The sequence below is a fragment of the Ruegeria sp. HKCCA0235A genome (genome assembly GCF_013033235.1).
Classification (GTDB): Bacteria; Pseudomonadota; Alphaproteobacteria; order Rhodobacterales; family Rhodobacteraceae; genus Ruegeria.
The window spans coordinates 57,672-288,357 of sequence record NZ_WQDQ01000005.1 but is presented as its reverse complement, the minus strand read 5'-3'; the positions used below and the strand labels follow the sequence as shown (position 1 = coordinate 288,357).

At 58.1% G+C, this 230,686-nt stretch carries 206 protein-coding genes and 2 pseudogenes (1 of these 208 running past the window's edge); 99 read left to right on the top strand and 109 right to left on the bottom strand.

Annotated elements, in window-relative coordinates:
• Nucleotides 1-92: 92 nt before the first annotated feature.
• Genes pqqA through pqqE form a run of 5 tightly spaced genes read left to right on the top strand, consistent with a single transcriptional unit; the run spans nt 93 to nt 3,244 of the window.
• Nucleotides 93-194: a pyrroloquinoline quinone precursor peptide PqqA gene (gene pqqA / locus GOW56_RS11270; RefSeq protein ID WP_117873022.1), complete on the top strand. Its 102-nt coding sequence runs from the start codon at nt 93-95 to the stop codon at nt 192-194.
• 23 nt (nt 195-217) lie between these two features.
• Nucleotides 218-1,114 (top strand): pyrroloquinoline quinone biosynthesis protein PqqB, encoded by an 897-nt coding sequence (pqqB, locus tag GOW56_RS11265; protein ID WP_171205920.1) that lies wholly within the window; start codon nt 218-220, stop codon nt 1,112-1,114.
• Nucleotides 1,111-1,860 carry a pyrroloquinoline-quinone synthase PqqC gene (gene pqqC, locus GOW56_RS11260; RefSeq protein WP_171205919.1) on the top strand — a complete coding sequence of 250 codons (750 nt, stop codon included), beginning with the start codon at nt 1,111-1,113 and terminating at the stop codon, nt 1,858-1,860. The genes pqqB and pqqC overlap by 4 nt, the downstream gene beginning before the upstream one ends.
• Entirely contained in the window at nt 1,860-2,132 is a 273-nt protein-coding gene (gene pqqD, locus GOW56_RS11255) for a pyrroloquinoline quinone biosynthesis peptide chaperone PqqD (RefSeq protein ID WP_170346830.1), read from the top strand. The genes pqqC and pqqD overlap by 1 nt, the downstream gene beginning before the upstream one ends.
• Entirely contained in the window at nt 2,132-3,244 is a 1,113-nt protein-coding gene (pqqE, locus tag GOW56_RS11250; protein WP_171205918.1) for a pyrroloquinoline quinone biosynthesis protein PqqE, read from the top strand. The genes pqqD and pqqE overlap by 1 nt, the downstream gene beginning before the upstream one ends.
• Before the next feature lie 2 nt (nt 3,245-3,246).
• Here pqqE and GOW56_RS11245 read toward each other — a convergent pair whose 3' ends face one another.
• Genes GOW56_RS11245 through GOW56_RS11215 form a run of 7 tightly spaced genes read right to left on the bottom strand, consistent with a single transcriptional unit; the run spans nt 3,247 to nt 8,420 of the window.
• A complete protein-coding gene (locus GOW56_RS11245) occupies nt 3,247-3,843 on the bottom strand; it encodes an ABC transporter ATP-binding protein (RefSeq protein ID WP_171205917.1) in 597 nt (198 codons plus the stop codon).
• Entirely contained in the window at nt 3,840-4,589 is a 750-nt protein-coding gene (locus tag GOW56_RS11240) for an ABC transporter permease (protein ID WP_171205916.1), read from the bottom strand. The genes GOW56_RS11245 and GOW56_RS11240 overlap by 4 nt, the downstream gene beginning before the upstream one ends.
• A 6-nt stretch (nt 4,590-4,595) precedes the next feature.
• A complete protein-coding gene (locus tag GOW56_RS11235; RefSeq protein ID WP_171205915.1) occupies nt 4,596-5,561 on the bottom strand; it encodes an ABC transporter substrate-binding protein in 966 nt (321 codons plus the stop codon).
• Nucleotides 5,562-5,581: 20 nt separating this feature from the next.
• On the bottom strand, nt 5,582-5,830 hold the full coding sequence (locus tag GOW56_RS11230) for a PepSY domain-containing protein (RefSeq protein WP_171170176.1): 249 nt from the start codon (nt 5,828-5,830) through the stop codon (nt 5,582-5,584).
• 15 nt (nt 5,831-5,845) lie between these two features.
• Entirely contained in the window at nt 5,846-6,283 is a 438-nt protein-coding gene (locus tag GOW56_RS11225; protein WP_171205914.1) for a hypothetical protein, read from the bottom strand.
• A gap of 19 nt (nt 6,284-6,302) precedes the next feature.
• A complete protein-coding gene (locus GOW56_RS11220; RefSeq protein WP_171205913.1) occupies nt 6,303-7,274 on the bottom strand; it encodes a YVTN family beta-propeller repeat protein in 972 nt (323 codons plus the stop codon).
• Between the two features lie 12 nt (nt 7,275-7,286).
• Nucleotides 7,287-8,420: an ABC transporter substrate-binding protein gene (locus tag GOW56_RS11215; protein WP_171205979.1), complete on the bottom strand. Its 1,134-nt coding sequence runs from the start codon at nt 8,418-8,420 to the stop codon at nt 7,287-7,289.
• 366 nt (nt 8,421-8,786) lie between these two features.
• Here GOW56_RS11215 and GOW56_RS11210 point away from each other — a divergent pair, with 366 nt between their 5' ends.
• From GOW56_RS11210 to GOW56_RS11200, 3 genes are read left to right on the top strand one after another with little or no spacing between them, the layout of a single operon-like run.
• Nucleotides 8,787-9,326 carry an SRPBCC family protein gene (locus GOW56_RS11210; protein WP_171118329.1) on the top strand — a complete coding sequence of 180 codons (540 nt, stop codon included), beginning with the start codon at nt 8,787-8,789 and terminating at the stop codon, nt 9,324-9,326.
• A complete protein-coding gene (locus tag GOW56_RS11205; protein WP_371807900.1) occupies nt 9,313-10,257 on the top strand; it encodes a YncE family protein in 945 nt (314 codons plus the stop codon). Before GOW56_RS11210 ends, GOW56_RS11205 begins: the two co-directional genes overlap by 14 nt.
• Nucleotides 10,254-11,072, top strand: a complete 819-nt coding sequence (locus tag GOW56_RS11200; protein WP_171118325.1) for a quinoprotein dehydrogenase-associated SoxYZ-like carrier — start codon at nt 10,254-10,256, stop codon at nt 11,070-11,072. The genes GOW56_RS11205 and GOW56_RS11200 overlap by 4 nt, the downstream gene beginning before the upstream one ends.
• A 1-nt stretch (nt 11,073) precedes the next feature.
• Here the strand turns inward: GOW56_RS11200 and GOW56_RS11195 are convergent, their stop codons facing one another.
• The 7 genes from GOW56_RS11195 to GOW56_RS11165 form a co-directional block, all read right to left on the bottom strand.
• On the bottom strand, nt 11,074-11,628 hold the full coding sequence (locus GOW56_RS11195) for a PQQ-dependent catabolism-associated CXXCW motif protein (RefSeq protein WP_171118322.1): 555 nt from the start codon (nt 11,626-11,628) through the stop codon (nt 11,074-11,076).
• On the bottom strand, nt 11,625-12,467 hold the full coding sequence (locus GOW56_RS11190) for a substrate-binding domain-containing protein (RefSeq protein ID WP_367397100.1): 843 nt from the start codon (nt 12,465-12,467) through the stop codon (nt 11,625-11,627). Before GOW56_RS11190 ends, GOW56_RS11195 begins: the two co-directional genes overlap by 4 nt.
• The gene (locus GOW56_RS11185) at nt 12,451-12,954 is read right to left on the bottom strand and encodes a c-type cytochrome, methanol metabolism-related (protein WP_171118318.1); all 504 of its coding nucleotides are present in this window, start codon (nt 12,952-12,954) and stop codon (nt 12,451-12,453) included. The genes GOW56_RS11190 and GOW56_RS11185 overlap by 17 nt, the downstream gene beginning before the upstream one ends.
• Nucleotides 12,955-13,023: 69 nt before the next feature.
• Nucleotides 13,024-14,826 carry a methanol/ethanol family PQQ-dependent dehydrogenase gene (locus GOW56_RS11180; protein ID WP_171118316.1) on the bottom strand — a complete coding sequence of 601 codons (1,803 nt, stop codon included), beginning with the start codon at nt 14,824-14,826 and terminating at the stop codon, nt 13,024-13,026.
• Nucleotides 14,827-14,960: 134 nt separating this feature from the next.
• Nucleotides 14,961-15,317: a cytochrome c family protein gene (locus tag GOW56_RS11175; protein ID WP_171170155.1), complete on the bottom strand. Its 357-nt coding sequence runs from the start codon at nt 15,315-15,317 to the stop codon at nt 14,961-14,963.
• A gap of 55 nt (nt 15,318-15,372) precedes the next feature.
• Complete coding sequence (gene fghA, locus GOW56_RS11170; protein WP_216601148.1) at nt 15,373-16,206, bottom strand: S-formylglutathione hydrolase; 834 nt, start codon at nt 16,204-16,206, stop codon at nt 15,373-15,375.
• A gap of 1 nt (nt 16,207) precedes the next feature.
• The gene (locus tag GOW56_RS11165) at nt 16,208-17,320 is read right to left on the bottom strand and encodes an S-(hydroxymethyl)glutathione dehydrogenase/class III alcohol dehydrogenase (protein ID WP_171118312.1); all 1,113 of its coding nucleotides are present in this window, start codon (nt 17,318-17,320) and stop codon (nt 16,208-16,210) included.
• Nucleotides 17,321-17,485: 165 nt separating this feature from the next.
• Here GOW56_RS11165 and GOW56_RS11160 point away from each other — a divergent pair, with 165 nt between their 5' ends.
• Nucleotides 17,486-18,100, top strand: a complete 615-nt coding sequence (locus GOW56_RS11160; RefSeq protein WP_171118309.1) for a hypothetical protein — start codon at nt 17,486-17,488, stop codon at nt 18,098-18,100.
• Nucleotides 18,101-18,129: 29 nt separating this feature from the next.
• On the top strand, nt 18,130-18,909 hold the full coding sequence (locus GOW56_RS11155; protein WP_171205910.1) for a pentapeptide repeat-containing protein: 780 nt from the start codon (nt 18,130-18,132) through the stop codon (nt 18,907-18,909).
• Nucleotides 18,910-18,914: 5 nt separating this feature from the next.
• On the opposite strand, the gene GOW56_RS11150 is transcribed toward GOW56_RS11155, so the two are convergent.
• Nucleotides 18,915-19,946, bottom strand: coding sequence for a quinoprotein relay system zinc metallohydrolase 2 (locus tag GOW56_RS11150; RefSeq protein WP_171205909.1), 1,032 nt, complete (start codon nt 19,944-19,946; stop codon nt 18,915-18,917).
• 122 nt (nt 19,947-20,068) lie between these two features.
• Here GOW56_RS11150 and GOW56_RS11145 point away from each other — a divergent pair, with 122 nt between their 5' ends.
• The gene (locus tag GOW56_RS11145) at nt 20,069-20,881 is read left to right on the top strand and encodes a quinoprotein dehydrogenase-associated SoxYZ-like carrier (RefSeq protein ID WP_171205908.1); all 813 of its coding nucleotides are present in this window, start codon (nt 20,069-20,071) and stop codon (nt 20,879-20,881) included.
• Nucleotides 20,882-20,896: 15 nt separating this feature from the next.
• On the opposite strand, the gene GOW56_RS11140 is transcribed toward GOW56_RS11145, so the two are convergent.
• The 17 genes from GOW56_RS11140 to GOW56_RS11060 form a co-directional block, all read right to left on the bottom strand.
• Entirely contained in the window at nt 20,897-21,250 is a 354-nt protein-coding gene (locus tag GOW56_RS11140; RefSeq protein ID WP_171205978.1) for a hypothetical protein, read from the bottom strand.
• 32 nt (nt 21,251-21,282) lie between these two features.
• On the bottom strand, nt 21,283-21,957 hold the full coding sequence (locus tag GOW56_RS11135) for a hypothetical protein (RefSeq protein ID WP_171118300.1): 675 nt from the start codon (nt 21,955-21,957) through the stop codon (nt 21,283-21,285).
• A 45-nt stretch (nt 21,958-22,002) separates the two neighbouring features.
• Nucleotides 22,003-24,258 carry a PAS-domain containing protein gene (locus GOW56_RS11130; protein ID WP_171170140.1) on the bottom strand — a complete coding sequence of 752 codons (2,256 nt, stop codon included), beginning with the start codon at nt 24,256-24,258 and terminating at the stop codon, nt 22,003-22,005.
• Nucleotides 24,259-24,260: 2 nt separating this feature from the next.
• Nucleotides 24,261-25,418: an FIST N-terminal domain-containing protein gene (locus GOW56_RS11125; protein ID WP_171205907.1), complete on the bottom strand. Its 1,158-nt coding sequence runs from the start codon at nt 25,416-25,418 to the stop codon at nt 24,261-24,263.
• 8 nt (nt 25,419-25,426) lie between these two features.
• A complete protein-coding gene (locus tag GOW56_RS11120; protein WP_171205906.1) occupies nt 25,427-26,146 on the bottom strand; it encodes a response regulator transcription factor in 720 nt (239 codons plus the stop codon).
• A 101-nt stretch (nt 26,147-26,247) separates the two neighbouring features.
• Entirely contained in the window at nt 26,248-27,438 is a 1,191-nt protein-coding gene (locus GOW56_RS11115; RefSeq protein WP_171205905.1) for a BatD family protein, read from the bottom strand.
• Entirely contained in the window at nt 27,435-28,109 is a 675-nt protein-coding gene (locus GOW56_RS11110) for a tetratricopeptide repeat protein (RefSeq protein ID WP_171205904.1), read from the bottom strand. Before GOW56_RS11110 ends, GOW56_RS11115 begins: the two co-directional genes overlap by 4 nt.
• Nucleotides 28,106-29,005, bottom strand: coding sequence for a VWA domain-containing protein (locus tag GOW56_RS11105; protein ID WP_171205903.1), 900 nt, complete (start codon nt 29,003-29,005; stop codon nt 28,106-28,108). The genes GOW56_RS11110 and GOW56_RS11105 overlap by 4 nt, the downstream gene beginning before the upstream one ends.
• Nucleotides 29,005-29,757 carry a VWA domain-containing protein gene (locus GOW56_RS11100; protein ID WP_253283555.1) on the bottom strand — a complete coding sequence of 251 codons (753 nt, stop codon included), beginning with the start codon at nt 29,755-29,757 and terminating at the stop codon, nt 29,005-29,007. Before GOW56_RS11100 ends, GOW56_RS11105 begins: the two co-directional genes overlap by 1 nt.
• Nucleotides 29,758-29,956: 199 nt before the next feature.
• Nucleotides 29,957-30,328 (bottom strand): hypothetical protein, encoded by a 372-nt coding sequence (locus tag GOW56_RS11095; RefSeq protein ID WP_171118282.1) that lies wholly within the window; start codon nt 30,326-30,328, stop codon nt 29,957-29,959.
• Nucleotides 30,325-31,221 (bottom strand): DUF58 domain-containing protein, encoded by an 897-nt coding sequence (locus GOW56_RS11090; protein WP_371807899.1) that lies wholly within the window; start codon nt 31,219-31,221, stop codon nt 30,325-30,327. The genes GOW56_RS11095 and GOW56_RS11090 overlap by 4 nt, the downstream gene beginning before the upstream one ends.
• Before the next feature lie 5 nt (nt 31,222-31,226).
• Nucleotides 31,227-32,183, bottom strand: a complete 957-nt coding sequence (locus GOW56_RS11085) for a MoxR family ATPase (RefSeq protein WP_171205901.1) — start codon at nt 32,181-32,183, stop codon at nt 31,227-31,229.
• An 84-nt stretch (nt 32,184-32,267) separates the two neighbouring features.
• Nucleotides 32,268-33,194, bottom strand: a complete 927-nt coding sequence (locus GOW56_RS11080; RefSeq protein WP_171205900.1) for a hypothetical protein — start codon at nt 33,192-33,194, stop codon at nt 32,268-32,270.
• A 455-nt stretch (nt 33,195-33,649) separates the two neighbouring features.
• On the bottom strand, nt 33,650-34,657 hold the full coding sequence (locus tag GOW56_RS11075) for a glutamate cyclase domain-containing protein (RefSeq protein WP_171170128.1): 1,008 nt from the start codon (nt 34,655-34,657) through the stop codon (nt 33,650-33,652).
• Nucleotides 34,654-35,913 (bottom strand): aminotransferase class I/II-fold pyridoxal phosphate-dependent enzyme, encoded by a 1,260-nt coding sequence (locus GOW56_RS11070; RefSeq protein WP_171118274.1) that lies wholly within the window; start codon nt 35,911-35,913, stop codon nt 34,654-34,656. Before GOW56_RS11070 ends, GOW56_RS11075 begins: the two co-directional genes overlap by 4 nt.
• 2 nt (nt 35,914-35,915) lie before the next feature.
• A complete protein-coding gene (locus GOW56_RS11065; protein ID WP_171205899.1) occupies nt 35,916-37,391 on the bottom strand; it encodes an aldehyde dehydrogenase family protein in 1,476 nt (491 codons plus the stop codon).
• 3 nt (nt 37,392-37,394) lie between these two features.
• The gene (locus tag GOW56_RS11060; RefSeq protein ID WP_171205898.1) at nt 37,395-38,279 is read right to left on the bottom strand and encodes an NAD(P)-dependent oxidoreductase; all 885 of its coding nucleotides are present in this window, start codon (nt 38,277-38,279) and stop codon (nt 37,395-37,397) included.
• A gap of 170 nt (nt 38,280-38,449) precedes the next feature.
• On the opposite strand from GOW56_RS11060, the gene GOW56_RS11055 reads away from it, so the two are divergent.
• Nucleotides 38,450-39,946, top strand: a complete 1,497-nt coding sequence (locus GOW56_RS11055) for a trimethylamine methyltransferase family protein (RefSeq protein WP_171205897.1) — start codon at nt 38,450-38,452, stop codon at nt 39,944-39,946.
• 4 nt (nt 39,947-39,950) lie between these two features.
• Nucleotides 39,951-42,377: an FAD-dependent oxidoreductase gene (locus GOW56_RS11050; RefSeq protein WP_171205896.1), complete on the top strand. Its 2,427-nt coding sequence runs from the start codon at nt 39,951-39,953 to the stop codon at nt 42,375-42,377.
• Between the two features lie 84 nt (nt 42,378-42,461).
• On the opposite strand, the gene GOW56_RS22010 is transcribed toward GOW56_RS11050, so the two are convergent.
• The 3 genes from GOW56_RS22010 to GOW56_RS11040 are packed head-to-tail and all read right to left on the bottom strand — an operon-like array spanning nt 42,462 to nt 43,280.
• Nucleotides 42,462-42,593, bottom strand: a complete 132-nt coding sequence (locus GOW56_RS22010; protein WP_256369159.1) for a hypothetical protein — start codon at nt 42,591-42,593, stop codon at nt 42,462-42,464.
• Nucleotides 42,581-43,072, bottom strand: coding sequence for an aminotransferase class III-fold pyridoxal phosphate-dependent enzyme (locus GOW56_RS11045; protein ID WP_254447205.1), 492 nt, complete (start codon nt 43,070-43,072; stop codon nt 42,581-42,583). Before GOW56_RS11045 ends, GOW56_RS22010 begins: the two co-directional genes overlap by 13 nt.
• Before the next feature lie 55 nt (nt 43,073-43,127).
• A complete protein-coding gene (locus GOW56_RS11040; RefSeq protein WP_171118265.1) occupies nt 43,128-43,280 on the bottom strand; it encodes a hypothetical protein in 153 nt (50 codons plus the stop codon).
• Between the two features lie 479 nt (nt 43,281-43,759).
• Here GOW56_RS11040 and GOW56_RS11035 point away from each other — a divergent pair, with 479 nt between their 5' ends.
• The gene (locus GOW56_RS11035) at nt 43,760-44,791 is read left to right on the top strand and encodes a LysR family transcriptional regulator (protein WP_171118263.1); all 1,032 of its coding nucleotides are present in this window, start codon (nt 43,760-43,762) and stop codon (nt 44,789-44,791) included.
• A 9-nt stretch (nt 44,792-44,800) separates the two neighbouring features.
• Complete coding sequence (locus GOW56_RS11030) at nt 44,801-45,079, top strand: hypothetical protein (protein WP_171118260.1); 279 nt, start codon at nt 44,801-44,803, stop codon at nt 45,077-45,079.
• Here GOW56_RS11030 and GOW56_RS11025 read toward each other — a convergent pair whose 3' ends face one another.
• Nucleotides 45,080-47,044, bottom strand: a complete 1,965-nt coding sequence (locus GOW56_RS11025; protein WP_171205893.1) for a CocE/NonD family hydrolase — start codon at nt 47,042-47,044, stop codon at nt 45,080-45,082.
• Nucleotides 47,045-47,210: 166 nt separating this feature from the next.
• On the opposite strand from GOW56_RS11025, the gene GOW56_RS11020 reads away from it, so the two are divergent.
• From GOW56_RS11020 to GOW56_RS10970, 11 genes are all read left to right on the top strand, one after another.
• The gene (locus GOW56_RS11020) at nt 47,211-47,873 is read left to right on the top strand and encodes a helix-turn-helix domain-containing protein (protein ID WP_171118256.1); all 663 of its coding nucleotides are present in this window, start codon (nt 47,211-47,213) and stop codon (nt 47,871-47,873) included.
• Nucleotides 47,870-49,909, top strand: a complete 2,040-nt coding sequence (locus GOW56_RS11015; RefSeq protein ID WP_171170119.1) for an NADH:flavin oxidoreductase — start codon at nt 47,870-47,872, stop codon at nt 49,907-49,909. Before GOW56_RS11020 ends, GOW56_RS11015 begins: the two co-directional genes overlap by 4 nt.
• A gap of 108 nt (nt 49,910-50,017) precedes the next feature.
• A complete protein-coding gene (locus GOW56_RS22090; RefSeq protein ID WP_171205892.1) occupies nt 50,018-50,710 on the top strand; it encodes an XRE family transcriptional regulator in 693 nt (230 codons plus the stop codon).
• Between the two features lie 93 nt (nt 50,711-50,803).
• Nucleotides 50,804-52,363 carry an ABC transporter substrate-binding protein gene (locus GOW56_RS11005; RefSeq protein ID WP_171205891.1) on the top strand — a complete coding sequence of 520 codons (1,560 nt, stop codon included), beginning with the start codon at nt 50,804-50,806 and terminating at the stop codon, nt 52,361-52,363.
• Nucleotides 52,364-52,419: 56 nt separating this feature from the next.
• On the top strand, nt 52,420-53,364 hold the full coding sequence (locus GOW56_RS11000; RefSeq protein ID WP_171118247.1) for an ABC transporter permease: 945 nt from the start codon (nt 52,420-52,422) through the stop codon (nt 53,362-53,364).
• Nucleotides 53,345-54,223, top strand: a complete 879-nt coding sequence (locus GOW56_RS10995; protein WP_367396971.1) for an ABC transporter permease — start codon at nt 53,345-53,347, stop codon at nt 54,221-54,223. The genes GOW56_RS11000 and GOW56_RS10995 overlap by 20 nt, the downstream gene beginning before the upstream one ends.
• The gene (locus tag GOW56_RS10990) at nt 54,223-55,209 is read left to right on the top strand and encodes an ABC transporter ATP-binding protein (RefSeq protein ID WP_171118245.1); all 987 of its coding nucleotides are present in this window, start codon (nt 54,223-54,225) and stop codon (nt 55,207-55,209) included. The genes GOW56_RS10995 and GOW56_RS10990 overlap by 1 nt, the downstream gene beginning before the upstream one ends.
• A complete protein-coding gene (locus GOW56_RS10985) occupies nt 55,206-56,207 on the top strand; it encodes an ABC transporter ATP-binding protein (protein ID WP_171205890.1) in 1,002 nt (333 codons plus the stop codon). Before GOW56_RS10990 ends, GOW56_RS10985 begins: the two co-directional genes overlap by 4 nt.
• Complete coding sequence (locus GOW56_RS10980) at nt 56,204-58,222, top strand: CocE/NonD family hydrolase (protein ID WP_171205889.1); 2,019 nt, start codon at nt 56,204-56,206, stop codon at nt 58,220-58,222. The genes GOW56_RS10985 and GOW56_RS10980 overlap by 4 nt, the downstream gene beginning before the upstream one ends.
• 29 nt (nt 58,223-58,251) lie before the next feature.
• On the top strand, nt 58,252-59,106 hold the full coding sequence (locus GOW56_RS10975; protein WP_171205888.1) for an alpha/beta fold hydrolase: 855 nt from the start codon (nt 58,252-58,254) through the stop codon (nt 59,104-59,106).
• A gap of 16 nt (nt 59,107-59,122) precedes the next feature.
• Complete coding sequence (locus GOW56_RS10970; protein ID WP_254447204.1) at nt 59,123-60,586, top strand: M81 family metallopeptidase; 1,464 nt, start codon at nt 59,123-59,125, stop codon at nt 60,584-60,586.
• Nucleotides 60,587-60,689: 103 nt separating this feature from the next.
• Here GOW56_RS10970 and GOW56_RS10965 read toward each other — a convergent pair.
• From GOW56_RS10965 to GOW56_RS10955, 3 genes and pseudogenes are all read right to left on the bottom strand, one after another.
• Nucleotides 60,690-61,367, bottom strand: a pseudogene (locus tag GOW56_RS10965) (IS6 family transposase); the annotation flags it as partial.
• Between the two features lie 1,149 nt (nt 61,368-62,516).
• Nucleotides 62,517-63,626, bottom strand: a complete 1,110-nt coding sequence (locus GOW56_RS10960) for a ParB N-terminal domain-containing protein (RefSeq protein WP_171205887.1) — start codon at nt 63,624-63,626, stop codon at nt 62,517-62,519.
• Nucleotides 63,623-64,930: an AAA family ATPase gene (locus tag GOW56_RS10955; RefSeq protein ID WP_171118234.1), complete on the bottom strand. Its 1,308-nt coding sequence runs from the start codon at nt 64,928-64,930 to the stop codon at nt 63,623-63,625. The genes GOW56_RS10960 and GOW56_RS10955 overlap by 4 nt, the downstream gene beginning before the upstream one ends.
• 696 nt (nt 64,931-65,626) lie before the next feature.
• On the opposite strand from GOW56_RS10955, the gene GOW56_RS10950 reads away from it, so the two are divergent.
• From GOW56_RS10950 to GOW56_RS10940, 3 genes are all read left to right on the top strand, one after another.
• On the top strand, nt 65,627-66,097 hold the full coding sequence (locus GOW56_RS10950) for a DnaA N-terminal domain-containing protein (RefSeq protein WP_254447203.1): 471 nt from the start codon (nt 65,627-65,629) through the stop codon (nt 66,095-66,097).
• 40 nt (nt 66,098-66,137) lie between these two features.
• Nucleotides 66,138-67,277: an aminotransferase class I/II-fold pyridoxal phosphate-dependent enzyme gene (locus tag GOW56_RS10945; RefSeq protein WP_171205886.1), complete on the top strand. Its 1,140-nt coding sequence runs from the start codon at nt 66,138-66,140 to the stop codon at nt 67,275-67,277.
• A 78-nt stretch (nt 67,278-67,355) separates the two neighbouring features.
• Complete coding sequence (locus tag GOW56_RS10940) at nt 67,356-67,964, top strand: helix-turn-helix domain-containing protein (protein ID WP_171118228.1); 609 nt, start codon at nt 67,356-67,358, stop codon at nt 67,962-67,964.
• Between the two features lie 54 nt (nt 67,965-68,018).
• Here the strand turns inward: GOW56_RS10940 and GOW56_RS10935 are convergent, their stop codons facing one another.
• The gene (locus GOW56_RS10935; protein WP_152460614.1) at nt 68,019-68,789 is read right to left on the bottom strand and encodes a transporter substrate-binding domain-containing protein; all 771 of its coding nucleotides are present in this window, start codon (nt 68,787-68,789) and stop codon (nt 68,019-68,021) included.
• 121 nt (nt 68,790-68,910) lie between these two features.
• Between GOW56_RS10935 and GOW56_RS10930 the strand changes: the two genes are divergently transcribed.
• The 4 genes from GOW56_RS10930 to GOW56_RS10915 are packed head-to-tail and all read left to right on the top strand — an operon-like array spanning nt 68,911 to nt 71,821.
• Nucleotides 68,911-69,651 carry an amino acid ABC transporter ATP-binding protein gene (locus GOW56_RS10930; protein WP_171205885.1) on the top strand — a complete coding sequence of 247 codons (741 nt, stop codon included), beginning with the start codon at nt 68,911-68,913 and terminating at the stop codon, nt 69,649-69,651.
• 9 nt (nt 69,652-69,660) lie between these two features.
• Complete coding sequence (locus tag GOW56_RS10925) at nt 69,661-70,419, top strand: amino acid ABC transporter permease (RefSeq protein ID WP_171205884.1); 759 nt, start codon at nt 69,661-69,663, stop codon at nt 70,417-70,419.
• 11 nt (nt 70,420-70,430) lie between these two features.
• Nucleotides 70,431-70,766, top strand: coding sequence for a carboxymuconolactone decarboxylase family protein (locus tag GOW56_RS10920; protein ID WP_170345140.1), 336 nt, complete (start codon nt 70,431-70,433; stop codon nt 70,764-70,766).
• A 5-nt stretch (nt 70,767-70,771) separates the two neighbouring features.
• Nucleotides 70,772-71,821, top strand: a complete 1,050-nt coding sequence (locus GOW56_RS10915) for an aromatic ring-hydroxylating dioxygenase subunit alpha (protein ID WP_171205883.1) — start codon at nt 70,772-70,774, stop codon at nt 71,819-71,821.
• Nucleotides 71,822-71,824: 3 nt separating this feature from the next.
• Here GOW56_RS10915 and GOW56_RS10910 read toward each other — a convergent pair whose 3' ends face one another.
• A complete protein-coding gene (locus GOW56_RS10910; RefSeq protein WP_171205882.1) occupies nt 71,825-72,928 on the bottom strand; it encodes a hypothetical protein in 1,104 nt (367 codons plus the stop codon).
• Between the two features lie 154 nt (nt 72,929-73,082).
• Between GOW56_RS10910 and GOW56_RS10905 the strand changes: the two genes are divergently transcribed.
• Nucleotides 73,083-73,664, top strand: coding sequence for a carboxymuconolactone decarboxylase family protein (locus GOW56_RS10905; RefSeq protein WP_171118213.1), 582 nt, complete (start codon nt 73,083-73,085; stop codon nt 73,662-73,664).
• Nucleotides 73,665-73,715: 51 nt separating this feature from the next.
• Here GOW56_RS10905 and GOW56_RS10900 read toward each other — a convergent pair whose 3' ends face one another.
• Nucleotides 73,716-74,648, bottom strand: a complete 933-nt coding sequence (locus tag GOW56_RS10900) for a hydrogen peroxide-inducible genes activator (protein WP_171118211.1) — start codon at nt 74,646-74,648, stop codon at nt 73,716-73,718.
• Between the two features lie 107 nt (nt 74,649-74,755).
• Between GOW56_RS10900 and katG the strand changes: the two genes are divergently transcribed.
• Entirely contained in the window at nt 74,756-76,936 is a 2,181-nt protein-coding gene (gene katG, locus GOW56_RS10895) for a catalase/peroxidase HPI (RefSeq protein WP_171205881.1), read from the top strand.
• Between the two features lie 87 nt (nt 76,937-77,023).
• Here katG and GOW56_RS10890 read toward each other — a convergent pair whose 3' ends face one another.
• The 19 genes from GOW56_RS10890 to GOW56_RS10795 form a co-directional block, all read right to left on the bottom strand.
• Entirely contained in the window at nt 77,024-78,538 is a 1,515-nt protein-coding gene (locus tag GOW56_RS10890; protein ID WP_171205880.1) for a malonyl-CoA synthase, read from the bottom strand.
• 332 nt (nt 78,539-78,870) lie between these two features.
• A complete protein-coding gene (locus GOW56_RS10880; RefSeq protein WP_171205974.1) occupies nt 78,871-80,385 on the bottom strand; it encodes an aldehyde dehydrogenase (NADP(+)) in 1,515 nt (504 codons plus the stop codon).
• A gap of 72 nt (nt 80,386-80,457) precedes the next feature.
• The gene (locus GOW56_RS10875) at nt 80,458-81,138 is read right to left on the bottom strand and encodes a GntR family transcriptional regulator (RefSeq protein ID WP_152460603.1); all 681 of its coding nucleotides are present in this window, start codon (nt 81,136-81,138) and stop codon (nt 80,458-80,460) included.
• Nucleotides 81,139-81,328: 190 nt separating this feature from the next.
• Complete coding sequence (locus GOW56_RS10870) at nt 81,329-82,354, bottom strand: proline racemase family protein (RefSeq protein WP_171170081.1); 1,026 nt, start codon at nt 82,352-82,354, stop codon at nt 81,329-81,331.
• 7 nt (nt 82,355-82,361) lie between these two features.
• Nucleotides 82,362-83,465: a cis-3-hydroxy-L-proline dehydratase gene (locus tag GOW56_RS10865; RefSeq protein WP_171205879.1), complete on the bottom strand. Its 1,104-nt coding sequence runs from the start codon at nt 83,463-83,465 to the stop codon at nt 82,362-82,364.
• Between the two features lie 15 nt (nt 83,466-83,480).
• Nucleotides 83,481-84,731 (bottom strand): FAD-binding oxidoreductase, encoded by a 1,251-nt coding sequence (locus tag GOW56_RS10860; protein WP_171205878.1) that lies wholly within the window; start codon nt 84,729-84,731, stop codon nt 83,481-83,483.
• A 66-nt stretch (nt 84,732-84,797) separates the two neighbouring features.
• Complete coding sequence (locus GOW56_RS10855) at nt 84,798-85,730, bottom strand: proline racemase family protein (protein WP_171205877.1); 933 nt, start codon at nt 85,728-85,730, stop codon at nt 84,798-84,800.
• Complete coding sequence (locus tag GOW56_RS10850) at nt 85,721-86,680, bottom strand: dihydrodipicolinate synthase family protein (RefSeq protein WP_171205876.1); 960 nt, start codon at nt 86,678-86,680, stop codon at nt 85,721-85,723. The genes GOW56_RS10855 and GOW56_RS10850 overlap by 10 nt, the downstream gene beginning before the upstream one ends.
• Before the next feature lie 39 nt (nt 86,681-86,719).
• Complete coding sequence (locus tag GOW56_RS10845; RefSeq protein ID WP_171118191.1) at nt 86,720-87,442, bottom strand: amino acid ABC transporter ATP-binding protein; 723 nt, start codon at nt 87,440-87,442, stop codon at nt 86,720-86,722.
• Nucleotides 87,439-88,101, bottom strand: a complete 663-nt coding sequence (locus GOW56_RS10840; RefSeq protein ID WP_152460596.1) for an amino acid ABC transporter permease — start codon at nt 88,099-88,101, stop codon at nt 87,439-87,441. The genes GOW56_RS10845 and GOW56_RS10840 overlap by 4 nt, the downstream gene beginning before the upstream one ends.
• A gap of 11 nt (nt 88,102-88,112) precedes the next feature.
• Complete coding sequence (locus tag GOW56_RS10835; protein ID WP_171118187.1) at nt 88,113-88,775, bottom strand: amino acid ABC transporter permease; 663 nt, start codon at nt 88,773-88,775, stop codon at nt 88,113-88,115.
• Nucleotides 88,776-88,845: 70 nt separating this feature from the next.
• Nucleotides 88,846-89,646, bottom strand: coding sequence for a transporter substrate-binding domain-containing protein (locus tag GOW56_RS10830; protein WP_171205875.1), 801 nt, complete (start codon nt 89,644-89,646; stop codon nt 88,846-88,848).
• A gap of 436 nt (nt 89,647-90,082) precedes the next feature.
• Nucleotides 90,083-91,318 (bottom strand): Tm-1-like ATP-binding domain-containing protein, encoded by a 1,236-nt coding sequence (locus GOW56_RS10825; RefSeq protein WP_171205874.1) that lies wholly within the window; start codon nt 91,316-91,318, stop codon nt 90,083-90,085.
• Nucleotides 91,319-91,331: 13 nt separating this feature from the next.
• Nucleotides 91,332-92,273, bottom strand: coding sequence for a phosphotransferase enzyme family protein (locus GOW56_RS10820; protein ID WP_171205873.1), 942 nt, complete (start codon nt 92,271-92,273; stop codon nt 91,332-91,334).
• The gene (locus tag GOW56_RS10815) at nt 92,270-93,565 is read right to left on the bottom strand and encodes an aspartate aminotransferase family protein (RefSeq protein ID WP_171205872.1); all 1,296 of its coding nucleotides are present in this window, start codon (nt 93,563-93,565) and stop codon (nt 92,270-92,272) included. The genes GOW56_RS10820 and GOW56_RS10815 overlap by 4 nt, the downstream gene beginning before the upstream one ends.
• Nucleotides 93,566-93,580: 15 nt before the next feature.
• Complete coding sequence (locus tag GOW56_RS10810) at nt 93,581-95,065, bottom strand: aldehyde dehydrogenase (protein ID WP_171205871.1); 1,485 nt, start codon at nt 95,063-95,065, stop codon at nt 93,581-93,583.
• Nucleotides 95,066-95,070: 5 nt separating this feature from the next.
• Nucleotides 95,071-96,591, bottom strand: a complete 1,521-nt coding sequence (locus GOW56_RS10805; protein WP_171205870.1) for a tripartite tricarboxylate transporter permease — start codon at nt 96,589-96,591, stop codon at nt 95,071-95,073.
• Between the two features lie 7 nt (nt 96,592-96,598).
• Complete coding sequence (locus tag GOW56_RS10800; RefSeq protein WP_171205869.1) at nt 96,599-97,135, bottom strand: tripartite tricarboxylate transporter TctB family protein; 537 nt, start codon at nt 97,133-97,135, stop codon at nt 96,599-96,601.
• A gap of 63 nt (nt 97,136-97,198) precedes the next feature.
• Nucleotides 97,199-98,128, bottom strand: coding sequence for a tripartite tricarboxylate transporter substrate binding protein (locus GOW56_RS10795; RefSeq protein WP_171205868.1), 930 nt, complete (start codon nt 98,126-98,128; stop codon nt 97,199-97,201).
• A gap of 108 nt (nt 98,129-98,236) precedes the next feature.
• Between GOW56_RS10795 and GOW56_RS10790 the strand changes: the two genes are divergently transcribed.
• Nucleotides 98,237-99,016: an IclR family transcriptional regulator gene (locus tag GOW56_RS10790; RefSeq protein WP_171205867.1), complete on the top strand. Its 780-nt coding sequence runs from the start codon at nt 98,237-98,239 to the stop codon at nt 99,014-99,016.
• 34 nt (nt 99,017-99,050) lie between these two features.
• Entirely contained in the window at nt 99,051-100,403 is a 1,353-nt protein-coding gene (locus GOW56_RS10785) for an aminotransferase class III-fold pyridoxal phosphate-dependent enzyme (RefSeq protein WP_171205866.1), read from the top strand.
• A 33-nt stretch (nt 100,404-100,436) separates the two neighbouring features.
• Here the strand turns inward: GOW56_RS10785 and hpaR are convergent, their stop codons facing one another.
• On the bottom strand, nt 100,437-100,877 hold the full coding sequence (gene hpaR / locus GOW56_RS10780) for a homoprotocatechuate degradation operon regulator HpaR (protein ID WP_152460584.1): 441 nt from the start codon (nt 100,875-100,877) through the stop codon (nt 100,437-100,439).
• A 105-nt stretch (nt 100,878-100,982) separates the two neighbouring features.
• Here hpaR and GOW56_RS10775 point away from each other — a divergent pair, with 105 nt between their 5' ends.
• From GOW56_RS10775 to GOW56_RS10745, 7 genes are read left to right on the top strand one after another with little or no spacing between them, the layout of a single operon-like run.
• Nucleotides 100,983-101,381 carry a 5-carboxymethyl-2-hydroxymuconate Delta-isomerase gene (locus GOW56_RS10775; protein ID WP_171205865.1) on the top strand — a complete coding sequence of 133 codons (399 nt, stop codon included), beginning with the start codon at nt 100,983-100,985 and terminating at the stop codon, nt 101,379-101,381.
• Nucleotides 101,382-101,384: 3 nt separating this feature from the next.
• Entirely contained in the window at nt 101,385-102,893 is a 1,509-nt protein-coding gene (gene hpaE, locus GOW56_RS10770; protein ID WP_171205864.1) for a 5-carboxymethyl-2-hydroxymuconate semialdehyde dehydrogenase, read from the top strand.
• 54 nt (nt 102,894-102,947) lie between these two features.
• Nucleotides 102,948-103,790, top strand: a complete 843-nt coding sequence (hpaD, locus tag GOW56_RS10765; RefSeq protein WP_171118157.1) for a 3,4-dihydroxyphenylacetate 2,3-dioxygenase — start codon at nt 102,948-102,950, stop codon at nt 103,788-103,790.
• Nucleotides 103,791-103,848: 58 nt separating this feature from the next.
• Nucleotides 103,849-105,246, top strand: a complete 1,398-nt coding sequence (locus GOW56_RS10760; RefSeq protein ID WP_171205863.1) for a pyridoxal-dependent decarboxylase — start codon at nt 103,849-103,851, stop codon at nt 105,244-105,246.
• The gene (locus tag GOW56_RS10755) at nt 105,243-106,097 is read left to right on the top strand and encodes a fumarylacetoacetate hydrolase family protein (RefSeq protein WP_171205862.1); all 855 of its coding nucleotides are present in this window, start codon (nt 105,243-105,245) and stop codon (nt 106,095-106,097) included. Before GOW56_RS10760 ends, GOW56_RS10755 begins: the two co-directional genes overlap by 4 nt.
• Nucleotides 106,094-106,894: a 2-oxo-hept-4-ene-1,7-dioate hydratase gene (hpaH, locus tag GOW56_RS10750; RefSeq protein ID WP_171205861.1), complete on the top strand. Its 801-nt coding sequence runs from the start codon at nt 106,094-106,096 to the stop codon at nt 106,892-106,894. The genes GOW56_RS10755 and hpaH overlap by 4 nt, the downstream gene beginning before the upstream one ends.
• 11 nt (nt 106,895-106,905) lie before the next feature.
• A complete protein-coding gene (locus GOW56_RS10745) occupies nt 106,906-107,961 on the top strand; it encodes an aldolase/citrate lyase family protein (protein ID WP_171205860.1) in 1,056 nt (351 codons plus the stop codon).
• A gap of 99 nt (nt 107,962-108,060) precedes the next feature.
• Here the strand turns inward: GOW56_RS10745 and GOW56_RS10740 are convergent, their stop codons facing one another.
• Genes GOW56_RS10740 through paaG form a run of 4 tightly spaced genes read right to left on the bottom strand, consistent with a single transcriptional unit; the run spans nt 108,061 to nt 111,209 of the window.
• Nucleotides 108,061-108,657, bottom strand: coding sequence for a TetR/AcrR family transcriptional regulator (locus GOW56_RS10740; protein ID WP_171205859.1), 597 nt, complete (start codon nt 108,655-108,657; stop codon nt 108,061-108,063).
• A 3-nt stretch (nt 108,658-108,660) separates the two neighbouring features.
• Nucleotides 108,661-109,971, bottom strand: a complete 1,311-nt coding sequence (gene paaK, locus GOW56_RS10735; protein WP_152460575.1) for a phenylacetate--CoA ligase PaaK — start codon at nt 109,969-109,971, stop codon at nt 108,661-108,663.
• Nucleotides 109,972-109,995: 24 nt separating this feature from the next.
• A complete protein-coding gene (paaI, locus tag GOW56_RS10730) occupies nt 109,996-110,421 on the bottom strand; it encodes a hydroxyphenylacetyl-CoA thioesterase PaaI (protein WP_170345375.1) in 426 nt (141 codons plus the stop codon).
• A gap of 2 nt (nt 110,422-110,423) precedes the next feature.
• Nucleotides 110,424-111,209: a 2-(1,2-epoxy-1,2-dihydrophenyl)acetyl-CoA isomerase PaaG gene (gene paaG / locus GOW56_RS10725; RefSeq protein ID WP_171205858.1), complete on the bottom strand. Its 786-nt coding sequence runs from the start codon at nt 111,207-111,209 to the stop codon at nt 110,424-110,426.
• A gap of 103 nt (nt 111,210-111,312) precedes the next feature.
• Between paaG and GOW56_RS10720 the strand changes: the two genes are divergently transcribed.
• From GOW56_RS10720 to paaZ, 6 genes are all read left to right on the top strand, one after another.
• Nucleotides 111,313-113,346 (top strand): FAD-dependent oxidoreductase, encoded by a 2,034-nt coding sequence (locus tag GOW56_RS10720; protein ID WP_171205857.1) that lies wholly within the window; start codon nt 111,313-111,315, stop codon nt 113,344-113,346.
• 70 nt (nt 113,347-113,416) lie between these two features.
• On the top strand, nt 113,417-114,436 hold the full coding sequence (locus GOW56_RS10715) for a TRAP transporter substrate-binding protein (RefSeq protein ID WP_171205856.1): 1,020 nt from the start codon (nt 113,417-113,419) through the stop codon (nt 114,434-114,436).
• Between the two features lie 57 nt (nt 114,437-114,493).
• The gene (locus GOW56_RS10710) at nt 114,494-114,997 is read left to right on the top strand and encodes a TRAP transporter small permease (RefSeq protein ID WP_152460571.1); all 504 of its coding nucleotides are present in this window, start codon (nt 114,494-114,496) and stop codon (nt 114,995-114,997) included.
• On the top strand, nt 114,997-116,349 hold the full coding sequence (locus GOW56_RS10705) for a TRAP transporter large permease (protein WP_171118134.1): 1,353 nt from the start codon (nt 114,997-114,999) through the stop codon (nt 116,347-116,349). Before GOW56_RS10710 ends, GOW56_RS10705 begins: the two co-directional genes overlap by 1 nt.
• A complete protein-coding gene (locus GOW56_RS10700) occupies nt 116,349-117,536 on the top strand; it encodes a cytochrome P450 (protein ID WP_171205855.1) in 1,188 nt (395 codons plus the stop codon). The genes GOW56_RS10705 and GOW56_RS10700 overlap by 1 nt, the downstream gene beginning before the upstream one ends.
• A gap of 119 nt (nt 117,537-117,655) precedes the next feature.
• Nucleotides 117,656-119,686, top strand: a complete 2,031-nt coding sequence (gene paaZ / locus GOW56_RS10695; protein WP_171170030.1) for a phenylacetic acid degradation bifunctional protein PaaZ — start codon at nt 117,656-117,658, stop codon at nt 119,684-119,686.
• A gap of 325 nt (nt 119,687-120,011) precedes the next feature.
• Here paaZ and GOW56_RS10690 read toward each other — a convergent pair whose 3' ends face one another.
• Complete coding sequence (locus GOW56_RS10690) at nt 120,012-120,464, bottom strand: Lrp/AsnC family transcriptional regulator (protein WP_152460567.1); 453 nt, start codon at nt 120,462-120,464, stop codon at nt 120,012-120,014.
• Nucleotides 120,465-120,579: 115 nt separating this feature from the next.
• Between GOW56_RS10690 and GOW56_RS10685 the strand changes: the two genes are divergently transcribed.
• From GOW56_RS10685 to GOW56_RS10640, 10 genes are all read left to right on the top strand, one after another.
• The gene (locus GOW56_RS10685) at nt 120,580-121,779 is read left to right on the top strand and encodes a methionine gamma-lyase (protein WP_171205854.1); all 1,200 of its coding nucleotides are present in this window, start codon (nt 120,580-120,582) and stop codon (nt 121,777-121,779) included.
• 14 nt (nt 121,780-121,793) lie between these two features.
• Nucleotides 121,794-124,175 (top strand): 1-deoxy-D-xylulose-5-phosphate synthase N-terminal domain-containing protein, encoded by a 2,382-nt coding sequence (locus GOW56_RS10680; RefSeq protein WP_171205853.1) that lies wholly within the window; start codon nt 121,794-121,796, stop codon nt 124,173-124,175.
• A 387-nt stretch (nt 124,176-124,562) separates the two neighbouring features.
• Nucleotides 124,563-126,539: a DEAD/DEAH box helicase gene (locus GOW56_RS10675; protein WP_171205852.1), complete on the top strand. Its 1,977-nt coding sequence runs from the start codon at nt 124,563-124,565 to the stop codon at nt 126,537-126,539.
• Nucleotides 126,540-126,724: 185 nt separating this feature from the next.
• The gene (locus tag GOW56_RS10670) at nt 126,725-128,782 is read left to right on the top strand and encodes an adenylate/guanylate cyclase domain-containing protein (protein WP_171205851.1); all 2,058 of its coding nucleotides are present in this window, start codon (nt 126,725-126,727) and stop codon (nt 128,780-128,782) included.
• Nucleotides 128,783-129,080: 298 nt separating this feature from the next.
• Entirely contained in the window at nt 129,081-130,664 is a 1,584-nt protein-coding gene (locus GOW56_RS10665; RefSeq protein ID WP_171205850.1) for an ABC transporter substrate-binding protein, read from the top strand.
• A gap of 68 nt (nt 130,665-130,732) precedes the next feature.
• Nucleotides 130,733-131,827, top strand: a complete 1,095-nt coding sequence (locus GOW56_RS10660) for a Xaa-Pro peptidase family protein (RefSeq protein WP_171205849.1) — start codon at nt 130,733-130,735, stop codon at nt 131,825-131,827.
• Entirely contained in the window at nt 131,827-132,834 is a 1,008-nt protein-coding gene (locus GOW56_RS10655; RefSeq protein ID WP_152460561.1) for an ABC transporter permease subunit, read from the top strand. The genes GOW56_RS10660 and GOW56_RS10655 overlap by 1 nt, the downstream gene beginning before the upstream one ends.
• Nucleotides 132,834-133,736 carry an ABC transporter permease subunit gene (locus GOW56_RS10650; protein ID WP_152460560.1) on the top strand — a complete coding sequence of 301 codons (903 nt, stop codon included), beginning with the start codon at nt 132,834-132,836 and terminating at the stop codon, nt 133,734-133,736. The genes GOW56_RS10655 and GOW56_RS10650 overlap by 1 nt, the downstream gene beginning before the upstream one ends.
• Before the next feature lie 4 nt (nt 133,737-133,740).
• Entirely contained in the window at nt 133,741-134,718 is a 978-nt protein-coding gene (locus GOW56_RS10645) for an ABC transporter ATP-binding protein (protein WP_171205848.1), read from the top strand.
• Complete coding sequence (locus GOW56_RS10640; RefSeq protein ID WP_171205847.1) at nt 134,715-135,668, top strand: ABC transporter ATP-binding protein; 954 nt, start codon at nt 134,715-134,717, stop codon at nt 135,666-135,668. Before GOW56_RS10645 ends, GOW56_RS10640 begins: the two co-directional genes overlap by 4 nt.
• A 322-nt stretch (nt 135,669-135,990) precedes the next feature.
• On the opposite strand, the gene GOW56_RS10635 is transcribed toward GOW56_RS10640, so the two are convergent.
• Nucleotides 135,991-137,775 (bottom strand): ABC transporter ATP-binding protein, encoded by a 1,785-nt coding sequence (locus tag GOW56_RS10635; RefSeq protein WP_171205846.1) that lies wholly within the window; start codon nt 137,773-137,775, stop codon nt 135,991-135,993.
• Between the two features lie 429 nt (nt 137,776-138,204).
• Nucleotides 138,205-139,143, bottom strand: coding sequence for a cytochrome c family protein (locus GOW56_RS21795; RefSeq protein ID WP_253284242.1), 939 nt, complete (start codon nt 139,141-139,143; stop codon nt 138,205-138,207).
• Between the two features lie 96 nt (nt 139,144-139,239).
• Here GOW56_RS21795 and GOW56_RS10625 point away from each other — a divergent pair, with 96 nt between their 5' ends.
• From GOW56_RS10625 to GOW56_RS10615, 3 genes are read left to right on the top strand one after another with little or no spacing between them, the layout of a single operon-like run.
• Entirely contained in the window at nt 139,240-139,764 is a 525-nt protein-coding gene (locus GOW56_RS10625; RefSeq protein WP_216597837.1) for an RNA polymerase sigma factor, read from the top strand.
• A complete protein-coding gene (locus GOW56_RS10620; protein WP_171205845.1) occupies nt 139,761-140,498 on the top strand; it encodes a hypothetical protein in 738 nt (245 codons plus the stop codon). Before GOW56_RS10625 ends, GOW56_RS10620 begins: the two co-directional genes overlap by 4 nt.
• Nucleotides 140,499-140,536: 38 nt before the next feature.
• Nucleotides 140,537-141,625 carry a helix-turn-helix domain-containing protein gene (locus GOW56_RS10615; RefSeq protein ID WP_371807898.1) on the top strand — a complete coding sequence of 363 codons (1,089 nt, stop codon included), beginning with the start codon at nt 140,537-140,539 and terminating at the stop codon, nt 141,623-141,625.
• Here GOW56_RS10615 and GOW56_RS10610 read toward each other — a convergent pair.
• On the bottom strand, nt 141,598-142,488 hold the full coding sequence (locus GOW56_RS10610; protein WP_170345200.1) for a LysR substrate-binding domain-containing protein: 891 nt from the start codon (nt 142,486-142,488) through the stop codon (nt 141,598-141,600). The genes GOW56_RS10615 and GOW56_RS10610 overlap by 28 nt on opposite strands.
• 107 nt (nt 142,489-142,595) lie before the next feature.
• Here GOW56_RS10610 and GOW56_RS10605 point away from each other — a divergent pair, with 107 nt between their 5' ends.
• On the top strand, nt 142,596-143,597 hold the full coding sequence (locus GOW56_RS10605; RefSeq protein ID WP_171205843.1) for a sterol desaturase family protein: 1,002 nt from the start codon (nt 142,596-142,598) through the stop codon (nt 143,595-143,597).
• Between the two features lie 72 nt (nt 143,598-143,669).
• On the opposite strand, the gene GOW56_RS10600 is transcribed toward GOW56_RS10605, so the two are convergent.
• Both GOW56_RS10600 and GOW56_RS10595 read right to left on the bottom strand, forming a co-directional pair.
• Entirely contained in the window at nt 143,670-144,974 is a 1,305-nt protein-coding gene (locus GOW56_RS10600; protein WP_171205842.1) for a UDP-glucose/GDP-mannose dehydrogenase family protein, read from the bottom strand.
• 372 nt (nt 144,975-145,346) lie between these two features.
• Nucleotides 145,347-146,234, bottom strand: a complete 888-nt coding sequence (locus GOW56_RS10595; protein ID WP_171205841.1) for a LysR substrate-binding domain-containing protein — start codon at nt 146,232-146,234, stop codon at nt 145,347-145,349.
• A gap of 229 nt (nt 146,235-146,463) precedes the next feature.
• Between GOW56_RS10595 and GOW56_RS10590 the strand changes: the two genes are divergently transcribed.
• Complete coding sequence (locus GOW56_RS10590) at nt 146,464-147,819, top strand: MmgE/PrpD family protein (RefSeq protein ID WP_171205840.1); 1,356 nt, start codon at nt 146,464-146,466, stop codon at nt 147,817-147,819.
• A gap of 191 nt (nt 147,820-148,010) precedes the next feature.
• Here GOW56_RS10590 and GOW56_RS10585 read toward each other — a convergent pair whose 3' ends face one another.
• From GOW56_RS10585 to xdhA, 8 genes are all read right to left on the bottom strand, one after another.
• Nucleotides 148,011-148,748 carry an Asp/Glu racemase gene (locus GOW56_RS10585; protein ID WP_171205839.1) on the bottom strand — a complete coding sequence of 246 codons (738 nt, stop codon included), beginning with the start codon at nt 148,746-148,748 and terminating at the stop codon, nt 148,011-148,013.
• Nucleotides 148,745-149,812, bottom strand: a complete 1,068-nt coding sequence (locus GOW56_RS10580) for a histidinol-phosphate transaminase (RefSeq protein ID WP_152460547.1) — start codon at nt 149,810-149,812, stop codon at nt 148,745-148,747. Before GOW56_RS10580 ends, GOW56_RS10585 begins: the two co-directional genes overlap by 4 nt.
• Nucleotides 149,809-151,461, bottom strand: coding sequence for a hydantoinase B/oxoprolinase family protein (locus GOW56_RS10575; protein WP_254447202.1), 1,653 nt, complete (start codon nt 151,459-151,461; stop codon nt 149,809-149,811). Before GOW56_RS10575 ends, GOW56_RS10580 begins: the two co-directional genes overlap by 4 nt.
• Entirely contained in the window at nt 151,461-153,557 is a 2,097-nt protein-coding gene (locus GOW56_RS10570) for a hydantoinase/oxoprolinase family protein (protein ID WP_171205837.1), read from the bottom strand. The genes GOW56_RS10575 and GOW56_RS10570 overlap by 1 nt, the downstream gene beginning before the upstream one ends.
• A 515-nt stretch (nt 153,558-154,072) precedes the next feature.
• Nucleotides 154,073-155,674 carry a xanthine/uracil/vitamin C permease gene (locus GOW56_RS10565; RefSeq protein WP_171205836.1) on the bottom strand — a complete coding sequence of 534 codons (1,602 nt, stop codon included), beginning with the start codon at nt 155,672-155,674 and terminating at the stop codon, nt 154,073-154,075.
• Nucleotides 155,675-155,717: 43 nt separating this feature from the next.
• Nucleotides 155,718-156,596, bottom strand: coding sequence for a xanthine dehydrogenase accessory protein XdhC (gene xdhC / locus GOW56_RS10560; protein WP_171205835.1), 879 nt, complete (start codon nt 156,594-156,596; stop codon nt 155,718-155,720).
• 3 nt (nt 156,597-156,599) lie between these two features.
• A complete protein-coding gene (xdhB, locus tag GOW56_RS10555) occupies nt 156,600-158,918 on the bottom strand; it encodes a xanthine dehydrogenase molybdopterin binding subunit (RefSeq protein WP_171205834.1) in 2,319 nt (772 codons plus the stop codon).
• A gap of 15 nt (nt 158,919-158,933) precedes the next feature.
• Nucleotides 158,934-160,397 carry a xanthine dehydrogenase small subunit gene (gene xdhA / locus GOW56_RS10550; protein ID WP_171205833.1) on the bottom strand — a complete coding sequence of 488 codons (1,464 nt, stop codon included), beginning with the start codon at nt 160,395-160,397 and terminating at the stop codon, nt 158,934-158,936.
• A gap of 155 nt (nt 160,398-160,552) precedes the next feature.
• On the opposite strand from xdhA, the gene GOW56_RS10545 reads away from it, so the two are divergent.
• Nucleotides 160,553-161,455, top strand: a complete 903-nt coding sequence (locus tag GOW56_RS10545) for a LysR family transcriptional regulator (protein WP_152460540.1) — start codon at nt 160,553-160,555, stop codon at nt 161,453-161,455.
• A 53-nt stretch (nt 161,456-161,508) separates the two neighbouring features.
• On the opposite strand, the gene GOW56_RS10540 is transcribed toward GOW56_RS10545, so the two are convergent.
• Nucleotides 161,509-162,741 (bottom strand): urate hydroxylase PuuD, encoded by a 1,233-nt coding sequence (locus tag GOW56_RS10540; RefSeq protein ID WP_171205832.1) that lies wholly within the window; start codon nt 162,739-162,741, stop codon nt 161,509-161,511.
• A 101-nt stretch (nt 162,742-162,842) separates the two neighbouring features.
• Between GOW56_RS10540 and GOW56_RS10535 the strand changes: the two genes are divergently transcribed.
• Nucleotides 162,843-163,763: a LysR family transcriptional regulator gene (locus GOW56_RS10535; RefSeq protein ID WP_152460538.1), complete on the top strand. Its 921-nt coding sequence runs from the start codon at nt 162,843-162,845 to the stop codon at nt 163,761-163,763.
• Nucleotides 163,764-163,768: 5 nt separating this feature from the next.
• On the opposite strand, the gene uraH is transcribed toward GOW56_RS10535, so the two are convergent.
• Nucleotides 163,769-164,122 carry a hydroxyisourate hydrolase gene (gene uraH, locus GOW56_RS10530; protein WP_171118073.1) on the bottom strand — a complete coding sequence of 118 codons (354 nt, stop codon included), beginning with the start codon at nt 164,120-164,122 and terminating at the stop codon, nt 163,769-163,771.
• 146 nt (nt 164,123-164,268) lie between these two features.
• Between uraH and puuE the strand changes: the two genes are divergently transcribed.
• From puuE to GOW56_RS10515, 3 genes are read left to right on the top strand one after another with little or no spacing between them, the layout of a single operon-like run.
• Nucleotides 164,269-165,681 (top strand): allantoinase PuuE, encoded by a 1,413-nt coding sequence (gene puuE / locus GOW56_RS10525; RefSeq protein WP_371807897.1) that lies wholly within the window; start codon nt 164,269-164,271, stop codon nt 165,679-165,681.
• Nucleotides 165,678-166,163, top strand: coding sequence for an ureidoglycolate lyase (locus tag GOW56_RS10520; RefSeq protein ID WP_171205831.1), 486 nt, complete (start codon nt 165,678-165,680; stop codon nt 166,161-166,163). The genes puuE and GOW56_RS10520 overlap by 4 nt, the downstream gene beginning before the upstream one ends.
• 53 nt (nt 166,164-166,216) lie before the next feature.
• Nucleotides 166,217-167,641, top strand: coding sequence for a uracil-xanthine permease family protein (locus tag GOW56_RS10515; protein WP_171205830.1), 1,425 nt, complete (start codon nt 166,217-166,219; stop codon nt 167,639-167,641).
• A 166-nt stretch (nt 167,642-167,807) separates the two neighbouring features.
• Here the strand turns inward: GOW56_RS10515 and bhcD are convergent, their stop codons facing one another.
• The 4 genes from bhcD to bhcA form a co-directional block, all read right to left on the bottom strand.
• Nucleotides 167,808-168,773, bottom strand: a complete 966-nt coding sequence (gene bhcD / locus GOW56_RS10510) for an iminosuccinate reductase BhcD (RefSeq protein WP_171205829.1) — start codon at nt 168,771-168,773, stop codon at nt 167,808-167,810.
• A 116-nt stretch (nt 168,774-168,889) separates the two neighbouring features.
• The gene (bhcC, locus tag GOW56_RS10505; RefSeq protein WP_171205828.1) at nt 168,890-170,053 is read right to left on the bottom strand and encodes a 3-hydroxy-D-aspartate aldolase BhcC; all 1,164 of its coding nucleotides are present in this window, start codon (nt 170,051-170,053) and stop codon (nt 168,890-168,892) included.
• A 27-nt stretch (nt 170,054-170,080) separates the two neighbouring features.
• Nucleotides 170,081-171,049, bottom strand: coding sequence for a beta-hydroxyaspartate dehydratase BhcB (bhcB, locus tag GOW56_RS10500; RefSeq protein WP_171205827.1), 969 nt, complete (start codon nt 171,047-171,049; stop codon nt 170,081-170,083).
• Nucleotides 171,049-172,239 (bottom strand): L-aspartate--glyoxylate aminotransferase BhcA, encoded by a 1,191-nt coding sequence (bhcA, locus tag GOW56_RS10495; RefSeq protein WP_171205826.1) that lies wholly within the window; start codon nt 172,237-172,239, stop codon nt 171,049-171,051. The genes bhcB and bhcA overlap by 1 nt, the downstream gene beginning before the upstream one ends.
• A gap of 169 nt (nt 172,240-172,408) precedes the next feature.
• Between bhcA and bhcR the strand changes: the two genes are divergently transcribed.
• Complete coding sequence (gene bhcR / locus GOW56_RS10490; protein ID WP_171205825.1) at nt 172,409-173,257, top strand: HTH-type transcriptional regulator BhcR; 849 nt, start codon at nt 172,409-172,411, stop codon at nt 173,255-173,257.
• Here the strand turns inward: bhcR and GOW56_RS10485 are convergent.
• From GOW56_RS10485 to GOW56_RS10465, 5 genes are all read right to left on the bottom strand, one after another.
• Nucleotides 173,235-174,107, bottom strand: coding sequence for a bifunctional allantoicase/(S)-ureidoglycine aminohydrolase (locus GOW56_RS10485; RefSeq protein WP_171205824.1), 873 nt, complete (start codon nt 174,105-174,107; stop codon nt 173,235-173,237). The genes bhcR and GOW56_RS10485 overlap by 23 nt on opposite strands.
• A 181-nt stretch (nt 174,108-174,288) precedes the next feature.
• A complete protein-coding gene (gene nagA, locus GOW56_RS10480; RefSeq protein ID WP_171205823.1) occupies nt 174,289-175,422 on the bottom strand; it encodes an N-acetylglucosamine-6-phosphate deacetylase in 1,134 nt (377 codons plus the stop codon).
• Nucleotides 175,419-176,447, bottom strand: a complete 1,029-nt coding sequence (locus tag GOW56_RS10475) for an SIS domain-containing protein (protein WP_171205822.1) — start codon at nt 176,445-176,447, stop codon at nt 175,419-175,421. The genes nagA and GOW56_RS10475 overlap by 4 nt, the downstream gene beginning before the upstream one ends.
• A 12-nt stretch (nt 176,448-176,459) precedes the next feature.
• Nucleotides 176,460-177,215, bottom strand: coding sequence for a GntR family transcriptional regulator (locus tag GOW56_RS10470; protein ID WP_171169957.1), 756 nt, complete (start codon nt 177,213-177,215; stop codon nt 176,460-176,462).
• On the bottom strand, nt 177,202-178,089 hold the full coding sequence (locus GOW56_RS10465) for a BadF/BadG/BcrA/BcrD ATPase family protein (protein ID WP_171118050.1): 888 nt from the start codon (nt 178,087-178,089) through the stop codon (nt 177,202-177,204). Before GOW56_RS10465 ends, GOW56_RS10470 begins: the two co-directional genes overlap by 14 nt.
• Nucleotides 178,090-178,247: 158 nt before the next feature.
• Between GOW56_RS10465 and GOW56_RS10460 the strand changes: the two genes are divergently transcribed.
• The 6 genes from GOW56_RS10460 to GOW56_RS10435 all read left to right on the top strand — a co-directional run bounded on the left by GOW56_RS10460 (nt 178,248) and on the right by GOW56_RS10435 (nt 184,269).
• The gene (locus tag GOW56_RS10460) at nt 178,248-179,171 is read left to right on the top strand and encodes an N-acetylmuramic acid 6-phosphate etherase (protein WP_171205821.1); all 924 of its coding nucleotides are present in this window, start codon (nt 178,248-178,250) and stop codon (nt 179,169-179,171) included.
• Nucleotides 179,168-180,418: an ABC transporter substrate-binding protein gene (locus tag GOW56_RS10455; RefSeq protein ID WP_171205820.1), complete on the top strand. Its 1,251-nt coding sequence runs from the start codon at nt 179,168-179,170 to the stop codon at nt 180,416-180,418. Before GOW56_RS10460 ends, GOW56_RS10455 begins: the two co-directional genes overlap by 4 nt.
• A gap of 63 nt (nt 180,419-180,481) precedes the next feature.
• Complete coding sequence (locus tag GOW56_RS10450; protein ID WP_171205819.1) at nt 180,482-181,396, top strand: carbohydrate ABC transporter permease; 915 nt, start codon at nt 180,482-180,484, stop codon at nt 181,394-181,396.
• Between the two features lie 10 nt (nt 181,397-181,406).
• Nucleotides 181,407-182,246 carry a carbohydrate ABC transporter permease gene (locus GOW56_RS10445; RefSeq protein WP_171169947.1) on the top strand — a complete coding sequence of 280 codons (840 nt, stop codon included), beginning with the start codon at nt 181,407-181,409 and terminating at the stop codon, nt 182,244-182,246.
• Nucleotides 182,243-183,277 (top strand): Gfo/Idh/MocA family protein, encoded by a 1,035-nt coding sequence (locus tag GOW56_RS10440; RefSeq protein ID WP_171205818.1) that lies wholly within the window; start codon nt 182,243-182,245, stop codon nt 183,275-183,277. Before GOW56_RS10445 ends, GOW56_RS10440 begins: the two co-directional genes overlap by 4 nt.
• Nucleotides 183,274-184,269 (top strand): ABC transporter ATP-binding protein, encoded by a 996-nt coding sequence (locus GOW56_RS10435; RefSeq protein WP_171205817.1) that lies wholly within the window; start codon nt 183,274-183,276, stop codon nt 184,267-184,269. The genes GOW56_RS10440 and GOW56_RS10435 overlap by 4 nt, the downstream gene beginning before the upstream one ends.
• 59 nt (nt 184,270-184,328) lie before the next feature.
• Here GOW56_RS10435 and GOW56_RS10430 read toward each other — a convergent pair whose 3' ends face one another.
• Both GOW56_RS10430 and GOW56_RS10425 read right to left on the bottom strand, forming a co-directional pair.
• A complete protein-coding gene (locus tag GOW56_RS10430; RefSeq protein WP_254447201.1) occupies nt 184,329-186,560 on the bottom strand; it encodes a CHASE2 domain-containing protein in 2,232 nt (743 codons plus the stop codon).
• Between the two features lie 57 nt (nt 186,561-186,617).
• The gene (locus tag GOW56_RS10425) at nt 186,618-187,583 is read right to left on the bottom strand and encodes a FecR domain-containing protein (RefSeq protein WP_253283583.1); all 966 of its coding nucleotides are present in this window, start codon (nt 187,581-187,583) and stop codon (nt 186,618-186,620) included.
• Between the two features lie 515 nt (nt 187,584-188,098).
• Between GOW56_RS10425 and GOW56_RS10420 the strand changes: the two genes are divergently transcribed.
• The 8 genes from GOW56_RS10420 (at nt 188,099) to GOW56_RS10385 (ending at nt 195,173) form a co-directional block, all read left to right on the top strand.
• A complete protein-coding gene (locus tag GOW56_RS10420) occupies nt 188,099-188,527 on the top strand; it encodes a hypothetical protein (RefSeq protein WP_152460518.1) in 429 nt (142 codons plus the stop codon).
• Nucleotides 188,524-189,189, top strand: a complete 666-nt coding sequence (locus tag GOW56_RS10415) for a MotA/TolQ/ExbB proton channel family protein (protein WP_171169941.1) — start codon at nt 188,524-188,526, stop codon at nt 189,187-189,189. Before GOW56_RS10420 ends, GOW56_RS10415 begins: the two co-directional genes overlap by 4 nt.
• A gap of 31 nt (nt 189,190-189,220) precedes the next feature.
• Nucleotides 189,221-189,547 (top strand): biopolymer transporter ExbD, encoded by a 327-nt coding sequence (locus GOW56_RS10410; RefSeq protein WP_171118035.1) that lies wholly within the window; start codon nt 189,221-189,223, stop codon nt 189,545-189,547.
• A 4-nt stretch (nt 189,548-189,551) separates the two neighbouring features.
• Nucleotides 189,552-189,929, top strand: coding sequence for a biopolymer transporter ExbD (locus tag GOW56_RS10405; RefSeq protein WP_171205816.1), 378 nt, complete (start codon nt 189,552-189,554; stop codon nt 189,927-189,929).
• Nucleotides 189,926-191,074, top strand: a complete 1,149-nt coding sequence (locus GOW56_RS10400) for an energy transducer TonB (RefSeq protein ID WP_171169939.1) — start codon at nt 189,926-189,928, stop codon at nt 191,072-191,074. The genes GOW56_RS10405 and GOW56_RS10400 overlap by 4 nt, the downstream gene beginning before the upstream one ends.
• Before the next feature lie 199 nt (nt 191,075-191,273).
• A complete protein-coding gene (locus GOW56_RS10395; protein ID WP_171205815.1) occupies nt 191,274-193,196 on the top strand; it encodes a DUF3604 domain-containing protein in 1,923 nt (640 codons plus the stop codon).
• Between the two features lie 160 nt (nt 193,197-193,356).
• Complete coding sequence (locus GOW56_RS10390; protein ID WP_171205814.1) at nt 193,357-194,187, top strand: peptidyl-prolyl cis-trans isomerase; 831 nt, start codon at nt 193,357-193,359, stop codon at nt 194,185-194,187.
• Nucleotides 194,184-195,173: a HupE/UreJ family protein gene (locus tag GOW56_RS10385; protein WP_171205813.1), complete on the top strand. Its 990-nt coding sequence runs from the start codon at nt 194,184-194,186 to the stop codon at nt 195,171-195,173. The genes GOW56_RS10390 and GOW56_RS10385 overlap by 4 nt, the downstream gene beginning before the upstream one ends.
• A 162-nt stretch (nt 195,174-195,335) precedes the next feature.
• On the opposite strand, the gene GOW56_RS10380 is transcribed toward GOW56_RS10385, so the two are convergent.
• Complete coding sequence (locus GOW56_RS10380; RefSeq protein ID WP_217358818.1) at nt 195,336-196,283, bottom strand: helix-turn-helix domain-containing protein; 948 nt, start codon at nt 196,281-196,283, stop codon at nt 195,336-195,338.
• Between the two features lie 57 nt (nt 196,284-196,340).
• Between GOW56_RS10380 and GOW56_RS10375 the strand changes: the two genes are divergently transcribed.
• The 4 genes from GOW56_RS10375 to GOW56_RS10360 all read left to right on the top strand — a co-directional run bounded on the left by GOW56_RS10375 (nt 196,341) and on the right by GOW56_RS10360 (nt 200,248).
• Complete coding sequence (locus GOW56_RS10375; protein WP_152460509.1) at nt 196,341-196,562, top strand: hypothetical protein; 222 nt, start codon at nt 196,341-196,343, stop codon at nt 196,560-196,562.
• A 4-nt stretch (nt 196,563-196,566) separates the two neighbouring features.
• Entirely contained in the window at nt 196,567-198,231 is a 1,665-nt protein-coding gene (locus GOW56_RS10370) for a sulfatase-like hydrolase/transferase (protein ID WP_171205811.1), read from the top strand.
• A gap of 143 nt (nt 198,232-198,374) precedes the next feature.
• The gene (locus GOW56_RS10365) at nt 198,375-199,484 is read left to right on the top strand and encodes an HlyD family secretion protein (protein ID WP_171205810.1); all 1,110 of its coding nucleotides are present in this window, start codon (nt 198,375-198,377) and stop codon (nt 199,482-199,484) included.
• A gap of 17 nt (nt 199,485-199,501) precedes the next feature.
• Nucleotides 199,502-200,248 carry an outer membrane protein gene (locus GOW56_RS10360; protein ID WP_254447200.1) on the top strand — a complete coding sequence of 249 codons (747 nt, stop codon included), beginning with the start codon at nt 199,502-199,504 and terminating at the stop codon, nt 200,246-200,248.
• 257 nt (nt 200,249-200,505) lie between these two features.
• Here the strand turns inward: GOW56_RS10360 and GOW56_RS10355 are convergent, their stop codons facing one another.
• The 4 genes and pseudogenes from GOW56_RS10355 to GOW56_RS10340 all read right to left on the bottom strand — a co-directional run bounded on the left by GOW56_RS10355 (nt 200,506) and on the right by GOW56_RS10340 (nt 206,021).
• The gene (locus GOW56_RS10355; protein ID WP_171205809.1) at nt 200,506-201,576 is read right to left on the bottom strand and encodes a DUF2793 domain-containing protein; all 1,071 of its coding nucleotides are present in this window, start codon (nt 201,574-201,576) and stop codon (nt 200,506-200,508) included.
• Nucleotides 201,577-201,746: 170 nt separating this feature from the next.
• A pseudogene (locus GOW56_RS10350) lies at nt 201,747-203,168 on the bottom strand (mannose-1-phosphate guanylyltransferase/mannose-6-phosphate isomerase); the annotation flags it as partial.
• 57 nt (nt 203,169-203,225) lie between these two features.
• Nucleotides 203,226-204,119: a UTP--glucose-1-phosphate uridylyltransferase GalU gene (gene galU / locus GOW56_RS10345; protein WP_171118013.1), complete on the bottom strand. Its 894-nt coding sequence runs from the start codon at nt 204,117-204,119 to the stop codon at nt 203,226-203,228.
• Between the two features lie 660 nt (nt 204,120-204,779).
• A complete protein-coding gene (locus GOW56_RS10340) occupies nt 204,780-206,021 on the bottom strand; it encodes a lytic murein transglycosylase (RefSeq protein WP_171118011.1) in 1,242 nt (413 codons plus the stop codon).
• Nucleotides 206,022-206,199: 178 nt separating this feature from the next.
• On the opposite strand from GOW56_RS10340, the gene GOW56_RS10335 reads away from it, so the two are divergent.
• From GOW56_RS10335 to GOW56_RS10310, 6 genes are read left to right on the top strand one after another with little or no spacing between them, the layout of a single operon-like run.
• Nucleotides 206,200-207,159, top strand: a complete 960-nt coding sequence (locus tag GOW56_RS10335) for a cytochrome ubiquinol oxidase subunit II (protein WP_253284241.1) — start codon at nt 206,200-206,202, stop codon at nt 207,157-207,159.
• Complete coding sequence (locus GOW56_RS10330; RefSeq protein WP_171205808.1) at nt 207,156-209,246, top strand: cbb3-type cytochrome c oxidase subunit I; 2,091 nt, start codon at nt 207,156-207,158, stop codon at nt 209,244-209,246. The genes GOW56_RS10335 and GOW56_RS10330 overlap by 4 nt, the downstream gene beginning before the upstream one ends.
• Entirely contained in the window at nt 209,243-209,875 is a 633-nt protein-coding gene (locus GOW56_RS10325) for a cytochrome c oxidase subunit 3 (RefSeq protein WP_171118007.1), read from the top strand. The genes GOW56_RS10330 and GOW56_RS10325 overlap by 4 nt, the downstream gene beginning before the upstream one ends.
• The gene (locus GOW56_RS10320; RefSeq protein ID WP_224856200.1) at nt 209,868-210,194 is read left to right on the top strand and encodes a cytochrome o ubiquinol/quinol oxidase subunit IV; all 327 of its coding nucleotides are present in this window, start codon (nt 209,868-209,870) and stop codon (nt 210,192-210,194) included. The genes GOW56_RS10325 and GOW56_RS10320 overlap by 8 nt, the downstream gene beginning before the upstream one ends.
• 34 nt (nt 210,195-210,228) lie before the next feature.
• On the top strand, nt 210,229-211,212 hold the full coding sequence (locus GOW56_RS10315) for an HlyD family secretion protein (RefSeq protein ID WP_171205807.1): 984 nt from the start codon (nt 210,229-210,231) through the stop codon (nt 211,210-211,212).
• Nucleotides 211,209-212,732, top strand: a complete 1,524-nt coding sequence (locus tag GOW56_RS10310; protein WP_171205806.1) for a DHA2 family efflux MFS transporter permease subunit — start codon at nt 211,209-211,211, stop codon at nt 212,730-212,732. The genes GOW56_RS10315 and GOW56_RS10310 overlap by 4 nt, the downstream gene beginning before the upstream one ends.
• On the opposite strand, the gene crcB is transcribed toward GOW56_RS10310, so the two are convergent.
• Both crcB and GOW56_RS10300 read right to left on the bottom strand, forming a co-directional pair.
• Nucleotides 212,729-213,091 (bottom strand): fluoride efflux transporter CrcB, encoded by a 363-nt coding sequence (crcB, locus tag GOW56_RS10305; RefSeq protein ID WP_152460498.1) that lies wholly within the window; start codon nt 213,089-213,091, stop codon nt 212,729-212,731. The genes GOW56_RS10310 and crcB overlap by 4 nt on opposite strands.
• On the bottom strand, nt 213,088-213,456 hold the full coding sequence (locus GOW56_RS10300) for a CrcB family protein (RefSeq protein WP_152460497.1): 369 nt from the start codon (nt 213,454-213,456) through the stop codon (nt 213,088-213,090). Before GOW56_RS10300 ends, crcB begins: the two co-directional genes overlap by 4 nt.
• A 248-nt stretch (nt 213,457-213,704) precedes the next feature.
• Here GOW56_RS10300 and GOW56_RS10295 point away from each other — a divergent pair, with 248 nt between their 5' ends.
• The gene (locus GOW56_RS10295; RefSeq protein ID WP_171205805.1) at nt 213,705-215,285 is read left to right on the top strand and encodes an FMN-binding glutamate synthase family protein; all 1,581 of its coding nucleotides are present in this window, start codon (nt 213,705-213,707) and stop codon (nt 215,283-215,285) included.
• A gap of 86 nt (nt 215,286-215,371) precedes the next feature.
• On the opposite strand, the gene GOW56_RS10290 is transcribed toward GOW56_RS10295, so the two are convergent.
• Genes GOW56_RS10290 through GOW56_RS10275 form a run of 4 tightly spaced genes read right to left on the bottom strand, consistent with a single transcriptional unit; the run spans nt 215,372 to nt 219,288 of the window.
• Nucleotides 215,372-216,028: an ABC-type transport auxiliary lipoprotein family protein gene (locus GOW56_RS10290; protein ID WP_171117998.1), complete on the bottom strand. Its 657-nt coding sequence runs from the start codon at nt 216,026-216,028 to the stop codon at nt 215,372-215,374.
• On the bottom strand, nt 216,025-217,341 hold the full coding sequence (locus GOW56_RS10285; RefSeq protein WP_171117997.1) for an MlaD family protein: 1,317 nt from the start codon (nt 217,339-217,341) through the stop codon (nt 216,025-216,027). The genes GOW56_RS10290 and GOW56_RS10285 overlap by 4 nt, the downstream gene beginning before the upstream one ends.
• A 5-nt stretch (nt 217,342-217,346) precedes the next feature.
• Nucleotides 217,347-218,162 (bottom strand): ABC transporter ATP-binding protein, encoded by an 816-nt coding sequence (locus GOW56_RS10280; RefSeq protein WP_171169912.1) that lies wholly within the window; start codon nt 218,160-218,162, stop codon nt 217,347-217,349.
• Between the two features lies 1 nt (nt 218,163).
• A complete protein-coding gene (locus tag GOW56_RS10275; RefSeq protein ID WP_171169910.1) occupies nt 218,164-219,288 on the bottom strand; it encodes an MlaE family lipid ABC transporter permease subunit in 1,125 nt (374 codons plus the stop codon).
• 261 nt (nt 219,289-219,549) lie between these two features.
• Between GOW56_RS10275 and GOW56_RS10270 the strand changes: the two genes are divergently transcribed.
• The 3 genes from GOW56_RS10270 to GOW56_RS10260 all read left to right on the top strand — a co-directional run bounded on the left by GOW56_RS10270 (nt 219,550) and on the right by GOW56_RS10260 (nt 223,807).
• Nucleotides 219,550-221,082 carry an alkaline phosphatase family protein gene (locus GOW56_RS10270; protein ID WP_171205804.1) on the top strand — a complete coding sequence of 511 codons (1,533 nt, stop codon included), beginning with the start codon at nt 219,550-219,552 and terminating at the stop codon, nt 221,080-221,082.
• Between the two features lie 158 nt (nt 221,083-221,240).
• The gene (locus GOW56_RS10265; protein ID WP_371807903.1) at nt 221,241-223,106 is read left to right on the top strand and encodes a PAS-domain containing protein; all 1,866 of its coding nucleotides are present in this window, start codon (nt 221,241-221,243) and stop codon (nt 223,104-223,106) included.
• Nucleotides 223,106-223,807 (top strand): response regulator transcription factor, encoded by a 702-nt coding sequence (locus GOW56_RS10260; RefSeq protein WP_152460491.1) that lies wholly within the window; start codon nt 223,106-223,108, stop codon nt 223,805-223,807. Before GOW56_RS10265 ends, GOW56_RS10260 begins: the two co-directional genes overlap by 1 nt.
• 142 nt (nt 223,808-223,949) lie before the next feature.
• On the opposite strand, the gene GOW56_RS10255 is transcribed toward GOW56_RS10260, so the two are convergent.
• The 5 genes in view from GOW56_RS10255 to GOW56_RS10235 are tightly spaced (at most 47 nt apart) and all read right to left on the bottom strand, a layout consistent with a single transcriptional unit that may run on beyond the window.
• Entirely contained in the window at nt 223,950-225,260 is a 1,311-nt protein-coding gene (locus GOW56_RS10255; protein WP_171205803.1) for an HlyD family type I secretion periplasmic adaptor subunit, read from the bottom strand.
• Nucleotides 225,244-227,391, bottom strand: coding sequence for a type I secretion system permease/ATPase (locus GOW56_RS10250; protein ID WP_254447199.1), 2,148 nt, complete (start codon nt 227,389-227,391; stop codon nt 225,244-225,246). The genes GOW56_RS10255 and GOW56_RS10250 overlap by 17 nt, the downstream gene beginning before the upstream one ends.
• Nucleotides 227,388-228,731: a TolC family protein gene (locus GOW56_RS10245; protein ID WP_171614552.1), complete on the bottom strand. Its 1,344-nt coding sequence runs from the start codon at nt 228,729-228,731 to the stop codon at nt 227,388-227,390. Before GOW56_RS10245 ends, GOW56_RS10250 begins: the two co-directional genes overlap by 4 nt.
• Nucleotides 228,718-229,551, bottom strand: coding sequence for a SapC family protein (locus tag GOW56_RS10240; protein WP_171205801.1), 834 nt, complete (start codon nt 229,549-229,551; stop codon nt 228,718-228,720). Before GOW56_RS10240 ends, GOW56_RS10245 begins: the two co-directional genes overlap by 14 nt.
• A 47-nt stretch (nt 229,552-229,598) precedes the next feature.
• Nucleotides 229,599-230,686, bottom strand: the 3' portion of a protein-coding gene (locus GOW56_RS10235) for an Ig-like domain-containing protein (protein WP_254447198.1). 2,824 nt of this gene lie beyond the right edge of the window; the window shows 1,088 of its 3,912 coding nt (coding positions 2,825-3,912); its start codon lies beyond the right edge, outside the window — the gene reads right to left on this strand; its stop codon occupies nt 229,599-229,601.

Below are 230,686 nucleotides of genomic sequence, written 5' to 3'. Positions count from 1 at the left end.
AAGTCTAATTCATACTTATTAATTAAGAGTCGCGCCAACCGGCAAGTCCTGCCACATTGAATATCAGCACACCCCAGGAGGAGGACCCTGATATGGCTTGGAACAGACCTGTTATTCGCGAGATCGAATGCGGCATGGAAATCAACATGTATGGCCCCGATCATGACGATGAGCGCGGTGGCGGCCTGATCTGATCAGCCGCAAGCGCCAACAATAGATGACGTTGCGCGCGATAATACTAGGGGCCGCTGCTGGTGGCGGCCTTCCGCAATGGAATTGCGGATGTGAAAACTGCAATCTGGCCCGAAGCGGACATATTCCGGCGCAGACGCAATCATCACTCGCGGTCTCACCCGATGGCCAGAACTGGGCCATTCTGAACGCGTCTCCGGATATTCGAGCGCAGCTTGGCAATACGCCCGTCCTGTATCCGACCGGGTTGCGAGAGGTGCCGGTTCAATCGGTGCTGGTGACGAATGGTGACATCGACCATGTGGCTGGCTTGCTGACGCTGCGCGAGATGCAGCCATTCACGCTGTTTGCGACCCAAAGTATTCAGGACGTCATTGCACAGAACCCGATTTTCGACGCCTTGAACGCCTCGGTCGTGACACGTGCGCCGATCTCGTTGAATCAGACGTTCGATCTGGTTCCCGGCTTGCAGGCAACATTGTTTCCGGTGCCCGGCAAAGTGCCTCTGTATCTTGAAGGGGAACATGTCGAAACCGAATTGGTTGGCGAACAAACCGTCGGGGTGGCACTGAGGGCGCATGGGAAGACGGCATATTACATACCGGGCTGTGCCGCATTGACGCCCGAGTTGCGCGCCCGGCTTGACGAGGCCGATCTTTTGTTTTTCGACGGCACGCTTTGGCACGACACGGAAATGGTGCAGGCCGGGCTGGGTCAGAAAACGGGCAAGCGCATGGGCCATATGTCGATGGACGGCCCCGATGGATCGATCGCTGGTTTCGCCGATATGAAAATCGGGCGTAAAGTGTTCATCCACATGAACAACACCAATCCGGTTCTGCGCCCCGACAGCGCCGAGAACGCCCAGGCACGGGCCAAAGGCTGGACGATAGGCCAGGATGGCATGGAGATAACGCTATGACCCAAAGCCGCAAAGAGTTCGAGGCCCGACTTCGTCAGATCGGAGCCGAGCGTTACCACGACCTTCATCCGTTTCATCATCGCCTGCACGGAGGTCAATGCACGCCTGACGAAGTACGGGCCTGGGTGATCAACCGCTACTATTATCAGCATTCCATCCCGATGAAGGACGCCGCCTTCATGTCGCGTGTAGAAGATCCTGCGCTGCGCCGAGCCTGGCGGTCGCGGATCGAAGATCATGACGGCACGGAAGACAACGAAGGTGGTATCCGGCGCTGGTTGCGACTGGCCGAAGCAGTCGGTCTTGATCCGGACTATGTCGCTTCATGCGACGGCGTATTGCCTGCCACCAGATTTGCGGTGGATGCTTACGTGCGATACGTCCGCGAAAAGTCGTTGCTGGAAGCGGTTGCGGCCTCACTCACAGAACTGTTTGCTCCCAAGATTCACGCCAACAGGATCGAAGGCCTGCTTCGGCATTACGATTTTGCGGATGACAGCTCACTTGCCTATTTCCGCAACCGCCTGAAAGAAGCCCCCAAGGATGTGGCTTTTGGTCTGGCATGGGTATTGGATCATGCCGACACCGCAGAAAAACAGGACGCGGCAGCCAAGGCTCTGATATTCAAGACCGATGTCCTCTGGTCGCAGTTGGATGCCCTGTGGAGCGCCTATGTCGAACCTGCCCGAATTCCGCCGGGGGCGTGGAAGCCGGACACCGGTTTACGGATGCGGCAGGCATCGTGATGTTGGCGCAGCAGGTCCCCTTGCTTCCACGTGGTGTCCGCATCCAGTACGATTCCGTGCGGGAACAATGGGTACTGCTGGCACCTGAACGGGCGGTGACGTTGGATCAGATCGGACATGCAATTCTGAGCGAAGTAGACGGCCAACGCAGCTTTGGTCAGATCACCGCAAGCCTGTCCAGGAAATACAACGCCCCGGAAGAACAGATTGTCGAAGACAGCTCGGGGTTTCTGGATGCCCTTCGGGTGCGTCGTTTTCTGGATGTCGTCTGATGCAGGTAAAACCCCCTCCCCCAATTGCCATGCTGGCCGAGCTGACGCATCGATGCCCATTGTCCTGCCCTTATTGCTCCAACCCAGTCGAAATGGCCAAACTCGACAGTGAAATGGATACTGAAACATGGGCACGTATTTTCAAGGAGGCGGCGGCGCTTGGTGTCTTGCAATTGCATCTGTCAGGTGGAGAGCCCGCATCCCGCCGCGATCTGGTTGCGCTGGTCAATGCCGCGCGTGAGGCCGGGTTGTATACCAACCTGATCACGTCGGCGATCGGCCTGTCCGAGCGACGCCTGCATGAACTGGACGACGTCGGCCTGGACCATATCCAGCTTTCTCTTCAGGGCACTGACGCCGCGATGGCGGATAAGGTAGGCGGCTATCGGGGTGGGTTTGACCGCAAGATGAAAACGGTCGAATGGATCAAGAAGATCGGGTTTCCGCTGACCCTGAACTTCGTGCTGCACCGTCACAATGCCCACCAGCTGCCGCAGGCGCTGGAACTGGCGCGCGAAATGGGAGCACGACGGATCGAGGTTGCAACGGTGCAGTTCCACGGCTGGGCCTTGCGGAACAGGGATGCCTTGATGCCGACGCGGGAACAGGCGCAACAGGTGACGCGACAGGTGGCCGAGGCCAGGAAAAACCTCAAGGGGCAACTGGTCATCGATTATGTTCCGGCGGACTATCACGACGACTACCCCAAGCGATGCATGGGCGGCTGGGGGACAACCGGGCTGAACGTGGCGCCAGACGGTCAGGTTCTGCCTTGCCATGCGGCACAGTCCATCCCGCATCTGACATTTGACCGGGTACAGGACAAACCGCTTGCGGATATCTGGTTCCATGGCAGCGCGTTCAATGCCTATCGCGGCACGGATTGGATGTCGGACCCGTGCAAAACCTGCGAACGCAAAACCATTGATTTTGGTGGCTGCCGCTGTCAGGCCATGGCCGTTATCGGAGACGCAGCCGCCACCGATCCGGTTTGCATCAAATCACCCCACCATCAGACCCTGCAAAACCAGGCAAACGAACATGCCGCCAAATCGGATGCACCCTTTATATATCGTACCGCACCCGGTGCCGCGAGAGAGCCCGCAGAATGACCCTAACCAAGAACCGCACCGCTGGGCCCGGGTACCAGATTCAGAATCCGGTCGGAAAGCCGCTGTGCTTCCGGTTTGGAATGCGTCACGAACAGGGTCGCCGGGCGATGCCGCGTGATGAGGTCCTCGGTCAGGGTCAGCATCGTCTCGGCCGTTTCGGAATCCAGTGATACAAAAGGCTCGTCCATAATCAGAAATTCAGGCTGCCCGGCAAAGGCGCGCGCCAGAGAAAGCCGGCGCTGCTGACCCAATGACAATTGACCGGGAAACAAATCCCCCTTTCCGTCCAGGCCAACGTCTGACAGCGCAGCGTCAATGTCAGCCTGCGACAGGTTACCATGGATCAGGGCGAGATTATCGAAAGCCGAGCGCCATGGCAGCAAAGTGGGTTCCTGAAACACAATCGCAAGCCGATCCGGCCGCACAATCTGGCCTTCGAAATCCGGGTCAATGCCTGCCACCAATCGCAGCAACGTCGTCTTTCCGATGCCCGATGGTCCGGTCAGCGCGACCGTTTCCCCGGCGGCGATGTCAAATGCAATGGGGCCCAGAACGGCGTGGTGTTCAAAGCGCTTCTTTCGGATGTCAATTCGGATCATGCAGTTCTCCACCGTCGAGCGCTACGCTCCAAAGGTTGAAGAACCAGCCATTCGACAACCAGCATGACGGCAATGAACGAAAACGCGTAGACCAGCACCATTGCCACATCAAACAGCTGAAAATACAAGTGGATTTGAAACCCGACACCGGATGAGCGCCCAAGAAACTCGACCACGAGCACGATCTTCCAGATCAGAGAAAGTCCGGACCGTGCGGCAGCTGCGATAAACGGGGCAAGCTGCGGCAGGATCACATGGCGCTGTCGCCTTTGCCACGGTATCCGGTAGACCCGTGCCAACGCATCCAGATCCGGGCTCAGCGCCCGGCCGCCCTCTCGGAGGATCGTCGCGACATTGGGAATTTTGTTCAGCGTAACCGCCGTGATCGCCGCAGCCTCGGTCAATCCGATCCAGAGGTAACACAGCACGATCAGAACCAGCGCGGGCAGGTTCAGGAAGACAACCAGCCATGGATCGAGCCAGCGGTTCAGCGCATCCGACCGCCCCATGGCCAGGCCAATGATCGTTCCCAATGTCATTGCCAGCACGAACGCCCAGATCACGCGTGACAGGGTCGCGCCAAGGCTGCGCAGCAACTCTCCTGACGCAAGCTCTTGATGAAACCGGGGGATCAGGTCCCAGGGTTGCGGCAGTATCTGAGGGTCTGCGGTCAGCGACGCCGCAACAATCCACAACGCCACAAGGCCTGCGATAGACATAAGCGGCGTGAGGCGCGCGTTTTTCATCTGATCCTATTCCACGTCGGCAAAAAGACCCTGCGGCACAGTCGTCGCGGCGCCCACCAGTTCAGCCCCGCCCAATTCGGCCATAAGTTCCAGCATCCTGTTGGCCGCGACCGCATCTACCGGGCGGCGATCGGGAATACCGGCAATCCAATCGATCTTGAGTTGTTCAAACTGTGCATCGGACTTGACGTTCATGCGCGGTCTGATCGCCTCCCATGCTTCGGGCGAATTGGCCAGCAGGTCCTTGGCGTCGCGGCTGGCGGCAAACAGGCTTTGCGCAAGGTCGGGGTGTTCGTTCAGAAAACTCTCTTTCAGGTAATAGCCCAGCAAGGGCATATTGGTGTCGAGCCCCAAGGCCTGCCCGGCATCCTCAACCGAGATCAGCTCTTTCATGCCGGACGCTTTCATCTTGGCCAGGAAATGCCAGAAATTGATCGCCCCGGCATAATCGCCGTTCAAAGCAGATTTGAAGATCAGAGGCGGCGCACCGAACACCTGTTCGGTGTCGGCTTTCAAGTCCATCCCGTATTCCTTTGCTGCATAGGCGCGCAGGATCAGCCAGGATTTATCCAGCGGTCCCCCCGCGATGCCGATCTTGCCGCCCGCCAAGTCCTTTAAACTGGTTGCCGGGCTGTCAGCGGGCACAACCACCCCGCCCACGGCTTTGGAATAAGGGATGAACACATAGTCCTTGCCAGCACCCCTTTGACGAGCAACCCAAATCCAGTCGGCAACCGCCAAATCAGCCTCATCCCCCTCGACCGCGATACGCGTTGCGCCATTGTCGGCAAAAGGTTGAACATCAAGGACAAAGCCATGTTTCCGATCCAAGCCGTTCCGGCGAATGGTCTCAAGTTCCCAATTGACCGTTCCGATCTTGAGTACGGCCGCGCGAATGGTCGGCAGGGTCTCGGCGGCCAAAGCCCCCGAACTGAAAGCAAATGCAAGGCACGCGGCAAATAGTTTGGACATGACCCGATCCCGTTTACTCGCTATTCCGCCTTTCGGCTGACTTCATTCAAGTCTTTGTCCAGTTTGATATCGAACTGGTTGCCACCCTTACAGATGACATCGTCCAGATCATAACCATCATCTTCAACCTCGATGTCATCCGGGTCCATCTGGCACTCGACAGAGGCAAGATAGGCCTCGATCTTTGCCACCGTTTCCGCGTCAATGTCGTCGGCGAAAGCCGGGGCCGCCAGAAGCCCGGCGGTTATCAACATTCCAAATCTTTTCATGATGTTATCTCTCCTCTATTGAATACTCACCGTAATGCGTTGCGTGTCACCGGTGGAACCGGGGATGCGAATTTCATGACTGCCGGGTTTGATTGCGATAAACGACAATTCGGCGACGCCGGCCTTGTCAAATTCGATGCTGTCCACCGCCATCGGACGGATTTCGATCTTGTTGATCACGATCTCATTCATCCAGATCGCGCGAAAGAAAGACGGCCCCTCGATGGCCAGTTCCGCCGAACCGTCCGCGGTGATCTCAAGCTTGTAATACGCGCCGGATTGCAGAACCACGTCCTCACCCAGCGGTTGCCCCGAAGCAAGCGTCAGCTTGATGGTTTCCCCACGGTTGCATTTCGCCAGAAGCCCGGCAAATCCCAGATCATCGCAAAGAGGTGCCGCCGATATCGGCCCACCGAGCGCCGCGACCATCGCTGCGATCACAAGTTTCTTCATTCCTGTCCCTCCCAGAACTTCAGTCAATGGTCACCACACCCCAGGGCTGTTGCCCGACCTGCACCGATTTGATCGCCTTTTCAGAGGCGACATCGATGATGGTGATGTCGTTTGAATTGCCATTCGTGGTCAGCAGATATTTTTCGTCCGGCGTGAAATCCAACTGCCAGACCCGCTGCCCCACCAGGATATAGTCCAGCACTTCAAGACTTTGCGCGTCAACGACGGCAACCCGGTTTGCGGGCCCCAAAGCAACGAACAGGCGTTTGCCATCCGATGTCACCTTGGCACCGACGGGCTGCAACCATTCCGGCTGCACGCCCGCCACTTCGAAGCTGATCTTGCCGACCACCGTCGGCGTTCCGTCTTCTGCGATGTCCATGACCGTGACGGTTCCGCCGATTTCCGATGTCACGAACAGGCGCTTTCCATCCGCTGTATATTGGGCATAGCGCGGGCGCTGGTCGACCAGGACATTATGCTTGATGGAATAATCCTCGGTGGAAATGAAATGCGCCATGTTGGTGGTCTCGGACGTGTTGACCACGAACTTGGCATCGGGGCTGATCCCCATGCCCTCGGGCTCGACGCCGACCGGAACCTCGGCCAGAATGGTGCGGGTTTCAGTGTCGGTGACCGTCACCAGATTGTCGTCCTCATTGGCGATATAGAGCCGCTTGCCCGAGGGTTCGAGAATGAAAAGTTCGGGGTCCGGACCAGAGGGCAAACTGGGAAGTTCCTCATAGGTCTCTGTATCAAATACCCGGATGATATTGTCATCCGAGGCACAGACATACAGCGTGCCGCCATCCGGGCTGACGGTGATCCCGCGCGGTCGGTTGCCGCCTGGAAATTCGGTGATCACTTCCCAGGTTTCGGTATCAACCACGGTAATCGTATTGCCCCGCTCGTTCGAGACAAAAGCCTTGCCCGCAAACACGGGACCCGCAGTCAGCGCAGCACAGGCAACGGTCAACAACAGTCGTTTCATCAATACCTCCGGTTACTCGAATGCGCGACAGCTGGATTCCGCCCGATCCAACCCCATCGTATCGAGCGGTGAGACCTGGTGCAGAAACCCCTCTTGCGGACTGACGCTGACAGTGATCGACCCGTCATACAGAAGGATCGGCTGACGCAACTGCCCGTTCCAATCGCGGAATGTCACTTTCTGTCCTTTGAATGCGGCAAGCTCAAACTCGTCCGACAGAGCATAATCCCGAACACCTTCGGGCTCTGCCGTACTGGCACGGGTCACGGCCTCGCCGATCACGCGCAGTGCAAGCCAGGTGTTGTAGTCTTCGGGGCGGACATAGCGCCCTGTCAGATCCTCGAAACGGGTCTGGAACTGGGTCGCGCCCCATGCCTCATGTGCGCCGTGAAACGTCGTCGGACGCAAGCCGCCTGAACCCATCACGGGGCGTGGGGTCCAAAGGTGATAGGACAGATACCGCGCAAAATAATCGGTTTCGTCCGCGGCAATCACAACGTCATGGTCTCGCGCATCTTGCGTGTCCAATGGCAATTGGCGCTGAACAAGAACATGACCGGAATCCGTTCTGCGAGATCCCCCGGTATCCGCAAAGGTCCGATCTTCGGCAATCTTCGCGCCGAACTTGTTCGCTGCACGGCGATACGCGTCCGCGAGCTTGACATCCTCGGGGTTGGATCCGGCCAATAGGAACCAGTCGCCCCATTTCTTCCAGACGGCAAACTGAGCAACCGCATCGGCGTTCATGGCGCGGGACGGGGCGATATGAAGCAGGTTGCCCCGGCAGTTTGCGTCGCGAAGATCGACATCAGGCGCGGACACGTTGAAGACAAGCGCCCCGGACTCTGCCGCCTTGTCCGTCAGGCGCAACATGTCCGGCGCCTTGGCCAAAAGGACGATCAGGCGCACGCCTCCGGCAAGGATCCGGTCCATTGCGGCGTCAGCCTCTTCCGGCGGAGCGGCCATCGTGATGGTCTCATAGGTATGTCCCAGAAATCCGCCCGTGGTTCCGTTATCCTCATCCCCAAGCGCGGCACCAGCAAACCCCAGATCGTCCGGTTTCAGATCATAACGCGAGATCGGCAGAAGCGACGGATAGTCGATCCGCAGCACCGCAGCCTTTACATCGAGCGCCGCCGCGGTCATCGCGGATGCACACCAAAGAAGCGCCGCAAGCAGCGGCAGCAGGCGAATATTCAAGATGTCCTCCCGTTGCCTGAAAGTCAGAGTTCAGGTTGAAACATCCGGGGCATAGCGCCCCGAAAAACGGAACCGATACTTTTGGCCGTGTTGTAAAACAAAGCCTATCAGCTTCATCATTGAGCTCGATTCTTATTTTATAAGAATGCGCGTATATGGTTGATCTTGCTTCGGTTTCCCGCGACACCCGCCGATTTTTCAAGGGGTGTGACGGGTGACCGTCAACGTGCGCTCGCACGTCAGGTCTGACAGAAGAAACGCCGCAAGCGCGCGGCGTGTGCCAACGCTCTGCGCATTCAGGGAGGACATGGAATGAATCGACGATTTCTTCTTGCCGCAACCGCCGCTCTGCTGGTTCCGGGTCTGGTTTGGGCCCACGGGCCGACCCGGCAGAAAGTCACGCTGACTGCCGAGGTCGCAGCCTCACCAGAGGAAGTCTGGGCCGTTGTCGGGAACTTTGATGACATGTCGTGGCATCCGGCTGTGTTTGCGACCGAAGGAAACGGCGGCAATAAGATTGATGCGACCCGATTGCTGACACTTGGCCAGGAAGGCGGGCCGACGATCAATGAAATTCTGTACAAGTACAGCGCAGAAAAAATGAGCTACTCCTACCGGATCACCGAGGTCGCGGTAGAGGTGCTGCCAGTCACCAACTATTCGTCGCATCTGACGGTAAAACCGCGCGACGGAGGTGGTTCGATCATCGAATGGCGCGGTGCCTTCTATCGCGGGTATCCAAACAACGATCCTCCGGCCGAGTTGAATGACGAAGCCGCCATTGCCGCCGTGACCGGCGTTTATCAGGCAGGTCTCGACGCGTTGATCGAGCGGTTCGGTGCGGCAAGTTAGCCACCCGCTGATGTTGTTCTTGGCGCTCTCTGGCAGCCCGGCACTGGCACAGACAGCATTCATCACCTGTCAGAACGGTGAGGAACTAAGCCGGATAGATCTTGCACGGATGCAGGAAACGGCCCGCTGGCCCCTACCTGGCAAGCCGGCGGGTGTGGCGGTTGGTCTGGATGAAACGCTGTTCACCGTATCCCCGGACAGCAAGATGGTCAGGCGTTTGTCTGCCGAGACCGGTGAAACGGTCGCGCAAGTCACGCTTGAAGGGGGGCCGATTGGAATCGCTCTGGATCAGGATCGCGGGCGGGTTTTCGTCTCGGACTGGTACAACGCCCGACTGTGGGTGCTGGACAGTGAAACTCTGAAAGTTCAATCCGAGTTGCCCACCGGAGCCGCCCCGGCGGGTATTGCGATATCAAAAGACGGGCGTTTTCTGGCGTCGGCCGACAAGGACGCGGACCAGGTGTCGGTTTTCGATGCCGACACTCTTCAGCCTCTGCACCGCAGCCCGGTTGGATCACGCCCCTTCGGGCTGCGTTTTGACCCGAATGGGCGTCTGTTCGTCGGCAATGTCGGCAGCAATGATGTCAGCGTGGTCGATGCGGAAACCGGCTCCGTTCTCGCAACGGTCCCGGTCGGGGAACGCCCTTACGGCATCGCCTTCGCCCACGGCCGGGCGTTCGTCACGAACCAATATGCCAATACGCTAAGCGTCATATCTCTGGAGACGCTCGAACATGAGGCCGTGATTGATGTTGGAGAATACCCCGAAGGCATTGATGCGACGGCGGGCGAAGATCTTCTGGTCATCGCAAACTGGTTCGACAACACCGTCAGCATCGTGGACCCGCAGGCACTGTCGGTGTTAGAAACAATGGAAACCTGTGATGGGCCCCGTGCCTTTGGCAGGTTCCTGCAAGGAGGACGACCATGAAAGTTTCTCATCTGATTGCAGTCCTGTTCTGTGTGCTGGCGGCTCCGGTTTGGGCGTCCAACGAGGCATGGGAAAATGTCCGAGCGATGTTGTATGGCGACCGACCGATGCAAAACGGAGATGCGTTCATCGCGATTGATGCCCCCTATCGCACGCCCGACGATGCGCGGGCTCAACTGGCGGCTCAGATTGCGGCCCCTCGGGGGACGAAAGTGGCCAAGGTGACTTTGGTGCTGGACGAAAACCCGATGCCGGTTTCTGCCGTGTTCGAGTTGGAAGAACCATTGCCGAGTTTCTACTTCGACGTGACCATGCGCGTGAACGGCCCGACGCCGATACATGTCATCGCCGAAACCACGGATGGCCACCTTTGGGTGTCAGAAACTTTCGTCAAAACCTCGGGCCTTGGCGCCTGCGCGGCACCTCCCGGAACTGATCCGGAACTGGCGTTGGCAAACCTTGGAACGATGGAGGCCGAACTGGTGGGCCGCGTCCCTGCGTTGAACACACGGGCACGATTGTCCAGCTTGGGGGCGAACCGGGCCAACAAGATGGATCTGAACATTGATCACCCGTCGCATTCCGGAATGCAGATGGATCAGATTTCCCTGCTGTTCATCCCGATGCGATATGTAGAGACCGTGGATATCGATCTTGATGGCGCGGGGTATGTCCAGATGACGGGGTCGATTTCACTGTCCGAAAATCCAAGGGTCGGCATTTCCGTTCCAAGCAGGGCGCAAGCAGTTGACGTGACCATGACGGATACGGACGGCACGGTCAGTCATTTACACAAAAAACTGGCGGGTTTTTAGATCAGCCGCCTCCGGCAACGGGTTGGCCCGGGGCTGGCTCTACCCGTTCCAGCGGATAGCCCCACAAGGCCCAGCCGTCGGTACCTTCCGGGAACCAATAGACTTTGGTGTATCCCCATTCGATTGCGCGTCGGGCGGCGTTCCAGCTCATCCAGCAATCTTCCAGACAAAAGAACACGAGACCGTGGTTGATATCGCCATTGGTGCTGGCTTCTAGGCCGGTTCGAAAATAGTCTGCCGTAACATCGGCAATTGCGCCGTAGCCGACATTGGGCAACCACAGTGATCCCGGAATGCTGTCGCGCGGCTTGTCGCGCCAGATCGTGCCTTCGGGCAGATTGGCCGGTTTGGGCGGCTGCGGCAAAACGTCGATGAACGCGACGCTTTGTTCCTGCCACAGGCCGTGCGCCTCTTCCGGGCCGATGACCGTCCCGCCGGTTATCTGATCCGGCACCGGCGCGCGGTAGTGGTCCATGCGATAATCACCTGGTTCGGGTACTGTCTGCGCTATTGCGGCAGTCGAGATCAACGTAATTGCCACCGATGCGCGCATCATTGCGACAGGTCCAGAACCTCGGTCCCCAGATCATTCACCAAGGGAACACCAGCCTCGGCCAATAACGAATTGATCTCGTCCTGGTTGCGCCGGATCAGGGAATTCAGCTGTCTCTGCCAAACCTTCTCACCCTGCCGTACGCCCATGGTGATGCGATAGAACAGGCGCGGCGGCAGCTCTTCCTTGACCAGTGGGATCACCTTGAAATCAGGATAGTCCGCCTTGACCAGTGGTCCGCCCAGCGGGCCCCAAAGAATGGCCGCATCGATCTCATTTGTTTGCAGGTCATCCAGCATGTCGATGGCCGGGCTTTCCACACGTCGGTCGACAAAAAGATTGTAAGGCTTGGCTTGCCCGATCAGCCCGTTCCGCGCCATATGAGCTGCGGGCGGTGTACCTGCCACGATCCCGATCCGTTTCCCTTTGAGCATGGGATCGTTCAGCCTGTCCACCTGGGCCAGATCACTGTCCATCGGCACGATCAGCGCATAGGCGGACGTGTAGTAGTGGTTGGTGTTCTGCACCAGCTCATGACCTTGCGCATAACCGATCACCACATCGCAACGCTTGGCGGCCAGCGTGTTCCGTATGAAGCCCGTCGCCTGCGGAAACCAGACATATTGCACAGGCAGTTCCAGCTTTTCGGCAATCAATTCGGCCAGTTTGTTTTCATACCCCGATCCATCCTTGGATGACACGGGATAGTTGGCTGGATCCGCACAGACGCGAAAAGCCGTTCTTGAAACCAGGTCAGACGTCTGCGCCGACACGGGCACTGCCTGACAAAGCCAGACGCAAAGTCCGAAAATCGGCAGGCAGGCCTTAGCCCATACACGCATCTTCATCCTCGCGGATCACGTCAGATTTCGCCTCTTTCTTGGGCGGGCGGCCACGCGGGATCGCGCCCGATCCATGGGCTTTGAGATATACATAGATATCATCAAGAAAGCACATCACATTCGGGTTGTCGCCAAATCCCGGCATCACCGAGTTTTCAGCGGCGTTCACCACCTGGCGACCATTTGTGACGATATCAACAAAGTCGTAATAATCCATTTCCAACGCTGAGTTTTTCAGAGCCGGCGCATAGGTCGAGCCCTCGCCATCAGGGCCATGACAGACATGGCATTCTGCGTGATAGCGCCGGAAGCCTGAAAATGTCATCCAGTCCACGGTTCCATCCTCGGCCACGTTGAATGTCGGGATATCGTCTTCGGTGTAATACCGTCCATCTTCGGAATACGCGACTGCCAGATTGTCAGCAATGGCGGCAACAGGAAGGCACAATGCAAGAATTGATGCCAGAAGACGTACAGAATGGTTCATGGAACGCTCGTTTCTTTTCAAGTGAAAACCGGCGCGGTCCGATTGAACCGCGCCGGCCAGATCTTTGGCTTAGTTCGGCAATGCGAACACGGTGAGCTGACCGCCCAGCGCGGTATAGTCGCTGAGTGCGGCATAGCCACCCACGGCGCCCAGACCGTCATTCGGGTTGGTCAAACCAGCCGCCAGACCAATACCGGCCCAGCCACCGACACCTGACAGGATGCCGATATACTGCTTGCCACCTTGCTCGTACGTCATCACGTTGCCGATGATACCAGAAGGTGTTTTGAACTTGTAAAGTTCTTCACCTGTCTCGGTATTCACCGCCTTGATGTAACCTTCTAGTGTACCATAGAAGGTGACGCCTCCTGCGGTGGTCAGCGAACCCGACCAGACCGAGAACTGCTCGGGTATAGACCACTTGATCTCACCTTTGATGTTGTCCCAAGCGATGAAGTTACCCATACCACCGTGGCTATCCGGTGCAGGATACATCGCCAGCGTCGCGCCCACATAGGGTTGACCGGCGGTGTAGCTGACACGGAACGGCTCGTAGTCCATGCAAACGTGGTTCGTTGGCACGAGGAACAGACCAAGGTTCGGGTCGTACGACGCCGGCTGCTGGTCTTTGGTGCCCAAAGCCGCCGGGCAGATACCGGTCGAGTTCACGTCCTCGCCGTTCTGTTCCGTCGAATACTGCGCAACCACGGCCGGGCGGCCATAGGTTTCGCTGTTGGGATCCATGTCGACGCCAGTTGTCCAGTTCACAACCGGGTCGAATTTTTCGGCCACCAGCAGCTCACCCGTGACGCGATCCATGGTGTAGGCCAGACCGTTGCGGTCAAAATGGGTCAGCAACTTGCGCTGCTCGCCATCAATTTCCTGTTCGGTGAGGATCATTTCATTGATGCCGTCATAGTCCCATTCGTCATGCGGCGTCATCTGGTAGAACCATCTTGCCATACCGGTGTCGATGTCACGCGCCATGATGGTCATGGACCAGCGGTTGTCGCCCGGGCGCTGCGCCGGGTTCCAGGTCGATGGGTTACCCGTGCCATAGTACATCAGGTTCTCGTCCAGATCCGCAGAATACCAGCCCCATGTGGTGCCGCCGCCGATCTTCCATTGATCGCCTTCCCAGGTGTTTGTACCCGAGTCCGCGCCAACCGGCTTACCCAGATGGGTGGTCTTTTCCGGATCAACAAGAATGTCCGAATCCGGCCCCATGGAATAGGCCCTCCAGACCTGCTCGCCCGAGTTCATGTCATAGGCCGTAACTGACCCGCGCACACCGAATTCGCCACCCGAGATGCCGACAATGACCTTGTCCTTGATTGGCAACACCGTGGCTGTGTTGGTTTCACCAATCGCCGGGTCGCCATTCTGGACTTCCCAGACGACATCCCCGGACTTGGCATCAAGCGCCACAACCTTGGTGTCGGCCTGATGCAGGAAGATCTTGCCATCCGCATAAGCCACACCGCGGTTCACCGTGTCACAGCACATAACCGGAATCACGTCCGGGTCCTGCTTGGGTTCATACTTCCAGACGATTTTGCCCTCATTTGCCAGATCCAGAGCATAGACAATGTTCGGGAACGGCGTGTGGACATACATCATGTCACCAATCACCAGCGGTGAACCCTCGTGCCCGCGCAGAACACCGGTCGAGAAGGTCCAGGCCACTTGCAGATCACCTACATTGTCTGCGTTGATCTGATCCAGTTCGGAATAGCGCTGATTTTTGTAGTCACCCGTCTGGATCGCCCATTGTTTTGCGTTCTCCATCTGGGCAACCAGGTCGTCATTTGCATAGGCCGTGGTGGCCAGTGCAATGGCAATCCCGGAGGTCCAAAGCGATAGATTTTTCATTCAATCTCCTCCCTTTCGTGCAGCGATCTCTCTCTGCATTGCAACACCTCACCCAGGTCGGATTACGGTGTCTGTTGATGCTCGCCCCGACCGACGGTTTTCCGGTCGCATAGGTGGGAGAGCAATGCGATCTCTTACGACCCGTTGTCTTCAAAGGTCGCAAGATATGCGATGATGTTGGCCCGATCGTCCTCTTTTCGCAGCCCGGCGAAGGTCATCTTGATCCCCTTCGCATAGTCGCGCGGTTTCGTCAGAAACGCGTCCAGTTCTTCAGGTGTCCAAACCAGCCCTTCTTCGGACAGCGAAATCAACACCGGTGAATAGCCAAACCCTTCGACGGTTGCGGCCTGACGTCCAACAATGCCGTTCAGCATCGGCCCCACCTTGTTTTCAGCCCCCTCGCCCACCGCATGGCAGGCCTTGCACTTGCGAAAGACCTTCTCACCCGCTTCGGGGTCGCCATCGGCACTTGCGAAGGCGGGGGAAAGCATGAGGCAGGTTGCTGCGAATACCGTTCTGATCACTATCAATCTTTCCTTGTTATTTTCATTGGCTGAGACGTTCCGCGTGCCATTCGACATGGTCGCGCGCAAAACTGTTCACGAAGAAATACGAATGGTCATACCCCTCCTGGATTCTGATCTGTCCGGGCTGGCGGCGCTTGGCCATCATGTTGGCCAGAGCTTCGGGTTTGAGCAGATCAAGGAACTGATCATCCGCGCCCTGATCGATCAGCAGGTCACCTTTCCAGCCGTGCTCTTCCAGCAGCAGGGTGGCGTCATGCGCGACCCAGGTGTTTTCGTCATCACCCAGATAGCTGCTGAGCTGTTTACGGCCCCAATCCGACCGCGTCGGGTGCGCAATCGGCGCAAATGCCGAAAGAGATCCGAATTTGTCGGCGTTGCGTATCGCGATCGTAATCGCACCATGTCCACCCATGGAATGGCCCGTGATTCCGTGGCGATCCTGCACGGGGAAATTCTTCAGTACAATGTCGCGCAGTTCGTCGACGATGTAGTCATACATCCTGAAATGGGCCCGCCACGGGTCCCGGGTGGCGTTCACGTAAAACCCGGCCCCCTGCCCCAAGTCATAGGCGTCATCATCGGCAACATTGTCGCCACGCGGGGACGTATCGGGAAATACAACCGCGACACCGTAGTCCGCAGCCGCCTCCTGAAATCCGCCTTTGGTCATCGCGTTTTCATGGGTGCAGGTCAGGCCGGACAAGTACCACAACACCGGCACCGGGCCGGATTTGGCCTGAGGCGGCAGGTAGACGGCAAAGGTCATCTCGCAATCACAGGTCTCGGACGAGTGGGAGTACACGGTCTGTTCCCCTCCGAAACTGCGGTTTTGCGAGATAACTTTCAAACCCATGTCAGTACTCCACGACCGCGCGGATCGACTTACCCTGGTGCATCAGGTCAAAGCCGTGGTTGATTTCATCAAGCGTCAGCTTGTGCGTGATCATGGGGTCGATCTCGATCTTCCCGGCCATGTACCAATCCACGATCTTCGGAACATCCGTCCGGCCCTTGGCACCGCCGAACGCGGTTCCGCGCCATGACCGGCCGGTGACCAGCTGGAACGGACGCGTCGAAATCTCGGCGCCAGCGGGTGCCACACCGATGATGATGCTTTCACCCCAACCTTTGTGTGCGCATTCCAAAGCGGTCCGCATCACGCCGACATTGCCGGTCGCATCAAAGGTATAATCCGCACCGCCGCCGGTCAGTTCGACCAGATGCGCCACGATATCACCACTGACGTTCGAGGGGTTCACGAAATCGGTCATACCGAAATGAGTCGCCATTTCGGCCTTGCCGTCGTTCAGGTCGACACCAACGATCTGATCACAGCCCGCCATGCGACAGCCCTGAATGACGTTCAGGCCGATTCCGCCCAGACCAAAGACCACGCAACGCGAACCAATTTCGACCTTGGCGGTGTTGATGACGGCCCCGATGCCGGTGGTCACGCCGCAGCCGATGTAACAAATCTTGTCAAACGGCGCATCCTTGCGCACCTTGGCCAACGCTATCTCGGGCACAACGGTGTGATTGGCAAAAGTCGAACAGCCCATGTAGTGGTGGATCGGTGTGCCATCCAACATGCTGAACCGCGTCGTTCCATCCGGCAACAGGCCGGCACCCTGAGTCGCCCGCACTTTCTGACACAGGTTCGTCTTGGGGTTCAGGCAATATTCGCATTCGCGGCACTCGGGTGTGTACAGCGGGATCACGTGATCCCCTACGGCAAGGCTGGTAACGCCTTCCCCGACCTCCAGAACAACCCCGGCACCTTCATGGCCCAGAATTGCAGGGAAAATCCCTTCGGGGTCATCTCCGGAACGGGTAAACTCATCCGTATGACATAGACCGGTCGCCTTGACCTCGATCAGGACTTCACCTGCTTTCGGGCCATCCAGCTCAACCTCCATGATTTCCAGAGGTTGGCCTGCCGCCACAGCAACCGCCGCGCGTGTTCTCATCTCCGTCTGTCCTCCCATGGCACCGGAATCAACCGCAGTCCGGCAGCTTGGGTCGAGTATGGGGGCGAGCACCACGTGCAAACAATTAAGACAATGGTGTGTATTGGGTTGAATGGACTTCGCGCGCACATTTCATGCATGATGTCCGCGTGGAGGAAAGCTGTGATGTCAAACGGCAAGCTGATTGTTTTGGCGCTGGCCTGTCTGGGTGCGGCTGGCCCTGGCTTGGCTGCGGATTTCTCCGATCCAACGTGGCCGTGCATTCAGCGCAAGGTCGAGGACCTGTCGCTGGGCCTCATGTGGCCGTATCAGGTTGTTGACGGCGAAACCGCTGAAAACAGTACCGACATCGACGAAATCGCCGGGCTGTTGGCCCTGAGGCGGATCGAACTGGAAGACCTTCGGCCCCAGGTTGCAGAGTTTGCCGCGCGGTACAACGGGGATCCGGATATTCTGGGTCAGGTGTTCCAGCGCGTCTTTGACACCTTGTCCAAAAGGCGCAAGCACATCATCGCGGGGATCGGAGAGTTTTCGCTGAAGCAGATCGATCTGGCCGAAAAGATTGATCTGGCCAGGGTGGAAATGGACCAAGCCCTGTCTTCCGACCCGCCCGACTATGACCGCGTTGACGCCCTGGAAGAGCAATTGGATTGGGATCAACTTATCTATTCTGACCGTCAACGCTCGATCACCTATCTGTGTGAAACGCCGCAAATCATCGAACGGCGCCTGTTCGCGATTTCGCAAATGCTGCAACAATTGACCTCAGACCAGGGTTGACGCAGCGCCGGCGGAGGAAGGAGGGACACATGAAACACGTATTGATCATCTTTCTGACGCTGTCGCCCCTCTCGGCCCTGGGCCAGTCCCCACTCAGCGGCGTTGACATGACCCTGCCCAAAATGACCCAAGCGCAAATGACCCGCGCCGATGTCGTGGCCCGGCTTACGGCTGCCACGGCCGACGCGCCCGCCGATTTCACCCGGGTCTGGCTGAACAATCTCGACTTGTCCGGGTTGGATTTCAGCAACGCGATCCTGCGAGCGACATCATTGAACGGCACCAATTTGTCGGGATCGACTCTGGACGGCGCGATTCTCAGCCAATCCTGGATGATCGGCGCCAACCTTTCAGGCGCATCTCTAGTCGGGGCCGAGCTGTTCCAGACTCAGCTCAGCCAGGCGGATCTGAGCGATACGGATTTCACAAACGCCAGAACAGCCGCCGATTTTACCAAGGCCAATCTGAACCGGGCAGTATTCAAAGGGGCGGATTTTTCGGCCGACATGCGCAACCAATCCATGGGGCTTATGCGCGGAGTTCTGTCCTCGGCTCGTGGATCGGACGTGGATTTCACTGATGCGCAAATGTCCCGCGCCGATCTGGAATTTGCCAAATTGCCCAACGCCAATTTCACCAATGCCGATTTGTCGATGGCAACATTGGGCGGGGCGGACCTGACAGGGGCCACTTTGTCCGGTGCCGATTTTACGAATGCCGATTTGACGGCAACGCGGCTGACTGATGTTCAGGGCGCAGATCAGGCCAATCTGAACGAAGCGAAAAACCTGGATCGGGCCATTCGCTGACCGGGCTATTCCCATTCAAGTTCGGTGAATGCGACCGTTGCATTGCGCGGGTTGTAGGCGTCAAACAAGTCCCAGTGCACCGCTTCTTCCTGAGCGATCGTTTCAACCGCATCCCCCAACCGCTGACCACTGTCGATTGCTTCGCGCGTGTCGCTTTCCAGTACGTTCAAATAGCGCATCATATCCTCGGCCCCTTCAGGCCACGCCAGGATCGGCCCACCATGGCCCGGCACGATTTGGGTGACCTCAAGCCTGGTCATCTGTTTCAAGACGCGTTGCCAGCCGATCAGTTGACCATCCAATGCCGGGGTGTGCCGGTGAAATACAAGATCGCCGGTGAACATGACGCCGGTGTTTGCATCCATGACGGTCAAGTCATTCCCGGTATGTGCCCGCGGCCAGGCCCGCAGGATCAGTTTGCGCCCACCCAGATCAATCTCGTGCGTGGTTTCGACGGCGATGTCGACGGAAATCGGCCCGACGCCCACATAGGCGCTTTCGCCGATCGCGGCGCTCAGGCTTTCGACATAGTTGCCCAACCGGTCAAGCAACGCTCGCTCCAGCCCCACATGGCCAACAACCTGCGCACCTGAAAGGACCAAAGGCTCTGTGCCCAATGTGTGATCGGGATGCATGTGAGTCAAAATTACGTGACTGACCGGCTTGTCCGTCTCGGCCCGAATGGCCCGCCAGACAGCCTCGCCTATCCATGGTGCCGTTCCCGTATCAATCACGGCGACACTGTCCTGGCCAATGACAAACCCGATATTGGACACGTCGCCCAGATTGTCCGCGTCGGGTTCCGCTATCAAGCCGCGATGCACGAACAGACCCGGCGCAGCTTCTTCAAATTCCAGAGCCTGGCCAATGGGTTGACAATAGGGCGCACCGCTGCGCCAATCTGACAGCGGCGGAGGAGTTGTTATCAGCTTCTGCTCGCATTCAGCCTGGGATCGGGCTTCGTAACCCGGCAAAAGTTGTTCTCTGCAAGGCTCTGTCGCAACCTGGGCGCATAGCAAAATCACGGCTTCAAACATGGCAGCCCTCCGACCGGAACATTGGCATAGATCTCTGCCCGAACCACCGCGCCTTTCGTCGGCATGTATTTTCCCCGCATTTTGTGGCACATTCTCGGCCACCGGTTGCCGGAGGAGACACCATGGCCAAAGCACTAGCACCCGCAGCGATCCTTTCTCTTGCGCTGTCCCTGCCGGCATGGGCACAGCAGCCGATCAAAAATCCTCTGGTCGACAGCGAAACCTGGAAGGACCTGCAATACGATGTCGTGGGCGACGCCCAGATCGGGAACGCGGACACGCTGCTTGCGCTGGACGCCCCTTACCGGGCGCATGATGCCGCAACGGTGCCGATCGTTTTGAAACAGCTTGATCCCGATGTCCGGATTTCCGCTGCTACCGTCGTGATCGACGAAAACCCGGCCCCGATCGCAGGCGTCTTCAGCTTTTCACCGGCCATGGGTCAGTTGGATTTCGAGATGCGCGTTCGCGTGAACCAATATTCGAATGTCCGCGTGATCGCTGAAACGCCTGACGGGCTTCAAATGACAGGCCGGTTTGTCAAAGCATCGGGCGGCTGTTCGGCACCGGCCAGCAAAGACCCAGAGGTCGCATTGGCGTCCATGGGCAAGATGAAGCTGCGCAGCTTCGGGGAAGAGGCGCAGATTTCAACATCACGCCGAGAAGCTCAAATCATGATCCGCCACCCGAACTATTCCGGCCTGCAACGCGACCAGGTCACGCAACTGTTCATCCCCGCGCATTTCATCGACCATATCGAAGTCTGGCAGGGGGATGAGTTGCTGTTCACGATGGATGGCGGCATCTCGATCTCGGAAAACCCGGCTTTCCGTTTTGCCTACAATGACAACGGCTCGACCATGTTGACGGTCAAGGCAACGGATACCGAGGGCAACACGTTCGAAAAAGACCTACCCAAAGCTGCGGCCAGCTGACGGACGAGCCTGCGTTTATCGGAAACAGACAACCTCGGCTTCGGCCTGCGCCCGGCGCAGGTCAGCCACCATGTTTTCGGCCAGTACCGCGCTTTTGAAAAACGCCATACGCTCTCCCCCGACCCGACGCATCGACAGAACAGTTTCCGCCTGTTCATATTGCTCATACGGCAGGATCGAAGCGATCAAATCGATCGAGCAGGAACACCTGTCCAGCATCTCGCGGGTTTGACCGTTGGTGACCATGCATGCAAACACGTAATCCGTGCGCGCCGCGGTCGGGTAGTCATTGAGCCGATCCGCAACGCTTTGTGCTGACGCTGCAATGGGCGCTGCCAGAATGCCCGCGACCAGCGCTTTAAAGGTCATGCGGCTGCGTTCCCGAATTTGGCCTGACGTTTTCATTCGCGACCCTCCTGCATTCCTTCAAACCGCATTTCCGATCGATAAACGGCCGTGCCGTCACGTTCGGAAACAGCCTCCGCCACAAGGCTCAGATACCAGCCCGGAACCTCTTCTGACACCGTGACGCGAAGAACCAGGTCTCCGAACCCTTGCATCCGATCGCGGTTCGGATCCTCGGCGAAAGGACGCATGAAAATGGTCCGAACGGGGATGGTTTTGCCACCAATCGCCGCCTCGCCCTCGACGATCTCGGCAGGTTGAACCAGCGCATCTTTGATACGGTTTCGGATGTAAAACGGGCTGCCTCCGGCGGACTCGGCCATATCCCGGATGGCGCTTTCATAGAAAACCATGATCATCGGATTGCCGACGCTGGCCGGAAAAACACCCATGGCGCGGTGTTTGTCATCTTGGCGAAATTCAAGATGGGCCATCTCGTTCCCGTCATCCGAAAAACTGAGAGAGATAAGACCGGTATCACGTTCCGCCGCATCGGGTCTTATCCGGTTTGTGACGGTACGTTGATAAATCAACTCCTTGTCACGTTCGATTGTGTCTAAAACGCCATTTTGGAACAGCAAATCATAGGCTTGCTCGGCATCAACCGATGCCGCGGATACGGCATTCAAACTCAGAAACAAAACGGCGATGCCGCAAAGAAGCCTTCTCATGACCTGGCCCTCCCAAGGATGAGAGTATGGGCAAATCGCCCCATGTCATCGCCGACTTTTGTCGGTGTTGAGCGTTTGCGCGTGCAGGGCATTCTGTATTTTCCAAAAGATCAAAGACCGCAGCCGAGGCAGCTTGACCGGTTTCGCCATAACCGAAATTTCATGCCGCAATCCGTCTTTGCGCAACGCTTCGCTGCGATCAGCCGTGATCAGAATCGCCGGAACTTGAGTCTGCGTCATCTCTCGGATCCGGTGAATGGCCATCACGCCAGTTTCCCCATCATCCAATTGATAGTCGGCCAGAATGATATCCGGGGGCATTCCTATGTCTTTTATGAATTGCAGCGCTTCTTTCGGTGACCGGGCCGGCAGAACACTGGCGCCGTTCTGTTCCAGCCACTGCGTTGTTCCAAAAAGAACGTCACGGTCGTTTTCAATCACCAGAATGATGAAATCCAACGGCACGTCGCCCGTATTGGCCAGAAGATCCAAGGGTTCGATGGTGCTTGGCCCGGTTTCGACCCTGTCCATTTCTATGCTGAACACTGAACCAATGCCAGGTTTGGACCGCAGCGACAGCTTATGACCCAACAACCGGCAGGCGCGGTCCACGACGGACAAACCCAGCCCCATGCCGGACCCCAATGGCACGTTTTCGGCCCGCGTGAATTCCTCGAACACGCGCTCCTGGTCTTTGCGTGCGATCCCGATACCCGTATCCCAGACCTGCAAAATGACCTTGTCGCCGCGCCTGCGGCACCCCACCAGAACCCGACCACCCGGTTCGGTATACTGTATGGCATTCACGACCAAATTCTGGATCGAGCGCAACAGATAGACCGGGTCGGATTTCACGATTTCCGAACACGGAACCACATCAAGCGTCACATTCTTGCTCTCGGCCACCAGCGTTTGGTCGCCCTGTATCCCTGCAATCATCGTAGCAAGGCTAACTTCCGTGGGTGAGACCGTGTCCGGGTCAGCGGTTTCAAGCCGCGATATATCCAGCAATGAGTGCAACAGTTGTTCAGCAGATCCAAACGCACCGTCCAAACGCTCCATCATCTCATGAAGCTCTGTCTCACGCGTGATCTCCAGCAGGGTCGAGATCATAAGTTTTGCAGCATTGATCGGTTGAAGCAGGTCGTGGCTGGCGGCCGCAAGAAATCGCGTCTTGGAAGAAACCGCAGCTTCGGCGCGTTCCTTTGCGATCCGCAGAGCCTCTTCCACCCGCGCTTTTTCTTCGTATTCCTGAACCAGCTTGGCGTTGGCATGGGTCAACTCTGCCGTGCGTTCCATAACCCGGTTTTCCAGGGTTTCGGTCGCGCGTGCTTCGAAAGTCACGTCTTTCAGTTCGACCAGAAAACCACCATCCGGCAGTTGGTTGACCTGAATGTCCAATACGCGGTCTGATCCGTCGCGCACACGTTTGCGCAACCAGCCTCGGCTTTTCAGCTCGTGTTGCCATTTGCCGATCCTGAGTTCATCATCGGCCTTGATCAACCCACGCGCCCGCATCAGATCCAAAAGCGTTTGCACCGGCATGTTTGCCTGCAAGACGGAAAGCGGCAGGTTCAGTATTTCCCGGAACCGCGCATTGTGCATCATGATCTTCGTATCTGATGAAAACGTGCAAACGCCTGAGCTCATGTTTTGGAAAACCGCCTTAAGGTAGTCCTCCTGACGGTCAATAAGGGTTTCTTTCTCATCACGGTTTCTGCGAACAACGGATGTGATATCGGTCAACAGAATGACCACATTCTGAGGCGACGTGTATTGTGCGCTGAGTTGATACCAACGATCCCCAATCAGTTCGATCACGTCGCTGGAAACCATCCCGGTATGGCAATTGCGCTCAAGCGTATCCAGCATTTTCGATATGCCATTGTCGGACGATACGAATTCGGGGCTGTTCTGCACCAACAGAAAAAACCGACCCAGGCTGAGGCCGGGCCCGACAATATCGGACATATCCGGGAAGATCGCCTGAAACAGCTCGTTGCACAGGTTCAATTCACCATCCGTGAACAGCGCAAACCCTTCTTCCATGGAAGACAGGGCCTTGACGAGGCTCTTGCGGGTTTGTTCGCGTTCGTACCTGGCGCTTTCAAGTTCGGTGGTCGCGCGTTCCAGATCGCGACTCTGCTTCATCACCTGCTGCTGCAACTCTATCGCCGATTGAAACGCCAGAAAGGCGGACGGGCCTACATCTTTCTGACGGTTGGCGCGCCGCATCAGCGCATCAATGATCTTGGCCTGTTTGGATATCTGGATCTCTGGCGGGTCGTCCGGATTAAGCATGGTCAGCTCAGTTCCCGCTTTTCGGGTTCAAAGAAAGCGACCCCTACAAAGGTCTGGTTCATGTGTACGCCGGATTGCTGCTCTCCGTAGGTGTTGAAGCCAACCACCCGGTGGGATTGCAAAACATCCGAAACCTGTTTGCTCAACTGCTTCTGTTCGATTTCGAGTTTCCGCAGAATACAGTCGAATCCAAGAATGAAATCCGGGGCCGCGCCGGTGTTGTCGCGCACATTCAGTCCAGCTTCGAGCGTTTCAATGATCTCCTTCCCGCGCCCCAGTGTCATGATAAGGCCGTCATCGATCGCCGCTAGAAAAGACAGGGATCCCCCCTCCATCGGTTCACGAATGGCACGCACATAGTAATTGAGGTTCTGCCTGAGAAGCAGCGGGTTTTCCGCGAATACCAGTGGCGAAAGATCTTCGGCCGCACACCCAACCAATCGTGCATATTCCTGCGCTGCCGGCGCCCCGTTGATCTCATACACCACGCGTTCTTCCGGGTTGGCGTCGGTGATGATGATCTCTGACCCGATGGGCAGGAAATGATCAAAACCGATACCCTGAAAACCAAGGTTGGTTTCAATCAGCAACAGGACGGCAGCATTGTTGTGCGCACTGCCACCGTGAAAAACGAACGTCTCTTCATATTGAAGGCCATCCCCGGCAGAGCCGCCGAATATCGGCAATCCATCCAGAACGGTTTCCAGCGTTGAAACCAGCAAGTCTTCCTGCTTGGACAATCCATCCGTAAACACCAGCGCCAGCCTGTTCCACCCCGCCGTGTGGCGGAATCTTTCGGCCAGTCGCTGCGCTGCGGCAGCGATCTCCATTGAATTGAGCGGCCTGAGCGACTCGAACAAAATCGACGAACACCGAAAGTTGGACTTTGGAAAGGCCAACAGCAAAAGCGCATGCGATTCATAACCCGATCGCGTGATTTGACCTGCGGTGGTGCAGCCAAAGACTGGAACACCCGCAAGTCTTCTGTTCAGGCAACGTGACACCTCTGCCGGGTCAAGAGTGCTGGGGACAAAGGCCAGGACAAAGCAGGACGACAGACTATCGATTTCCGCGCAGGCTTCTTCAACGGCGGTCGTCGGGTCCAAATCATCGGAACGGCCAATCGCAATGAAATTTGGTTCATGCTCCAGATCCCGCATGTGTCCCCCTAGTGTTGAAGAAAGGATTTGACCTCCGGTTCGTGTCGCGACTGTCTGGCGACAACCGAGTCGACCAGAACAGCGGCCTGGGTCCGGTTGCGCACCCCAAGGCGGCGCAGCAAAGCGGTGATATGCGCCTTGACCGTCGCCTCTGCCAATGACAGCTCATAGGCAATCTGTTTGTTGGATTGGCCCACGCAGATAAGCTTGAGAATTTTGACCTGCTGCGGCGTCAAGGATGAAAGCTCGGGGCTGGACTGGTAGACGGTGCTTTCGGATGGCTTCAGCTCTTCGACGCGGTTGTATTCGGTGGGCACGTATTTCCGCCCAGAGGTGATCTCCTGAATGGCGTGTTTCAGGGTTTGCGCCGGCGTATCTTTCGGCAGAAATCCCATCGCACCGTGATCCAGCAAAGATCTTACCAGCTCTCCGGATGCCAGTGACGATATCACCAGAACCGGCGCATTCGGACAGCGCTGCCGTAGCTGCTGAAAACCCGAGATACCCGTTACGTCAGGCAATTTCAGATCGAACATGATCAGATCGGGCTTGAAGCCTGCGCCAAGTATTTCAAGTGTCTGCTTCAGCGTGTTGGCTTTTTCAATTCGGCAGTTCTCGAAACTCAGCTGCAATGCCGCGGCCAACGCATCGCTGAACAGCGGATGATCATCCACGATAAGCACGCTGGACACCTGGTCCACCGGTTTAGGGCATCCCGCAATGTGCATTGCTTCTCCTCCGACAGGAAAGTTACAGCATTTCCCGATCAGTTCAACTGTTTCATTTTGAGACATGCGAAAGATACCATAGATAACAAATGCTTGATGACTCAGCCGGTCTGGTTCCTGAGGAAGACCCTGGCAAACGCGTTCAAATCGGGCGCCGCAGCATTGGGATCAAAATACTGCCTGTCAAAGTCTTGCATGTGTTTGAGTCGACTGGATGAAGGGCCGTCACGGCGCAGGATGGCAGAAGCCGCTTGCCGCAGCCTGTCTGCTCGACCAGCCCTGGCACTGCGTCGCAATTCCCGGGCCAACGGGTCAAAAACCCCAAAGCGACGCAGTGCCCTTGAAACGGCCAGTTTGTGGCCGGACAGTCCCAATCCCAAGCCGGCCAGAAAAACGACAATGGCGATTGCGGCCATTGGCCAACCCAACAGCGTTGCTGGTGGCGCATCTGCCTCTGCGACGCCAAGGCCTGCGTCTTCGATGGCCGTGCCATAAGCAATGCGTTGTGGCGAGATGACGACCTCTCGGGTTTCGCGGGCCACGGTATCAAAGTAACTGAATTGCAAGGGTTCAACGATGCCGGACGTGTCGTTCGAGGGGCGTATGGTCCAGCGCCAGAACGCATGGGTGACCGGCCCTTCCGGGGTCAGTTCGACAAGCCGTTTCTCTGGGTGCGCGAAGATCAGGGCCGAAGGCGAGGTCAACTCGGGCATGGGCGGGATCATCTCGGGCGTCGCGCCCAGGGCTTCCAGTCGAATGACGCGCAAGACCCCCTCACCCGGTGCAAGTTGATCCGGCGCATTCGACCACTGATCCGAAATCTGCAATTTGCGAACCGGAAACCACCACTCCTTGGTGGCCGGGGCTTGCGCCACCTGAATGGTCAGCGGCTCTGATTGAATCTCGTGTTCGAACCAGTCGTCATTTTCGTCTGTCAGGGTCAACCTGTGCACAAACGGACCAATTGTAAGCTTGCCTGCCTCGACAGGATAGATCGCCATCCGTCGGGTGAACACTTTGTATTTCCGGCCATTGATCCTTTGCTCCGACCAGCTGTCCGGGCCCAGTTGCGCCCAGCTGAACCCATCCAAGCGGGGTTGGATCAGCTCTTCGCGCGTGATGTGCCGACGATAGACACCACGGATCGTCAACAGCACCATCTCTTGGGTGAACGGAACCGGGGCATTGTCTTCGATGGCAACTTCGATCAACGCCTCGGACGGCAGCACTGTTTTCGACTGCGCCAAAACCTGCATCGGAAATGCAATAAGAAGCAGAAACAGCCACTTCATTCCGGGTTCTCCGCTTCTGGAGGCGAAAGACCAAGCTTTGCCCGGCGTTTGTGTTCGTGTGCGATCCGGGCCGCCATGAACTCACCCGGAACATCGGAAAGCTGATTGAGCCAGCGCAGATCGGCAACCATGAACTTGTCATCAAAGATGCGGCGCACGCCCAGTTGCCCGCGACTGTCCAATTCCGCCAGTCCCAGCATCGTGTTCGCGTTCGTGACCTCACTGCCGGTTCCCGCCGCCCGCGCATTCCCGCGCGCGACAAAACTGTCGGCCTTGGGGCCGGATTTGCGTTCGGGGAAAAGGCTCAACGCCTCTGGGGTGATCTGCTGCCCTGCGTAATAGGCGGCCAGCACATCGAAATTCGCCTGAGCATCCAGGTTTCCCCTGGCCATGGCCTGATCATAGGCTTCCAGCGCGGCGGCCAATTGGCCGGTCCGGGCGTAAGCATTGCCGAGGTTGTAATGGTTCCCGGCGCGCTCGAAAGCACTGGCCGCTTTGTCAAAAACGCCCGCGCGGTAGAAGGCAACACCTTGCCAGTCAGGGTCGGGAAACAGCTTTGCAGCCATTGGATACAGACCGATTGCCAATGTGACGCGGCCAAATGGGGCAGCGCCGCCCAGCGCAAAGGCAACGGCAATACAAGTGGCACCTGCAATCGCGAACCACCTCATGCCCCTTCCCTCCAGAACAAAAACAGCAGGGGGAGCAATGCGAAATACAGCAAGTACCGCCCCAGATCATGCCAGAACAGCACCGGATAGTCCGCCCGTATCAAGCGGGTTGCGGCATCATCTGCCAGCCAATTGGCCAGATCATCTGACTGGTCCAAAGTGAAGACAGCGCCACCGCCGAGCGCGGCGTGGGTTTGGATTTGCGCAGTCGTGGGGTGAACCGACACCAAGGACACGCGCACCCCTCGTGCGGCAAGCAATGCGACCCGCTGCAATGAGGGTGATCCCAGCCCGTCCCCGTCAGTGAACAGGACGACGTCCCCGGCCAGGATGCCCGCCCCTTCCATCCGCTGCAACGCCAAAGCCAGCGCGCGTTCGGGTCGCGATCCCTTGTCCGGAACGGTCTGACCATCGATGAGCGACAGCGTTTGTCCCAATTGGCGGTGATCGGTGGTCATATCCGTGGCGACATAGGCATCACCCGCGTAAACGATGATGCCGCCGGGGCGGGACCCAAGCGCACTGACACCCAAACGCCCCATGCTCAGCAGTTGCGGCCAGCGGTCGTCTTCCGCCACGCTGTCTGATGCATCCACAAGGAACAAAACGCCATCCAGGTTGCGATAGGTCTGCGCGTCGCGCCGTTCGATTGCCGGGCCGGTCAGGGCAATCGCGACGATCCCGGCGGTCAGAAGCAAGGCGGCTGGTTTAACCGGGAAGGAGCCGCCTTCGATCCGGCCGATCGCGGCCATCGCCTGGACAAGCTGCGGGTCGGTGATCTTGTCCCAGGCTCCGAACCCTCCGGCACGGGAAAGCAACCACCACCCTGCCCCGCAGATGACAGGCAACAAAAGCCCCCAGGCCGGTCTGAGCAGAGTGACATCCAGCTCAATCATCACGCTTGCCTCCACGCCGCCAACAGGGCAAGCGCGGCCGCCATTGCTGCGGGCCAGGTCCAAAATGATCGGTAGACCTCGGCCGTAAGGCCCGCGCTGTCCGTCGCTTCCAGCCGATCCAAGGCTTGAGTCACGTCGACAAGATCATCGGTGGTTTTGACGCGAAACGCTTCGCCGCCGGAAATTTCGGCAATGGCGCGCAGGGTTGTCGCATCGACGACGCCGCGCTCACCAGGTTCGGCGCTTTGCAGGTCTTTTGGACCCAGAGCAATCGTATGGACCCGCACCCCCATCTCCGCCGCCAGTTCGGCCACGCCACCGGGGTTCGTGGCGCCCGCGTTGTTCACTCCATCCGACAACAGAATGACGACCCGCGACGCCGCCTGGCTGTTGGCAAGGCGCTTCAAAGCAAGGCCCAGACCATCGGATATGTTTGTCGCACGGCCTGAGATACCGATCGTGGCCTCTTGGATCCGTCGCGCGACAGCCTCGGTATCGAAAGTGAAAGGCGTGGCGAAATAGGCTTCGGATCCGAAAACAATCAAGGCCACCCGGTCGCCGGCGCGGCGTCGGGCGAACTCGGATCCAACGCGTGTCACCGCTTGCAAACGGGTGATCTGGCGCCCATCGAGATAAAAGTCCTCCCGCACCATCGATCCCGAAAGATCCAGAACAATCGCAAGGTCCCGTCCGGACACTTTCAGGGCGTTGACGGGTTGCAGTTGGCGCGGACCGGACAGTGCAAAAATCATGAGCCCCCATATGATCCACAAAATCAGGAGGTCCGCCAAAGTCCGGGTCCTGGCCTGAGCCTGTGGGCTGGCCGCCATAAGCATTCCGCCTATGCGGTCCGGAACTGGGAACCCCCGCTCGAAAGCCGGCCGCGGCTTGACCAAACGTGTGATGACAAGAGGCAATGGCAGCGCCAGCAAGATCCAAGGGTCAGCAAGCTCAAACACGACCCGCGACCTCCTCTTGCAGGGTCGCCAGATCCGGTTCGCCGCCGGGTTGATAAAGATCACCCGTCAACTCTGCATAACGCTTCGGATTCTGAGCGCGCAGTTTGTGCAAAAGAGCCACCCTGCGGCGATCCACGGACCACCCCGGTTGTTCAGCAGATTTATCAGGTGGATCCGGCCGCCTGTTTGCCGCGGTCCTGACACTCAGCAACCGCAAGATGGCGACACAGCCGACCGAGGCCAGCGCCGCGATACCAAGAACAGCCGCGTATTCCGCAACCGCCCCGCCTGCGGCCTCGGCGGGCAAATGGATATCCCGCAGGCTGGCCAGCATCGTGGCTTCAGAGAGTGCTTTCTCACTCATGCCACATATCTTGCCGCGAAAACCGACGAAATGCGACGAGAGGTTTGTTCGACCGGGTCACTGGCATTCAGGACAAGCGCGGGATGTGCTGCCACCCGCTGAAACGCAAGTTCACCGGCAGGCTCTGCCCGGGCCAGATAGACCCGCTTTTGCCGCCCATCTGAAAGGCGGATCGGATACCAGCCCCTTGGCATCTCATGCGCTTTGCTTTCGGTCACAAGAAGCAGTCTGGGGGTGCGGCGATGATCGAGCCGGCCCAGCACGTCCGAAAAACCGTCTCCCTGCTGATCGAAGCCAGACGCTATGATAATCTCGGCCCCTGTCGGCGTCAGGCGCTCAACGCTGGCAAGTGCCTGTTCCAGCGTCCAGCTTTCATCCTCACCTTTTTGCAGCGCGGTCAGACTGCGCGCATGAGCCTGAACCAGGCCACCGATCACGTCCAGCATTCCGCGCGTTTTCCCTCGCAACGGTACGATGACGGGTGCGCCAGGGGTAAGCGCCAACAGACCAACACGCCCGCCGCTTTCAACCATGAACCACCCGATCAGGGTCAAGGCTTCGGCGGCAGCGACTGACAGAAACGCCCGCTGGATGCCCCAGAACATCGGTGCACGAAAATCCGCAACCAACAGGGCGACGCGGTCCTGTTCCTCCTGAAACTGCCGGATATGCATACGCCCCGTGCGGGCGGTTGTTCCGCGATCCAAATGACGAATGTCATCCCCGTCCACATATTCGCGTACATCTGCAACCTCGACGCCCTGCCCGCGCTTTCGGGTCAGAAATCCTCCGGGCAGGGCCGTCATTGTCGGGTTGCCACGGTCGGTCAATGCGATATGCCGCAATGCAATCAAGGCCTCGGTCGTCAGGCGAACCCCCGCATGTGCCAGCACCCCCGTCACAGCGGCTCGACCGCATTCAGAATGTCGGCCACCAACTCGCGCGGCTTTTTCCCATCTGCAACGGCTCTCCAGGTCAGCACCATGCGGTGGGCCAGCGCATCGGGCGCAACAGCGGCGACATCTTCAGGCAGGGCGAAATCCCGGCCCCGCAGATAAGCGCGCGCGCGCGATGCCGAGGCCAGGGCCAATGACCCACGCGGCGAGACTGCGTGTTCAATATATTCGGAAAACGGACCTTCACGGGTCGCAAGCACAAGCCGTACGATATAGTCCCTCAATTCTGGCGCGACGTGAACCGACTGGGCTTCGGTACGGGCAATCTTCAGTTCCTCAAGCGTCATCCGCTGCGCGTCCGGAGGCCCATTCCGGGTTTCGGCGATGACCAGATCAAGGATCTCACGTTCCGTTTCCAGATCCGGCAATGTCAGTACGACATGCAGCAGAAACCTGTCCAACTGCGCCTCGGGCAAGGGAAAGGTTCCATCATGTTCAATGGGGTTCTGGGTCGCCACGACCAGAAAGGGATCCGGCAGGGCGTATGTTTCATTGCCAACCGTAACCTGATGTTCTGCCATGGCCTCCAGCAAGGCGGACTGCACCTTTGGCGGCGCGCGGTTGATCTCGTCAACCAGCACCAGCGTGTGAAACACCGGCCCCGGAACAAATTCAAAGCGGCCTTCCTGAGGCTGGTAAACTGGTGTTCCGGTCAGATCAGAGGGCATCAGGTCAGGTGTGCATTGAATACGGGCAAAGCCGCCCTCGACAGCGTTTGACAGCCATTTGACCGCCCGCGTCTTCGCCAGCCCGGGCGGACCTTCTACAAGAAGATGGCCACCTTCCAGCAGCGCGATCAAAAGAGAGTCCACCAGATGCGCGTGACCGATAAGCCCCTGCGACAGGTACGCGGACAATCCCGCAATGGCGCGTGGCGGATTTTCAGGCCTCGTATCCATATGTCCTCCCATAGCCTCTGAGGGCGCATTGCCTGCGCTCAGGCTACCCGGAGTCACCCACCCGACAAAACACGTCAGATGGTATTACCTGGGCACACGAACCGAATTGGTGCAGCCTTCATCAAAAAGGGCTGCAAATCTGGGATTGGCGAGGGTTTCGTCCGCCTGCGCCCATAGCCGATCATATTGGGCGTCAATGTATTCGATAAAGCCGGGGTCTATGGTTTGATCCACCGGGGATTGCGCGACAGCATGCATCATAAAGACGTCAAACGCACAAAGACCGCTTGGGTTCGAAGCCAGCAATGCGCGCATGAAGTCGTGCGAACTCCAAGGCAGGCGCTGCAAGTTTACCGGCGTTTCCTGCAATTTCGACAAGAACCCTGACGATTTGTCATATAACAGGATGTCCATGCCAAAGGTGAAGGACTGAAACAGCTCTTCCAGCAGGATCGATTTGTGAAAATCCCTTTCAAGCTTGCTGGGCCGATCATGCGCCGGTTGTTTCACCACAATATGGGTCCCCTGCCCCCGATGACCAAAAAAGGTCTGTGCCATCGCCGGTGATGTCACCACATAGTTTCGACCCGCAGGCAAACCAAGCTGGTGGAGTTCGCTGAGCCAGTCGATATCTGACGAAAGGTCCCGATTGGGAGGGTACCCGGAATACAATCGCAAAACCACGGTTCGACCGGTTCCACAATCGCGCGCAGATTGGCCAGCGTAGCGCATGGGTGTCGGGTGGCCGAAGCTGTGTTTCAGCAACGCCCGAAAGGAATTAAGAACGACAAGCGTTTGCGGATGCGGTTTTTCGCCGACCAGGCACAAGGCTGCACCGGCCTGATCGCGGCCATCGATGTGAACAGGGATCGCCATATCACGCCCCAGCATCGTGGACCGCAGCTCATACCCCCATCCTCTCTGTGCAAGTTCGATATAATCGCTCTTCTCTGCACAAAGCGCGCCTGCAAAAGCGACAATCGCCAATATTTGCAACAACAGATAGCGCATTCAGCCCCTCTCAATGTGACGCACATTCTATCTGGGATACGGGTCTCTCGCAAAATTCATTGAGACCCGCCTCGATGGGAATGGCGATCCTTTTAGCCCACCAGCTGAGCAACCTGCTGAACCGGAAAGAGCGACCTGGCGTGAATTGAAATTGCTGGTCATGTTGACCAGTTCCATTCCCGCAAGGACATATATTTTTGTACCGACGGACTTAGACCATAGCATTGGCTTTGCCAGACATTTGTTGAACCGATGGCCTTGCTCAACAATGCTATCAGGAAATTTCAACCTTACGTTTACAATTGGGACCGAAAGCCATCCGCACGTTAAACGCAGGCGCACCAACCGCCAAAACTTTGCAACAGAGCCCCCGTCACAGGGCAATTTTTCGCATGAGCGATGGGGTCGCGGATATTGCGAAGGAGTGTTTCGGTGATCACGGTTGGGTCTTTCTGCTATGACGGCGCTTTGCGGGTAATGGCCTCGGCCATTTCCACCAGCGCGATATGGGTGGTGTCCTTGATGCCGTCCACATGGGGGTCGATGATCCCATCGGCAGAATTGATCAGCCCGTTGGCGGTCATGACCTTCAACAGGCGGGCTTCCATCGCTGGGGTGTGGATCAGGCGGGCGTCGCCTGTGCGCATGGCCATGGCCGCGCAAATCGCTGTGCAGCCCCAATTCGAAACCGCAGCGGTCATCAGGATATCGGCGCCAGAGGTCGCGCCGATCCCGCCGCCGCATGCGCAATCGCCGGGGGCAGCAAAGGGAACGGCGATCTTCACGATATCGGCGACCAGCCCCATGCCGATCTCGTTGCCGCCATCACCCACAGCCAGCGTCGGGATACCTCGCGCCATGGCAGCATCGAACAGCATGTCGATGCGCGCCCGGCCTAAGCCGTAGTCGCGCCCACGCATGTTGTAATAAATGCCGTTTTCGTTGCGCCCCACGCGTTCGGTCGAGACCATGATATCGGGCTTGAGCTGATTCAGCATCTTGGCCGCCGCAACGGCGCCCTCGGCATCTGTCACCGGATACGGCAGCAAGGTTGCGCAGGCCATTGAGCCATCCGCACTGGCCTTGCGCGTCGTCTCAAGATCCACGATCGCGACGCCACAGGCCTGCAGGGTAGCAGCCATGGGCGGGATCAGCGTTTCCTCAATCACCAATACGCAGGTTGCTTTTCGGGCGAGCCAAAGCGCGCGAATGAGGGCCGCCGCCCCGGATGGGCCATCGTTTTCGCCCAAAGCCGGAGACAGCCACGCCCGCGACACGGATCCCGTGGTGACGATTGCCGTCCCGCTTTCGGGCATGGCAAGCAGCAAATCCGCCGCGGCGCCGCACAACGCTTGGCCCGCCAAGGCGCGCGAGGCGTCATAGAGCGGCTCGATCCCCCGGTTGCCGAGGTCGAGGTTCACCAGCCGGTCCAGCCTGTCATCATACTTTGCAAATTCGCTCATGACTCGTCTCCGAACAAAACCGCCGTGAACCACGCGTCATCGTCAAGCCTGTGCGACACTTCTTCTGTGGCCGAGTCCAGCGCCGACACCAAAGCGGCAACCCCACCCACAGCGGTCACAGCTCCGGCGGTCGGTTTCAGGCGCAGCGAAACCCTTCCGCCCGGCGCGCCATGGGTGTTCACGGTCAAAACGCCGTGCTCTTTCAGCAATAGCATACCGATGGCCGCTGTCGCCTCTGCCGGGACAATGTCAGTCTTGTCCCGTCCTGCCAGTGACAGCACCCGCGCTAACACGTCCTCTTCATCCAGCATCGGCCCCAAATCAGACCGCAGCACAACCTCTGCACCCCAGGCCCCGGCCATCGCTTCTGCAATGGACGCGCCGTCGCTTGCCTCGATCCGCAAATCTTCCGGGTCAAAGGCCTGCAGGCTGCGCATCGCGCCGGCCGCTATGGGTGCGCGTGCCTCCTGGCCCAGTTCCGACGCCTTGGCAAGCGTGGCCAGTACCGGCGCGGACGCCCCACAAAGGATGCCCGCACGCGGGCCGCACAGGCCCGCCTTATCCGCATTCGTGATGGCTATGTCCGCTCCCATGGAAAGGCTCAGCGCTCCACCATGCAGCACCGGGCGCAGACGCGCGCCATAAGCTTCGTCCAGGAACACGGTGGCGCCCGCGGCCCGCCCCTCAGCTATGGCGCGGCTCGTCTCGGCGTCCGGCAATCGCGCCAACGTGCTTGTGACAGTCGTGATCACCACCAATGCGGGCGCGTGCGTGGCTATCGCTGGCCCTAGGTCCGCCGATCCTTCGATTTCCACAAGCTCGACGCCCGCCAGCCGACATCCGCGCACAACCGATGCGTGGCTGCGGTCCTTATCGGGCACCACGGAGACCACGGGTCGCCCATCGCATAGCGCCAATATGGCCGCCACAATACCTGCACTTGTGCGGTTGGTGACAGCGACCGTATCCCCGCCCCCGAAATGCGCGATGGCAGCCTGGGTCAGTTCCGCTGAAAACAGGCCCGGTCCCACCCATTCTTCGCAATAGGTCGACAGATCATCCGGTTTCAGCGGAAAGTAACGCGGGTTACCTGTAAAAATCCCAATTCCGTCAGCCCCGCGCGTTTCCACGACCTCTGCCGCGACCACTTGCGCATGGCGCAGCCGACGGATTTCGGTCGCGCTGGAGGACAAATATCGCCCCCGCGCATAGCCGACCGAAGCGTCAATCATGTTCCCGAATCGGTCTGTTTCCATGCCTACAGCGCCACGGTCACGCACTTACGATAGGTATAGGCCTCAAGCGCGCCTTCGATAGAATATTCGCTGCCCATTCCGGATTGCTTGATCCCGCCGTAAGACATCCCGGGGATTTGCCCGCCACCCTGATTGACCTGCACCCAGCCGGCCTCCAGCGCGCGGGTCATGCGGATGACGGTGCTCATGTCGTGGCTGAAAATGAACGCCGCCAGCCCGTAATGCGTGTCGTTGGCCTGCGCGATCATATCGGCCTCATCCTCCCACGGGATTGCGACCAGGACAGGGCCAAACACTTCTTCGCGGGCAATCCGCCAAGAATTGTCTAGCCCCGTCAGGATTGTGGGGATCGGATGAAACCCATTGTCTGTAGCCTTTGGCGTTTCGCCCGTCAGGAATGTGGCGCCTTGCTCTTCGGCCTCAGCGACATAGGCACAAATCTCAGAGTAGCGTTCTTCATTCACCACGGCCCCGATGTCGCTGTCTTCATCCAGCGCATCGCCGATTTTCATCGCAGCGGCTTTTTCTGCGACCAAGGGCATCAGGTCATCCCAGACAGATTTATGCACAAACAGGCGAGATCCGGCTGTGCAGCTTTGCCCCTGACGTGCAAATCGCATGGCATTGACCACACCTTGCGCCGTGGCGTCGATACTCTCTGGTGCGCAAGCGTCGGGAAAGATGATGCAGGGGCTTTTGCCCCCCAGTTCAAGCGTTACATTGGCCACCCGATCCGCCACGGAATGAGCCACCAGTTTGCCCACTTCGGACGATCCGGTGAACGACACTTTCGCGATACCGGGATGATTGACCAGCGCCGCGCCGGCCTCTTCCCCAAGCCCGGTGACCACGTTGAAGACACCTGGTGGAAAGATGTCGGCAGCCAGCTCAACCAGCCTCAGAACGGCGAGTGGCGCATCTTCGGCAGGCTTCAGGACGATGCAGTTGCCCGTGGCCAGCGCCATGGAAATCTTCACCGCGCCTAATTGCAAGGGCGAGTTCCATGGGATGATCGAGCCGACAACGCCCAATGGCTCGCGCGTGGAATACGACATCAGCCCGGGGCCAAAGGGCAGCGTTTCGCCCTTTTGCTCACCCGCAACACCGCCATAATACTTGAGCACTCCAGCCGCGCCCATCGCTTCGCCCCGTGATTGTGTGCGGACCGCATTGCCACTTTCGGCGGCCAGAACGCGGGCGACCTCTTCGGCATGTGTGGTCAGGCGGTTGCCCAGCTCGGTCAGCATTGCGCCGCGTTCTGCGGCAGGTCGCGCGGCCCAGTCCTGGCGCGCCCGCTCAGCGGCGGCAACGGCAAGGCTTACTTCTACTTTGGTCCCCCGGCCAATCTCGCAGATCGTTTCGCGCCGCGAGGGGTTTTCAACTGCCAGCATCTCTCCGCTTGCGGGCCAATGCCATTGCCCGTCTATGAAGGACCCGGCCAACCCATCTGTGGGCAAGGTGTAATCCAGAATAGCCATGTGTTATTCCTTCTGGTGCTCGGGCAATGCCCGAAGCGTGGTGTAAAAGGCCGAGAAGTCGCGGTCGCCGCGCGTTTCGGCAAATTTTGTAAAGGCTTTGGCCGCCTCGGCCCCGAAAGGCGTGGGCTGTCCGCTCGACTTTGCCGCCGCCTGAGCAAGTTGCAAATCCTTTGCCATCAGGCGCACGGCAAAGCCGGGGTCAAAGTTGTTGGACGATGGGGCGTCGGGAACCACACCGGGAATCGGGCAGCGGTTTTCAAGCGTCCAGCTTTGCGCCGCGGCCCCCGCGCACAACGCATAGAATTTGTCGAGATCGAGGTCCAAGGCGTCGGCAAGCGCAAATCCTTCCATCACCGCCATCGCGGTAATACCGCAGATCATGTTGCGACTGGCCTTCGCGGCCTGCCCCGTTCCGGGTCCACCGAAATGGGTAATTTTGGAACCCATTGCCAGCAGGATTGGTTGCGCCCGTTCGACGTTCGCCGCGTCTCCGCCGACCATGAGGCTAAGTGTCCCGGCCTCGGCCCCAGCAGGGCCGCCGGAAACGGGCGCGTCTAGCATTGCCAACCCATGAGACATCGCCTCAAGGGCGAGCGCATGCGCCGTGTTCACATCAATGGTCGAACAATCGATCACCAGCGCGCCAGGTTTGGCAGCCGCTCGGATCAGTGTCTCATGAACGCGCGCGACGTGATCGGCTTCTGGCAGCATGGTGATAATGACCTCTGCCGCTGCGATGCTATCCGACGACGGCGCGATCGCACCGACAAACGCTTCACGCATTTCGGGGCTGATATCCATGCCCGTTACGTCATGGCCTGCGTCCCGCAGAACTTGCGCCATCGGACGGCCCATCGTGCCCAAGCCAATAAACGCAATCCTCGCCATGTTATGTTCACCCCGCCGAAGTCGTAGAACGTCAAATGCTGGTCTGTAGTATTGCGCAGGAAAAGCCGACGTTTGCATGAAAGATTCTGGTCTGAGTGCGCGAATTTTCGAATTGCCATTGCGTGAGTTTGCGCAATCCTTGCGTAGATTATTCTTCTAAGGACCGCCCGATGGCCCGCAGAACCCGCTCAAAAACCGACCGTCGCGCGCCCCGCATCACTCCGCCTCCACAGGGTGGGCGGTTTGCGCCACTGGATGCTGCTGCGGTTGATCGGATCGTGCAGGCCGCGTTTGATATCCTTGCGCAGACCGGGATCGCAGAATGCCCCGACGCCATCGCAGCACAATTCGTCAATGCCGGGGCAACCAGACGTTCGGATGGGCGGGTCTGCTTTTCGCAATCGATGGTGGAAACCGCCATTGCGCGGGCGGCGAGGCGCGTAAATCTACCAGGGTTTGTGGAGGATATGGGCCTGACCGTTGGCGGCGGCCGTGTGCATATCGGAACAGGCGGAGCGGCGACAGAGGTTCTGGACAGCGCCACCGGCGAGTTTCGCGGTGCCCAGCTGTACGATCTCTACGATCTTATGCAGTTGGTGGGACGATTGCCGAACATCCACTACGGTTTGCGCCCGGTGATTGCACGGGACATGGACCAGCCCTTGCTGCTGGACCTCAACACCGGGTTTGCCTGTCTCAGGGCCTGCCCCAAACCCATCGGGATCAGCTTTGACAGCGCCGCGCATCTGGATCCGGTTATCGCCATGTTCGATATGGCCCTGGGCCACGAGGGCGCCTATCGGGCGCAACCCTTCTGTTTCGGCGTGATCGTGCATGCGGTCTCGCCGCTGCGCTTTGCGCCCGAAGGGTTAGAGATTATGCAACGGGCCATGGCCCACAGAATGCCGCTGCAGATCTGCACCGCGGCGCAGGCGGGGGCAACCAGCCCTGTCACTTTGGCGGGCGCGCTGGCGCAGGGTCTTGCGGAAACGCTGGCTGGGTTGATGGTCGTCGACGCCCTCGAGCCGGGGTATCCCTGCATCTTTGCGTTCATGCCATTCATTTCCGATTTGCGCACCGGTGCAATGACAGGTGGATCAGGCGAAGCTGCCGTCGCCGCCGCTGCCGCCGCGCAATTGCTGTTGCATCTAGGCTTGCCGTCAACCGCTTCTGCGGGAATGACCGATGCCAAAACCCCCGATGCGCAGGCGGGGTATGAAAAAGGGTACACGGTGGCTCTTGCAGCGCAAGCCGGGGCAGACATGATCAACCTGTCTGTTGGCATGCTCGGGTCCATAATGGCCGCCTCGCGCGAGGCATTGGTGATCGACGATGACATGTGTGGCGCGATCCTACGGTCGGTTCGCGGGGTCGAGTTGACCGAAACCGCGATCGACCTCAGCCGGATCGAAGCCGTGGCGACCGGCGACGGCCACTACCTGGGCGAGGCGCAGACACTGGAACTCATGAAATCCGAATACACTTATCCGAGCCTCGGCAACCGGCAGAGCATTTCGGATTGGAAAGATGCCGGGTCGCGCACGATCTGGGATGTCGCTGTTGATCGCAGCGCCGAGATGTTGCGCGAGCCACCAACCCATTTGCCCAAGGACCGGGAGGCCGCGATACGCGCCGCTTTCGATATCCGATTGCCCGAAGGAAAATAGCCCCATGAAAGACACTGCCCGCGTTGTTGTGATTGGCGGGGGGGCCGTTGGCACCTCAATCCTGTATCATCTCGCTTTGGCCGGCGTAACTGATACGCTTCTACTTGAGCGCAACGAACTGACCTCCGGCTCGACCTGGCACGCAGCCGGCAACATCCCGACCTACGCGACTTCATGGCTGGGAATGAGGGCAGGAAACTACGGCTGGTCAACCTATAAAGATCTGGCCGAAAAGGTGGGCAGCGCGATCACCTATCGTCATACGTCGGCGTTCTGGCCTGCCCATACGCCGGAACGGATGGACCTGTTCCACCATCTTTGCGGAATTTCGGAAAGCGCAGGCTTCGATCTGCAGATGCTGAGCCCGTCCGAGATGGACAAGATGCACCCGTTCTGGCATCCGGACGAATCCGTTCTGGGCGGTATTCTGGACCCTTACGAAGGTGACATTGACCCCAGCCAGCTAACGCAAGCGCTGGCCACGGGCGCGCGGGATCTGGGCGCGCAGGTGGAACGCTTTGCGCCCGTGAAAGCCATTGACCGCACGGCGTCAGGGGAATGGCTGGTCACTTGTGCGAAAGGCACAGTAAAGGCAGAGATCGTCATCAACGCAGGTGGCTTTTACGGCCGCAAAATCTCCGAGATGGCAGGATTGCCTGCCCCGGTGGTCACGCTCGAGCACCAGTATCTTGTGACCGAACCGCTCAAAGCGTTGGAGGATCATGCCGATCTTTTCCCACTGGTGCGTGACCCCGATATCCGCTTCTATCTGCGCCGCGAACGCAACGCTTTCCTTGTTGGTTCCTACGCCCATGATGGTCGCCCCGCGTGGGAGGAGGACGGCCCGCCGGATGACTTTGCGCATCAGCTTTTCCCTGACAGTGTTGAGGATATTCTGGATGTGCTGGAGGCGACGATGGTCCATGTGCCGCTGCTTGGCGAAGCGGGCGCGCAGCGGTTTGTCAACGGCCCCATCGCCTATGCCCCAGATGCCCTGCCGCTGGTCGGCCCGGCGGCGGGTGCGCCGAATTTCTATCAAGCGACTGGCGTGCAGGTTGGCATCACCCATTCGGCCGCTATCGGCAAAGCGATGGCCGAATGGATCACCGAAGGCGAAACAGAATGGGACCTCAGTGCGTGGGATCCGCGCCGCTTTGGCGATTGGACCACGCAGGACTATGCCCATTCCCGTGCCTCACAACACTATGATCTGCAATATGCCATTCCATTTCCGCATCGGAACATGCAGCGTGGCCGCCCGGTGCTTTGTACCCCGCTTTTTGAACGCCTGAAGGATCAGGGCGCCGTCATGGGCCAGATCGCCGGGTGGGAGCGCGCCTTCTGGTTCGAAACCGATGCGATCAAGGACAATGGCGATGCCGACCTGTCCTTCCGCCGCGAACCTTGGCAGGACGCTGTCGCGCAAGAATGCAAAACCGTGGCAAGAAGCGTCGGCGTCATGGATCACGGCGGTTTCACCAAATACGATCTGCGCGGCCCCGGCGCTGAGGCGTTCCTATCCAGCGTCCTGTGCGGCGGTGTTCCGAAACCGGGACGCGTCCGGCTCAGCTATATGCTGACCCCCAAGGGGCACATCTGGTCAGAAGCCACCGTTGCGCGACTGGCGGGTGACAGGTTCCTTCTATGTGGCCCGACCCTGGCCGATCTGCGAGACTTCGACTGGCTGAACGCCCACCTACCAGCAGAGGGTGTCACACTAAGCCGCGGCTACAAACACGATGCCGCTTTGCTGGTCATGGGCCCCAAATCGCGAGTGGTTCTGGCCCCGCTGACCGATGCAGACCTCTCTGCCGCTGCTGCCCCGTGGCTGTCAGTGGCCGAGATCACGCTGGCCGGCTTTCCTGTCACCGCGATGCGCGTATCATACGTCGGTGAACTGGGTTGGGAGTTGCATCTGGCTTCCGAGCACCTTGTGGCGGTCTACGACACGATCATGACGCGCGTGAACGAGGTTGGTGGCTGCCAGTTCGGCTCCTACGCGCTGAACGCGATGCGGATCGAAAAAGGTTATCACGGATGGGGTTCGGATTTCGGAACAGAATATACGCTTTACGATGCGGGTCTGGACCGGTTTGCCAATATGAAAAAGGGGGAGTTCATCGGACGCGACGCGGTCGAGCGGCAGTCTGACGAGGAGGCCAACTGGGAATGGATCGGGCTGGAAATCCGTGACGACAGCCCCGAACCGCTTGCCTCTGATCCGATCCTGAAGGATGGCGAATGGATCGGGTACGTGACCTCTGCCAGCCAAGGCTATCGCACCGGAACACATTGTGTTCTGGCTTATATCAAGCGCGGATCACTGGGTATGGGGGCCGATTGCACGGTGCGCGTGCTTGGCCAGCCCCGCAACGCTCGGCGGCATAATCCCCATGTCTATGACCCGGACAATCTGAAAATGAAAGCCTGAACGACTAAAGGCGTCTGTATGAATAGGCACCTTTTTCTTTTGTCAGAAACTCAATTGGGCCGATGCGATGAAATCGCTGATTTCCTACCATGATGGCCGCGTTCTGGATAAGTCCCAGGCGCGCCCTTTCACCTCGGCCCAGACACTGTCCAAGGCGGCTTTCAGGATCGCAGTTGCCTCGTCGATCTTATCTTCGTTGATAATCAACGGCGGCATAAAACTAATCCGATCGGGCGGGACGGACCGCAAGTACAGCCCCGCGTGTGGGCGCGATCCTGCACCATCGTCCCCACCTTCAGCGCCGGATCCCACAGCGCACGCGTCCCTTTGCCCTGCACCAGTTGAATACCGCAAAACAGACCGATCCCGCGCACATGACCGATCAGATCTATGTCGCCATAGACTTTTAGCGCCTCCAACGCGACGGCGGCACCGACAGGGTGACCAGCATAGGTGAACTCGTGGCCCAACACGCTGGATGCGTCTGAGCTCAGCATCAGATCGTCAAAGAAATCCTGCCGGAACATGATCGCCGATATCGGGAAAAACGCAGCGGTCAGCGCCTTGGCGCAGGTGGTGATATCAGGGGTTAGATCGAAGGCCTCTACGCCCCAGTAATGCCCGGTGCGGCCAAAGCCGCAAACGGTCTCGTCCACATGGAAATGAATGTCATACTTCCGGATCACGGTCTGCATCGCATGCCACTTTCCCTTTGGCGGGCGGATCGCGCCGCCGCCGGATTGCATCGGCTCAGCAAAGAAACGCGGCGATTGTGTCTGGTCCCGCCTCCAGCACGGTGGCTTCGAACTCGGCCGCCATGCGGGCAGAGAACTCCTCCTCGGTTTCACTGGCCTCGGCATTTAAATAGTAGTTCGACGTCGACAGCTTGAGAAAATCATGCATCGGCAGTCCAAAGCCCGCATGAATGTGAAGCTGGCCGGACAGAGCACCGCTGCTTTCGACGTTAGTGTGCGCGCTAAATCCGCGGCTCTTGGATGGGACCTCCCGTAAAATGTCGGCGCGAAAGGCAGTTCCTGCATCTGATCCATGGCCGCCCGCGCCAGCCGGTCGTCATGATTACCCAATGACACGCATCCCAACCCGAAAAAGCCGTCTATGATGCTTTGCCCATCATCCGTTTCAATCCGGACCCCTTGGCCGCGCGTCACCATCGCGGTGGGGCTATCTTGCTGATGCAGGCGGGCGTTCGTCTGTCCATGCACATGGAACTGACGGTCCCAAGCGCGGGGTGAATCGACGTCTGCGAGCTTGTCCATATGGATCTTGATCATCTGTGCCGGGGGTATTCTTGGCGAAAAATTATTGAGCAACACTCGCGTTAATCGTAGGTTTTCATGAACAACTTTCATGCAGAGATCAGTATGGAAAATCCCCGACTAGACATCCGCCACCTGCAGATGATCCGCGCCATTGGGAAAACCGGTCGCGTCGTTGACGCGGCCGATGAGTTGGGCCTGACACCGTCAGCGCTGTCCCACAGAATCCGCGAAGCAGAACGCAGGCTGGGTGTGCCCCTGTTTGAACGCATGCACAAGCGTTTGCGCATGACGGCTGCCGCCGAGTATCTTGCCCGATTCAGCGACAAGTTTCTGAGCGAGATGTATGTGATCGAAGATGAAGTGCGTCGGATGAATGCGGGCATTGATCACGTCGTGCGCATCGCGGTGGAAAACTACAGCGCCTATCACTGGTTCCCCGCGTTTCTGCAAATGTTTCGCGCTAAACACCCAGCGATCGATATTCAGATAATGGCTGGTTACCGTCGTGACATGGTCACATCGCTTCTGGACCGTCAGATTGACCTGGCCATCGTCGCCGGAGAGTCGAGCCATGCAGCGACGCGGTCGTTGCATCTCTTTCAGGATCCTCTTGTATTCGTTTGCGCGCCAGAACACCCGCTGGCCGGGGCTGCATCGGTATCTGCACGTGATATCGAAGGGCAACGGTTTATCACATTCACCAAGATCCCCGAGCCTGATCAAGAATTTGCAAGGCTGTTTCGTGCAGAACGTCGCTATCCCAACTGGACTGCAGCCGTCGAGTTGCCCGAAGCCATTGTCGAATTGGTTGCTGCAAACCAAGGTACAAGCATTCTGGCGCAATGGGCCGTCTCGCCACATGTGGCGTCCAAGCGTATCCTGGCAATACCGCTTGGCCCCGATCCGGTGCTCATGAATTGGAGTTGCAAGTTCCGCACAGACGAGCCTGAGGATGGGCCGGTGCTCCGCGTCGCGCATGCGCTTCAGGACTGGCAAATCGCTGGAAGGGCGTCTCGCCCCGCTACTGTGTCTTCGACAAGGATCAGCGCATCACCCATGCCGCAATCACCGAGAACAAGCGCCTCAGTTCCGTCCCGGAGTTCATCGAAGAAGAACAGGACAAAGCGCCACTGAAGAAACGATGTGCTGGCAAACAACGCTCAAGATACAAGCCAAACGGCCGTCGCAATGACGGTTGAAGCTCATTGGCTGATCGTAAGCGCATCAACGACCGCAAAGCCAGCTGGGGCTACGATTTATGAAACCTCTGCACTGTCAGGCTTTGCTGCCGCCGCGCACTATGGTGATATTTGTACTTTGCAGAACCAGCGACGTTTCTACTTGATTGCAACCAGTGCCGAGACATTGAAAACCTGCAATACAGCTAACACTGGTTGGAGGAAACCACTTGCGCTGCATTGATTAAGATTTACGCCAGTGCCGTGTCATGAAGATTTCTTTGTTCCATGTAACAATCAGTTCAGCATCCACCGTCGTATGCCCGAGCGATGAACACGCAGTCAAAGCAACTGAAACCTCTGCGGTTCCGTCAGGTCGCTCAAAAATCATTTTGTGATCAACGTTTGTCTCTTGCTCGACGACATCCGAGGTCTTCAATCTATGCACCATGCCTGTTTCGTAGCTAAAAACAGTACCCATCTGAGGGAATGCAGTCTTCACCAGTGGTTGGCGCCAGCCCATCTCGATACAGTTGTCACGGGTTTTATTCCAGCGTGTCAGCCTGTCAGCAGCAGAAGTGAAATGCGATTTCTCTTCTGGCAAATCTTCTGCAGGCGGAAGAGGTTCGCTTAAGTCGGAAGGCTTATTGGCCATCAAAGGAAGAACAAGTTCTCCATCATCCAGACTCAGGTCACCTTTCGGTGCCGCCGCGTGAATGAGGGGCCAGTAAAACGAAGAGAACGCTAGTCGGATGCGATGTCCTTTGCGGATGCGGTAGGCGGTTGAGTGAAAACGGATGTCTGCGTTAAATGCATCGGTTTTTGCCGAGGGCGAAATGCGATCCAGGTTCTCATCCAGCGACAGATTCCTGACGCCATAGGTTATACGTGCCGACACGCCGTCAGAATTTACATCACTGAGTCTTGCGATAATCTGATTTGGTTGGCCTTTCGTTTCTCCATGTAACCTCAAAACGACCGACCCATAGATTATCAGATCCTCTGTAAGAGGCGCTGTTTCGAAAACCAAAGAACGGGAATCATCAAAGTTTTGATCAAGGGGTAAACCGCCGGTTCGGCCAAAATACCCTGTATCCCCTGCGCTTTGCCCCACCGTCGGATCTGCTGGAACGATCCACCGCTCGTGGTTGGTATTGGATTTTAGTGAAGACAGGGAAATTTCCTGAACTTTTGTTTCTTGGATCGTTGGGCCACTTTCTATCCATTTCCCTGTGGCCATGGATAAAAAATCCTGCGGATCAACGTATTCGCGTAACCAAACCCGAAGCCGCGGCCAGTTTGGCGTTTGAGACGTGTCTGACTTCAGCCAGTGATCCCACCAATCCAGAGCCAGTTTCTGAAACCCGACGGCGGGTCCGGGCGACCCTTGATCTGGATAGTGGTGACCCCAAGGGCCAACCACCCCCCAAACCTGGGTCGGTCGCGCATCAACCAGAGACATTACCGAATTGGAATAGCGATCGCTCCACCCTCCGATAGCCAGAACCGGGACAGAAAGTGCATCTGCTTGATGAATGACAGAACCGTGTCGCCAGTATTGCCCCCTACCATCCTCGCGCAGCCAGTTTTCCAATGGAACCGTAAGGTTCTCAATTCTCTCTTTCCACAGCGCTTTCCAATCTGTCCCGACATTTGCCGTTGGAGGCGAGGCCAGAATAGCCGGAAGCGTCGCACCCCATTCGAACGTATCCGACAAAACGCAACCACCCATATAGTGGATGTCATCCTCAAAACGGTCATGGGTTGCGCAAACGGCGATCGCCGCCTTCAGCGCATCGGGCGCGTTCACACTGGCCTGCAACGATGCCGTACCGCCCCAGGACGTGCCGAACATTCCCACACGGCCATTGCACCAAGGTTGCGCAGCCAGCCACTTGATCACTTGTCGCGCATCGTCCAGTTCAGCCTGAGCATACATATCCGGCATGTGCCCTTCGCTGTCGCCCGAGCCCCGCATGTCAACCCGAATGCAGGCGTAGCCGTGGGCTGCAAAGTAGGGGTGGTTCCTTTCATCGCGCGCGCGCACCATGTCGGTTTTGCGGTACGGGATGTATTCCAAAATGGCAGGAACAGGCATCTGTGTTACCGGGCGCCACAGACGGCCTGCCAAACGTACGCCATCAGGCATTTCGATCCATAGATGGTCTGTCTCTGACACTTTGAAGGGATGATCGGTTTGATCGGTCATTTTGATCCGCCGCGTGGAATCCATGTCTGCCTCACTTCTGCAAATCCAGATCGAACATGCAATAGTTTCGTGCTATTCGTCCAAAAATAGAATTTGACTTTAAAATTCTAGTCTGCTTTCAATTTGGGTAGAGTTCATCTACTCTACTCATTTTTTGGAGACCCGCATGTCATCTGACAAAGTTGTCGCCTTGCCATCCGCTATTTCTTCGCTGGGCAGCGAGGTTCGGCAGTTACGCAAAGCCCGTCAGCTTACGCTGAAGCAACTGAGCGAAGAAGCGGGCATCTCGCTCAGTCACGTGTCGGCGATTGAGCGCGGGGTATCCAAGCCTTCTGTTGACGTATTGCAAACTATCGCCAGCGCGCTCAGCGTCACGCCAGATTGGTTCTTTGCCCGCCGCGCTGGGGCGGGTCCAATGGAACAGGCTTTTGTTGTGCGCGCCCAGAACCGTCGAGCCCTGAATACCCTGTACGGTCAGGACGTGGCAGAGCTGGGCTATACCGATCATCTGCTGTCCAGCTCGATCGGAGGACAATTCTATATGGGCATGGCGGTCTACGCACCCCATTCAGAACGCCCGGACGACCCTTTGCAAAAACACGAAGGCGAAGAGCACGGGCTGGTTTTAGAAGGCGAGCTGGAGATGCAGATCGGGGATGAGTTCATTACCCTGCGCGCCGGGGACAGCTACAGCTTTGACGCACGCATCCCGCACCATGCCCGCAACCGCACCGATCAGGTCTGCCGGTTGATCTGGGCCGTCTCACCTGTCGTCATTCCCAAGGATGTCGTCGCAACGCAGCCTTCTAACCGGGAAACGTCCTCATGAGCAGCGACGCCCTGTTGCAACCCTATCAACTGAAGCACCTGACCCTGAAAAACAGGATCATGACCACCAGTCATGAACCCGCCTATCCCGAAGACGGAATGCCTAAGGAACGCTATCGCGCCTATCACGAAATGCGAGCGAAAGCCGGCGTTGCGATGACGATGACCGCTGGCTCTGCCACCGTCAGCCGTGACAGCCCCCCGGTGTTCAACAATATCCTCGCCTACAAAGATGAGGTCGTGCGCTGGATGGGTGAATTAACCGACGCCTGCCACGCCCATGGCTGCGCCGTGATGATCCAGCTGACCCATCTGGGTCGGCGTACCGGTTGGAACAAAGGTGACTGGTTGCCGTCAGTTTCTCCATCGCACTACCGGGAACCCGCGCATCGGGCCTTTCCGAAGAAGATGGAAGACTTCGACATCGAGCGGATCGTGACCGACTATGCCGATGCGGCTGAACGCATGCAGGCCGCCGGATTGGACGGGATCGAGTTGCAGGCCTACGGGCATCTGCTGGACCAGTTCTGGTCGCCGCTGACCAACACGATGGACGCACCGTTCGGAGGTGATCTCGACAACCGGCTGCGCTTTGGCTTCATGGTACTGGATGCGATCCGCGACCGTGTAGGACCAGAGTTCATTGTCGGCGTTCGCTATACTGCCGATGAGGTTGAAAAGGGCGGCATCACCGAGGAAGAAGGGCTCGAGATCGCGCGCAGGCTGCGCGACAGCGGTCAAGTGGATTTCCTGAATGTCATTCGCGGGCGCATTCACACCGACCCTGCCATGACGGACGTGATCCCTGTGCAGGGCATGAAAAGCGCGCCGCATCTGGATTTCGCCGGGCGGGTGCGGGCCGAAACGGGCATGCCGACCTTCCATGCTTCGCGCATCCCTGACGTGGCGACGGCTAGACATGCGGTGTCCTCGGGGCTTTTGGATATGGTGGGGATGACCCGCGCGCACATGGCCGACCCGATGATCGTTTCCAAGGTTCAAGCCGGACAGGAAGATGACATCCGGCCCTGCGTCGGCGCGACCTATTGTTTGGATCGAATTTATCAAGCGGGCGAAGCGCTGTGCATCCACAACCCTGCCACCGGGCGTGAACTGACCATGCCGCATGTAATACCTGCGGCGGACACGCGCCGCCGGGCAGTCATCGTCGGCGCAGGTCCCGGTGGGTTGGAGGCCGCGCGCGTCGCCGCAGAACGCGGGCACGATGTCACCGTTCTGGAAGCCGCCCCCGAACCTGGTGGGCAGGTGCGCCTTACAGCACAATCCAAGCGCCGGGCCGAGATGATCGGGATCGTCGATTGGCGTATGGCGCAATGTGCTGCGCGGGACGTTCAGTTTCAGTTCAACACATATGCCGAAGCCAGTGACGTGACCGCGCTGTCACCGGATATGGTCGTGATTGCGACCGGGGGCCTGCCGAATACAACGATCCTCGATTCGGGCAATGAGCTGGCGGTATCCGCCTGGGATATCCTATCCGGCGACGTGCAGCCGGGCGAAAACGTGCTGATCTATGACGATGCAGGAGATCACCCCGCCCTGATGGCCGCCGAGGTCATCGCCGCCTCCGGCGCACGGGTCGAAATCATGACCCGTGACCGCAGCTTTGCGCCCGAGGTTATGGCAATGAATCTGGTGCCCTATATGCGCTCTTTGCAGAAAACCGGAGCCAAGTTTACCGTCGCACGAACGCTGCAAGCGATCGAAAAATCAGGCAATCAGCTGCAAGCCCATATCGGCACAGACTATTCTGATCTGGTCGAAAAAAGGGAATATGATCAGGTGGTTGTCAATCAAGGCACGCAGCCTTTGGACGATCTCTATTTTGATCTTAAACCTCTGTCGCGCAATCGCGGAGCGGTGAATCAGGGTGCGCTTGTCTCCGGCACAGGCGACCTGTTTCCGCAACCCAATCCCAGCGCCAGATTTGACCTGTATCGCATCGGTGACGCCGTATCGGCACGCAACATTCACGCAGCAATCTACGACGCCCTGCGTATGGGCATCCAATGGTAGCAAGCGCAGGGAGGCAGCGCCAATACAGGAATTTTGAATAATTTTTCTTGCGGAGAATAAAAACAAACGTAGGATTTCCGACATACCCAGCGAGCGTAGGGAGGATTCGTGAGCCAGGGCAAATCGAAAAAACAAACCCGCACCGCCAGCGAAGAGGGCCTTGCAGCCTTCGGTGCCGAGGTGCGCCAGCTGCGCAAGGCGCGCCAGATGACCCTGGCCGAGCTTGCGACCAGCAGCGGTGTTTCGATCAGCCATCTCAGCGCGATCGAGCGCGGAACCGTCAGCGCGTCTCTCAACAAGATCTCGCGCATTGCCGATGCTCTTGGCGTTCCTGAGGAATGGTTTTTCAACCACCGCCCCGGCTCTGGCCCGTTGGAGCGCGCCTATGTCGTGCGCCAGTCCAACCGACGAAACCTGAACATGCTGTATGACGAACCGGCCGAGCAATCGGGTTATGCCGATCAGTTACTGTCCAGCTCCATCGGCGGTGGGTTTTGTATGGGCGTCTCGGACTACCGCCCTTATTCCGAACAGGTCGTAGACCAATATTTCTCGCGCGATGGCGAGATGCACGGGGTCATTCTGGACGGTGAGCTGGAACTGGTGCTTGAGGACGAAACCGTAACCTTGCGCACCGGTGACAGTTTCAGCTTTCCCGGAGACATTCTTCACGTCCTGCGCAACGTATCCAATCAACCCGCGCGCATGATCTGGGTGAACTCACCCGTGATCATTCCAAGATTCTCAGCGCTCGGCGCTGATGAGCAACTGCCACAGTCAAACAAGAAAAAGAACGGATAACGCCTGCTGGCACCTGAAGTCGCGGGCACGCCTGCCCGCAAGCAACCAAACCGGACAGATGCCCGGAGACGAAGACAAACAGGGAGTAAGCAAATGAGTTCGATTTTCAAGGGGGACGTTTCCCGACGCTCCGTTCTGGCCGGTGCCGGTGCATTGGGCGCGGCCAGCCTCGCATTTCCCCATATGGCAGTTAGTGCAGATGGCTCAGTTCTGACCATCCGGTCCTATAGCGATTTGCAAGTGCTGGACCCGGCCTTCTGGCTGGCTCTGCCCGAGGCCGACATCATGCGGTCGATCTATGCCCCGCTGGTCTCAAACCAACAGGGCGATGAGTGGAACTGGCGGCCCGTTGCTGTTGAAAGCATCGAACAGCTGGACGATCTGACCATCGCCTTCAAACTGCGTGACAAGATCGGGTTCACGGATGGTTTTGGTCAGATGACCGCCGATGACGTGAAGTTCTCGATCGAGCGTATCGCTGACCCAGCGAATGAAAGCCCCTATGCGGGTGACTGGAGCGCGCTGAAAGAGGTCGAAGTAAAAGACTCCCTTTCGGGCCTGATTCATCTGAAAAACAAATTCGTGCCGCTGTGGACAACCACGCTGCCGACCCCCGCCTCGTGTATCGTTTCGCGCAAAGCGGTCGAGGAAATCGGCGGAAAGATCGGGTCCGATCCGGTCGCGCAATCTGGCCAGTACATTCTGACTGAATGGGTTCCCAAGCAGAAAACCGTTCTAAAGCGCAACCCGGATTGGGCTTATGAACCTGGCGGGTATGAGGAAATCCACATCCTGCCCATTGAGGACCCCTCGACCGCCGAGCTGGGTTTTGAAGCTGGTGATCTGGACTACACCTGGACTTCGGTATCCTCTCTGCCGCGGCTTAAGGAAAACCCGCCGGCGGGATCGGTTGTCGAGGAAAAACCCTCGCTGGCCTATGTCTGGCTGGGCATGAATCAGGACAACGAAGCACTGAAAGACGTTCGCATCCGCCGTGCCATTCAACACGCGATTGACCGGCAGACTGTGGTTGACGCGGCCTATTTCGGCGCAGCGGCCGTGGGCAACGGTATCATCGCCCCTGGCCTGCCGGGCAGCCGGGATAGCGTGACATACGACTACGACCCCGATAAAGCGCGCGAACTGCTGGCCGAAGCGGGTGCGGAAGGCATGACCGTTACGCTCGACATCCTGAACCAGTCCGAACGCCTGACGGCGGCTCAGGTCATACAGGCCAATCTGGCCGATGTGGGGATCACCTGCGAGATCAAGCAAAATGACAGTGGGACGTTCTGGACGCTTGGTTCCAAGGACGGCGACTATTTCATGGATCTTCAGTTGGTACTCAGCCGGTTTTCGATGAACCCTGACCCAAGCTGGGCGACGGTCTGGTTCACGCCGGAACAGGTTGGCGTTTGGAACTGGGAACGGTTCAACAACGCGGAATACAAGGCGCTGCACGAAGAAGGTCTGGTCGAAAGCGATCCGGCCAAGCGCGATGAGATCTACAAGAAGATGCAAGGTCTTATGGATGAAAGTGGCTGCTATGTCTTCCTGACGCACGAAGTGGTCGGCCTGATCCACAAGGATACGGTAAATCCGGGCCTGAAGCCGAATGGCGAGCCGCTGCTGCCGCTGTTCAAACGCGCCTGATCCACGCAAACGGGCGGCGTATGGCCGCCGCCCGCACGGCCTTTTGGGGGGCGCGTATGCTGAGCTATTTTTTCAAACGGCTTGGGCTGGCTGCCGCGATCGTTTCGGTCGCCATGTTCCTGCTGTTTTGTATGATCTACCTGATCCCCGGCGACCCGGCCTCGGTTGCGCTGGGGCCCAGGGCAACCGAGGAAATGCGCGCCGCCTTGCGCGAAAAAATGGGGCTGAACCAGCCGGTTCTGGTTCAGTTCTGGAATTTTTACATCGGGGCCTGGACAGGTGATTTAGGGGATGAGGTTCTATCGGGTCGTCCCGTCACTACGGTCGTGTTCGAACAACTGCCCTATACGCTGGCCTTGATCGTCGGCGGCATCACGTGGTCGGTTGCGCTTGGTATTCCGCTGGGTTGCTGGGCGGCGGTCAGCCGCGGCAGCTGGGCCGACCGGATCGTTGGCATCCTGTCCGTTGCAGTGATTGCCGTGCCCTCGTTCGTGATCGCGATTTATGCGCTGCTGATCTTTGCCGTTGAATTGCGTTGGCTACCTGCCATTGGCGCAGGCGAACCCGGCAATCTCGGCGATCAACTCACGCACCTGGTCCTGCCTTCGCTGGCGGTTGGTCTGGGCTGGGTCGGCTATATTGCCCGCATGGTGCGCGCCTCTATGCTCGAAGTGCTTGAGGCCAGCCATATCCGCACCGCCCGCGCCTTTGGCCTGCCGGATCGAACGATCACCTACCGCTATGCCCTGTCGATTGCGATCCTGCCCACGGTCACGTTGCTGGGCGTGGGCATCGGTCAGATGCTCTCGTCGGCAGTCTTTGCCGAGATCGTCTTTGCCCGCCCCGGCGTCGGCAAGCTGGTCTATGACGCCATCCTGACCCGCAACTTCCCCATCGTGACAGGAACCGTTTTGATCACGACTGTCCTGTTCGTTCTGCTCAATCTGTTGGCAGACCTCATCATCGGAGCTTTGGATCCCCGTGTCAGAAGCAGTTTCTAACCCCGCCCCCGGGCGCATGGCCGAGCTGTGGCGCCCGATCCGCAAAATCCTGCGTGAACCGCTGGGCGCGCTGGGACTATTCCTTGTGCTGTTTGTCATCTTTGGCGCCGTGTTTGCCGATTTTCTCACCAGCTGGGACCCGACGAAAATCAACCCGCGTGACCGGTTCCAAGGTCCGAGCGCGCAGCATCTGATGGGCACAGATCAACTGGGCCGGGATCTGTTTGCCCGGGTGCTGCATGGCGGACGGATTGCGCTTTTTGTGGCTTTGGTCTCGACTGCTGTGTCGCTGGTGATAGGCATCGTTCTGGGCTTGATCGCGGGCTATGGGCCGCGTTGGCTGGACAATCTGATGATCCTTTTGTTCGACGCAATGAAAAGCTTTCCGACCGTCATGCTGGCCCTTGCGCTGGTCACGCTTATGGGGCCGTCGCTGACCGCCGTTATGGTCGTCGTTGTTCTGGTCACCGTGCCCGGTTACGCGCGGATCATTCGCACTCAGACTATCGCGTTGAAGACGTCAGAATATGTCACGGCGGCGCAAAGCATGGGCGCTTCTTCGGCGCGTATCCTGCGGGTGCACATTCTGCCGAACGTCATCGGTCCGCTGGTTATCCTCGCATCGATGGACATCCCAGTCGTCATCGGCATCGAAGCAGGGATGAGTTTTCTGGGCCTCGGTGTGCGCCCCCCGACCCCAAGCTGGGGCTCGATCCTGAATGACGGTTTCACCAATATCCGCGATACTGCCTGGATCGCGATTGCTGGCGGCGTGCCGATCATCATCACAACGCTGGGCTTTACCTTTTTGGGCGAGACGCTGCGGGACGTATTCGATCCCCGGCTGAAAGGACGCTGATGACCACGCTGCGCATAGAAAATCTGAACGTCAGCTTCTCGACCGAGGCCGGGCCGCTGCACGCGTTGAAAAACGTCAGCTTCGATGTGCCCGAAAACCGGATTGTCGGTATCGTGGGCGAATCTGGCTGCGGGAAATCCACCCTGATCAACGCCATTCTTGGATTGCTGGCCGACAATGGCAGCATCGACAGCGGATCGATCCTGTTTGAGGGGCAGGATGAGCTGACCACCCTGCCCCCGTCGCGCATGCGGGACCTGCGCGGCCCGCGCATCGCAACCGTGTTTCAGGACCCGATGGGCGCGCTGAACCCTGTGATCTCGGTCGGCAAACAGATGCTGAACATTCAGTATCGCTCTCCCCTTTCAAAGGACGAAAAGCTAAGCCGCGCGGTCGAGATGCTGGAATTGGTGCGCATCCCCGATGCCCGTGCGGCGCTGGCACGGTATCCGCACCAGTTCTCGGGAGGGATGAAGCAACGCATCGCCATCGCCATGGCCTTGATGATGGAGCCCGCTCTGCTGATCGCGGACGAACCCACAACGGCGCTGGATGCGACGCTTGAGGTTACGACAATCGAACTTCTCAAGGACCTTCAGCAAAAGATCGGCTGTTCAGTCATGTTCATCTCGCACCATCTGGGTGTCATCGCCGAGCTCTGTGACGATGTCGTGGTGATGTACGCCGGGGAAGTGGTCGAGCGCGGTACCGTCCGGCAGATATTCCAGGATCCACGCCACCCCTACACAGCGCGGCTGCTGGAATGCGACCCTGCGCGGCAAAGCGAACGCACCCGGCACTTGCCGACAATACCCGGGGAAATCCCCGATCTGCGCGCACGGCCCGCGGGCTGCATCTTTGCCAACCGCTGTGACCGGGTAAGCGACGCGTGTTCCGCCCCGCCACCTGACAAGGACATCGGGGAAGGCCATATCGCCCGCTGCTTTGTCGCGGACACACCAGCAGAAACCGGAGTGACAGCATGAGCAGCGATCCGATTCTCAAGGTCGAAGATGTTCAGGTCTCGTTTCCGGTCGGCGGACTGGGACGCCGCAGCGCGATCCTGGGTGTGGCTGGGGTGAGTTTTGAGGTCAACCGCGGCGAGACCTTTGCCCTGGTTGGCGAAAGCGGTTCTGGCAAAACAACGCTTGCGCGGGCCGTGAACGGTTTGCAGGAGATTAGCGCCGGCGCCATCACTTTTGAGGACCAGCGCATCGACGAGTTGGACCGAAAGGCGATGAAGCCCGTTCGCAAACGCATGTCGATGATGTTTCAGGACCCGGTAGGCTCCCTCTCGCCCCGCATGACCGTCGGCGATCTGGTGACTGAACCTTTCCGAATTCACGGTATAGAGGGGCGCAATCTGCGGGAAGAAGCTGACCGCCTGCTGACACTAGTGGGTTTGCCGACCAGCTTCGCGTCGCGTTTCCCGCATCAGCTGTCGGGTGGACAGGCCCGACGTGTCGGCGTCGCGCGCGCCATTGCGCTGGACCCGGCGCTGATCATCGCGGATGAACCCACTGCGGGCCTGGATGTGTCGGTGCAGGGCGAAGTTTTGAACCTGCTGAATGATCTGCGCGAACGGCTGGGTCTGGCGATGGTGATCATCACCCATAACCTGCATGTGGTACATCATGTGGCGGACAGAACCGCAGTCATGTATCTGGGCCGCTTTGTCGAGGCCGGAGACACCGAACAGGTGTTCAGTGCGCCTCAACACCCCTATACGGCGGCGCTTCTGTCAGCCAACCCCGAGCCCGACCCGGACAAGACACATGACCGGATCACGCTGCCGGCCGAAGTCCCCTCGTTGCTGGCCCGCCCATCGGGATGCGAGTTCCACACCCGCTGCCCATGGGCGCAATCGCGATGCAGTGTGGATGCGCCGGAGCGGCAGGTTGCAAACGGGCGCGCTGTCGCCTGTCATTTCCCTTTGGAACCCGGCGCCCGCCCGCCGGAACTAGCAGAAAAGGCAGCGTCATGAGCGATATAGAGGTCATTGAAACCGTTTGGATTCCAATGCCTGACGGAACCAAGCTTGCTGCCCGGCTCTGGCTGCCCGAAACAGCCAGAACTTCACCGATGCCCTGTATCCTCGAATATATCCCCTACCGGCGTCGGGATCGCACGCGTATGCGCGATGAAAGCATGCACCCGCATTTCGCAGCCGCCGGGTACGCCTCAATCCGCGTCGACATAAGAGGGTATGGCGACAGTGAAGGCGTGTCCGAGGATGAGTATTCCCACCAGGAAATCCAGGACGGCCATGACATTGTCCAATGGATAGCCGATCAGGACTGGTGCGACGGAAATGTCGGCATGTTCGGCAAAAGTTGGGGGGCGTATAACGCGTTCCAAGTTGCGGCGACCCGGCCCCCGGCACTTAAGGCAATCGCTCCGGTGATGGGCACGGATGACCGATGGCGCGAGGATATTCACTTCTACGGCGGCTGTTTGGCCAATGACAATTTCTGGTGGGGCTCAATCATGCAGCTCTACAACGCTATGCCGCCGGACCCCGAAATTGTCGGAGCTGATCGCTGGCTCGACATGTGGCGCGAACGTTTGGAAGGCGCTGAATTCTGGCCCGCCATGTGGCTGGAACACCAAACCCACGACGAAATGTGGCGACGTGGTTCGATCTGCGAGAATTACTCGGACCTACAGGTACCGGTCTACTTCTTTGGCGGCTGGATGGATCTGTATCGGGACACGCCCTTCCGCATTGCAGAACACCTCGGCGGACCAGTCAAAATCCTGATGGGACCTTGGGCGCATCTTTACCCACATGAAGGGGTGCCCGGCCCCAAGGCCGATTTTGTCGGCGAGTTAATCCGTTTCTGGGATCATTGGCTGAAAGGGATCGACACGGGGTTAATGGATGAACCCCCATTGCGGTTTTTCTTGCAGGACAGCGCGGCGCCTTCGGGGACCCATCTGCAACGCACGGGGCGCTGGGTTGAAGAACCGTCTTGGCCGTCGCCCAATATCGCCGAGCAAACGTTCTGGCTGAATGACCAAACTCTGGGCGAAACGGCACAGTCAGGGACTGCGATGTCCATCTGCTCGCCACAGAGCTTCGGTGCCGCTGCGGGCGATATGTGCTCTTTCGCCATTCCCGGCGATATGGCAGAGGATTGCCGGATCGACGCTGGGGGGGCATTACAGTTCAAGGGGTCACCCCTGACCGAACCGCTGGACTTATTGGGTCAGCCCAGCGTTGACCTGACGGTGTCGGCGGATCAGACGCAAGCCTATGTCGCCGTGCTGCTGGTGGATGAGGCCCCGGACGGCGCGCAAACGCTGATCGCGCGGGGATTTTGCAATCTCAACCACCGCGACAGCGACACCCAACCTACGCCGATCACGCCCGGCGAAGACATGACCGTTACGGTTCCCTTGTACGGAACCGGCTATCATGTTCCCGAAGGCCACCGCATCACATTGCAAATCGCCTCAGCCTATTGGCCTGTTCTGTGGCCTGCGCCGCAGCCGGTGACACTCATGATCAAGTCCGGCATGTCCCGGCTGACCCTGCCGATCAGAGTCCAGCCTGACGGCAGCGCCGAGCCGCGTCCGCTGCCGGAACCGGAGCCCCCAACCGCGGCCCCGCGAAAAACCCATGTTCGCAATGGCTCAATGGAACGCTCGGTCCACACTGATCTGACGAATGGCGAAGTGACCCACCGGTTCTTTCTGGATGGCGGTGTGTTTGGTCCGGTCGGCGATTTCCGTCTTGACGACATCGGAACGGTGCTCAGCGATGTGTCCGACCGGCGCTACACGATCCACCCCGGCGATCCCTTGTCTGCCGTCGCCACAATGGAGCAAACAGCCGGTTTCGATCGGGACGGCTGGTCCGCGAAAATCTGGACCTATTCCGAGCAACGGGCAACGGCAACCGAGTTTCTCCTGACCTCACGCCTAAAAGCCTGGTCAGGTGGTGAACTCATTTTCGAAGAAGAAGAGACGCACATCATTCCCCGCAACGGAATGTAGCGCATCCTTGCGGCCACAGGAGCCTTCCAATGTCAGTCTTCCCCGAATTTGGTCCAAAATCAGAAACACATCAATTGACCATGGGCGGCGTCACCATGCGAGTCGTCGTTGAAGGCGAAGGGCCTCCGGTCGTGTTCGTCCCCGGCGGAGATCAGACGGCTGAGGCTTATTCCGAACAATTCTCGTGCCTGTCAGACGACTTTAAATGCATCACTTATGATCCACGCGGCGCGGGTGACACGCAATCGCCCCCTCCGCCCTGGTCGATGCAGGATTACGCGGCCGATTGCGCTGCGGTGATTGATGCATTCGCTGGTGGTCAGGCCGCTATCTGCGGGTTGTCACTGGGCGGGCTGGTCACGCAGCAAACCGCAATCGACTTCCCGGAAAAGGTGCGACTGGCAATTCCGATGGGCACCTCGGCCTATATCGACGGGTTCACTCGCGACTGGATGCAGGCCGAGATCGACTTGCGCAAGGACGGCATCACTCTGCCTGATTATTTCCTTGCCCCGCACTATGCCGTTTACGCCTTTCCGGCCAAAGCGCTGCACGAGCCTGAGCTTTGGGAGCAGCTCAAAGCATCCTACACCGAGCGTTTTCGGAATCGCGACCCGCAGGCAACAATTGATCAGTGGGAAGCCTGTCTGAAATTCGACTGTCGTGAAGGGTTGAAAACCTGCCCGGTCCCGATGCATGTCATCGCCTTTTCCGAGGATGTTCAAACCGCTCCGGTCATGTGCAAGGTGGTTTCTGATCTTGCGCTGAACGGCGTGTTCCATGAAATTCCTGGCCTGGGTCATGTTTCAATGACCCGCCACAAACCGGAAGTCGTGGCGGCAAAACTACGTGAGATTTTGACCGCCGAATTGGTGCAGCAATAAGCGGCTGAAGGGTCAGATGAGAATCGCTATCGCAGGATTTCAACACGAAACCAATACCTTTGTCGCCACTCCAACGCAACTGAGCGATTTTGAGCAGGCAGACAGCTGGCCGGAATTGCTTTGGGGTCAAGACGTTCTGAACATAACCCAAGGTATGAACCTGCCCATAGCCGGTTTCGCAAAAACTGCCTTGGCGGATGGGGTCGAATTACAACCTATCCTGTGGTGCGCTGCTGAACCGTGTGGCAAGGTTGCGGATCACGCCTTTGATACCATTGCCGGACATATCACCAATGCGCTTGCGAACATGACGCAGCTTGATGGGGTCTACCTGGACCTGCATGGGGCCATGGTCACAGAGTCTTTGGATGATGGGGAGGGAGAGCTGTTGTCGCGGATCAGACAGGTCGTCGGTCCGGACCTGCCGCTTGTTGCAAGCCTCGATATGCATGCCAATATCTCGAGGCAGATGGTGGATCTGTCGGACGCGATGACCATTTTCCGCACCTATCCGCACCTCGACATGGCAGAAACAGGCGCGCGGGCCTTTCGAATGATGCGCGACATCTGCACAAATGGCCCGCCCGCAAAAGCGTGGCGTCAAGGGGAGTATCTGATCCCGCTGCACAGCCAGTATACCGAAGTCGCCCCCGCCAAAACGCTGTACGCCGCGTTGGATGTCTTCGACGGGCCAAACGCGCGTCTGGTTGAACTCGCCGCTGGGTTTACTGCAGCGGATACGGCCGATTGTGGACCATCTGTCTTGGCCTACGGCGAGTCACAATCCGATGCCGATGCAATGGCCGCGCAGATATTCGCAAAGCTGCAAGCGGCGGAAACGCAGTTCGATACGTCTCTGCTTTGTCCGAAAGATGCTGTTGAAACTGCACGGCATGCAAATGGCAAAGAGCCTGTAGTAATCGCTGATGTGCAGGACAATCCGGGGGCTGGAGCGTCGGCCGACACGACAGGATTGCTACGTGAGTTGATGCAACAAAACGCCCCCTCGGCCATTCTCGGGTTGCTGAACGACCCGCAACTGGCGGCCAAGGCCCACGAATTGGGCGAAGGCGCGGAACTCGAGGCCGAGATTGGTGGTCGAGGTCCCGGCGACGTTCCTTTCGCTTCAAAGGTGCGCGTGCATCACCTAAGCGATGGCCGATGTCGTTATTCGGGCGAAATGTATGGCGGCGGCGTTGCTACGATGGGTCCGTCGGCCGCCTTACAGCTGATTGGAACGCAAATCCATGTCCTGGTCACCAGCATTCGAAATCAATGTCTGGATCTGGCGCAAATACGTTTGTTCAATCTGGAGCCGGAAGACGCTCGGATACTATGTGTCAAAAGCACAACCCACTTCCGCGCCGACTTTGAACCCATCGCGCAAAAAGTCTTGAAATGTGCCGTACGGGGGCAGTTTCCGTGTCAGCTCAAGGATGTCAGGTATACCAAGCTGCGACCGGGCGTACGCATAATATGAGGGTACCGAAGCACCTCAGCGTCGTCTCCGCAACAGTACGAAACGGATCTGTTGCAAAGTTTCTTATTGACCGAAGAGTTGACACCAAACCCGCGGCGCATGCCGCCAGTTCTGCCAACTGGCGAAACGGGCAATCCCCAGGCGTGAGTTGGCCTTTGCGGATCATATGCGCCACTTCGATCCCGTCCAATGTAACCGCCGCTGAAGCGAAGGCCTTGAACCCCAACATAGGCCGTGTTCGTCTCTTGATGCAGCGATGGTCCTGTTCCACGATGTTATTTAGATACTTCCGCCTGACCATCTCGACTGCGATCGGGCAGCGAAAGCCTTTCGGCATCTTGTTTATCGCTCTGATGCCAGCCGTGTTAGCTCCGTTTTTGTCGATGACAATCTTTCTCGGGTGGCCGTTGACCTCCAGCAGCTACGCGAAAAATGTGGCGGCGGCGGGTTTGTTTCGACGCTGCGAAAGCATGAAATCAAGTGTCTTTCCGTTCCTGTCGACAGCGCGATAGTGACAGACCTACGCTCCTTTTACCTTGATGCAAGTCTCTTCCATTCTCATGGAACAGTCGCACGGCCCCTTTCGCCTGCACGCGACATCGGCAATTGCACTAGCGTATTTTGTGACCCAACGGTTCAGTGTTGCATGATCCAGATTAACGCCGAGTTCCGCCATGATTTCTTCCAGGTCACGGCACGACACACTGTATCGAAGGAAGACGAAATCCGAGTACAAGATGACGTCTTTCGGAAATGCGCCCTTGAAAGAGATCGTCGCGATTGGCTCCTGTCATATTCTAGCCCGCGTTAACAGAACTTCGTTCAAGCTGACAGGTGGAGACAGAGTTTGCGATAAAACCGGCGTCAGCTGAACGGTTTAATGCTGATTGGACTGCCGCACGGCGGGCCCGTTCGCTAGGAAATTCTCTTGCCCAGTCACACATCGAAACCCTGATGGGCGAATTACCGTCGCACTGCAAGATCGTCGCTGCCATTGATGGGTACCCGGCCTCCCTCGCATGGCTGGGGGTGTGGCTGGAGACCATACGATCTGGCTCGGTGTCGAGCGTTTTGGCCAGACGGGAACCATTTGTGATCTCTACAACCATCACGAGATTGACCCGCGGTCGTCACATCCGTGTTCATGCCGCGACTTGAGAGGGTCCGGTTGTCTGAGATCGATCACAGGCCAATTGCGAACTGTGTACGAGGCGCACAACTGGCCTGGCCAGAGTAACTATTGAATTCCATGAAACCACACTCACGGTCGGTTGAATGCCACTCGGGGGAACCAGCCCCCGAGTGCAGAACGTACTGAAAACACTCACTCACGGTTAAACCGCCACCGTATCATCGCGGTCAGGTGGTGGGTCGAAAGCATGTCAAACATAGGGAAAAATGAAGTCGGACTTCTTTATTACACTGTAGAGCAGCAAAGCATTGCCAACCGCAGGTGTTTTCGGGCCGCCTCTCCGCTTGTGTGCATAATTTTGGGTTTTTGATCTTTACTTTTCCACAACACGATTTCACTATAACATTTGATAATTTTTCTTATCATATGTAATTGCTCTAGCCGAGATTGTGTGCATTGAGTAGCCGTCATATCACCTTATTCCCGTGTCACATGTTGCATGCCGAAATCTCGAGCAGGTATCGGGCGCCCTTCCGTGATCTGAACGTACGAACCCGAACAAGACGCCGTGGTTTTAGGCCCCGACAACACTCCGTGAAAATGACCGTTCCTGAACCAACGTCGATGACTGAAGCCACAAGCCCCGTCTCAAGCTGCGGCAGCATCTATCACGGGACACGAATTCAAGGCAAAACAACTTATGGGCAGTAATCCCTTGCTGAGAACGTCCAGGCATTAGCGACAAGACAAAGGCGCCGGATTCGACCGGCGCCTTTTCTCGGACCTTCAAACCAAACCTTACCCGTGGGTAAGATCGTCTTCCTCGGAAAGAGCATCGATGAAAGCAGCTATTGCCGCCTCAAGTTTGCTGCGATCAACACGCGTAAAGTCCAAATCATATCTCAACTCAATTCGACCACTGGATGCCGAGCACTTGGCGATCCCTGCCCGCCCTGATACCTGAAACGTGGTCTTTGCACGTCGTGGTTTATCGGCGCTTTCAACCGGAGCCTTCTTTGCCACGCTTGTTTCCGGCGCGCCCAGAAATGACCTGAGGATAGCAACCTCACGCGCTCCGTCACGGTCCGGCTCGCTCATGACCGCGGCACTCACCTGGCGCACCAGACCGGGCGTTGCATCCAGCTTGCGCTTCAGCTCTACGCCTACGTTGCGCGGAATGTCGTTCGGATGTTTCAGAACCTTGTCCAACATCATCAGCAAACTGGCAAATGACCTAATGTAACTCCGCTTTGTGTAACTGGCGGATTTGAACAGAGTGGAAACCGCCTTGTCTACATCCGGGCAATCATTTGCCGGGTCTTCGGCATACGCGCGCGCCAGAGCGCCCATTTCCGCAAACGAGATATCCTTGCGGATCAGGTTCTCATCCACCATGCGCCGGTAGCTGCTGTCGAGATCGCCCGCCTCTGAAATACCCGCTGGAATTCTGGCATAAGACTCATCGCCCGTTTCCTCATACAAGACCCGATAGGCAGACAGGCGCCGCATCCCCTGGATCAGTTCAAATCGTCCATCTGAGCGACGCTCAAGTCGGATGGGGTTGGACAATCCGATTTCCTGAATTGACGCTTTTAGCTCGTCCAGTTCCGGATCCGGCCCGGGTTTACGATCCCGCGTCAGCTTTTCAAACAGAATGTCAGCCAATGCTACACGTTCGGTCACCAGACCTTCGGAACGCAGGCGCACGAGTTCATGCGCAAGACGATCGTTTTCTGCGCGAATGGTTTCTTCCGTCGATTGCTGGTCGCGCAGCGCATCAGCATTTTCCGAAATGGCCGCAGCCATCGGGCCTCGCCGCTTTTCAAGAACCTTGTCCGGAACCTTGCCGACAGGAATGTCATCCATTGCGGGCAGGTCGATATCAAACATTCTGCGCTTGCGGCTCATGCGTCATCCTCCAGCTTGTCCCAGGCAGACAGCATCACACCTCGGAATTCCTCGTAAACATTGTCGAACGTCGAACGGGCCCGACGCCAGGTTTCGCGGGTCATTTCGCGATAATCCATTTCGTACACCGAGCTCAGAAAGCGGCCGGATTGCTCGACCGCGCGGGTCATTTCAACAGGGTGCTGGGCGACGTGGTCTCCGAAGACTTTCTGGAACGCGTCAAACATCGCCAGATGCAAAGCGTTTCCGGGCTCGTACCTTGTAAGCAGGAACCGCAGTTCGCAGAAGGTTTTGGGAAGACCGATCTTACCCGTGGGTAAGGTTTTGTCGAACCCGTAGGCCAGGTCCTCCAAAGCTTCTGCCAACTGACCGATAAAAGACGTGGTCGAGTCATACTCCCAGTACCCGGGGCCAGACGGAATGTACAACATGTCCGCCGCGAACACCGCGTTCATGGACTGATACCCAATGGCCGGCGGGCAATCGAACAGGATCAGGTCATAGGCGTCGTCAGGGATTTGATCCAGATACCGGGACACTGCGGCAAAGAAAGACCATTCAGGGTTCAGGTGGCGATACTGTGCCGAGGCAAATTCGACGAATGCCGCGTTCGCGCAGGAAGGGATCGCATCGATGGTGGACCATGACGTCCGTCTGATGAAATCGCTGATCCGCAGATCTCCAAGCCCCATATCCGTGATCGCCGGGGGCAGTTCCCGGCGGGGCAGGGCGGTGCCGGACTCGGCCGCGGCGGGCCGGTTGTTCATGCGCTCGGTCTCGCGGATTAGGTCACGCGCCATGATCCCCCAGACAGTGTAATCCTCGGCGACATCGGTCAGGCCCATTGAATGGCTCAGCGTGGCCTGCGGGTCGAAGTCAACGACAAGAACACGGTACCCATCAAGCGCGGCAGCATGCGCAAGATGCAACGCCACCGTTGACTTGCCCGCCCCGCCCTTGAAGTTTGCTACGGCCGCGCGAATGGCCCGCTTGCCCTCGGGACGCGGTGGCATGAGGGATTTACGATTCACCTTGAGCCGCCGCCGCAACTCATTCACCTCCTCCAAGCTGAACCAGCGCTGCCGCCCCTCGGGCTCAACCTCGCCTCCGGGCAGAGACGGATCAGCGGCCAGCTTTCCGCGAAAGGTTGACTGGTTGACCCGGAAGATCAGCTCGGACACTTCCCAGCTCGAAAACCGGCGGAGTGTCTTCTCCATCTCGGGGCTAAAGGTCTGCTGACGAATCCACCCCTGGAGTTTGAGAGATTGATTGCGCAATGCATTCAGGTCTTCGTGCGTGTACATGCCTCATGTCTCTTCGTTTGGAACGTAAATTTCTGTTCGTTTCTTTTTTACGCCCGATTTGCGCTTTACGCAAAAGAAAATATGATGAAACTCAAATCTTACCCACGGGTAAGAAAACAAGGCCCTGCAAGGCCATCGCCGATTCGGCAGCGCAGAAGTTGAAGGGTGACGATTCGCAACACGCCCTCAACCGTATTTAGGGGGGCATTCTTACTGCACAGGCGATATATGGGGGGACATAACAAGCCAATAAGGGGTCATCCAGAACGTCCCCCTTCACCAATACTTCACCAGATTTCTTTTATTTTTTGATCTGGATTGGCGCAATTTTCTGACCTGTTTCAGACTCTTCTTGACAGAATCGAAGCTTTGGACGCTAATTAGGCCAAGATGACGAAAAGCGTTGGCAAACAGCGCGAGATCGGCGGGACACACCCGTCTGAGGCAGATAGAGCGGTGAGAACGGGTATGCAGCTGGCTAAACCGGTCGGGCGAAATGCGGCGGCCTTGAAATATGATATACTTTCTGCACTCACCATATATGCGTTGTCAGGCGACAAGCATCGGCAACGCAGCGTACTGCGTGTCATCTCATTGATTACGACACGATATAACTGGCGAAACAACGAATTATCGATTGGACGCGAAGAAATTTCGCGCCTTTGGTCAGTGAACGAAAGGACTGTAAAGCGCGAAATGGCCAGATTTCGCGCATTAGGTTGGGTAACGGTCAAACGGCCTGCTGCACGGGGCCGGGTCGCGGTCTATGAAATCGACCTCAAACAGATCATGATCGATACGCAGGAGGTCTGGCCGATCATAGGCTCCGATTTCCAGGCCCGGATGAGCGAGGATTCCGAGCCCGTTACAAATGTCGTGCCTTTCGCGGCAAAATCCTCGGGGCCTGAAATCAACACCCCCGAAGCCAAGCCCGAGGATGTCTGGTCGCAGGTGCAGTCAATCCTTCACGGGCGCGATCCCGAGCTGTGGGCGAGTTGGTTCCAGCATCTGTCCGAGTCGGAAAGGGCAGGGGGGCGCGTCATTCTGGTTGCACCCTCGCGGTTCATGGCGGATTACATTGCACAGAAATGGACGGCACGATTGCTGGCCGCCTACAGCCGCGTCGATCCCAGTATCAGAACGGTTCATGTAAACGCAGCCGATTGAGGCTGTCAGGTGCGCAGCACGGCCGAGCAAAGGATGCATCATGATCAACCGAAATTTTCAACCATTTCGGGTCGAACAGTTTCTGTCCGAAACGGAACACGGGGTGGTCTTCAATTTCTCGGAAAGCGGCGTTCATCCCATGTCGTTGCAGGGATTGGTAGAGCTGGCCGGGATTGATCTCGACGCTCTGCTGACAACGATGATCGACTATCCGCAAGTCAATGGAAAGCAATCCCTGCGCGACACCATCGCAGGCTTGTATCCGGGGGCCTCGGCAGATGGGGTATTGGTCACGGTCGGGGCAACCGAAGCGAACACGCTGGTGGCCAACACCTTGTTGGAGCCCGGCGACAATGTTGTGTGTTTCCGACCGACCTATGAACAGATTTCAGGAAACGCCGCCAATCTGGGCAACGAAGTGCGTTGGGTCGATCTGATCGAATCCGCAGGGTGGGGCATAGACGCAGAGGCGCTGGAGAGGGCGGTCGATGACAGAACCCGCATCATCCATGTGGTGAATCCGAACAATCCAACGGGCCGTATTCTGACCGAAGCGGACCGCGCCCGCATCGTGTCGGCTGCCGAGCGCGTTGGTGCCTGGATCGTTTCGGACGAGGTATATGCCGGAACCGAGCGCGAAGGTGATACCGAAACGCCTTCGTTCTGGGGAAGTACGGACAGGGTTCTTGTGGTGAACTCCATGTCCAAGGCCTATGGGCTTCCGGGGCTGAGGCTGGGATGGCTGGTTGGGCCCGAAGACATCATTCAGCACTGCTGGCGGCGGCACGAATATGCCTCGATCGCGGCATCCATGTTGTCGATGGAACTGGCGGACAAGGCGCTTGCCGAACCGGCACGGTCCAAGTTGAAAGCCCGCGCGCGCCGTCTGATCCGCACGGGTTTCGACGTTCTGACGGAAGAACTGGCGCGGCATCAGGGGGTGTTTTCAGTTGTACCACCTCAGGCGTCGGCCATGTCGTTCGTGCGGTTCAATCTACCGATCGCATCCGAGGCGTTCAGCATGCGCCTTTTGCGCGAAAAAGACGTGCTGGTCATTCCGGGGTCGCGGTTCGGGGTCGAGAACCATTTTCGGTTCAGTTCGGCCCTGCCCGAAGATCATCTGCGCAACGGGTTGGCCAAGTTGAATGATCTTACAGGAGACATTCTGAACGGACGCTGAGAGTTTGCCGCCGAACTGGTGCGAATGGTTCGGTGACATTTCTTTTGCCTTTTTCATACGTGTCGATAGGCTTCGCAAATGGAAGATTCACCTGTGCTTTCCGCCGAAAAACCGCCGCTGGATCACCTAGTCGGGTCCGCGGTGAAAACGCATCGCGCGCTGGCCGGGTTGACTCTGGCCGAATTGTCTCAGCGGTCCGGCGTGTCCACGGCGATGATTTCCAAGATCGAGCGCGGTCAGGTGTCTGCTTCACTGGCGACGCTTGAGGCCCTGGCCGGCGGAATCGGCGTTCCGTTGATCAACTTCTTTGCCGGCACGGTCGAACGCACGGATGTATCATTTGTGGCTGCGGGCGAAGGTGTAACCGTGCAACGGTTGGGCACCGGTTTCGGGCACAGTTACAAGCTGATCGGTCGGGCGGAAGCGAAACATGTCAGTTTCGAGAGTTTCAGCGTTACATTGGAAGGTCCGTTGGACGAACGCCCGCTTTACCAACATCAGGGTGTCGAATTCATCCACGTCACCGCCGGCGAAATGGTCTATGGCTGCGGTGAAGCCGCTTATCACATGCGGCCGGGCGACAGTCTAAGTTTTGATTCAAACGCCACTCATGGGCCGTTGGAGTTGAAAACTGACACGGTCAGCTTTGTCACCGTGGTTGCCAAGGCCGTGTCGGGCGACAATTGAAAAACGCCCGGCGACCGGGCCGGGCGTTTGGGAATCAAGGTGATCCGAGAAGAGTCAGAGACCCCATTTCTTGCGATTTTCCTCGAAGAACCCCTGCGCCTTTTTGACTTCGATCCAGTTGTTTACATAGTTGATCCACACCTGATCGGCCTGTGGCAGGATCATCGCTATGGGTGACGGCGAACGCGGGCCAGCGTTCTTCACGCGTACCACCGGAAACTTCGCCTCGAGGGTCGAACCTTCGATGTTCGACGTAATGAAGACATCCGCGCGTCCTGCGATTACTTCCTGAAAACCGCGGGCCGGGGCCTCGACCACCTTGATTTCTGCGTTCGGGAACCATTCGCGGACACGCTTTTCGAATGTTGTGCCCAGGGTGGTCGCGACTTTTACTCCGGGCTGGTTGATCGAATCATAACCGTCGAATTTGTCGGCCTTGTCTTTGGTGGTATAGGGGAAGAGCTCCACCGAAATATAGCTGTCGGAAAAGCCCGCGACCTTCATGCGCGGCGGTGAAATCGATGCCGATCCGGTCAGGTGATACTTGCCTGCCACCACACCGTTGACCAGTGTTTTCCAGTCGGTAGGGACATATTCCACCTCAACCCCCAGATCGGCGGCCAGCTCGTTCATGATGTCGATGTCATACCCCTTGTAGCTGTTGGTTGCAGGGTCGCGGAGGGACATGGGGTTCCAATCGCCCGTGGTGCCAACCTTGAGCACGCCGGAATCCAGCACCTCGTTCAGTGCAGATTGCGCCTGCGCTGCGCCTGACAATACAAGCCCAAGCGCAGCGGCTGCCGCAGCTTTCCAAAAAGTGTTCATCGGTTTCTCCCGTTGGTGGCGTTTCGACCTTGTGGCCGTATTCTTCATTGATTTAAGCCCAAAGGGAAAGATAACCTCAAGAAAATATTATACTGGGACTAAAACAGGGGCAGTTCATCTTATGCCAGACGCCGCAATCGAACTTGTGGGCGTGAACAAGTGGTTCGACACGTTTCACGTTCTCAAGGACATCAATCTGACGGTCAACAGCGGCGAAAAGGTGGTGATTTGCGGGCCTTCCGGGTCTGGAAAATCCACTGTTGTGCGATGTATCAACCAGTTGGAGAAGCACCAGAAAGGCACCATCCGCGTAGATGGGATCGAGTTGAAGGATGACGAGAAATCCGTGGCCAGGATCCGATCCGAGGTCGGCATGGTGTTTCAGCAATTCAATCTGTTCCCGCATCTGACCGTGTTGGAGAACCTGACTTTGGGCCCGGTCAAGGCCCGCGGTCTCGGCCGCAAAGAGGCAGAGGAAAAAGCGCGTCACTATCTGGATCGGGTGCACATTCCCGATCAGGCCGACAAAAAGCCCATTCAGTTGTCGGGCGGTCAGCAGCAACGCGTCGCCATAGCGCGATCCCTGTGCATGGAGCCGCGCGTTCTGCTGTTTGACGAACCCACTTCGGCACTGGACCCCGAGATGATTTCGGAAGTGTTGGACGTGATGGTCGAACTGGCGAATGAGGGCATGACCATGGTGGTCGTCACGCACGAGATGGGATTTGCCCGCAAGGTGGCGGACAAGATGATCTTCATGGATGCAGGCGAAATTGTCGAGGAAGGCAACCCCGAGCATTTCTTCACCGCACCTCAATCCGAACGGTGTCGCCAATTCCTCAGCCAGATTTTGCAGCACTGAGCGGAGCCGATGAAAAAACTTCTTCTCATTTTGCCTCTTCTTCTGCTGGCAGGTTGTTCGTCGTCGCAGACCTGGGGCTGGTACGTTATCGATCCGACGACGGCCACGGGTTGGACCAATGTGAAATTCCTGATCTCGGGGATGGGCGCGACGATCCAGATTTCCCTGATCGCCGCTGTCCTGTCGATCGTCATCGGATTGCTGGTCGCCCTGCCGGGGTTGTCCGAGAAACGCGGCTGGCGGATGCTTAACCGGATTTACGTGGAGTTCATCCGCGCCATCCCTCTGCTGCCGATGTTGTTTTGGGTGTTTTACGGCTTGCCGATCGTGTTTCAGTCCATGGGGATGAACATCCCCATTGATCCCTTCTGGGGTGCGATCCTTACGTTGGCGATTTCTGACAGTGCCTTTACTGCCGAGATCTATCGCGCGGGGATTCAGTCCATTGCCCGAGGCCAGCGCGAGGCGGCGCAGACCATCGGGCTGAACTATGTGCAGACCATGCGCTATGTGATCCTGCCACAGGCAATACGGCGCATTCTGCCGCCGCTGGCGAACCAGTTCATCTACATCGTCAAGATGAGCGCCTTTGCCAGCGTCATCGGAATGCAGGAACTGACCCGACGCGCGAATGAACTGGTGGTGACGGAATACCGCCCGCTGGAAATCTATACCCTGCTGATTTTCGAATACCTGATCCTGGTTTTGATCATCTCAGCCGGGGTGCGCTGGCTGGAGCGTCGCATGGGCGCAGACGAGCGCGGATAAGGAGTGAAAAAATGAACTGGAAAGATTTCATGGCCGAGACCGAGGCCAATATCGGGGCCTTTTCAAAGGAGGTGCCGGAAACCGTGCGCGGCTTTGGCATCATGGGCAAGGCGGCCAAGACTGATGGGGCGCTGAGCGAGAAGACCAAGGAGTTCATGGCGCTCGGCATTGCGATCGCGACCCGCTGCGACAGTTGCATCGGATTCCACGTGCGTTCGCTGGTTCGGCTGGGCGCCACCCGCGCTCAGATGTGCGAGGCGTTGGCCATGGCCACCTATATGGGCGGCGGGCCGTCCTATGCCTATAGCGCCAAGGCGCTCAGGGCTTTTGACGAGTTTTCGGAGTAAGAAACATGCGTCCTGATCTGGCCGGAGCAGAGGGGTTTATTCGCAACAGCTGGTACGTCGCCGGACGGTCCGAGGATTTTGGCCGCAGCCTGAGTGCCGTGCGAATGTTGGGCGATGATATCGTAATCTATCGTGACACAGCGGGCAAAGCAATCGCGTTGGAGGACGCTTGCCCGCATAGAAAGCTGCCGCTGTCTCGGGGCACCATCGAAGGGGATCATGTGGTTTGCGGCTATCACGGTCTGACATTCGGCTGCGGCGGTGAATGTGTCAGCGCCCCGACACAGCTGGACAATCCTCCGCGCCGCGCCGCCGTGCATGCATACCCGGCCGAAGACCGCTGGGGGTTTCTTTGGCTGTGGATGGGGGACCCGGACAAAGCCAGCACAGACGACATCATCGACATCCCCAATTTCGACAACCCGTCCTGGGGCAAGACCCGGACCGGTGCGATGGAGATGGCGTGCCATTACCTTTACATTATCGACAACCTGCTGGATCCAAGCCATGTGGCCTGGGTGCATCTGACCTCGTTTGCCGGGGCGGGAACCGACAACCGCCCGCTGGATCTTGAAGAAACCGAAACCGGCGTCATAGTTTCGCGCTGGATCGCGGATGAACCCGCGCCGCCCTACTATGCGCCGATACTGCCGTTCGGGCCAAGCTGCGACCGCAAGCAGCATTACGAATGCCGTCTGCCGTCCACTGCGATCAACATGTCCATTTACACTCCGGCCGCAGAAGGCGGGGCAGATCGGCCGATGTCGTCCAATGCCTTTGTCAATATTTCGTACAACTTCATCACACCGGTCGATGCGGAAACATCGCGGTATTTCTGGTTCCAGCACCGCAACATGCACGCGGATGACACAGCCATGTCGCAGCGTATGTTCGAAGGCGCGGTCATGGCCTTCAACGAGGACAAAGAGGTTCTGGAACACGTTCAAACCGGCATGGCGCGGCGCAAGACCGGCTATATCAACCTCGGGCTGGACGCGGGCGCGATGCGGTTCCGCGCGCGGGTTGCAAAGCTGATCGCACAGCAGGCGGGCTGATCATCAGGCCGACAAGCGCCCGTTCGCGCCCTGGCCCACGTGTCGGGCCGGGGCGTCGAAAACCGCTTTGATGCAGGGATACCGGTCGAGAATTTCAGCCCCACCGGGCAACAGATCGGCCCGGAGAACACCGGCATCCCAGATCGAAACACCATCCACGCGGATCGTCGGGTCCAGCACGTTCAGCGAAATCTCACCCGGCGCATAATGCCCACATGTGTGAAAGTGCAGCAGGCGTGGATTGCCAAAGGCCGACCCGCTCCAACGTTCAAAATTGCTTCGCGCCGGGGTCGTGTAGGCGCAGCCCGGGTGGATGCCTGCGTGCCAGGAATGCATGGTCAGGGGATCAAGGTCGAACATCTTTCCGACTTTTTCGTAATGCATCTGCGCGCAATGCACATCCATGGGATGGCCGTCAAAGCCGGTCAGGCGGTTGTTTTCGAACCGTATGGTCAGCGGTTCGCGCAGATCACAGCCGTATGGTTCGTAGAATTTCGAACCGGTGCCGACCAGAAACCCGTCCTGAACCAGTACTCCGGAAAACCCTTGCGCGGGAACCGGGGCAAAGACCGACATCGGAAAACGCGCCACGCTGACATCCGCTGCACCTGCTGGGGGGAAGGCGGCGCCGGGGCCCGCGAAGTCGGTGCCCAGTGGGCAGGTTACGTGGATGTGCCCGGCACTGGCCAGCAGCCGGTTGACCGCGTTTTTCAGTTCAACGAACCCGGTGTAGTTGGCGCGCCCGAAACCCGAGGCCAGCATTCCGGCGTCCAGCGCATATGACATGATGGGCCGAACGTCCCTCATTCCTGCGTCGAAACGAATCTGATCGCCGGTGCGGGACAGAAACAAGGTGCGATCCGCCGCTTCCATCGCCGTTTTCAGATCCGCTGGCAGCGATGAACCCATGGGATCGAATGCGAGGGTTCGAACTGCGGTCTTGATCCGGTTCTGTCGCGCGCAGTCCAAGATAGCCTCGGTGATATCGGCATCGTAATACCCGTTGGCCGCATCTTCGCAGACCACAAGCAACTGGTCGCCCGCCGTCAGGCCGCCGCATCTGAACAACAGGTTTTCGGCACCTGCCACAAGCTCTGGACTGTGCATTCGCGTTGATCCTCAACAAAATCCCCCGCGCTGGTATTTTACATCTTTCACGTTTCCGTGATCCAGAAAAAATTTCACCTTAAGAAAAAAATTAACTGACATGCCTGTGGGCTTTGTACATAAGCTGAGCCCGAACAAGACAGGAGACACAGCAATGAGCGCTTGGATCGAGATGATCTCGGACGACAAGGCCGAGGGCCGCCTGAAAGAGCTGCTGGACAAGGCCCGCACCCCTCATGGCACCGTGGATACGGTCATGCGTGTGCATTCATTGCGGCCCGAAACGATGAACGGGCATGTGACGCTGTACCGTTCGGTCCTGCATTCCGATGACAACCAGTTGCCATTCTGGTTCCTCGAAGTTGTCGCCAGCTATACTTCGATCCTGAACGATTGCACCTATTCACTGACCCATCACTTCATGAACGTGCGCAACCTGCTTAAGGATCAGCCGCGCAGTGACCGGATTTTCGTCGCGCTCAAGGCGCATCGGCCCGAGGATGAATTCGAGGGCAAGGAACTGGCGCTGCTGCGCTATGCCGCCAAGCTGACGACGGATGTTGGCAAAATGGTCAAGTCCGACTTCGAAGCGCTCAAGATTGCTGGCTGTGAGGATGGCGAGATCCTGGAGGTCAATCAGGTCTGCGCCTATTTCAATTATTCAAACCGGTTGCTGAACGGGTTGGGTGCAACAACCGAGAATGATGTGATCGGCTATTACAAGGGTGACGACTGACGAGTTGCGCCGGGTCTGGCCTTCGTGCCGAGGAACATCGTTTCGGGCGGGTCAGCCTGTTGTTTCAGGCTGAGGCGGTTTCACGCCCCACGTGTTTTCTTCGGCTGTTTTGCGGATGATCGCGCCGATCTTCAACAGGTTTTCGCTGAGCGGGTTGGTCTTTCGCCAGATCAGACCAATCGTCCGTGTCGGCGGCGTGTCCTGAAACCGGGCAATGGACACATCCGCGGATCGGGTTTCCAGCCCGACCGCCATTTCCGGTATCAGGGTCACACCGATGCCGGCGCCGACCATCTGAACCAGTGTGGAAAGCGAACTGCCCTCCATGATGTGCTGCGGTTCGATGTTGCGGATTGAACAGAAGGACAGGGCCTGATCCCTGAAGCAATGCCCCTCTTCCAGCAACAGCAGGCGCATGGTTCTGAGCTGCGAGGAACTTGGCATCGGCAGGTTGGCATCCTGCGCCGGGCGAACCAGCAGAAAATCTTCGTTGAACAGCGAGAACTCTCGGAGGTTGGGTTCCGAGACGGGCAGGGCAACGACACCGAAATCCAGTTTCGAATCCAGTATTTCACCGATCAACGTCTTGGTTATCGTTTCCTTGGGTTCGATAGTCAGTTGTGGGAAACGCTGCGACAGAGCTTTGATGATCGAGGGCAGCAGATAGGGTGCGACCGTGGGAATGACCCCGATTCTGATGCGGCCGGACAAGGGGCCTGAGGGAGATTGCACCAATTTCCCCAAATCCTCGACCCGGGTCAGGATTTCGCGGCCATGTTTCAGCACGTCTTCGCCAAGTGCAGTCAGGCGGGTTTGCCGGGCCGCGCGTTCGACCAGCGGCCCACCCATAATTGCCTCCAGCTCTTTGATTTGTATGGAAAGCGCAGGCTGCGATATCGCACTGGCCGCGGCGGCCTTGCCAAAGTGGCCGTGCGTGGCGAGCGCCTCGAAATAGCGCAGGTGTTTGAGGGTGAGTGCTTTCATATGAAAAATTAATCACAATGATAGAAATTACAAATTTCCAATTATCGAAGCCGTGGGGTACGAGTCAAGATATCTGAACCCCTAGGTAAATACTCAGGAGATTTACAATGGACGGTACCCCCCACAATCACCAATCCGGCGGCTGCCCTGTCATGCATGGCGGCAATACTGGAACGGGCAATTCCGTCACCAAGTGGTGGCCGGATGCGCTGAACCTGGACATTCTGAGCCAGCACGACACGCGCACCAACCCGATGGATGCGGATTACAATCACCGAGAAGCGGTCAAGGGGCTGGACTTCAAGGCGGTTCGTGCCGATGTCGAGGCGTTGCTGACCGACAGCCAGGACTGGTGGCCGGCTGACTGGGGTCACTATGGCGGGCTGATGATCCGTCTGGCGTGGCACTCGGCGGGGTCTTACCGTCTGGGGGATGGTCGAGGTGGCGCCGGTTCGGGCAACATCCGGTTCGCGCCGCTGAATTCATGGCCGGACAATGCAAGCCTGGACAAAGCCCGCCGTCTGCTGTGGCCGGTGAAAAAGAAATACGGCAACGCGCTGTCCTGGGCCGATCTGATCGTTCTGTCGGGCACGGTGGCGTATGAATCCATGGGATTGAAGACCTTTGGTTTCGGCTTTGGTCGCGAAGACATCTGGGGCCCCGAGAAAGATGTTTACTGGGGTTCTGAAAACCAGTGGCTGGCCCCGTCCGAGAACCGCTATGGCGATCTGGAAACCCCCGGCACGCTGGAAAACCCTCTGGGTGCGGTGCATATGGGACTGATCTATGTGAACCCCGAAGGCGTGAACGGCAATCCGGATCCGGCCAAAACCGCGATGCATATCCGTGAAACCTTTGCGCGTATGGCGATGAATGACGAAGAGACCGCGGCATTGACCTGCGGGGGCCATACCGTCGGCAAAGCCCATGGTGCGATGCCCGGCGACAATATCGGCGCCGAGCCCGAAGCCTGCCCGGTGTCCAGCCAGGGGCTGGGATGGGAAAACCCTGATCAGAACGGCAAAGCGGCCAACGCCTTTACCTCGGGGATCGAAGGGGCGTGGACGAAAGAGCCGTTGAAATTTGACATGGGCTATTTCGACTACCTGTTCGGCTACGAGTGGGAACTGGGCAAATCACCCGCAGGTGCCCATCAGTGGCAGCCCGTCGACATGCCCGAAGACGAAAAGCCGGTCGACCCGACCGACCCCACCGTTCGTCGCATGCCGATGATGACCGATGCGGATATGGCGATGAAGGTCGACCCGACCTACAACGCGATCTGTCAGAAATTCATGGCGGATCCGGACTATTTTGCCGATACATTTGCACGTGCCTGGTTCAAGTTGACTCACCGCGACATGGGTCCGCGCGTCAACTATTATGGCCCGGACGTGCCGTCGGAAGATCTGATCTGGCAGGATCCGATCCCGGCTGGTTCGACAGATTACGACATAGATGCCGTCAAGGCCAAGATCGCAGACAGTGGCCTGACCATCGCCGAGATGATCACCACCGCCTGGGACAGTGCCCGAACCTTCCGCGGGTCGGACAAGCGCGGCGGCGCAAATGGCGCGCGCATCCGACTGGCGCCGCAAAAGGACTGGGCAGGCAACGAGCCCGAACGTCTGGCGAAAGTGCTGGGTGTGCTGGAGCCGATCGCGGCGGAAACCGGTGCCTCGGTTGCCGACGTGATCGTTCTGGCGGGCAATGTCGGGTTGGAGCAGGCGATCAACGCCGCAGGCTTTGACGTGGCGGTTCCGTTCTCGGCCGGTCGCGGCGACGCGTCGATCGAGCAGACCGATGTGGACAGCTTCTCGGTACTTGAGCCGCTGGCGGACGGGTTCCGCAACTGGCAGCTGAAGGAATACGCGGTCTCGCCAGAGGCGATGATGCTGGATCGCGCGCAACTGCTGGGTCTGACCGCGGCCGAGATGACCGTTCTGGTCGGTGGTCTGCGTGTGCTGGGTGCCAACCATGGCGGATCGCCGCATGGCGTCTTCACCGACCGGTTAGGCCAGCTGACAACCGACTTTTTCGTCAACCTGACGGATATGTCGCTGAGTTGGCATCCGGTTGGCGGAGGCACCTATGAGCTGCGCGACCGCGCCTCGGGTGAGGTCAAGTTCACCGCAACCAGCGCTGATCTGGTCTTCGGATCGAACTCGATCCTGCGCAGCTATGCTGAGGTCTACGCTCAGGACGACAATGCCGAGAAGTTCGTGCGCGACTTTGTGGCGGCATGGACCAAGATCATGAACAACGACCGGTTCGATCTGGTTGCCTGAATCATGTAATAAATCAGGCGGGGACACCCTCGCCTGATTTTCTTTTCAGGGGGCTGCATCCGCTGATCCCGCTTTCCCGAGACTCACTCACACAGTCATGAAGAGATCTTTGTATCGGTCACGCAGAATGTTCTTTTGAACCTTGCCCATCGTGTTGCGGGGCAGCTCATCCAGAACGATCAGCTTGCGCGGATGCTTGAACCGGGCCAGACCTTCGCGGACCGCACCCGTTATCGCCTCCGGATCAGGGGTCTGGCCGGGCTCTGCCACGATGACACCAACAACCGTTTCACCGAAATCGGGATGTGGCACGCCGATCACGGCGCTTTCCAGAACACCGGGTTGATCATCGAGAACCATCTCGATCTCTTTTGGGTAGATGTTGTAGCCGCCCGAAATGATCAGATCCTTGTTGCGACCGACGATATGGACGTACCCATCCTCGTCGATGCGGCCCAGATCACCGGTGATAAAAAAGCCGTTGTCGCGCAGTTCGGCAGCGGTTTTTTCAGGCATCTGCCAATACCCTTTGAACACGTTGGGCCCGCGCACTTCAATTATGCCGATCTCGCCCGCTGGCAGGGTATTGCCGTCTGAATCACAGATCTTCAGTTCGACCCCGGGCAGTGGGTGCCCGACCGTTCCGGCGCGCCGCTCGCCGTCATATGGGTTTGACGTGTTCATGTTAGTTTCAGTCATGCCATAGCGTTCAAGGATGCGATGACCCGTTCGTTCTTCGAACTGCACATGGGATTCCGCCCGCAGCGGTGCCGATCCGGAAACGAACAGGCGCATATGGGTGGCCAGTTCCCTGGTAAAACGCGGGTCGTCCAACAGGCGCGTATAGAAGGTTGGGACGCCCATCATCGACGTGGAACAGGGCAATTTGTCGATGATCTGGTCCAGATCGAATTTGGGCAGCCAGATCATGCATCCACCTGCGGCCAGCATGATATTGGTCGCGACGAACAGCCCGTGCGTGTGAAAGATCGGCAGGGCATGCAGCAGCACATCCTGCGAGGTGAAGCGCCATTCCTTGACCAGTGTCCGTGCGTTCGACAGCAGATTGTTCTGGGTCAGCATGGCGCCCTTGGACCGGCCTGTGGTTCCCGACGTGTAAAGGAACGCTGCCAGATCCTCGCCATCGCGGGCGACGGTTTCGAAACGTGTCGGCATGGTCGCGGCCAAATCTGTCAGAGACCCGGTGCCATCCGCGTTCAGCGTCTCTACCCGGGCGCCCAGCTGCGCGCCGACAGGGGTGAGTTTTCCTTCTCTTTCGGTGTCGCAGATAATCAGCGAGGCCCCGCTGTTTTCGATGAAATAGGTCAATTCATCGACCGTGTAGGCGGTATTCAGCGGCAGGAACACCAGACCGGCCTGGGCGCAGGCAGCATAAAGCGCCAGCGCCTCGGGGGTTTTTTCAAACTGCGCCGCAACGCGGTCACCGGGGTTCAGGCCCAGTTGCGTGGCCACATGCGCAATCTGCGCCGCTTTGCCGAGGAAATCCTGGTGAGAGATCGTTGTCCCGTCCAGCAACTGCAAAAAAGGTGTGCCTTTGCCGGCGTGGATGCCGAACAGGCCGTCATACAGAGGGTTAGCCATCAGGTTTACCTTTCTTGAGATATGAAAAGAGAGGTGGATGCAGCGAGGAAATTGATCTCGAATGGGGCGATCATCTCATGGGTCGTGGCGAATTGGTTTTGCTACTGGGCAACACGGGTCATTTCATACAGGTAGTTCACCAAAGTGCCAACGGATCGGGCCGTGATTGCGTTGCCCTGAACCGAATGAACAAAAGCACTGTTACCCAAAAGAAACTGTGCAATTGGATCCAGGGGCGTGTGCCTCATTCCCCTGACACTGCGCAGTTGCAACCGCCGACACCCTGCTGCGCATCGTGCTTTCAGGGTATTGGCGGGTGTCGACCGATTTCTCTATGAGAAGTGTTCCGGCAGCAATGCATCCGGCAGATTCTGATAGCAGACAGGACGCAAGAAACGTCGGATCGACAATGTGCCCACGGATGTGGCACCGAAATTGGTCGAAGCCGGGTAGGGGCCGCCATGGACCATGCTGTCACATACCTCGACCCCTGTGGGGAAGCCATTGACCAACACGCGCCCGGCTTTGCGTTCAAGGATCGGCAACAGGGACTGCGCCATGCCCATGTCGGCCTCGTCCATATGCAGGGTGCAGGTCAGCTGCCCGTGCAATCCGCGCGCGACGTTGTGCATTTCGTCGGGTGTCTCGGCAGTCACGATGATGCCCAGCGGGCCGAACACCTCTTCCGCGAGGGATGTGTTGGCCAGCCAGGTTGCGGCGCTTGTTCGGTAAAGGAAAGGGGTCGCATCGCGCTGATCGCATGTCGAAGCCAGAACCTCGTGAACGCCAGCGGTTTCAGCAACACGGGCCTGACCGTTGCGATAGGCTTTGGCGATGCCGTCGGTCAGCATGGTCTGCGCCGGAACTTCGGTCAATGCGGCCTGTGCGATCTCGGCGAAACGGTCCGTTGCTTCACCTGCCGGCATCACGACGACGCCCGGGTTGGTGCAGAACTGACCAGCGCCCATCGTCAGCGAGCCGGCCCAGCCTTTGGCGATGTCTTCACCCCGGTTTGCCAGTGCCGCATCCAGAATGAACATGGGATTGACCGATCCAAGCTCGCCAAAAAACGGAATCGGTTCGGGGCGCGCGGCGCACAGGTCGAACAGGGCGCGACCGCCCGCAAGCGATCCGGTGAACCCGACCGCCTTGATCAGAGGGTGCTGCACCAAGGCTGAACCCACAGCCGGTCCGCCGTCTTGGATCAGACTGAAAACGCCGGGATGAATGTTGCAACGGCGGATGGCCGCAAGGATGGCTTCGGCGATGATTTCGCCGGTGCCCGGATGGGCGCCGTGGCCTTTGACGACAACCGGGCAGCCGGCAGCCAGTGCGGCGGCGGTGTCCCCCCCGGCGGTGGAAAATGCCAGCGGGAAATTTGATGCGCCGAACACCGCGACCGGGCCGATCGGGCGCTGGATCATTTTCAGATCGGGCCGGGGCAGGGGTGCACGGTCTGGCAGCGCGCTGTCGTGGCGCCGGTCCAGATAATCGCCGCTGAGGATATGCGTTGCGAACAGCCTCAGCTGCCCCGACGTGCGGCCCCGCTCACCTTGCAGCCGAGCCTCGGGCAGGCCGGTTTCCTGAGTGCCGATCTCGGTGATTGCATCGGCGCGCGCTTCGATCTCGTCGGCAATGGCGTTCAGAAAGGCGGCGCGTTCTTCCCGAGTGGAATAGCCATAACTCCAAAACGCCTCTTCCGCGGCCTGCGCAGCGGCGTCGACGTCTGAAATGCGACCTTTCGAAAAGTCATGCGATGGCCCATGTGCGGGTTGTGATGCAAAGAAATCGTCACCAGCAAGCCAGTTGCCGGCGATCAGATGCTTGCCATGCGGGGTAAAGGTCATTTGGGCCTCGTGTTTCGGGATGTCCAGATTTATGGATAATGTATCCAAAATGACGGGACATGCAAGACCGCCCTAGGGTTCGTCTGTCCCGCGCTTCGATGCGATCATTTCCAGAAGCTGTTCCTTGGTCCGGCGAATATGCTGGGCCAAGACCTCGCAGGCTTTGTCCACATTGCCTTCCCGGGCCAGCCGCAACAGATCACGATGCTCCTTTTTTGCGGGTTCGCGCTGTTTCATCACGCTCAGATGCATCCTGACATAGCGATCCGATTGCAGGTTGACGCGGTCCAGCAATTCGTTGGTCAGCTTCCGCTGTGACGCCGCATAAAGCGCCGAGTGATACTGATAGTTCAATATCCCCCACTTGCCGACGTCATTTTCATCATACGACGCTTCCATCTGCTTGAGGATTTCGTCGCAACGCGCAAATTCCCCTGGGCCCATATTCGGGATGGCCCGGCGGAACAGATCGACTTCGATCAGGATGCGAAGATCGAAAATTTCACCGATTTCGTCGAGGGAATGCTTGGTCACCGAGCCGCCGCGATTGTTGGCCCATTGCACCAGACCTTCGGCATTCAGGCGCTTCAGCGCCTCGCGGATCGGCATGCGAGAGACATCATATTCCTCGGCCAGTGCTTCCTGCCGGATCGTCTCACCCTCGGCGAGTTCGCCGCTGAGGATACGTTCACGCAGATCATTTGCGATGACGTCCGGTAGGCTTTGTTTCGTGATCGCGCGTTTTCCTGCCATTTCCAATATCCCGCCACGGTTTTTGGATACAATTACCCGCAATCACGGACTTTTCCAAGCCGAACTTGGATTTCGACCCATGTTCAACCCCTGCCCGAGATTTGAAAAAAGGCCTGAATCTGATGATGAAACCGCAACGAGGCCGCGTATCTTCAGACTTTTCCGTTTTCGAAAACCGTGCCTGCTGACGTCAAACGCCCCAGGTGTCAGACAGGCGATATCCACTGGGCCATGGATCGTCAGGGTCCAACATGTGCTGATGAATTCCGGTGATCCAACCGCGACCGCTGATTTCAGGAACGATCGCCGCGCGGCCACCGACCTGCGCAGTGTCAATGATCCGCCCGGTGAATCGCGATCCGATGATCGAGACAGCCTCGAAGGTCTGGCCGGGTTTCATCACCCCCTTGGCCGCCATCAGCGCCATGCGCGCGGATACAGCGGTGCCCGTCGGCGAACGGTCGACCTTACCCGGCTGGATCGCCACGGCGGACTTGCCGCTCAGGCCGGTTTCCGTTTCATTCAACGGGCCGCAAAAGGCGCAGAACGATATATGATCCCAGTCCGGGTTCTCGGGATGCGAGAATCCAAGCTGCTCATTGGCGGCGTTTGTGATCTTGACCCCCAGCCGGGCAATGTCGCGGGCCTCGTGGTCGACGATTGCGAACCCAAGCGCCTGCGCATCGACGACCACGAAACTGTCGCCGCCATAAGCGGTGTCTACCGTGATCGTGCCCAGTCCGGATACCTCAAGCGGGACGGACAGCTTGTCGGCGAAACTGGGCAGGTTCTGGACAAAGATGCGCTGTGCCTTGCCATCGCGGCATTCCGCACGTACCCGGACCAACCCGCCCGGTGCCTCGAGCACCATATGGGTTTCCGGCTCGTGCATTGGAATGATCCCGCCATCCAGCAACACGGTTGAGACACAGATCGAGTTGGACCCCGACATGGGCGGCGTGTCTTCGGGTTCCATGATGATCCAGGCGGCGTCCGCCTCGGGGTGTTTTGGCGGAACCAGAAGGTTGACATGCCGGAACACACCACCGCGTGGTTCGTTCAGAACAAAGTTGCGCAGGGTCTGGTCCCGCGCAATGAAGCTTCGCTGTTCCCAGAGAGTGTCGCCCGGCGGTGGGGCGACACCCCCGACGATGACATCCCCAACCTCACCTTCGGCATGGGCCGAGATCACATGTACGGTTTTGCTGCTGCGCATGTTTACCTCAGCTATATTGCGCGACGGGGGCACCCAGCGCGTCGAAGATCGGTGTGACGCCCAGACCGGGGCGATCTGCTGCGGTCATCCGGCCATTGACTCGCTTTGGCGCGCCCTCGGCGATGTCCACGGTACCATAGGAATTGAAATCGGTGGCCGAGAACGTGAACTCGGACGGTGTCGACCGCGCCAGATGAGCGATGGCGGCGGTGGTGACATCGCCCCCCCAGGTGTCTTCGATGGTCATCGGGATACCATGTGCGACGCAAAGATCGCGCATCAGCCTTGCCTTGCTCAAACCTCCTACCTTTGAGATTTTCAGGTTGATCACGTCCATGGCGTCGTCGGCAATGCCGCGGACCAATGTGTTGGGCGTGTCGATGACCTCATCCATCACGAAGGGCAGCGCGGTGCGCCGGCGGATCGACACGCATTCCTCATAAGTCAAACAGGGTTGTTCCACATAGACATCCATGCCCGCGATGGCGCCTACGACACGCGCGGCCTCGTGCCGGGTCCAGCCAGTGTTGGCATCCGCCACCAGCAGGTCGGTCTTTTTCAGAACCGCGCGGGTGGCGTGAATGCGGTCGATGTCGTCATTGGCGTCGCCGCCCACTTTCAGTTGAAACTTCGTATAGCCTTCGGCCGCATAACCTTCGATCTTTTGCGCCATGATGTCCGGTGCTTCCTGGCTGATTGCGCGATACAGCACCACGTCCTGTTGCGCGTCGCCGCCCAACAGGGTGTAAAGGGGTTGCCCGGTCGCCTTGCCCAGCAGATCCCAGCAGGCGATATCAACAGGCGCCTTGGCATAAGGGTGGCCACGCAGGGCGCCATCCATGGTGCGATTGATCTGGCCGATATTCAGCGGATCCTGCCCGATCAGATGTGGCGACAATTCCGCCAGCCCGGCCCTGACGCCCAGTGCAAAGGACGGAAGATAAGCCGATCCCAGCGGGCAGCATTCGGCATACCCCTTGAGACCTTCATCCGTGATGATCTCGAGAACGGTGCTGTCGAAGACTTCGACATAGTTGCCATTGGACCAGCTATAGCGACCTTCCTTCAGCGGCAGATCCACCTGATATACGTTCAGTGCAGTGATTTTCATGTGGTGTTCTCCTGATCAGAAGCGTGTGGATGCGAAAGGCTTCATGTCGAGCGCGGGTTTTGTGTTCGTGACCAGATCCGCGACCAGTTCCGCCGTGCCTGCGGATTGCGTCAAACCCAGATGGCCATGTCCGAAGGCGTAAAACACCTGTGGCGCACGCGCCGAGCGGTCGATCAGCGGCAAACTGTCGGGCAGCGACGGCCGAAAGCCCATCCATTGCGTGCCGCCTTCCAAATTCAGGCCAGGCATGAAGCGCCCGGCCTTTGCCAGAAGCGCGTCGGCGCGTTTGTAATTGGGCGGCAATTCCAGCCCGCCCAACTCGACCGCGCCACCGATGCGCACACCGCCGTTGATCCGCGTCACCACAAATCCGTGGCCACCGAATGTCAGATGGGTGCGCAGATCAAAGGCCCCTTGGGGCAGGGTCGTGTTGTACCCGCGCTCGGTTTCCAGAGGGATGCGATCACCCAGGGTTTTCGCCAGGTGATGAGACCACGCCCCGGCGGCCACGATCACCTGTCTTGCATCAATTTCACCGATCGCAGTCGTCAGACGAACGCCCGCATCCATGGGTGTGAGCGCGCTGATTGTCGCGATTTCGACCTGACCGCCACGGGCGGTGAACCGGGTGGCCAAATGTCTTGTCCAGCTGGCCGGATCGACCGTGTTCATCCAGGTGGGTGTAAAACCCGCATGGGTAAATCGTCGGTCAAGCCCGGGCTGGATTTCCGCAATCGCGTCGGGGTTGTCCAGCAGGTCAAAGGGGATGCCGTGATCCTTGCGCCTGTCCCATGTGGGCAGACTGGCGCGGAATTCGCCTTCACTTTCGAACAACTGCAACTGGCCTTCGCGTTGCATCAGCGCTTCGCCGTCGACATCCGCGATCTGGCGTTCCAGCGCCGCGCGGCTGTGATCCATCAAAGCAGCCTGTGCCGACAAGGCCGCAGCATAGCGATCCTGCCAACTGGCCCGCCAGAACCGCAGCATCCACGGTGCGATGTTCAAAGCGTAAGAGGGGGGGATTGAAAGCGGACCCAATGGATCAAACAGCCATTTCGGAGCTTTGCGCATGATCCCGGGGGTGGCCAACGGCACGATATCGGTAAAGGCAAAAGCTCCGGCATTCCCTTTCGAGGCACCGGCTCCTACGCCTTCGCGATCCAAAACCAGAACCTGTTTGCCGCGCTTTTGCAATTCCAGTGCCGTGCTGATCCCAATGATACCGGCACCGATCACAACAATATCCGTCGGGTTGTCTTGCAGCATGGCCAGATCTTTTCAAACTGTGGTTCGGTACCGGGGGCCGGATTGCGCCAGTCCCCGATGGTTTTGTCAAAGAAGGATCCCGCCGCGGAACGGATCGTTTTGCGCGAAAATCAATGTGCCCTCGGCCATGATATGCGCCTGCCCGGTCAGGGTTGGAATGACGCCGCCATTGGGGCCGGGCTGATAGCTCAGCCGGTAGGAACTGCCGATCACGCTTTCCTGCACGATCTCAACCCCCGGAGCCAGAACCCCATCCGCCGCCAGACAGGCCAGACGCGCCGAACTGCCGGTCCCGCACGGGGATCGGTCATATTGATCGTCCGGGCACAGGACGAAATTCCGGCTGTGAACGTCTTTGTCCGGGGATTTGTCCTGCAAGATCACGTGGTCCACCGGTTCCCCGTTTTCACCACGCACATTCTGGTCGATGCAGGCTTTGCGAATTGCAATGGTCAGATCGGTGAGGGCACGGATGTTGCCGGGATTCACGTCCATCGGACTGGGATCGACAATGAAGAACCAGTTACCACCATAGGCCAGATCGCCGGTCACTTTTCCATGGCCTTCGACTTCAACAGACACAGAAGCCCTGACCCGGCGGCTTTCGATATTGGTGACGCGCACCGTATTGGCGTCCAACAGCTCAACCGAGATGACGCCGGCCGGCGTTTCGACCCTGTGCGTTCCCGGACCGATCCGGCCCAGATGCGCCAGAGTGACCCCAAGGCCGATGGTGCCGTGACCGCACATGCCCAGAACGGCGTCGGCATCGAAATAAATCACGCCGGTTTCGCAGCCAGACGTTTCCGGGGCGACCAGAAGCGCCCCGACCATGCCGGGTTGGCCTCGCGGCTCCAGAAGGACCGATTTGTAGAAAGCCTTGTGCTCGGTGGCCAGACGTTGCGCGCGCTCGACCAGCGGGCCCGACCCCAGATCGGGGCCGCCGTTCAGGATGACCCGCGTGGGCATGCCTCCGGTATGGCTGTCGATTACATGCATTCAGCGATGACTCCGCCCTGGCTGGACCAGTCGGCAAACCATGTGCGGAACAGTCTGTATTGCTGTTCGCAGTAGTTGCGCTGGGCATCCGTCAGTTCGTCGGTTTCGTTGAAGTGCAAGCGGTATTCCTCTTCACCGTTCAGGACCAGAAGGTGCTTGTAATACAGCACCAGATCGGTGCCTTCGTCAAAGCTGGCCAGCACGCCAAAGGCTTCTTCAAGCTCGCGCGCGCGCAGGCGCGCTTCGGCATGGCCCGCCGCCGCTTTCTGGCACAGGGCGGCCAGCAGCAGTGCCTCTTTGGGCAAGGCAGTACCAATACCGGTAATCGATCCGGTAGCGCCGCAGTTGACGAAGCCATGGTAAACCTCGGTGTCCACACCAACCATCAGTGTCACCTGATCATCTTTCGAGGTGATGTGTTCCGCGGCGTAGCGCAGGTCGCCTTTGCCTCCGAATTCCTTGAACCCAACCAGGTTCGGATGATCTGCACGCAATTCCAGGAACAAATCGGCGCGGGTGGCGAAGCCGTAAACGGGGCTGTTGTAAATGATGGCCGGAATATCCGGCGCGGCTGACAGGATTGCCTTGAAGTGGTTGCGCTGTGCCGGGATGGACGATCCGCGCGACAGCACACGTGGGATGACCATAAGCCCTGCCGCGCCGACCTTTTGCGCATGTGCAGCCAGCGCCACGGCAGATTTCGAGTTTATCGCACCGGTGCCGACGACGACAGGAAGGCCGGCGTCGATCAGGCGTTCGACACCTTGCATGCGTTCGGCATCCGACAGCAACGGCCAGTCGCCCATCGAGCCGCAATACACCACGGCAGACATGCCTGCCTGGATCATTTCCTTGCCCTTTTTCACCAGGGCATCGAAATCCGGGGTCCGGTCGGCTTTGCACGGGGTCATCAGGGCTGGCATGGTGCCGGTGAAGATATTCTTGGACATGAAGGTGATCTTCCTCGTTGTTTCAGGGGGCCAGTGCACTCAGCGCACGTTGGCCAGGAATTTACGGGTGTGTTCGGATTGCGCATCACCGAATATCTGCCCGGGCGGACCGATCTCTTCCATCACGCCCTGATGGAAGAAAGCAACCCGGTCCGACACATCGCGTGCGAAACCCATCTCGTGCGTGACACAGATCATGGTCATCCCTTCTTCGGCCAAAAGGCGCATCGTGTCGAGAACCTCGCCCACCAGTTCGGGATCCAACGCTGACGTCGCCTCATCAAACAGCATGTATTCCGGCTCCATCGCAAGCGCGCGGGCGATGGCCAGACGCTGTTGCTGGCCACCCGAAAGGGCGGATGGGTAGACGTCGAGCTTTTCGCCCAGGCCAACATGGGTCAGTTGGCGGGCGGCGATATCGCGGGCTTCTGATTTTGACAGTCCTTTGACGATCTTGGGGGCCAGCGCGACGTTTTCCAATGCGGTCAGGTGGGGAAAGCTGTTCCATTGCTGAAACACCATTCCCAGCTTTGTGCGCAGCTTGTTGATATCGGTGCCTTTGGCATGAACATCTGTGCCATCCACTATGACCGAGCCTTGCTGGATCGGTTCCAGCCCGTTGATGCAATACAGCAGGGTCGATTTACCGGAGCCCGATGCGCCGATCACCGACAGGACCTCTCCTTTCTGCACATCTAGATCGATGCCCTTCAGCACATGCAATGCGCCGAAGTACTTGTGCAGGTCGCGAATTTCGATCATTGGGCCCACCTTTTTTCAAGAGACGCGGAATAGCGCGAAATCGGATAGCTGAGCGCGAAATAGAACGCGCCTGCGATTGTCAGGATCAGGAAAGGTTCCTGCGTCCGGGTGATCAGGATCTGACTGGCCTTGAGCAGTTCGACATAGCCCAGCACCGAAACCAACGCGCTGTCTTTCATCACTCCCAATGCGACACCGACCCAGGCCGGGAACACCGCGCGCCCGCCAATCGGGAAGACGACATAGCGCAGATCCTGCCAATAGGTCATGCCCAGACTGCGCGCGGCACGGCGCATCGGCGCACCGACGGCCTCGATCCCGCCGCGTGCGACATTCGCAACCAAGGCGGCCGTGTAGATCGACAGGATCACCACGCCCGAGGCGAACGGGTCCAGATTGAGCCCGACAATGGGCGCAAAGTTGTAGAACAGCACCAGTTGGATGATCAGCGGGACGGAACGGAAAACATCCAGAAACGGGGCCACTGTGAGGGCTGCGGCCAGCTTGCCCTCGTACAGGATCCACCCGCATACCACGCCAAGAAGCGTTCCGATGGATATCGACAGAACCGAAATCCAGAGTGTCCGCAGGGCCGCTTCGCCCAGAAACCACAGATCATTGATGGTGAAGCCGCTGAAAAAGCTGACAGTGGGTTCCATCCGAGCGTCCTTCAGTAGCGAAAGAGCCGGGTCGCCAGCAGGCGTGAGGCTCCGAGAATGATTTTGACGATCACGTAGTAGATGATCGCGGTGACGGCGAAATATTCAAAGATGCGGAAGGTGCGCGAGGCAAAGAACTGCGTCTCGCCTGACAGCTCGCGGAAACCGACCAGCATGCCCAGCGAGGACATGAGCACGGCCCAGACCATCTGATTGGTGATCGGGTGATAGACGATGCGAAACACCTGCGGGATCACCACGCGTGTGTAAGCCTGCCACGCGGTCATGCCCAGAGAACGAGAGGCCCGCAGTTGCGTCTCGGGGACGGCCTGGAAACCTCCGCGAAAGTTTTCGGCCAGATAGCCGGCGCAATTGAAGGTCAAACCCGCCAGCACGATGAAGTAAGGCGACAGGTGCAGGCCGAATGCGCCAAGCCCGAAGCCGAAAAAGAACAGCTGAAACAGGGCGGGCGTGTTTCGGGCCAGTTCAACCCAGGCCGAGGCGAACCAGTACAGCGGCCCCTTCAGGTGCAGCCGCGTCAGCGCAAGACACAGGCCGATGAGGATGCCCAGGATCATCGCCAGAACCGCGACTTGCAAGGTCAGCAGCGATGCCTCAAGCAAGTCCGGCAGGCTTTTCATGACCGGCCGCCAGTGGAAGTTGTAATCGAACACAGGTTTTTTCCGAATTGACCGGCTCTTTCGCCCGGCCGAAACCCGACGAAAGAGCACTTGGGGGGTGAAATCAGTACATCACGCCGGGGATGCGCAGCTCGGGGGCTTCGCCTCCGACATATTTGCCCCACAGTTCCTGGTACCGGCCCGAGCGCACCTGATGCGTGACAAACAGGTTCAGGAAATTCAGCCAGGTGACGTCCTGTCGTTTGCCCACGACCGAGGTGTAGTCGGTGGTCCAGGGCATACGGGGGCCGGCCAGCACCGTTTCATACTGCTGGGTGATCGGCAGAACGGCGGTGTTGGTGGTGATGCCGATATCGGCCTTGCCCTGCGCGACCGCCAGAAACACCTCGTTTTCCGACTGATAGCCCTGATAATTGCCTTCCTCACCCCATTCGGCGGCAATCTTCAGCCATTCCTGTTCTGGCACGGTGCCAATCGCGGCGGCGACGCGTTTGCCACGGATGTCTTCGAAGGTTTCGATCCCGCTGTCCGCGTTCACGACGCCCTGCGCATAGTAGATTGCATAGGGAATGCTGAAGCCCACGGTCCGCGCCCGTTCAAGGCTGTCCGAGGTTGCGCCGAACACGACGTCGGCGCGCCCGGTCACGATGACCGGCAGGCGTTCGGCCCAGGTCAAAGGCAGGATTTCCGCCTCAACTTCAAGCGCCGCGGCCAGATCATTGCAGTAATCCACGTCAAAACCCGCCGGTTCGTTGCTGGCGTCGCGATACCCGATCGGCGGAAAGTCCAGAACAACGCCGCAGCGAAGAGTACCGCGATCTACGACATCGTCGAGCGTGTCCGCCATCGCAGGACCTGTTGTGAAAGTGGTGAAGGCCGCCAAAGCGACGAGTTTCTTGAGCATGTGATCCTCCCTGAATCAAAGATGCGATCACGAATAAAGGATATTGGATCCAACATCCATAAAAAATTTCCACCGGCAACAGAAACGGGCCCGTACCCGGCTACAGGATGGATTAAGTGTTCAAGAAACGCCCTTGGCTGATTGATCGTCTTGGGGGTGGGGGCAAGCCGATGATCCAATCGTTCAAAACGTTGTGGAGACGCTTTCTGCGCAACATCCCCATGAATAACCGGTCATTCTGATCCGGTCCGCGCGGCGCAGCTTGCACCGGGCCGGGATGGACGAAGACAACCGCAACACGTTCTGGAACCCTCCGCCTGAAGACTGGGTGCTCGAGGGTCACGGAACCGACCTGCACAACCCGGACAGGTACCCCCATTCGCTGTAAGACAACGCGCAGGGTTGTTTTTCCCTTTCCCGATGCCGCCAATGGCGTTCAGTCTGTTCTGATGACGCCGGTTTCCACCCACGTGTCAAATCGCGACAGAACAGCTTCGCAGAAAGCCGCGTCGTTGATGTGAACATCCAGCTCGGTCATTGGCACCCGGCCGGGCATGACCTTGCGCGCCTCGTCCACCATTTCTGCCAGAGCCTCTGGATCATGCACCTCTTCGCCTTCCCTGTCCCAGGCCTCGACGCCCTGAACGGGCAAAAAGAAATGCACCGGCCCGGTTGCGGCTTCCAGCCGGTTGGCGAGTTCCCGAATCCAGGCGCGCCGTTCGGCGCCGTTGAAGACCGAGCTTTTGATCAGGCGGTTGTGTTCGTGGAACGGGCGATCGGCATATTGTTCGGGGATGTCCTGCCAACCCGCAAAATCCAATAGATCCAGCGCACCGGGCGCCACCATCTGGGGCGTTCCTACGCGCCCGGCATTGGTGACCCGGTCATCGCCGCTGGACACGACAGAGCCCGCCATCAGGTTGCCAAATTCCTGCATGCAGAAGTCCATCACGCAGGCAAACGCGCCTTCGCCCGCCAGTTTTTCATAGGCCATGCCGCCCATGCCGGTAGAGTGGAACACGGCCACTTCAAAGCCGCGGTCTTCCAGTGCCGGTTTCAGAATTTTCATGTAACGCAGGCAGGACGAACCAAGGCTGGTCATCCCGATCAGAGGTTTGCTGCGATCGGGTGCGGTCGCTGCCCTGGCTGCGCCCACGACGGCCCCGGCAGCCTGGCTGAGCGACGATTTGCAGATCGAATTCATGCCATACAGGCCGCCGGCCCACAGGATCATCTGAACATCCGGCGCCAACCGGTGCGGAGGGATCAGAGGCGAGAAGCTGACCGTTGACACGATATATTTGGGAACGCCCATCGGCAAAGCCTGTGCACAATCCAGCGCAAGGTCTGTACCCATGGTCCCGCCCGTGGCCAGCATCCCGTCAAATCGACCTTCTGAATAGGCCCGCGCAACAACTTTTGCGGCCCCTGCGGACATCACGCGAAAGGCTTTGTTCTCGTCTCCTTGCGCGATGACCTGTTCTATTGTCATGCCGCCGGCAGCGGCAACGTCGTGTTTCGAGATATCCGTCGATTCGGACGGATCACCCAGAACCGATACATCCATGGTCAGCACGTCAGCGCCCTGCGCTCTGACCGCCTTTTCGATAAACCGCATTTCGGGCTCTTTGGTATCATACGTACCAATCAGCAGGATTGTCTTTTGGGCCATTGGTGCCTCCTGTCTAGGTGTGCTGTTGAAGGTATTGGGACATCAACGCCCGGGCGGTTTCAATGAACCGCTCATTGCGTATGCCCGATCCATCTTCGTTCAGTCGGGATGCAACCCATCCCACGTAGGTTACGGCGCGCAGTGCCATGAACAGGTCGAGTTGGCGGGTGCAGATCGGTCGTTCAGATCGATACCCCGCCAGCAAAGCACCGCGCAGCTGGTTGAAATCAGGTTCGTGCAGGTTCTTGAGAAGCGTCGTTGCGATATCAAACAGGCGAAAACCGAACCCGGCATCGTCGAAATCAATCAGCCACAGTTTGTCCCCGTCAACCATGACGTTTTCGCGGACAAGATCGGCGTGGATCAGGCCGTAATCCAACTGATTTTCCGCGCGCCGAAGGTCACGATCTGCGATATCTCGGAACGCGAGGAACAGGGCCCGGTCCGTTTTTCCAAGCGTTGGGTTTTCCCAGAAACGACCCCAGACAGGGGCGTCTCCAAGCAGCCCGCTGCGATCCCATGACCAACGCACGAAGTCCTGAGGAGGTGTCCATTGGTCGCTGATGTGGTGCAGCCGTGCCATTTCCCGGCCGATTGAGCAAAAGACGCCTGTCCTGTCCTGATGCGTCAAAGCCTGTCCTGTCGCACCCAAAGGGCGGCCCGGCAACCAGTCGAGTATGTCGACCTGAATACCGTCCACCAGATGCAGATAGCGCCCATCTGCGGCCGGAACGGGCGTTGGAACCCGGACCCCGTTTTTGCCGAGAACAGCCATCCACTGTAGCTCTGACCGGAGTTCGGCATCCGTTCGCAAGCCCTTGCGATGCAGTCTCAGGGCATAGGCGGTCTGGCCTGCCTGAACGCGATAGACGCGGTTTTCCCGAGCCGCCACAAGAGACGCCTGGCCATCAGCCAGCCCCCAAAGGGACAGCGCATGTTCCACGATCTGCTTCATGCCACCAGCGGCGTTTCCGCCAACACGTCGTCCAGCGTGTCGAAAAGAAGATCCGCGTTTTCGACAGAGAATGGCATGGGCGGGCGAATTTTCAGAGTATTCTTGTGACGCCCAAGCTTGGAGTGAATGATCCCGCGCTGGCGCATGGCGTTGATGATACGGTCAGTGAATTCACCGGCGGGTTCCTTGCTGTCGCGATCAAGGACCATTTCAGCCCCGAATATCAGCCCCGAGCCGCGTATGTCTCCGATGACGTCACATTTTTCTTTCAAAAGGTTCAGCCGTTTTCGCGCGTGGTCGCCAACGGATCTGGCATGTGCGACCAGGCTCTGGTCTTCGATCTCGTCCAAAACCGCCATCGCGGCAGCACAGGAAACAGGGTTTCCGCCAAACGTGTTGAAGTACCGATATCCCTTGCGGAATGCCGAAATGATCTCGGAACCTGTGACCACGCCGCCCACCGGATGGCCGTTGGCCATGGGTTTGCCCAAGGTCATGACATCCGGCACAACGCCCAACTTCTGGTGCGCCCACATGTGGGTGCCGGTTCGGCCAAAGCCTGATTGCACCTCGTCGCAGATCAGCAGGCCCCCGGCCTGGCGGACGACCTTGGCCGTGGGTGCCAGCCAACCGTCCGGATTGTCGGGAAACCCCTCGTTCAGAAAATAAGGGCAGAGGATCAATGCGGCAAAACCGGTGCCGGCCTTTTCGTGTTCCGCAATTTGTTCCGCCACGGCATCGGCGAATTTTGACCCATCCGGGTCGGGATGGCGATAGCTGTCGGGTGCGCTGACAAAGCGGAAATACCGGCCCAGACCGAAGCCGACTGTCGGGATGTTCGATCTGCTCAACTGGCTGACCAGCGCGGTATTGCCGTGATAGGTGGTGTCGGTGGCAATGATCCCTCGTTTTCCGGTCATCGCCTCGGCCATTCGCAGAGCAATGTCATTTGCCTCGGAACCGGTACAGGTGAGGATGGCCGTATCCAGGGATTCGTCCATCGTTCCGGTCAGTTTTTCCACATAGTCCAGAATCCCGTCATGCAGATACCGGGTGTGCGTGTTGAGCGTGCGCGCCTGACGACAGATCGCCTCGACCACGCGCGGGTTGCAATGCCCCACATGAGGCACGTTGTTGTAGCAATCCAGATACTTGCGCCCGTCCGCATCCCACAGCCAGACGCCTTCACCTTTCACGAAATGAACGGGTTCGTCATAGAAGGTCGATACATTGGGCCCCAGCAACCGGGCCCTGCGTTCAATGAGTTCCGCGGATTTCGCTGAAAGGGTCATGCGGGCGGCCTTTTCTCAGAGTTTTATCCAGGCGGTTTTCAGATCGAAGTATTTCTCGATCGCGTGCAGCGATTTGTCGTGCCCGTTGCCGGATTGGCGAACGCCGCCCAGCGGAACGGTCAGGTCGGCACCGCCATATGTATTGACATGCACAACGCCGGCGCGAATGCCTGCCACCATGCGATGCGCGCGGCTGAGGTTCGAGGTCCAGACACCACTGGCCAGCCCATATACGGTGGCATTGGCAAGGCGCAGCGCTTCGTCTTCGTCGGCAAAGGGCGTGACGGCCAGAACAGGGCCAAAGACCTCATTCTGGAACAGGGTGTCGGTCTCTTTCACGTTGGCCATCACGGTCGGCGCCATGTAATAGCCTCCGGTCTCGGTCAGGATGCGGTTTCCGCCGGTCCGGCGCTCGGCGCCTTCGGCCTCGGCCTTCGTGACGAAATCCAGATTGGCCTGAAGCTCTGGCAGGCTGTGGACCGCACCGATCTGGCTGTTGAGATCCAGCGGGTCGCCGACGCGAAAGCCTTCGGCGTGGCGGCTGATCTCGGCGACGAAGTCCTCGTAGATCTCTTGCTGAACCAACAGGCGCGATCCGGCGACGCAGACCTGACCAGAGTTGCGGAAGATGCCCGCCGCGGAAACCTTGGCGGCTTCGGCCAGATCAGGGGCGTCGGCAAAAACGATGTTCGGGGATTTGCCGCCCAGTTCAAGATAGCAGCGTTTCAGGTTCGACCGCGCGGAATATTCCAGCAGCCGCCGCCCGGTTGTGCCCGACCCGGTAAACACCATGATGTCGACATCCATCGACAGGGCCAGCGCCTCACCCACGACCGAGCCACGCCCGGTCACGACGTTGAACACCCCATCGGGCACTCCGGCTTCTGCGGCAAGCTCGGCAATCTTGAGCAGGCTGAGTGAGGCGCTTTCGGCAGGTTTCAGCACGACGGAATTGCCTGCGGCCAGTGCCGGTGCAATTTTCCAGCTGCCGATCATCAGTGGAAAATTCCAGGGCACGATGGCCCCGACAACCCCGACCGGAGCGTGATGCACAAGACCCAGAACGTCACCGTTTGTCGGGGCGATTTGTCCGTAGATCTTGTCAATCGCCTCGGCATAATACCGGAAAGTGGCCGCCGCCGAGAGCGCCTCGGCCTTGTAAGCCATGGTGATCTCGGTTCCGTTGTCGCGCACGCCCAGCACGGCCAGTTCAAGTGCGCGGCCTTCAATCAGATCAGCCAGTTTCAGCAGCACTTTCTTGCGGCCGGCAGGGGCCATGCGCGACCATCGCCCGTCCTCGAAAGCATCGCGCGCCGCGCGCGCGGCCATATCGACGTCGGCCGGTGTGCCTTCGGTGATCAGCGCCAGAGGTTGGCCGTTGATCGGAGACAGAACCTGATGCCGGGCCCCGGTTTCGCCATCCTGACTGCGGCCGTTTATGAAATGCCCGCGCGGAGCAATGTCCTGCGCACGCAGCGCATCAATCGAGGATTGGTCCATTGGGGTTATCCTTGCTGAGTTGAGTCTTCGTCGAGAACCGGCTGCGGTGTGATGCGTTCCTTGTGTTCCTTGATCAGCGAGCGAACGTGCAGCAGAAGGATCCCGAGGATCATGATGAAAAGAATTGCGGCAATCGGTCGGTCGATGAAATCAAGTGGTGACTTCACCCGCGCCATGGCGCTGCGCAGTTTGACTTCCATGATCCCGCCCAGAACCATGCCCAGAATGATCGGAACAATGGGCAGGTTCAGGCGCTTCAGGATCAGCCCGAACACGCCGAACCCGGCGGCAATGGCGCAGTCCGTGACTGAGTTGCGCAGGCTGAATACACCGACAAAGGACAGCGTCAGGATCATGATCCCCAGAAAGCGCGTCGGGATCTGAATGATCTTCAGCAGCAGGTTGGTCGAGAACAAAAGAAAGACCAGAACGATCACGTTGAGCAGGATCAGCGACATGTACAGCGCCATGACAAAATCCATCTGGTCGGCGAATAGCTGCGGTCCGGGGATCACGTTGTGAACGTAGAAGACGGACAGCATCATCGCGGTCAGCGCCTCGCCCGGAATACCCAGCGCCAGCAGTGGAATCATCGCAGCCCCGGGGACGGCATTGTTGGCCGCCTCGGACGCCACCAGACCTTCGGGTGACCCATCGCCGAATTTGTCCGGGTCCTCAGAGGTTTTCTGTGCGTATGTGTATGACAGGAACTGTGATGTGAATTCGCCTGTGCCCGGTATCATGCCCATGAGCACACCCAGCGATGACGAAACCGTCGCGATGCGTTTCAGGCCCAGCAGCTCTTTGAGGCCCGCGAAGATGCTGCCGCGCACATGGGCTTCGCCCGGCGCGTGTTCTTTGTCGACCAGCAACAGCAGCGCCTGACTGATGGCGAACAGCCCAAGAACCACCACGATCAGATCGATACCTGACGAAAGCCAGGTTTGGTCAAAGGTGAAACGTTTGGTGTATTTGACGGGTTCCAGACCGACGGTGCTGAGGAAGATGCCGAAGAACGCCAGCATCGCGGCCGAGAAGGTTTGCCCGCGATGAGCCAGGATCACCAGAAGGATGCCCATGAGTGCGGCCAGAAAAATCTCGCGGCTGCCGAAATGCGGGGCAACCCAGGCCAATACGGGTGACAGGATGATCAGACAGAGGATCGAGAAGATGCCGCCGAAAAACGACGCCGAATAGGCCAGCGACAGGGCCCGGTGGCCCTCGCCGCGCTTGGTCATGGGATAGCCGTCATAAGTGGTCAGTGCATTGACGGCGGTACCGGGCGTGTTGATCAGGATGGCGGGGATTGCGCCGCCATACATGGACGACCCGTAGATGCCCAACAGAAGGGTCAGGCCGACGATGGGCTCGAACGCGAAGGTGGCGGGCAGCAGGATGGCAATTGCGACAGCAGCGCCGACGCCGGGCAATGCGCCGATGATGACCCCGCCCACCGATCCGATGACCAATGCCACGACGACCTGCCACTGCGCCAGAATTGCAAAGCCGGAAATCAGATTGTCCATCTTGGCCTCACAGGTAGGTCAGCGCAAAGGCGCGCAGCCCGTCGGGCAGGTATTCGTATATCCGACCGGCAGGAATGTTCACCTGAAGTAACGCGCGGAAAACGACTGCAACGACCGCGCCGAAGCCAAGTGCAACGCAAAAAGCCCCGGGCAATCGAAACCCCAATCGTATCGTCAGCAGGGCTGCAAAAAGCATGGTCGATGGCAGGTATCCAAGCCACGGAACCGCCACGACATAGATCAGAAAATAGGCAACGTATTCGAGGGACATCAACCAGAACGTCACCTCTTGCAACCGTCCGGGAATGCGTGGGGACAGGAAGGAGCCCAGCAAGTGGAGGCCGCTGAACAAAACCATGCCCCAGATCGCGATCTTGGGCCAAAGGGCGGGTTGCGCAAACCACTTGGTTCGTTTGACGGCTTGAGTCTCAGCGCCGATCTGGCTGAGAAGGAACAGGGAGAAGCCGAAGAAAAGGAAAGCAAAGACAATATCGCCAGGACGTCGATACCGTCGGAACATGTCTTGCAGCGTCTTTGCTATCATTTTGGCCTCCTGTTTGAATCAAACAGACCCGGCGTTGTTCGATCTGGCCGGGCCTGTTTCGGATTATTCGCCCAGAATCTCTTCGATCTTGGCGAAAGAGGCTTTGTCCTGCTCGATCTGAGCATTCGAAGCATCCGGGTCCTGCCAGTAGATCAGGGCGCCCGTTTCCTCAGCCAGCTTCATGGCTTTGTCCGAGGACAACGCTTTCTGCGCGGCAGCCGTGATCTTTTCACGCGCGTCGGCGGGCGTGTCCTTGTGCACGAACAGCCCGTTCCAAAGGGCCAATGGCAGATCCGGATTGAGCTCCACGATCGTCGGCGTGTCCGGAACCAGTGAAATCCGCTCGCCGCCGATGCTGGCAAGGACGTTCACCTGATCAAGGCAGGGAAGGATAAGCTGTAGCGTCGTATTGATGACATCCACGTCGCCTGAGGCCAGCGTGTTGCAATCCAGGGCGTCGAAAGCCGCTTCGCTGGCAAAGTCGAACCCGCTGCTGACCGCGGCTGCAAATGTGACCTGAGTGGGGGGCAGAACCGATCCGAAATGGCCAAGCGCCACGTCATTTTCCTTGCCGTAGTCGGCCAGTTCTTCCCAATTTGAAAACGGCGCGTCTTTGCTGGCTGCGATGACGAAGGGATAGGTCAGGAAGATGCCGATTGGATCAAAAGGATTCGGGTTGAGTTCGGGAATTCCGATTTCGGGACCGATGACAGGTACGCCGATGACGAATGAGCCGATGGTGTAACCATCCGCCGGGGCGGTTGCCACCTCGACCGCGCCGGGGAATGGGCCGCCTCCGCCGCCGGGTTTGTTCACCACAGCGGCAGGCACACCGTACATGGCCTGGAATTCGTCGGCGATCATCCGGGTAAGGACATCTTCCAGATCACCCGGAGGCCAGGGGACGACAAAACTTACCGGCTTTTCAGGGTATTCAGCCAGTGCGGCAGTGGCCGAAGCCGCAAAAGCGGCGGCTGTTAGAAATTTCTTCATTGACACCTCCCGATATCGGTTCATTATTTGAACCGCGTTAACAATAATAATGTTGCTTTGTTAAGTTAGTTCTGTCAAGTATTACCTGAGCAAGAGGACCACACGCACATGGGTACAGCCCTTAACGCCCTAAAAATGCTGGACTACTTTTCCAATGCTCGCCCAGAGATCGGGCTGAGTCATCTTGCGCGGTTGTCCGGGCTGAACAAAGCAACGGCGTTGCGGCACCTGCGCGCGCTCGAGGAGTTCGGGTTGATCGAGCAGAATCCGATGACGAAATCCTATGCGATCGGGCCGGCGGCTTTGCGTTTGGCCGCGCTGCGAGAGATCGCCAGGCCCGGCATTGAGGGCGCGCGCCAAAAGATGCAGGCCGCTATGCAGGTGGTCGGTGAATCCCTGCATCTGTCTTTGCTTGAGAAAACGGGGTTGCAGACGGCGCTTGTGGTGGAAACAACGCAGCACAGTGTCCGCGTCAGTCTGGATCCCAGCGAGATGCTTCCGCTCAATGCGACGGCATCAGGTCTTTGCATGCTCAGTTTCGGGCCGGTTTACCTTTTGGAGCAGTTGGATCAGGACGTGCAGGCACGGTTTACACAAGCCACGCTTACTGATCCGAAGCTTATCAAGGAACGGGTCGCAAAGATTAGAGTTTCAGGCTGGGCCGACAGCCGTGGCAGTTACGAAGAAGGTGTCTTTGGATATGCCGCGCCGATCTTCGGCATCGATCAGGTCGCATTGGGTACCATCGCGATAGCTGTCCCGGAAACCCGGGCAACCGGCGACCGCCTTCCGGCAATACTGTCCACGCTGCATTCACTTTCGGTTGATCTGACTGCTGGTTTTGGCGGCCAGTTGCCCGACTCCTTTCCAACCGGATTCCACCCGTGACCCGGGGCGGATTCAACACTCGGAGACCCGCGACATGAAAGACTCCAACTTTCTGAAGGAAAACAACGCCCGGTATTTCTGGCACCCGATGGCGCACCCCGCCGACAGCCGGAAGAACCCGCCGACCATTCTCAGCGGTGGTGAAGGGGTCAACATCACTGATGTCGATGGTCACACGGCGCTGGACGCCGTAGGGGGGCTGTGGAACGTCAATCTGGGCTATTCCTGTGAGCCGGTGAAACAGGCCATAGCGGATCAGCTGAACGCGCTGCCCTATTACTCGACCTTTCGTGGCACCAGCAACGACAAGGCGATCGAGCTGTCCTATGAGCTGGCCCAGTTCTTCGAGGCCGACGGGCTGACCCGTTCATTCTTTACGTCGGGCGGGTCGGATTCGGTCGAAATTGCGCTGAAGCTTGCGCGTCAATATCACAAGGTCCGGGGTGAAGCAGGGCGCACCAAGTTCATCAGCCTGAAGCAGGGTTATCACGGCACCCATTTTGCCGCCGCTTCCGTCAACGGCAACCAGAAATTCCGCGCGGTGTATGAGCCGATGATGCCCGGCTGTTTCCACGTGCCCGCACCGTGGACCTATCGCAACCCGTTTGACGAAACCGACCCCGAGCGTCTGGCGCAGCTTTGCGTCAAGGCGCTTGAGGCCGAGATCGGTTTTCAGGGCGCAAACACTGTTGCCGCCTTCATCATGGAACCGGTGTTGGGGGCCGGGGGTGTGATCCCGCCACACAAGAGCTTCATGCCCATGGTGCGCGAGGTCTGTTCGAAACACGGCATCCTGCTGATCTCGGACGAGATCATCACCGCTTTTGGTCGTACCGGCAGCGAGAGCGGTGCGCGGCACTGGGGTGTTCAACCCGACATCATGACGACGGCCAAGGCGATCACCAACGGGTATTTCCCTTTTGGCGCGGCCATGATTTCCGGTGCGGTCGCAGAGGTGTTTGAAAGTGACACCACGGGCCTGGCATCCGTGGATCAGGGGTACACCTATTCTGGCCATCCGGTCGGGGCGGCCGCGGCCTTGGCCGCCCTGTCCGAGATCAACCGGCTGAGGATCTGGGAAAATGCTGCTGCGCGCGGGGACGAGTTGTTTGCCGGCTTGCAAAAGCTGGCCGACAAGCATGACGCGATCGGGGACGTGCGGGGCGGCGAGGGGCTGATGTGTGCATTGGAACTGGTTTCGGACCGGGCGACCAAGGCGCCTGTCGCAAAACACCTGCCGCTTCAGGTTCAGAAAGCCGCATATGAAGATGGCGTGATGGTGCGTGTGTCTGGCAACAACATCATTCTGTCGCCGCCGCTGATCGTCACTTCGGAAGATGTGGCCAAAATTCTGTCGGCGCTGGATACCGGTCTTGCCACTTTGTAGGTGGTCAACCGACCCCGTCGGAACCTGGCGGGGTCAGACTTTGATGGCTTGCAGCTCCTCGAGCAGGTCCAGCAGCTGATCCAGCTTCTCCTTGCCCATCTGCGTTTCGATATTGCTGGAGATCGCAAGTGAAGTGGCTAGGTTTTCCCTTAGGATGGTGCGGCCTGCTTCGGTGATCTTGACCATGGTGCGGCGTTTGTCGTCGCTGTCCTGACGGCGGGTGATCTGGCCGTCGGCCTCCATCGTGCGCAAAATGCGGGTCACGCTGGGCAGCAGCAAGCACGCCTCGTGCGCGATGGTGCTTTGCTCCACTTCGCCCAACTCGTCCAGAACGCGCAGGATGCGCCATTTCTGCTCGGTCAGTTGGATGCCTTGCAGCATATCCCGGATCGGAGCCATGACGGTTTCACGGGCACGCAACAACGCGATCGGAAGGGACCGGGCAGTGCTTTTGGAATGGCTTTGAGTGTTCATGCGGCCTTCTAGAACGCCGTTCCGTGAATTGCAAAGATTAACAAAGCAATCTCTTGACAGGGGGTGCATTAAAAACTAAACATGTTAACTAATAAAGGAGAGACCATGCCTCACTTCCATGTCGAATATTCCGGCAATCTTGAAGACAGGATCGACATGGATGGCCTGTGCGAGTGCATTCGGTCAACGGCGGCCGGGATCGAGACCTTTCCCATGCCCGGTATTCGTGTGCGCGCGACACGGGTTGATCATTACGCCATAGCGGACGGCAACCCGGCGCACGGGTTCATTGATATCTCGATCCGCCTGCGGGCGGGCCGATCCGCGGATGTCAAAGAAGATGCGACACAGCGAATATTCGAGGCGGTCAAAACATACCTGGCGCCGGTTTTTTCAAAGCATTCCATCGCGCTCTCGCTTGAGATGCGTGACATCGACCCCAAGCTGTCGCCCAAGGCCGGTACGATCCGCGACCACCTGTCGGCGACCACGCAGGAGACCTGACGCATGAGCGCACTGGGCACAAACATCGAAAAGCTGAACGGCTTTCTGGACCGGTTCCGGGAAATGGGCATCCGCAACCGTATCGCGGGTGAAGACCGGGACGGATCCGCCGGAGTGTTTCAGTCGGTCTCGCCCGTCGATAAATCCGTGATCTGTGATGTTGCCCATGGCACGGCAGATGACATCGATGCGGCAGCCAAGGCCGCCCACGCAGCCTTTGCAGAGTGGCGAGACATGCCCGCCACCCAACGCCGTCGCATCTTGTTGAATGTGGCTGATGCCATTGAAGCGCGCGCCGAGGAAATAGCACTGTGCGAGTGCTGGGACACGGGGCAGACCCTGCGCTTCATGTCAAAGGCAGCATTGCGCGGGGCAGAGAACTTCCGGTATTTCGCGGATCAGGTGATTCAGGCGCGGGATGGGCAGCACCTGAAGTCTCCGACGCTGATGAATGTGACGACCCGTGTGCCGATTGGCCCGGTTGGCGTGATTACCCCGTGGAACACGCCGTTCATGCTGTCGACCTGGAAGATCGCGCCTGCGTTGGCTGCGGGTTGCACGGTGGTTCACAAACCCGCCGAGGATTCCCCTCTGACGGCCCGTCTTCTGGTGGAAATCGCCGAACAGGCAGGGCTGCCCAAAGGTGTGCTGAACACGGTCAACGGGTTTGGCCCCGACGCTGGCAAGGCTTTGTGCGAGCATGCGCTGATCAAGGCCATTGCCTTTGTGGGCGAAAGCCGTACCGGCAGTCTGATCGTCAAGCAAGGCGCAGATACCCATAAGCGGAACCATCTGGAACTGGGTGGAAAAAACCCGGTTGTCGTGTTTGATGATGCGGATCTGGACCGCGCTTTGGATGCCGTGATCTTCATGATCTATTCGATCAATGGCGAGCGCTGCACCTCGTCTTCGCGGCTTTTGGTGCAGGACACGATCAAGGAAGACTTCGAAGCCAGATTGATTGAGCGCGTCAACAACATCAAGGTGGGCCACCCCTTGGACCCCGATACCGAGATCGGGCCGTTGGTGACCGAAGAACACTACACCAAGGTCACGAGCTATTTCGACATCGCCAAGGAAGATGGCGCAACTGTCGCCGCTGGCGGCGTCACGGTGGGGGATGCGGGCTATTTCGTCCGGCCGACCCTGTTCACCAATGCCACCAACCAGATGCGCATTGCGCGTGAAGAGATATTTGGCCCTGTCCTGACCTCGATCCCGTTCTCGACCGAGGATGAGGCGCTGGAGATCGCCAACGACACGCCATATGGCCTGACCGGCTATGTCTGGACCAATGATCTGACCCGCGCGCTTCGGTTTACAGACAGGCTGGAGGCTGGAATGATCTGGGTGAATTCCGAGAACGTGCGTCACCTGCCCACGCCGTTCGGTGGGGTCAAGGCGTCCGGCATCGGCCGGGATGGCGGCGACTGGAGCTTTGAATTCTATATGGAACAGAAACATATCGGCTTTGCCACCGGTCAGCACAAGATCATGCAGTTGGGTAAATAGATCACGTAGGCCGACCCCGGCTGGGGCAAGCCCATTACACGAGGAGGAATTGCCATGGGAAAGATAGTACAGGCCGCAAAGATCACGCATGTACCCAGCATCTGGATGTCCCACACGATGCCAAAGTACAAGGGCATCCGGCAATCCGCCATTGATGGATATGCACGCCTGCGTCAGGACGCGATCGACCGCGGGGTCGAGACGTTCATCGTGTTCGACACCCATTGGATCACCAATCAAGGGTTTCACCTGAACACGAAGGAACATCACAAGGGCCGGTTCATAAGTCACGAACTGCCGCATATGTTGGCGGATATGGAGTTCGACTATCGCGGCGATCATGAACTTGGGGAAACCATCCTTGACGTTCTGCGCGAACGGGGAGAGCGGGCGCTGGGCCATTCGCACCCCGACATGGGCATGGAATACGGCACCCTCCTGCCGATGCATTTCATCAATGATGGTGTGAATGCCCGGGTTTTGCCGGTGGCGGTCAATCAATTCTCGTCGATCGCGGAAAACCGGGCCTGGGGCGAGGCTATTGCCGAAGGTATCCGACGTTCGGACCGCAATGTATCCATTCTGGCGTCCGGCTCGCTCAGCCACGACTTCACGCCGAATGAACGCTCGGTCGACGGGCTGAATGCCGTGAATGGCGAGTTCAACCGCCAGATGGACATGCGCGTTCTGGAGCTGTGGCAGCAGGGCCGATTTGAAGAGTTTCTGGAAATGCTGCCGGACTATGCAAAAAAATGCACCGGTGAATGCGCCATGAATGACACTGCTTTGCTGTTTGGTGCGTTGGGGTGGGGAAGCTACAAGGGTGAGATCGACATTTACACCCCGTATTTCGGCAGCTCTGGCACCGGTCAGGCCAATGTCAGCTTTTCGGTGTGACGCACGCAACGGAACAAAAGGATTTGGCGGTGATCCCGTCACAAAGGAAAGTCAGTAGATGAACTGGGACACGTTTTCGTATTGGGGTCAGCACATCTCGAAATGGGCGGCGGATTATCACAGGACACTTGCTGAACGTCCCGTGCGGGCGCAGACCGCGCCGGGGGAAATCGCGGCACAGCTTGTTGCAACGCCACCCGAGACAGGCGAGCCGATGGACGCCATCATGGCTGATTTCGAACGGATCGTGATGCCGGGTATCACCCATTGGCAGCATCCGCGCTTTTTTGCGTATTTCCCGGCCAACGCTGCACCCCCGTCCATGTTGGCCGAGATGCTGGTGACGACCATCGCGGCCCAATGCATGTTGTGGCAGACCTCGCCTGCCGCGACCGAGGTCGAGGGCGTCATGGTCGACTGGCTGCGGCAGGCCCTTGGATTGCCCGAGGGTATGACCGGCGTCATACAGGACAGCGCCTCTTCGGCCACCTTGTCGGCGGTACTGACCATGCGGGAACGGGCCACCGGCTTTACCGGCAACCGGGAAGGCCTGAACGCCAAGGGGGCGTTGCGGATCTATTGTTCCGATCAGGTGCATTCGTCGATTGACCGGGCATGCTGGGTTGCCGGGATCGGTCAGGACAATCTGGTCAAGTTGCCCACGCAGGGGTCGAATTTCGGGATTGTTCCCTCGGCGCTTGAGGCCGCCATTCAGAATGACGTCGCCGCCGGACATATCCCGGCCGGGATCGTTGCAATTACCGGTGGCACAGGTGTGGGGGCCTGCGATGATCTGATGGCCGTGGCTGGTATTGCCCAAAAATACGACCTCTACACCCATCTCGACGCCGCCTGGGCGGGTTCGGCCATGATCTGCCCCGAATTCCGCAGGGCTCTGTGGCAGGGCGCCGACCGCTATGACAGCATCGTCTTCAACCCGCATAAGTGGATGGGTGCGCAATTCGATTGTGCGATCCAGTTCCTGAGGGACGCCACGCCGCAGCTCGATACGCTGAAAATCGAACCGGAATACCTCAAGACGACCGGAGCCGAGGTGACGAATTACTCAGAGTGGACCATCCCACTGGGCCGCAGGTTCCGGGCGTTGAAAATCTGGTTCCTGTTGCGGTCATATGGGTTGGAGGGATTGCGCGAACGCATCCGCAACCATGTGGCATGGGCCGGAGAACTGGCGGAAAAGATTGGTGCGATCGAGGGGTTCGAGATCACAACCGGCCCGATCCTCAGCCTGTTTTCCTTCCGCTGCCCGGGGGACGATGCTCAGCAGCAGCGTCTGGTGGACGCGCTGAATGACGACGGCCGGATTTACCTGACGCAGGGCATGTTCGACGGCCGCAAGATTATCCGCTTTCAGGTCGGGCAGTTCGATACCACCCGCGACGACGTGTTGATGGCGGCGGACGTGATCCGGGACGTGTGGGAGGCCATGAAATGAAGTTTGCCACTTTCGTTTCGGGCGAAGAACGTTTCTTCGGGGCAATCACCGACGGTGGCGCCATTGCCTTGAACCAGGAATTCCCGGAACACGACAGCCTTTATGAGGTGATCGCGGCCGGGGCGTTTGATCAGCTGGCAGAGGCGGCCGGGGGCAAACCAGTCACCCATCCCGATTTCGCCTATGACATGGTGATGCCGGATGCGCGACGTATCCTTTGCGTCGGGGTGAACTTTCCCGACCGGAACGCGGAGTACAAAGATGGCAGCGCGCAGCCCGAATACATGTCCCTGTTCCCGCGTTTCGCCAGTGGCTTTACCGGCCATGACCGGCCTCTGATCCGCCCGCCGGAAAACCACACGCTGGATTACGAAGGCGAAGTGGCCATCGTGATTGGCAAGGCGGGCCGCCGCATTCCGCAGCAGGACGCGTATGATCACATCGCCGCGCTGACGTTGTGCAATGAGGGAACCATTCGCGACTGGGTTAGGCACGCCAAGTTCAACGTCACACAAGGTAAGAACTGGGACAGGTCCGGGGCCATCGGCCCGTGGCTGGTTCCGTTCACGGATGCGGCTCAGCTGGATGAGGCGCGTCTTCAAACCCGCGTGAATGGCGAGCTGCGACAGGATGATACGCTGAACCGCATGATGTTCCCGATCCGGCGCGAGATCGAATATATCTCGACTTTCATGACGCTTCAGCCCGGCGATATCATTGTGACCGGTACACCGACCGGGGCGGGCGCGCGGTTCGATCCGCCGAAATACCTGGCACCCGGTGACGTGGTCGAGGTCTCGGTCGACGGTATCGGTACTCTGCGAAACACGGTTGAGGATGAAAAAGTATGACGCCCGAAGACCATGTGCGCGCGGCCGCTGACCTGTTGCAGGCGGAACGAACGCGTCAGCAGATTGGCCTGCTCAGCCTGCGCCACCCCGAGATGCGCATGGATGACGCTTACGAGGTGCAGAACGCGATCTGTCGCCAGAAACTGTCGGAAGGGCGCAAGGTAATCGGGTGGAAGATCGGCCTGACTTCGAAAGCCATGCAATACGCGTTGAACATCGACATTCCTGACAGTGGAATTCTGTTTGACGACATGGTGTTTGCACAGGGTGCCACCGTTCCGGCCGGGCGCTTCATCCAGCCCCGGATCGAGGCCGAAATTGCCTTTGTCATGAAATCGGCCATAGGCGCGGAAAACGTGTCCCGCGCAGATATCATCGCGGCGACGGATTACGTCGCGCCGTCCATCGAAATTCTGGATACGCGGATTCAACGGGTGGATCCCGAAACCGGCAAGGCCCGTACGGTGTTTGACACGATCAGTGACAATGCCGCCAATGCCGGTATCGTTTTGAGCAACGATCGCCACAGGGTGGATGCCTTTGATCTGCGATGGGTTGGGGCGCTGACCTTCCGCAATGGCGAGATCGAGGAAACCGGTCTGGGCGCGGGGGTGCTGAACGATCCGGTCGAAAGCGTCGTTTGGCTGGCGCGACGCATGGCGCAATACGGTCAGAGCATCGCGCCGGGCCAGATTGTTCTGTCCGGCAGCTTCATCCGCCCGGTCGAATGCCCCCCGGGAACAGAAATCCACGCGGATTTCGGACCGTTCGGCTCAGTCGATATCAATTTCGCCTGAAAGGAGCGCCAATGCCTGCGCCAATCAATTCGTTCAAGGCCGCGCTGACGTCTGGAACCCCTTTGATCGGGTGTTGGATCGGCTTGGCCAATGCCTATACCTCCGAGATCGCCGCAACCGCGCAGTTTGACTGGCTGCTGGTCGACGGTGAGCATGCGCCAAACGATCTGCGCTCGATCCTCGAGCAGGTGAGGGTGATTGAAGGATCTGGCAGTACCCCCGTCGCACGCCTGCCGATTGGCGAGACCTGGATGATCAAGCAATATCTTGATGCCGGTGTGCAGAATATTCTAGTGCCGATGGTCGAAAGCGGCGATCAGGCGCGCGAACTGGTGCGGGCCGTGCAGTATCCACCTCGTGGCGTTCGGGGCGTAGGTTCCGCTTTGGCGCGGGCCTCGCGTTTTGCGGCTATCCCGGATTATCTGAAAACGGCGGACGAGCAGATCTGTCTTTTGGTGCAGGTCGAAAACAGGCTTGGGCTGGAGGCGCTGGACGACATCCTGGCGACCGACGTCGATGGGGTGTTCGTCGGCCCGTCGGATCTGGCCGCAGATATGGGCCATATCGGCGATGCCGGGCACCCGGACGTGATCGAGGCCGTTCTTGATGCGATCCGGCGCATCGTTGCGGCAGGCAAGCCGGCAGGGATATTGTCGCTAGACCCGGTCATGCAGCGAAAATGCCTGGATCTGGGGGCAACATTCGTGGCCACGGACATCGATGTGACTTTGTTCGCCAAGGCAATCCGGGCCGCTGCCGCTGATGGGCTCAGCCTGCTGCCCGATCAGGTTGCTTCGGGAATCGCGCAGACAGGCGCGGCGTCGAAATACCTGCAACAGCTTTGCAAACACTGGTCGCACAAGGCTCAGGTAACATTCGATGAAACACAAGGCAGCGTGAGCTTTCCGGACGGGAACCGCGTCACCCTTTCGGCAGGCGATACCAGCCTGACCGTAACCGCCGCCACCCGGGCGCGCGGTGATCTGGCCCGATGGCAACAGGTCATCGAGGCTCATCTGGCGCGTTTTGCGTTTCGGGAAGAGTTCCGTATTGATTGGTCAGGATGAGGAAAACACGTTGCGGCCCTGAACCTGCTACTGTGGCAACGGGTCAAAGGCAGGCACCCCTGTGTTGGATTTGGAACGGGTTTGCCCAAAAGGCCTCAGCTAGAGCTTTTGGATACCATGGACGGTCAGAGTGCTGACCAGATCGGCATAGTCTTCGCGGGCCTTGGGCCCTGCTCCGCTGTTCCACATGTAATACCAGTTCAGCATCCCAAAAACTGACATCGTGGTGCCGCGCAGCTTGTCCTTGTCATCGTTGAAGGCTGTCGGGGCCAGCTCTTTCAGGATGTCGCGCACAAAATTCACCAATTCCAGCTGATACCCGCGCAGAAGTTTCTGCTGTTCCTCGGTCAAGGCGCTCATGCCGCTGATCTGCACCCGGTGTTCGTCATCTGCGCCTTGGTAGGCAAACAGGATTTCGCGCACCGCTTTCCGCAGCTTCTGTTCAGACGTAAGACCGTTCAGATCCACATTGCAGATACGGTCGCGAAGCTCGCGCAGGTAGGTTTCAAGGATGTCATACAAGATGGCATCCTTGCTGTCGTAATAGTGGTAGATGTTTGCCTTGGAAATCCCGCACTCTTTTGCCAACAGGGTCATCGAGGCGCGATCAAACCCTTGGTCGGCGAACACTTTGGCGGCCGTTTTCAGGATTTGCTTCCGCTTCTGGTCGTGATCTTTGGCGATTGTACGGGCCACGGCTTATTCCTTATCGCGATTGTCGACGACGCGCTTCGCCTTGCCCTGAGAGCGTTCGACGTCGCCGGGGTCACCTACAACAATTTCCGTTGAGACGCCAACGACGTCCTTGATCCGCTTGGTCAGCATCCGTGCCGCGGCCGTCTTGGACAGTTCGTCGGTGGAATCCGGGGACGATTCAACATAAACCCGCATGGCGTCCATGCGGCCGGATTTGTACAGCTCGATCTGATAATAAGGGGCAAGGCCCCCCGTCGCCATGACCTGTTCTTCGATCTGGCTGGGAAAGACGTTGACGCCGCGCAGGATCATCATGTCGTCGCTGCGACCGGTGATCTTGGCCATCCGGCGCATGGATCGTGCTGTCCCCGGCAGCAGGCAGGTCAGATCGCGCGTGCGATAGCGGATCATCGGCAAACCTTCCTTGGTCAGGGTCGTGAACACCAACTCGCCAGTTTCGCCATCGGGCAGGACCTCTCCGGTCGCGGGATCAATGATTTCAGGCAGGAAGTGATCTTCCCAGATCACCGGGCCATCCTTGGTTTCAACGCATTCATTGGCCACCCCGGGCCCCATGATTTCGGACAGGCCATAGATGTCGACCGCATGCATATCAAACGCATCCTCGACTTCGGCACGCATGGCGTCCGTCCAGGGCTCGGCACCGAACACGCCAACCTTCAGCGAGCTTTCACGCGGGTCGAGCCCCGCCTTGTGGAACTGTTCAAGGATATTGAGCATATAGGAAGGCGTAACCATGATCCCGTCGGGGCGGAAATCGTTGATCAGGTTGACTTGCTTTTCGGTTTGCCCGCCGGACATGGGGACGACGGTCGCGCCAAGCCGCTCGATCCCGTAATGTGCACCAAGACCGCCGGTGAACAACCCGTAACCATAGGCATTGTGCACCATGTCACCTTTGCGCAACCCCGATGCACGCAGGGACCTTGCGCCCAGATCCGCCCAATTGTCGATGTCGTTTTTCGTATAGCCCACCACCGTCGGCTTGCCCGTCGTACCGGACGAGGCGTGCAGACGAATGATCTGGCTGCGGGGAACGGCGAACAGGCCGAACGGATAGTTGTCACGCAGATCATTTTTATACGTGAACGGAAACTTCGCCAGATCCGAGAGCTGCTGAAGATCGTCAGGATGCACACCGGACTCGTCGAACCGTTGCTTGTACATCGGAACGTTCTCATAGGCGTGGCGAACGGACCATTTGAGGCGTTCAAGCTGCGTCGCACGGATTTCGTCGATCGAGGCGATCTCGATCGGGTCCAGATCCGCTTTGTTTGGGGAAAGGTCTTCCATCGCGTCACTCCTCCAGTCGCGAAGCTATTCCTGAAAATTCTGCCCGCCGACCGCGCGGGACATTCCGCGAAACTCGGCGATCAGGGTGTTGTCTTGATTGGTGACGCGGACGTCATAGATGCCACTGCGGCCGGTGACGGCAACCTCTGTCGCGGTTGCGGTCAGAAGGTCCCCCTTTTTCCCGGGCGCGAGATAGCTCATCATCGTATGCTGGCCCACGGTTGCCACGTTGCGGCTGTTGCAGGCAAAGGCAAATGCACTGTCGGCCAACGCATGAGTGACGCCCCCGTGGCAAATGCCGTGCCCGTTGCAGTGATGGTCCCCGACTGTCAGGGTCAGGACTGCACGGCCTTCGTCGACGTCGACCAGATCCATCCCGAACCATTTGCTGGCTTGGTCATTCGCCCACATCGCTTCAGCGGATCTCGTGGCACGTTCCTTGGGTGTCATCATCAGCGTCCCTGGAAATTCGGTGCCCGCTTTTCAAGAAAACTGGATACGCCTTCGGCGTAATCCGCGCTTTCCCCGCAGGTCTTCATTGCGTCCGCTTCGATCTCGAGCTGATCCGAGAGGGACGTGGTGGCAGCAGATTGAATGCACTGTTTGGTCAGCCCGAGCCCGAGGGTGGGGCCGTTTGCCAATTGCGCGGCAAGAGCGCGCGCTTCGGTCATCAATTGATCGTCGGCCACTGCCTTCCAGATCAGCCCCCAATCTTCGGCTTGCTTGGCCGGAAGGGGTTGGGCTGTCAGGGCCAGCCCCTTGGCGCGCGCCTCGCCCAACAGGCGCGGCAAGTGCCAGCTGCCGCCCGTGTCGGGAATCAGGCCCACCCTGGAAAAACTCTGAATGAATTTCGCACTTCCCGCGGCCAGAACCATATCACAGGCCAGCGCCAGATTTGCACCCGCCCCGGCGGCCACTCCGTTCACGGCGCAGATCACCGGGATATTCATCGACCGGATCAACCGGACAAGAGGGGCATAGAACCTGCGTACCGTTTTGCTTAGATCCGGCGGGCCATCCATTTTCGACGGGTCGCGATCGCCGAGGTCCTGACCGGCACAAAAGCCTCGTCCGGCACCGGTCAGCAATATCGCGCGGGCCCCGCCGTCGCGCGCGGCTTTCAGCGCATCCTGAAGCGCCAGGTGCATTTCTTCATTGAACGAGTTCAGCTTGTCCGGGCGGTTCAGGGTGATTTCGGCCCAGTTCCCGTTGTCTTGTACAAGAATCGTATCGCTCATGACTGTCTCATCTGGTCTCGTTTCAACTTAATCATTGCATTAACCGAACGGTTGGTCAATATATAAACCCGAACCGAATCTGAACCGATCAAAGGGATTGCAAATGTCGCAGTCGTCGCTGGTGAGCGTTGAATTTGAGGGCGACGTGGCGTGGGTCACCGTTGACAACCCGCCGGTAAACGCGACGTCGACAGGTGTTCGGCAAGGGCTGTCTGACGCGGTTGATGCGGTCAAGGGCGCGCGTGTGGCGGTGCTGTGTTGCGCCGGAAAAACTTTTGTCGCAGGCGGCGACATGTCCGAATTCGATGCGCCGCCGGTCGAGCCGCACTTGCCCGACGTTGTTCAGAAAATCGAAGACAGCGAGGTTCCGTTCATAGCCTGCATGCATGGCAACGTGCTGGGTGGCGGGTTCGAAATCGCTATGGCCTGTGCATGGCGGATCGCGGCGCCGGGAACGGGATTTGGCCTGCCGGAAGTCAATGTGGGTTTGATCCCCGGGGCAGGGGGCACACAACGATTGCCGCGTCTGGTCGGGATGCAGGCTGCAATTGACGTGGCCTGTTCGGGCAAAATTCTCAAGGCAGAGACACTGGCCGAGCTTGGCGGCGTCGACCGCGTCGCCGAAGACCCCAAGGCTGCTGCTCTGGAATTGGTTACCGACCTGCCCGAACGCCCAATACCTGTCAGCCAGCGTGCTGTGGCGGAATTTGCGCCGGATCTGTTGGAGGCGAGCCGCGAGGCTTTGAAAAAACGCGCCAAGGGTCAGAAATCGCCATTGGAAAACCTGACGGCGCTTGGTTGGTCGGTTGAGCCATTTGCCACCGCACAACCGAAAGAGCGCGCGCGCCATCTGGAGTTGCGCCAAAGCCCGGAAAGCCGCGCTTTGCGCTACGCGTTTTTTGCTGAACGGGCCGTGTCCAAACCTTCTTTGATCAAAGGTGTGGCCGCCCGTGACATAACACGGATCGCCGTTGTCGGAGGTGGGTTGATGGGGGCAGGGATCGCAACAGCGGCCCTGAACGGCGGGCTGTCCGTGACGTTGATCGAGCGAGACGCCGACGCCGCGGCCGCAGCGCGCAATCGGGTCGAGGGTCTGCTGCAAGGCGCGGTCAAGAGAGGCAAGATGTCCGAGGCGCAGCTTCGGGATCGCCTTGCTGCGTTTCGTGCGGTGAACAGTTATGCAGACGCTGCGGATGCCGAACTGGCGATCGAGGCCGTCTTTGAAGACCTGTCCGTCAAGCAGCAGGTATTTGACGAGCTGGCCAGACATATGAGCAGCGATGCGATTTTGGCAACGAACACATCCTACCTGGACCCGCGCGAGATTTTCGCGGGCGTCGGCAATCAGGCCCGATGCATCGGGCTGCATTTCTTTAGCCCGGCCCATGTCATGAAATTGCTCGAGGTCGTGGTAGCTCCGCAAACGTCTGCTGAAGTTGTCGCAACCGCGGTCGCGCTTGGTAAAAAGCTTCGCAAGGTTTCGGTGCTGTCGGGTATCTGCGATGGGTTCATTGGCAACCGCATGTTGGCCGCCTATCGGCGCGCGGCCGATTATCTGCTGGCAGATGGGGCGCTTCCCTATCAGGTGGACCGTGCAATGCGGGCGTTCGGGATGCCCATGGGGCCTTACGAGCTTCAGGATCTGACCGGTCTTCAAATTGCCTGGGCAAACCGCAAACGCAATGCCGCCAACCGCGACCCGAACGAACGTTATGTCACCATCGCGGACCAGCTTTGTCAGCGCGAGCGTTTCGGCCAGCGTGTCGGCAAAGGGTGGTACCGCTACGAAGAGGGCAGTCGCGATCCGGTTCGGGATTCCGAAGTTGAGGCATTGATCGAAGCTTATTCCGACCAGCAGGGCATCACCCGCAGGGATTTTTCGGACGAGGAAATCTGTTCGCGGTTGCTGGCGGTCTTGGCCAACGAGGGCGCTTTGATCATTGAAGAGGGGATCGCGGAAAACGCCGAAGCTGTCGATATGGTTCAAATCCATGGTTACGGCTTTCCTCGCTGGAGAGGAGGACCGATGAACTATTGCAACGAAATCGGCATCAGCCGGTGCGCCGCAAATATGCTAACCGTAGCGAAAGAAAGTCCAGGTTCGTGGCGCCTCGCGGGCCAATTGGAAAACAATTAACATGTTGATGGTTACAAAAGTGACCATTAACGCATTCTCGAGTCATGTTTCACAGGGAGGAGACAAAACCATGAAGTTCACCAAGTTGAGCACTCTTTTGGCCTCGGCCGCACTGGCCGTTTCGGGCACAGTGGCGCTGGCGGCGGATTATACGCTGACGATTTCCAGCTGGGCACCGCCGACCCACGGCATCAACGCGAAGATGTGGCCGAAATTCGTGGAAATGGTCGAAGAAGCCACCGACGGCAAAGTCACTGCTGAACTGAAGCTGGGAATTGCCCCGCCGCCGGCGCAGATGGACCTTATCATGGATGGCGCGGCGGATGCGTCGATCATCTTCCACGGATACCAGCCCGGTCGTTTCGTCACCACCAAGATGATTGAGCTGCCCGGATATGAGGGCTCGGCCGAAGCGGCCTCGGTCGCGTATTGGCGTACATACGACAAGTATCTCAAGGCAGCGGACGAACATCGCGGTGTGAAAGTGATCGCCCTGCACACCCATGGCCCGGCACAGCTTCATTCCAGCAGCCCGGTGACCAGGCTCGACGAGGTATCGGGCCTCAAAGTCCGTATCCCGGGTGGTGTCGGCGGAGATGTCGGCACCGCGCTGGGCGCAACCGGAATCCAGGTTCCCGCGCCGAAAGTATACGAGACACTCGCGTCGAAAGCTGCTGATGGCGTGGTCATGCCATTTGAATCCCGCAAGGGTTTCAAACTGACGGAAGTGGCGCAAAACGTATATGAAGTTCCGGGTGGCCTGTATCGCGGGTCATTTGCGTTCATCATGAACGAAGACACTTTTGCGGATCTTCCCGCCGATGTGCAGGCCGCTTTGGAAGAAAAGGTCTTCGGCGAACCGCTGAGCCGCGAAATCGGTAAAATCTGGGATGAGATCGACGCGATCGGCCGTGAGGCGACCGAACAGACCGAGGGCAACGCGATCAATGCAGCCTCTGCTGAAGATCTGGAAAAGTTCAATGCGATCGCTGCCGATGTGCGCGCCAAGGTCATCGAAGAGGTCAATGGCACCGGTGTTGATGCGCAAGCCGCTTATGACATGATCGTTAACGAAATGGCTGCCCAGTAACGCAGCCGGGCTGGCGGGGTTGACCCGCCAGCCATCTTCACCCGTTGGGGGCCAATCATGCAATCTATCGTGACCTTCGCGCGTCGCGTCAGTATCATTCCGACGGTGCTGGCCTGTGTGGCGCTGTTCATCCTGATGGTGATGACCTTTTTTGACGTCATCCTGCGCTCAGTCTTCAATGCTCCGATCGAGGCGGCAACCGAACTGACGCGGATTCTGATGGCGATCCTTGTGTTCTCGGTTCTGCCGATGATTTCGGCCGGGAAAGGGCAAATCGCCGTTGATCTGACCGATGGAATTTTTTCCCGCCTGCGGCTGAGCAGGGCGCGCGATGCAATTGTCTATCTGGTGTCCGGCATCATGCTGATCTGGCCGATTCAGCGCGTTTGGGTTCTGGCTGAACGTGCAAGGGATTACGGGGACGTCACCGAATACCTGTCGATCCCCGTCTTCTATGTCGGCTGGTTCATCGCCGCCTTCACCGCAATAACGGCCGTTGCGATGGTCATCACCGGTCTTTTGCACATTTTTGCCCCCCAAACCTTGTCGGAGCACGCCTGATGACTGCCGCACTGATCGGTTTCGCCCTTGTCTTGGTTCTTGTGTTGGTACGTTTGCCCATCGTGTTTGCGATGGGCCTCGTGGGGACGCTTGGGTTCGCATATGAACGCGGTGGCAGCATCCTGTCCGAGCGCGGGCTGAAGGCCGCCATGTCGATGGTGGGTCGCCAGATTACGGACACGGCACAGGACTATGGCCTTTCGGTCGTTCCACTGTTCATCCTCATGGGCCTGTTCGTGAACAAGGGCGGGCTCGCGCGCGAGTTATACGCGGTTTCAAACGCCTTCCTGGGCCACTTCCGAGGTGGTATCGCCATGGCGACGGTTGCCGCGTGCGGCGGCTTTTCGGCCATTTGCGGTTCCTCGCTGGCAACGGCTGCGACCATGTCCAAAGTCGCGATGCCCGAGATGCGCCGGTACCGCTACTCGGATGAGCTGTCGACCGCGTCGATTGCAGCGGGGGGCACGCTGGGTATCCTGATCCCACCGTCGGTCATTTTGGTGATCTACGGCCTGCTGACCGAAACATCGATCGGCAAACTCTTCGTTGCGGGCATCATCCCCGGTGTACTTGGCATCCTCTTCTATCTGTTCGCGGTGCGCTGGACCGTTTGGCGCAGGCCCGAGGCCGGCCCCGCCGGTGAACGCCACGGCTGGGGCGAACGCCTGTCGGCCCTGCGCTCGGTCTGGGCGGTGTTGCTTTTGTTCTTCCTGGTGATCGGCGGCTTGTACGGAGCGTTCGATTTCTATCCTCTGAACCTGACCTTCAGCCCGACCGAAGCCGCCGGTATGGGCGCCATGGGGGCATTCCTGATCGCATTGTCGCGCGGCGGGCTGACCCTTGGGTCGACCTTTGAAGTGCTGAAGGAAACCAGTTTCACCGCCGCGGCGCTGTTCTCGGTTCTGATCGGCGCGCAGATCTTTTCGAACTTCATCAACCTGGCCGGTCTGCCCGAAGCGTTGATCGCCTTGGTCACCGCATATGAGGTGGAGCCCTTCGTCGTGATCCTGATGATCCTCGGGATCTACATCATTCTGGGATGCGTCTTTGAATCGCTGTCGATGCTGTTGCTGACGGTTCCGATCTTTTTCCCACTGGTCACGTCATTGGGATATGATCCGATCTGGTTCGGCATCGTTGTCGTCGTCGTGACCGAGATCAGTTTGATCACGCCGCCCGTGGGTCTGAACGTGTTCATTCTGAAAGGCGTGGTCGGGGACGTATCGACCGGAACAATCTTCAAGGGGGTCACACCGTTCTGGGTGGCAGACATCTTCCGTCTGGCTCTAATCGTTCTGGTGCCTTGGCTGGTTCTGGTCCTTCCCGAACAAATGGGAGCGATGGGTCACTGATGTTCTCTTTGACTGCGCTTCCGGACGGGTTTCATACGAATCCCTATCCAACCTACGCCGCGTTGCGCGAAGACACGCCCGTCTGCTGGCAGCCCGATGGTTCGGTGGTCCTGTCGCGGTATGACGACCTGGATCTGGTGTACCGGGATACCGAGCGTTTCATATCGGATAAAAAGGCGGTTTTCGGCCCCAAATACGGTATCGACAGCCCGCTGTACGAACACCATACCACCAGCCTTGTGTTCAATGATCCGCCTCTGCATACCCGCGTCCGCAAGGTCATGGTCGGTGCGATGAACCCACGGGCGCTGGCGCAGATGGAACCGGGCCTGATTCAACTTGTCGATGGGCTGCTGGACGAGATGCAGGCCAAGGGCTCGGTAGAGTTGATCGAGGATTTCGCCGGTGCCATCCCGATCGAGATCATCGGCAACCTGCTTGGCATTCCCAGATCGGAACGTGGCCCTTTGCGGGATTGGTCTTTGGCTATTCTGGGCGCTTTGGAACCCCAATTGACGCCCGAGCAGGAAGAGTGGGGCAACCGGTCGGTATCTGATTTCAAGGACTATCTTCGGCATGTCATCGAAGATCGCCGGGCCAACCCCGGAGATCCTGCGACGGATGTCCTGACACGTTTGATGCAGGATGACACCGATGGTGGCTTGACCGAGGTCGAGCTGTACCAGAACTGTATCTTCATTCTGAATGCAGGGCACGAGACCACCACCAACCTGATCGGCAACGCATTGGAACTGTTGGAACGGCACCGCGACAAACGGGCCGAGCTTCTGGCCAATCCGGATCTGATCAACACGGCAGTGGACGAGTTTCTGCGGCTGGAAAGCCCAAATCAGTTTGGCAATCGTCTGACCACCGAAGATATAACGTTCCACGGTCAGACCATTCCGGCAGGTACGGACATTCACCTGTGTATCGGCGCGGCCAATCGCGATCCGCGGCAGTTTGAACAACCTGATGAGGTTGTATTGGATCGACGTCCCAACAAGCATCACGCGTTTGCCGGAGGTCCCCATACCTGCGTCGGCCTGACCCTGGCGCGTATGGAGGGTCGCGTGGCCGTCGGACGGTTTCTTGCGCGATTCCCGACCTATCGCATCACTGACGGTGCCGAACGGGGCGGCCGCATCCGGTTTCGGGGTTTCGCGCGACTGCCAGCTCAAGTCTGAGATGTTCGGTTTGGGTTGCCAATTCGCCAATTTATTGACCGACCGATCGGTTTATATTATGATTTCGTGAGACGGGCATATGGCCGCGCGAAGTTCACACAACAAATGAGGAGACGCTCATGACAATCCAACAGATTTCCAGCTTCGCGGCCGGTGAATGGGTTTCGCCCGGTGCGGGTGCCCGTAATATTACAAGCGCGGTCACCGGCGAGGTGATCGCCACGGCCGGCAACAGCGCGTTGGATGTGCAGGGGATGCTGGACTATGCGCGCAATGTCGGCGGGCCGGCGCTGCGGCAGATGACGTTCCACCAGCGGGCCAAGATGCTCAAGGCGTTGTCCGTTCATTTGGGTCAGCACAAACAGGAAATGTATGACCTGTCTTTCAGCACAGGTGCGACCCAGTCCGACCACTTGATCGACATAGACGGTGGTATCGGCACGATGTTCGTCTTCGCTTCGAAAGGTCGCCGCGAGATGCCGGACGGACATGTCTATCTGGACGGTGAGGTCGAGCAGTTGTCGCGCAATGGCACCTTCCTGGGGCAGCACATCTGTACCCCGTTGCACGGGGTGGCAGTTCACATCAACGCGTTCAACTTTCCTGTCTGGGGGATGCTGGAAAAGCTGGCTCCAACCCTTCTGGCAGGCGTTCCGGCCATCGTAAAGCCAGCAACGAACTCGTGCTACGTCACCGAACTATGCGTCCGGCTGATGCTGGATTCCGGCATTTTGCCTGCTGGCGCGTTGCAGCTGGTTTCGGGTGGTCTGGGCGATATGCTGGACCGTCTGACCATGCAGGACGTGGTCAGTTTCACCGGATCTGCGGAAACGGCGTCGAAACTGCGTTCCAACCCGGTGATTCTGGAGAATTCAGTTCGTTTCGTGGCCGAGCAGGACAGTCTGAACTGCTCCATCCTGGGCCCTGATGCCGAGCCCGGAACGCCGGAATTCGATCTTTTTGTCAAAGAAGTCCAGCGCGAGATGACCACGAAGGCCGGGCAGAAATGTACGGCGATCCGCCGGATCATTGCCCCAGAGCCTCAGGTGCAGGCGGTGATCGAAGCTCTGTCCGAGCGGTTGGCAAAAACGGTCATCGGCGACCCAAGGCTGGAAACCACACGCATGGGTGCGCTGGTCTCGAACGGTCAGAAACGCGATGTTCTGGAAAAGGCGGCAATCATTGGGCAGGAAGCCGAGCGCGTTTTCGGCGACCCTGACGATTTTGAGGTTGATGGAGCGGATGCCGAAAAAGGCGCGTTCCTGCCGCCGATGTTGTATCACTGTGCCAATCCGGATGCGGCCCGACGCGTCCATGACACCGAGGCTTTTGGCCCGGTTAGCACGGTGATGGGGTATCGCGATCTTGACCATGCGATCGAACTGGCAAATCGCGGGCAGGGGTCGCTGGTGGCGTCGGTCATAACCCGTGACGCGGATGTGGCACGGCACGTTGCCCTGGGGGCCGGGGCCTATCACGGGCGGCTGTATTTCAACAATCGCGACTCGATGAAGGAATCCACCGGCCACGGTTCTCCGCTGCCGCATATGGTTCACGGCGGCCCCGGACGCGCTGGTGGCGGCGAGGAGATGGGCGGTGTGCGTGGCGTGAAGCATTACATGCAGAGGACTGCCATTCAGGGGTCGCCCGATCTGCTGACCGCGATCGGGAACAAATGGGTTCCCGGCGCGACCGAGGTCGAAGGGCCAGCCCATCCGTTCACGCGCCGGTTTCACGAGTTGGCGATTGGCGAGACCCTCCACACGGCGCCCCGTACAATCACGATGGAAGACATCGAACACTTTGCCAATTTCACCGGCGATACGTTCTATGCGCATATGGATCAGGCAGCGGCCGAACGGAACCCGTTCTTCCCGGGCCGTGTGGCCCATGGGTATCTGCTTTTGTCATTTGCAGCCGGATTGTTTGTTGAACCGAACGAAGGCCCAGTTCTGGCAAACACCGGTCTTGACGGGTTGCGATTCATGAAGCCCGTCGAGGCGGGTGATACCATCAAGGTGCGGTTGACGGTCAAGGCCAAGACCAAACGGAACGAGGAATACGGCGAAGTCCGCTGGCATGTCACCCTGACCCAGCAGGATGATGAAATGGTTGCGGAATATGAGCTTTTGACGATGGTCGCCTACTAGGCCCGGAACCCATTGAACTTGGCAGGTCAGCGTGTTCACGGTTCGAAAAAAACGAGCGGTGAACATGTCTGATCTTCGGGATACGTGCCAGAAACCAGGGTCGCAAACAGTGCTGGTTGCCTGCAAAGCACGCCAAGCGGCGCAATCGCGTCAAGATCTTGTTCGACAGGATCAAGGGCTGGCGGCGCGTCGCAATCCTGTGCAACCGAGGCTCAATGGTCTTCTCGTCCGCGTCGCCATCGTCATCTGTTGGCTGTGACTCCTGATCCCAGCGCCCGTTGAACATGCACCTCAACCTGAGTTTGCAGATTGGCCGGGCGTTCCATCAGGGTGGAAAAACGGCGGTCTTCTTTACCGTTCCATAAACAAAGCTGGTGTCGATCGAAGCAATCCCACCGATCGGATGAATTCTGTTTCGAATGAATTCTTCATATGCCTCGAGATCCGATACCAACACCCGCAATTGGTAGTCCATCGCCCCGGTCAGCACGTGGCATTCAAGAACTTCGTCGATCATCCGAACGCGTTTTTCGAAATTCTGAACGTCCGTTTCATTGTGCCGCTCCAATCGGATCCGCACAAAAACGGTAATGCCTATGCCGTATGCGGTGGCGTCCACATCTGCGCTGTAACCCTTTATGATCCCGCGCGCTTCGAGGTTCTTGACCCGGCGCAGACAGGGCGACGGAGACAGGTTCACCTCGTCGGCAAGGTCCTGGTTCGTCATGCGCCCGTCCTTTTGCAACGCCCGAATGATCTGTCTGTCTTTTTCGTCCATTTCAACCTTAAACTTGGCAGAATCTGCCAATATGGATCGCGGTCTTGGTATTATTTGCAAGCAAAAGCCCAAAGTAAAGGTGCAAACTGTCGCCAGCTTGAAACAGGAGCTTGCAATGACTCGTTCAACCGGATTTGCCACCCGCGCCATTCACCACGCTTACAACCCTTTGGAAAATGACGGCGCCCTTACCCCACCGCTGCATTTGACGTCCACGTTTGCCTTTGAAACCGCAGAGGCCGGTGGAGAGATGTTTGCCGGTGAACGCGCAGGTCATATCTACAGCCGTATTTCGAACCCCACATGTGACCTTCTGGAACAACGCATTGCCGTGCTTGAAGGGGCCGAGGCCGGACTGGCCCTTTCCAGCGGCATGGGGGCGATCACGGCAGTGCTTTGGACCCTGCTGTCGCCGGGGGACGAAGTCATCGTGGACAAAACGCTCTATGGCTGCACCTTCGCCTTCATGCGCCACGGACTGGCAAAATGGGGGGTCACGATCACCCATGTCGACATGACAGACCCAGAGAACCTGAAAGCGGCCGTTTCTGACAAAACCCGCGTTGTCTATTTCGAAACTCCGGCCAATCCGAACATGCGCTTGGTGGACATCGCCGCCAGCGCCGAAATTGCGCATTCGGTCGGAGCAACGGTTGTCGTCGACAACACCTATGCCAGCCCCTATCTGACCAGCCCGATCGAGCACGGGGCGGATATCGTTCTGCATTCTGCCACCAAGTATCTCGGCGGTCATGGCGACGTGGTCGCTGGTCTGGTTGTCGGCACCGCCGAACAGATCGCCGAAATCCGCCTGGTCGGAATGAAGGATATGACCGGTGCGGTCATGGCCCCTTTCAACGCGATGCTGATCCTGCGTGGCCTGAAAACACTGAACCTGCGTCTGGATCGTCATTGCGCGTCAGCCAGGATCGTCGCTGATTTCCTCGAGGCCCATCCCGCCGTCGGCGAGGTTTACTTCCCCGGGCTGAAAAGCTTTGCCCAGCATGATGTCGCGCAGCGGCAAATGTCCCAACCCGGCGCCATGATCGCGTTCGAGATCAAGTCCGGCCTGTCCGGTGGGATCGAATTCATGAATCGTCTGAACATGATCCAGCGCGCGGTGTCCTTGGGCGATGCCGAAACGCTGATCCAGCACCCTGCATCCATGACTCATTCGACCTATACCCCGGAAGAACGGGCCGAGCATGGGATCAGCGATGGTTTGATCCGTTTGTCCGTCGGGCTTGAGGATGTCGAAGATATCCTCGCAGACCTGGAGCAAGCTTTGCCGTATCCTGCCCGCAGCGCCGCCTGAACCCGGAGACCGCCATGCACATTGATCCCACCCAGTTGAAGATCGTTGAACAACGTCTGTTATGGTTGTCGCATTGGATGATCCACCATGCCAACCACATCCGGCCAAAGGTGGATGGGATCAAGGTTGGTGGCCATCAGGCGTCGTCTGCTTCGATGGTGTCGATCATGACCGCGCTCTATTTTTCGGCCCTGCGCCCTGAAGACCGGGTGGCTGTCAAACCCCATGCCTCGCCGGTTTTCCATGCGATGCAGTATCTCATGGGCAATCAAACGCGCGAGAAGATGGAAAATTTCCGTGGTTTTGGCGGTGTGCAAAGTTATCCCAGCCGGACCAAGGATATCGACGACGTTGATTTTTCCACCGGGTCTGTGGGATTGGGTGTCGCGATCACCTCGTTTGCCTCGATCATTCAGGATTACATCAAGGCCAAAAGCTGGGGCTCGGATGCTCCGATGGGGCGGATGGTGGCCCTTGTAGGCGACGCCGAACTGGACGAAGGCAATGTGTACGAGGCTTTGCAGGAAGGCTGGAAGAACGACCTACGAAAAACGTGGTGGATCATCGATTACAACCGGCAATCCCTGGATGGCATCGTCCGCGAAAGGCTATTCGAACGGATTGAAAAGATCTTCGATGTGTTCGGTTGGGATGTCGTGCGCGTGAAATATGGGGTTCTGCAACGCGCGGCCTTTGAAGAACCGGGTGGCGATCGCCTGCGCGACTGGATCGATGCGTGCCCCAATCAGGATTATTCGGCTTTGACCTTCATGGGGGGCGCAGTCTGGCGGCAGCGCCTGATGGACGATCTGGGGGATCAGGGGGATGTGACCGCCCTGATCGAACGGCGGACGGACGCAGAGCTGGCGGCGCTGATGGAAAATCTTGGCGGCAATTGCGTCGAGACCATGGCCCGGACATTTGCCGCCATCGATCATGATCGCCCGACCTGTTTCCTGGCCTACACCGTCAAAGGGTGGGGCACCCCCATCGCAGGTCACAAGGACAATCACGGCGGGCTGATGAACAACAGCCAGTTCGCCGCGTGGCAGTCGCATATGGGCGTGCCAGACGGCGAGGAATGGGAGCCGCTTGCGACAGTACAGGACCCCGCCGCATTCAAGGATTTTCTGGCCAGGGCACCGTTCTTTGCCAAGGGTCCGCGCCGCTATTTCGATGACAAGCTGGACGTGCCAAGGATCGAGGTCGACACCAGCCGTGAAATCTCGACCCAGATGGCGTTTGGCAAGATCCTTGACGATCTGTCAAAAGGTGATGGCCCGTTGACCGAACGCATCGTGACAACCTCTCCGGATGTCACCGGCACGACGAACCTGGGGCCTTGGGTGAACAGGCGCAAGCTGTTTGCCCGATCCACGCAAGCCGATGCCTTCATAGAACATCGGATCCCTTCGACGGCGAAATGGGAATTCACGCCGGAAGGGCAGCATATCGAGCTTGGGATCGCCGAAATGAACCTGATGCTGCTTCTGGGAGCGGCGGGTCTGTCGCATTCCCTGTTTGGCAAACGGTTGATCCCGATCGGCACCGTCTATGACCCCTTTGTCAGTCGCGGCCTCGATGCGCTGAACTATGCCTGCTATCAGGATGCACGCTTTATTCTCGTTGGTACGCCGTCGGGCGTGACACTGGCGCCAGAAGGCGGAGCGCATCAATCCGTTGGTACCCCCCTGATCGGCATGAGCCAGGACGGGCTGGCTGCATTTGAACCCGCCTTTGCTGATGAACTGGCGGTGATCATGGAATGGGCCTTCGACTATCTGCAACGCGACGGTGAAGGACAACCGGACGAGCGCACATGGCTGCGCGATGAAACCGGCGGTTCCGTCTATCTGCGTCTGACGACCAACCCGATTGAGCAGCCGGGCAAACGCGTGGATGACCAGTTTCGGCAGGGTGCCATTGACGGGGCCTATTGGTTGCGAAAACCGGGGCCCAATTGCGAAGTTGTAATCGCCTATCAAGGTGCCGTCGCGCCCGAGGCGATCAAGGCCGCCGGTATGATCGGCGAGGGCCGTCGCGATATCGGCGTTTTGGCCGTGACGTCCGCGGATCGGCTGAATGCCGGTTGGACGGCTGCACAACGCGCGCGGTCGCGCGGCAACCCCGCCGCACTATCCCATATCGAAACCCTGATGTCTGGTCTGCCAGCGCACTGCAATCTGGTCACCGTGATTGACGGGCATCCTGCAACATTGTCGTGGCTGGGCGCTGTGCGCGGTCATCAGACCATTCCGATGGGGGTCGAACATTTTGGCCAGACAGGAACGATCGGTGATCTCTATCGCCACCACTGTATTGATGCCGATGCCATCATCGAAAAAGTGAATGGCTTGACCCGTGGCAGAGTACTTCATCGGGCAACAGGGGCCTGAGATTGGGCCAACAAGATCAGGAACGATCCCGCTCGGGCTCTTGTTTGACCCATGTCGCATCGACGACGGTCATGTCATCGAAATGATCGGCACGGTTATGTGTGCCCGGTGCATGTTTCCGACGCCCAACAGCAGGCAGCTGCCGGCAAGATGTTGAATTATGTTCCCGCGTTGACCTAGGCTTGACGCGGCCCGGCCCTGGCGGTTGCGTCAGGGTCTGACCTGTCAGGTTGTTCCCTTATGAGGAGCTTTTCGGCGAAAATGCCCGTTTTCCCGTCTATACAACCGGGATGGCAGCCGATAAGGGGCTGTCTTTACCCTTGGATGATCCGCTGATCGCAATTCCGCACAGCGCCTATCACCTGGCCGATACAAAGAACCACCACCGTGAAACAAACCATTGCAGATGCGCTAGCGCGCAAGGGCTATGATACATTGACCCAAGTTCAGCGAGCCGTCACCCAGCCCGAGCTGGAAGGGCGCGACATGCTGGTTTCGGCCCAGACCGGATCAGGGAAGACCATTGGGTTTGGTCTGGCGATAGCGCACAGGGTGCTAGGCGATGAAGAAACGCTCGGCAAACCCGAAGCGCCGTTGGCGCTGGTTGTCGCACCGACCCGCGAGCTGGCACTTCAGGTAAAACGGGAACTTGGCTGGTTGTATTCCGGAGCGGGAGCGTTTCTGGCCTCGTGCGTCGGGGGCATGGACATTCGGGATGAACGTCGCGCGTTGGCCCGAGGCGCACATATCGTTGTGGCCACTCCGGGACGACTTCGCGACCATATCAATCGAGGTTCAATCGATCTGACAGCTATCCGAGCGGTTGTCCTGGACGAAGCGGATGAAATGCTGGATCTGGGGTTCCGCGAGGATCTTGAGTTCATCCTTGATGAAACACCCGCGGATCGTCAGACCTTGTTGTTTTCTGCCACTGTGCCAAGCGCAATTGCCAATCTGGCCAAGCGGTATCAGCGCGACGCGGAACGTGTGAGCACGGTCGGCGAACTGACCCAGCATGCGGATATCGAGTATCGGGCCATGACGGTGGCGCCGCGTGATGGTGAAAACGCGATAATCAATGTGCTGCGATATTACGAGGCCCCCAATGCCATCGTTTTCTGCAACACCCGAGCGATGGTTTCGCGCCTGACCGCGCGCCTGTCGAACCGGGGGTTTTCTGTCGTGGCCCTGTCAGGTGAGCTGACCCAGAGCGAACGATCCAACGCGTTGCAGGCCATGCGCGATGGACGGGCCCGGGTCTGTGTCGCAACCGATGTTGCGGCCCGCGGCATCGATCTGCCCAACCTTGATCTGGTGGTCCATGCCGAACTGCCCAACAGCCATGAAACACTGCTGCACCGGTCTGGCCGCACGGGTCGCGCTGGGCGCAAGGGCGTCAGTGCCCTGATCGTCGCGCCATCATCGCGCAAAAAGGCAGAGCGCATTCTGAAATTTGCCAAGCTGACAGCAGAATGGGGATCGGCCCCGTCTGCGGATGAGGTGAACGAGCGTGATCAGGCTCGGATGCTGGCATCGGAGGACTGGCAGGTCGAGATCACGGAAAGCGAGCGCCCGTCTGTTGAAAAACTGATTGCTCGCTTCACGCCCGAACAAATCGCAGCCGCTTACCTCAGGCAATACAAACTACGCCATTCCGCCCCGGAAGAGCTGTCGGGGGTCGATCAGACCGCCCCAAAGCTGCGCGCATCTTTTGGGCCAGGCGTCTGGTTTTCACTGTCCGAAGGACGCAATCAGAATGCGTCTCCCCGTCATATGCTGCCGATGATCTGCAAGGCGGGCGATCTGACAAAAGACGACATCGGTGCCATTCGGATTGCCGAGGACGTAACTTATTTCGAAATCAGTGAGGGAAGTGTCGACCGCTTTCTGACGGCCATTGGTCCAGAGATGAAAATCGAAGAAACCAAGGACCTTGTGCGGTTGGACAAAGCACTGGACCTGTCGTCAACCGGTCGGTCTGGTCTCAAAAGAAAGTTCAAAGGCAGACCTACGGGACACAAAACGGAAAACTCTCCGGCTGAGCGGAAAGCCCGCCGCCGCCAATCCAAGCCCGAGGTTCAGCCTGCCCAGACCGTGCCCGCGACCGAAACCCGCCGAGCGTCGGATGACGACGCAAAAAACCAGTTCAGCGCTTCGGGCGCAAAACCGAAAAAACGCAAGCCCGGCAGTGTCGAGCAAAGGAGAGGTCGCTCCAAACCAGCCGGAGACGCGCCGAAAGGTCCGCCGCCGCCAAAGGGCAAGCCAAACAGCAAGAAGAATCGTGCACGCGCGGCGGCCGTCAAATCCGCCAAGGGTGGCAACGCAGTTCCAAAACGTCGCAAATCCGGACCCAAGGGCAGTTGATTTCCGCCACGCGCAAGGTCTGTCCTCTGGGCATCGGCAAGTGACCAGGTGCCGTGGATTTCGGTCGCGGCATACACATGTGCTTAACAGTTGCGTGATTTTTCGGGGTTGGAGCAAACTAAGCTTTGCTCTTCCTGCGATCTCAACCGAATACTGTGGTACAGGACATTATTTTCGGGGTTTTCATGCGGTTCAGTGTCGGCATTGCTGTATCTATGCTGGTCGCCGTATCCATCGGCGTGTCGACCTTTGTTGTTCATTCGCTGTGGTGGACGACCGCGCGTGACAACAGCCGCATGCTTGCCGCTGAGATCAACAGCCAGATTGCAAACACGGTCCGTATCGAAGTCGGGGCAACCCTCAGATCCGCCGAAGCCGCATGGTCGGCGGTGCGCACGATCTTTGTACAGAATGTCATCGCAACACGGCAGGCCGATAAACGAGAGTTCGTCTTTCTGTCTCAGTTGCAGGCGCAGCCGAATATTTCCTGGATTTTCTTTGGTTGGCCGGACGGCAATTTTTTCGCGTCGCACCGTTTGGGCGACAGCGGGCTTGAGATGATAGAGATCGACAAGGACATCCGCGACCGGAACCTGCGGACCGATCGATACATTTTTATTCCCGGGGATATTCAGTTCGAAGAACGGACCTTTGTTCCGACCTCCTATGATCCTCGCGATCACGCCTGGTTCAACAATTTTATGTCCCTGGACACGATGGGATGGATCGAAGCACGCGATCTTCCGGGCAGTGACAAGACCGTATACGCATTTGCAGGGCCGATCGATGTCAACCGGGCAAGGCAGGGTGTCCTTGCGGTCGCAATCGAAACCGACCGTTTGTCACGCTTTCTGGCGACGCTCGAGCCCGGCGAATTCGGAGCCGCCTTTATTCTGGATGCCGATGGCAAAGTAATTGCTGTTCCCGACGCAAAAGCGGACGAAGTTACACCGGCGCGCATGGGCGAGGGTGAGCTGTACGAGGTTGCCAAGATCTCGGGGGAAAAACTGTTGGGCGACCCGGATGGCAAGACTGCGGGCAGTTCGACGAAACGCGTGGTGATCGATGGCGTCCCCTACGCGGTGGCCCTGACACCTTTGGGTTTTTACGGGTGGCGCGTCGCTACGGTCATTCCGGAGGCGGCCTTTTTGTCGGGTATCAATGCAACCTTGATAGACCTGATCTATATCCTGATCGGGGTCGTGATCGTCTCAACCGCCCTGGCAATCTGGTTGATCCGTCGAATTGTGGCCAATCCTTTGGCGCGCATTGCCGAGGATCTGAGCAAGATCGAACGCTTCGACGTCGAACGCATTCCACGCCGGCCTTCAAACCTGTCCGAGCTTGCCAATCTGTCTGCGGCAACGGCCAGCATGGCAGCAGGGTTGTCCGCGTTCCGAAAGTACGTGCCGACCGATCTTGTGAAGATGCTGGTCGCCGAGGGCATCAAAACGCAGCCCGGTGGCGACATGAAGCAGATATCCGTATTGTTTTGCGACGTGACCGGATTCACCGGGCTATCGGAAAAACTCGGCCCCAAAATCATCCAGTTGATGGAGCCTTTTTTCTCTGCGGCCGCAGCAGCCGTCGCGCGCCATGACGGGACGATCGACAAATTCATGGGTGACGCGGTCATGGCGATCTGGGGGGCACCGCGCAAGGATGCGCTCCATGCCGAAAATGCCTGCCGCGCGGCACTGGATCTTGTCGTGACCGTGGAAGATGCGGGCATCAAAGACGAGGCCGGAAATTCCCTGCGTGTCAGGATCGGGTTGAACAGCGGTGAAGCTCTGGTTGGCAACATTGGGTCAGAGCAGCGGTTGAACTACACGGCGATCGGTGACGTCGTGAATGTGGCCAGCCGATTGGAAGGGGCCAACAAGGAGTATGGCACGCGTATTCTGATCGGCCCCGAGACCCGGCGCGAAGCAGGCGACGCAATTGTCGTCCGAGAGCTGGACACGCTCGCGGTCTTTGGCCGGACCGAGGAGCTGGTGGTCTATGAGCTGATTGCGATGGCCGACGGTTTTGAAGGATCCCTTGATTGGATCGAGACCTACGAACAAGGTCTTGCGCATTATCGTTCCGGCCGGTTCGAGCAGGCGATAGCTGCGTTTGAGGCCGCAGACAAAATGCGGGGCGGGGACCCTGTGTCCGTCGCCATGAAGTTGCGCGCAACGAAACTTTTGACCAACCCTCCCTCGGGGGATTGGCGTGCGGTTACGCATACGGACAAGACGTGAGCGCGCAGGCCATGAGAGCATGCAATCCGCACCCGTGAACAGCCAGGTCTGAGTGCGCGGAAGGGGGATTCGGGCCGTCGTATCGTTTTCGCAGCGAAGATGAGAATGAATTCCGGAAATCAGGGTGCAATGACAGAAAGAGTCTTCCAAGATATCCGCAGAAAGACACTGTTGACATTAGATTTTGTATTTTGGATACATTAGACAGAGGGATCGCGACGACCTGTGCTGTCACTGAATGCTCTGGCGACAAAGAGCCATCCGATTGTCTTTATAAGTCCTTTTCTGGGAGAAAATCATGAAACTCAAACTTCTGGCCGCAACCACTGCGATCGCCCTGACGGGTGCCGTGGCGCAGGCAAATACACTTGTATATTGTTCCGAAGGATCGCCTGAAGGGTTCGATCCTGCGCTTTACACCGCAGGGACGACCTTTGATGCGTCTTCACATCCGATCTACAATCGGTTGCTTGAATTTGAAACGGGCACGACCAATGTGGTCCCCGGCCTGGCCGAAAGCGTCGAGGCCAGCGATGATGGTCTGGAATACACTTTCAAGCTGCGTCAGGGCGTCAAGTTCCACTCGAATGACGCGTTCACGCCGACCCGCGACTTCAACGCGGATGACGTGATTTTCACCTTCATGCGTCAGAAAGACGAAAACCACCCTTATCATCAAGTGTCAGGCGGAACCTGGGAATATTTCCAGGGTATGGGGATGCCTGATCTGGTCGAGTCCATCGAAAAGATCGACGACTACACGGTGAAATTTACCCTGTCCAAGCCCGAAGCACCGTTTGTCGCCAATATGGCGATGGACTTTGCCTCAATCGTGTCGGCGGAATACGCTGCGGCAATGATGGAAGCTGGTACGCCGGAAAAACTGAATACGGCACCCATCGGCACCGGACCTTTCTCGTTCGTGGCATATCAAAAAGACGCGGTGATCCGTTACGCGGCCAATGATGCGTATTGGAAAGACCCGGCGCAGGTCGAAAACCTGATCTTTGCCATCACGCCGGATGCGTCTGTGCGCTATCAAAAGCTGAAAGCAGGCGAATGTCATGTGATGCCCTATCCGAACCCTGCCGACATTCAGGCAATGAAGGATGATCCGGACATCAACATGCTGGAACAAGAGGGCCTGAACGTTGGTTATCTGGCCTACAACACCACCATGGCGCCATTTGACAATCCGAAGGTGCGCAAAGCGCTGAACATGGCGATCGACAAGCAGGCGATCATCGACGTGGTCTTCCAGGGCTCGGGCCAGGTGGCCAAGAACCCGATCCCGCCTACCATGTGGGGCTACAACGACGCCATCGTGGACGATCCCTATGATCCCGAAGCGGCCAAGGCGATGCTTGAGGCCGAAGGTGTTTCGGACCTGTCGATGAAAATCTGGGCCATGCCCGTCCAGCGCCCCTACAACCCCAATGCCCGTCGCATGGCCGAATTGATCCAGGCGGATTTCGCCAAGATCGGTGTGGGCGTCGAAATCGTCTCGTACGAATGGGGTGAATACCTGTCTCGGTCGAAAGAACTGAACCGGGACGGTGCCGTTCTGCTGGGCTGGACCGGGGACAATGGCGACCCGGACAACTTCCTGGCGGTTTTGCTGGGCTGTGACGGTGTCGAAGCATCCAACCGGGCGCAATGGTGCCATCAGCCCTTCGAAGACCTGATCCTGAAGGCCAAGCAAAGCACGGATCAGGCCGAGCGGACCAAACTGTATGAAGAAGCGCAGGTTGTGTTCAAAGAGCAGGCTCCGTGGGCAACCATCGCGCATTCGGTCGTTTACATGCCCATGAGCAACAAGGTGCAAGGTTATAAGGTGCACCCTCTGGGCGGTCACATCTTCTATGGTGTGAGCGTCGAATAAACCACCACTCACAAACCGGAGCCGCCAGATTGGTGGCTCCGGCTTTCTTATTGAGGAGGTCGGGCAGAATGCCGGATTTGTCCGAATACCGCCAATTGGCAATGGAAATGTCAGTGGACGCAGTGGCCCTGGTGCCGGGTCCGAATTTCACCCGCGCATTGGGCAAATCCTTCATGAGCCACGAGCGCCCTTTTGTCGTGGTGATTCCGGCCCAGGGTGATCCGGCGGCGATCGTGCCCAATCTGGAACTCGCTTCATGGGATCTGGTCGGATTTGAGGGTGCCGTGTTCGACTGGCGCGATCAGACCGGCTATGACAGCGCCTTTTCCGCGCTGGCAGCGCATAGTCCTATCAGATCGTTGGCCGTCGAAGGTCAGGTGATGCGGTTTTTCGTGTCAGACGCGTTTACCCGCGCAATTCCGGATCTGCAGATTGTGGACGGCGAACGCGAAATCTCAGGCCTTCGCATCATCAAAACCGAAGAAGACATTACCGCGCTGCAAGCGGCCATCGATATTTCGGAACGCGCGTTGGAGCGTGTGATTGCGGGTGTTCGCACAGGTCAGACCGAAAAACAGATCGAGCAGGCGCTGATACAGTCGCTTTTTGCGGAAGGCGCCGAGTCGCTGGCCTTTTCCCCCATCGTGGCTGCGGGGGACAACTCGGCACGACCGCACGGCAAGGCGCGCGCCGACTACCGGATCAAAGCAGGCGATGCCTTGCTGTTCGACTTTGGCGCTCGAAAACATGGTTTTGTGGCCGACATCACGCGAACTTTTTTCGTTCAGGACATCCCGGACGAAGGCCGGGATGTCTACGACACGGTTTTGCGCGCAAACAAAGCCGGGTTCGAAGCCTGCCGCCCCGGCGTGACAGCGCATGACATCGACGACGCCGTCACAGGCGTGCTTGAGGCCTCGCCCTTTGCCGATCGTATCCGGACCAAGACAGGTCACGGTCTGGGCCGGGATGTGCATGAGGCGCCGTATATCATGCGCGGCAACAGCCAGAAAATCCTGCCGGGCATGGTCTGGACCAACGAACCCGGTCTGTATGCATTGGACAAGTTCGGCGTTCGCATAGAAGATGATGTTCTTGTCACCGGGGATGGCTGTCGGTCACTGACCCGCTTTCCCAAAGAACTTACAATCATAGGTCGCTGATGCTTGGCTATTTCCTCACCCGTCTTGGCCTGTTTGTTCCGACATTTCTGGGCGTGACGCTGATTTCGTTCATGTTCATCCGGGTGCTGCCCGGCGATCCGATCATCGTGATGGCCGGTGAACGCGGCATGACGGAAGAACGTTATCAGGAAATGGTCGAAAAGCTGGGTTTCGACAAGCCGGTGTTGCAGCAGTATTGGGATTACCTCACCGGCGTGCTTCAAGGTGATCTGGGCGAAAGCTTTGTCACTAGGAAACCCGTATGGGATGAGTTCTTTTCGCTGTTCCCCGCAACGCTGGAGTTGTCCCTGTGCGCCATGATCTTTGCCGTTGCGCTGGGTCTGCCCGCGGGTGTGATCGCGGCGGTGAACCGAGGGAAGTTCTTTGACCGGGCGCTGATGTCCTCGGCGCTGGTCGGGTACTCGATGCCCATCTTCTGGTGGGCGCTGCTGTTGATCATCATATTCTCGGGCAATCTGGGCTGGACGCCGGTCTCGGGCCGGATCGACCTGTTGTATTACTTTCCCAGCGTCACGGGCTTCATGCTGATCGACAGCCTGCTGTCGGGTCAGGAAGGAGCATTCGGATCAGCCGTGCGCCATCTGATCCTGCCGACGATTGTGCTGGGAACGATTCCGCTGGCGGTAATCGCACGCCAGACCCGGTCGGCGATGCTGGAAGTTCTGGGCGAAGATTACATCCGCACCGCGCGCGCCAAGGGTTTGTCACCAACGCGGATCAATGGATTGCACGCACTGCGAAACGCTTTGATTCCGGTTGTTACGGTGATCGGCCTGTCGGTGGGCACATTGCTGGCGGGGGCCATTCTGACCGAAACCATCTTCAGTTGGCCGGGCATAGGAAAGTGGATGGTCGACAGCATCTTTCGCCGTGACTACCCGGTTGTTCAGGGCGGATTGCTGATGATCGCGGTGATCGTGATGTTGGTGAACCTGCTGGTCGATGTCCTTTACGGCATCATCAACCCCAAAATTCGGAGGCGGTGATGGCCGAACTATCCTCAACCCCGCCCAGAACGGAAGACCGCCCCAGCGCCCTGCGCGAGTTCTGGTATTACTTCAGTGAAAATCGTGGCGCTGTCATCGGGCTTTGGGTTTTTGCAGCCTTTGTGTTTTGTGCAGCCTTTGCGCCCCTTCTGGCCCCCTATGACCCAACCGAACAGTTCCGCGATCATATCCTGCAACCGCCTGCTTGGCAGGAGGGCGGAAGCTGGGCTTTCCCGTTGGGTACCGATCCGCTGGGTCGGGACATGCTGTCGCGCCTGATCATGGGCTCGCGCTATTCCTTCTTTGTCGGAATCGTCGTCGTCTGTGTGGCCGTATCGGGTGGCGTGATGATTGGCCTGCTGTCGGGCTTTGCTCCCAAATGGGTCGATACGCTGATCATGCGGGTGATGGATATCGTTCTGGCCTTTCCGTCGCTGCTGTTGGCGCTGGTGCTGGTGGCCATCCTTGGCCCGTCGCTGACCAACGCGATGATTGCCATCGCCATCGTTTTCCAACCCCACTACGTGCGCCTGACCCGCGCGTCAGTTCTGGCGGAACGTCAGAAGGATTATGTCACGTCGGCGCGTGTGGCCGGTGCTGGCAGGTCACGGCTGATGTTCATCACCGTGCTGCCCAATTGTCTGGCACCCATCATCGTACAGGCGGCGCTGTCCTTTTCGACGGCGATCCTGGATGCAGCTGCCTTGGGCTTTCTGGGCATGGGCGCGCAGCCGCCCACTCCGGAATGGGGCACCATGCTGGCCGAAGCGCGCGAATTCATACTGCGCGCCTGGTGGGTAGTCACCTTCCCCGGTCTGGCGATTCTTGTCACCGTTCTTGCCATCAACCTGATGGGTGATGGCCTGCGTGATGCGCTTGACCCGAAACTGAAACGGAGCTGATCGCATGAGCCTTTTGCAGATCCGCAACCTGACTGTTGAATTCGCCACGGCCTCGGGCAAGTTCCGCGCCGTGGACGGTGTCGATCTGTCGGTCGACAGGGGCGAGCTGCTGGCCATCGTCGGCGAAAGCGGCTCGGGCAAGTCGGTGTCGATGTTGGCGCTGATGGGGTTGTTGCCCTGGACCGCGACGATCACCGCTGACGAGATGCGCTTTGAGGGGGTGGATCTGGCCGGTCTTTCGGCCCGTGAGCGCCGCAAGATCATCGGCAAGGACATGGCAATGATCTTTCAGGAGCCGATGTCGTCGCTGAACCCCTGTTTCACGGTGGGGTTCCAGATCAAAGAGGCCCTGCGCATCCATCTTGGCTTGAACCGTAAGGACCGCCACCAGCGCGCGATTGAGCTGTTCGACCAGGTCGGCATCCCGGCTCCGGAAAGCCGCCTGAACACCTTTCCACACCAGATGTCAGGGGGCATGAACCAGCGCGTCATGATCGCGATGGCCATCGCCTGCAAGCCCAAGCTGCTGATTGCGGACGAACCGACCACCGCGCTGGATGTCACCATTCAGGCGCAGATACTCGACTTGCTGGTTCGGTTGCGGGACGAACACGATATGGGCCTTGTGCTGATCACTCATGACATGGGGGTGGTGGCCGAAACCGCCGAACGGGTTCAGGTGCAATATGCCGGACAAAAAGTCGAAGAGCAGCCCGTGTGTGATTTGTTCCGCATGCCGCGTCATCCCTATACATCGGCCCTGCTGAGCGCCTTGCCCGAGCGCGCGACCTCCAAGATTCTCCCGACGATTCCCGGCGTTGTGCCGGGCCAGTTCGATCGCCCCGCAGGGTGCTTGTTCAGCCCGCGATGCCGGTTTGCTGATGCAACTTGCGCTGAAATACCACCGACCCCTCATGCCGATGCCTTCGGCAAGGCACGTTGTCACTACGTAGAGAAAATTGCGGCCGGAGAATTGGCATGACCGACCCCATCGTTCAGGCGAAATATCTGACCCGGTTTTACACGGTGAAGGGCGGGTTGCTGTCCAAGTCAGCGACAGTGAAGGCCCTTTCGGGGGTGGATTTCGAACTGAAACCGGGAAAGACTCTGGCCATCGTCGGAGAGTCCGGCTGCGGCAAGTCAACATTGGCGCGATTGGTCACGATGATTGAAGAGCCGACGTCGGGCAGGCTGACGATTGACGGTGTCGACATTACCCCGTCGCGGTGGAGCAAGATGCGGGAAACGGTGCAAATCGTGTTCCAGGATCCGTATGGATCGCTGAATCCACGTCAACGCATCGGCCAGATCTTGCAGGAACCGCTGATCATCAATCGTCCGGACATGTCCGCCGCAGACCGCGAGACACAAGCGCGCGACATGATCGAGATGGTGGGATTGCGGCCCGAACATTATGATCGCTATCCGCATATGTTCTCTGGCGGGCAGCGTCAGCGTATCGCCATTGCACGCGCGCTTATGTTGAATCCCAGGGTCCTCGTTCTGGATGAACCGGTTTCGGCACTGGACGTCTCGATCCAGTCACAGATCCTGAACCTGCTTGTGGATTTGCAGGAACGGCTTGACCTCGCCTATCTGTTCATTTCGCATGATCTTTCCGTGGTCCGGCATTTTGCCGACGACGTGATCGTGATGTATCTGGGGCGCGCTGTTGAAAAGGCGCCCAAAGAACAGCTGTTCGCCGCGCCGCGCCACCCCTATTCCAAGGCGTTGCTGTCCACGACGCCCCGGGCCGACCCCACGGCCCGAAAAGAACGGATCAAGCTTGAGGGCGAACTGCCGTCGCCGATGAATATTCCAAAAGGTTGCGCCTTTGCGCAAAGATGTTGGCTGGCAACCGATCAGTGCAGGGCAACATTGCCTGAACTGGCCGGAGAACCGCATCAGGTCGCGTGTCTGTACCCCTTGTAGTGCAAGCAGGTTTCTGCGTTGGTGTGAGACGGTGGCAAACAGGGCGGTCGCAATAGAAGCGACGGTAACTTCTTGTGGGAGAACCACCCCGCCAAGGCGCTGGCAGGAACGGCGCGCAGGCGTGGGCGACCATGCCACATGTTTGTGTCGCTACCGACCAAGATCGCCATATTCGAATCCGCGCGCGAGATAGAACCGTTTGTTTCCCGGGATTGGGCCTGATGATTTCGATGCACGGACACTCGTGATGAGAATACTCCGCCCCTCTTCCGGACAGGTCTTGCCCAGAGAGGGGAGGCATGTGACAGACCGAATGCAGGGGCTACTCTGCCACTTCCGCCGAGGGTTCGTGTTTTTTGAATTGCTGATTGAACAGATTGCGGAAGCTTCCGTTCTTTTTCATCAACTCGTCCAGATTGCCCTGTTCCACGATCGAGCCATCCTGAACCACGATAATCTTATCCGCTTCCAGAACAGTCGAAAGTCGGTGCGCAATGACGACGACGGTCACGTCCTTTGTCAGGGTGTCCAAAGCCTTTTTGACAAGCGATTCCGATTCAGCATCCAGCGCGCTTGTGGCTTCGTCCAAAAGCAGGATCTCGGCTTTTCTCAGAATAGCGCGGGCAATCGCAATTCGCTGCTTCTGGCCACCTGACAGGAAGGTGCCGTTTTCGCCAACCTGCGTATTGTAGCCTTCGGGCAGATCCATGATGAAATCATGCGCATGTGCGGCTTTGGCGGCGTCTATGACTTCTTCGTCCGTGGCGTCAGGGGACGAGCAGCGCAGGTTGTCCATGATCGATGTCGAGAACAGGAATGTATCCTGACCGACATAGGATATTTTGCGTCTCAGCGAGGCAAAGCTCACCTCGCGTAGATCCTGACCATCAATCTCAACGCTGCCCTGATCGGGATCATAGAAACGCATGATCAGGCCGAACAACGTGGACTTACCGCCGCCGGATTGACCAACAAGAGCTGTGGTTTTACCGGCCTCGAACGTGACATTCATCTCTTCGATCACCGGCATCGCACCATGATAGCCAAAGGTTACATTGCGCAATTCGATCTGTCCGGGGCCGTCGATGAGGTCATGGGCTTTGGGGCTCTCCAACATCGTCTCGTCCTGATCCAGCAAGTCGAACAACATGGCGACACCGACCATGCAGGTTTCGATCTGGACACGCATTCTCGACAGACGTTTTGCTGGTTCATATGCCATCAGAAGTGCGGTTATGAAAGACATCAACTGACCTGCGCTAGGTTGTTCGCTTCCAGCGATTCCCATTGTGCTGACGACTAGTACACCTGCCACAGCAAGACCGGCCAAAAATTCCATGAGGGGGCTGGCCACGGACTGAAGTCTCGAGATATCGTTTGCCCGGTCCTCGACCCTCCGAATGGCGGTGTCCATGCGATTGATCATGCGATCTTCCAGTGAGAAGACCTTGATAACCTTGATACCAGCGGATGTTTCCTGAAGTACCCGAATAATTTCAGCCAGCGATGCAAACTCGGCCTGCATGATCGAACGCACGCTTTTCAGCAGATAGCGTACCCCTAGAAGGGCGATCGGGCCCACGACAAAGAACATCACCGACAGAACGGGTTGCTGGTAAACCATAACCCCTACAAGGCCGACCAAAGTCAGGGCGTCGCGCACAAATCCGGTGACCAGGACATCGATGAGGCTGCGAGCCGCCTGAGCACCGTGGGTGGTGCGCATCAAAAGATCTGAGGATTCATTGGTCGAAAAGAACGAGACGCCGTGCCTGAGGAGTTTGCGATAAACCCTGTCTTGCTGTTGCGCGACGATCCGGTTGCCGGCGCGGGCCAGGAAAACAGACTGAATATACGAGGCAATGGCCTTAACCAGAAACAGAATCACGACCCCAAGCGCAATGACATGCGCGTAGCCCCGCAATTCCGGGCTGGTCATCGCATCGACAATGTACTCCATCATATATGCGGAGCCGGCCGTGGTGACCGCCACGGCAATCATTGCCAGAACCGCAATACCATACAGCTTGCCTTGCGCGTAAAAGCTTTCACCTACAAGGCGGCCCATATAGCCTGATCGCCACTTGTTCCAGGCGCGCTTTATCATTGCGTTCTCCAAATCGTGAAACTGTGCGCACGCTCAGTTAACCTATATCTTGTCGGGCCTAAAGGACAGATGCCATGCTGCGGCAGAGCGGCCCATCCCGACCATCTGAGCTGTAGGCCCGCTAAATAATGGCTGGTTGACGATCGGACAAGAGTTGGAAAGCGCAACAACAACCGCGATTTGCCCCTTTGTACGGGCGCAGGCAGGGTTGGTGGCGCGACAGGATCCGCAAAAAACGCCTTAAAATACGGGCTGTTTTGCCACAAACGAGTCGTGTGTCCGGCATGAATCCGCTGATAGAAGGCTGTAATTCCTGACTTTGAACACGTGTTGATCCGAAACCAGACAGGGGACGGGCACAAGCATCGTATCCGATCCCGGGGCCGGTTGCGTGAAATCGAAATTCAGCAGGTCTCTTGGGTGTTGCCGTCACCCCTCTTCTTGCAAATACGCAAGAAGGTTAACAATATCTTCGTCCTTTTTCAGGCCGCGAAACTGCATTCGATTGCCCTGAAGATACCCTTTGGGATCCGTCAGGAATGCGCTCAGGGTTTCATGGGTCCAGACGATGTCGGAACTTTCCAGCGCTGTCGAATACTTGAATCCCTCGGCCTGACCGGCCTTTGCGCCGAGAATGCCGTGCAGGGACGGGCCAACACCATGGCTGCCTTCTTTCAATTTGTGGCAAGCGCTGCACTTGCGAAACACCTTTTTGCCGGCCGTCGCGTCACCCTGAACAGCTGCGGCAGCAACAACCTCTGTGGCTTCCGATGCCGTCGCGGCATGTTCTTCATCCGTGTGAAAGATCAGCCGGGCTGTAATCGGTACCGTTCGGGTGATGCCGGGCAGGCTTGCCAATTCCATAAGCTTGTCCACGCCGGCGTTGACACCGGCGTCTTCGGTGCTGAGAAACACCATGTCGTTTGTCGAAACAAGCACTGACGTCTCGGACAAGCGTGCGACGAACATTTCCGCGTCAAACTCAACTTCCGTGCCGGCCAGCGAAAGCACGGAAGCAGCATCCAGAGTGGTGGTTTCACCCACGGCCAGCCCTGCAACCTTCGCCATGTCGAATTCGGCCGTCAGGCGCGCAGTGGGTGCTTGGCGGAATACAAATTCGATCATCCGTTCGTTGCGAATTTCTATGTTGGTCTCGACCGAGGACAGGTCGATCTCGATTTCGGCCACGCCCTCCTGCGTCACGTGTCCGCTCAGGCTGGTGAAGCTGTTGACCTCGCCCACCGCGTTTTTCTTGATCGTTCCATAGGCCAGATGCGAGCGATCGGACTCCAGTGTCCAGCCCGCTGCCCATATGGGTGTTGCAACAATTGCCGACGCAAACGTGACTGCCTTCAACAGAAGTTTCATTTCTTTCCTCCGCGGTTTATGTCAGTTTTGGCCCTGCGGGCCGGGTCCGTTTCTGACAAACACACACAGGTCGCGTTTTATTCGATGAGTGCCGAGATGACTTCCGAACAGGCCGTTCGTGACGCCGTACAGATGCACTCAAGACGCGTCTGGCGGTTTGCTCTGGCGTTGTCGGGGGCATCGGATGTGGCGGACGATCTGGTGCAGGCCACATGCCTGCGTGCGCTCGAGCGGCATCATCAGGTAACGTCGCATGATCGTCTGGACAGTTGGCTGATGACGATCTGCCGGTCAATCTGGTTGAACGAAGTGCGGTCTCGTTCCGTCCGGCGGGCACAGGCGCTGTCCGTGACCCCAGAATCGGAACTGGTCGCAACTTTGCCGGATTCAGAAACGAATATTTTTGCGGCTGAAGTGTTTACTCAAGTGATGCAGCTGCCAGAAGCGCAGCGGGAAACGGTCATGCTCGTGTTCGTCGAAGGGTACAGCTACCGCGAAACCGCTGCATTGCTGGACGTTCCCATCGGCACAATCATGAGCCGGCTATCGAATGCCCGGCGGAAACTGAAAACCGTGATGCAGTTTGAGGCGGCAGACGCCGCGCGACGGAGTGGCAAATGACGTTTTCCGACGAGACGCTGTTGGCGTATCTGGAAGGCACGCTGGATGAGGCTCAGAGCCGCGCCATCGAGGCCGCGGTTGAGGATGATGTCGAGCTTGAACGCCGCCTGATGGCGCTGGATCCGTTTGCGCCTGTCGTTCGGCAGGTCTTTGAGACACTGCCCACCGCGGCGCCGAAGGTCGATTTGCCGGAACCCGTGGCGCGAAACACCAATGGCGGGTTTCTGCGCCTTCTGGCCGTGGCCGCGGGCGTCGGGGTTGCAGCCGTTGCCCTGACATTCTGGGCGACGCGTCCGGCGGAACTGGGCTGGGCGCAGCAAGCGGCGATCTATCAGTCGCTTTATGTGCCCGAGACGATTGTCTCGCTGGACAGTTCCGAGGCATCGCTGGACAAGCAGTTCGCGATGGCCGAGGCAGCACTTGGCAGGTCTCTGAACCGTGAAGCGCTGGACTCCCTGCCTGGGCTGGAGTTGAAGCGAGCACAAGTGCTTTCGTTCAAGGGAAAGCCTTTGGTTCAGGTCGTTTTCGCCGATGAGCAGGGTCAACCCTTTGCCTTCTGTGTTATCCGCCAGGGGCCGAACGCCCCGAAGGCAGAGGTCAAACAGGCCATTCTGAACGGTTTGGCAACAGCGACCTGGGCGCAGGATGGCTATGGTTACATGCTGCTGGGCAGCTCTCCGCAGACCGATTTGAGCAGCGAACTGGATGTTCTGACCGGAACCTTTGCGAGCTGACGGAATACCCCTTGTGAAGCAACGGGAATGCCCGAAGAATGCGGGGTATGACGTCGAAGAAACCCTTGCCCCTTCCTGAAGACGAGGCCGAAGATCTTGGCCCCGCCAGCATCTATGACGGCGATCCGTCCGAAGAGGACGACCTGTGGTTCTTGCCACCGGATGAAGTCGAGGAAGACGAGGGTTTCTTCCTGCCCGGGCCGCGACGCGAACAGCGCCTGCTGTTCGATCCGCGTGATTGGCGGGCTGCGCAGTCCGACCTTTCTGCGGAACTTGCGGATCTGGCCATGACTTTTGGCGCGCTGGATGAACGGTTGCGAGCGGGCCCCGAAGGCTGGACGCATCGCTTGGCATTGATGGAGACGTCCGATCTGGGGTGGTGGACCGGAGACCGGATCAGCGTGGATCGATTGGCTTTGTGGACCGGTTTGCGGATCGGCGCGACTCATGATGACGTGCAGGCCCTGTTCCGGGCCGGATGGGCCGTGCGACGCCTGAGTTCGGGCGCGCCGCCTGCTGCCGGCGGTTGGGAACGCGGGCTGACCGCGTTTCTTGACCGACTGGCTCAGGGGGCCGACGCGACCCCGGAATCCATCATTGATCTGGCCGAGGTCATGCAAAACGCCGAAGGGTTGCATCCTGTGACGCAGTCGGCAATTGCGTTTCACGCCTGGCGGGCGGTGTCACAAGGCATCGGACAGGACACGGAAGCAGCCGTCATAGCCGCGCGGCATGCGGCCTCGATGGGGCGTGGCGGTGCGCAGTTCATGCCCTTGGCCTTGTCCGGGCCGCGTGCGCTGCGCGGCTCGGGGGATCCGTCGGAAAAACTGAGCGCATGGATCGGCGGCGCAGGCCAGGCTGCCCTTGCGGCGTTGTTGCGCCTAGACCGGATCAGCGCGTGGGAGGCGAAAGCCAAAGAGGTCACGCAGGATCTGAGCGGCCGCACCCCACCGCGCCTGATCAATGCATTGACGGCCTGGCCCATGGTATCCGCGCCTTTGGCCGAAGACCTGACCAAGGCTTCCCGCGCCGCGGTACAGCGCAATTTCGACCTGTTCGCGCAGCGGGGTCTGGTTCGCGAAGTCACCGGGCAGGGGCGTTACCGCGTCTGGACGGCGGCGCTGTAATCCATCAGCCAATCGCGAAACGTACGCGCTGCCGGGCGCAGCGCCGTGCGGGAAGGGTAGACCAGATGATAGGCTTCCTGCCCCGGACATGAGATGTCTGGCAGGCAGGGAACCAAACCCGACAGCTTCATAATCCGATCTGACGCGGGCGCGCGCGCCAAGGCAATGCCGCATCCGCTGGCGCAGAGCTCGGCCGCCATCACCGAATTGTCGGCAAAAAAGTACCGTGCCCGGCCCGCTGGCAGCCGCTGGTGTTCGAACCAATGCGGCCAGCTTGCCCGATGGGTCGAAACTTCGATCAAGGTGAAGTCGAACAAGTCCTTTGCCGTCTCGATCCGGGCAGCAACCTCGGGTGGGGCGATGGGATAGAGATGTTCGCGCATCAACTCGTCACTTTCCGAGCCAAACAGCGCAGGGTTACCAAACACGATCTGAAGGTCAGTGAACCGATTGGCAAAATCCGACACGACATTGCCGGTCGAAAGCGAAAGGTTGATCTGAGGATGCGCCGCCTGAAATCCGGGAACACCCCCGGCCAGAATGCCATGTGCAAAAAGCAGCACCGACTGCACGTAAAGCCTTTGCTCACGGGTTTCGCCGAACAGACCCGCGGTTGCCGTTTCAAGCATGAGCAAGGATTGCTGTACCGACGGCAGATAGGCGCGCCCGGTCTCGGTCAAAGTGACCGCATGCGCGTGGCGGTGGAACAAGGGTGTGCCCAGCCGTGTTTCCAACGCTTTGACCTGCTGGCTGACGGCGGCAGGCGTCATGTTCAACTGGGTCGCGGCACGGGCAAAGCTTTCGGTTCGGGCCGCAGCCTCGAATACGCGCAGCCAGTTGAGGGAAGGAACACGGGTGTTCATTCCAGCAGGCTAAGCAGAACTTAGCCTCACCGGCAAGACAATTGGGTCTGAGCTTTTGATCCCCGGCCTTAGGCTTGTGGTCAGTGAACAGATGAAATGAGACCACTATGTCAGACCCCGCCCTGCCGCCACGAACCAAGCGCAAGATCTGGAACTACACGCCCCAGCTGCCGATTCAGACCGCGCCCTACTGGGATTGGCCGATAAAACCTCTGGCCGCGTTGAAATACCTGTTGCAAAGCTGGAACCCACTTGCATTGCGGGCGCTGCTGCTGGTCTTTGCGGTCATCACCTGGACCTGTCTGACGCCTTCATTGAGCAGGATCGAGACCTTCGGCTGGGATTGGGTTGCGGAAATCTGGTTCCGCAATTTCTGTATCCTGATGGTGGTTGCAGGCGGCTTGCACCTGGCCCTTTGGAGGTTCCGTACGCAGCAGGACGAATACCGGTATGACATGCGCCCGATGATGAAGGGCGCCAAGGTGTTCACTTTCAAAAATCAGGTCTGGGACAACATGTTCTGGACCTTGGGCCCGGCGTTGACGTTCTGGACGTTCTGGGAATGTCTGATCTTGTATTCCTATGCCAATGGCTGGATCACGATGATCACATTTGACGGCAACCCGATCTGGTTCATCGCCATGACCGTCTTTGTGCCGATCTGGGCCGGGTTCCATTTCTACTGGCTGCACAGGCTGCTGCATGTGGGTGTGCTTTATACAAAAGTCCACGCTTGGCATCACCGCAACATCAACACCGGCCCTTGGTCGGGGCTTGCGATGCATCCGGTCGAGAGCTTTTTCCTGATGTTCGATACGATGATCTTTTTTCTGCTGCCGTCGCATCCGATCCACGCCGTTTTCCTGCTGTTCCATCACGGCATCGGCGCTCCGACCTCTCATGCCGGGTTCGAGCACGTGAAGGTCGGCAACAAGGCCAAGTTTCAGGTCGGGGATTTCTTTCATCAGCTGCATCATCGGTTTTTCGACTGCAACTACGGCACTTGGGAAACCCCTTGGGATGAATGGTTCAACACGTTCCACGACGGCACCGATGAAGGCAATGACATGGTCAAGGAACGCCGCCGCAAGATCTGGGCCACCGAATAGCCCGTGAAGGCAGATCACTGCCGGACCCAAGCGGGTCCGGTGGGCGCGTCTGATCCAACAGGTGGTGTGCGTTCAGCGTCCAACACCGACATAGGTTTCAAAGCCGGATTTCAGCGCCTGTGACTTTGAATAGATATTGCGCAGATCCACCATTCGGGCAGAGTTCATGGAACCGGCCAGCTCGGTCAGGTTCAATGCGCGGAACTCGTTCCACTCTGTCAGCAACACCACAACGTCAGCCCCTTGAACCGCTGCATAGGGGTCGTCGCACCATTCGACTCCGGGCAACAGTGCATCGCCTTCCGCTTTGCCCTGCGGATCGACGACGCGCACTTTGGCTCCTCCGCCGATCAAGGCGGGAATGATGGACAGTGATGGCGCGTCGCGCATGTCGTCCGTGTTGGGTTTGAAAGTGACACCCAGAACCGCCACCGTCTTGCCGTTAAGGCGGTCGTCGCAGGCGTCGCGGATTTTCTCGATCATCCGCTTCTTGACCTCGTCATTCACCCGAATGACGGTTTCCGTGATCTGCATCGGATATGCATGATCCTGCCCGATCCGCGCCAGCGCGGCGGTATCCTTGGGAAAACAAGAGCCACCATAGCCCGGCCCCGCATGCAGGAATTTGTTGCCAATTCGTCCGTCCAGACCGATGCCGCGGGAAACTTCCTTGACATCCGCACCGACCTTTTCACACAGGCCTGCGATTTCATTGATGAAAGTGATCTTGGTCGCCAGAAACGCGTTGGCGGCGTATTTTATCATCTCGGCGCTTTCCAGATCGGTGGTCAGGATCGGAAAGTCACGCAGATAAAGCGGTCGGTAAATCTCGGCCATCACTTCGGCGGCGCGATCGTTTTCCACACCGACGACGACGCGATCGGGGCGCATGAAGTCGTCGATTGCAGCGCCTTCGCGCAGAAATTCAGGGTTCGAGGCCACGTCGAATTCGGCTGTGGGGTTGGCTGCCGCAACGACTTCCTGAACTTTTCTGTTTGTTCCCACCGGCACGGTCGATTTGGTGACGATGACCGTGTAACCGGTAACCGCTTGGGCGATCTCTTCCGCCGCGGCCATCACATAGGTCAAATCCGCGTGGCCGTCCCCTCGTCGGGTCGGAGTTCCGACCGCGATGAAAACCGCATCGGCGCCATCAACTGCTGTTTTCAGATCGGTTGAAAAACTCAGGCGACCGGCAGCAACGTTTTTTGCCATCAGCACATCCAGGCCCGGTTCATAAATCGGCACTTCTCCGGCCTTGAGCATGTCGATCTTTTGCTCAGCCTTGTCGACGCAAATCACGTCATGACCAAAGTCCGAAAAGCATACACCGGACACTAAGCCAACATAACCGGTGCCGATCATTGCAATACGCATCCAAAAATCCTTTTTACCAATTACCACGGACGGCGTGGGCACAATCAAAGAAACTGACGCCGGTTTCAATGGCCGTCAGCACTTGCGTGATGCATCCCATAGATTCTTGCGGATATTGAGGCAATAGAAGCGCAGATGGTGCAAAGCCCTCCGAAATCGCGATCATGTCGGCTTTGTTCAGCGGAACCGACGATCAGGAAGAACTGGTTGGTGTCGAAACTCGGTTGCAAAGAGGGTGCTGTTGAGGGCTGGAATAGCCCCTGCCTTGGGTATTGATGACGCGCGGAAGTGATTGCGCGTTCTCGCCGCCAACAAGCTGGCTGGCAAGGAAAATAGGGGCCGCGTGACATGCCCCGGCAAATGACCGGTCGATCAGCTGTCCATTTCAGCGGCGGCTTGCAACAGCCAGTTCTGAAACAGCCGGACCGGTGGTGAAACGGGTTTTTCCTTGAGACGCATGAAATAGGTCCAGGGACTGTTCAGATCAAACCGGAAAGGCTCGATCAGCAGCCCCCGCTCGACATAGGACCGGGCCAGCGACCGGGGCAGGGCGACGCATCCCAGTGACTTGGCGGCCATTTCCATCGCCAGATTCGAGACATTCGTCCGCAACCCGCCCTTCTGGCTCAGATCGGACAACCCGAAATGCCGCGCCGCGTGCTCCCAATAGGAGGGGCGGCCCAGGATATGGATCAGCGGTGCATTCTGCAATTGCTTGGGGTCGGTCAGCGGCTCGCCATCGACCAGAAAGTCGGGCGCACAGACCAAGGCCAGCTTTTCGACCCACAAACGTTGGGCGTCCGGCGACACATCGTCGACATGATTGATTGTCAGCGAGATGTCCGAAACATTTGGTTCGACATCAGTCCAGACAGTGCCATGAACCGTCAGATCAATATCGGGATGCACCGCGTTGAAACCACGGATCACATCCGGCAACCAGTTCTCGGCCAGACTGACCGGGCAAGAAACCACCACTTTGCGGGTATGCGACCGCACGATGACCGATTGCGTGGCAGCGTTGATTTCCTGGAGGGCATGGCGCACCGACGGCAGATAGGCCTCGCCCACATCTGTCAGCGACAGGGAACGGGGATGGCGCACGAACAGGGGGCGCTGCAAAAACTCTTCCAACGAGCGGACATGATTGCTGACGGCAGATTGGGTGCAGTTCAGCTCTTCGGCAGCAGCGGTAAAGCTCAGGTGCCGTGCCGCCGCTTCGAACGAGCGAAGAAAGGTCAGGTGTGGAAGATTCATCATGACGGACGTTTCTCAGGCAAGGCACATCGCAAAGAATTAATAAGCCCAGGGCTTGCTGTCTTGCCCATGAGCGACTCACACGTATGGTTCTGCCTCGAAATGTGATCTGGTCCTAGTCACAAATAATCCGGGGCCATTGCCCCATGATTGTTTTCGTGCCGCTATGCGCAAACTCACATAGGCTTTTTCTTGTAACCGGAACCCGAAAGAAAAACCTCGACTGGACACCGTGACAGATACCTTTCAGACCGTTGCAGATTTTGCGCTGAATCGTGCCGCGCAGGAATTTCCTGATACCGCACGCAAGGCAGCGGCGTTGATGCTGCTGGATACGCTGGGGATCACCATAGGATCGGGGCCGATGCAGGCCGGACGGATTGCGCGCGAGAGTGCGGTAGCGCTGTTTGGCGCGGGCGACCCGGGGCTGAGCGCGCGCATGCTTTTCGACGGTCGACGCGTCAGCGTCGCGGGTGCGGCCTATGCAGCGGCCACACAGACCGACAATTTGGACGGCCATGATGGATACAATCCGACCAAAGGCCACATCGGGGTTGTCGTCGTTCCCGCACTGGCGGCATTGGCTGAAACCGTTCAAGATTTTTCAGGCCCCGAAGCGTTGGCGGCGGTGATCGTTGGATACGAGGTCGCGGGACGCGCGGGCATTTCGTTGCATGACACTGTCAGCGATTATCACACATCCGGAGCTTGGAACGCGCTTGGCGTGGTGGCCGTGGCGTCGCGCTTGCGCGGTTTGACGGCCGAACAGATGCGGCAGGCCATGGGGATCGCCGAATATCATGGCCCGCGCAGCCAGATGATGCGCGAGATCGCCAATCCCACCATGCTGCATGACGGTTCGGGCTGGGGCGCGTTGGTTGGCATTTCTTCAGCGGTATTGGCCGAGAAAGGCTTTACCGGGGCGCCGGCCATCACCATCGAAGCGGCAGACGTTGCCCCCCATTGGCAAGATCTGGGCGATTTCTGGCAAATGGAGCATCAATATGTCAAACCCTACCCGATCTGCCGTTGGGCCCACGCCGCAATTGATGCCACCCGTGCACTCATGCGTGAAAACGACCTGACTTACCGCGATATTGCCGCGATTCATGTAAACACGTTTCGGGAAAGCGCCTGCCTTTTCCAGGGCATGCCGGATGATACGTCCAAGGCGCAGTATTCGCTGCCATTTGCTGTCGCGACAATGGTTGCGCATGGCCGGATCGGAGTTGAGAACATCACCGGTGCGGGCCTGGCCGAACCGCTGGTCGCCTCGATCGTCGAGCGTATCTCGGTTTCAGAGGCCGCACGCCATTCCGACCGTTTCCCCGAAAGCCGGTTCGCCGATGTCAGCATCACTCTGACCGACGGGCGGATACTCGAGTCGGGCGACGTACATGCACGCGGCGGACCCGAGGCACCAATGGATGAGGCAGAAGTGATCGACAAATTCATGGAATTTGCGACACCATCACTGGGTGCATCCCGTGCCGCCGCCATTCGTGATGCGGTTCTGGGGCTGGGCGCGCCAGGTTCGAAATTCTCAGACCTTGGCGCGTTGATCTACGCCCCCGCCGACCAGACGTAAAATCTGCCGAAGCTGCCGTTGAAACGCGTTCCGACCGGCACATCCGCACCCTTGATCCTGATGGCGGCGATGATGCAGGCCCTGCCGCCCGCTGCACAGGTTGAATTGGAGCTGGGAGCAAGTCTGGGTGATCCAAGACCCGCTCGAGGTGAGCTTGCTTTTTTACATTGTCGCCTTGCGCCCTGATCCGGTCAGAGCAGGTCGAACAATCGCCCTGGCAGCGCGTCATGACGCGGCAGGTTCAGCGCCCGCATAAGGCAGAACATCATCGCCTGATTTGAGGTGACGACCGGCTTGCCCAGCGTTGCTTCAATCCGGTCGACCGCCTCGACCGAACGCATGTCGGTGCAGCTGAGAATTATGGCCTGTGCCTGCGGGTGATCGGCCTGACAGGCCAGTTCATAGACGTCGTCCGGGGTCAGCTCTCCCTGACCGTAATTGCCCAGCTTTCGGCCCACATCGGCGCATCGAACGGTCTCGATTCCGTTCTGGGCCATGAAATCCATCGCCTGAGCGTTTATTTCGCCCAGATAGGGCGAGGAAAAGCCGACCTTTGTGGCCCCCAGTACCTTGATTGCGGCGATCAATGATCCGGCCGCGGTCAGCGACAGCGCACCGGATTCCGATTTGATCTGTTGCGCCAGCTCAGCGTCGAAAGACGGCCCATGGGTCAGGGTGGCCGAGGTGCAGCCGTACAGCACCACATCGGGCCGCACTCCCGAGATCATCCGCAGATCGTGGCTGATATCCGAAGCGCCCAAACCTGCCATTTGATCCGAGCAGGGAATTTCGTCCACGTCATAACCGCCCATGCGCTGGAAATGGATGGTGGTGTTTGGCGGTCGCAGCATCTCCATATCCGGTTCCAGATTGGTGTTGGTGAAGGGCACCAGAACACCGATCTTGGCGGCTGTGCGGGTCTCGGTCATGTCAGCGCTCCTTTCAAGATGTCGCGGGCCTTGTCCATCACTTCGGGCGCACAGATCGTGGCGCGCAAACAGTCCGACAAACCATAGCCGCCCATGCCGCGCATCATCAGGCGCTCAGCCCGCAGGGCCGTGTCGGCGCGCTGTGCCTGCGCGGTCGAGGCAAAGCGGATCAGCACGAAATTTGTGTGGCTTTCCGGCACGCTCAGGCCCAGTTCGCGGCATTCCTGCGCAAACCGGTCCCGAATTTCGGCTGTCCGTGCGACGACGTTGCGCATATGGGCCTGATCCCGCATCGCCGCCGCCGCCGCTGCCTGCGAGGCAATCGAGATATTGTTGGGATTCAAAAGCTTGCGGACCTCACCCGAGATTTCGCTTGGGAAACAGCCCCAGCCGGCCCGCGCCCCCGCCAGCCCGTAGGCCTTGGAACATGTACGCGTGATCACGGTGTCGCCCCGATCCACCAGCGCAAAGATCTGCGCGGGATCGTTCGTGGCATCGGCAAATTCCGCATAGGCCTGGTCCACCACCAGCAATGTATCGCCAGGCAGATCCGATCGCAGGCGGACAATTTCGTCATTCGGGATCAGCGTGCCGGTGGGGTTGCCCGGATTGCAGACGAACACGATGCGGGTGGCAGGTGTGACAGCGGCCAGCAGCGCGTCCACCGATACGGTCAAATTGACCTCGGGCGCTGCCACATATTCGGCCTGTGCCTGTGCTGTGGCCGAGGCGACAAAGGCATAGCCATATTGTGTGCCCAGCACCTGATCGCCCGGTCCGGCAAAGGCGCGGATCAGACAGCCAATCAGTTCCATCGAGCCCGCCCCACATAAAATGCGCGCGGGGTCGAGCCTGTGCACCTCGGCAATGGCCGAGCGCATTTCGGCCCATTCCGGATCTGGATAAAGGGCCAGATCCGCCAGCGCTGCCTGCCCGGCCGCAACGGCGGCGGGGCTTGCGGGAAAGGCGCTTTCGTTCTGCGCCAGTGAAATCGTGCCTGCGCCGTTCGGATCAGCCAGCGCATAAGCGCCCATGGCGCCAACGTAAGGAACCGGTCGGATCATGCGTCACCCCCGTAAATCCTGGCGCCTTGCGCACTTACCAACCCGCGTTTGATGTCCAGTGCCAGCGCATCCGGGTCGCGTTCGGCAGGGTCGCCAAAGCCGCCGCCGCCCGGTGTATCGAAGATCAGGTAATCACCGTGTTCCACCCGCAATTCTCCTTTACCCGGAATATCGTTTGCACCGTCCCTGAAACGGATGCGACCGGGCGCGCCGGGTCTGCCGCCCATACGGCCAAGCGCCGGGTATTTCAGCCGTTCGACCGACAGGAACACGATAAAGGGTGCCCCGTTGGACGAGGTCATCTCGATCCGTTGCCCCAGCCCGCCGCGATACTTGCCCGCGCCGCCGGAATCCGGGCGCAGTTCGCGCCGCCAGATCGTCACGGGTGCGACGCTTTCGGTGATCTCGACCTGACTGCCGAACACGCCCGACGGATAGGCCGTGGCCGACAGACCATCGGCATGAGGTCGCGCGCCGGTTCCACCATTGTGCACGGGTTCCACCGCGAATTCGCGACCGCCATCACGGGCCACTTCGGGCGCGTGGCGCATGGGCAGGTCGAACATGCAACTTGCGCCTTCGGCCGGGACCGCATCGGGCAGGGCCTGATGCAGGCAGCCCAGAACCAGATCGGGCGTGACCTGACCCAGGGTATGCCGCATCGCAACCGGCACCGGGCGCTGCGCGTTCAGGATGCAGCCCTTTGGCCCGTCAACGGTAAACGGCTCCAGCGATCCCGCATTGTTGGGAATGTCCGCGCCGACAATGCAGCGCAAGGCAAACACCGTATAGGCGGTGGCATAGTTCAGCGGCACGTTGATGCCCTTGCGCGAACAGCCCGAGGTGCCCGAGAAATCCACATGCATGCCGTCCTTCCTTACGGTCAGGGTCGCGTGCAGCTCCAGCTCATTCTCATAGCCGTCCATCTTCAGAACATTCTTGTAGACACCTTCGGGCACGTCGGCGATGGCCTCCAGCGTGCCGCGGCGCGACGTGTCGATGATGTACGAGCCGAGCGTCCCTAGATCGTCGAGGCCAAATTCCTCCATCATCGACAGCAGCCTTGCAACCCCGGCTTCGCAGCAGGCGATCAGTGCATAGATGTCGCCATCATTGGCGATGGGTTCGCGGCTGTTGGCGCGGATGATGTCCAGCAGCAAAGCGTTGGGGGTGCCCTGTTCAACCAGCTTGCAGGGCGGGATCAGCAGGCCCTCGTCATGGATGTCGGAACCTTCGGGGCCCATGCCCAACCCACCCAGATCAACGAGATGCGAGGTGCAGGAGGTAAAGCCCACCACCTTGCCATCCTTGAATGCGGGCATCATCAGCAGAAAATCGTTCAGGTGCCCCGAGGCAAGCCATGGGTCGTTCGTCATGTAGATGTCGCCCGGCTTCATGGTCTGAACCGGGAAAGCCCGGCGCAGGTGCTGCACCGCCTCGGCCATGGTGTTGATGTGCCCCGGCGTGCCGGTCACGGCCTGCGCCAGCATCCGGCCATCGGCGTCAAATATCCCTGCAGAGATGTCACCACATTCGCGTACGATCGGGCTGAAGGCGGCGCGGATCAGGGTTTGGCCCTGTTCTTCTACCACGGCCAGCAGACGATTCCACATCACCTGCAATCGGGCGGGCGAAAGATCGGACGACATCATGCGCCTCCTTTCTGGTCCTGAACGAGGACGAGGTTTCCAAGGGCATCCACATGTGCCGAGAAGTCGGCGGACACGAGCGTGGTTGTCTGCGGCTCGGTGATCAATGCAGGGCCGTGAAGGTGGTCGCCGGGCTTCAGATCCGACCGGGCAACGAAGGCCGCTGGCTTTGATACTCCGTCCACGTCACAGGTGATCGGACGGGTTTCCGGCACCGAGATTGTCTTCAACCGGGGCGTTTCTGGAACCGCCGGCACGAAGCTGTCACAGGTCGCGACACGCACCGCCCAGTTGAGAATCTCGATCTGCATTCCCGGCACCGGGCGCGAGAATTGCTTGCGGTATTCCTGTTCGAATGCAGCGGTCAGCGGCACGATATCTTCGGCGGTCAGGGGGCGGTCAGGAAGGGAGATCTCGATCTCGTGTCCCTGTCCGTGGTAGCGCATGAAGGCAGTGCGCAGCGTCTGGGTCGGGACATCGCCGGCCCCTTGCAAGACGACCTCTCTTGCCTCGGAAATCATGGCTTCGAACAGCGTGTTGATCCCGTTCAGCTCCATGCTGCCCAGCAACGAATAGCGCGAGCGGACGATCTCGAAAGACACCGGAGCGAACAGGAAACCGACGGCCGATCCGACGCCGGGATCGGGCGGGATCACGATGCGGCTGACCCCGGCGGACCGCGCCACCCGGCTGGCGTGCAATGGCCCGTTGCCCCCAAACGCAATCATTGTTCGTGGGCCCAAGTCCTTGCCGGATTCCACCGCATGCATCCGACCCGCGCTGGCCATGCTTTCGTCGACGATGCGGCTGACGCCATCGGCGGCGCCTACGGCATCCAGATCCAGCTTCGACCCGATCACCCGGCTCAGCGCCTGTTTCGAGCCTTCGGGATCAAGCTGAATATGCCCCTCGGCAAACGTGTCCGGTACGATATAGCCCAGCGTGATATCACTGTCGGTCACCGTAGGCCGGGTTCCGCCGCGCATGAAGGCGACGGGGCCGGGCTCGGATCCCGCTGATTTTGGCCCCACGGTCAGCCGTCCCAACCGGTCAACCCCGGCAATCGAACCGCCTCCGGCGCCGATCTCGATCATTTCGATGACCGGTATACGCACCGGCATGCCGGATCCTTTGATAAACCGGGCGGCGCGGGCAATCTCGAACTGGCGTGAGGTCTGCGGACGGGCGTTGTCGATCAGGCACAGTTTGGCGGTGGTGCCGCCGACGTCAAAGGACAGTACCTGATCCAGACCGGCGCGGGCGGCGACGCGGGCGGCCAGAATGGCACCGCCGGCAGGGCCGGATTCCACCAACCGGATCGGAAACCGCGCGGCGGTTCGCATGGTGCACATTCCACCACCCGCGGTCATCATCAGGATCGGACAGGTGACGCCCCGGGCCTCGAATTGTTCGACAAACCGGGCCAGATACGTTGCCATCAGAGGCTGGATATAGGCGTTGGCGACTGTCGTGCACAGCCGGTCGAATTCGCGCGCTTCGGGGCTGACGTCCGACGAAATCGAGACGGTCAGATCGGGGCGCCTGTCCGCCAGCGTATCGCGCAGCCTGCGCTCGTGCTCGGGGTTTGCATATGCGTGCATCAGGCAGATGGCGATGGCTTCTGCTCCGCTGGCGTCGATGTCCTTCAACAGCGCGTCGATGGCTGTGTCTTCCATCGGTATCAATACCTTGCCATCCGCCGAAACGCGCTCGCGGACCGTCAGCGCGCGCTCACGCGGCACCAGCAGATCAGGTTTTTCCAGATTGATGTCATATTGCGAATAGCGCCGCTCGTAGGCGATTTCCAGAATGTCCCTGAACCCTTCGGTGGTCACGGTTGCCACGACCGCGCCGCGTTTTTCGATCAGCGCGTTGGTGGCCAGCGTGGTGCCGTGAATGAAACCGGTGACTTCGCTCAGACGGTGCCCTGTCTGTTGCATTACGCGCGCTGCGCCTTGCATGGCTCCGTCGGCGGGGTTGTGATGTGTGGTCAGGGTTTTGGTCGAGGCAAGTATCGTCTCTTCGCCAGAGACAAGAACCGTATCCGTGAACGTGCCGCCAATATCGATGGCCAGGCGCAGCGCGTGAGTTGTCATGAGGTTATCCGAAAAATCCGTAGTCACAGCGTGATGCGTAAGGGCCAGAGGCCCTGAGATCAGGCTGGGATCACAAGGTCACAGCCGGTGGCACGGCGGTCCATGGGATTTGGAAAACAATTGTTCATCAGCAGGTATTCTTGTTCATACCAGCATGCCGCAACAAGCCGGAAAGCGACAAAAATGCCTGCAAACGACAAAATTCGTCACGCCTGGCCGATTGCGGGGCTTGCGGGTGAGGGTCTTGACCCCGCGCACATCACCTGTGGTCGTCTGTTTTGTGTGACCCAGCCGATGCGGCGCCCGTGTTCGTGTTGGAAGTTGCCCAGGCGGCGCAGCCGTGTGGTTCGCAAGGGTGATCCACTGCAACATCTGTGCGAACCAAATGCCCTGCCCGGAGATAGGCGAGAGAAAGATCAGCAAGCGGTCGCAGGGCAAACTCTGCCTCATGAACGACCACGACTGAACGGGAAGGGAAGGTTTTCGGGGCAGCCATGCGACTGCCCCGCTGTCGATCAGGCCTGTTGGGCGGGTGAATCGTCATCGATGAGATCGGGTTCGTCCGGTACGATGATACGATGTTCGAGATCCTCTTTCGGGGCGAACATCGGGTAGACATAGAGGAACGCGCCGATGATCAGATAGCCGATGGTTATCCCGTCGAACTGAGGCATCTGTAGCGTGTAGGAATGGATGATGCCGATCGAAGACATCAGCCCACCTGCGACAGCAAACGCGCCGGCCATCCGGAAGCGCCCGTCAATCACATCGGCCACGATGGCACCCCAGACCAGACCGGTGATGATCGCCCCCTGGCTCAGGGCAAGGTGCCCCTCGTAATGAGCCCCTTCCATCAGAAGGGCCGAGGTCAGATCAGGATCTCCCAAGGATGGCAACCCTTCGACACCGCTGCTGCGCAGGGCGTTCATCAAAGATCCCCATTTGACCATCAGGAAGGCCGAGATATGGGGCAGGATCGCGAAGGATACCGCAGCCATGTGCATCGGTTTTACAGCCCAGGCCGTGTTGGTGATCAGGCTGACTGATACAAAGACCAGTACCGGTGCGGCTGCGGCGATCGGGATCAGCCCCGCGAGGAAGGACAGGAACCCCAGAAAGGCGGCGGCGGCAATTACAACGGCCACACCGACAATATACCCCGCATGGGCATCCAGCCGTTTATAGGCCGGATGGCCGATGTAAACGGTTGTCGGGAATGGCGAACCAAACAGAGCACCCAGCATCGTGCCCGCGCCGTCCGTCACCTGGCAGAGCCCGACAGGGTAATGGTCGCCTGCCGCTTCGGCGGATTCCACGTTGTTCATCGTTTCGATGAAGTTGTAGATCTGCACGGGGATCAGCACCAGGAACAGCTCAGGGTTGGCGAACAGGTATTGCACACCGGCGATCAGATCACCGAAATACGGGATCGGCGGGTAGAACCCGATGCCGCTGACATCAATTTTGGACTCGCCAAGCAGAAGGGCGATCACGGTACCGGCAGCAATCGCGACAAGGCCGGCCGGAACATTGCCCGGCAGGCGGAAACGGCCGATCAACCCCCAGAGGATGAACAGCAGCGACGTAAAGCCAATGATGGGGTTCTCGAACACTTCGGCCAGCGGCACAGAGCCGATGAAGACCAGGGCAATGCCGCACAGCGTCCCCAGCATCCCCGCACGTGGCGTGATCCGCTTGAGATACGGTCCAACCACCGCGCCCAAAGCCGCGACGATGCCGCCCATGAACCCGGCGCCGATGCCCACTTGCCAGGCAAGCATTGGATCATTTGTCGCCCAATAGATGGGTCCGATCACCCCGAACAGGTAGACGAACATAACTGGCGTCGAGATGCCGTAGGGCAACGCGGTTACGTCTTTGCCCTGCGCGTTTGCCGCCCATTTGGCGAGGTATGCGTAGACGGTTACACCGGCCAAAATCGCTATGGCAGCGCCGGGAACGATGCGGCCAAAGACGATGTCCGCAGGCATTTGAAACACGAATTGGCAGACCCCGGACAGGATCAGCAAGTTGACAAGGTTGTCGGTAAACAGCGCCCAGAAAGCGCTGAAATCGCTGCGGCTAAACAGCTTGTATTCATAGGTCCTCCCGTCCATGACGGTCTCCTCCTCTGATGTGACCGGTTTGGCCCGACAGGTGTCAGGCCGATCTCCCTTTCCGGTCGTGATGATGGCCCCGCAGGGGTGCCTGGTTTGCCCCGGTCAGGGCGGTCGCGGCAGTTTCAGAGGTCAATTCAGCCATCACTTCGGCCGCCACGAAGGCGGCGATGACGCTGGGCCGCTTGTCGCGGCTACCGCTAGCCCCAATGGGGCATTTCAAATGTTCGATGGACTGTCCGTCACAGTGTTTCTGCGCCCAGTTCCTGAGCTTTACCCGCTTTGTGGCGGAACCGATCATCCCCACATAAGCGGCGTCATTTCGTTCCAGCGCGGCGGTCGTCAGCAGAAAATCCAGCCCGTGATCATGGGTCAGAACGACAAAGGCGCTGCCTGCGGGCGCGCGCCAGATTTCGGCTTCGGGAATCGCGCTGACCCGGGTTTCGACATCAGCGGCGCAAAGCGCGATCTCTTCGGGTCTGGTATCGACGAGGATGCAGCGCACCGGCAGATGCTGAAACTGATTGGCGAGGGCACGCCCCACGTGGCCCGCCCCCATGACATAGACATGAGGCAAAGCATCTTCGTTCCGGGCCGCGCGTTCCGTCGCGGCCCATTTGTCGGACGCACGCATGCGGGACAGGTTCAATTCGACCCGGCCGCCGCAGCATTGCCCGATCTCGGGGCCAAGTGGCACGTCCAGATCCTGATGCAACGCACCGTCACGCAGCATGTCCCGCGCGGCGTTGATGGCGAGGAATTCCAATTGTCCACCGCCTATGGTTCCCCACAACGCCCCGGGCGCGACGAACATTTCTGTCCCCTCATTGCGCGGCGAAGACCCGCGGACTCGGGTCAACGCAACGCGGATCACGCTATGCTGCGCGGACAGAAATTCGTTCAGAGAACCCGGGGCAACCATGGCTCAGGACCCGGCTTGCAGCCGCGCGACGGCCATGAGCACACGTTCGGGCGTGGCCGGCGCGTCAAGGCGGGGGCATTCCCGGTAATCAGCGACCGAGGCAACGGCCATCGACAGGGCCTCGAACACCGAAATTCCCAGCATGAACGGCGGCTCACCGACGGCCTTGGAGCGTTTGATGGTCAGCTCGCGGTTTTCCGACCAATCGGTAAGGTTCACGTTGAAGATGCGCGGGCGGTCTGACGCGAGCGGGATCTTGTATGTCGACGGAGCATGGGTGCGCAGGCGGCCGGCATCGTCCCACCAAAGCTCTTCAGTGGTCAGCCATCCCATACCTTGAATGAATGCGCCTTCGACCTGACCTTTGTCCAGCATAGGGTTCAGCGAACGTCCGACGTCGTGCAGCAGATCCGTCCGATCCACGCGGTATTCACCGGTCAGTGTGTCAATCGCGACCTCTGAACAGGAAGCACCATAGGCGAAGTAATAGAACGGGCGGCCTTGTCCTTTGGCCCGGTCCCAGTGGATTTTTGGCGTCTTGTAGAACCCGGCCGCCGACAGTTGCACGCGCGCCAGATAGGCCTGTTTGATGAATGCATCGAAGGCCAGAACGTCTTGGCCGATATGCACCTGATTGGCGTGGAAGACCACTTCCTCTGGCGAGACGTTCCAGGTCTCGGATGCGAACTTCACCAGACGTTCCTTGATCTGTTCGACTGCGTTCAACGCCGCCATGCCATTCAGGTCGGTCCCGCTGGACGCCGCAGTGGCCGAGGTGTTGGGAACTTTTTCAGTCGTCGTCTTGGTAATCTTGATCCGGTTGAAATCGACCTGGAAGGCCTCGGCCACGACCTGAGCAACCTTGGTGTTCAGACCCTGGCCCATTTCGGTGCCACCATGGTTCAGGTGGATCGACCCGTCGTTATAGACATGCACCAGCGCACCGGCCTGATTGTACCAGGTCGCAGTGAAAGAAATGCCGAACTTGACCGGTGTCAGCGCTATGCCTTTTTTCAGAACCGGCGATGTCTTGTTGAACGCGATGATGTCCTGACGGCGCTGGCGGTATTCCGAGGTCTCTTCCAGCTCTCCGACCAGCCGGTCGAGAATGCAGTCTTCGACCTCTTGGTGATACGGGGTCACGTTGCGGTCCGTGGTGCCATAGAAATTGGCCTTGCGCACATCCAACGGATCCTGCCCCGTGGCATAGGCGATTTCTTCGATCATCCGTTCCGCCGCGATCACGCCCTGCGGGCCGCCAAACCCACGAAACGCGGTATTCGATACGGTGTTGGTCTTCATCGGGCGACTGTTCAGACGCACATTCGGATAGAAATAGGCGTTGTCCGCGTGAAAAAGCGCCCGGTCGGTCACGGGGCCGGACAGGTCTGCCGAAAAGCCACAGCGCGCGGCAAAGCTGCCTTCGACCGCCTGAATGCGACCTTCATCGTCAAAGGCGACATCATAGTCGATCACGAAGTCGTGGCGTTTGCCGGTTGCGGTCATGTCCTGATCCCGGTCGGGGCGGATTTTGACGGCGCGGTTCCACTTTTTGGCAGCCATGGCCGCCACTGCGCAGAACAGGTTCATCTGGCTTTCCTTGCCGCCAAACCCCCCACCCATGCGACGGACGTTGACCACGACCGCATTGGACGGCACCCCAAGGACATGCGCCACCATGTGCTGCGCCTCGGACGGGTGCTGGGTCGAGCAATGCACCACCACGTCGTCGTCTTCGCCGGGAATCGCAAAGGCGATGTGACCTTCAAGGTACATGTGATCCTGACCGCCAACGCTCATGCGGCCTTTGATCCGGTTGGGCGCGGCCGCCTGAGCCGGTGCCACGTCTCCCCGCTCCAGCTTGAGGGGCGCTGTGACATGCGGGTATCCTGCTTTCTGCGCGGTGATCGGGTCCAACGCGTGGGGCAGGGTTTCGTATTCGATATTTGCCCGTTCCGCAGCGCGGCGCGCGATGTCGCGGGTCTCGGCAATCACGGCAAACAACGGCTGGCCGTGGAATTGTATGGCGTCGGTCGGGAAAACCGGTTCGTCGTTCAGGTGGGTCGGGCTGATATCATTGGCCCCCGGCACGTCATCAGCGGTCAGCACACCGACCACGCCGGGCGTTGCCAGAACGTCGCTGAAATCGATACCCAGAAGCTTGGCGTGCGCGACGTCTGAAACGCCGAGATACGCGTGCAGCGCGCCTTGTGGCAGCGCAATGTCGTCCGTGTAGTCGGCCTGCCCTGTGACGTGCTTGACCGCACTGTCATGGTTTACACTGGTGTGAGCCGATCCAATGATGGAAACGTTGTCTTTCATGTTGTCGTCTCCTGATCAGGCACAAGTCAGTTGAACGGGGGTGTCGGTTGCGTGGTCGTTTTCAAGGAAGAACCGGCGCAGCAGGTTTTGGGCGGTCAGCATCCGATAGTCCGATGATGCGCGCCAATCTGTGAGAGGTGAGAAATCCTCGGCCAGCGCTTCAGCGGCGGCTTCGAAACTTTCGCGTGCCCAGGGTTGGCCGTTCAGCGCCGCCTCGGCTGTCGATGCGCGTTTAGGCGTGGCGGCCATGCCCCCGAATGCAATGCGCACATCGCTGATGATCCCGTCTGTGACGCTCATGTGCAGTCCGGCGGCCACGGAAGAAATATCCTCGTCTCGGCGCTTGGAAATCTTGTAAGCCGCGTCCAGATCATCGGGTCGGGGCAGGGGCACGCGGATGCTTTCGACAAATTCGTCTGGCAGACGGTCCTGCTTGCCATAGTCGATGAAGAAGTCAGCCAGAGGCAGGGTTCGGCGTTCGGAACCGCGCCGCAGAGTGATTTCCGCGCCAAGCGCGATAAGAACCGGCGGCGTGTCCCCGATGGGTGAGCCGTTGGCGATGTTTCCACCGACGGTTCCCAAATTCCGCACCTGCCACCCTGCGATGCGATCCCAGTAGGAGGACAGGTGTGGCAGGTGTTCAGACAGAAGGTCCTGGCAATCGGTGTAGCTGGCGCCGGCACCGATCAGGAGGAGAGACCCCTGTCTTTCGACTGTTTTCAGGTCTTCGAGATGACCGGTGAAAATGGCGGGGCCAATGTCGCGCAGGAACTTGGTCACCCACAGGCCCACATCGGTGGCTCCGGCCACGATCGTTGCGTTTGGATATGCTTGCAGGCATTCGGCAAGATCATCGACGCTGGATGGCAGAATGCTCAGGTTGTTTTCGGGTCCGGAGACCACGCGCCGCCCGTCCTTCAGGGCCGCCAGACGCGCGGTCATGGTTTCGCGTTCGGTGTTCAGATGATCAGATGCCGGGGTGCCGTAGCGGCTGACGGCAATGGCCGCTCGGATGATCGGCTCATACCCGGTGCAGCGGCACAGGTTGCCCTGCAATGCGGTTTCAACCTGTACTTCGGTCGGTTCCGGAGTTTGCATCCAAAGCGCATAGAGGGCCATGACGAAGCCCGGTGTGCAGAACCCGCACTGGCTGCCATGATGATCGACCATGGCTTGTTGAACCGGGTGCAGCCGGCCCTGAGGCCCGGACAGGTGTTCAACCGTGACCACATGGCAGCCATCGACGGAGGCAAGAAACCGGATACAGGCATTGACCGGAGCATAGGTCAGACCAGCGTCACCAAGCCGCCCGACAAGAACGGTGCAAGCACCGCAGTCGCCTTCGGCGCAGCCTTCCTTGGTACCTGTCAGCCGGCGGTCCAGCCGCAGGAAATCCAGAAGCGTCTGGTCTGCCGAAACATTTGCGACGGACACGTCCCGGCCATTCAGGACAAATTGGATGTCGGCGCGATGCGTCATGGAATTCTCCCTCTGCCCCTGCCTTCCGGAGGGTGGTCAGTGGAACCATAGGAGCAAAGATTGAGGTGGAAAATCGCTGCAAACGGCAAATACTTTCAACAGATCGTTGAAAAAGATGGGGCCATGGCGCATTCTTTCGCTGCTGGGAGGATCCAATGTCTTACATCGAAAGTCTGCGTGTTTTTGTCCGAGTGATGGAGCTGGGCAGCATCACCTCTGGCGGGCGTGATCTTCGGTTGACCCCGGCGGTGGCCAGCAAACGGTTGAAAGAGCTTGAAAACCATCTGGGTGTGCGGCTGTTCAACCGAACCACCCGGTCGATGACACCAACCGAAGTGGGGACGGTTTTCTACGATGAAGCCAAGGCGGTCCTGCTGGCGCTTGATCACGCCGAAGCGCGTGTCGCCAGCTTTTCCGACGCGCCTCGGGGGGCGATCCGCATCACCGCGCCTTTGGGTGTCGGGCGCAGAATCGTTGCGCCTCTGGTGCCGGAATTTTCTGACCGCTACCCGGAAACAGAGATTCGCATGCGTCTGTCCGATCGCAAGGTGGACATTCTGGCCGACGGTCTGGATATCGCCTTTTTCATTGGTGAACCCGGCGATTCAACCATGAAACTGCGGAAGTTCGCGGATTGTGATCGTGTTCTGTGCGCTTCGCCCGATTACCTGTCGCGGTTTGGGACGCCCAAAACACCGGATGATTTGTTGCACATGCCCCATAACTGCCTGTTGCTGCGTTATCCAAGGTCTCCGGAATACTATTGGACTCTTCGCACTGACATGGGGCCGCGAAAGCTTGAAGTTGGCGGCAAATACGACGCGGATGATGGTGATGTGCTGACGGACTGGGCCTTGGCCGGTCGTGGGATCGTCAACAAGCCGCGCTTTGACGTGCGGGAGTTTCTCGAGGATGGGCGGCTGGTCGAGGTCCTGCCCGAGACGCCCCCCTTGCCAACGATTTTCGGGTGTCTTTATCCGCACAAAAAGCTGCAAGATCCCAAGGTGCGCCTGTTTGTCGAACATATTGCGCAACACAGCAAACGCTTTTTCGCATAAAGAAAACCGGGCATCACGGCCCGGTTCGCTGTCATGGTTTCGCGCGCAGGCGACTATTGGTTTCTGACTTCACGCACCCATGCGATGAGGGTTTGGCGTGCCTCTTCATCCATTTGCACTGCTGATGGTGGCGGCATTGCGTGGCTGATCCCGGCTTGCAGATAGATCTGGTCAGCATGTCGGGCGACATCGCCGGGTGTCTCAAGGTAAACTTTCTTCGGGGCCCATTTCATGGTGCCGTACACCGGCTCGCGGGCGTGGCACATCGAGCAATTGCCCAAGACCGTGTCATAGGCGTCTTCGAAGCTCGCGGCGGACGCATATTTCTGCTCGTATGGCGTCAGGTCGCGCGCCTCGGCGTCCTCCCATGTCTCGGTGTTTCTCACCGACGACAGCCAGGCGATCACGACCATTAGCAGAACCGTCACGCCCCAGGTCCAGTGCGGGCCTTTCCCGGTTGCGTGCATCGTGTTGAAATAGTGACGGATGGTGACGCCCGTCAGAAAGATCAGGCTGGCGATGATCCAGGAATACTCGGTGCCGAAAGCAAGCGGATAGTGGTTCGACAACATCAGGAACACGACCGGCAAAGTCAGGTAGTTGTTATGCGTGGATCGTACCTTGGCGATCTTGCCGTATTTGGCATCAGGCGTCCGACCGGCCTTGAGGTCTTCGACCACGATCCGCTGGTTCGGCATGATCTGAAAGAACACGTTGGCCGTCATGATCGTCGCAGTGAAGGCGCCAAGATGCAAAAGCGCGGCACGACCGGTGAAGATCTGGTTGTAACCCCAGGACATGATCACCAGGATCACGAACAACAGCAGCATCAGAACGGTCGGGTGATCGCTCAGCTTGGATTTGCACATCTGGTCGTAGAGCAACCAACCAATGGTCAGCGATCCGCCGGAAATCAGAATCCCCTGCCACAGCGCCAGGTCCACTTTGGTCGGATCAAGCAGGAACAGCTCGCCACCAACCCAGTATATGATCATGAGCAACGCCGCACCTGACAGCCAGGTCGTGTAACTCTGCCATTTGTGCCAGGTCAGGTGCTCGGGCATGCGCGAGGGCGCAACCAGGTATTTGACGGTGTGGTAGAAGCCGCCGCCATGTACTTCCCATTCTTCGCCGTAGGCCCCGTCCGGCAGGGCTGGGTTCGGCTTTAGCATGAGGTCCAGCGCGATAAAGTAGAATGACGCCCCAATCCACGCCATCGCGGTGATCACATGCAGCCAGCGGACGGAAAAGGCGATCCACTCCCACATTACGGCCAAGTCATACATGGCTTTGCTCCTAAGATTCTTTGCTTCCGGTTACTCTATGCGAGTGTGTTTTGTTCTGGTATTGCTGGTAAAGACCAAGCAGTATCAAAAAATGCAAAAAAATGTCCTACCTTGATAACATCAGAACCTTTGTCCGGGTCTATGAATTGGGCAGCATGTCCGCCGCGGGCCGTGATCTGAGGGTTTCGCCAGCCGTCACGTCGGCGCGAATATCGCAATTGGAAGAGCATCTTGGCGTGCGTTTGTTCCAACGCACGACACGCAGCCTGACGCCCACCGAGCAGGGAAAATCTTTCTATCGTGGCGCGGCAGAGATACTAGAAGCAGTCGAAAGTGCCGAAGCCCAGATCGTCAATCTTACCGAGAACCTGAAAGGGTCACTCTATGTCGCGGCGCCTTTGGGGGTCGGGCGTCGGTTGATTGCGCCGCAGGTCCCGAAATTTCTCGCCGAGTACCCCGAGGTGAACGTTCGGTTAAGGCTTACCGACCGAAAGGTAGATCTGACAACCGAAGGTCTGGACTTGGCATTTTTTCTTGGTCAGCCAGAGGACAGCAACCTGCGTATTCGCAAGATCGCGGATGTCGAAAGAGTGCTTTGTGCATCCCCGAAATACATCAAAAAGCGCGGGATGCCCGAAAGCGGGGACGCGTTGATCGCTGATGAGCACGAATGTCTCAATTTGCGGTTCCCGGGCGCGACCGAGTTTCAATGGCTTTTGAGGACCGATACGGGGCCAAAACGGTTCCGGGTTTCCGGGCGCTACGAGTCAGACGATGGCGACGTGCTGACAGACTGGGCCCTTGGCGGACATGGTATCGCGTTGAAGCCGATTTTTGAGATCGCTCAACATCTCAAGGCCGGGACACTGGTTCCGGTGGCGGAAAAGACGCCGCCAGAACCGATTCAGATGGCATGTCTGTTTACGCACCGCCGTATGCAGGACCCCAAAACGCGGCTTTTCATGGAATTCATAATCGAACGCATCGGATCGTCGATCGCGGCGGCAAATACGGCTCGGTAGGTTGCTCAGCTGCCGCGATAGGTCGAGTACCCGAAGGGCGAAAGCAGCAGAGGCACGTGGTAATGCGAATGTTCGGACATTCCAAACCGGATCGGGATGACGTTCAGAAAGCGCGGGTTTTCAGGTGGTGTGCCGCAGGCATCAAGGTAATCCCCGGCATGGAAGACAAGTTCGTAGTCACCTGTTGAAAACTCTGCTTCGGGCAGAATTTGTTCGTCGGTCCTGCCGTCGTCATTGGTGACCAGAGTTTTCAGTAACTGGCGGTCTGCACCTTCAATGCGGAACAGTTCAATTTTCAATCCTTCGGCGGGGCACCCCCGTGCCGTATCCAGAACATGTGTTGTAAGGTAACCGGTCATTTGCGCTACTCCTCAAGTTATACAGTTACTAGTCTGTTTTCGCATCCAGGAGCAAAGGCAGTCTGTGGGAAGCTGCTTTCTGCATTTTTTGAAAAACATCTTTGATTATCTGGGGTATTGATCAATTCGAGAAGAAGGAAACCGATGTGAAGCCTTATCCACGAGACATGACCGGTTACGGTGGGCAAGTTCCCAAAGCAAACTGGCCGAACGACGCCAAAATCGCCATTCAGATCGTGCTGAATTACGAAGAGGGCGGTGAAAACAACGTTCTGCACGGCGATGCCGCATCCGAAGCGTTTCTGTCCGAGATCACCGGAGCCGCCCCGTGGCCGGGGCAACGGCACTGGAACATGGAATCGATCTATGAATACGGGAGCCGCGCGGGGTTCTGGCGCGTGCATCGCCTTTTGCAGGATCTGCCTGTTACCGTCTACGGCGTTGCAACCGCTTTGGCGCGTGCACCTGCTCAGGTTGCGGCGATGAAGCATGCCGGGTGGGAGATCGCCAGCCACGGTTTGAAGTGGATTGAACACAAGGACATGGGCGCAGAAGAAGAACGTTCCCAGATCCGCGAAGCAATCCGCCTGCACACAGAGGTTACAGGTCAGCCGCCCCGTGGTTGGTATACGGGCCGCTGTTCGATGAATACGGTCGAACTGGCCGCCAGGGAAGGCGACTTTGCCTATATCGCCGACAGCTACGCCGACGATCTGCCATATTGGATTAAGGCAGGGGGCAAGGATCAACTGATCATGCCCTATACACTGGACTGCAACGATATGCGCTTTGCAATCCAGGCTGGGTTCACCAATGGGGAACAATTCGAAAGCTATCTGAAAGACAGCTTTGACATGCTCTATGCCGAGGGTGAGGCGGGCGCGCCCAAGATGCTCTCGATTGGGTTGCACTGCCGTCTGATCGGTCGCCCGGGTCGCGCCATGGCGCTGAAACGCGCACTTGATTATTTCAGAAACCACGACGGTGTCTGGTTCGCAACGCGCGAGCAGATTGCCGACCACTGGGCCAGGGAACTCCCACCGGTGCAACGGCTGACCCCGTCCGAAATGGATCGACCAACCTTCGTGTTGGAATTCGGCGGCGTGTTCGAGCATAGCCCGTGGATTGCCGAAGGTGCGTATGAACTGGAACTGGGCCCGACGCATGACAATGCCGCTGGTGTCCACAACGCGCTGGCGCGTGTGTTCCGTTCCGCCTCGCCCGAGCAGCGCCTTGGCGTTCTGACAGCCCACCCGGACCTGGCGGGCAAGCTGGCCGCCGCCGGCCGCCTGACCAAGGAAAGCACCGCGGAACAGGCCGGTGCGGGTCTGGACATGCTGACCGATGAAGAACGCGCAACGTTCACGGCGTTGAACGAAGCCTACACGACCAAGTTCGGCTTTCCTTTCATCATTGCCGTCAAAGACAACACCAAAGCCAGCATTCTGGAAGCCTTTCGCCGTCGCATCGACAATGACCGCGACAGCGAATTCGCCGAAGCCTGCCGTCAGGTTGAGCGTATTGCCGAATTGCGCCTGATCGAGAAGTTCGCACAATGACGGCTGCCTTGAAGCTCCGCCCCTTGACGTCAGAGGCATTTGCACCTTTCGGCGATGTCATCGAGGCGACGGGCCAGGTGGACAAGCTTATCAATCAGGGTAAATGCGCGCGCTATCACGACCGGGCCGTGTTGGATTTCCACGATGGGCGCGCGGGTATCAGCGTGTTTCAGTCCGAAGCCTTCAGTCTGCCGATCAAATTGGAAATGGTTGAACGCCATCCTGATGGCAGCCAGGCCTTTTTGCCTTTGTCGGACAAACCATTTGTCGTGGTTGTGGCCCCGGATGAGAACGGCACGCCCGGGCGGCCCATCGCCTTCAAAACAGCGCCCGGACAGGGAGTGAATTATCATCGCAACACCTGGCATGGCGTTCTGACCCCGCTTCATGCGCCCGGACTTTTTGCGGTGGTCGACCGAATTGGAGCCGGGCCCAACCTCGAAGAGCATTGGTTCGAGGAGGCTTTTGAAATCACAGAATGAGGCGCGTTGCCGGAAGAGGAGCCGGCTGCGAACCTCAAGGGAGGAAAAACAAAATGTCAGATGCATCCATCGGAACGCCGGAGCAACTCCGCGATCCGAATTACACTCCGCCGCTGCTGAAGGCGGTGCCGCTGGGAATTCAGCATGTGCTGGCGATGTTCGTGTCCAACGTCACGCCAGCCATTATCGTTTGCGGCGCGGCTGGTTTCGGCTTTGGCTCGAACAGCCCCGATTTCCCGCAGATGATCTATATGATCCAGATGTCGATGTTCTTTGCGGGCGTCGCCACGTTGTTTCAGTCTATTGGTGTGGGGCCTGTTGGTGCCCGGTTGCCCATCGTGCAGGGAACATCGTTTGCCTTCATCCCGATCATGATTCCGCTGGTGGTTGGAAAGGGCGTTGACGCCATTGCCGTCCTGATGGGCGGTGTTGTTGTCGGTGGCTTGTTCCACGCATTCCTCGGGTTGTTCATAGGGCGCATTCGCTTTGCTCTTCCGCCGCTGGTTACGGGCCTTGTGGTAACCATGATCGGCCTGGCCCTTGTCAAAGTCGGCATTCAATATGCCGCCGGCGGTGTGCCTGCCATAGGTACCGAGGAATATGGCTCGGGTCTGAACTGGTTCATGGCGGGAACCGTTATCGTGGTCACGCTTGGCCTGAAATTCTTTGCACGGGGCATGCTGTCCGTGTCGGCTGTTCTGATCGGTCTGCTGGTCGGATACGCCGTGGCCTTTCTGCTTGGCCAGGTGAACTTAGGCAATGTCGGCAACGCGACATCCTTTGCGCTGCCGAACCCCCTGCATTTTGGCCTTGAATTTTCGGTCGCGGCCATCATCGGTTTCTGTGCAATGTCCTTTGTTTCTGCCGTTGAAACCGTTGGGGACGTATCCGGTATCACCAAAGGGGGCGCTGGCCGCGAAGCCACCGACAGGGAAATACAGGGCGCGACCTATGCCGATGGTCTTGGTACTGCGATCTCTGGCCTGTTTGGGGCGCTGCCGAACACGTCGTTCAGCCAGAATGTCGGGTTGATTGCCATGACCGGAGTCATGAGCCGCATGGTCGTGACCATCGGCGCGGTTTTCCTGATCGTTTGTGGGCTTATCCCCAAGATCGGGGCGATAATCTCGTCCATTCCGATCGAGGTTCTTGGCGGCGGCGTGATCGTGATGTTTGGCATGGTTGTTGCCGCAGGGGTCTCGATGCTGTCGGACGTGAACTGGAACCGGCGCAACATGGTGATTTTTGCAATCGCCCTGAGCCTTGGACTGGGTTTGCAACTGGAACCCAACGCGTTGCAATACTTGCCCGGCACATTGAAGGTTCTGGCGACATCAGGAATCCTGCCCGCCGCCGTCATCGCCATTGTATTGAATCTGGTGCTTCCCGAAGAACTTTCCGACGAAGCGACGGAAGAGGTCTCGGGCGGCATGGCCGGACATGGTCTTGGGTCCATCGAGCAAGACGACCACGTCTGATGCGTTCGGCCTGATACACTTATCTTCCTGGAAAAAACATGAAGCGGTGCGCCTTGGCGCGCCGCGTTTCATTTTTTGGTCACCATTTAATGGAGATCTGCTGTCAAAAGCTCTCCGCCCAAAAGGACCGCCGAGACAATGCCCAAGAAGGTGTCGCCGTCTGGCTTCAGAAATCGACCTCGATCGCGACCCCTTTCCGAACGGCGAGGTCAACCACGGACGCGGCGACCGCAAGATCTTGAAGGCCCACACCCGTGCCATCGAACAGCGTGATCTGATTGTCTGATATCCGGCCCGGATCGGTGCCGTTGATGACCGCGCCAAGCTGCGCCACATCGCTTTCTTGGATCAGGCCTTCGGCCACCGCGTGCTGCGCTTCACCGATGCTGACGGATTGCGCGACTTCGTCCGTGAACACGCTTGCCCTGGCCAGAAGGGCGGCTTCAACTTCCTGTTTTCCTTTAGTGTCCGTGCCCATGCAGGCGATATGAGCTCCGGCGCTGACATGGTTCGCCATCAGCGATGGCGCAAAGGCCGAAGTGATCGAAATGATCACATCCGCCTCAGTCATTTCGTCAAGCTCTACCGCCTGGAACGGAACGCCGGCTTCATTGGCGACCTTCTCGATATTCGGCAGCATTTCAGGGTGGTAGTTCCAGCCAATGACCTTTTCAAAGGCGCGCTGCTCCAGTGCCGCGCGAAGCTGAAAGGCTGCCTGGTGGCCAGCGCCTATCATGCCTATGACCTTGGCGTCCCTGCGTGCGAGATGCTTGATCGATACCGAAGATGCTGCCGCCGTTCGAAGGGCCGTCAGAAGGTTCCCGCCGACCATCGCAGATGGCTTGCCCGTGTCGGGGTCGAAAAGAAAAACGGTGGACTGGTGGTTGATCAGCCCGCGTTTTTCCAGATTGTTCGGCCAATAGCCGCCCGCCTTTAGTCCCAACGTCAGGCCGGCGCGGTCAAACCCCCCTTTGAAGCCGTACAGTGCATCTTCGTGCCCGATGGCTTCACGCACGACAGGGAAGTTGTAGGCGTCGCCGGACGCCATTGCGGCAAAGACCTGTTCGACCGCGTCAAAAGCCGCTTGTCGGGTCATAAGGTCAGCGATCTCACGCTCGGGTACGATCAGCATTTCATTCTCCAATCAAACATTCGTGCGCCCTCGTGCCACCGCCGGAAGGAGAGCATACACGCGGGCGGCTGTCTGGCTGCTTCCGAGCCAGCCCTCCCAAACAGAGCAAGTTCGGATCAATAAGCGCGTCCGCGGGCGGATACGGGCCAGACGGTCTCGACCTTGCCGTTGCGAACGCCGACATACCAATCATGTACATTTGCGGTTGGGTCGCAGTGCCCCGGAACCAGCCTGAGCTTGTCGTTGACCTTCAGCACGCCGTTCGGGTCCATGACGACGCCGTGTTCGTCTGAACATTTGATGTACTCGACATCATCTCGGCCGAAGATAACGGGCAGGCCGCTGTCCACCGATTGCGCCTTGAGGCCCGCATCGACGATCGCCTTGTCCGCCTTGGCGTGGCTCATGACGCTGGTCAGGATGAAGAATGCGTTTTCCCACTCGCCTTGATCGATCCGGTTGCCGTCCTTGTCCAGGATCCGGCCATAATCGGCGTCCATGAAGGCGTAGGACCCGCATTGCAGTTCGTTGTACACGCCCGAGTTGGATTCGAAGTAATATGAGCCGGTGCCGCCGCCCGAGACCAATTCGCATTCGATGCCTTCGGCTTTGAGGCCTTTAACCGCGTCCTTTACCATCGCAATTGCGGTGTCGAGCTTTTCCTTGCGCGCCTCATAGCTGTCGAGGTGCTGCATTGCGCCCTGATAGGCCTGAATGCCGGTGAATTTCAGGTTCTCGGCTGCTTCGACCGCTTTGGCGATTTCGATCACGTCGGATGTTGTCGTCACACCGCACCGGCCAGCGCCGCAGTCGATTTCGACGAAGACCTCCAACTGTGTTCCGTGATCCACCGCTGCGCCTGAAAGATCCGCGACATTGTCCAGATCATCGACACAGACGATGATGCGGCTGCCCAGCTTTGGCAGGCTGGCAAGACGGTCGATCTTGGCGGGGTCACGCACCTGGTTCGAGACCAGAACGTCCTTGATACCGCCGCGCACGAACACTTCGGCCTCTGAAACTTTCTGGCAGCAGACGCCAACAGCGCCTCCGATCTTCTCCTGCAACTTGGCCACGTCTACCGATTTGTGCATTTTTCCATGCACGCGGTGGCGCATGCCGTGCGCCTTGGCATAGTCGCCCATCTTCTTGATGTTGCGCTCAAGCGCATCGAGATCCAGCACAAGAGAGGGGGTCTGGATATCTGCTTCGTCCATTCCGGGCTTGGCCGGAATGTCAAAGCCTACTTCGAATTCGTCGAGATTGGTCATATCTTTCATTTCCGTATTCCTATGTCGGGATTGATGTCACGCGTTCAGCCAGGGCAGCCTGTCCAGATCGACATTGCCCCCGGTTATGATCAGGCCGACACGTTTGCCTTTGAATGCGTCCGGGTTCTTCAGGATCGTGGCCAGCGGAACGGCCGAAGATGGCTCCATCACGATCCGAAGGTGTTTCCACGTCAGCTTCATCGCATCGATGATCTCTTGCTCTGAGGCCGTGTAGATTTCAGAGACATGGTTCGACACGAAATGCCAGGTCAGCTCTTTCAGTGGAACCAGCAGCCCGTCGGCAATCGTCTTGGGTGCGTCATCCGCGATGATGTGGCCGGCTTTGAAGCTGCGATAGGCATCGTCGGCCTGTTCCGGTTCCGCCGCGATGATCGCGGTTTCCGGGGCGAGCGTCGACAGTGTCAGACAGGTGCCGGACACCATGCCGCCCCCGCCGATAGGTGCGACAACCGCGTCTAGTCCATCGGTCTGTTCGATGAACTCGCGCGAACAGGTGCCTTGCCCGGCAATCACGCGCGGATCGTTGTAGGGGTGCACGAAGTCCCCGCCCGTGGCGGCCTGAACCTCGGCAAAGGTTGCTTCGCGCGACGAGGTGGAGGGCTCACATTCCGTGATCTTCCCACCATAGCGCCGCACCGTGTCTTTCTTGGTCTGTGGCGCAGTGCGTGGCATGACGACGTTGCACGGTATGCCCCGCTTCATTGCCGCATAGGACAGGCACGAGGCGTGGTTGCCCGAAGAATGGGTTGCAACGCCTTTCTTGGCCTGATCATCATCAAGGCCAAACACGGCGTTTGCAGCGCCGCGAACCTTGAAGGCGCCCGGTTCCTGAAAGTTTTCACATTTGAAGAACAGCTGTGCACCGCTCAGCTCGTTCAGAAAGTCCGAAGTACGTACCGGTGTGCGGCGGATGAAAGGTTCAATCCGATCATGTGCCGCCAGCATGTCCTCGTAGGTCGGGATATACATGTTGCAGTCCTTCATCATGCGGCGTCCTTTTGAACGGCGCCCGAATGACCGCGATAATATTCCTGCGCAGCCGCCACGCCCGAGCCCAACTGGATGTTCAGGCCCAGGTCGACCATGCACATTTCAGCAGTGGCAATCCCGGACAGGGCCATGACATCCGTCAGGCTTCCCAGATGCCCGATGCGGAATACCTTGCCCGCGACTTCGCCAAGGCCGACACCGAAGGCAACGCCGTATTTTTCGGCCGCGTGCGTGACAATATCGGTGGCGTTGAGACCGTTTGGCGTGCGGATCGCGCTGACGGTGTCAGAGTATACCGATGGGTCCGCCGCGCACAGGTCCAGCCCCCAGGCGCCCACGGCGGCACGTACGCCTTCGGCAATACGGTGATGCCGGGCAAAGACGTTTTCCAAACCTTCACCCAGCAGCATGTCACAGGCCTGATTGAGGCCATTCATCAAGCCAACCGCAGGTGTGTAGGGGTATGCGCTGTTGGCATAGCCTTTCGCCATGTCGTGCACGTCAAAGAAGGTGCGGGGCAGGGTCCCTGTGCTGGTCGCGTCCATTGCCCGCTGGCTGAACCCGACGATGGCAAGGCCCGCAGGCAACATGAACCCTTTCTGCGAACCCGTGACGGCCACATCAACGCCCCATTCGTCAAAACGGAAATCCATGGATCCGATCGATGAAACACCATCGACGAACAGCATTGCGGGGTGCCCGGCAGCATTCAGAGCCTTGCGTACAGCGGCAATATCCGATTTCACACCGGTCGCCGTTTCGTTGTGCGTGGCAAGAACAGCCTTGATTTCGTGGCTTGTGTCGGCGGTCAGGATCTCTTCGTAACGATCGGCTGGCAGACCTTCGCCCCAAGGGGTTTCGACGATCTCGACGTTCAGACCGTGGCGCTGGCACATATCGATCCAGCGATGGCTGAACATGCCGTTGCGTGCCGCCAGAACCTTGTCACCGGCCGACAGGGTGTTGGTCAGCGCGGTCTCCCAGCCTCCTGTTCCGGTCGACGGGAAGATGAAGACTTCGGCGCTGTTGCTTTTCAGGACTTTCTGAACACCCGCGCGCGCTGGATGTAGGATTTGCCCGAACAGTGGCGAGCGGTGATCGATCGTGGGCATGTCGCAAGCCTTGCGAAGGCTTTCGGGGATATTGGTCGGGCCCGGAATGAAAACGGGATTTTGAAAGCTCATGGGTGGTCTCCTTCCGTCGTTGACCACACAATAAGTTCTAGCCCCTCTGCCCGATATATTTTTGAAAAAGACTTTCGAAACACCACGTTTTGAATTTAATTTATAATTGTCAGTGTGTTATATTTTTCATATCATGAATTAGTCTTTCACGAATGATCAAAGGGTTTTTATGGATTCTCAAGACAATACTCGCGAAGTCCGCAGAAAAGCCCGTGGAAGACCACGGGGATGGGACGACAAGACAGCGCAAAACACGATCAAATCTCTGGACCGTGCGATGGAAGTTTTTGAGTATTTGAGTGAAGCGCAGGGCAAGGCGTTAACCGCGCTGTCCGACGAAATGGGCCAGTCGCCCGCCACAGTTTATCGAATTCTCGTTACGCTTGAGGGCAGGGGACTTGTCGAGTTCGATCATGACGAGCAGGTCTGGCACATCGGTCCTCGTGCGTTCGTAATCGGCTCGCGCTTCCTGCGTCGCACCAGCCTTGTGGACCGGGCCCGACCCGTGATGCGAAAGCTGATGGAGGCCACCGGCGAGACCGCAAACCTTGGGGTCGAGAAGGAAGGAATGGTGCTGTTCCTGAGCCAGGTTGAAACCCATGCCAGCATCCGGGCGTTTTTCCCTCCGGGCACGCTGTCTCCGATGCACGCATCGGGCATCGGGAAAGCTTTGTTGGCATATATGGATGAAGATCGGCTGGACCGGCTGTTGGCCAAGACGGAACTGCGGGCCTTCACGGACCGGTCGATTACCAGCCCGGACGCGCTGAAAGAAGATCTTGCCATGGTCAGGGCACAGGGCTTCTCGATAGACAACGAAGAAAAAAACGCGGGTATGCGATGTATCGCAGCGCCGGTTTTCGACATCAACCGAGAGGCTGTAGCCGGGATTTCGGTATCCGGACCGACAAGCCGCGTCAGCGAAACCGAAATCGCACGCCTAAGCCGCCCCGTGATCGAGGCGGCGCATCAGTTAACTCTGGCCATCGGCGGGACTATTTCTGCGCCGCTGTCCTGAGACGCCGGTGCTGCGGATAAGCCGCTGGCCCCGGCCGCAATGCCATATGACGGTTCACGTCTTTGTACAGCAGGTAACGGAACTTACCCGGCCCGCCTGCATAGCAGGCCTGCGGGCAGAACGCGCGCAACCACATGTAATCGCCGGCCTCGACCTCTACCCAATCATTGTTCAGCCTGTAGACGGCCTTTCCCTCAAGAACATACAGACCATGTTCCATCACATGTGTTTCAAGGAAAGGAATGACAGCGCCGGGCTCGAAAGTCACCACGGTCACGTGCATATCGTGCCGCAGGTCACTTGGGTCGACAAAGCGCGTCGTGGCCCATTTGCCGTCGGTTCCGGGCATCGGCGTTGGCGTGATCTTATTTTCGTTGAGAACCAGAACGTCCGGGCGGTCAAGCCCTTCCACCGCTTCATAAGCCTTTCGAATCCAATGGAAACGCAGGGTCTCACCGCCTCGGTTTCGTAAGGTCCAGTTGCATTCAGCGGGCAGGTAGGCATAGCCGCCGGGTGTCAGCTCGTAGGTCGCGCCGTCGGCCGTCAAGGTCGCTGTACCTTCGACCACGAACAAAACGCCTTCGGCTTCGGGATCGGTCTCGGGCCGGTCAGAGCCACCGCCGGGCTGAACCTCCATGATGTATTGCGAAAAGGTTTCAGCAAAGCCGCTGAGCGGGCGTGATATCACCCATAAGCGGGTGTCGTCCCAAAACGGCAGAAAACTGGTCACGATATCCCGCATCGTTCCCTTTGGGATCACTGCATAAGCGTCAGTAAATACGGCGCGGTCAGTCAGCAATTGCTCCTGACCAGGGTGCCCACCGTGTGGAGAATAATACTTGGCGGTCATGCATGCTCCTGAAAAATGTCATATGCCTGAAATATGCGCCGAAGGATCGGGGCGGACCACCCGCAAAAAGTTGACAGCTCTATTCGTGAAGATTTGAAAAATCAGAATTCGGTCGCCAACAAACGCATGCAGCATTGGCATCGCGCGCGCTGCGCAGCCGGTCGGATCAACGAGGATTGGGTCAGGGTTGCACCGGTCTGACCCCGGACAGATCCGGGGAAATCCGTATCATCTGCGACAGGTCAGGTTTCATTCCTGTGCTTTTACCGGAAATCATCCCAAGCGGAACGCTTGTTGCTGCGGCGAGTGCATCCTGAACGGGGATCTCTGCTTGTTCCGTCAGAACCCGCACCGCCTTTGTCAGGCACAGGTCGGCCCCGGCCAGAGTGCCATCCTCCAAAGTCAGCCTGCCGTTTTCCCGCCGGATGCGGCGTCCTTCCAACTGAAACTCGGTCAGTGACGTTCCGGCGACCGCCATCGCATCGCTGACAAGGAAAATCCGCCCTGGTCCGCGTTTGGCGGCCCAGGCAATCCGCATCGTATCGGGATGAACGTGGATGCCATCCGCGATCAAGCCCGCCGATAACGACCCGCAGGATAGAGCCGCGCCGACCAGTCCCGGTTCACGACTGCCGAGCTGGCTCATTGCATTGAACAGATGCGTTGCGCACCGCGCCCCAGCCCTTGAAAACGCCAGGCAGGTTTCAAAGGGGGCGTCCGTATGCCCCAGAGAAACGATGATCCCCGCACGCTTCAATTCTTCAACCTGTTGCAGAGTTGTGCTTTCGGGCGCCAGCGTGACCATCAATGCAGGCAGGTGTTTTGCAGCGTCGAACAGTATTTCCAGATCAGTTTGCTGCATCGGGCGGATCAGGGCGGCATCATGTGCACCTTTGCGTCGCACAGACAGGTGCGGACCTTCCAGATGCAGGCCCGCAATGCCCGAAACACCCGTCTGGACGGCCTTGATGGCGGCATCAATTGCGGCCCGGGTTTTCTCGGCCGTGTCCGTGATCAGGGTTGGCAGGATGCGAGTGGCACCCAGCGCGCGATGAGCGCTGGCGATTTGGGTCAGCGTGTGAACCGATGGATCGTCGTTGAACATCACGCCCCCGCCGCCGTTGACCTGCAAGTCCGCATAGCCGGGGCTGAGGATGTCGCCATGCAGATCCTCGATCTGGTCATCCTGTGTGATCTGGGCCTCAGGTAGCAACGCATCCAGCACGCCGTTTCTGAACCGTGCGGCGTGTCCTTCACGCAATTCAGTGCCATCGAAGATCGGGCCGCCCGCAAAAGTAACAGTAGAGCTGGTCATACCGTTTCCGTCACTTTTTTCAGATGGCGTGGTGTGTCCGGGTCGATCCCGCGTTGTGTGGCCACCTTTTCCACCATTCCATAAAACGCAGCGATTGTCGGTATCGGGTCCGTCATCCAATGCGACGTCCGGACATAGGGCAGTTCTGTGGCGTGTTTCACACGGCCGGTTGTGGCGAAAACCACAGCGCCTTTGGACGCCAGTGCGTCCGCAACTTCGGCCAGATTGTCCTCTGCTGCATCCCCGGACGACAGGGCAAGCACGGGAAAGCCCTGATCCACGATGGAAACCGGGCCGTGCAGAACCTCGGCCGCCGAATAGCTTTCTGCGTGGATCTGGCAGGTTTCCTTGAATTTCAACGCGGCTTCGTTGGAGATTGCCAAAGACAGGCCCCGACCCAAGGTAAACAAAGACCGACCGTCCACCGCGTCCGCCACGGCGCTCCAGTCGCAGGCGATTGCGGTCGACAAACTGTCCGGCAGCCCATGGATTGCGCGTAGCAGGTGATCATCGCGCTTCACCTGCGCAATCAGCCACAGCCCGGCGACCAGAGACGTCACGAATGTCTTTGTCGCCGCCACGCTCAGTTCGGGGCCCGCGTGAATGGGCAGTGTTGCCGCAGCCGCCTCGGCCAGGGCAGAGGCAGGGTTGTTCGTGATCGCGACCGAGTAAGCCCCGCCGGATGTGAGCGACTGCGTGAGCTGCACGATATCCGGGCTCTGACCGGATTGTGAGACTGAGATGCAGATTGCATCCTCGCAACGCATGTCGACCCCGTAGATGGATTTCACCGACGGTCCGACCGAAGCCATCGGCAAACCAAGCAACAGTTCCGAGGCGTATTTCAGAAAACTGCACGCATGATCCGAGGATCCGCGCGCCACCGAGATCAGGAACCGCGGGTCGCGGGCCCGGATCTCGTCGGCGGTTTGCGCGATCAAATCTGCACCTTCGGTCAGAAGGCGGTCTACGGCGTCGGGAATCTCATCGATCTCGCGCCGCATCTGAGTGGTTGTGTCAGGCATTTTCCCAGGCTTTCAATTTGACAGGCGCAGCTCGGCCACAAAGTCATAGGCGTCACCGCGGTAGATCGAGCGGGTCAATTCAGCGACCCGCCCGCTTTGCAGATATGAAGTGCGTTGAATCCGAAGCCCGGCCGTACCTTCCGCAACATCCAGAAGCTCTGCCTCGGGCGGTTCGAGGTTGATGGCCGAGATTTTCTGGATCGCGCGCACCGGTCGCAGACCAGATTGTTCAAGAACAGAGTAAAGCGACCCCGTCACTTCGGTGGGGTTCGGCAGGATATCGAGCGGAAGGGCCGCTTTTTCCAACGCCATCGGGCGTCCTCCTGCCTCTCGCAGGCGGTAGATACGCGCGACCTGTTCATTTGCCGACAAGCCCAATGCCATCATTTCTTCCGGGGATGGCAGGAAAATCCCGCGCTCCAGCCATGTCGAGGTCGTCTTGAGCCCGCGCCGCTCCATGTCTTCGGTGAACGATGTCAGATGGGACAGCGATTGTTCAACCTTCGCTACGGGTTCGCGAACAAAGGACCCAGACCCCTGCCGTTGCTCGATTGCACCTTTGCGCACCAGTTCATGAATGGCCTTGCGCACGGTCACACGGGACAGGTCGGTGATCTCGGCGATTTCTCTTTCAGGGGGCAGCGAGCTGTTGGGAGGCAGGATGCCGTCCTTGATCCCTTGTTCAAGGCGTTGACGGAGCTGTACATAGCGCGGGCCCGAGCTGTGCCCCAACCATCCTTCGGGCCGCAGGAAATCAGCTATGTTCATGTTCGATTTCCTCCAGATACGCCTGTGCCAATGCAAGTGCGCCGGACAGTGGATCGCCTGCGGGCTCGACCAGAGCAGATTGCATGTCCGCGGGCAGGTACGGCGCGTAAAGAGGGCCAATTCCGCCGGTCAGACAAACGGGCAGGCCAACATTCCAGCCCATTTTCTTCATCACCTCGATCAGATAGCCCGCACCGTCCTGCAGGATGGATCTGGCCAAGTCGTCCCCGCGATTGGAAAGCTCGGTCACAAGCGGGGCAAGGGCGCCAAAGTCCGATGGCGTCATGTCAGCGGCGGCCCGTACAATTCCTGCGGCATCGCCAAATCGAGACAGCAGATCCTGCGCCAATGCCGAAGGGCCGGTCGTGCCGTCCGTTTGCTCCAGCGTCTTCGCCAGCGCCCGTTTGCCAACCCATTGCGCGGAAGCCTGATCGCCCAGAACAGGGCCCCATCCGCCGGCAAATTTCATCGTGCCACCCCTTTGCATTGCGACAAAAGAACCGGTACCGCAATGTGCGACAAACCCGTCCCTGGCCCCCAATGCGCCGCGCAAAGCTGCTGCGCGATCATCTTCGATCCGGACGTGCCGAAATGGCAATGCCGTCGCAAGTTTCCGGGCAATCGCGTCACCTGTTATCCCGGCCAGGCCCAGATAGGCGGGCGCTTGCGCAAGCTCATCGGGCGAACGGCCCGTCTGAACGGCCAGAGCTTCCAGACCGCGCCGCAGCTCGATGCAGGCGGCCTCGAAATCCGTGGACACGTTTGCCGCGCCGACTTCGACCCTGTGTGTCTTGCCATCAACAAAAGCGGCGACGCGGCAGCGCGTTCCACCTCCGTCGGCGGCCAGGAGCATGGGTTTTGATGACTTTACCATATACAGACCTTTATAATACCTTTTGCGTGTTTTGAAGTCCTAATTGTGACCAAAGCGGCGAATTTCATGCTATTTTGGCCAAAAATATAGAAAAAAATAAATGGTAGACTAATGGTATTTAAAAGGTATGATATCGAGAGTTCTTGGGGGAGAATCACTTGATTACGCCTGCAACAGAGCAATTGCATCAGGATGCGCATGGGCTTGATACCCGTCCGCTGGCCGAAGTGGCCGGCCTGCTGGCGCGGTCGCAGGTGTCAGCGGCAACGGCAGTGCTTGATGCGCTTGGTCCGATTTGTAGCGGGGCGACCGCCATGGCCCAGACGATCCGGTCGGGCGGCAAGCTTCGGTATCTTGCGGCGGGGTCTTCCGGCCTCATGGCGGCCTCGGACGCGCTGGAGCTTGGCGGAACCTTTTCCATCCCGTCGCAGCAGATCCGCATTCATATGGCGGGTGGAATGCCGACCACGGCAGACATGCCGGGGGATGTAGAGGACGCTGTTGATGGGCTGGCGCAAGAGGTGTCGGATATGGTTGCCAATGATACGCTCATCGCGGTCTCGGCCAGCGGCACCACACCTTATACCGTCGCTGCCGCAAAACTGGCGCGCGACCGGGGGACGCCCGTGATCGGGATTGCAAACAACGCGGGCTCGCAATTGTTGCAACTGGCGGACCATGCGGTTCTGCTTGCGACCCCTCCGGAATTGATCTCTGGCTCAACCCGGATGGGGGCCGGCACTGCGCAGAAAATAGCCCTCAATACGTTGTCGACGCTGATGGCCATCGAGCTTGGGCATATTCAGGACGGCATGATGATCAATCTGCGGGCGGACAATGACAAACTGCGCGCACGCGCCAACGGAATCGTGTGCCAGCTTACCGGCGTATCACCTGAACGTGCTGATGATGCCCTGAGGGCTGCGGATGGGAACCTGAAGTGCGCGGCACTTGTCGCCGCGGGTGCCGCATCGGCAGAGGATGCACAAAAGCGACTGGCTGAAACGAATGGCCGTCTGCGTCATGCGATGAACCGGCTGAATGAAGATAACGAACATAGCAACCTGGGAGAAACCAAATGAAACGCAAAGTTCTGAGCCTGGCTCTGATGAGCACGGCGCTGGTCACAAGCGCCTATGCGCAAGACGCCACGCTGACGATCGAAAGCTGGCGCAACGATGACCTCGCTCTCTGGCAGGAAAAGATCATCCCTGCATTCGAGGCGGCCAATCCAGGTATAAAAGTTGTTTTCTCGCCTTCAGCCCCGGCGGAGTACAACGCGGTTCTGAACTCGAAGCTGGAAGCCGGATCCGCCGGTGATCTGATCACCTGCCGCCCGTTCGATGCTTCTCTGGCGCTGTACGAAGCGGGCCATCTGACCAACCTGTCCGATCTGGATGCGATGGACAATTTCTCGGACGTAGCCAAATCGGCGTGGCAAACAGACGATGGGTCGGCCAGCTTTTGTGTTCCGATGGCATCGGTGATCCACGGTTTCATCTACAACAAGGATGCGTTCAACGAACTGGGTCTGGAGGTTCCGACCACCGAGGCAGAATTCTTTGAAGTGTTGGACAAGATCAAGGAAGACGGCACCTATATTCCGATGGCAATGGGCACCAATGACCAGTGGGAGGCCGCAACGATGGGCTATAACAATATCGGCCCGAACTACTGGAAGGGTGAAGAAGGCCGTCTGGCATTGATCCGGGGCGAGCAGAAACTGACCGACCCTCAGTGGGTCGCGCCTTTTGCCACTTTGGCGAAATGGGCCGATTATCTGGGTGACGGATATGAGGCGCAGACCTATCCCGACAGCCAGAACCTGTTCACTTTGGGCCGCGCTGCAATTTACCCGGCGGGCAGCTGGGAGATTGCAGGTTTCAACACGCAGGCAGATTTTGAGATGGGCGCCTTCAAGCCGCCGGTCCAAAATGCCGGTGACACCTGCTATATCTCGGACCATACAGATATCGGCGTCGGTCTGAACGCTGCCAGTGAAAACCAGGAGGCTGCCCGCACTTTCCTGGCCTGGGTCGCAAGCCCGGAATTCGCCAGTATCTTCGGCAATGCGGTTCCCGGTTTCTTCCCTTTGTCCAATACTCCGGTTGAACTGGAAGATCCCCTTGCCAAGGAAATCGTCGGATGGCGGGATGAGTGCGAGAGCACCATCCGTTCGACCTATCAGATCCTGTCACGTGGCACGCCCAATCTCGAAAACGAGACCTGGGGTGCATCCGTTGCAGCCATCAAGGGCACCGAAAGCCCCGAGGCATTGGGCAAGAAACTGCAAGACGGGCTGGCCAGCTGGTACGCACCGCATCAGTAAGACCTGAACCACTCTCACCGGACGCGGCCCGTCGCGTCCGGCACCTTTTCCCCGGAGATCCCCATGCAGACCCGCCGCGTACGCTGGCACATCGCCGTTTTTCTTGCACCTGCGGTGCTGGTTTACACGGCGGTGATGATCCTGCCCTTGTTCAACACGCTCCGCCTTGCGCTGTTTACCGAAGTCGATCAGGCGCGTGTGTATGTGGGGTTGGAGAATTTCCGAACCTTGTTCCTTGATCCGCTCTGGTCCGCGCAATTCTGGAATGCGCTGGGCAACAACTTCTGGTTCTTCCTGATTCACATGCTGGTGCAGAACCCCATCGGCATCGCTTTGGCCGCGATCCTGTCACACCCGAGGCTGCGCTTTGCCGCACTATACCGGTCGGCCATTTTCATTCCGACGATCCTGAGCTTCGTGATCGTGGGTTTTGCCTGGAAACTGATCCTGTCTCCGCTTTGGGGGATTGCGCCCTCGATGTTGGACGCGGTTGGCTTGAAATCCCTGTTCGCGCCTTGGCTGGGCAAGGAAGAATACGCGCTGACAACTCTGGCGCTTGTCTCGGTCTGGCAATTTGTCGGCATCCCGATGATGCTGATCTATGCGGCCCTTCTGTCGATCCCCGAAGAAATTCTTGAAGCCGGAGAGATCGACGGGATCACAGGAGCTTCGGCTTTCTGGAAAATAAAACTGCCGCTGATCCTGCCCTCGATCGGGATCATCTCGATCCTCACATTCGTGGGCAATTTCAACGCGTTTGACCTGATCTATGTCTCTCAGGGCGCGCTGGCGGGGCCGGATTTTTCGACCGACATCCTGGGCACTTTCATGTACCGCACGTTCTTTGGCTTCCAGCTGCAACTGGGTGATCCGTATATGGGATCCGCCATTGCCGGCGCCATGTTCGCCATCATCCTTGTGGGTGTTTGCATTTACCTTTTCGGCATCCAGACCCGGATGCGCCGGTATCAGCTGTGAGGGCTCTGCAATGAACAAGGCACGCTCGAATCCACTGAACACCGTCGCAATGCATGGTGCGCTGATCCTTTACACTTTGATCGCCCTGTTTCCGGTTTTCGTGATCATCATCAACAGCTTCAAAACGCGCCGTGCCATCTTTCGCGAGCCGCTTGCCTTGCCTGATGCCGAAAGCTTTTCCTTGATCGGCTACCAGACGGTGATGAAGCAGGGGGATTTCTTTCTCTACTTTCAGAACTCGCTGATCGTCACCGTGGTATCACTGGCCTTTATCCTGCTGTTCGGCGCCATGGCCGCCTTTGCCCTCAGCGAGTACCGGTTCAAGGGCAACATGTTGATGGGGCTCTATTTGGCGCTTGGGATCATGATTCCGATCCGCATCGGCACCGTGGCGATCCTGGAGATGATGGTCGCCACAGGGCTTGTGAACACGCTTTGGGCCCTGATCTTCGTCTACACGGCACAGGGTTTGCCGCTGGCGGTGTTCATCCTGTCCGAGTTCATGCGCCAGGTCAGTGAGGACCTGAAGAATGCGGGGCGCATCGATGGGCTTTCGGAATACACGATCTTTTTCCGGTTAGTGCTGCCTCTGGTCCGGCCTGCCATGGCAACCGTCGCCGTGTTCAACATGATCCCGATCTGGAACGATCTCTGGTTCCCCTTGATCCTGGCACCCGCTGAAGAGACCAAAACCCTGACGTTGGGCAGCCAGGTCTTCATCGGCCAGTTTGTGACCGACTGGAACGCGGTTCTGTCCGCGCTCAGCATGGCAATCCTGCCGGTTCTGGTGCTCTACGTCATCTTCTCGCGCCAGCTGATCCGCGGTATCACCTCAGGAGCTGTCAAATGACCCGGGTACTGATCGCTGGTCTTGGCAACATGGGCCTGAGCCATGCCTTGGCCCATCATCGCCACCCCGACGCACGGATCGTGGGGCTGGTCAACCGCACAGGTCAAGTAGACCATCACGACCTGTCAGGCTACCCGGCCTTTTCGGATTTTCAGGCGGCACTGGCCGAGACAAACCCCGATCTGGTCGTCGTCGCAACCTATTCCGACAGCCACGCAGACTTCGCCTGCGCCGCAATGGATACAGGTGCGCATGTCTTTGTTGAAAAGCCACTGGCCACGACGGTTGCGGACGCCAGACGCGTGGTCGCAAAAGCAGTGGAAACCGGCCGGAAACTGGTGATCGGATATATTCTGCGGCACCACCCGTCATGGATGCGACTGATCTCGGAGGCGCGTGATCTCGGCGGGCCGTATGTCTTCCGTCTGAACCTGAACCAGCAAAGCAGCGGGGCCGAATGGGAAACCCACAAGGCCTTGATGCAGACGACATCGCCTATCGTCGATTGCGGCGTGCATTACGTCGATGTGATGTGCCAGATCACCGATTCCGATCCCGTCCGCGTGCATGGCATGGGCCTGCGCCTGAGTGATGAGATTGCCGAAGACATGTACAATTACGGCCAGTTTCAGGTGATTTTCGAAGACGGTTCGGTCGGCTGGTACGAGGCCGGCTGGGGCCCGATGATGTCCGAGACCGCCTTTTTCGTGAAAGACATCGTGTCACCCAACGGATCGGTTTCAATCACGGATGGCAACAAGGGCGCATCCGCGGATATCGACGGCCACACCAAGGTTGGCGGCCTTCTGGTCCACCGCCCTGACGGCGACCGGATAATCGAGATGCCGGATGAGCCCGGCCATCAGCAGCTCTGCGATGCCGAGCAAGCCTATATGCTGCGCGCCATCGCCGAAGATATCGATCTGACCCGCCACATGAACGACGCCGTGCAATCGCTGGCCATCTGCCTGGCCGCTGATGAAAGCATCCGTACCGGCCAACCCATATCGCTGAAAGAGGCACGCACATGACCGCCCTGACGCTGCAAAACGTGAACAAATCCTTCGGCACCGTCGAGGTCTTAAAGGATATCAACATCGACGTTGACGAGGGTGAATTCGTCGTCTTCGTCGGCCCCTCGGGCTGTGGCAAATCCACCCTTCTGCGTGTCATCGCGGGGCTCGAGGATGTGACGTCGGGCGAAGTGCGCATCGGCGGAGAGCTCATGAATCTCACCCCGCCTTCGAAACGCGGTATCGCGATGGTGTTCCAGAGTTACGCTCTCTATCCCCACTTGAACGTGCGCAAAAACATGTCATTGGCGCTGAAACAGGAGGGCCAGAGCAGGCAGGTCATCGATGAGCGTGTCGAAAGGGCAAGCAAGATGCTGAACCTTGAACCTTACCTTGACCGGTATCCTTCCGAACTGTCCGGTGGTCAGCGCCAGCGCGTCGCCATCGGTCGTGCCATCGTCCGGGAACCAAAGCTGTTCCTGTTCGACGAGCCTCTGTCCAATCTCGATGCGGCTCTGCGTATGAACACAAGGTTGGAAATTGCGAACCTGCACCGGCAGCTTGACGCTTCGATGATCTACGTGACCCATGACCAGACCGAGGCAATGACTCTTGCCGATAAAATCGTCGTTCTGCGCGACGGGCGTGTGGAACAGGTCGGCAGCCCGATGGAGCTTTACAACAATCCGGCCAACCAGTTCGTGGCCGGTTTTCTTGGGGCGCCGTCGATGAATTTCTTTCCTGCCGGCATGATCGGCGAAAGCGCAGACATTACAACGGGTATCCGGCCGGAAGACCTGTTTTTGTCTGACGACGGTCCGGTGGTCGCAAACGTCACCCATGTCGAGCATTTGGGCGGTGACACCAACGTGATTGCCATGATGCAGGATCACCAGATCACCGCGCGCCTGTTCGGGCAGCATCAGGTTGAAGCCGGTCAGAGCATCCGATTTGGATATTCTCCGGGCAGGGTCTATCGCTTCGACGCACAGGGTGCGCGTCTCGCGTGACACTCACTGACGCAGGGCTCTGGGGGCCGAAGTCAGCCGAGTTTTCGATGCAGCGCCGCCTAAACACCACCGGCTATTCTGGTGTTTCGGGTGAACATGACAGGCCCAGATGATGCGACCGCGCGGAAATCGGCCGCGCGACCTGCCAAAGCGCGATAGAACTGGCGCAATCCGGGTTCGATATCTGCGGCAAGTTCTTCGCAATGCTGACACATGCGCAGGATGTCGCCCTGAGGCTTTCGGGTTCTCAATGCTGCGATCAACTTACCGTGCCGTGCAACGAGTTCCTGGAACGCGTCCGTCTTCCGCAAAGCGGAATCTCCAACCAGAACAAAAACGGGCTCTGGGTTGGCTTTGCCTTTCAGGTCAACATGGCCTGCCTGCAAAAATGCCAGATCATCTCGACCGGCTTGATACACCGCGTCTGAGACGATTATGTCATACTCGACCGTTCGACAGCATTGTTCGATCCGTGCCGAAACATTCACGACGTCTCCGATAACCGTATAGTTGAACCGTTTTTGCGATCCGATGTTGCCGACGCAGGCCTGCCCCGTGGCGATTCCGGTTGCCAGCGCTATCGGCTTTCGGTTCCGCATGATCTCGGATGCATTGAACTGTGCCAAGGCACGCCGCATCCTGAGCGCGGCAAGCCCTGCGCGGCATGGATGGTCCGCAACAGGTAAAGGCGCGTTCCAGAAGGCCATGATGGCGTCACCGATGAACTTGTCGATCGTACCACGCTCATGCAGGATCTGATCTCCAAGCTTGGAAAACAGCGCGTTCAGCAAGGATACAAGTTCCGTTGCCGACGCGGACTCGGACAGAGCGGTAAATCCCCGGATATCCGAAAACATCACGGTGATTGCCTGACTTTCTCCGCCCAATTGCAGCTGGTGGCCCGAATTCTCCATTTCATCAAGGATTTCCGGGGCTACGTAGTGTGAAAAGACTTTTCGAATCTGGCGCTTTTCGCGCTCAGTCGAAACAAAAAGATACCCCGCCAGCAGACCGAAATTTGCGATGCCTCCAATCAGAGGAAAGGTGGCATCGAACAGGATGGATTGGTTCTGAAAAATCAGCCAGCTGATGGCAAGAACGGCTGCGGCGGCTATGCCACCGGCGATGAAGGATGCGATGGCACCAAAGCTGGACATGACGGCAATCACCACAAGCCCCAGAAACGCAAATGCAAGCAGTTCCTGCGCCGCGGTCACATCAGACCGGCTGAGCATATCACCGGTCAGAATCTGTTCGATCATCTGGGCATGAATAGAAACACCGGGGACGCTTTCGCCAAGCGCCGTCTGGTGAATATCGAACAAACCGGCAGCTGAGGTTCCGATCAGGATTATTCTTCCTTCAATTTCGGATCGCAGCCCGTGGTCTTCAGTACCTTCCAGGACATCCTTGGCTGAAATGTAAAGGTCGGGGCTGTCCCGCCGGTACTTCAGCCAAAGCTCGCCATTCTCGGTTGTCGGTAAACGGTATCCGGCGATTTCGACGGCCAGCATGATGCCAGCCTCGTCAGGCGCGCCTTCCACGAAAATGCTGGTCTCACCCAGGGCGACCCTGAGGGCTTCGACGGCAAGGCTTGGCAGCGGACCGTCCGGACCGTTCCAGAGAACCGGCGCCCGTCTTACGATGCCGGTTCCTCCGATGGGCGAGACATTGACCCCGCCGACACCCGCCGCCGCCCGATCCAATGGTGGCGCGATCGGCGTCCAATGCGGAACCGAGATCAGCCCCTCGGCGGGGCTTTCCCCGAATTCAATGATTCCGGCCTTGGCCGCAATGGGCTCACCTTTGGCTGACAATCGCGCGGCCACGCCCAGCACCACGGGCCAGTAAGCCATTTCCATCCCAAGGACGACATCGTTGTCCAGCTTTTCGGCATGGCGTTCCACAGTCAGTACGCCCGCCAGCGATGGATCATTCAGAAGGCGAGACGGCGAATACCGGTCAGGTTCGGCAAACAGCATGTCGAACGCAATCGTCGCAGCGCCGTAGTCACCCAGATTTTGAACCAACTGCGCAACCAAAGTGCGGGGCCAGGGCCATTGTCCAAAGCTGGCAAGCGAGGCCTCATCGATATCCACGACGCGCACGGGGAGTTCGGGATTGAACTCCCGCGGGGATAATCTTTGCAAAACGTCGAAATAGATCAGGCGCGTCATTCGAACCGGGTACGGATCCCACGCCCGGATTAAGCAACCCAAAAGGATCAGACCCAGCCCCACGAGGCGGAAGGCCCATCGCCCGTTCCTGGATTTCCGCAGCTTGTCGCTCAAACCATCCTCCAGACAAATGGAACTGGAACTGCGTGTTCAACAGCAATTCCCGAGCAATTACGGATCAGTTTCTTCCCGCTCTGGTTCGTCCCGTTCGGGCTCCTCAGGTTCCGGTTCTTCCCGTTCGGGTTCCTCATGTTCAGGTTCTTCCGGTTCAGGTTCTTCCTGCTCCGGTTCTTCTCTGTCGGGCTCTTCCTGCTCTGGTTCTTCGCGTTCGGGTTCTGCATGGTCCGGTTCTTCTCTTGCCGGTTCATTGTTCGCGGAAGGCGAAGGGCCAGTGACCGTATTCTGCGCTTCGCGTTGCTGAGGAGGGTCCCTACGGGCTTCCGACCGGTCTGTCTCGATGCGCCGTATAGGCGCTCCATCACCTGAGCACCCTTCAACGCGTACCTGCAAAGGGGGCAGCAGCCCTTCCTGGGACTGAACGAATGGAAACCCGCTTTTCAGTGCTTGTTCGTATTGCGCCTGATCGGCAGGCCGTCCTACTCCTCCATCTCCGCTTGTTGCGAACATGCTGCATTGACGCCCCGAAGACCTGCACGCGCCCTGACTGCCGCACATGCGGACCGTACCTTGCAGGACAAGCATCGCGCTTTGTTTTTCCGACACGATCCACATGTCGAAGGTGGTGCCGCGCACGGCCATTGTCGCCGAGGGAGTCCTGATCGAGTAGGCTCTCTTTCGGCTTTTTCCGGAAATAAACCGAAAACTGCCACCCAAAGCCTGAACGGCAAAGCTCTTGGCTTTGCGGTTATTTCGCAACATGGACACATCCAGAACCATGCGTGCGTTGGGGCCAATGGCAATCTTGGTGTCATCCACAAAAACGATTTGGATTACGCCAGTCTGATCAGTGCTGAGCGCGTCGCCGGACGCAACCTCCATTCCTGAATAAACGGGTTGTGCTTTTCCCGCGCGAACAACTTGGGCGCCTTGTTTGACGCTAATAATTTTTCCGATGTTGGCGATGGTCTGCGACGGTATGGCCACGACAACGCAAAGAACCATTACAATCTTTAACAACGACAAACTCGAACCCCTTCCCCCAATGGGCTTTAAAGCACGGAAACCGCGCTGTGCTCGACGCTTGCCTCTTAAAAAACACGTTATTATCATTCATATGCATTAAAAATGTAGACAAATATGCATTATTTTTCGCGCTTTTAGCAAGAATTAAGTGAAAACGACGTTCAAAAACCGCTTTGAGTGATTTTCTGTGAAGACTGGATCGAGCGCAGTTTCACGCTTTTTGTTGCGGCTTAAGCACCTGTTTGGAAAAAGTGCGACTTTTCAAATTAGATCCGACATCAACTTGCTGGTTGTCCAGATGCGCGGAGCAGCTTTGTGCGCAGTTGAAATTCTGATTGCGCACCGTATTTCTTGCCGTGAACGTACATATATCAACACGCGCTGACGACCCTTTTACTTTGCCACCCTTCGCGGCTCTTTAATGTGACATGTCCCTCGGGTAGAAACGCAGATGGGCAAGCTGACGGTCGCTGCCCGATTGTTCCAGCGCTGCAACACGGAGTCTGTTCATGCTGTTTCGTCGCATTATGGTCGCGGCCATGTTTTCTGGCTGTTTGCTGTCCACAGCGTCTGCACAATCCGATTCCGCTGCACGGCTCTTTGTGGAGCTGAACTCGGCCGAGGATGTCGCCAGCGCGTGCAGGTTGACGTTTCTGGTCAAGAATGAAACCGGGCAGCCGATCGACGGTGCCGTGTTCGAAACCGTCATTTTCGACACCGAAGGTGGTGTGTTGAACCTTTCTCTGTTCGATTTTCGCGATCTGCCCGCCGACCGGCCCCGGGTGCGCCAGTTCGACCTTCCCAACAGAACATGTGACACAGTTGGACAAGCCTTGATCAACGGCGCGAACTCCTGCGTCGTGGATGGTACCGAAAGTGACATATGCGACAGCACCCTCACGCTGAGCAGCAGGGTGGAAATGGAGTTGTTGGGATGAGTCCTATAGCCGCACTTCGTGAGATTTTTGACCTCGGCGGGCCGGTGGTGGCGATATTGATCGCCATGTCGGTTTTGACGCTGGCTGTCACCCTCTACAAACTCTGGCAATTTGCAGCCTGCGGTGTCGGGCGGCACAAGGTGCTGTCTGAAGCTCTTGCAGCCTGGGACGCAGGAGATCACAGTGCCGCGCGCGCAAGGCTGGCGGACAGCAGCAGCTATCTTGCCCCTATTGTGGGCGCGGCGATGAACGCATCTGGTGTTCCGGGGGCCGATGACCGGCTGGATGCCGAAGCGGGTTTGGCGCTTGCCGGGCTGGAACGTGGTTTTCGTTTGCTGGACACCGTGGCGCAGTTGGCGCCTTTGCTGGGTCTTTTTGGTACGGTTCTGGGTATGATCAGTGCATTCCAAAGCTTGCAAACCGCTGGATCATCGGTTGATCCGTCACTTTTGGCCGGCGGGATCTGGGTGGCCCTGATCACCACGGCTGTGGGTCTGGCCGTTGCGATGCCGACGTCGATGGTTTTGTCCTGGCTTGAAAGCCGAACCGCACGCGAGCGTGTTTTTGCGGACAAGGCTTTGCGTACGGTTCTGGTTCCCGGTCATTCCATCCAACGCACAGAGGCGGCGGCACAGGTCCCGGTCGCCCCAGAGCATGCGTAACACTGCGCCTTTTGTGCGGCGGCGCATGTCGATGACACCCCTTATCGACGTGATCTTTCTGCTTTTGCTGTTTTTCATGCTGTCCTCAACGTTTTCGCGGTTCAGCGAGATCGAGTTGAGCAGCGCCGCCACAGGCGGGAATGCCGACGCTACGCCGCCCGAACGCCTTTTCGTGCAACTTGGCCCCACACGTGTTGTCCTGAACGGCCAACCCCTGTCGCTTGAGGAATTGTTCGATCAGGTCCAGGCCGGTCAGGTGCTGGTAAGCCTTGATCCCGGGACAACCGCGCAACGTCTTGTGGACCTGCTTGTCCCTTTGCGCGGGCGCGAAGGTTTGACAGTCAGGGTGTTGGAGTGAGGCAATGATCCGTTACATCCGACCCGGTCGAAATCGCGATTCCACAATTCCGCTGATCAACGTCGTCTTTCTGATCCTGATCTTTTTTCTGATTACGGGTACGATTGCACCGCCATTGGATCCCGATCTGGATCTGGTGAATACTGCGGATATTGACGGTCGCGAGCCGCCGGATGCGCTTGTTCTTCATAGGGACGGGACATTGAGTTTTCGCGGCAATCCGATCGAGGCAGAAGCTTTCATGGCCGCGCATGACTCGGGGCCCGTGCGGATCGTTCCAGACAGGAATGCGTCGGCCTCTCGATTGATGGAGATCACCAGCAGTTTGCGCCGGTTGGGTGCGCCAACCGTTTTTCTGGTGACCGAACAGGCCCTCGAATGATCAGGCGGTCCGTTTTTGTTGCAATCATTGCAATTTCGATTTCCGTACTGGTGCATCTGATCGGCCTGATTGTCACGGTACCAGATTTGTCAGACCCGGCTTCCGGGGAAACCGGTACCGACACGATCGAACTCAGCAACGCGTTCGAAGAGTTGGCCGATACCACGATCGAACCCGTACCGCCTGCGCCGGATGAACCGCCAACCCCTCCGGTGGAACCGCCAACCCAGCCGCAGGAGGCAGAAGTTCCGACAAGTGATGCCCGCGTGGCCTCGCCGAATCCGCAAGAGACGTTCACGCCCGATACGGGGAAATCAACGATAATCCAGCCGAGGGCGCCGGATGAGGTTGTCGTGGACCCTGTAGACCAGAACCTGGAGGACGAAGGCGAAGCCGCCGAAGCTGAAGGCGCTGCGTCGGCAAGGCCCGAAGCGTTGGCCGAAACACCTGAGGTGCCGATTGAAGAGGCGGTTGCTCCGGTTGAGCCTTCTTCTGCCGAAGAACCGGTGTCCGAGGAACAGCAACAGATCGCCGCGTTACCGGTCGAGGTGGCTCCTATTGTTCCGGAAAACACGTCCCCACTTGAACCTGTAATACCAGAAGAAGCGTCGGAACCTCTGGATGACGACGCCGAACTGACCGTACCCGATGTAAGCGTGGACGGATCCGAACAGGCCGTAGCCACGTCATTGCGGCCTCGCCTTCCAGACCGACGCCCGCAACCCACCCTGCGGGGTGCGTTGGATCCGTCAAGTAACTTTGACGCTTTGAGATTTCCAGAACAGACGATTGAATCACCGCTGGCGACGTATCAAAGAGAGGGTGTCGACGCCTTCCGACAAAACCGGGGCGGCACCCGTTCAGGCGGGCGGGGGCCGGGAAATTCGGACACCACGAACTATGCGGGTCAGGTTCTTGTTCATCTGAACAGGGCGCCAATCGTTTACGTTGCCGGTCGTGGCTATGCGCGGGTGTTTTTCCAGATTGACCCGGATGGTTCATTGGCTTGGGTTGATGTCGTCGAAAGCTCTGGCTCGCCGGAAATAGAGCGCGCAGCCAAAGAACAGGTTCGAACCGCCGCACCTTTCCCGCGCCCGCCTGGGGGCGTCAGCCGGAAGCTTTCATTTTACTATCAGATAAGATGATCCGACGGGTCTTGTCAGGTGAACACGATTAGCGATCACCCTGAGGGCTTTCGCCGAATTCCCTGATTGCGCGGGTTTGCAGCTCTCAGATTAAAAAAACCCTTTGGCCAATAGAATGTGATATAAGAACATGGGAATATAATAATGGCGCGATGAAATTCGCCCTCACAGCTGAGTATTCCTGAACTGGGAGGTCACTTTGTTTCGGAAATCTGCTTGCATAATCTCACTCGTATTGGTCCCTGCTGTTGTTGGTGCCGACGCCGTACCCAGCGAAGATGCTGCCGAGGGATTGTTTTCTGATCAGCCCTATTCCCCTTACGCCCAACGCACATTTCCTGAACGCCCATTATGGGGAGACACTCACCTTCACACCGGGCTTTCGCTGGATGCGGGTGCTTTCGGGAACACCTTGCTGCCGGATGAGGCGTGGCGTTTCGCCAAGGGTGAGCAGGTCATTTCTTCAACAGGTCAGCCTGTAAGACTGTCACGACCATTGGATTGGATGGTTCTCACGGATCACACGGACCTGATGGGGTTCGCGCCGGATTTGCAGGCTGGCAAGCCGGGCGTTCTTTCTGATCCCAAAGGACTGGAGTGGTACGAGGGGTACAAGGCCGGCGGGGAAGAAGCCGGTAAAGCGGCTTTCGACATCATCACCAATTTTTCGCAAATGACACTGCCAGAAATCCTGTTGGAGTCGTACAGCCCCGGTGCCGATGCTTTTGCCTTTACCTGGGAAAGCATTGTTCTGGCGGCCGAGCGGCACAATGATCCCGGCACCTTTACCGCTTTCATCGGCTTTGAATGGACCTCGGTTCCGAAAGGGTTCAACTTGCACCGCAATGTCATGCTGCGCGATGGGCCAATCAGGGCGCTTCAGATGGTGCCGCCGGTCACGCAGCCGCCCTACGGTGATACGGATCCAAAGGCGCTATACGCCTGGCTTGAAGAATATCAGGAAAAAACGGGGGGGCGAGCAGTTGCCTTTGCCCATAACGGAAACCTGTCAAATGGGTGGATGTTCCCAACCGAAGACACGTATCACGGCGGCAAGGTTGACGAGGAATATGTCGCTGCCCGCGCGAAATGGGAGCCCCACTATGAGGTCACGCAGATCAAGGGTGACGGCGAAGCGCACCCTTTCCTGAGCCCGGATGACGAATTTGCGGACTATGAGAACTGGGACGTCGGCAATCTGGATATTACCGAGTTGAAGACCGATGACATGCTGGCTGGTGAATACGCTCGCGAGGCGCTGAAGCGCGGTTTGATGCTGGAAGAAAAGTTTGGCGTGAACCCATACAAGTTCGGCATGGGTGGCGCGACGGACAGCCATACCTCTCTGGCCACCGCCGAGGAAGACAACTTCTTTGGAAAATCCGTCAGCGTTGAACCCTCCGCCTCGCGTATCAAGCATCCGTTCATAGCCAATGACCTTGGTGAAATTCCCGGCGACCTGCTCGTCGCGTCCGGGTACACGGCTGTCTGGGCTACCGAGAATACGCGCGCTGCGATCTTTGATGCCTTCAAGCGCCGCGAAACCTACGCAACGACCGGGCCAAGGATTGGTCTGCGGTTCTTTGGCGGATGGGATTTCAGTGACGCCGATGTTGAAACCCGTTTTCTGGCCAATGTTGGCTATACCAAAGGGGTGCCAATGGGTTCGGACCTGCGCCCGCGCGAGGGTGAGGCTGCGCCAAGCTTTCTGATCGCCGCTCTGCGCGACCCGGTTGGTGCCAATCTGGACCGTGTTCAAGTGATAAAGGGATGGCTCGACCCAGAAGGTGAATTGCAGGAAAAGGTCTATGACGTGGCATGGTCGGATAACCGTGAGGTCGATCAAAACGGCAAGGTCCCTGCGGTCGGGAACACTGTGGACGTGGACACCGCCAGCTGGACCAACACAATCGGAACGGCCGAACTTGTCACCGTATGGTCAGACCCGGATTTCGATCCGAATGCACGCGCGTTTTACTACGTCCGCGCCATCGAGATCCCAACGCCGCGTTGGATCCTGTACGACAAGCTGAGGTATGGTATCGAATTGCCCGAGGATGCAGTGCTTACGCATCAGGAACGCGCCTATTCGTCCCCGATCTGGTACACACCGGCAGAGTGATCCGCTCGACCCACGAATTGAGCGCCGGGGCGGTGATTTCCACCTCGGCGAATTCACCACGTTTCCGGAACACCCGGACTGCTCGTTTTCTTGCAAAACCCAACCGGTTGATGACAGCATCTGTATGTAGAACCTGAGCACGTTTTACGCAGGAGACTCCATGCGAATACTGAAAGAACCTCTGTTCCATTTTTTCTTGATTGGAGCGGCTATTTTTATTTGGTTCCATATTGTTGCGCCGGACAACGAGACCGTCGAAGATCTTGAGGTGATAACAATCGACGAAAATGACGTCGCATTATTGTCTGCTCGGTTCGAAACACAGTGGAAACGCCCGCCAAGCGACGCGGAACTGAAGGCGTTGGTCGATGCATCCATTCGTGAAGAGGTTCTGGTCAGGGAGGCAAGAAAGCTTGGTCTGGATCGCGGAGATCCCTTGATAAGGACCCGGCTGAGCCAAAAAATGGATTATCTGACCGAAGCCATTGCCACTTCCATCGTTCCGGAGGACGAAGACTTGGAGGCATTTCTTCAGGAAAACGCGGAACGCTATGCAACGCCTGTCATGGTGGCCTTCCATCAGGTCTTTCTTGGAGAAAAGCCCGGAGAGGCCGAAATCGAGAATGCGCTGGCTACCCTGCGCGCCAAGCAAGACGTTTCCGATCTGGGCGGTTCAACCTTGCTGCCGGCGTCAATGCCCTTGTCCGCGACGCGGGTTATCGAGTCGGTCTTCGGAGGAGGGTTTTCGAAAGGCATCACAGAGGTCGAAACAGGTCGGTGGACGGGGCCGATCCAGTCGGGTTACGGTATCCACCTTGTTCAGGTCGTCGCTATCGAGCCCAGTCGAACACCTCCTTTGGCTGAAATCCACGACGCGGTGCTGCGGGATTGGCGTCGGGAAATGAGTGAAGCTCTGGCGCAAGCGCAATACGACATGCTTGCCGAAAACTACGAGATTGTGGCCCCCGATCTTTCAGGCCCTGCCAAATGAGAGTTTTGGTCTGCTTCCTGTTTGCGCTGCTGTTCCTGTGGCCTGCAAATTTCGCCACTGCGCACGCGCTTGATCCGGGATATCTGGAAATTCGTCAAATTGCCTCTGACACCTGGAGCGTTCATTGGCGAAAGCCTGATGTGAATGGCCAACCGATGGCGATTGACGCCATATTGCCAGATGGCTGCACACCTGCGCGTGGCCCTGATCCCGTTTCCGACGGTCGAGGGTGGGTTTCGTCCTGGGTCGTCGAGTGCCAGGTGGATGTCGCAGGTCAACCCATTGCCATTGAAGGCCTTGAGACTCAGAGAAATGACGTGCTGGCGCGTGTGCATCCCCTCGATGCCCAACCTGCAACGCTTCGTTTTACCCCGGACGCCAGTGTCCAAATCTTACCTTCTGAACAGTCGACATGGTCAGTGTTTGCCGCATATTCCCGGTTGGGGTTTGAACACATATTGGAAGGTTGGGATCACCTTCTGTTTGTCTTCGCGCTGTTTGTTCTGGTCCGCGATCCATGGAAACTTGTCGGAGCCGTAACAGCGTTCACACTTGCGCATTCAATAACCTTGGCGCTGGCAACGATGGGCGTTTTGAATGTTCCCGGACCACCGGTCGAGGCTGTTATCGCGTTGTCCATCGTTTTTTTGGCGATGGAGATCGTCAAAGGCGGCGAAAGACGGTTCCGGCTTTCAAAACAGAAACCCTGGATCGTTTGCTTCGGGTTCGGGCTTTTGCACGGCCTTGGTTTTGCAGGGGCATTGGCTGATATCGGGTTGCCCCCTGACGATATTCCCGCGGCATTGCTGGCCTTCAACCTCGGTGTCGAAGCCGGGCAGCTGAGTTTTATTGCTGCCTTGGCACTTCTGATGGCGACCTGGCGGCTGATCGCGCGTCCGGTTGGCAAACATGCCACGGTCTTGACCGCGTATGGGATCGGCTCAGTGTCAATGTACTGGCTGATAGAACGCATAAGCGGTTTTTGAACCGCGGCGAAGTCGCGAGAGTTGAGCAAGATTTTGTGGATCATGACGGCGCATGTGCCTGAAATAGAATGCGGCCCGAGCCTGACCTGCTGAGCTTTTGCGCGGTTTCGGATTTGCTTCGATGAAAGGCCATGGTCATAAACAGCACAAAGCCAAGTGTTTTCAATCGACAGTGGCCGATGGCAATTCGCCGAAACACTTTTTGTAATCTTGTGAGAACTGCCCGATATGCCAAAAGCCATATCGGTTTGCGGCGTCAGAAATTGACAGATCTTTGCCTTGTTCTGCAAGCAGGCTGCGAACCCTGTTTAGGCGGAGCCTTGTGTAATAGGCCTTTGGGCCGATACCGAATTTTTCGTTGAACGCGCGTTCCAATGTGCGCAATGACACACTGATATCCCCGCAGATCTCGCTGATGGGGACGTTTTCGTCCGGGGTCGCCGTCATCCGATCAATGGCCGCAGCAAGTGCCAGAGCTTTTCGGTTTATCCGCGGTTCCCTGCGATCCGCCCCGCCCCCCAAAGCGATCCGCAGTATCTCTTCGATCAAATGGGTTTCGCTCTGTTCTGACGAATTTGGGTTCGCCAACAAAGTCTGAATGTCGTTCAAAAGCGCAGCCGAGCGATCAGGTGGCGTTGCAGGCAACAAAAATGCCCCGAATTCTGTATCAGAGACTGCGATCCCCAGCTTCTCGCCTATTTTCATCGCATTCTCAGATTCAACGGTCATCGTATATCCGCCGAACCCGCTGTCGCTGATACAGTCGAACTCATCGCCGCTACCGAAGGACAGAAACGGTGGCGTTTCGATGCTGGTACCGTTCCAGTCCGTCAGTCTTGAATGGGTAGGGATGCCAAATGTGATGTGCCCCTTCGGAGACGCGCCGATCTGGTGCACACGCCGCGAGAAACCAAACTTCATAACGGAAATAAGCGGGCCGGATCTGACCTTGAAATCCGCCTGCATTTCGCCGTCTTCGATCTGGCGGAAATCCATATCCCATTTGGATATTGCGGCGATTTGGTTCGGATCACGGAAAGTGGCCGCAAAAAACCGGGGCGCTTCGGGCGGGGCCAAGTCTAGTTTTGTCGATTTTTTGATGCGGTGCAAAATATCTCCCCTGTAGTTTGCATGAAAAGCTTAGTCGAAACATAGGAATATGTTCAAATGAAATTGCCCGATCCGCTTGCCGCGCCCAAACGTGGTCGCCCTCCGCTTCCGAAAGCAGAAGTGCGGTCGGAACGGATCGTGACCCTTCTTACACCCTCACAGCGTCACAGGCTTACGCGTCTTGCGGATTTAACCGGACAGACGCTTTCCAGTGTCGCCCACGATCTTATCGCACAGGGTCTGGAGCGAGAAGAAAACCCAAGGAAAAAGGAAACCTAAAGAAATGGATCTCAAGTTGTTTTTGCTGGGTTCTCTGGCGATCAGCGCGCCTGCCTACGCGCAGGATGCACCCATTGCGCATGATTCCGAGTTTTATATCCTACAGGCCCAGAACAAGGATGCCTGGGAACAGGACGATACAGCCGTTGATCAGGCTCTCGCGGCATTTCGAGACGAGAACGGTGGCAACCCCCCGAACATCATCAGTATTCTGGTCGATGACATCGGTTTTGGGGATATGGGTATCCCAGAATTGAACGCGGTACGCGGCATCAGCACCCCAAACATCAACGATTTTTCTGACGAAGCGATGCGCATGGTGCGCATGTATACAGAGCCATCCTGCACCCCGACACGTGTGGCCCAGACGACCGGTCGTCTGCCGGTTCGGATCGGAATGGGTGATACGACCGTCGACATCGCCGGTTTCGGTTTGCCCGAAGAGGAAGTAACGCTTGCCGAGGTATTGAAGGCCGAAGGATATGCAACCTCGCATGTCGGGAAGTGGCACATGGGTGACATTGCCGAGAGCTGGGCAATGAACCAGGGGTTCGACTATGCGCAGCACGCCGTTCATCAACAGGGCCAGTTGACGATTTTCAATGACGATGCAATCCGCGAGCAGGTTTCGGTTGGTATCGCAGATTTTGTCGACGATTACACGATCGACGACTGGTTCCGCCCCGATGCATCGGCCATGGCCACGGTGATCGAAGGAAATGCCGGCGGACCTGTTCGTGAGATCCGAATGGAGCCGGGTGAGCGTTGGAACGCAGCCAAGTATGACGAGATGAACCAAGCTTTTCAGGACAAAACCCTGAGTGAACTGGAACGCTTGGCCGGCGGTACTGAGCCTTTCTTCCTACAGTATTGGCCGATGATCCCGCTGGACAACACGCGGGCCGGGCGTGACGGACCGGAAAGCGTCAATGGAGGTCTGTACGCCGACAAACTGCAAGAGTTGGATACGTATTTGGGCGAAATCTTCACGCGCATGGACGAGCTTGGCGTGACAGATAATACGATTGTCGTGTTGATGGGCGACAACGGCCATTTCACCAAGTATTCACCGGCATCCGGTTTTACGCCAATGGTCTTTCGCGGAGGCAAAGGCGATACGACCGAAGGCGGGGTTCGCGTGGACGCTTTCATAAGGTGGCCGGGTCTGATTGAACCAGACAGCATGATCAACAACATTATTCATGTGTCTGATCTTTATACGACGCTGGCTAGATTGGGCGGCGCGGTTCAGCATATTCCCCGAGACCGGTTGATTGATGGCGTGGATCAATCTGCCTCGATCCTGTTTCAAGATGAAAGCAAAGGTCGGCGTGATCACGTGATCATCTATTCGGTGAGTACCCCAAAGGCGGTCGTCAAGGACAAGCTGAAGCTCAACCTGCCCGGGCCGGGTCAAAACGCGATCATTGCAGATTTCTTTGATGTGATGCGCGACACCCACGAAAAATACCCGGTTTCGACCGAAGTTGGTGCTTGGGGCGGGCAGGAGTTCGTCCGCATTCTGGGACGTCACATGGCGAGAAAAGAGCTGTTCCCCGATACTGGCCCGGCCACAGGAATGCCGTATGAAGGAATTGAAAACCTGCGGCCGGAAACGCAACAGGCAGTTGAGGCTTTCATGGTCAAACGATCTGCGGCGCAACAATGAAACAAGGCCGCGCGCGTCAACAGAAATGCGCGGCCGCGAAATCGACACGCAAATAGGGCAAGCGTTGGCGTACTTCTTAGCCGCATCCGAAACAAATATTGCGCCCCGCTGGTATCAGCAGCTCTGCGCAATGGAGTAAACATATGCTTATTGTCTTAGGTCTCTATTTCGGAGTGATCTGGGTGGTGTTTTCCAAGCTGGGGCTGCTTCCATGGAACCGGTTCTGGAAATCTGTCGTCTATGGGGGTGCCGCAATCATTGCTCTGGTTGTAATCGGTGCCCTCAACCACACCACACCGACAGGGCCTGTTTCGGTGCAGGGTGTTGCCACCAACATTGCCCCCAATGTGTCAGGTACTGTTGTTGACGTTTCGGTTCGCCCCAACGAGCGGGTTGCGAAAGGGGACCCGCTGTTCCGGATTGACGATACACCCTTTCGGATCGAAGTCGCCCGGCTGACAGCCAGTCTTGAAACTGCGCGTTCTGCGGCAGATCAGTTACAGTCCGACCTGGCAGCGGCGGAAGCCGACATTGAATTCCTCACCGCGCAATTGACCTTTGGCGTCCAGCGCCGTGACGACATTGTCGATCTTGAGAAGCGGGGGGCATCGACGACCTTCCAGTTGCAGGAAGCCGTGTCTGCCATCGATCAATTGTCCGCAAGCCTGCGCGCGGCCGAGGCGCGCAAAGCCGGTCTGGAGCGGCGGATTGCCGCCAAGATCGACGGCATTGATGCCGGCGTGGTCGAGGCTGAGCAGGCTTTGGCGCAGGCGCTTTGGAATTTGGAGCAAACAGTCGTGCGCGCGCCGGAAGACGGCTTTGTCACCGCCGTTTCTCTGCGTCCCGGAAATCGTGTATCTATCGCACAGGGGGCGATCTCTTTTGTTGTCCCCGATGACCGCCATCTGATCGCAAGTTTGCCCCAATCAAGTCGCATGAACGTTTCCGTCGGCGACCAGATCCGCCTTGCGCTGCGAATCCAGCCGGGCGGCGAAATACCTGGGACCGTCATATCGTTGCCCGTAGGAACGGCAGAGGGCGTTGTTGACTCGCGCACGGGCCTTCCTTCACTGCGCGATCTGGCTGGCGTGTCCAGCTATCCGGTGCTGATCGAAGTTCCGGACCAGATCAATATCGAAGATTTTCCATTCGGGACTTCTGGCACGGCACTGGTAATTACGGACAAGGCGGGCGCAATCAGTGTGTTGGCGGAAATCCTGTTCTGGATCACCAAAAAGCTGAATTACATCTGAAACATTGGAGGGACGAGATGAAAACAGAATTGGCAATAAGAGGCGCGGGTTTGGCCTTGGTTGCGGCGTTTGGCACAACCGCTTCCGCGCAGCAAAGCGATTGGTCCTATGAAGCGACGATTTACCTTTTCATGCCTGAAACGGAAACGTCTATCGAAACCCCGTCAGGGACATTGGACGGCACGTTGAGTTTTTCTGACGCTCTGAGCAACCTGGATTTCGCCTTTATGGGCGCGTTTGCGGCATCCAATGGGCGTTGGAGCCTGCTTGCTGACTACAATTATACAAATCTATCCTTCAGCAACAGTGGTGCCGGTCCGTCTGGATCCACTCTCGACACATCATTCACCACCCAGTTCCTCAGTGGGTACGTGGCCTATCGGGTCTATGAAGATCCTTCCGTTCAACTGGACATTGCCGGTGGTTTCAGATGGTTCAGTACCGAAACCAATTTCACACTAACGTCCGCTTCGGCACCTGGGCGCACGACCGTTGTTGACGACGATTGGGTAGACCCGGTCATTGGCGCAAGAATACGTTACGTTTTTTCCGACAAATGGACGGGAACCGGGTTCGTTGATTATGGCGGCTTCCGCAGTGACAGCGAAACGTGGCAGGTTCTTTTGACGGCGGATTATTCCATCAATGACAGATGGGTGATCCGTGGCGGATATCGCTATATCGCCTTCGACCATGAGATCGGCGACAATGATTTCGAGTTCCATCAGTCCGGGCCGGTGATCGGGGCGACCTACCGGTTCTGATTGATTGTAAACGAATATTGTCTTCGGCTTCGACTTAGCACGAGAAGTCGGACGGGGAGGAGTGCATGTTTGGTCGGTGCAAACCTCCTTTTTACAAGTTGTTTGCTGAGTTCCGCGAGCAGGAGTTCCAGCAACCATCCTGCTTTTCGGCGTGATGAAGGGCTGCAAATCTGGTGGCGCGGGTAAAAGCGGAACGGGTCGCAACCGATCTGCTGCCGGATTGGCCGCCTGATCCGGTATCCAGGCGGCCCTGCCTGTCAGAACCAGCGACCAATGGCTGTGACGGATGGCGCCAAGGCTGCCGCATCCGAGATCACCGAGAAGACAATGAATGTCGATTGGGACGACGAAGGTGTATCAAATCCGGTAAAACGGGTTGCAACGCCTCCGGTACCGTTCAGGTTCGGGGGCGTCGAAAAGTCAGCCGGAAAATCCCAGGTTATTGGGCCGCTTTTGAAAAGAGCACCCTCAACAGTCGTGCAGGCCAAGGGCGCAAGCATGGCCGTACAGATCTGAGTGCCGTCGGCAAACCGCACGTAATCTCCGTTGGCGTTGCTGCCGCGCTCAATGACAGCGCCGGTCGGAACACCCGCGTTTTCCGTCACTGTTCCAAGAAGGTTTCCAGGGCCGTATCCATAGTCGGCGCGCATCAGTCGGCCCGAAGTCGTGTCGCTGGCGTTGGCCTGAACAGCTGCCCCCGACACAGTTCCGGCTACAGGATCAAAGGTCATCGCTTCAGTCCAGTTGCCGCCGTCAGGAGACACTTTGATGGAAAATCCGGTTGTGCCAGACAGTCCCATTTCCGCGTGACCTGTCCAGTTCGATTGGAACAACAGCGACGCGGTATCATCTGCGCTGGCTTTGTTGATCTTCAGCTGATGCCCGCCGCCTTCGTGGCTCAGCAAGGTCGCCGGGCTGCGAACGGACAAACGGTTCGTACTGTCTGAATTGGTCGCAACCCCGACTCCGTCCAGGTTCTGAGTGCTGACAGGCAGGGGGGCCCAGGCTGTTCCTGTCCAGTATCTCAGATCTCCGGCCGCTTCATCCCAGGCGCGCCAGCCAATGTCGGGGGTCACGAAATGCCAGGCGTTGTCCAGCCAGGCGGCAAGTTCACCGGCATGTCCTGTCCAGTCCCCGGTCGGGTTGGCTCCAAGGGCATGAACTTCGCCTTGTTCGGGGACAACCGGAGGTATCGCGGATTCTGTTGACCGTACCGAGAGTTGCACGACCAGATCGAGCTGTCTCAGGGCTTCGTTGTGGGTAACGTGTTTTTGCGCCTGTGCCGGTTGCAGCAAGGGCAGGTTCAATCGGGGGGATGTTTGTGACACGGGGGGTCCTCCTGTGGCGTCGGTCCGAAGCTTCGGTTGCGCGCTACCCTGCCGCAAAGCGCGTCAATCCTGTCTGACCGGGCCGACCGCCCAGGGAAGATTTTGGTAAGATTCTGATGTCTGCGGGGAACCCGCCGATGGGTGTTTCCGTGCAGAGCAATGCCCGAGAATCAATCGCGGGCGTAAATGTCGTCGTATCGGATGATGTCGTCTTCACCCAGATAGGTGCCAGTCTGAACTTCGATCAAAACCATGGGAACTTTCCCGGGGTTTTCCATTCGGTGTGTCGCTCCCAGTGGGATATAGACGGATTGGTTTTCGGTTACCAAACGCTCCTGATCATCGATGGTGACCTTGGCCGTGCCTTCGACCACGATCCAATGCTCGGAACGATGATGGTGAGATTGCAGACTGAGCGACGCACCGGGATGCACATGGATGCGTTTGACCTGAAACCTGTCTCCGATCACAAGGCTTTCGAACCAGCCCCACGGACGATGATCCACCGGCAGGGATTCTGCCTGCTTCGCCCCTTTGGCCTTCAGCGCTGCAACGGCCTGTTTCACGTCCTGGGCCTTGTCCATGCTCGCGACCAGAACCGCATCGGGCATCGCAATGGCAATTACGTTTTCCAAACCCATTGCCACGACTTCCTGCGCCGGCGACTCGGACCGTATCAGTGCATTGCGGCAGTCGATTGCCGTTACTTCTCCGTTGGTCGCCACACCGTCTTCATCGGGGTTCGACAGCTCTTGAACCGCGGTCCAGCTTCCGACATCGGACCAGCCAGCGGAATAAGGCACCACGCTCAGGTTCAGGGCTTTTTCCATCACTGCGTAGTCTATTGAAATGTCTTCCACACCCGCCCATGCCGCTGGGTCCAGTCGAAGAAATCCCAAATCCGTTTTTGCCTCGGAAACGGCCTTTTGAACCGGCGGGATCAGTTCGCTCTCGTGCTGTTCAAAGGCTGCCAGGATATCGCGAACTGCAAACAGGAAGATCCCCGAGTTCCAAAGATAGCTGCCATCCGACAGCATCGCCTCGGCCGTTTTGCGGTCAGGTTTTTCCACAAAACGATCCAATGGGACAGCCTCATGGGTCATATCCGGCGGATGGCGGAGTTTGAGATAGCCGTATCCGGTTTCCGGGTGCGTCGGAGTGATGCCAAAGGTAACCAGATCGCGCCGTTCACTTATTGCCCGTACGCCTTCGGCAACGGCTTGATGAAAGGCGTCCATGTCCGGAACCACGTGATCAGACGGCGCCACCAGCATGATGCCATCGGAATCTCGCGCCGCCAGATACAAGGCTGCGGCAAGAACAGCGGGGGCGGTGTTTCGACCTTCGGGCTCGATCAGAATTGGCCCGGGGTCAATTCCGACGGCCATCAATTGTTCCGGGACAATAAAGCGAAAAGCCTCGTTGGTCAGAACAAGTGGCTTTGCTTACAGTGCCTGAGAAGGACCGAGCATCCGTTCCGCGCAATTCTGCAACAGGCTTGTTTCGCCGACCAGAGGAACGAATTGCTTGGGATAGCTTTTGCGTGACAGGGGCCACAAACGTGTTCCCGAGCCTCCGCAAAGAACGACGGGTTAGACTGTACTGGTCATGCACGTGCCTTGTTTTTAGTCAAGTAAAACAATCTGTGACTACTGAGCAGCTTTCCCCGTGGCGACAATGTCATTCAGATATTGGCTCAGATCATCGCGCAGGTCTTCGCGGGCAAGAGCAAAAGCAACGGTGGCTTGCAAAAAGCCTGATTTTGAACCGCAATCAAAACGCTGACCATCGAATTTATAACCGTAGGCCGGCACTCCGGCGGCAATGTCCTGGGCGATGGCGTCGGTCAGCTGGATTTCGCCGCCGCTTCCGGTTTTTTTTGCGTTGAGGTTGTTCAAAACGGACGGCCGAAGCACATACCGGCCGATGACCGCCAGATTGGATGGTGCCTCTGATGGGTCAGGCTTTTCAACCATGCCTCTGGTGGGGACGACAGACCCGATATTGTCGCCAACATCGAGCACGCCGTAAGAGCTTGTCTTTTCCCTCGGAACTTCCATCGCTGCGACCATATTGCCACCGGTTTCTTCGTAGGCCTCGATCATCTGTTGCAGACAGGGTTTGTCGGCGGCGATGACATCGTCAGGCAGCATGACGGCAAATGGTTCGTCGCCGATCAGCCGCCGGGCGCACCAGACCGCGTGTCCCAGCCCCAGAGCTTTGTGCTGGCGGATATAAGCGATCGCGCCGCTTTCCATATTCGTTTTGTTCAGCACGTCCAGAAGCTTGTTTTTGCCTTTGGCTCTCAACTCCTGCTCCAGCACCAGGTTGTGATCGAAATAATCTTCCAGCGCGGATTTCCCGCGCGACGTTACAAAAATGAACTCCTTGATCCCGGCTGCACGGGCCTCGTCAATTGCATATTGCACCAGCGGACGATCCACCAGCGTCATGATTTCTTTCGGAACGGATTTGGTTGCTGGCAAAAAACGCGTTCCCATGCCCGCTACTGGAAAAACCGCTTTGGTAACTTTGCGTGTCATGGTGCCTCTCAATTATCAAGTTTTGCCAGCAGTGCAGGAAATGTCCGGAATGTCCTCATAGGCTGCAATACCCTGTCAATCAATGATGCCTGATGGATCAGGCTGCTATCAGTCAAATCGTGCCACCTTGCCAAGGAGGAGTCAAAAGCCCGGTCTGATGCGGTATCAATATAATCTTTATGTACGACGCGCTTGGATCATTGGCTGACTGCACAGTGTAGAGCGGGACACATCACCACCGGTCCATCACGAAAAATTCATTGGCTTGTTCTTCGCGGCTTGTCTTGCAGCTCATGGCGTTCCCTGAACCGACCCGACCGGGTTGCCGCGCCGCGTATCATGTTATTTTTGCGTGGTTTTCCCATGCGGAAAACCGCAACCCGCCCAAAGTCGCCCACAACCCTCTTCTCGGAAGCAAACGGCCTGAAGGACAAGCCTCGTCAAAGGGTGCAGACGGACAGAGTATCTTCCTTGGCAAAAGCGCGGCTGACCGCCTTGCTCAACGCATCCGAGTTTTTGATTTGCCCTTTCAAATTGTGTTCTCGAATGGGCAACAATTGTCACCTGGTTCCATAGATAGGTTCTGGAAACGCCTGATTGTTGCACATTGGATCGATGAGCAGGCCGGATGTCAGAGTCGGCCGGGCACCATGGTTTGCCTCACGGGGCCAGGCTTGTTTTCATCAGCGCATCCGGAAAGCAGGTCTGTTCGATGCCCACGGTCTCTTGCCATCGACCTATCGAACGACGCGTTTTGAACCCCGGCAGCCCATCGACCCCTCCGACATCATGCCCTTTTTGTTCCAACGCCTGCTGCATCTTGGCAATATCGGATCTGTACAGCCCGCCGACCTTTCCCCAAGCGCCATTGAAATCGCCGATTCCGTATTGAATACGGTCGCCAACATGGCCGACAAACAAGGCATACAGGTCGCTTTTGTTGTATTCCTTTAGAACGTAGAAGTTTGGCGTAACCAGAAAAGCCGGACCATGTCGTCCTGCGGGCATCATCAAATACCCGTCACCACGCAGCTCATGGGCCGGAAAGGGGTTGCCCGAGACGCGACGTACCCCCATCTCAACCCAGTCCTGAATAGGTCGCCCCTGATCAGGGCCTTCCAAAGCGCAAGAGACATTTTGGGGTACGAAAACCTCGAATCCCCAGTCCCGTGCGGTGACCCAACCGTGCTTCATGAGGTAGTTTCCGATTGAAGCAATCGTATCTTCGGGTGACCCCCAAATATCAGCCGCCCCGTCGCCGTTGCCGTCGACAGCATAAGACAAGTAGTTGGACGGCATGAACTGAGGCTGACCCAAAGCGCCAGCCCAACTGCTTTTCATTTGCCGGGCGGGCTGGTGCCCTGCCTCTGCGATTTGCAGGGCGGCAACAAATTCGGTTGTGAAATAGTCTGCACGGGTGCTCATGAAGGCCTTGGTCGACAGTACCCTGAAAGCATCATGCCGGATCGGAACCTGTCCGTATCCGCTCTCTCTTCCCCAGATCGCCAGAATAATGCGGGCAGGAACGCCGGTTTCGGCTTCGACCGCCGCCAGAGTTGCGGCATGGCGCCGTGCCATTTTACGTCCTGCTGATGTTGCGCCTTGCACCGACCCCGGATTGAAATAGCGACCGGGTGAGCCAAACTCGGCCTGTTTCTGAACCTTGGGAGTTATGCGCGTGCTTCCCGGTGGCACCAGATCCGGCAATTTCCAGTCAAGGGTCACGTCGGAGAGGGCTGCTTGCATCGTCTCGCGTGTCACACCTTTGGCCTTTGCCCGGGGCCAAACGGTTTCCTGCAACCACGACTGAAACTGGCGTTCGATCGCCGCACGATCCTGCGCCAATGAGGGCTGAAAGAGCAGGATCAACCCGAAAGAGAATACCAGAATACGCATCTTCATTTTGTCTGTCCCGGTTGGGATTGCAAGTCAACGGTAAGATACCGCGCATCCTTGGTTCTATATACCCGAAGTTGAATTGGGTTAGACTTGGGCAATTTGTGGTTTGAAAAACTCTTGAGAAAATTCACGCACTTGTCGATAGTCGAATAAAATTTGTTTGAGGAAAGGGCAGTCAGTCATGGCACATGTAAAAACGCCCAATCCAATCCCTTTGCTTGCGATGGCGGTGATCCTGTTTGTGTCGATGCCGCACATGGTTTCCGCCAGCGACAGTTTCATGGATCCGCAAGGACCCATTGCCGCCATCCAGAAAACGCATCTGCTGCGGGCGACCGCTTTGATCATGGTGGCTGTTATCCCTGTCCTGATACTGGTGCCGTTGATCGCGTTTCGATATCGCCGCCGAAGGAACAGTCACGCAGCCTATCGACCGGATTGGGATTTTTCCGCGAAACTGGAATTCCTCATGTGGGGTGTGCCCGTTGTGATTGTGGCGCTCCTGTCGTTCTACCTTTGGAAGGCCACCCATCGGCTTGATCCGTATGCGTCGACATTTGGTGAAGACCCGGCCTTGCGAGTGCAGGTTGTCGGGCTGGATTGGAAGTGGCTGTTCATCTATCCCGATCTTGGTATCGCCAGTGTGGGCGAGTTCGGCATTCCCACCAAAAGGCAAGTGGCCATGACGCTGACCACCGATACCGTCATGCAATCCTTCATGATCCCTGCGCTGGCGGGCCAGATTTACGCGATGCCGGGAATGACCACGCAACTGCATCTGGTCGCGGACGTCCCCGAGGTCATGCAAGGCGAGAACACGCAGTACAACGGGCGGGGTTTTACCAAACAGAAATTTCGTACCGTTGCCATGCACAGTGATGAATTTGAAAGCTGGGCCCGGGAAGTGCGCGAAAATGGTATCCGACTGGACCCGGAAACGTATCAGATGCTCGCGATGCGGACAGACAGGGATGAGGTGCAGGCAGCGCTGGGCACCGACAAGATGCCAAAGGACGCGCTGTACTTCACGATGGAACAAGATTTGTTTCAAACAATCCTGCACCGCTATCACAGCGGCAAAGCACTGCCGGTGGATCAACAGCCGGGAACGGCATCCTTCGGGCAGGAGGTGCAGCAATGACGCCGTCCTATTCAGGATTCCTAGGCCGCCTCAACTGGGATGCGCTTCCGATCACAGGGTTGATCCAGAACCCGAACGCGAATGAGATCGTTGCCAACGCCGCGGCCGCAATCGTCTTGGTTGGCGTTGTCGTCGTGGTCAGCCTGCTCAGCTGGTTTCGGTTGTGGACGCCCCTCTGGCGCGATTGGCTGACCAGTGTTGATCACAAGAAGATAGGGATCATGTATGTCGTCTTTGCCATCGTCATGCTGGCGCGCGGCGTGTTGGAAGGCGTAGTCATGCGCGCGCAGCAGGCTGCCGGCCCGGGCGACGGGTTCCTGGAAGCCCAACATTTCGCCGAGCTGTTCAGTACCCATGGCACGATCATGATTTTCTTTGTCGCGGTGCCCTTTGTCTTTGGCATCGCGAACTATGTCGTCCCGCTGATGATCGGGGCGCGGGATGTGGCGTTCCCACGCTTGAACCAGATCAGTCTGGGCCTGACGGTGTCCTCCGGCATGATGCTTATGGTTTCGCTGGTCGTGGGGCGGTTCTCGACCGGCGGCTGGACGGCGTACCCACCTTATACCGGGGCCGCCTTCAATCCCGGCGTTGGGCCGGACTACTGGATCTGGGCGATCGTTGTTTCGGGCGTCGGCACGACGCTTACCGGTATCAATTTTGCCGTTACGATCTACAAGATGCGCGCGCCGGGCATGACCTTCATGCGGCTGCCGATGTATTGCTGGACCATCATATGCAGTTCGATCCTGATCGTCTTTGCCATGCCGCCGTTGGGCGTCGCGGCGCTTTTGCTGGCTGCGGACCGCTATTTGGACTTCCACTTTTTCACCAATGACCTCGGCGGCAATATGATGAACTACGCCAATCTGTTCTGGCTGTTCGGCCACCCCGAGGTTTACCTGCTGGTTCTGCCCGCTTACGGCATCTACTCCGAAGTTTTTGCGACTTTTTCGGCCAAGAGGCTCTACGGCTACAACTCGCTCGTCATCGCTACGATGTCGATCGCGGTTCTGTCGTTTACCGTCTGGCTGCACCACTTCTTCACCATGGGGCAGAGCGCCCTGATCAACGCCGTTTTTGGCATCGCAACCATGCTGATCGCCATCCCCACCGGTGTAAAAGTCTATGACTGGATGGCGACTTTGTGGCGGGGGCGCATCCGATTCTCGGTGCCGATGCTGTATGGATTGGCATTTTTGATGTTGTTCGTGATTGGTGGCTTGAGCGGGGTGATCCTGGCCAATCCGACCGTGGATTATCAGGTACACAATACATTGTTCCTGGTGGCCCACTTTCACAACGTACTGTTGCCGGGTGTGCTGTTTGGACTTTTGGCCGCCTATAACTACTGGTTCCCCAAGGCATTCGGATTTCGCCTGAACGAATTCTGGGGCCGCGTGACTGTCGCCCTCTGGACCATAGGGTTTTTGCTGACCTTCATGCCGCTTTATTTCGTCGGGCTGATGGGGATGCCGCGCCGTTCTTTCAGCTATGATGACCCATCTTTCCATCCCTTCATGATGGTGGCGATCGTCGGGGCGCTGGTGATTACCTGCGCGTTGCTCTCGGTTCTGATCCAACTTTGGGTCAGCATCCGCGACCGCGAAAAGACCCGCGTTCCCGTTGGAGATCCATGGGATGGGCGGACGTTGGAATGGTCTATCCCGTCGCCGCCGCCGCCGTACAACTTTGCGATCATCCCAACCGTTGCGGACCGGGATGATTTTGCGGCAGCAAAGGAAAAGGGGGCAGCCTACCCAACGCCCGACGCCTATGAAGATATCGATTTGCCGCGCAATACAGGCATTGGTTTCGTTCTGTGTGTCATGAGTGGTATCTGGATGTTCGCGCTGGTCTGGTGGATCTGGTGGTTGGCTGCATTGATGACGGTTCTGATGATCCTGGCGGTGATCGTATGGACGTTCGACGACAGTACCGAGCTGACCATACCGGCGGAAGAAGTGCGCAAGGATCACGAAGCCTGGCTCGCACTGGTTCACGGTGAAAAGGCGGTGGATCGCGATTTCGAGACGTCTCCGGAAAATCGCGGCCTCGCCCGCCCCGATCTGGAGGCGGTGACATGAAGCGCGCGCCCACCCACAGCTATCCGGGTATCAACCTAGGGGAACGTCACGCGAGTGCTCACAAGGCGACCGAGGTCGTCACCTTCGGGTTCTGGGTCTTTTTGATGAGCGACCTGGTCTATTTCGGCCTGATGTTTGCGATTTACATCACGATGATCGATGCACAGGCCGGTGGTCCCGGCCCGCACGAGCTGTTTGATCTCAAAAGCGTCTTTGCGCAGACGCTCATCCTGTTGACAAGCAGCCTGACGGTTGGCCTTGCCATGCTGGCGCTGAAATACAATCTGTCGCGCGCTCGCATTGTCTTGTGGTTTGGCGTCACGCTTTTTCTGGGCATCAGCTTCCTGGTGCTGGAGGTGCGTGATTTCATGGCCATGGCGGAACAAGGTGGCATTCCGCAGCGCAGCGGTTTCTTGTCGGCCTTCTTCGGACTTGTTCCGCTGCATGGTCTGCACGTCGCCGCAGGGTGCCTGTGGCTGATCGTTCTGGGTATTCAGCTGCGCGTGAAAGGGATGACGGACGTCATTATCTCGCGTGTGGTGCGGTTGGCACTGTTCTGGCATTTTCTGGACCTGATCTGGATCGGGATCATCACCATCGTTTATTTCGGAGGTCTGACCTATGGATAAGCGCTCTGAAATGCACCGTCGCGAGCGTCGGCGCTATGTGATCGGATACGGTGGTTCGCTGCTGTTGACTTTTGCGACCTTCGGCGTGGCCCATCTGTTTGGGATCGAAACCCCCGGTGTTTACCTGACAATTGGATTGCTGGGTCTGGCCCAACTTGTTCTGCAACTTGTTTATTTCCTGCACATCGATCGCCGGCGCAGCAGTCGTGAAGACCTGCATCTGGTTCTGTTTTCCACGATGGTTCTGTTGATCATGATTTTTGGAACGGTCTGGGTGCTGGGCAATCTGGCAATACGAATGCACATGCATGTGATGTGATGCTCATGGGTCGTGTGCAGAAAGGGATACGAAAATGAAGCCACTCAAAATCGCAGCCGTGGCTTTGATACTTGCAGCAATTACAGTCGGTCTTGTTCTGTTCTGGAGGCACGAAGAGCGCTACCCGTCCACTCAGGATGCATATCTGGGCGCGAACATCATTTATGTCGCTGCGCAGGTGACAGGGCAGGTGGCCGATGTACATGTGATAGAAAACCAGCCCGTGAAAAACGGCGATCTGCTTTTCACGATCGACGACATTCAATTCAAGGCTTCGGTGGATGCAGCCAAAGCCAATCTGGACAGTGCGATACAACAGGCCAAATCCTATTCCACACAGATTGCGGCGGCAGAGGCTTCGGTGGACAGCGCCCAATCGGCCTACGATACTGCATTGAAGAGTTTTGAACGTGCGAAAGCCCTGTTTGCATCAGGCGATGTCGCACAGGCATCGCTGGATCAGACGGCCTCGGATTTCGCCCAAGCCTCTGCTAGGTTGACGACGAGCCAGTCCAGCCTTTTGGCACTGAAAAGTGGGTTGCAGGCGAAACAGGATGATATCCTGTCTGCGCGTGCACAGCTTGAAATAGCGGAAACCAACCTTGCCTGGACCAAGATCCATGCCGCGGCCGACGGATGGATCGCCAATCTGACCCTTCGCCCCGGATCCTCGGTGTCCGCCAATGCCCCGCAATTTTCGATTGTCGAATCGTCCGATTGGTGGGTGGACGCGAACTTCAAAGAAACCGCATTGACGCGCATTCGTCCGGGGCAGCCAGTCACGATACGTGTCGATATGCTCCCTGGGACGACGCTTACAGGTAAGGTGGCGTCAATCGGGCGAGGGTCCGGGGACACGTTTTCCTTGTTGCCCTCGGAAAACGCGAGCGGGAATTGGGTCAAGGTCACCCGGCGATTTCCGGTTCGGATCGAGCTTGACCCGACCGATGCGCCCTTGCGTGTCGGAGGCAGCAGCAAAGTTGTCATAGATACAACAGGTCCGGTGGACGGCAAATGACCCCTGCGGCGTCCGGCCATGTGAACATGGTGATCGTGATCGCCGTTGTTCTCAGCGCCATTCTGGAAGTCTTGGACAGTACGATTGTCAATGTGGCGTTGCCGCATATCCAGGCCGCATTCGGGGCGACGACCGATCAGGCGACATGGATTCTGACCAGCTATATCGTTTCCGCGGTGGTCATCATGCCGTTGACAGGGTTCGTCGCCCGACGCGTGGGCCGACGACGGTTGATCCTGACGGCGGTGACTGGTTTTGCCGTCATGTCGATGATGTGCGGCATGTCCTGGAGCCTTGAGGTCATCGTTGCCTTTCGGCTGGCTCAGGGCATGTTCGGCGCTTTCCTGATCCCTTTGTCCCAGTCCATTCTGTTCGATGCCTTCCCGCGGGAAAAGCGCGGACAGGCAATGGCCATCTTCGGTCTGGGCGTCGTGGTGGCGCCGGTTCTGGGGCCAACGGTCGGTGCGATCCTGACCGAATATTTTTCCTGGCGGATGGTCTTCTTTGTCAACGTTCCCGTGGCGGCCCTTGCACTGCTTCTGCTGGCCGGAGAATTGCCGGAAGATAAAACCGAGGAGGTTCAGATCGATTGGAAAGGCCTTGCTCTGCTGGCTCTTGGAATCGGGTGCCTTCAATTCGTCCTGGATCAAGGCGAGACACTGGACTGGATGTCGTCCCGCGTCATCCAGGTGGCCGTGATCGCAGCAATTCTCGGGGCGTTGGGATTCATTTTTCACGCGTTGACCTCTCGCATTTCGGTTGTGGACCTGCGTCTGTTCGCAGATCGAAACTTTGCCCTGTGCAATCTGATCATCGCGGGTTTTGCCGTGTCTCTGTTCGGGGGCATCGCGATTTTGCCGACGCTGGTTCAAAGTCTGCTGGATTTCCCAGTCATCGCGTCGGGCCATCTGTTCATTCCGCGTGGCCTGACCGCAGGGCTGTCCATGGTTCTGACCGGCGCAGTTCTGGTAAACCGCTTTGATCCGCGCCTGCTGGCGGGCATCGGTCTGTTGCTGACGGCGGTCGGGAATTTCATGATGGGGGCCATCAACCTCAATGCCGGTTTTTGGGAGCTCGCTTGGCCGGGGGCCATCAGCGGCCTCGGGATGGGTCTTGTGTTCGTGCCGATGTCGATACTGGCTTTCGAGAGCATCAGTAAAGGCCGGCAGGACGAAGCCTCTGGTCTGTTCAACGTGACAAGGCAATTGGGATCGTCGGTTGGCATCTCGCTGGTCGGCACCTGGGTTGTACGCGGGTTGCAGACCAATACGGCGGTGCTCAGCCAGAATGTGACGCCCTACAACCCCGCGGCCCAGGCGTATCTGAGCCCGCTTGGCCTTGCGCCAGACAGCGCTGAAGGTGCTGCCATTCTGGGCCAGGAAATCATGAAGCAGGCCGAGATGATTTCCTATTTGACCGTATTCAACAATCTGGGTCTGCTTGCCTTGGCCACTATTCCATTGCTTTTCTTTTGTCGCGCTCCGAAGCCCGGGTCACATGTTGCCGCTCATGTGCATTAGCGCGTCAAGGTCAGCCCAAGCCACAGGGCGAACCAGCACAGCGCCAGGCTGATCAGGATATTGCCAGCTGCCAGAACCAGAGTCCGCTCGCGCCGAAGTTCAAGAGACTGATAGGCAAAGCTGGAGAAGGTGGTAAACCCGCCGCAGAATCCAAAGACCAGCCGTCTTTGATCCTCGGGGATGTCGACAGGGCCGCCCAGATAGCCGATCCAGATCCCCAGCAGCAGGCTGCCCAGTACATTTACGATCAACGTTGAAAAGGGCAAATCGTGCCGCACTTTCAAAGCCAGCCAATGACGTAGGACCGCCCCCAGGCCTCCGCCCAGTCCGAACATCGCATGAAGATAGAGATCATTCATGACGGTGACCTCTCGGAATGAAAATGGTTGCCCAGCTTCTCTCCGACCAGCGCAGCGCCAATGCCGAAAGCGATTTCCAACCCGACGGCAAGCGGCACGGCCCAAAGATCACTTTCGGCAATACGTTCCAGATCAGCTACGAAAGACGAAAAGGTGGACAACCCACCACAAAATCCGACCGCGCCCAGATGCAGCACATGCGCGTGCACCTTGTGGCGTATTGAATACAGCCACCCCAAGACGAAACAGGCCGCCACGTTGATGCCGAAGGTCGACGTGAGGAAACTGAGGCCGGGGATTTCCAGCGCGAAAACTTCGCGCAACAACGATCCCAGCGCCCCTCCGGCAAAGACGGCGAGAAACATAAGGCTCTTTCGGTCGCGCCGGTGTTGGGAATGCGTCTTTGTCAAGTGAATGCCTGTCGTCTTCTGGTTTGCGTGGCATATCCACTGGCGACACCCTGTTCAACTGTTGAGCCAACGTAACGCGTTTTCACGTTTTCGTCTTCGGGCGGATAAATTCCCGCGAAAGCTTGCAATTAAAAATCAATCTGTTTCACGTTGAGTGCTGTTGGAACCCGCAACTGCCGGCGGAAACACGAGGAGACAGGAACATGATTGTACGCAGGATCTACTATTTTCTGAGCTATGTCTGCCTGCCGCTCGTGTTGCTGTTGGGGTTCTTCTGGCCGCCCGCACATTGGTTTTTGGTCATCTTGGTGCCCTACGCGGTCATCGGCCTTTATGATGTTTTGACTACCAAGCACAATGTTCTGAACAACTATCCGGTTCTGGGGCATTTCCGGTACATGCTTGAATTCGTCAGCCCGGAAATTCGACAGTATTTCGTTGAAACCAACGAAAGCGGCCGACCTTACAACCGGATCGTACGCGGGCTGGTCTATTCCCGCGCCAAGGGCCAGATGGATACGCAGGCCTTCGGAACGCAATACGACATAAACGAGGTTGGATATCACCGCGCAAATCATTCGCTTGCGCCCAAACATGTGGACAAAAGCGAAGATCGCGTCATGTTGGGCGGGCCACAATGCACGAAGCCGTACAGCGCCTCGCGTCTCAATGTTTCTGCCATGAGCTTCGGCGCGCTGAGCGCCAACGCCATCCGCGCGCTGAACGGCGGGGCAAAGGACGGAGGCTTTGCCCACAATACCGGTGAAGGCGGGTTGTCTCCTCACCACCTGGCCGAAGGCGGCGACATCATCTGGCAGATTGGGACGGGCTATTTTGGATGTCGAACGCCGGAAGGCGGGTTTGACAAGGACAAGTTTGCCGAAAGGGCCACAAAGGATGTGGTCAAGGCAATCGAAATCAAATTGTCCCAAGGTGCCAAACCTGCGCATGGGGGCGTTCTTCCCGCTGCCAAGGTCGATGCCGAAATTGCCGAAATCCGCGGGGTGCCCGAGCATCAGGATGTGATTTCCCCCCCAACTCACAGTGCCTTTGAAGGGCCTTCGGGGTTGATGCATTTTGTTCAGCATCTGCGCGAAATGTCCGGCGGCAAACCTGTCGGCTTCAAATTGTGTATTGGCAACCCGTCCGAGTTCATGTCGATCTGCAAGGCCATGCTCGAGACAGGAATTTTGCCGGACTTCATCACCATTGACGGATCAGAAGGGGGTACCGGCGCGGCCCCGGTCGAGTTCACCAACCGTCTGGGCATGCCCCTGAACGAGGCGCTTATTTTTGTAAACAATTGCCTGCGTGGCGTAGGGCTGCGCGACAAGATCCGGATCATTTGTGCGGGCAAAGTGGCGACCGGATACGACATGGTCGAGAAATTCGCGCTTGGTGCGGATATGTGCAATGCGGCGCGGGCGATGATGTTTGCGGTGGGCTGCATTCAGGCCTTGCATTGCAACACTAACCGTTGCCCGTCCGGGGTCGCCACCCAGGATCCAGTTCGCGGGCGCGCGGTGAACATCCCGCAAAAGCGGCGGCGCGTTCACCGGTATCACGACGCAACACTGGAAAGTTTCCGCGAACTCTTGGGTGCGATGGGAAAGGAAAAAGTGTCCGAGCTGCATCCACGCGACATTTTGCGGCGCACGGCGGACGAGCATGAGCGCACCTATGGCGAGCTTTACACCTATCTGGAGGATGGTGCGTTGCTGGCAGATGTGGTTCCCGAGGAATTCGCGGCGGATTGGGAACGCGCTTCGGCATCTCGTTTCTGAGACCCGATCCGTTACTAGCAACCGTTCACCCAGAACAGGCGTGGGCGAACTGCGCCCGCGCTCACCGTATTGACATGTGGCTTAACTCAACTGGGGTTCGATCTGGGATTGTTGGCCACATGCGTGTTGATCCTGCGAATGCTCCATTCAACGGAATCCCGCATCGCGCGCCCCAAGGCCAAATCAAACGCTTTGATCAAATCTGATGTCTGGTCGCTTGCGGCAACGACATTTTCCTGAAACGAATTCGAAGCGATGATCTTGTCGTCGTATTCATCGATGACCTTGATGTTCATCCGCACTTCGATACGGATTTTGTCTCCGTTCTCGGGATCCGCGACAACGATGCCCTGAAACTCGCGCAGGTCCGGTGCGATCACGTAATCAGCGCGCAGACCAACCGTTGAACGGCCGACGGCAGCGACTTTGCCAGAGTTCTCAAAGCTTTCGATCAACAGCGTCTGAACGATCAGGGGTGCGCGATCCACCCATCGCGCCCGTGGCAAATACTGAACCTGAAACGGGGTGGGCTGAATGGCGATCTGATCCGTGTTCACCGCGGCGGTTGCCGTTGGTTCTTCAACAACGATCTGTTTCTGTATTCGCGGCAGCGCTGACGAAAACGTGCTTTTGGGTGTCAACAGATACAGATCGTTGGGTTTCGCGGCTTGTTTCAAAGTGCCCAACCCGGCACATCCACCGACCAATGCAAACGTCAGAATTGCAAGTGCAGGCTTGATCATTGACGGAACTCCGATGCTTGGGTGCCCAGCAGAAACCGCGCAGGATCACGTTCGACCTTGTCCACCAGACGGTCGAGGCTGATTACCAGGCGTTGGGATTCTTCGACGAAGCGGATAAATTGCGGCAGACCCACGCGCAGGAAGTCTGACACCTGCCGGCGGTTGGTCTGAACGATGCCGTCAATTGTCCCCAGCAGCTCTGAGGCAGAGTTCGAAGCGCTCAGGACATCGTCTGAAATCTGATCGATCTTACCGGTGATGTTCGAGACTGTTTCGGTGACCTGGTTGGCCGCCTTCCGGATATCTTCCGCAACGGGCGCCACGTCTTCTTCCATGACGCGGTTGGCTGATTCAAAGGCCGTTTCCGCCGAAGACAGCGCACCTTTGGCCGTGTCCATTGCAGATGTGATCGAACCAAGTGTCGTGTTGGCGTTCAACACGGTCTCGTTCACGATCCCCAAAGTGACGCTGCCTTCATCCGACAAGAGGGTCAACCGTTCGGCCAGTTGCGACCCGCGTTCGATGAAAGGTCGAACGTCCTGCTGCAAGATGCGGTCTGCCGTTTCGATCGTCGTTTTCACTTCGTCCAGCGCAGCCCTGGCTGACTCGGACGCGGACTTGACCGAATTGAGCGTGTCCGTGCCGGTCTTGAGGGTCGTATCCGCCGTTTCGATCAAAGGGTCCAGACGTTTTGAAAATTCACCAATATCCTTGGCTGCACTGCCAATGTCGCTGGCCACGGATTCAAAGCTTGTCAATGTTTTGTCCAGCCGGCCGGTCGCAGAGGCAAGGTTGTCCAGAATGCTGCTCACGGCTTGCCGGTTCTTGTCGTCGACGACCTTGTTCAGGCTTTCCAGAAGTGTAACGGCCTCGTCCAGCACTTTTGGTGCGCCTTCAAACAATGACTGGATGGTGCTGCGCTTGCTTTTGATCACGCTGTCTTGCGGCAGCCTTTTGGCAGTCGGTGACCCGCCGGTAAGTTCAACGTAACCGACGCCGGTAACACCCAGCGATTGAAGCTGGGCGATCGTTTCTTCGGTGATCGGAATATCTGCATCCACTTCTATTCGCACGCGAACCTTGGAGGGATCGTCCTCGTCCAGGTTCAGAGAGATCACCTGCCCAACAGGAAGGCCGTTGAAATTCACCCCGCCCGCCGCCGAAAGCCCCGAGACATTATCGAACAATACATCGTAATAAGCGTATTGGCGGGTCACTTCGAATTTCGCCAACCACAGGAAAAAGCCGAATACGCCCAACAGCCCCGCAAGGGTGAACGCGCCGATCAGGATGTAATTTGCTCTGGTTTCCATCGCCTTTACCTGTCCTGACCCTTCTGTTGCGCCGCGCGGGCGCGGGGGCCTGTGAAGTATTCCTGTACCCAAGGATGATCCACTTTGGTCATATCCTCAATCGGACCTTCAACCAGCACGCGTTTTTCTGCAAGCACTGCAATTCGGTCACAGATGGCGTAAAGGCTGTCCAGATCATGGGTGACCATGAAAACAGTCAACCCGAGGGCCTGCTGCAATTCGCCGATCAGTTCATCATATGCAGCCGCGCCAATCGGGTCCAATCCTGCGGTCGGCTCATCCAGAAAAACAATTTCGGGATCAAGCGCCAATGCCCGTGCCAGCGCGGCGCGCTTTCGCATGCCGCCTGACAGTTCCGATGGAAACTTGCCGCAACTCAGCTGGGGCAGACCCACAAGGCTGATCTTCAACGCACCCAGCGATTCCATCAGTTTTTCACTGATGCCCGTATGTTCTCGAAGTGGGGCCATCACGTTTTGCAATACGGTCAGCGATGAAAACAGCGCGCCGTCCTGAAAGGCCACGCCCCAGTGGCGTTCGATCCTGCGGCGATCTTCTTCAGGGCCGTTTAAGACATCCACGCCCAGCACTTCGATACTGCCGGCGGCTGGTTTGTTCAGACCCACAATCGTACGAAGCAAAACGGATTTTCCGGTTCCGGACCCGCCAACGATGCCCAGAACCTCGCCACGCCAGACATCAAGGTTCAGATCGTCATGAACCACCTGCGTTCCGAATTGGTTCCTGAGACCGCGAACGCGGATCACGGCGTCACGCTGCGATGCGATCTGTTCCGTTTCGTGTTGCGTGCCGTCGTTCATGTCAGATTCCGATTTCGGAAAAGAAAATCGAAAACAATGCGTCGATTGCAATCACCATGAAAATGGATTGCACAACCGATGCGGTTGTACGCTGCCCCACACTCTGGGCCGACCCTTTGACCTGCAAGGCCTGCCAGCATGCGATGACCCCGATGACCAGCGCAAAGAACGGTGCCTTGATCAACCCAACCGCAAGTTGCCAGACGTCGGTGTTTTCCTTCAAACGGGTGACAAACATGCCCGGGCTTACGCCCAGATCGATCCAGCTCATCAGTGCGCCGCCGAACAGGCCGGCCATATCTGCGACAAAACCAAGAATGGGCAGCATGATCAGCAACGCCAAAACACGTGGAATGACAAGAACCTCGATCGGGTCAAGGCCCAGCGTCCGCATGGCGTCGATCTCTTCCTGTACTTTCATCGAACCGATCGAGGCCGTGAATGCCGAACCCGAGCGGCCGGCAACAATAATCGCGGTCAGCAAAATTCCCAGCTCTCGCAGAATCGAGATCGAAATCAGTTCGACCACAAAGATCTCGGCCCCGAACTGTTTCAATTGTGTCGCACCCTGAAAGGCCAGCACGACACCGATCAGAAAACCCATCAGGGCCACGATGGGAAGGGCTTTGACCCCGGTTTCCTCCATATGTGTGACAAGGGCCGCTTTGCGCAGGCGCCACGGCATGACCAGGGTCCGAAACAAGCGGTGCAGGGTAAGGCCCAGAAATTCGAGGATCGACAGGGTATCCTTCCAGGCCCCGAATGTGCCCTGACCCACATGAGCGACCCAGTCCAGAAAACCGCGAGGCTCCTCAAGCTTGCCGGGTTTGTCCGGGATGCTGCGTGTCACCGTGTCTATCAGTGTCGCATGTGCGGGTTTCACGCCTTGAAACTCCAGCGTGGCACCGATTGACGTGAACCTCCGGCCTAGGTCCGCAACCAGCCAGGCCCCGCCCGTATCCAGTGCTTCTATGCCGGACAGATCAAAAACGACCTTGCCCCCACAAGGTTGGACCGCAGCAAAATCATGCTCCACGGTTTGCAGGGATTGTGTGAGCAACTCACCAGAAATGCGCACTTGATTGCCGCTGGCGTCGCGCTCTGATGTGATCGTTGGCTGCGTCATGGTGCCATGTGAAGTAAAACATTCAATGCCTGCAATGACTTTGTGCCCTTTGACCCGGTTTTTGCCGCAAAGGATGGCCTTGGCGTCACGCCGGACCATGAGCAGGAGCTAGCATAACTAGAGACATTTCCGTTACTTTTCGCGGCTCAAGTCAGGCCGGAAAAGAAAACGCAGGGCTGTTCGACTAATCGGTTGCGCGAAAAACGGAAGCGGGACACATTCCGCTGCGGAACCCTGGGTGCGGAATTCGGAGAAGTCGGTATGCATCACGCCAAGAACGTTCTGTTCATCATCATCGATCAATTGAGGGCAGATTGCCTGAACGGCGCTCTGGCCGAGCACGTGCAGCTACCGAACCTTCGGGCTTTCATGGACGAGGCGGTAAGTTTTACGCGCCACTTCTCTGTCACCAACCCCTGTGGGCCATCCCGCGCATCAATTTTGACCGGCCAATACGCGATGAACCACCGTTCCGTGCGAAATGGAACTCCGCTGCGTCATGACACGCCGAACATCGCCACGGAAATGCGAAAGGCCGGTTATATGCCGATGCTGTTCGGGTACACCGATACGTCTGCCGATCCCCGAGTCCATGATCCCAACGACCCCGTGCTCAAATCTTACGAGCAATCGATGAACGGGTTCCTTGAAGTTGTCGAAATGCGCCTGGAAGAATCATACCCCTGGCGATCATATTTGATGAAAAATGGCTATACGTTCGATACATATTGGGATGTTTACAAGCCTGTCTCACCGGATGGTCAAACGCCCAAGCTGAACGACCCGGCCGTGTATCGGGCAGAACACAGCGACACAGCCTTCCTGACCGATGCGTTTCTGGACGGGATTGCACCTCATCAAGGCGAGGGATGGTTTGCTCATCTGACTTACATCCGTCCTCATCCACCTTTGGTTGCGCCTGCCCCGTATAACGACATGTACGATCCGGCGGAAATCCCTCTGCCGAAACGCCTGCCGAGCGAAGCCGCTGAAAAGGCGCTGCATCCGTTTTTCGGGCCAAAGCTGGACGCCTACACGGCAGAAAAGTTCGTTCATGGCTTTGCTGACGTTGAGCCAACGGATGAAAATATCCGCACTTTGCGTGCCGTTTATCTGGGATTGGCGACCGAGGTCGATCACCATATCGGGCGCGTCGTTCAGTATCTCAAGGAAAGCGGGCAATACGACGATACCATGCTGGTCATTACGGCTGATCATGGCGAAATGTTGGGCGACAGGTACAGCTGGGGCAAAATGACTGTGTACGACGCTGCCTATCACACACCGTTGATGATACGTCTGCCGGGGAACGAGGCTATGGCCGGCGCGAAAGTGACCGTTCCTACCGAGTCGATTGATGTCACGCCGACTATCCTTGATTGGATTGGGCAGACTGTTACAAACGCCATGGATGGCAGGTCTTTGCTGCCCTTGTTGCACGGCGACGTTCCCGATGACTGGCGCAGCTATTCCTTCAGCGAGCTGGATTTCTCGGAACCCGAAGAACCGACCCTCTGGCAACGGCGGTTGGGAACGGGCAACAGTGATTCCTGTCTGGGAATATTGCGGGACGAACGATTCACGTTGATCGAATTTGCAGCCGACCTGCCGCCGATCCTGTTTGATCACCAGGGACAGGGAGAATTCGAAAACCTTGCGGAAAACCCTGCGTTTGCGGCTGATCTTGCCCGGTTGGGCAGACAGATGCTGCGCCATCGGATGCGAAACATGGATCATACCTTGTCGTTGCACTCCATTACTTCCGAAGGCGCGAAGTCCCGTTCCAGATATTAGGATCACTGCACGCTTTCGCGCTATTTTCAGTTGGATCATGGAAGTTGCATGAGACGTTTTGTCGTTCATCAATTCCACTACCGGCGCATCAATTCTGATGGTACCCATGGGGCGTGGAGAAGACGAACCTGGACATCACCGAACAGCGCATAAAGGCGATGACGACTGCCGGATTGAATCTCATCGGTCAGGCGCTTTCGATCTATGACAGCAACCTGAAACTGGTGCTGAGCAATCGTCGGTTCAAGGAAATGTTCGACCTGCCGGACGAGCTGGTCGAACGCGGAGCTTTGTTTCGGGATACCATCCATTTTCTCGCCAGCCGTGGCGAATACGGTGACGAAGAAAGTGTGGAAGAAATGGTGAACCTGCGCGTCGAGCAGGCTTTGGCTTTCGAGCCCCATTACATGGAACGCGTAAGGCCCAACGGGCAGGTTATCTCGATAGAAGGCGCGCCGTTGCCACAGGGCGGATGGGTTGCGGTCTACACTGACATTACCGGCACCCGGCGTGCAGAAAACCTGCTGCGGGCGCGATCAGAAGAATTGTCGGAACAATTGCTCGGCCACGCCGAAGAACTGTCTGCAACCAACCGAAAGCTTGCAGCCACGATCAAGGCATTGGAAGAGGCCAAACGCGAGCTGACCGAAATCGAAGCCCGCACACGCATGATGACCGAAATGATGCCGGCTCATATCGCGCATTTGGATAGCACTGGTCGATATGACTACTCCAACCGCCGTTTGAGCGCGGTCCTGCCCGGACGTCCGTCGGAGATTCTTGGGCTTCACATATCCGAAGCGCTTGGTGCCGCCGCGTATCGGCGGGTCAAAGCGCATCTGGCAAAAGCCTATGACGGAGAAACCTCCGTATTCGAGTTCAACGAGGATCAGGATTCCCGCCGTATCCGCGTTTCATTCACGCCGGATGACGCCGGTGGCGTATATGTAATGTCGGTTGATATCACCGAAGAAACGCAGGCGCGCGTCGTTTTGCAGCAAACGCGCCGCCGAGCTATGGCCGCCCAGATGACCAGTGGGTTGGCTCATGACTTCTCCAACTTGCTGACGATCATCCTTGGGATGCAGTCCAAACTGAACAAAATGGACCTGTCGGATGAAGCACATGAGCTGGTTGCCGCGACACAGCAAACGGCGCGTCGGGGTGGGCAATTGCTGAATCGGATTGCGGACATGACCGGGAACCGAACGCCACATCCTCAGGCCACGGACATGAAGGCGCTGCTGGAAGACCTGAGAATATTGGCCTCGCCTTCCTTGCCGCGCGGCGTCGGTTTGTCGGTGGTCAACACTTTGCCCGACCGGGCTTTGATGCTGGACCCGGGAATGGTGCAGGATGCGTTGCTGAACCTGGTGCTGAATGCGCGGGATGCCTGCGGCAGTTCGGGCCAGATTACAATCAGCGCGCATACCATCGGAGAAATCTGGGTTGAAATCACCGTATCGGACACCGGCCCGGGCTTTACACCTGAGGCGCTGGAAAAGGCGCTGAACCCGTTCTTTACCACCAAGGGAAGCGACGGGTCGGGGCTTGGACTGCCCATGGTGTATGACACTGTCAAGCTGGCCGGGGGCGATCTGAACCTCAAGAACACGCCATCAGGCGCATCCGTCGTTTTGCGGTTGCCCTATCGGCCAGCTCCGCCCGTGCAAGACGGTCTGGTACTTCTGGTCGAAGACAGCGAAGATCTGCGGGGGCAGTTTCGGGATATGCTGGTAGAGCTGGGCTTCGCCGTCATCGAGGCCAATTCGGTAGATGAGGCGCTGGCGTTGATAAACAGCGTTGAAGACATTTCTCTTGTCCTGTCCGATATCCGTCTCGAAGGAAGTGGTACCGGTCTGGACATTTTGCGGCAGGTGAAGCCGGGATTCCCATGTGTCCTTATGACATCGCTGCCCAGTTCGGACCCGTTGTACCAGCGCGCCCTTGCCTTGGCCCCGGTGTTGCGTAAACCATTTTCGCAGGCTCAATTGTCAGCCCTGATCCAAACCGAGGCCGCCTGATGACGCAACCGCTGGTTACCATCCTCGATGACGAACCCGAAATCCGGCGCATCCTAACGGACGCTCTGGAGGATGCCGGTTTCCGTACGCAGAGTTTTTCCCGCGCGCGAGAATTCGAGGCTGCGCTCAACCGTGTGACGCCCGATGTCTGTCTGGTCGACCTGTCATTGCCGGATACGGATGGGCTGGCGTTGGTTCATCGTCTGGCGTTGGAACAAGGCGCGGCCGTGATCATCATTTCGGGGCGCGCGCAGGTGCAGGACCGTGTTACGGGGCTGGAACTTGGGGCAGACGATTATATTACAAAACCGTTTGACCCTGCGGAAGTCGTGGCGCGGATCAGGGCAAGATTAAGAACACCCCGCACTCAGACCTCTCATTCGGACACGGCGGAATTCAACGGCTGGACCGCACATTTTGACCGATACGTCCTTGAAAGTGAATCAGGTGACGAAACGCCGTTCAGCCATGCAGAGGGGGAAGTCCTGCGGCTGTTTCTGGAAAGCCCCAAGCGGCTGATCAGCAGGGGACAAATGCAGGAGTCCCTGGGCGGCGCAGCCGGAGACAGTTTTGACAGGGCGATGGATGTTCGGATTTCCAGGTTGCGTACCAAGCTGGGAGAGGATCCCAAGAACCCGCGGTTGATCAAGACGATCTATGGGGCGGGGTATATATTCTTGGGTGATGTCGGTTGGAAGTAGTCGCAGATCCAACCGGCCGAGACTTGGTCAGATGAGTTGTCTTCCATGCCTGTTCAACCCTTTCGAGCCTTCCGTGCTGAAGCTGCTGACACCGTGATTTCCGTATCGGAAGTGACACGTCTGTCCCCAATTACCCTATCGCTCATTCGCGCAATGCCTGATCCTTTATCTTCACAACCGGTTGCAGAATATAATCCAGCACTGTTTTGCGGCCAGACAGAATGTCCACTTCGGCAATCATTCCAGGTATGATTTCGACCGCTATGCCATTCCCATCAAGCATGGTACTTTTGGTTCGGATCTCGACCACAAAGACCTCTTCGTCATTCCGCTCTGATCGTGTGACCGTGTCTGCACCGATGCGGATGATTTCACCATGCAGCGCCCCGTATCGTGCGAAATCATAAGCCGTGATTTTGACCTTCACAGGCTGACCAGCGTGCAGAAACGCGATATCCTCAGGCTTTACATAGGCTTCAACCAGCAATGTGTCGTCCAGCGGTACGATTTCAACAAGGTCCTCTCCACTGCGAGCAAGACCGCCGATGGTGGAGCGATGAATCCGGTTTACAATGCCGCGTACAGGAGACCGAACCTGCGCCCTTGAGGCCCGGTCGCGCAAAGCGGGCAGGGCGGGTTGCAAGGCAGCCAGCTCGGCAGTGGCAAGCGCCAGGTCCGTCAGCGCGGCGCTGCGAAACCGGCTTCGCACCGCTTGAATCCGATCGTCGATTTCGTCCAAGCCCGTTTGCAACCTGTTGGTCACAGCTTCTGCCCGCACCTTGCGACCGCGCCATTCGGCTTCACTTCGCCGCAACGCAAGCAATGTTGTTGCAGGCTCCATTTGACGCTCGACCAACGGCGCCATGATGGCCCTCTCTTCGGCCAGGACCAGTAGGGTTTCTTCTGCCGTCACTTGATCGACCAGGCCTTCCTCAAACTCTCGCTGTTTTTGCTGACGCTGACGCTCCAGGATGGCTATTTCCGCCTCCAACTCAGCCTGCCGGCCTTGGTACAGTGCAGTTTCGGATTGCACGACGGTAGGCGCGCCATTGATCAGTTGAACATCGAAATCCAGTTGTGTCCCATCAATTTCGGACCGAAGACGTTGGATGCGCGCCATCAGCCCGAACGCGCGTTGCTGTTCCTGACTGAGCTGACTGTCAATTTGGGTTGTTTCCAGTTCCATCAGCAGTGAACCTTTTTCGACCAGTTGGCCTTCGCGCACGTGCAATGACTGCAATACGCCGGGCTCGGTGGCTTCGATCAGCTGGATGTCTCCGGAAGGCACGATCCGGCCGTCCACGCGCGTGACATCGTCCAGTTCGGTCAGATGCGCCCACAATAGCGCGGCGATCAGGCAGAGCAGAATCACCAAAAGCAGCAAGGAACTCCGAACAGGAGAACGTCCCTGCATCTCGCGCGCCAGGGTGGCCAGATCAGGATGCTGCGACATTCAGGTGCCTCCCTGTCCGACGAACATGTTGCGTCAGCATGCTTTTGGGGCCATCCGCCGCGATTTTCCCGTGTTCAAGGATGATGACTCTGTCAACAAGCTCCAACAGGCTGGTTCTGTGTGTAATAACAACCATGGTGGACTCTGCCGTGCATTCTTTCAGACGTTGGATTACCTGGGCTTCGGTTTTGACATCCATCGCGCTTGTTGGTTCATCCAGCAGGAGAACCGGCGGACGGCCTATGAGTGCCCTTGCCAGGGCAATGGCTTGCCGCTGTCCGCCAGAGAGGCCTTCGCCGCGTTCCGCGAGTTGAAGATCGTAACCCCCGGGATGGTTAGCCACGAAATCCTCAACCCCGGCGGCGCGGCCTGCTTCGATCAGTTCGTGATCTTTTGGCCGGACTGCGCCACTCGCGATATTGTCCCGGACTGATCCGGAAAAGAGCCATATGTCCTGCAGGACGGATCCGATATTGCGTCGCAGATCGCCAGGAGCGATCTGGCGGATATCAAGGCCGTCGAATGTGACAGATCCAACACGCGGCGCGTACAATCCCAGCATCAGACGTGCGATGGTGCTTTTCCCGCAGCCAATCTGACCCAAGATCGCCACTTTTTCACCCGGTTTGATCGTGAATGAAACGCCTTGCAGGGTATCTTCCCCCTGATCAGGGTAGGAAAAATACACGTTGTTGAAGGCGATCGCCCCTTTGAAATGGGGCCGGTTCACCCATGTTCGGCCTTGTGGGCGTTCGCTTTCCGCCATCATCAGCGCGTTGAGGTTTCGGTATGCGCTTCGGGCTTGGTTAAGCCTTGTCAACGTTTGCGCCAACTGCCCCAAAGGTGCCAGTGCCCGCCCTGTCAGCATCACCGAGGCAACCAAAGCGCCCATGCTGGTCTGACCGTCTGTGATCAGAAAAACACCATAAAATACGATCAACACCTGTGCCGCTTGTTGCGTAAAACCGGTGAGGTTAAGAGCAAATTGTGTAACGGCCCGGCTCTGAGCACCGTGCGAGGATTGCCGTTCTATCGCCTGCTCCCATCGGGAACGCATTTGCCGGCCCGCGGCCGTTGTCTTTATAGTTTCAAGGCCCGAGACAGCTTCTACGAGGACCGATTGTTTGGATTGCCCGTCAGACAGGCTCTTTTCTGCCATGCGGGACAGAAGCGGCTGTACGGCCAAACCTGTCAGCAGAACCACAGGCACGGCCAGAGCCGGGACCAATGCCAGTTGTCCGCCGACCAGGTAAATCACAAACACGAACAACCAGATGAACGGCAGATCCACGACGGCAACAAGCGTTGCGGACGTGAAGAACTCACGCAGGGTCTCGAACTCACGGATGGTACTGGTCATGGCGCCGGTGGAACCCGCGCGTGACTTCATCTGGATGTTCAGAACGTGGTCGAAAATTCGCCGCCCCATGAGCAAGTCGGCTTTTTGCCCGGCCTTGTCGATGAACGCTGCTCGCAGCAATTTTAGCGCGAAGTCAAATAGCAGCGCCAAGGCCACCCCCGCCGTCAAGGCAATGAGCGATTCGGTTGCCTCATTGGGCAACACGCGATCATAGACAACCATGATAAAAACTGAGGTCGACAAGCCAAGAAGGTTTGCCAGTGCCGCAGCAAGAGCAACCTGTATGTAAGTCCATCTATTGGCGGACAGCGCCGCGCGAAACCAATGACCTCGGTAAGCCGTGTGACCGGTGTCCAATTCATCTGTATGATTTCGCCGAAACAAGACCGCGAAACCGGTGTATGATTTGGCCAGCTGTTCTTCTGAAACTTCACCGATTCCTTCACCAAGTTCCGGGTCATAGACCAGCAAGGCACCGTTTTTTGCGCGACCGTGGTACACAACCGCCTTGTGTTCGGTCATCAGCAACAAGGCCGGAGCCAATGCTTCGTCAAAACTAGTGATGCGCCGCGCGCCATAGCCCGCCTGTAGACCTGTGTTTTCCGCCACCGAGAGGATGTCACGAACAGTCAGATCCCCGTCCGAACCGGTCTGCGACGCCTGGATCGTTGCAAGGGTCAGAGGGCGTTCAAGCGTCGCGGCAATATTCAGAAGGCAGGCTTCGTAGCATGTCAAACGAGCGCGGTCCTGCATTGATTTCAACGTGCTCATTTCACCTCGTTCCAATTGCCAAGCGAAAGTCCGAGCAGGTCCAGAATGTCTCCGGTAAGGCTCAGTGCCGCGTAGTTGGTCAGAAAATAACTCTGTTCGGCCAGAATCAGGCGTTCTTGCGCATTTACGTAATCGCGTTGAGCGTCCAGAATTTCGATCAGGCTGCGACGCCCAATCGAGAACTGTGCGCGGGATGCAGTAACACTGTCGGCATTGGCAGTTGCCGCAATACGGGCCGCGCGCAGCCGTTCTGCGCCTGCTTTTTGATCGGATCGAATAAAGCCCAGCTCCCGCATGATTTCGCGAACCAATTGCTCTCTCGCGAACTCCGCTTCTTTTACTTTGGCTTCTGCTGCTGCGATGGCGGCGCGGCGTTGGCCGGTGCTGTCAAGCTCGTAGTTGAAAGAAAGATCCACGCCAAAATTTGCGTCCCGAGTGTCATCCTGGTTGGCAAATGCGGCGACCCGAACGTTCGGTTTGCGCCGTGCCTGCGCGGCCGACCATTCGGCTTTGGCTGCCAGCAAGCCGGCATCCGCCCTGCGGATCTGAGGGCTGTTTATCACGATCTGGGCATCACTTCTGTTCAGCGGTGGAGCTGGTACAGGAGGGGGCAATGAGCCGGGGAAAGTTCCGAACACTTCTCGAAACCGCGCTTCGGCCCGATCAGTTCGTGCTCGTGCGTCAGCCAGTCTTGTGCGTGCATCTGCCATTCTGGACTGCGCGGTCAGAACATCAGCATTTGAACCGGCGCCACCCGCTGTGCGGTCCGAAATCTGACGCACCAGTTCTTCATGAACCGAGACATTGTCGGCCGCGATGCGGAGTAACTTTCTTTGATCAATGACAAGCACATAGGTCTCGATGGCGGCCAGCGCCGTGGCTGATGCCGTCTGAATTTGATCGCCCCGTGTTTCCAGAACACGTGCCCGGGCTGCCGTCAGATCCCCCGAGGCAGCCCCACCGTCATAAACCAATTGTGAAATTCTCAGATAGGGTGAAACATCTGCAATGTCCGATTCGACCCGTTCGGACCGTGCATTTATTCCCAACGAGATCTGCGGAAGGAAGGCGCCTTCCGCCGCATCTTTATTGGCTGATGCGATATCCATCCTGGTATTGCTTTGCGCCAGTGTCGGGCTTGTCTCTACGGCCTGGCGCACGCGTTGCCCGAATGCACTACTGCTGAGCTTTGCCGATGGCTTTGCTGCCCCGGCACCGGTGGTCCCGGGTGCAAAAGACACTGCCACTAGAGTCAAATCAGGAGGGGGCGAGCAGGCGGACAACGGTATCGCGAGCAGAGCGAACGCAACCCAGGACAACACTGCTTTACAGGAACGCATGATGACCCTCCTGCCTGCAATGGTCCATGGCTTCGTCTTTCTGTTGCGCCGCAATCAACGCGTCCAAGAACCCTGAAACACCGGTGATCTGTTGTGTCAGAGAACCATCGGCTTCCCGATGTGCGCGGGCATGTGCATGTGTCAGCCAGATACTGTGGGTCAGCGAAATCTGATGAGCGTGAATCAGTCGCAACCCCCCATTCGAAGTAAGCAGTGACAAGTGCGCGCGGGGAATTTTCTCCAGGGCGTTCTGCGTGACGCCAAAATGCCCGCTCGGAAACTCAACTCCCTGAAAAGTGGTGAGCGGACCAAACAATCCCATGTCAGCAAGAACACGACACAGATGCATTGTGTGTTTCATCGACTCTTTCAGGGCGCGAAAGAAAGCTGCGACTTTTTTCAGCTCCGGCGCAAGTTGACCTGATTTGTCGAAGAATGTTTCGTCCTCCGGATTGTCAGTGATAAGCTCCGCCGTTTCGTCGACAAGCAATTCGTCACGGCCGTCACCATCCGGTTCAATCAGTCGTGGCCGGAACGGAGCACAGCGCAAGACGCTTGGCACATAAGTCGCGAGCCATTTGCCATGTGCTGACACAAATGGCGTAGGCTGGTCTGATTGCATGGACAATACAGCCACTGGATAAAACCCGTGTTCAGATTTCCGAAAAGTGATTGGAAATGTGGCGGCGGCCTGAAGAATTTCTGCTTCGACCACAGGGCAATCTGCCATAGTCCGTGCGAAATCGAACGAGGTGAACCGCCTCCAGAACCGATGACCATGTCTTCCAAGACTGACCGGAGTTAAGCCATTCTGTGCCATAACCGCCTCATGATGTTGAATTACGTCTGTATGTGCGCCGGTCTGGATCAGGCCGTTGCCCCGGTCGGGTCGGTGTGCAGGATGTTATCTGCGGTCAGGCCGCTCAGATCGCTCAGGTCTTGGAACGTGGCCACGGTTTCAACGCTGGCATCGTTCGCCGCCTGGAAATCTACCTTGACCAGAACACTGTCTGTTCCGTCGGTTGCCATCACGTAAAGCTCATCGCCCGCCATGACTCCGGCAAGACTCTCGACAGCGGCTTCGATTGTGCTGAGGTTGAGGTCGGTGAGTACCGTGCTGAGGCCGACAAATCCGGTGTTCGTGCCCAACGTGTCTCCGGTGGAAAGCAATTCGATTCCGGTGCCATCACCGCGAAGCGTATTGGTGTCCAGCCCGTGGAACATCAGTGCGTCGGTTACATCCGCAGCCGGGCCAATCGTAAAGCCAGTCACAGCGTCTGTACCATTGCTGGCCGGGTCGGCCTCGAAGACGACGATGTCTCGCCCTGCTGCAGAAACATCAATGGTATCGTCGCCGTCGCCGCCGCGCGTGATGGTGTCCGTATTCGCAGCGGTGAGCGTGTCATCGCCATTGGTGCCAAACTGCACTGTCGTTGGTCCGCCATCAGACGTTTTAATTGTCAGCTCAATAGGCTGGCTGGCGTCCTGGATCGTCATCGTGAAAGTGACAAGCGGCTGAGAAAGATCTGTAAAGGTTGTCGCCGCGCCAGCAAAATTCATCGCGCCGCCGGCGCCCGGGCTGGCCAAGAACAAATCGAAGGCGTTGTTTTCCGAAACCGACACCGTGTTGAATGTGACAACCGAAGGGTCAAATCCAAGCTCTGCCGTCAAAGCCAGACCGCCAGAGATGTCGCGGTCGGCTTCGGCATAGATTGCGAATGTTACCGTAGATCCCGAGCGCCCAACTTCAGAGATCACATAGGCGGCGGGTTCATGCGCAACGGCCTGCTCGGAAACCGGCAGCGGATCTGGTCCACCCGCAACTGTCGCCTGCACGGAAAAGACAAGGTCATCACCTGCCTCCACTGCCGAAAAGTTGGACGCCGCGACAGCCAGCGACCAGGATCCGTCTGCGGCCACCGTTGCAGATCCGACCGAACTGCCGTTTAACGTGA

Bases quoted from the DNA above. Each gene is read 5' to 3' on its own strand.
- GOW56_RS10310 (WP_171205806.1), top strand. From the start codon at position 211,209: ATGACCCCTGCGGCGTCCGGCCATGTGAACATGGTGATCGTGATCGCC.
- pqqD (WP_170346830.1), top strand. From the start codon at position 1,860: ATGTTGGCGCAGCAGGTCCCCTTGCTTCCACGTGGTGTCCGCATCCAG.
- GOW56_RS10875 (WP_152460603.1), bottom strand. From the start codon at position 81,138: ATGGCAGGAAAACGCGCGATCACGAAACAAAGCCTACCGGACGTCATC.
- GOW56_RS11110 (WP_171205904.1), bottom strand. From the start codon at position 28,109: ATGAGGTGGTTCGCGATTGCAGGTGCCACTTGTATTGCCGTTGCCTTT.
- GOW56_RS11195 (WP_171118322.1), bottom strand. From the start codon at position 11,628: ATGATGCGCGCATCGGTGGCAATTACGTTGATCTCGACTGCCGCAATA.
- GOW56_RS10850 (WP_171205876.1), bottom strand. From the start codon at position 86,680: ATGTCCAAGAATATCTTCACCGGCACCATGCCAGCCCTGATGACCCCG.
- GOW56_RS11085 (WP_171205901.1), bottom strand. From the start codon at position 32,183: ATGGATACGAGGCCTGAAAATCCGCCACGCGCCATTGCGGGATTGTCC.
- GOW56_RS10755 (WP_171205862.1), top strand. From the start codon at position 105,243: ATGAAGTTTGCCACTTTCGTTTCGGGCGAAGAACGTTTCTTCGGGGCA.
- GOW56_RS10370 (WP_171205811.1), top strand. From the start codon at position 196,567: ATGGATCTCAAGTTGTTTTTGCTGGGTTCTCTGGCGATCAGCGCGCCT.
- GOW56_RS11115 (WP_171205905.1), bottom strand. From the start codon at position 27,438: ATGAAGTGGCTGTTTCTGCTTCTTATTGCATTTCCGATGCAGGTTTTG.
- GOW56_RS11105 (WP_171205903.1), bottom strand. From the start codon at position 29,005: ATGATTGAGCTGGATGTCACTCTGCTCAGACCGGCCTGGGGGCTTTTG.
- katG (WP_171205881.1), top strand. From the start codon at position 74,756: ATGGACGGTACCCCCCACAATCACCAATCCGGCGGCTGCCCTGTCATG.
- GOW56_RS10485 (WP_171205824.1), bottom strand. From the start codon at position 174,107: ATGACCGCCAAGTATTATTCTCCACACGGTGGGCACCCTGGTCAGGAG.
- GOW56_RS10840 (WP_152460596.1), bottom strand. From the start codon at position 88,101: ATGGAACCCACTGTCAGCTTTTTCAGCGGCTTCACCATCAATGATCTG.
- GOW56_RS10295 (WP_171205805.1), top strand. From the start codon at position 213,705: ATGATTGTACGCAGGATCTACTATTTTCTGAGCTATGTCTGCCTGCCG.
- pqqC (WP_171205919.1), top strand. From the start codon at position 1,111: ATGACCCAAAGCCGCAAAGAGTTCGAGGCCCGACTTCGTCAGATCGGA.
- GOW56_RS10910 (WP_171205882.1), bottom strand. From the start codon at position 72,928: ATGCACAGTCCAGAGCTTGTGGCAGGTGCCGAAAACCTGTTGTTCAGA.
- GOW56_RS11130 (WP_171170140.1), bottom strand. From the start codon at position 24,258: ATGCTTAATCCGGACGACCCGCCAGAGATCCAGATATCCAAACAGGCC.
- GOW56_RS11020 (WP_171118256.1), top strand. From the start codon at position 47,211: ATGTCATCTGACAAAGTTGTCGCCTTGCCATCCGCTATTTCTTCGCTG.
- GOW56_RS10260 (WP_152460491.1), top strand. From the start codon at position 223,106: ATGACGCAACCGCTGGTTACCATCCTCGATGACGAACCCGAAATCCGG.
- GOW56_RS11160 (WP_171118309.1), top strand. From the start codon at position 17,486: ATGTCAAACGGCAAGCTGATTGTTTTGGCGCTGGCCTGTCTGGGTGCG.
- GOW56_RS11220 (WP_171205913.1), bottom strand. From the start codon at position 7,274: ATGAAACGACTGTTGTTGACCGTTGCCTGTGCTGCGCTGACTGCGGGT.
- GOW56_RS10360 (WP_254447200.1), top strand. From the start codon at position 199,502: ATGAAAACAGAATTGGCAATAAGAGGCGCGGGTTTGGCCTTGGTTGCG.
- nagA (WP_171205823.1), bottom strand. From the start codon at position 175,422: ATGACCAGCTCTACTGTTACTTTTGCGGGCGGCCCGATCTTCGATGGC.
- GOW56_RS10880 (WP_171205974.1), bottom strand. From the start codon at position 80,385: ATGACCTTTACCCCGCATGGCAAGCATCTGATCGCCGGCAACTGGCTT.
- GOW56_RS11055 (WP_171205897.1), top strand. From the start codon at position 38,450: ATGGCCCGCAGAACCCGCTCAAAAACCGACCGTCGCGCGCCCCGCATC.
- GOW56_RS11155 (WP_171205910.1), top strand. From the start codon at position 18,130: ATGAAACACGTATTGATCATCTTTCTGACGCTGTCGCCCCTCTCGGCC.
- GOW56_RS11140 (WP_171205978.1), bottom strand. From the start codon at position 21,250: ATGACCTTTAAAGCGCTGGTCGCGGGCATTCTGGCAGCGCCCATTGCA.
- GOW56_RS10925 (WP_171205884.1), top strand. From the start codon at position 69,661: ATGAAAAAACTTCTTCTCATTTTGCCTCTTCTTCTGCTGGCAGGTTGT.
- GOW56_RS10950 (WP_254447203.1), top strand. From the start codon at position 65,627: ATGGCCAGATTTCGCGCATTAGGTTGGGTAACGGTCAAACGGCCTGCT.
- GOW56_RS10270 (WP_171205804.1), top strand. From the start codon at position 219,550: ATGCATCACGCCAAGAACGTTCTGTTCATCATCATCGATCAATTGAGG.
- GOW56_RS11225 (WP_171205914.1), bottom strand. From the start codon at position 6,283: ATGAAGAAACTTGTGATCGCAGCGATGGTCGCGGCGCTCGGTGGGCCG.
- GOW56_RS10795 (WP_171205868.1), bottom strand. From the start codon at position 98,128: ATGAAGAAATTTCTAACAGCCGCCGCTTTTGCGGCTTCGGCCACTGCC.
- GOW56_RS10930 (WP_171205885.1), top strand. From the start codon at position 68,911: ATGCCAGACGCCGCAATCGAACTTGTGGGCGTGAACAAGTGGTTCGAC.
- GOW56_RS10785 (WP_171205866.1), top strand. From the start codon at position 99,051: ATGAAAGACTCCAACTTTCTGAAGGAAAACAACGCCCGGTATTTCTGG.
- GOW56_RS10245 (WP_171614552.1), bottom strand. From the start codon at position 228,731: ATGCGTTCCTGTAAAGCAGTGTTGTCCTGGGTTGCGTTCGCTCTGCTC.
- GOW56_RS10905 (WP_171118213.1), top strand. From the start codon at position 73,083: ATGAGCGCTTGGATCGAGATGATCTCGGACGACAAGGCCGAGGGCCGC.
- uraH (WP_171118073.1), bottom strand. From the start codon at position 164,122: ATGACCGGTTACCTTACAACACATGTTCTGGATACGGCACGGGGGTGC.
- GOW56_RS11035 (WP_171118263.1), top strand. From the start codon at position 43,760: ATGGAAAATCCCCGACTAGACATCCGCCACCTGCAGATGATCCGCGCC.
- GOW56_RS10585 (WP_171205839.1), bottom strand. From the start codon at position 148,748: ATGACCGAGACCCGCACAGCCGCCAAGATCGGTGTTCTGGTGCCCTTC.
- hpaH (WP_171205861.1), top strand. From the start codon at position 106,094: ATGACGCCCGAAGACCATGTGCGCGCGGCCGCTGACCTGTTGCAGGCG.
- paaZ (WP_171170030.1), top strand. From the start codon at position 117,656: ATGACAATCCAACAGATTTCCAGCTTCGCGGCCGGTGAATGGGTTTCG.
- GOW56_RS10625 (WP_216597837.1), top strand. From the start codon at position 139,240: ATGACTTCCGAACAGGCCGTTCGTGACGCCGTACAGATGCACTCAAGA.
- GOW56_RS10845 (WP_171118191.1), bottom strand. From the start codon at position 87,442: ATGATCGAAATTCGCGACCTGCACAAGTACTTCGGCGCATTGCATGTG.
- GOW56_RS10870 (WP_171170081.1), bottom strand. From the start codon at position 82,354: ATGCGCAGCAGCAAAACCGTACATGTGATCTCGGCCCATGCCGAAGGT.
- GOW56_RS10815 (WP_171205872.1), bottom strand. From the start codon at position 93,565: ATGACCCTTTCAGCGAAATCCGCGGAACTCATTGAACGCAGGGCCCGG.
- GOW56_RS10285 (WP_171117997.1), bottom strand. From the start codon at position 217,341: ATGGAAACCAGAGCAAATTACATCCTGATCGGCGCGTTCACCCTTGCG.
- GOW56_RS22010 (WP_256369159.1), bottom strand. From the start codon at position 42,593: ATGCCGCCGTTGATTATCAACGAAGATAAGATCGACGAGGCAACTGCG.
- GOW56_RS11015 (WP_171170119.1), top strand. From the start codon at position 47,870: ATGAGCAGCGACGCCCTGTTGCAACCCTATCAACTGAAGCACCTGACC.
- GOW56_RS10455 (WP_171205820.1), top strand. From the start codon at position 179,168: ATGAAACGCAAAGTTCTGAGCCTGGCTCTGATGAGCACGGCGCTGGTC.
- xdhC (WP_171205835.1), bottom strand. From the start codon at position 156,596: ATGGTTGCCCCGGGTTCTCTGAACGAATTTCTGTCCGCGCAGCATAGC.
- pqqA (WP_117873022.1), top strand. From the start codon at position 93: ATGGCTTGGAACAGACCTGTTATTCGCGAGATCGAATGCGGCATGGAA.
- GOW56_RS10810 (WP_171205871.1), bottom strand. From the start codon at position 95,065: ATGGACCAATCCTCGATTGATGCGCTGCGTGCGCAGGACATTGCTCCG.
- GOW56_RS10365 (WP_171205810.1), top strand. From the start codon at position 198,375: ATGCTTATTGTCTTAGGTCTCTATTTCGGAGTGATCTGGGTGGTGTTT.
- GOW56_RS11150 (WP_171205909.1), bottom strand. From the start codon at position 19,946: ATGTTTGAAGCCGTGATTTTGCTATGCGCCCAGGTTGCGACAGAGCCT.
- GOW56_RS10440 (WP_171205818.1), top strand. From the start codon at position 182,243: ATGACCCGGGTACTGATCGCTGGTCTTGGCAACATGGGCCTGAGCCAT.
- GOW56_RS10275 (WP_171169910.1), bottom strand. From the start codon at position 219,288: ATGACGCAGCCAACGATCACATCAGAGCGCGACGCCAGCGGCAATCAA.
- GOW56_RS10980 (WP_171205889.1), top strand. From the start codon at position 56,204: ATGAGCGATATAGAGGTCATTGAAACCGTTTGGATTCCAATGCCTGAC.
- paaG (WP_171205858.1), bottom strand. From the start codon at position 111,209: ATGAGCGATACGATTCTTGTACAAGACAACGGGAACTGGGCCGAAATC.
- GOW56_RS11185 (WP_171118318.1), bottom strand. From the start codon at position 12,954: ATGAACCATTCTGTACGTCTTCTGGCATCAATTCTTGCATTGTGCCTT.
- GOW56_RS10325 (WP_171118007.1), top strand. From the start codon at position 209,243: ATGAAGCGCGCGCCCACCCACAGCTATCCGGGTATCAACCTAGGGGAA.
- GOW56_RS10375 (WP_152460509.1), top strand. From the start codon at position 196,341: ATGAAATTGCCCGATCCGCTTGCCGCGCCCAAACGTGGTCGCCCTCCG.
- GOW56_RS11230 (WP_171170176.1), bottom strand. From the start codon at position 5,830: ATGAAAAGATTTGGAATGTTGATAACCGCCGGGCTTCTGGCGGCCCCG.
- GOW56_RS10635 (WP_171205846.1), bottom strand. From the start codon at position 137,775: ATGATAAAGCGCGCCTGGAACAAGTGGCGATCAGGCTATATGGGCCGC.
- GOW56_RS11060 (WP_171205898.1), bottom strand. From the start codon at position 38,279: ATGGCGAGGATTGCGTTTATTGGCTTGGGCACGATGGGCCGTCCGATG.
- bhcR (WP_171205825.1), top strand. From the start codon at position 172,409: ATGGATTCTCAAGACAATACTCGCGAAGTCCGCAGAAAAGCCCGTGGA.
- pqqB (WP_171205920.1), top strand. From the start codon at position 218: ATGACGTTGCGCGCGATAATACTAGGGGCCGCTGCTGGTGGCGGCCTT.
- hpaD (WP_171118157.1), top strand. From the start codon at position 102,948: ATGGGAAAGATAGTACAGGCCGCAAAGATCACGCATGTACCCAGCATC.
- GOW56_RS11245 (WP_171205917.1), bottom strand. From the start codon at position 3,843: ATGATCCGAATTGACATCCGAAAGAAGCGCTTTGAACACCACGCCGTT.
- GOW56_RS10400 (WP_171169939.1), top strand. From the start codon at position 189,926: ATGATCAGGCGGTCCGTTTTTGTTGCAATCATTGCAATTTCGATTTCC.
- GOW56_RS11040 (WP_171118265.1), bottom strand. From the start codon at position 43,280: ATGCATGATTTTCTCAAGCTGTCGACGTCGAACTACTATTTAAATGCC.
- GOW56_RS10545 (WP_152460540.1), top strand. From the start codon at position 160,553: ATGTCTTACATCGAAAGTCTGCGTGTTTTTGTCCGAGTGATGGAGCTG.
- GOW56_RS10575 (WP_254447202.1), bottom strand. From the start codon at position 151,461: ATGTCGTCCGATCTTTCGCCCGCCCGATTGCAGGTGATGTGGAATCGT.
- GOW56_RS10865 (WP_171205879.1), bottom strand. From the start codon at position 83,465: ATGAAAATCACTGCACTGAACGTATATCAGGTGGATCTGCCGCTGAAG.
- GOW56_RS10890 (WP_171205880.1), bottom strand. From the start codon at position 78,538: ATGGCTAACCCTCTGTATGACGGCCTGTTCGGCATCCACGCCGGCAAA.
- GOW56_RS10985 (WP_171205890.1), top strand. From the start codon at position 55,206: ATGAGCAGCGATCCGATTCTCAAGGTCGAAGATGTTCAGGTCTCGTTT.
- GOW56_RS11125 (WP_171205907.1), bottom strand. From the start codon at position 25,418: ATGCGGGATCTGGAGCATGAACCAAATTTCATTGCGATTGGCCGTTCC.
- GOW56_RS10340 (WP_171118011.1), bottom strand. From the start codon at position 206,021: ATGAAGATGCGTATTCTGGTATTCTCTTTCGGGTTGATCCTGCTCTTT.
- GOW56_RS10330 (WP_171205808.1), top strand. From the start codon at position 207,156: ATGACGCCGTCCTATTCAGGATTCCTAGGCCGCCTCAACTGGGATGCG.
- GOW56_RS10420 (WP_152460518.1), top strand. From the start codon at position 188,099: ATGCTGTTTCGTCGCATTATGGTCGCGGCCATGTTTTCTGGCTGTTTG.
- GOW56_RS10450 (WP_171205819.1), top strand. From the start codon at position 180,482: ATGCAGACCCGCCGCGTACGCTGGCACATCGCCGTTTTTCTTGCACCT.
- GOW56_RS10650 (WP_152460560.1), top strand. From the start codon at position 132,834: ATGGCCGAACTATCCTCAACCCCGCCCAGAACGGAAGACCGCCCCAGC.
- GOW56_RS10990 (WP_171118245.1), top strand. From the start codon at position 54,223: ATGACCACGCTGCGCATAGAAAATCTGAACGTCAGCTTCTCGACCGAG.
- GOW56_RS10405 (WP_171205816.1), top strand. From the start codon at position 189,552: ATGATCCGTTACATCCGACCCGGTCGAAATCGCGATTCCACAATTCCG.
- GOW56_RS11065 (WP_171205899.1), bottom strand. From the start codon at position 37,391: ATGGCTATTCTGGATTACACCTTGCCCACAGATGGGTTGGCCGGGTCC.
- GOW56_RS10790 (WP_171205867.1), top strand. From the start codon at position 98,237: ATGGGTACAGCCCTTAACGCCCTAAAAATGCTGGACTACTTTTCCAAT.
- GOW56_RS10265 (WP_371807903.1), top strand. From the start codon at position 221,241: ATGACGACTGCCGGATTGAATCTCATCGGTCAGGCGCTTTCGATCTAT.
- GOW56_RS11045 (WP_254447205.1), bottom strand. From the start codon at position 43,072: ATGCAGACCGTGATCCGGAAGTATGACATTCATTTCCATGTGGACGAG.
- GOW56_RS10915 (WP_171205883.1), top strand. From the start codon at position 70,772: ATGCGTCCTGATCTGGCCGGAGCAGAGGGGTTTATTCGCAACAGCTGG.
- GOW56_RS10385 (WP_171205813.1), top strand. From the start codon at position 194,184: ATGAGAGTTTTGGTCTGCTTCCTGTTTGCGCTGCTGTTCCTGTGGCCT.
- GOW56_RS10465 (WP_171118050.1), bottom strand. From the start codon at position 178,089: ATGGTAAAGTCATCAAAACCCATGCTCCTGGCCGCCGACGGAGGTGGA.
- GOW56_RS10665 (WP_171205850.1), top strand. From the start codon at position 129,081: ATGAAACTCAAACTTCTGGCCGCAACCACTGCGATCGCCCTGACGGGT.
- GOW56_RS10855 (WP_171205877.1), bottom strand. From the start codon at position 85,730: ATGCATGTAATCGACAGCCATACCGGAGGCATGCCCACGCGGGTCATC.
- GOW56_RS10290 (WP_171117998.1), bottom strand. From the start codon at position 216,028: ATGATCAAGCCTGCACTTGCAATTCTGACGTTTGCATTGGTCGGTGGA.
- GOW56_RS11100 (WP_253283555.1), bottom strand. From the start codon at position 29,757: ATGATTTTTGCACTGTCCGGTCCGCGCCAACTGCAACCCGTCAACGCC.
- GOW56_RS11025 (WP_171205893.1), bottom strand. From the start codon at position 47,044: ATGACCGATCAAACCGATCATCCCTTCAAAGTGTCAGAGACAGACCAT.
- GOW56_RS10760 (WP_171205863.1), top strand. From the start codon at position 103,849: ATGAACTGGGACACGTTTTCGTATTGGGGTCAGCACATCTCGAAATGG.
- GOW56_RS11240 (WP_171205916.1), bottom strand. From the start codon at position 4,589: ATGAAAAACGCGCGCCTCACGCCGCTTATGTCTATCGCAGGCCTTGTG.
- GOW56_RS10595 (WP_171205841.1), bottom strand. From the start codon at position 146,234: ATGATGAATCTTCCACACCTGACCTTTCTTCGCTCGTTCGAAGCGGCG.
- xdhB (WP_171205834.1), bottom strand. From the start codon at position 158,918: ATGAAAGACAACGTTTCCATCATTGGATCGGCTCACACCAGTGTAAAC.
- xdhA (WP_171205833.1), bottom strand. From the start codon at position 160,397: ATGACGCATCGCGCCGACATCCAATTTGTCCTGAATGGCCGGGACGTG.
- GOW56_RS11175 (WP_171170155.1), bottom strand. From the start codon at position 15,317: ATGCTTTCCCCCGCCTTCGCAAGTGCCGATGGCGACCCCGAAGCGGGT.
- GOW56_RS10830 (WP_171205875.1), bottom strand. From the start codon at position 89,646: ATGCTCAAGAAACTCGTCGCTTTGGCGGCCTTCACCACTTTCACAACA.
- GOW56_RS10945 (WP_171205886.1), top strand. From the start codon at position 66,138: ATGATCAACCGAAATTTTCAACCATTTCGGGTCGAACAGTTTCTGTCC.
- GOW56_RS10250 (WP_254447199.1), bottom strand. From the start codon at position 227,391: ATGAGCACGTTGAAATCAATGCAGGACCGCGCTCGTTTGACATGCTAC.
- pqqE (WP_171205918.1), top strand. From the start codon at position 2,132: ATGCAGGTAAAACCCCCTCCCCCAATTGCCATGCTGGCCGAGCTGACG.
- GOW56_RS10640 (WP_171205847.1), top strand. From the start codon at position 134,715: ATGACCGACCCCATCGTTCAGGCGAAATATCTGACCCGGTTTTACACG.
- GOW56_RS11000 (WP_171118247.1), top strand. From the start codon at position 52,420: ATGCTGAGCTATTTTTTCAAACGGCTTGGGCTGGCTGCCGCGATCGTT.
- GOW56_RS10720 (WP_171205857.1), top strand. From the start codon at position 111,313: ATGTCGCAGTCGTCGCTGGTGAGCGTTGAATTTGAGGGCGACGTGGCG.
- GOW56_RS10705 (WP_171118134.1), top strand. From the start codon at position 114,997: ATGACTGCCGCACTGATCGGTTTCGCCCTTGTCTTGGTTCTTGTGTTG.
- GOW56_RS10435 (WP_171205817.1), top strand. From the start codon at position 183,274: ATGACCGCCCTGACGCTGCAAAACGTGAACAAATCCTTCGGCACCGTC.
- GOW56_RS11165 (WP_171118312.1), bottom strand. From the start codon at position 17,320: ATGAGAACACGCGCGGCGGTTGCTGTGGCGGCAGGCCAACCTCTGGAA.
- GOW56_RS10680 (WP_171205853.1), top strand. From the start codon at position 121,794: ATGCACATTGATCCCACCCAGTTGAAGATCGTTGAACAACGTCTGTTA.
- GOW56_RS10660 (WP_171205849.1), top strand. From the start codon at position 130,733: ATGCCGGATTTGTCCGAATACCGCCAATTGGCAATGGAAATGTCAGTG.
- GOW56_RS10470 (WP_171169957.1), bottom strand. From the start codon at position 177,215: ATGAACATAGCTGATTTCCTGCGGCCCGAAGGATGGTTGGGGCACAGC.
- GOW56_RS11050 (WP_171205896.1), top strand. From the start codon at position 39,951: ATGAAAGACACTGCCCGCGTTGTTGTGATTGGCGGGGGGGCCGTTGGC.
- GOW56_RS10520 (WP_171205831.1), top strand. From the start codon at position 165,678: ATGACGGCTGCCTTGAAGCTCCGCCCCTTGACGTCAGAGGCATTTGCA.
- GOW56_RS11080 (WP_171205900.1), bottom strand. From the start codon at position 33,194: ATGCGCTATCTGTTGTTGCAAATATTGGCGATTGTCGCTTTTGCAGGC.
- GOW56_RS10935 (WP_152460614.1), bottom strand. From the start codon at position 68,789: ATGAACACTTTTTGGAAAGCTGCGGCAGCCGCTGCGCTTGGGCTTGTA.
- GOW56_RS11005 (WP_171205891.1), top strand. From the start codon at position 50,804: ATGAGTTCGATTTTCAAGGGGGACGTTTCCCGACGCTCCGTTCTGGCC.
- GOW56_RS10975 (WP_171205888.1), top strand. From the start codon at position 58,252: ATGTCAGTCTTCCCCGAATTTGGTCCAAAATCAGAAACACATCAATTG.
- GOW56_RS10970 (WP_254447204.1), top strand. From the start codon at position 59,123: ATGAGAATCGCTATCGCAGGATTTCAACACGAAACCAATACCTTTGTC.
- GOW56_RS11120 (WP_171205906.1), bottom strand. From the start codon at position 26,146: ATGCACATTGCGGGATGCCCTAAACCGGTGGACCAGGTGTCCAGCGTG.
- GOW56_RS10825 (WP_171205874.1), bottom strand. From the start codon at position 91,318: ATGGCCCAAAAGACAATCCTGCTGATTGGTACGTATGATACCAAAGAG.
- GOW56_RS10615 (WP_371807898.1), top strand. From the start codon at position 140,537: ATGCGGGGTATGACGTCGAAGAAACCCTTGCCCCTTCCTGAAGACGAG.
- GOW56_RS11190 (WP_367397100.1), bottom strand. From the start codon at position 12,467: ATGCGTGTATGGGCTAAGGCCTGCCTGCCGATTTTCGGACTTTGCGTC.
- GOW56_RS11095 (WP_171118282.1), bottom strand. From the start codon at position 30,328: ATGAGTGAGAAAGCACTCTCTGAAGCCACGATGCTGGCCAGCCTGCGG.
- GOW56_RS10805 (WP_171205870.1), bottom strand. From the start codon at position 96,591: ATGGACAATCTGATTTCCGGCTTTGCAATTCTGGCGCAGTGGCAGGTC.
- GOW56_RS10690 (WP_152460567.1), bottom strand. From the start codon at position 120,464: ATGGACGAAAAAGACAGACAGATCATTCGGGCGTTGCAAAAGGACGGG.
- GOW56_RS10940 (WP_171118228.1), top strand. From the start codon at position 67,356: ATGGAAGATTCACCTGTGCTTTCCGCCGAAAAACCGCCGCTGGATCAC.
- GOW56_RS11180 (WP_171118316.1), bottom strand. From the start codon at position 14,826: ATGAAAAATCTATCGCTTTGGACCTCCGGGATTGCCATTGCACTGGCC.
- galU (WP_171118013.1), bottom strand. From the start codon at position 204,119: ATGACACGCAAAGTTACCAAAGCGGTTTTTCCAGTAGCGGGCATGGGA.
- GOW56_RS10655 (WP_152460561.1), top strand. From the start codon at position 131,827: ATGCTTGGCTATTTCCTCACCCGTCTTGGCCTGTTTGTTCCGACATTT.
- GOW56_RS10475 (WP_171205822.1), bottom strand. From the start codon at position 176,447: ATGCCTGACACAACCACTCAGATGCGGCGCGAGATCGATGAGATTCCC.
- GOW56_RS10255 (WP_171205803.1), bottom strand. From the start codon at position 225,260: ATGTCGCAGCATCCTGATCTGGCCACCCTGGCGCGCGAGATGCAGGGA.
- bhcA (WP_171205826.1), bottom strand. From the start codon at position 172,239: ATGAGCTTTCAAAATCCCGTTTTCATTCCGGGCCCGACCAATATCCCC.
- GOW56_RS10610 (WP_170345200.1), bottom strand. From the start codon at position 142,488: ATGAACACCCGTGTTCCTTCCCTCAACTGGCTGCGCGTATTCGAGGCT.
- paaI (WP_170345375.1), bottom strand. From the start codon at position 110,421: ATGACACCCAAGGAACGTGCCACGAGATCCGCTGAAGCGATGTGGGCG.
- GOW56_RS10700 (WP_171205855.1), top strand. From the start codon at position 116,349: ATGTTCTCTTTGACTGCGCTTCCGGACGGGTTTCATACGAATCCCTAT.
- GOW56_RS10300 (WP_152460497.1), bottom strand. From the start codon at position 213,456: ATGTTTCTCGCCGTCTTTGCCGGAGGGGCGCTGGGATCGTTGTTGCGC.
- bhcB (WP_171205827.1), bottom strand. From the start codon at position 171,049: ATGAAGGACTGCAACATGTATATCCCGACCTACGAGGACATGCTGGCG.
- GOW56_RS10415 (WP_171169941.1), top strand. From the start codon at position 188,524: ATGAGTCCTATAGCCGCACTTCGTGAGATTTTTGACCTCGGCGGGCCG.
- GOW56_RS11070 (WP_171118274.1), bottom strand. From the start codon at position 35,913: ATGGAAACAGACCGATTCGGGAACATGATTGACGCTTCGGTCGGCTAT.
- GOW56_RS10620 (WP_171205845.1), top strand. From the start codon at position 139,761: ATGACGTTTTCCGACGAGACGCTGTTGGCGTATCTGGAAGGCACGCTG.
- GOW56_RS10410 (WP_171118035.1), top strand. From the start codon at position 189,221: ATGACACCCCTTATCGACGTGATCTTTCTGCTTTTGCTGTTTTTCATG.
- GOW56_RS10580 (WP_152460547.1), bottom strand. From the start codon at position 149,812: ATGATCCGACCGGTTCCTTACGTTGGCGCCATGGGCGCTTATGCGCTG.
- GOW56_RS11235 (WP_171205915.1), bottom strand. From the start codon at position 5,561: ATGTCCAAACTATTTGCCGCGTGCCTTGCATTTGCTTTCAGTTCGGGG.
- GOW56_RS10685 (WP_171205854.1), top strand. From the start codon at position 120,580: ATGACTCGTTCAACCGGATTTGCCACCCGCGCCATTCACCACGCTTAC.
- GOW56_RS10540 (WP_171205832.1), bottom strand. From the start codon at position 162,741: ATGTATGACTTGGCCGTAATGTGGGAGTGGATCGCCTTTTCCGTCCGC.
- GOW56_RS10535 (WP_152460538.1), top strand. From the start codon at position 162,843: ATGTCCTACCTTGATAACATCAGAACCTTTGTCCGGGTCTATGAATTG.
- GOW56_RS10860 (WP_171205878.1), bottom strand. From the start codon at position 84,731: ATGCTGCAAGACAACCCGACGGATATTGTTGTGATCGGTGCCGGTATC.
- GOW56_RS10710 (WP_152460571.1), top strand. From the start codon at position 114,494: ATGCAATCTATCGTGACCTTCGCGCGTCGCGTCAGTATCATTCCGACG.
- paaK (WP_152460575.1), bottom strand. From the start codon at position 109,971: ATGGAAGACCTTTCCCCAAACAAAGCGGATCTGGACCCGATCGAGATC.
- fghA (WP_216601148.1), bottom strand. From the start codon at position 16,206: ATGGGTTTGAAAGTTATCTCGCAAAACCGCAGTTTCGGAGGGGAACAG.
- GOW56_RS10445 (WP_171169947.1), top strand. From the start codon at position 181,407: ATGAACAAGGCACGCTCGAATCCACTGAACACCGTCGCAATGCATGGT.
- GOW56_RS11200 (WP_171118325.1), top strand. From the start codon at position 10,254: ATGAAAGTTTCTCATCTGATTGCAGTCCTGTTCTGTGTGCTGGCGGCT.
- hpaE (WP_171205864.1), top strand. From the start codon at position 101,385: ATGAGCGCACTGGGCACAAACATCGAAAAGCTGAACGGCTTTCTGGAC.
- GOW56_RS10920 (WP_170345140.1), top strand. From the start codon at position 70,431: ATGAACTGGAAAGATTTCATGGCCGAGACCGAGGCCAATATCGGGGCC.
- bhcD (WP_171205829.1), bottom strand. From the start codon at position 168,773: ATGCTGATCGTACCCGAGCGTGAGATCGCTGACCTTATGACCCGACAA.
- GOW56_RS21795 (WP_253284242.1), bottom strand. From the start codon at position 139,143: ATGAAACTTCTGTTGAAGGCAGTCACGTTTGCGTCGGCAATTGTTGCA.
- GOW56_RS10715 (WP_171205856.1), top strand. From the start codon at position 113,417: ATGAAGTTCACCAAGTTGAGCACTCTTTTGGCCTCGGCCGCACTGGCC.
- GOW56_RS10240 (WP_171205801.1), bottom strand. From the start codon at position 229,551: ATGGCACAGAATGGCTTAACTCCGGTCAGTCTTGGAAGACATGGTCAT.
- GOW56_RS10390 (WP_171205814.1), top strand. From the start codon at position 193,357: ATGCGAATACTGAAAGAACCTCTGTTCCATTTTTTCTTGATTGGAGCG.
- GOW56_RS10570 (WP_171205837.1), bottom strand. From the start codon at position 153,557: ATGACAACTCACGCGCTGCGCCTGGCCATCGATATTGGCGGCACGTTC.
- GOW56_RS10515 (WP_171205830.1), top strand. From the start codon at position 166,217: ATGTCAGATGCATCCATCGGAACGCCGGAGCAACTCCGCGATCCGAAT.
- GOW56_RS11145 (WP_171205908.1), top strand. From the start codon at position 20,069: ATGGCCAAAGCACTAGCACCCGCAGCGATCCTTTCTCTTGCGCTGTCC.
- GOW56_RS10670 (WP_171205851.1), top strand. From the start codon at position 126,725: ATGCGGTTCAGTGTCGGCATTGCTGTATCTATGCTGGTCGCCGTATCC.
- GOW56_RS10745 (WP_171205860.1), top strand. From the start codon at position 106,906: ATGCCTGCGCCAATCAATTCGTTCAAGGCCGCGCTGACGTCTGGAACC.
- GOW56_RS10900 (WP_171118211.1), bottom strand. From the start codon at position 74,648: ATGAAAGCACTCACCCTCAAACACCTGCGCTATTTCGAGGCGCTCGCC.
- crcB (WP_152460498.1), bottom strand. From the start codon at position 213,091: ATGAATGATCTCTATCTTCATGCGATGTTCGGACTGGGCGGAGGCCTG.
- bhcC (WP_171205828.1), bottom strand. From the start codon at position 170,053: ATGAAAGATATGACCAATCTCGACGAATTCGAAGTAGGCTTTGACATT.
- GOW56_RS11135 (WP_171118300.1), bottom strand. From the start codon at position 21,957: ATGAGAAGGCTTCTTTGCGGCATCGCCGTTTTGTTTCTGAGTTTGAAT.
- GOW56_RS10645 (WP_171205848.1), top strand. From the start codon at position 133,741: ATGAGCCTTTTGCAGATCCGCAACCTGACTGTTGAATTCGCCACGGCC.
- GOW56_RS10960 (WP_171205887.1), bottom strand. From the start codon at position 63,626: ATGAGCCGCAAGCGCAGAATGTTTGATATCGACCTGCCCGCAATGGAT.
- GOW56_RS11075 (WP_171170128.1), bottom strand. From the start codon at position 34,657: ATGAGCGAATTTGCAAAGTATGATGACAGGCTGGACCGGCTGGTGAAC.
- GOW56_RS10800 (WP_171205869.1), bottom strand. From the start codon at position 97,135: ATGATAGCAAAGACGCTGCAAGACATGTTCCGACGGTATCGACGTCCT.
- hpaR (WP_152460584.1), bottom strand. From the start codon at position 100,877: ATGAACACTCAAAGCCATTCCAAAAGCACTGCCCGGTCCCTTCCGATC.
- GOW56_RS10955 (WP_171118234.1), bottom strand. From the start codon at position 64,930: ATGTACACGCACGAAGACCTGAATGCATTGCGCAATCAATCTCTCAAA.
- GOW56_RS10280 (WP_171169912.1), bottom strand. From the start codon at position 218,162: ATGAACGACGGCACGCAACACGAAACGGAACAGATCGCATCGCAGCGT.
- GOW56_RS10820 (WP_171205873.1), bottom strand. From the start codon at position 92,273: ATGAAGCAGATCGTGGAACATGCGCTGTCCCTTTGGGGGCTGGCTGAT.
- GOW56_RS10605 (WP_171205843.1), top strand. From the start codon at position 142,596: ATGTCAGACCCCGCCCTGCCGCCACGAACCAAGCGCAAGATCTGGAAC.
- GOW56_RS10775 (WP_171205865.1), top strand. From the start codon at position 100,983: ATGCCTCACTTCCATGTCGAATATTCCGGCAATCTTGAAGACAGGATC.
- GOW56_RS10320 (WP_224856200.1), top strand. From the start codon at position 209,868: ATGGATAAGCGCTCTGAAATGCACCGTCGCGAGCGTCGGCGCTATGTG.
- GOW56_RS11215 (WP_171205979.1), bottom strand. From the start codon at position 8,420: ATGACCGCGGCGGCGCTCGATGTAAAGGCTGCGGTGCTGCGGATCGAC.
- GOW56_RS10565 (WP_171205836.1), bottom strand. From the start codon at position 155,674: ATGGACGGGAGGACCTATGAATACAAGCTGTTTAGCCGCAGCGATTTC.
- GOW56_RS10335 (WP_253284241.1), top strand. From the start codon at position 206,200: ATGGCACATGTAAAAACGCCCAATCCAATCCCTTTGCTTGCGATGGCG.
- GOW56_RS10315 (WP_171205807.1), top strand. From the start codon at position 210,229: ATGAAGCCACTCAAAATCGCAGCCGTGGCTTTGATACTTGCAGCAATT.
- GOW56_RS11210 (WP_171118329.1), top strand. From the start codon at position 8,787: ATGAATCGACGATTTCTTCTTGCCGCAACCGCCGCTCTGCTGGTTCCG.
- GOW56_RS10600 (WP_171205842.1), bottom strand. From the start codon at position 144,974: ATGCGTATTGCAATGATCGGCACCGGTTATGTTGGCTTAGTGTCCGGT.